This is a genomic window from Marinobacterium rhizophilum DSM 18822, from assembly GCF_000378045.1.
GTDB classification, from domain to species: Bacteria; Pseudomonadota; Gammaproteobacteria; order Pseudomonadales; family Balneatricaceae; genus Marinobacterium_A; species Marinobacterium_A rhizophilum.
The window spans coordinates 1-230,686 of record NZ_KB899090.1 but is presented as its reverse complement, the minus strand read 5'-3'; the positions used below and the strand labels follow the sequence as shown (position 1 = coordinate 230,686).

The window sequence follows — 230,686 nt, the reverse complement described above, 5'->3', positions numbered from 1 at the left end:
GCTACCAAGGAACGTGTCACTGAAGCGTTCAAGATCATCCTGTCTGACGACAATGTTAAAGCGGTATTCGTCAACATCTTCGGCGGTATCGTGCGCTGTGACCTGATTGCCGACGGTATCATCGGTGCGGTTAAGGAAGTGGGCGTTAACGTGCCCGTAGTTGTGCGCCTTGAAGGCAACAACGCGGAACTCGGTGCACAGCGTCTGGCTGAATCCGGACTGGATATCATTGCAGCAACCAGCCTGACCGACGGTGCTCAGCAGGCGGTTAAAGCAGCGGAGGGTAAATAATGTCGATTTTGATCAACAAGGACACCAAGGTCATCTGCCAGGGTTTCACCGGTGGCCAGGGTACCTTCCACTCCGAGCAGGCGATTGCGTACGGAACCAAGATGGTCGGTGGTGTTACACCGGGCAAGGGCGGTACCGAGCACCTGGGTCTGCCGGTGTTCAACACCGTGCAGGAAGCCGTTGACGCGACTGGCGCTGACGCCTCCGTGATCTACGTACCGGCTCCGTTCTGCAAGGACTCCATCCTGGAAGCTGCCAATGCAGGCATCAAGCTGATTGTCTGCATCACCGAGCACATTCCGGTCATGGACATGCTGCAGTGCAAGGTCAAGTGTGACGAGCTGGGCGTACGCCTGGTAGGCCCGAACTGCCCGGGCGTGATCACGCCGGGTGAATGCAAGATCGGCATCATGCCGGGTCACATTCATCTGCCGGGCAAGGTTGGCATCGTGTCCCGTTCAGGCACCCTGACCTATGAAGCGGTCAAGCAGACCACAGATGCAGGCTTCGGCCAGTCTACCTGTGTCGGCATTGGTGGTGACCCGATTCCGGGTTCCAACTTCATCGACATTCTGGAAATGTTCCAGAATGATCCGCAGACCGAAGCGATCGTCATGATCGGTGAAATCGGCGGCTCCGCTGAAGAAGAAGCTGCTGCCTACATCAAGGCAAACGTGACCAAGCCGGTTGTGTCCTACATCGCGGGTGTTACGGCTCCTGCCGGCAAGCGCATGGGCCACGCGGGTGCGATCATCTCCGGCGGCAAGGGTACTGCGGACGAGAAGTTCGCTGCGCTTGAAGACGCTGGCGTCAAGACCGTACGTTCCCTGGCTGACATCGGCAAGGCTCTTGCTGAGATCACCGGTTGGGAAATCAAGTAAAAATCGTCTGATTTCAGGCGATTAAAAAAGGCAGCCTCGGCTGCCTTTTTTGTGCCTGCGGATCAGGATTCGATGCATGTTCGCCCCTGCCGCTTGGCTGTGGAGTGTTTCATATTCCGGGCGTAGCGTCGCATCCCTCATTGCCGCTCTCGCTGTTGCTACGCTAAGGTTGAACAGGCGGCTTGCCAGGGCTGTCCGTCTTGGTGGTTGTTGCTTGTATGCCTGGCTGGTGAAGTGTCTGGAGGTCCGATGGATATTCTGCCCCTGTTTCCGCTGCCCGTGGTGCTGTTTCCAGGCAGTCGCATGCCCTTGCAGATTTTTGAGCCGCGCTACCTGCAGATGGTGTCGGATTCCTTCCGTCACCAGAGCGGTTTTGTCATCGTGCAGACCCGTGTCGATCAGGCGGCCGTGAACGGACAGACGCCGTTTTACGATATTGGCGTCTATGGAAAGATTATCGACTGGGATCAACTCCCCAATGAGCGACTGGGTATTGTGGTACAGGGGCTGCGTCGAGTGCGTATCGGGCCTGTGCAGGTGCAGCCTGATAACCTGCTGCTGGGGGATTGCGACTGGCTGGACCTGGAGGCTGCCGAAGCTGTGCCTGCGCAATACCAGTCATTGCAGCAGCTGCTGCGTCAGATGCTCAAACATCCCTCGTTCGCCCCCTTTGCGGCGGACACCGACACGGATGATGCGGTTGTGGTGGCCTATCGCCTGGCCGACTGGCTGCCGTTTTCCGCCGAAGACAAGCAGGAGCTGCTGAGCTGTGACAGCCCGGTGGCACGTCTCAAGCTGATTCATGACTCCATTGACTGGGAGCATTAGGGGCTGTTGACGTTTTCCAATGGCGTCCTGTTCAGGCTGCTAGCAGCCTGTCGGGCTTGGCCGATCGTAGCGAGGGAAAGACCGATTTGCGGTAGTTTTTGAGCTCTTTTGAGGCGAATAGTGGTTCTATTTAACAAAAAAGAGTACGTAAAATGTCCAAATTCGGCTTTTCCACAGTAGATCAGTGGTAAGTCCGACAGGCTGAAAGCGCTTCGTAGCCAAATAACGCCAGGCAGTCCAGGCCATAAAGACCCAGACCAAAGCGCCAGTTCCAGCTAAAAAATCGAAAGGCATTAAGGTTAAAACGCCCCTGCATGGCGAGGTGTGTGCCGGAGCAGGGCGAGACAATCACGCCCAGTGACCAGCTCATCAGAATGCTGAGGCCCAGGAGGTTGGGGTCTGTTACCACGGGCATCAGCATGCCGGCCAGGCTGCTGACGGTGATTACCGGGTGAATGCCGATAATGGACGCCAGCGCGCTGAGTCCAACCAGGCCCGCTGCTTGCGTCGCGCCAAAGTGCTGCAGTGACAGCGTGACGCCACTAAAATGCACCAGCGCCGAAATGCCGGCCATCAGTACGCCGGCAGCCAGAAAAAGCAGTAGCTCGCTATGCATTGCGGGCACTGCCTGCTCGATATGATCGCGGTAGCGTCGCAGGCCCTGGCGGTGTGATTTAACGGCCAGTACCAGCCAGGGCAGAGTCAGGCCGCAGATTGTAATCAGACTCAGGATGCCGAGTCCTGGCAGCAACTGATGTCCGGCCATCACCAGCAGTACGAGTACCAGGGGTATGCGCAGCGAATCGAACTGAAGCGGGTAGCCGGCAAAGGTGTGGCTATCGTCCCGCCGACCCAGACTGTATCCGGCCAGCAACAGGGCAGGGAGCGCCACCGCGAGGCCACCCAAGCTTAGCGGCAGCAGGCTGGCGCCCGGTGCCAGCGTAAGCGCAATGCCCATGGCGACAAAAAAAGGCGACCAGAGGGCAGCAAGTCCAAAGCCGCGGGACAGCGCCAGGGCCTGGGTTGGCTGCAGTGGATGTGCGCTGTGCAGGCGATCGCCAATAAGGGTGAGGGCCGAAAAATTGATCGCAGCGCCGAACAGGTGGGTGCCGAACAGGGTCTTCCACAGGGCTGCCCGGCCTTGGGGAAGGTCTGGGCTTGCGGTTGTCGCGGGCAAAGCGACCAGGCGCAAAAAGCCCACCGCGACGAGCATGGCGATCAGTACCTGACTGTTGGCCAGCGCTCGGGCGCCGTATACGAGCAGTTCGCCCTGGTATGCTGCCAGCAGTAGACCTGCACCGCCCACGCTCAGCATCAGCAGCACCTGTGCGCGCTGTAGTCCGCCCAGGCGACGGAACAGCAGGATGCCGGCACACCAGGCCAGTGTGCCCGCAAGCTCGGGTGGCGGAAATGCGGCAAGGGCGCCGAGGATCGAGCACAGGGCCGCACCGAGCAAGAGCCAGCCGGCCAGCCGAGTGCCAGTCCAGCCGGTCAGGTCTCCGCGGTTCCGGCGACAGAGTTCGGGTTCAGTCACGGGTGCGGCAGCGCTCGGCGGGTACGCTCAGAGCACGCAGCAGATAGTGTTTGAAGCCCTCGGGCCAGGATTGCTGATCCAGCGCCTTTTCCATGCACAATAGCCAGGCATCGCGTTCCTGGCTGCCAATACCCAGGTGCGCGTGAGCGGCGGGAATACTGATCGGGCCATATTTCTCGCGGTACAGTTTGGGACCACCGAGCCAGCCGCTCAGAAAACAGCTGAGCTTGTCCCGCGACTCGTCGAGATTGCGCGGGTGCAGGGCACGGATCTCGGCCGCCTCCGGCAGGGATTCCATCTGGTCGTAAAAGGCATCAACGAGGCGACGGATGCCCGCAATGCCGCCGGTGGCCTGGTAGGATGTATCGCCATCGCCGTAACGGGGCTGGCCGGGTTCTGAAATCTGCATGGCACGACTTGGACAGGGAAGGTGGCAGCTATTGTACGGTGAGGGCCGTGTCAGAACCAGAATCAAAACCGGTGCGCACCGAGTTTAAGGCAGCGTTGCCTCTGCCAGGGTCGTGGGTTACCACGGGGCGTTCGGTGCAATTCCGGAGACGGTAGCCGGACGGCCCACCGCCGTCGACTGGCCGAAGCGCCGCAAGACAAGGTCTGCACTGCTGCGCGTCAACCCAAACGCGCCCGTATCGACAATTCAAGCGTCACTGCAACCAGCGGGTCACTTTATTCAGGTACCTTCACACCGTCTTGCTGGTGGGGATGGGTGCGTATTCGCCCGACGAGGTTCGCTATGCCGAGACGCATTGCGTGCGGGCCGGCGTGCATGAGTCGTGGAGCACTCGAAAACCTGTGGCTCAGCGGCGAGCACGTGCGAACCTTTGCGCGTACTGTGTCGCTGTCGCTGTCGCTGTCGCTGTCGCTGTCGCTGTCGCTGTCGCTGCGTTATGCGACGTGGCGGGTGTTCGGGTCGATAGGGGGCGAAAACTACAACCGAGCTCTTGAGCCTGCATTATTCAGTTTCAAGGCCTGACCCTAAGCGCTAATTACTTTATATTCGGTCTTCCAGCCGCTGAATCCTCTTTCGAATACAAGGATATTTATGAAGAACCAAAGGAACATCGTCTTCGGTACTGGGCCTCTTGGATTATGGGTTGCTCAAATGCTGCTCGAACAAGACAAGGAGGTCACTGTCGTTAATCGAAGCGGGAAAGTGGATCATGAGATTCCGGCCCGGATAAAGGTCATCGAGGGAGATGCCAGCAATTCTGCAAAGGTCTATGAGATTTGTAAAGGTGCGGATGCCGTGTTTCATTGCGCAATGCCGACTTATACAAAATGGCCCGAAAAATTCCCGTCACTGACGCGGGGAATCCTTGATGGAGTGAAACGGGCGGGCTGTAGACTAATTTATGCAGATAATCTGTATGGGTACGGCGATACTCAAGGCCTGCCATTAACTGAGTCGCTTCCGTATAACGCAACCGGTCACAAGGGAAAGGTAAGGGCGTCCATGGCGCAGATACTGTTGAGTGAGGCCGATGTGAAGGTGGTGATTGCAAGAGCGTCTGACTTTTATGGGCCCCTGGTCACGAATTCCGCCTTTGGTGAAATGTTTTTCAAGGCGGCGTTGACCGGGAAACCAGCCAACTTGCTGGGTAATGTGGATCTGCCGCATACCTATACCTATATAAAAGACTTCGCCAGGGCGCTGGTCAGGCTGAGTGATCAGGACGACGCCTTTGGCCAGGTGTGGCATGTCGCCAATCCGCCAACCGTTACAACGCGGCAGCTGGTTTCACTTGTCGAAGAATACCTACAGAAACCGGTAAAGATACGGTCTGCCGGGAAGCGCATGGTTTCGTTTTTGGGTGTTTTCAATCCCATGCTGAAAGAGATGAAAGAGATGATGTATGAATGGGAGCAGCAATACATCGTCGACCACAAGAAATACGAAGACCGGTTTGGCAACGACAGTACACCCCATGAAGTAGCCATCAGGGAAACCGTCGAGTGGTACCGCGCCAGCTTGAATATCAGATGAAAGGTTAGGCCTGGCGTTCAATTCGACTGACAGGCTTACGTGAAGATCAGAAGACTCCTGGTTGTCTCTATATGGCGCCGGCCAGGTTTTTATATGGGCTATTTATCAGGACAGCCGGGTTGTCCATGTGCGGTATGATGGCGTAGCGCCATAACAGGACAACGGAATGAACAGGTATGGCGAGGTCTCATTCGCACTCAGGCAGAACCGGAATCAAAACCGGTGCGCATCAAGATCAATGGACAGCACCTGCTGCCCCAGTGTCACCACGCGACCACGATAGCGGTTTTCGCCGGTCGCCGTGAATTCAAACTGGTAGCTGCGCCAGAAGCGCAGGCTGCCCCGCACATCGCGCTTGAGCCAGATGGCCCTGAGGCCCACGCTGTCATCGAGCAACTGGACATCCAGTTCGTCGCAGCGTTTGCGCACTGCACGCAGTGCCAGTTCCCGCACTTTCTGTCCCTGCCACCAGTGCAGGCATACAAAGGTGACAAGGCTGAGCCAGAACAGGTCCTGCAGCTCGATATTCATATTGCATTATCCATTGGCTGATTTTGCACGGGTAAACGGATTGGGGTGCTGATAATAGTTGATACAAATGCTAGGGTATAGGGGTTGCGGCGGCGCTGCGGTCCAAAGGGGCCACACAGGCGCATGCCAAGTTGCTCCCCAGTCAATGAGTGTTTTGATGAGACCCACCATGAGCGTGCTGCGATCCCTGGAAAACCTGAATTTTGATAACAGCTTTGCACGGTTGCCGGAGCGATTCTATCAGATCACTAAGCCGCAGCCGCTTAAAGGCGCCCACCTGATCAGTTTCAATGCTGAGGTGGCGGCCTTGCTGGATCTTGATCCGTGCACGGTAACGCCTGAAGTGCTGGCGCAGTATTTCGGTGGTCAGGCGCCTTTGCCGGGATCCGAACCGCTGGCCATGAAATACACCGGGCACCAGTTTGGCGTCTACAATCCGGATCTGGGGGATGGCCGTGGGCTGTTACTGGGCGAAGTGCTCAATCAGGCAGGGGAGCGGTGGGATCTGCACCTGAAGGGGGCTGGCAAAACAGCGTTCTCCCGCTTTGGCGATGGCCGTGCGGTATTGCGTTCGAGCATACGCGAGTATCTGGCCGGTGAGGCCATGCAGGGGCTGGGTATTCCCACCACGCGGGCACTTTGTCTGATTGGCAGTGATGATTATACGATGCGTGAGGGGATGGAGCCCTGCGCCATGCTGTTGCGTGTCAGTCGCTGTCATATCCGTTTCGGCCATTTTGAATATTTCTATTATCACCGTATGCATGACGAGCTCAGGCAGCTGGCTGATTATTGCATCGAGCGTTACTTTCCGCACCTGGCCGGGGATGAAAACCCCTATCGGTCAATGTATAGGCAAGTTTTGCACAGTACAGCCGATCTGGTGGCGCGCTGGCAGGCTTACGGGTTCGTGCATGGCGTGCTGAATACAGACAACATGTCACTGCTCAGTGAAACCTTCGATTACGGCCCGTACAGTTTCATGGATGGCTATCAGACCGATTATGTCAGCAACCAGAACGATCATCAGAAACGTTACGCGTTCAAGGCGCAACCCGGGGTCGTGTTGTGGAATCTCGCCTGCCTTGGCCAGGCGTTGCTGCCGCTGGTCGATCGTGCGGACCTGGAGGCGCAGCTCGAGTGTTTCGGGGGGCTGTATGAAGCGGCTGAGCTGGCGCATTACCGGGCGCGTTTGGGCCTGTTCCAGGCGCATGACGAGGATGCGGCGCTGGTGTCCGCGCTCAAGCTTCTGATGGCGGAGCAGCGGGTCGACATGACGCGCTTTTTCCGTGCGCTGTGCCGGCTCAACGGATCCGATGCGGCGCTGGAGGCTGTCCTGGCCGTTTGGCCAGAGCCTGCCAAGGTCACCGACTGGCTGTTGCAGTATCAGGCGCGGCTGGGCAGGGAGAAGATCGATGCTGCGCAGCGCCAGGTTCGAATGCTGGCGGTGAATCCCAAGTATATTCTGCGCAACTATATGGCCGAGGAGGCCATTCGTGCGGCGCATCAGGGAGATTTCGAGCCGGTAAACGACCTCATGACCCTGCTGCGTGATCCTTTTGCCGAGCAACCCGGGTTCGAACGCTTTGCCGGCCAGCCGCCGGGCTGGGCAGAGTCCATCTGCCTCACCTGTTCATCCTGATGCGTCAGTTATAACGGTCAGTTTGTTGCTGGGCTTCGGTGGAGGCGCGCCGGGCCTTGATTTACAATGGCGTGCTTTCTGAGGCGGGCGGATATTGATGACAACGGATGTGGCGGGTTTTCTGGGGGAGCAGTGGGTCAACCTCCTGGCGCTGGGCTGGTTCCTGCTGTGCTTTCGCGGTTATATGACCTATGCGCGGATCAAGGCGCAGACTACACCCTGCCTGGCGAGCGTGATGCACCTGTACCGGCTGGAATGGATGCGGCACATGCTGATGCGAGAAAACAGGGTGCCTGACACCACGTCCATCGCCAATCTGGAGCGGACGGTGGCGTTTTTTGCCTCCACCACCATCCTGATTCTGGCCGGTCTCATGACGCTGCTCAATGTGGCCGATGAAGCCATGAACATCGTGCGGGACATCCCCTACGCTTACCCACTCACGGCCGGAGAGTGGGAAATCAAGCTATTGGTGTTGATCCTGCTGTTTGTCTATTCGTTCTTCAAGTTTACTTGGAGCCTGCGTCAGTACGGTTTTACCTCGGTCATGGTGGGCGGTGCACCTCTGCCGAGCGAGTCGCTCTCCGAACAGCGCCTGCATGCCCACGCGGACCGCATTGCTGATATGACCTCCCTGGCGGCCAATAATTTTAATACCGGTCTGCGCACCTACTATTTCTGCATCGCTGTGCTGGGCTGGTTTATCAATCCCTGGCTGTTCATGCTCATGTCCGGCATTGTTGTAATCGTCCTGTATCGACGTGAGTTCGTGTCCAAGGCGCTGCAGACCATGATGATGAGCACCGAGGTCGAGCGCTGAAACAGTGCTCTGTGCAGACCCGGATTGAAATCCGCTTTGCACCGAGGGCTTGAAATCGATATCGCTGGCCCCATCTCTGGAACACAGGCGAGTTACCTGAAATTGTTGCAGAACCAAGGGCCTATATATCCATGAGCACCGAAACCCAGAAAGAAACTCTCGGATTCCAGACGGAAGTGAAGCAGCTGCTTCATCTGATGATTCACTCCCTCTACTCGAACAAGGAGATCTTCCTGCGCGAGCTGATTTCCAACGCGTCCGATGCGGCGGAAAAGCTGCGCTTCGAGGCACTGTCCAACGCAGACCTGTACGAGAATGATGGCGATCTGAATATCCGTGTCAGCTTTGACGAAGACGCCAAGACCATCACGATTGCAGACAACGGCATTGGCATGAGCCGCCAGGATGTGATCGATCACCTGGGTACCATCGCCAAGTCCGGCACTTCCGGCTTCCTGTCACAGCTGACCGGTGATCAGAAGAAGGACAGCCAGCTGATCGGTCAGTTCGGCGTGGGCTTCTACTCGGCCTTTATCGTCGCCGACAAGGTCGATGTGTTTACCCGCCGTGCGGGTCTTTCCAGTGCCGAGGGTGTTCACTGGTCGTCCACGGGCGAGGGCGAGTTCAGTATCGCCACGCTGGAAAAGGAAAGTCGCGGTACCACCATCGTCCTGCACCTGAAAGAAGAGGAAGCCGAGTTCGCCAATAGCTGGCGCCTGCGCGAGCTGGTTCGCAAGTATTCCGATCACATCGCCCTGCCGGTGATCATGCAAAAGGAAGCGGCTGAGCCGCAGGAGCCGGAAGAAGGCCAGGAGCCCGCTCCGGTGGAGCCGCCGCAGGATGAGACGGTCAACAGCGCCACAGCGCTCTGGACCCGCAGCAAAAACGAGCTGACGGACGAGGAATACACCGAGTTCTACAAGCATGTTTCGCATGACTTCAACGATCCGCTGAGCTGGTCCCACAGCAAGGTCGAAGGCAACCTGGAATACAGCTCACTGCTGTATGTGCCGGAAAAAGCACCCTATGACCTGTGGAACCGTGAAGCGCCCCGTGGGCTGAAACTCTACATTCAGCGTGTTTTCATCATGGATCAGGCTGACCAGTTCCTGCCCCTGTATTTGCGCTTTATCAAGGGTGTGGTGGATTCCAGCAACCTGTCGCTGAACATTTCCCGTGAAATCCTGCAAAAGGACCCGCATGTCGACAAGCTGCGTTCCGCACTGACCAAGCGCGTGCTGGACATGCTGGCGAAACTGGCCAAGAACGATGCCGACAAGTACCAGACGTTCTGGAAAGAGTTCGGCCAGGTGCTCAAGGAAGGCCCGGCGGAAGACCACGCCAACCGCGAAAAAATACTCAAGCTGCTGCGTTTCGCCTCGACACATTCCGGCACCAGCGAGCAGAATGTCGGCCTGGATGATTACGTGGCGCGCATGCAGGAAGGTCAGAGCAAGATCTACTACGTGGTTGCCGACACCTTCAATGCCGCCAAGAGCAGCCCGCACCTCGAGATTTTCCGCAAGAAGGGCATCGAAGTGCTTCTCATGACCGATCGCATTGACGAGTGGATGATGAGCCATCTTTTCGACTTCGACGGTAAATCCTTCCAGGACGTCAGCAAGGGTGAGCTGGATCTGGGCGAGGTGGAAAACGAGGAAGAGAAGACCGCTCAGGAAGAAACCGCCAAGGAGCTGGCGGGTCTGGTTGAGCGCGTTAAAACTCAGCTTGGTGACCGGGTGTCGGACGTACGCATTACCCATCGCCTGACCGACTCCCCGGCCTGCGTGGTGCTGGGCAGCTACGACATGGGCGCGCAGATGCGCCGTATCATGGAAGCAGCCGGCCAGCCGGTTCCGGAAGTGAAGCCTGTCTTTGAGCTTAATCCGGAACATCCGCTGATTCAGAAACTGGACCAGGAAACGGATGAAGACCGCTTTGGCGAACTGTCACTGGTGATCTTTGATCAGGCCGGTCTTGCCGCCGGCGGTCAGCTGGATGATCCGGCTGCCTACGTGGCCCGTCTCAACAAGCTGCTGCTTGAACTGAGCCAGTAAGCGTTTCGCATTATGCAAAAGCGGCCGCCAAGGCCGCTTTTTTTATGCTGATTTGCCAGCGCGTCGCGGCGCTTGATCGGGCTGCCGGCCGGCCTGCTGAAACAACGGTGCCAGCGCCAGCAAATCCCTGCGCAGGATACTGGTAATTCTGCACCAGATCAGTGACACTCGGCTTCTACCAACTGCATTTTCAAACGCACTCAGGTCAACAATGTCCGTTATTCGACACGCCATTAATTTTCATGGTAGCAGGCCCTGTCAACGCCAGTTCTTTGCTGTTCCGGCGCCCCTGCGGCGACGGGAGGCGGGTACCATCTCGGAGCTGACGCCCCTGCGGTCAGACCCCTGAGCCACTGCTGGATTATCCAGGCGGGCCTTAGGGTCCGCCTTTTTTTTGCCATTGAAACGCCTGATACATGAGACCGACAGGCGCTTTCTGAACTTGATTATTAGAGAGGCCCAACGCATGGAACACTCCGTACAGAATGAGCAAATGGAGCTGATTGTTCAGCGTCTGCACAAATTGCAGCACGACCTCGGCGAAGAAATTGCGGGTCTGCGCGACATGCTGGCAGAAGTCGGTACCGATCGTGAGCAGTTCGATACCAGCGAGCGCAGCGATGCCTTGCAGCAGCGCAACATGGCCAAGGCCAACATCATGCTGAGCGAGCGCCGTCTGCGGCAGGTGGAAGTGGCGTTGCGCCGCATCAACGAAGGGGACGAGGATTTTGGCTACTGTCGCAGCTGCGATGCCGAGATTCCCTTTGCGCGCCTGAGTGTAAGACCCGAATCTCCGTTGTGCCTGAACTGTCAGCAACAGCAGGAAGTACGTTAGTTACCGGCGCGGCACCGGGTCGGTGTTGTTGGCTGTTGCTGCAGGTATAATGCAGTTAAAACAATAACCGCCCGGTGACGGAACCTGACCATGAGCCATGAACTTTCCAACCTGCGCAAATTTGTAGCCCCTGAAATCCTTTTCGGTGCGGGCGCCCGCAAGGCGGTCGCCAACTACGCCAGAACGTTCGGGGCGCGCAAGGTTCTGCTGGTATCCGATCCAGGTGTGCAGCAGGCGGGCTGGGTTGCAGATGTCGAGCAGACGCTGCGAGAAGCGCTGATTGACTGTGTTGTCTACACCGAGGTTTCGCCCAATCCCCGCTCTGACGAGGTTATGCGCGGCGCCGCCCTGTATGAGGCCGAAGGCTGCAACCTCATCGTGGCGGTGGGCGGCGGCAGCCCGATGGATTGCGCCAAGGGGATCGGCATCGTTAGCAGCCATGGCCGGCACATCCTGGAGTTCGAGGGGGTTGATACCCTTTCAGTGCCGATTCCACCGCTGATCCTGATTCCCACTACTGCCGGCACGTCGGCGGATGTATCCCAGTTCGCCATCATTAATGACGAGTTTGAGCGGGTAAAAATCTCCATCGTCAGCAAGTCCGTGGTACCGGATGTGTCGCTTATCGATCCCGAAACGACCATGACCATGGATCCGTTTCTCACGGCCTGTACCGGGGTGGATGCGCTGGTACATGCCATTGAGGCATTTGTTTCCACAGGGTCCGGTCCCATGACTGACATGCATGCGCTGGACGCCATTCGCCTGATCAACGGCAACCTGGCGGACCTGATTCGTCACCCCGATGATCTGCAGCTGCGTGAACAGGTCATGCTGGGCAGCATGAAGGCGGGGCTGGCCTTCTCCAATGCGATTCTCGGCGCCGTGCATGCCATGTCCCACAGCCTGGGAGGTTACCTGGATCTGCCCCACGGACTGTGCAACGCCATGCTGCTCGAGCATGTGATCGATTTCAATTACCGCGAAACGCCGGACAAGTTCAAGGTCATCGCCGACACCCTGGGTGTGGATGTTCGCGGCATGAACAGCGGTGAGATTCGCAAGCGACTGATGCAGCGCATCATTGGACTCAAGCAGGAGGTCGGGCTGCGCGAGTCGCTCGGTGTCTTTGGGGTGAATGTGAGTGATATACCCTCGCTGTCAAAAAATGCCATCAAGGACCCCTGCATCCTGACCAATCCGCGCAAGTCCTCGCGGCGGGATGTCGAGGTCATGTATGAAGAAGCCCTCTGAACAAGGCGCAGCCACCTTTGAGGATCTGATTGGTCTTGGCAGCCAGTCGGCGCGCAAGAGTTATTACCCTGAGCTTGAGCGCAAGGTGCATGAGCTCGAGCAGGAACGTAACCGGTACAAGTGGCTGTTTGAAAATGCCCTGCACGGTATCTTCCGGGCGGAAATGACCGGTGGCGTACTGGCTGCCAATCCCGCCATTGCCAGTCTCTGTGGGTATGCCTCGCCCGCCGAGGTGATCGAACAGGTGCGGGATCTGTCGACCCAGCTTTTTGTCGATCCGGGCGAGTTTGCAGCCATACGCCAGATGCTGCTTACAAGCGAGCGGCTGACCGGTTACGAGACCCGGCTGCGTTGTCGTGATGGGGGCACCGTCGATGTGGCCATGAACATCCTGCTCAAGCGCGTCGACGGTGGGGAAATCATCGAAGCCTTTGTGGCCGACTATACAGAGCGAAAGCGTGCCCGCGAGCGTTTGCAGCAACTCAATGCCGAGCTTGAACAGCGCGTCGCTGAGCGCACTGAAGAGCTGCTCGAACTGAACGAGCAGCTGCGCCTGGCCAGGGATGCCGCGGAAGCTGCCAACAAGAGCAAGGATAAGTACCTGGCCGCGGCCAGCCATGACCTGCTGCAGCCGATGAATGCCGCGCGGCTGCTGGTGTCCACGCTGCGAGAGCGTGCGCTTGCCGGGCAGGATGGCTACCTGATTGAACGCGTGCATATGGCGCTGGAAGGGGCTGAGGAGCTGCTGACTGACCTGCTGGATATATCCAGGCTTGATCAGAATGCCGTGCGGCCGGACGTTGCCGAGTTTTCCCTGCAATCGATCCTGGAGCCGCTGGCGGCGGAGTTACAGCCTGTGGCCGCCAGTGAGGGATTGCAGCTCAAATTGCAGCAGAGTAGCCTCAGTATTCGCAGTGACAGCCGGTTGCTCACACGCATTTTGCGCAATTTTCTCAGCAATGCGCTGCGCTACACCGACCAAGGCAGGGTGCTGCTGGGAGTGCGCAACCGGGACGACCGGGTCAGCATTCAGGTTTGGGATACCGGGGATGGCATTGCGGATTCCAAGCTGGAGGATATTTTTCGCGAGTTCCACCAGCTGCCCGATCACCATGCCGGTGAGCGCCGCGGCGTCGGCCTGGGACTGGCAATTGTGGATCGTATAGCGCGGGTACTGGAGCACCGTATCGAGGTCAGCTCCCGTCTGGGCAAGGGCTCGATGTTCGCCATTGAGGTCCCACGGGCCAGAGGGCCGGTGTCCTTTGCTGCGCCGGCGCAGCTCAGCCCCCCGATAGATACGCTGGCGGGTACTCGGGTGCTGGTGGTCGACAATGATGAAAATGTGTTACTCAGCATGTGTGCACTGCTCGAACAGTGGGGCTGTGAACTGAGTGTGGCGCGCGACTGCGAAGCGGCGCTGGCACTGTGTCAGGCCGAGGCCCCGGGGGTGGAGCCCCAGTTGCTGCTGGCCGATTATCATCTGGATTGGGGGCGGACCGGGCTTGAGGTCGTGCAGGCACTGCGCCGGCATTACGGCGAGGGTTTCCCGGCGGCCATGATCACAGCGGATCGCTCCGCTGACACCCTTAGGCTATTCCGTGAACAGGGCCTGCCGGTACTGCCAAAGCCTGTTCGCCCCGGCAAGCTGCGTGCACTGCTGACCCATCTGTTGCAGGGCGGTTAAGGACTGCCGGCCAAGGCTGCCACGCCTGTATCAGGCTACCTGTTCGATATCCAGCAGCATGCGGGTACACTCCTCGCCGATGCGCTGGATTGCGCTTTCGACCCGCTCGTTGGGTTTCTCCGAGTAGTTCAGGCGCATGCAGTTGCGGTATTTGCCCGAGGCCGAGAACAGGACTCCCGGGCCGATGCGGATGCCCTGGTCGAGCAGGCGCTCGTTCAGGCGTACGCTGTCGGCGTCACCCGGCAGCTCGACCCAGAGCAGAAACCCGCCCTGGGGATAGCTGATGCGGGTACCGGCGGGAAAGTAGCGCTCGACCCAGGCAATCATCTGGTCACGACCATGCTGGTACTGGGCGCGCATTCGGCGCAGGTGACGCTCGTAGTGCCCCTGGGCGACGAAGTCGGCGACCGCCAGTTGTGGCAGACTGGCACAGGCCGCCGTGCCGACGTACTTCATGTGCAGCACCTGCTCGCCATAGCGTCCCGGCGCGACCCAGCCCACGCGCAGTCCCGGTGCCAGTGTCTTGGAGAAAGAGCTACACAGCAGCACCCGGCCGTCGCCATCGAATGACTTGATGGTGCGCGGGCGCGGAAACTGGTAGCTCAGGTCGCCGTAGATATCGTCCTCGATAATGGCTACATCGAAGCGCTGCGCCAGCGACAGTAACCGGCGGCGGTTCTCCTCGGGCATGGTGTATCCCAGCGGGTTGTTGCACGTGGGTGTCACCTGGATGACCCTGATCGGCCACTTCTCCAGCGCCAGTTCCAGCGCCTCCAGGCTGATGCCGGTCACCGGATCCGTCGGGATTTCCATCGCCTTTAGCCCGAACGCCTTGATTGCCTGCATCGAGCCGTAGAAGCTCGGCGAGTCCACGGCGACCACATCGCCCGGTTGGGTCACGGCACGCATGCTGGTGGAGAGCGCCTCCTGGCAGCCCGTGGTAACGACAATATCGTCCGGATGCAGCCGACAGCCCGAATCGATGCACAAACGCGCCACCTGCAGGCGTAGCTCAGGGGAGCCGCGCAGACTGTCGTAGGAGAAGCCGCGTATCGGGCTGGCGCCGCGCCCGTCAGCCAGGGCACGGTGCAATGGCTTGAGGGTCGGCGCACTGATGTCCGGCATGCCGCGGCCAAGCGCGAGCACGCCGGGCAGTTCATTGGCGCACAGCAGCTCCATCACCTGTTCCCACTGCGAAACTTCCAGCGGACGTTGCGTTGGGCGACTGACTTGCGGCATTTGTGGCGTGGCCGGCCGCGGCCGGACGTAGTAACCGGATTTCGGCCGTACCTGTGCGAGTCCCTCATCCTCCAGCAGCCGGTAGGCTTCCTGTACGGTGGCGATGCTGATTCCGTGCTCCCGGCTCAGGGCTCGAATCGATGGCAGGCGGTCGCCACAGCGGTAATAGCCCTGTTCGATACGCTGACGCAGTTCATCCGCGACCTGTTCATAGAGTTTCATTACAGTTACTCAGTACAGAATATTAATGCAGTACAGATAGTCTGAAAAATAGCAGTACAGTTGGGATAAATCAAAATCTGTAATGGTTAAATAAGTTTATTTTGAATCTGTAATGGAAAGCGTCGCAGCCTTACTCTGAATGCCATCAACCGCAGGAGGATAATGCCATGTTAAGTATTGAGATTTTCCGCCGCCTGTTGGATGCCCTGCGCCGGGTTGCGCAGCGCCGCCGCTCGCGCCGTCAGTTGCTGGCACTCAGCGATCATATGCTAAAGGATATCGGTATCAGCCGTGCCGATGCCGTGTACGAGGGCGATAAGCCGTTCTGGCGCGCCTGACGCGATACTGTTGGCCGGCTCGGGATTCGGGCCGGCCATGCGCCTCATTTGCACAGGAGATTGAAATGTCCGCGCTTGCCTATTACACCCTGGATGTCTTTACCGATCGTCCCTTCGCCGGTAACCCGCTGGCGGTCTTTCCCGATGCGGGTGAGTTACCGCTCGCGCAGATGCAGCAATTGGCGTCTGAGCTGAATCTGTCGGAAACGGTATTCGTCACGTCTGCAGGTTCCGACAACCGCTTTGACGTGCGGATCTTTACCCCCGGCGGGGAGATTCCCTTTGCCGGCCATCCCACCGTGGGTACGGCGTTGCTGCTCGCGCGTCTCGGCCGGCTGGCGCCGGAGCAGGGCACGGCACTGACCCTGGTGCAGCGTGTCGGCGATGTGCCGGTCCAGATTAGGGGGCAGGGTGACGCTGCCATTGCCCGTTTTCGTACCGTCCGCGTGCCGGAGCTGACTGCCAGCCCGCTGAGCCGCGAGGAAGCCGCCGCGCTGGTCGGTCTTGAACCGTCACAACTGCTCGCTGCACCGGTCGTGGCGTCGTGTGGTACACCGTTCCAGATGCTGCAAGTGACTGATGTCGAAAGTCTTGGGCGCGCCGCGCTGGATCTGGCGCTGTGGCGCCGTCTGCTGTCGGGGCATTCCGCCCCCGACCTCTATCTATACAGCCTGGCAGCGGACCGGCGGTCGGCGCGCACCCGCATGTTCGGACCCGGATTTAACATTGCGGAAGACCCGGCCACCGGTGCCGCGGCGTCGGCACTGGCCGGGATGCTGGCGGGCGCTGTACCCGGGTGCTATCGGCTGCGCATAGAGCAAGGTGTCGAGATGGGGCGGCCGAGCCTGATCGAAACCGAGGTTCGTGTCACTGCCGAGGGGGCCGAGGCCGTGTTTGTTGAAGGGCAGGCCCGGTTCGTGAGTGAGGGGCATTTCTATCTCAGTTGAGAAAAGTTGGCAGGCTTATCGGCCAGTGGCCCGCTGCAGGTCATTTTACGCGATGAAATATGCTCTTAAACTCGCTATGCTTTGTCTAGCGTCTATAAGAACAATTGCAGTAGGAACGCTTATGTTTCAGGAATTTCGTCATTTGAGAGTGCAGGACATGTCAGGCGTCGACCACCTGCTTTCGCCCACCCAGGTTCGCCCCCCCTACACCCTGCGCAGTCCCGCGCTGGAAGCCATGACCGATTTTGTCGAGACGGCGCCGGTTACCGTGTCGGCACAGCTTGGCGTCGACGAAGCGCTGGAATGGATGAAAAGCCAGCATGTACGCATGTTATTTGTGCTTGATGACAAGGAGCAGTTTGCCGGCGTGATTACAGCCCGCGACATTGCCGGTACCCGGGCCATGGCATATGCGCACAAGAGCGGCATTGCCAGGACTGATGTGCAGGTGCGCCATATCATGCTGGATAGAGCCAGTATTCGCTGTCTCACCTTTGATCAGGTTGCCGATGCCACCATTGGTGACTTGATGCTCACCATGCAGGGATCCGGTGAGCAGCACGTCGTGGTGATCGATGAGGGCTATGCCGGCGTGAAGCGGGTACGGGGTGTCATCTCGGCCAGTGATATTTCGCGCCTGCTCAAGGTCAGTTTCGATGTGATGTACGAGGCCAAGACGTTTGCCGAGATTGAAAAGATCGTAGCCCACGGTGGTGGGCTCTAAACGAGCGGGGGAGATTTGCCCGCAGTGGCGAAAAGATTTGCGCCCTGATCTCATTGCTCTATACTCCGCGAAAATTCAGAAAAGAGCCCGCGCTGATGCCATCACTGCGGGTTCTTTTTTATGGGGCCCAGGTGGCATGGAGCAAACGATCTGCTCGCCAGTTGCATGATTGTGGCCCTGACCATCGTCTATTGAGAGGTGCCGTACCAGATGAAGCTGCCAGAACATATCAGCCCCGAACAGTGGCAACGTGCCAAGGCGATTGCCGATAGCAAGGACACCCCCTGTCTGGTGATTGATCTGGACAATATTCGCCAGAAATACACGCAGCTGGTGCAGGGCTTCGATTACGCCCGGGTGTTCTATGCGGTGAAGGCGAATCCGGCCGATGAAGTCATCGCGTTGCTGGCACAGCTGGGCTCAAATTTCGATATCGCCTCTATTTATGAGCTGGACAAGGTCATGAAGCATGGCGTTGAGCCCTCGCGCATGAGCTTTGGCAACACGATCAAGAAGGCGCGGGATATCCGTTACTTCTATGACAAGGGTGTGCGGTTGTATGCCACTGATTCGGAGGCGGATCTGCGCAATATTGCCGAGCAGGCGCCGGGATCCCGCGTTTATATTCGGGTACTGACCGAAGGTTCAGAGGGCGCCGACTGGCCGCTGTCGCGCAAGTTTGGCTGCAATCCGGAAATGGCGATGGAGCTGGCCGTGCTGGCCCGGGATCTTGGTCTGGTGCCCTGGGGCGTGTCGTTTCATGTCGGCTCGCAGCAGCGGGATATCGATGTCTGGGACGGCGCCATTGCCAAGGTCAAGTTTATCTTTGAGCGCCTGCTGAGCGAATACGGTATCGGGCTGAAAATGATCAATATGGGCGGCGGGTTTCCGGCCAGCTATCTGCACAAAGCCAATGAGTTTGCGGTGTATGTGCAGGAGATTACGCGTTTTCTGCAGGAAGATTTCGGTGATGAGGTCCCCGAGATCATTCTGGAACCGGGCCGCTCGCTGGTCGGTGATGCCGGCATTCTGGTGTCTGAGGTCGTACTGATTTCACGCAAGTCCGCCACGGCGCTGGAGCGCTGGGTATTTACCGATGTGGGCAAATTCAATGGCCTGATCGAGACCCTGGATGAAGCCATCAAGTACCCGCTGGCCAGTGAGCGGGATGAAGACCCTGCGGCTGAATTTGAAGAGGTTATACTGGCCGGGCCCACGTGCGACAGTGTGGACATCATGTATGAAAGCTATCGCTATCAGCTACCGTTGTCACTGGAGATGGGTGACCGGTTGTACTGGTTTTCCACCGGCGCCTACACCACCAGTTACAGCTCAATTGAGTTCAACGGTTTTCCGCCGCTGAAATACTACGTTGCCTAACCGGTGATGCAAGGGCAGGGCGGCTGAACCGAGTGTCCTGCCAGACAATTCATTTTTCAAACCTTGCTCCGCGCGCTCTGGCAGGCAGGTTTCGATCCTGTGTGGATAACGCCCGACGTTATCAAGCGTTTCGGCTCAGGGGGCCAGTCCAGTAACAGAACCGCGCAGATCAGCGGCAGGCCGGTCCTTAACAGGGGTTGCGGGTTAATTTGCCGGCCGATGGTGTATCAGGTAAAAGAAAAGGGTGAAGCCGGCCCGGATGCCGCACGCTGCGCCGGCGTGCAGGATTGCGCCATTGCACGGCATTCTGGCAGGATCAGCGCGCGGCCTGTGGCGCGCGACGGCAACCCTGGAATCCACCACCTATGCAGCTGATATTTCTTGGGACCTCGTCCGGCGCGCCCACCCGGCAACGCAATGTGTCGGGGGTGGCGCTGTCGTTGCCCCGGCGGCGCGACTGGGTGCTGGTCGACTGTGGTGAAGGCACCCAGCACCGGCTGCTGCGCACGCCGTTATCGGTGCTGCGGTTGCGGGCCATCTGCATCACGCACGTGCACGGCGACCACTGCTATGGCCTGCCGGGTCTGCTGGCGTCGGCGCAGCTCAATGGCCGCCGCGAGGCGCTGACGCTCATCGCTCCGGCCCCCATCTGGGACTATCTGCAGGCGGTCTTTACCAGCACGGCGCTACATCTTGATTATCCGCTGGAGTTTATTGACGTGACCCGGCTGCCAGCCGGGTTTGAGCTCGACGACTTCGAGGTGTCGGCCTGGCCACTGTCACACCGGGTACCGAGTTTCGCTTACCGCTTTGTCGAACGTGGGGTGCCACGCCGGTTACGGGTTGATTGCCTCGAGCGTGATGCAATTCCCCGCGGCCCCCTCTGGGGTGCGCTGCAGCGGGGTGAGGCTGTACCGCTGGCCGGCGGCGGTTTGGCGAGGAGTGAGGATTACACCCAGCCTGCATGGCGTGCACGGCGGCTGGTGATTGGCGGTGACAACGATAGTCCGGAATGCTTGCGCAAGGCCTGCAGGGATATCGACCTGCTGGTACACGAGGCAACCTATGACGCTGAAACGCTGATCCGGATCGGGTCAGCGCCGATGCATTCCAGCGCAGCGCAGGTTGCGGGCTTTGCCCAGTCGCTGGCACTGCCGCACCTGATTCTGACTCATTTCAGCCCGCGCTATCAGCAGGGTGGCGCTCGAGGCTTGCCGCTGGCGCGGCTGGAGCAAGAGGCGCGTGCAGGCTACTCGGGCGACCTGTGGCTTGCGGCCGACTATGATCGTTTCGAACTGGCCCCCGATGGCAGCCTGCAACGCAATAGCGTGCTCGAATAACGTTCAGTCGGCGCGTCCCTTTGCCGTTCAGAGGCGGATGATGTCCGGATGCTTGCCGAGGGTTTCGATCAGCTGCTGCATCTCGGCATCGGTGCCAATGCTTATGCGCAGGTGGTTGCTGATCAGCGGTCGGCTGAAGTGACGCACCAGCAGACCGTTGGCGCGCAGGTACCCCATCAACTCGGCACCTTCCAGATAACGGTGCTGTGCGAAGACGAAGTTGGTGCCCGAGGGCAGCACGACGAACCCCAGGGCGTGGAGTTCGTTGCAGGTCCATTCGCGGGTGGCAATGATGCGATCAGTCGTGCTGCGAAAGTAGTCTTCATCCTCAAGCGCAGCGACACCGGCGCTGATGGCGAGCATATCCAGCGGGTAGGAGTTGAAGCTGTTCTTGACCCGCTCCAGTCCGTCGATCAGGTCTGGATGTCCAATGGCAAAGCCGATACGCAGTCCTGCCAGGGAGCGTGACTTGGAGAAGGTCTGTACCACCAGCAGATTGTCGTAGCGTTGCGTCAGGGCAACGGCGCTCTGGGCACCAAAATCGACGTAGGCTTCGTCGACCACCACAACCGATTCAGTATTGCGCTGCAGCAGCTGTTCAATTTCGTCCAGACTCAGGATACAGCCGGTGGGAGCGTTGGGGTTGGCGAAAATGATGCCGCCGTTGGTCTGACTGTAGTCATCCAGGCAGATGCTGAAATCTTCGCGCAGTGGCACTTCCTGGTACTGAATGTCGTACAGATTGCAGTACACATCGTAAAAGCTGTAGCTGATATTGGGCATCAGCAGTGGCGCACTCTGGCGGAAGAAGGCCATAAAGGTATGCGCCAGCACTTCATCGGAGCCGTTGCCGACAAAGATGTTGTCCCGCGCGACACCGTGGTAGTCCGCCAGAGCCTGCTTCAGAGCCCGGGCATCGGGATCGGGATACAGGCGCAGCCGCCCGAATTCGAAATTCTGCAGTGTCTGCATGACGCGGGGCGAGGGAGGGTACGGGTTTTCGTTGGTATTCAGTTTGACGATCTGCAGATCTTTGGGCTGTTCTCCCGGTACATAGGGAACCAGGTGCTTGATCGCGTCACTCCAGAATTTGCTCATTGCAGTGCTTTCACAGGATGGGTTGAGAGGGCGCCGTGGCGATACTTGGATTGGCGACTAGCATAACAGGTTGGTCGGGCGCAGGCCTAGCGGCCTGTCGGGCTTGGCCGATCGTAGCGAGGTAAAGACCGATTTGCGGCAGTTTTTGAGCTCTTTTGAGGCGAATAGTGGTTCTATTTAACAAAAAAGAGTACATAAAATGACTAAATTCGGCTTTTCCGCAGTAGATCAGTGGTAAGTCCGACAGGCTGCTAGCAGCCTGTTGAATAGCGGGTCAGCAGAGCGGGGAGCCGTTACGGGGTTGGCTTAAAATGAAAGCTGGTGCATCTGCTGCAAGGTATGCAGGTGCAATAAAGTCAGCCGACGTCCCACAGGCACCGGGGGCGCCGGCTGATGATAGGACCAACCACCCCCTGATCCCAGGGAATGCTTGATCCGTCTTAGTAGAGTCATTGCGCGGGCAAAAGTTCAGTACCGGATTTGCGCCGGGGGCTTTCGGACTTTTGCATGGCGCTTAGCGCCTCGAAGGCATCGTGGTTTGGCGCCAGTTTGGTATAATGCGTCGCCTGTTTAACCCTGCTCCGGGCTTACGCCCCGGACCGCACGATGGAAATGATATGACTCAGTTTGTTGTTTGTGCCCTGTATAAGTTTGCGACCCTTGAGGACTTCGAGTCCATGCGCCAGCCCCTGCACGATGTGATGGAGGCCAACGGGGTGCGCGGCACTCTGCTGCTGGCCCGCGAGGGTGTGAATGGTACCGTGGCCGGTTCACGCCAGGGGATCGATGCCGTACTGGCGTGGTTGCGTTCGGATCCGCGGCTGGCAGACCTGTCGCACAAGGAATCGTTTAACGAAGAGATGCCGTTTTACCGCACCAAGGTCAAGCTGAAAAAAGAGATCGTTACCATGGGCGTCGAGGGCATAGATCCGCGCCAGGTGGTGGGGACCTATGTGAAGCCCCAGGACTGGAACAGCCTGATCGCGGACCCGGACGTGGTGGTAATCGATACGCGCAACGACTATGAAGTGCAGATTGGCACATTCGAGCGCGCGGTGAATCCGCTGACCAAGACCTTTCGTGAATTTCCCGAGTTCGTCCAGCAGAATCTTGACCCCGCGAAACATACCAAGGTCGCCATGTTCTGTACCGGCGGCATTCGATGCGAGAAATCCACCGCCTACCTGAAGGAGCAGGGTTTTGACGAGGTCTATCACCTTGAGGGCGGCATTCTCAAATACCTGGAGGAGGTGCCGCAGGAGTCGTCGTTGTGGCGGGGCGAGTGCTTTGTGTTCGATAATCGGGTCACGGTCAATCATGACCTGGAACGCGGTAGTTTTGAGCAATGCCATGCCTGTCGTTTACCCATTACCCAGGCTGACATGGAAAGCGAAAAATACATGGCCGGTGTGAGTTGTCCGCATTGTTTTGATGCGCTGTCCGATGAACAACGCAGCCGTTATGCACAGCGGGAATTGCAGGTAAGACTCGCCAGGCAGCGCGGCGAAGAGCACCTGGGCGCCGATGCGGCCAAGGCCATTCGCAAGCGCAAGGACGAGAAAAAGGCGTTGCGCGAGCGCCAGGCACAGCAGTCTTCCTGACCGTTGATTTGTCTCAGGCCCTGTTTCTCGACAGGGCCTTATTCGCCAGCACTTATTGACCGGGGCGTGTGGCTGCAGGACGGCCCCACTTCCTGATCATTCGCTCCTGAGCACTATGCGGCATGAATCGCGCGGCGTTCAGGAAACCTGCGTGGATAACTGTCTTTCAATTGCGACGTTCTTGTTGTTTAGGGTCAGTGCCGTCCTTACAATGGCTGCTTGTGCCGTACTCTCATCCGAGCTGGATAGTCCTCGTTGGATAATCACAAGTACTTGAACAAGCGTCGCTGGCTGCGTGAGTTTTTGCTCAGTTGTCTGCTCTTGCTGATCATTTTTTATGCTGTCAGCCGACTGGATCTGAGCGAAAGGCTGTACGCTTTCAGTCGGGCCTATGAAGCCGTTGATCTCGATGACATGCTGTTCTCGCTGGGGTTATTCCTGCCGATCTATATCGGGATCTTTGCGGTACGCCGTTTTCGTGAGCTGGCCATTCTTGTGCGCGAAAGCTCGACCGACGGCCTGACCGGGCTGATCAACCATCGTCATGTTCAGGGGCTGCTGGCACAGGAAGCAGGCCGTGCGCAGCGTTTTCGGCGGCCGCTGTCGGTGATTTTGTTCGATATCGATAACTTTAAACAGATCAACGATACCCACGGCCACCCCGTGGGTGATGCGGTGCTGCGCCAGGTGGCGACGCTGATGCTCAAAGCGGTTCGTGAGGTAGACCATCTCGCCCGCACCGGCGGAGAAGAGTTTATGCTCATCGCGACCGAAACCGACGGTGCCATGGCGCGGGAGGTGGCGGAGCGAATGCGCCAGATACTCAGTGATGCGGACTTTGGCATTGGCCGACCGGTCACCGCCAGTTTTGGTGTGTCGGAGTTGCGTCGCGGTGAGGCGGCCTCTGTGTTGTTGCAGCGCGCGGACGAACGGCTGTACTGGTCAAAGCGCGAAGGTCGCAACCGGGTGTGTGGTCTCGACCGGCGCCCTGCAGGCCCAGGCTTGGCCTGATCGCCGACCGCCGGGTCGCATGCATTGAGAGATTCGCTGCGCGTTTGCGTTATTCCTGCTCCAGGGCGTCGCGGATGGTTTGAATCACTCGCGTCGGCAGGCGACGCAGGGTCAAGGTCTGCCCCTGTTCGTCGAACAGGATATCGCGGTCCGAGCCCTGGGGCCCCAGGGAGCGGCGGGCGAAATCCAGCTGCCAGTTATCCGACTTGGTCTTGACCTTGCTGAGCGCCTTCAGGGTGCCACGGTGGGGTTGGAATTCCTGGCTGACCTGGTAGGGCTCGGTATTGGCAAATTCGCCGAAACTCGAGCCTGGTGCCGAATCTTCGCTGGGCGGGATATAGGCATCGAACAGGCGCTCTACTTCATTCAGCGACGCATGACGCTGCTCGCCCCGCTGTTGTTCCAGATAGTTGACGACATCTTCGACCACTTCATCCTTGCGCTCGTGCAGTGCGTTCTGGTTGCAGAAGTCACGGGTGGCGCGGATCAGTTCGCGGGTACTCTGGCTGGCCGGAATCGCCTGGCTGCAGCCCAGTGCCGTTGGGAAGTCCTGGCCGATGCTACCGTTGCGCTTGCCTGGTACGAAGCTCAGGTAACTGTCCTGGCTTCGGCCGAGGCGCGTCAGGTTAATGCGCAGGGCCTGGACCAGGCGTTCAGCGGCAAGTACCTCAGTCTGGATGGGTTGCAGGTTGGCGTCCAGGCTCAGGCGTGTCTCATGCTCCAGCAGTGCGAGCAGCAGGTAGTGATAGCGGTCACTTTGATAGAGCAGAAAAATGACCTGGCTGTCGCAGGCGTCGGCCGGTTGGTCGGGCTGTGCGCTATCCAGCAGTGCGGCCAGGCTGACATCGGCAAGTGTCTCGAAGTCCGCATCGCTGGGGCTGTCACCGGCCAAAGGCAGCAGCGCAGCCGTGAAGGGATGTTCATACATCGTATCGTCGGCAAAGGCACCGTGTGTCAGGGCCGAACGGCGGCCAAAGCTGCCACTGACGGCTTCAAACAGTTGTTGTACCAGGGGCGCTTGCGGATCAAGCGCCGTCAGCTCGCCTGCGGCGCGGGCCAGGGATCGGATGGCGACTTTCTGTAGTTCCATGGGAGTTCCAGCTGGGATTCAGACCGCCGAAGTTTACGATAAACAGGACCCCGGGTGCGAGCCGGATTCGGCGCTAGTGATAATGGCGACATGGATACGCTATGGGCATTGAGGTGCGCCACGGTGGTTAAGGAGGCTTGTCGAGCGGAGTGCAGGAAACACAGCAGGTGCACGGGAACTGATCAATGAGTGGACAAGCTCGCTGGAGAAAGACCTCGGCTCTATGAATCAGACAACACCCGTGCTCATCTAGCATAACCGAAACTATGCCGGTGTGGCGAGCGCTGGGAAGCAACAATGTTGAGCACTGGTACCCACGTATAGGTCCGGCAATGCGCAGGACGCTACACGAGACCCGGGCGATGAGCGGGTACTGGCAGAACCGCTTGCCGGGACGCCAGTGCGTGGCCAGCGGGTGAGCGCTTACTCGTAAAGGTTATCGTCGTAGCCGCTGCTGATCTGGCGAGCCAGCAGCCGTTCTTCCATACGCTCTTCTATCTGACGACGCTTTTTACTGTTGTAGCTGATCTTTTTGCCACGGGTGCTTGTGTCCCGGTCTTCAAAGTCGTCGTCCCAGTCTTCGATATCGTCCGCAGGGACTTGATCGACACGAATTTTGGTGCCCATCGGCTCTCGTTCTCACATCTCAGGTTGAAATCAAACAGGGACGGGGCCCCGTCGGTGGATAATTTATAGCGCGCCACTGTGCCGATGTGCTTGCACTCAGGAGCGCCGGGCTGCCGGGCGCCGGGTTGCCGGGTTGCCGGGTGCCTGTCGGATTGCTGCCATTTGGAGCTTGACAATAGGCCCTGCAGTCCATTTCGCGAATATATAGCAGCTTTTGGCGCCGGGTAAAGTGAATTTTTCGACGCGCCGTAAATTTCTCACCAGGGGGTTCCGATGCGGGGGGCTGGGGCTGCGGACGGGCTTGATCGGGGCTGTGGCAGCATGCGTGCAAGCGGGGCTGGAACCGGCGCAGAGGGTCGGTTCCGGGATGGACGTCTGTTAACAGGCGGCACTGAAGCGGTGTTTAATAGTCGTCGTCAAACTCATCTCTAATCTGCTGTCTCAAGGCACGCTCTTCGAGCAACTGCTCGATTCGGCGCCGCGCAGCCGGATCGATGGTTTTACTTTTAATGGGGGCGTCTTCCTTGATCTCCGGTTCGGAGTCCCAGTCCACGACATCATCGTCGTCTGTCATGTCGCTGCTGTTGTGTTTTTTGCTCATAAATCTGTTCTCGACATCTGTCCGTGCAATGCCTTGCTGAAAATGCGGGTGTCGCTGCTTGCGTCCTGACTTGTGGCAGCGACATACGCCCAGAGCCTGCCGTGCGGCAGCTCATGGGTAACTTCCTAAAACTAGTATGGAACAGATATTAGAGCTTGCCGCATTGGATTTGCAATTGGGAAAACAGGCGGCCTGGGGCCGCCTTTGTTGCGCCGGACTCAGGCCGGTTTTATCGGCTAGCGCGGGCTAAACGTGAGGTAGGGAAATAGCTGGGCCAGTACGCCCGCGATCTCATCACGCTGTCCGCGGCTGTCAAACATCAGTACCGCATCGCCCTCTGAAAAGTAGGCGCCCAGTAGAGCCGGCAGACGGGTCCCGGGCTTGAAAGCGGAACTGTTGGTGAGGCCGTTGCATTCGAATGAGCCGGGGCGCTGCGGATCATAGTTCCAGCGGCCAGTACCCCAACTTGGCGCCTGGGCGGCATTAATCGCAAAGCACAGGCGTGCCGGGCGAAGAATGAGCGCAAAGCGCTGACCGATCCTGGAATCATTTACGCGCAGGGAGGTGGCCGTGGCCGTGGGGCTCAGGCTCCAGGCGACAAAACCGGTATCCCCCTGGCTGTTGTCAAAGATCATCATCAGCCGGTCCTGCTGGGTTGACCAGCGGTTTTCCCGAAACTGGTACTGACGCGCCAGAGTGGCGGCGTGCTGGCCGCTATACAACGCCTGCTTCTGGTAGTCTTCGACAAAGCGCTGGGCAAGCTCGCCGGGGTCTGCCTTGAGGGCATGGATCTGTGGCCGTACAGGGTCGGGCAAGACTTCGGTCAGGCGCGGTGCCTCGGTTGGCGGCTGGGTCGGTGGCGGGGCCGGAGTGACAACCGGCGGTGGCGGAGCGCTGCTGCAGCCAGCGAGCAGCAGGGCAGGCAAAAACAAGCGTAAGTTGGGCAGGCGCATGCGGAATATCTGTCCTTTGTCTGAAGGGATCCTGAGCGCTGTATTGTATGCGAGTTTGCTGTCGCTGACAGGCCGTCGCCCCCCCGTGGCGCTGCCGGGCGGCGCGAGTCGAACCTGATATGACCTGAGTCGCCCCCGTAACCGGCAATGCAGGCTAAAATGGTAAGCTGATTCGAATGCGCAATCTTACCCGGCCCGTTTAAATAGGAAGCGTCGTGTGTCGACTAAATACCTGAAGCGCTTTTTCAAACCCGCATCCATCGCTGTTTTTGGAGCCTCTGAACGGGATGACAGCATGGGTGGTGTCGTGTTGCAGAATCTGCTCGACGGCGGTTACGAGGGAGAGCTGATCGTCGTCAATGCGCAGGGCTACGATACCGTACGCGGTGTGGCTTGTGTCAAAACGGTCAGTGAACTGCCGAAAATGCCGGACCTGGCCATCATCTGTTCGCCGCCCCAGACCGTGGCCGATATCATCCGCAAGCTGGGCGCCCACATGGTGAAGGCGGCCCTGATTCTGACCGGGGGGCTGTCGATTCGAGACAGCAAAACCGAGCGCACGCTGCACCAGGAAGTGCTGGATGCGGCACACCCTTACGGAATTCGAATTCTGGGGCCTGACTGCATGGGGTTGCTGGTGCCGGGCTCGCATATGAACGCCAGTTATTCCCATGTCAATATCAGTAACGGCAAGGTGGCGTATGTGGGCCAGTCAGGACTGATTGGCACTGCAATGATTGACTGGGCCAATGGGCAGGAGATTGGTTTTTCCCATTTTCTAACCCTGGGGCAAAGCGTGGATGTCGATATCCCGGCGGTAATCGACTATCTGGCCAAGGACCCGCATACGCGGGCCATCCTGCTACAAATGGATCGAATGACCGGCTCTGCCCGGAACTTTCTCTCGGCGTTACGCGGCGCATCGCGCAACAAGCTCGTGCTGGTACTCAAGTCAGATGTGGTGCAGGACGCTGAGCACAGCGCCCAGCTGGCGCCCGGTGTGTACGACGAGGATCGGGTTTATGATGCGGCGTTGCGCCGTGCCGGTGTATTGCGGGTTGAGACATCGGATCAGCTGTTCCATGCGCTGGAAACCCTGTCGCGCATGAAGCCCCTGCGCGGTGAGCGGCTTGCAATCCTGTGCAATGGCATGGGGCCTAATGCATTGGCGACCGACCGTTTGCTGCGCGGCGGCGGCCAGCTGGCGCAGTTGTCCGACGCCAGCTGCGAGGCACTGGCGGCATTACTGCCCGATGGCTGGAACCGGCGTAACCCGGTCGACCTTAATGCCGACGCCACGCCCGAGCGTTTTGCAAGCGCGCTGCGAATACTGGTGGCCGATACGGGAGTGGATGCGGTGCTGGTGATACATGCGCCGACTCACCTGGCCCCGGGTGCCGAGACCGCCCAGGCCGTGATTGCTGTCGCCCGGGTCACGGCGCGCAATGTGCTCAGTTGCTGGATGGGACGTGCCACGGCCATTGCGGCGCGCAATTATTTTAATACCGCCGGTATCGCAACCTTCCTCACGCCGGAGGAAGCGGTTGATGCGTTTTTGCAGATGGTGCGTTACAAGCACAACCAGGAAGTCATGCGCCAGACACCGGCGCCTTTTCTGATGCAGAACAGCCAGAACCACATTCAGGCCCGTAACCTGGTGGCGAAGGCGCTGGAGCAGGGGCGTGACTATCTGCATCATGCCGAAGCCTGTGAACTGCTGGATCTGTACGGCGTGCCGGTGGCCCATTCCTACTACGCCGATACGGTCGAGGGTGTGGTCGAGGCTGCCAAGCAGCTGGGCGGTTCTGTGGCGGTACGGGTACTGCACAGTGAAAATGTCTACCCATTCAGCTATGACGACAAGGTTCGACAGCGCTGGCGCGATCTGGCGCTGGATCTGTACTCGATCAGCGAGGTCAAGCATGCGGTGACCCGGCTCGAATACCGTGTGCGCGAGCGTTTTCGTGATGAGCAGGTCATGGGGTATTGCGTGCAGCAGATGAAACGCGGCTTTCAGTCGCTGCAGATTAACCTTGGCGTGACACGCGATCCAATCTTTGGTCCGTTGATGCTGTTTGGTGCCGGGGGCTACACGGTGGATGTGCTGGCGGATCGCCAGCTGATGTTACCGCCGCTGAACCAGGCCCTGGCACGTACCCTGGTAAAGCGCTCGCGGGTCTATGACATTATTTGTGAAAACAGCTACCAGGTTGAGCGGGATGTTGATCAGCTGTGTGAGCTGCTGATCAAATTGTCGGAGATGGTGGTTGATCTGCCCAATATCGCCGGGCTTGAAATCAACCCGCTGTTGCTAAACAAGCGCGGGTTGCTGGCGGTTGATGTGGCCGTTTCGGTGGCTGAGCCCGTCCATCTGGCAATCTCGCCCTACCCTGAGCATCTGACCGAGACGATTCGCCTGCGGCGCTCGGGTCGACAGGCGGTGGTGCGTGCCATTCGTGGCGAGGACGAACCCGATCACCTGGATTTTTACAATCATCTCAGCCCTGAATCGATCCGCATGCGCTATTTCTACAGCCGGGGTGTGCCAACCCACCACGAGCTGGCCAACTGGACCCAGATCGACTATGACCGCGAAATGGCGTTTGTTGTCTCGGCACCGCGAGAAAACGGGTCAGGCAACGAAACGTTGGCCGTGGTGCGCGCGGTGACGGATGCAGATAATGTGCGCAGTGAATTCTCCATTGTGATTCGGGACGATTTGCAGGGCGAGGGCGTTGGGGCCGTACTCATGCAAAAGCTGATTGATTACTGTCGCAGTCGGGGAACGCTGCAGTTGTACGGAACGACCTTGCCGGTTAATCGGGGTATGCAGACACTGGCCCGCAAACTGGGTTTCAAAACCCGCTTCAATGCCGAAGAAGACGTGGTCGAAATGGTCATGATGCTGAACGAGCCAACCGAGGAATGGCAGATGTATCGGTTGCAGTCTTGAACCGGCCGGCTGTACGCACCGGTGGGTGCTCGTCGCACGCCCCGCAGGGTGGTGCATTGACCCGGTTCAGCACCGCAGCGGGTCGTCATTCATGGGCGGCATAGAACGGCAGGGTCAGGCAGGCGACGTGACTACAGAGCCCTTGAGCGATGCCGAGCGTATCTGGCAGGTGGTCGCGCGAATCCCCTCTGGTCGCGTATGCAGCTACGGGCAGGTGGCCGACTTGGCGGGCCTGCCGCGCCGCGCGCGTCTGGTGGGCCGCATTCTCAGCCGGTTGCCGCAAGGCAGCCGATTGCCCTGGCACCGCGTGGTGAATGCAAAAGGCGAACTGTCGCTGCCGGCGGGCAGCGAAGGCGCCAGGCTGCAGCGTAACAGGCTCGAATCAGAAGGTGTCTGTTTTCTGGGAGGGCGCATTCCGCTGTCACGGTTTCGCTGGGACGGGGCTGGCTGAGTCGCTCTATTTGTCGGCGCAGTAGAGCTCGTGCAGCGTCTGAATTACCCGCTGTGCCTGGTCTCCGTGCAGGGAGTAGAAAATGGTCTGGGACTCGCGCCGGGTCTGCACCAGGCCATCATTGCGTAATATCGCCAGGTGCTGTGACAGTGCCGACTGGCTCAGTGACAGGCATTGATTGAGTTCACTGACTGACAGCTCGCGGTCCTGCAGATAACACAGAATCAGCAGGCGGTGCTCGTTGCTCAGGGCCCGCATCAGGCGTGCAGCCCTGGCTGCATTGGCTTTCATGTCTTCAAGGGAAGGCGCCTTGGGGGCTGAAGCTGGTGGGGACAAAAGCGGAAACTCCGGACGTTAATGGTACGCAATGACTGAATTTTACGTGTCGGCTACGTTAAGCACAAATCGCCTGATGTCAGTCAGCTGTGCTTGCCGGCCTCAGTTCTTGGTCAACCGCTGCCTGGGAGGGCGTCTGGAAGGCGTTCAGCCCCTGCATGACCAGGGTGTAGGTTGCATCGATGGCGCTGGCGATATCCGTTTCCAGTACGCCCAGGCCCTGCAGGATATCCCGAGCCTGATCAAAGCCCTGTATGACGCCTGAGCGAAGCAGGTCCGTGAAGCGGGCCCTGGCATCGTTCTCGTTCAGCTGCGCATGTTGCGCGCGATATGACTCGAAAAAACCTGTCGCACGGCTCAGGATGCGCATCGCAGTGGTCTTCGGGCTTACGTCCAGCTGTGTGGCATAGGCCGTTTGAAGTGGCGTATCGCCCAGGTCCGTTTTCAGCTCTGCATTGAGTGTGTCGATGACGCCGCGATAGAGCATTTCCATCGGCTGGCTGCCGGCAGCGATGCTGACCTTGAGCGAGGCTGCGAGAATCGCCTGATTGCGGCTTTGGGATTGCTCTGTCGGCGCAAGCTGCTTGTCGGTACGCGCAGCGTGGGACACCTCTTCACCAATGCCGCCACCCGGGCGATCTTGCGCCCTGGCATGGGCCGCTACCTTCTGTCCGAAGTTGTCGGGTTTGATATCCATGGCGGGTTGCGCTCGCAGCTGTTGAGTACGTCCACTTTAGCGGCGGCAAGTGAAGTCTGTTGAGTGAAAAGTATTCAAGCGAAATCAGCCTGACTGCTGCGTCGACGGCGTCGGGTCAGCTGAGAATTGGCCAGGGTGCGGTTGCGCCCGGCCCGTTTGGCGGCGTAGAGCGCCTTGTCAGCCAGTTGCATGACCTCATCGCTGTGCAGCTGCATGGGTCCGCGTTCGCACAGACCAATGCTGATGGTAACCTGAAGCGCCTTGTCTGAATCCCTGGCCTTCTTGCCCGGCTGGCGCTGTTGACGGCCGACCTTGGTATTTTCGCTACGGTTGGGTTGGCGCAGGTGCAGCGGGTAGTGGGCGATGGACTCGCGCAGCTGCTCCAGGTGCGGCAGGACGTCGGCTTCGGTTTTACCGCGAAAGAGCACGGTGAATTCCTCGCCGCCATAGCGGAATACCCGCCCGCCACCGCCCACCTGCTTGAGCTGGGCGGCGACCATGCGCAGAACCTGGTCGCCGGCATCGTGGCCATGGCGGTCGTTAAATTGCTTGAAGTGATCAATGTCCATCATGGCCAGCGTGTAGCGCTGTCCCAGGCTGCTAAGCTGCTCCTGCAATGCACGTCGCGCCGGCAGCCCGGTCAGCTCGTCGATGAAGGCCAGCTGGTGGGAGTGGGAGATAAGGGCCTGACACAGCATCAGCTGGATGCAGGTAAACAGCAGGGGTGAAATCTGTTTCAGATCAAACCAGAAAAACAGCGCCGGCATCGTCAGCAGGGAGACAAACAAGGCCGCGTCGGCACGGGTGCGGCGCAGCGAGAATACGATTGCGTTGAGTATCAGGGTAATGGCAAACAGCCAGGTGGCACCTTCGCTGAGGTAGTGGTTTTCGGCGATCAGGTCGAGCAGCAACATGGGCAGATGACCCAGCCAGTAGCCAAGCAGCTGTTGGTGCCACAAGAACCAGAGGGCCAGATAGGCGGCCAGTGGCACGAGCAGACGCAGCCAGGCCCCCCTGTTTAGCAGGCCTCTTTCGGGCGCCAGGCAGATCACCAGATGATTGATCGGCATGAGCAGGGACAGCAGGCTGAACAGAACGTAAGTGTCCGGCTGCTGCAGGGGCGTTTGCAGGCAAAACTGAATGAGCGCATAGGCCCCCAGCAAATTGAATGCCGCGAGTAACAGCCGGCTCTGATTGAACAGGAAACCCAGCAGAAGGTTGGCAGCGCCCAGCAGGTAGGGCAGGGTGATTATAAGCAGTTGCAGCTCGGCAGAGAGGCTGCTCAGGTTGCTGAACAGCACGAGCGTGGCCATGAGCATCAGGGCAAAGGGTGCGATAAGCAGGCGAAGAATTTGTATCGTCACAAACGCACTATCCTTCATAGTGTGTGCGCTGATCCTAGCAGACTCTGCCGGGGTCTGGGAGGCTGTCCGTCACATTATCGTGGGATTATGCAGGTTGTGAAAATATGGGGTTGCAAAGAGGTGCGGTTGCAGGAGGCAATATGAAAACGATTAGCAAGATTCTGGTCAATGTTGAGGAGCACCATGATAGTGCGCAGGCCATTGCCAAGGCGGTATGGCTGGCAGAGCGCTCGGGGGCATCCATCGAACTGTTTTGCTGTTGTTTTAATCTGTCGGTACGCAATGGCTACCTGTTCGATCGGGAGGCAGGGCTGCACGCACGGCACGGGTATCTGCGCCAGGTTGAGGGGCGGTTGCTGACAATCGCCTCCGGGCTGCAGAGTCAGGGGCTGAACGTGGATGTGGATGTGGCGTGGGATCGGCACCATTGCGACGGCGTCCTTCGCAAGGTTGAGCGTTTTGGGCCGGACTTGCTGATTCACCAGATTGGCGTTCACAGCCGTCTGGGGCACTACTTGATGGCGCACGATGACTGGCAGCTCCTACGTGAGTGCGCGGTGCCCATGTTGCTGGTCAAGGCGCACCAATGGGGCCGTGTGCCGGCAATTGCCGCCTGCGTCGATCCTTTTCACGAGTGTGATGCGCCGGCTGATCTGGACCGATGTATCCTGGATCATGCCGGCCAGCTGGCACGCCTGGCGGATGGTCGTCTGCATGTGGTGCACAGTTTTCATACCCTGCCGCAGTCGGCGATATTTGATGAGCATGTGGTTACGGATTATGCCGCGTTGCAGGAAAAGGTTAAGCGCCAGCATACCGAGGCACTGGAAAAAATGCTGGATGGAAGGGTGCACGTGGATGACGAACAGGTACATCAGCTGCACGGAGAGAGCCATCTCACGCTGCCCGCATTTGCGGCTCAGCATAAAATTGATGTGATGGTTATGGGGTCCGTTGCCCGGGGGTTTCTCGACAGGCTGCTGCTTGGCAGTACCATCGAGCGGATCTTTGATAATATGGATTGCGATGTGCTGGCGATTAAGCCGCCGGGCTTTGCTTCACCGTCCGCCGCCTGAGGGTCGCCGTTGAGGCAACGGCAGTGCAAACATAAAGAACGCCCGCGATATTGCGGGCGTTCTGGTAATGCGGCTTTTGCGGCCTGGTGTCAGACGTCAAACGTTGCCCACACCGGTGCATGGTCAGATGGCTTTTCCATGCCGCGAATCGCGTAGTCGATATCCGCCTCCGTGCACAGGGCTGCCAGGGGGGCTGTCGCCAGGATGGCATCGATACGCAGACCACGCCTGGGCTCGCGCTCGAAGCCGCGGCTACGGTAATCGAACCAGCTGAAATGTTCATTATCGTTCGGCTTGTGCAGCCGGTAGGTGTCCTGCAGGCCCCAGTCTTTTAGGCGCTGTAGCCATTCGCGTTCGACAGGCTGGAAACTGGTTTTGCCGTCGCGTAACCAGCGCTTGCGGTTGGCTTCGCCAATGCCGATATCGATGTCTTCGGGTGAAATGTTCAGGTCACCCATGACTACCAGCGGCTCTTGCGGGTCGCAGTGCTGTTCCAGGTGAGCCAGCAAGTCTGCGTAATACTTGCGTTTGGCGGGGAACTTGGTCGGATGCGCCAGGTTCTCGCCCTGCGGGAAGTAGCCGTTGATGACGGTAATCAACTTGCCGCTGCTGCTGGCATAGCGACCAATGATCAGGCGTTTCTGGGCATCTTCATCGTCGCCCAGAAAACCCTTTTGGACAGAGACCGGCGGTTGGCGCGAGATCAGGCAAACGCCGTAGTGACCCTTCTGGCCGTGGTATTCCACATGGTAACCCAGGGCCTCGATTGCGTCGGTGGGGAACTCGGCGTCCACAACCTTGGTTTCCTGTATGCCGATGACATCCGGCTGGTGCGACTCGATCAGCGCAGCCAGCTGGTGCAGGCGGGCGCGTATTCCGTTGGTATTGAATGAAACCAGCTTCATGCCTGGGTGTACTCCTGATGGCGGGCGGCGACGCAGTGTAGCATGCCCGTTTGGCGGGCTCATCCCTGCGCATATAGCCAAGGGCTATTTTGCGTTTAGTGGCAGGCTATTGGCCTCAGCAGTTTGAAATCTATAGAGTAGTTTGCCAAAGATACTGCGCAGATTGATGGAGGCTAGGGTGGCGGAATATGATTTTGACCTGTTTGTAATTGGGGCCGGTTCCGGCGGTGTGCGAGCAGGCCGCATGGCCGCGGCCATGGGCGTTCGAGTAGGGATCGCCGAAGACCGTTATCTGGGCGGAACCTGCGTGAACGTGGGGTGCGTGCCGAAAAAGCTGTATGTCTATGCCTCCCATTACGGTGATGATTTTTGCGAGGCGCAGGGGTTTGGCTGGCAGGCAGAAAAACCAACATTTCGCTGGGCCACCCTGCGCGATAACAAGAGCCAGGAAATCGAACGACTCAATGGCATTTACCGCAATATGCTGCTCAATTCCGGCTGCACCCTGATTGAGGGTCGGGCACGCATCGTCGACGCTCACACCGTGGCGGTGGGCGAGAAACACTACAGCGTAGAGCGCATATTGGTGGCGACCGGTGGCTGGCCCTTCGTGCCCGATATCGAGGGTCGCGAACATATTACGACCTCCAACGAAGTGTTCGATCTTGAGACGTTTCCCGAGCGCGTGGTTGTGGTGGGTGGGGGCTACATCGCGGTCGAGTTTGCCGGCATCTTTGCAGGCCTGGGGGCCAAGACCCACCAGATCTATCGCGGCGAGCTGTTTTTGCGCGGCTTTGACCAGGAAGTGCGCGAGTTCGTGGCCGAGGAAATGCGCAAGAAAGAGGTGGATCTGCGTTTCAATACCGATGTGCAGCGCATCGAAAAGGCACCCGATGGTAGCCTCAGGGTTGAGCTGAAAAGTGGTGAAGTGCTGGCGGCAGATTGTGTGCTCTTTGCTACCGGGCGGGTGCCTAATGTTTCGGGCCTGGGACTGGAGAACGTGGCGGTGCGTCAGCGTGACAACGGCGCCATTGTCGTTAATGACCAGTTTCAGACTGACGAGCCGTCCGTCTATGCGCTGGGAGATGTGACGGATCGGGTGCAGCTGACGCCCGTGGCCCTGGCCGAAGGCATGACGCTGGTACGCAATCTGTATGATGGCCAGGCGCAAAAAGTCGATTATGACCTCATACCGACAGCCGTTTTCTGTCAGCCCAATATCGGCACGGTGGGCCTTACCGAGGAGCAGGCGCGCGAGCGTTACGGCGCTGTCGATGTCTACAGCTCAAGCTTTCGCGCACTCAAGCATACACTCAGCGGCAGCGACGAACGTACCCTGATGAAGATGCTGGTGGATCCTGCCACCGATCGAGTGGTGGGTGTACACATGGTGGGGGGCGATGCAGGCGAAATCATCCAGGGTATCGCAATAGCCATGAAGGCTGGCGCCACCAAGGCTGTATTTGACGCTACCATCGGTATTCATCCCACGGCGGCGGAAGAATTTGTCACCATGCGTCAAAAGACCCGCTAGCAGCGGGTCGGGCATAGGCGATCATTACGCGGATCGTATGGGTCAGCGTATCCCTGTGCCTCACCCCTTTCGGGCTGCGCACGTTCAGTCACTCCCCACGATTGCATGAGGGGCCCAGGGGCGAGGCGTGTTCAGGGGCGTCCATCGTGGGCGGCCCAGTCTGTCTGATTCAGGCTGATTCCTTTTATCTGGGCAAACACCTGTTGGCCTGCTGCCAGTCCAAGCTCCGACGCGGCCCAAAGCGTAATGTGTGCCCACAGGCGCTGGTTGCCAATCTGCAGCTGCACAGCCATCAGGTGTCCGTTTTCGTCCGGTTGCAGTGTTTCAATGCGGGCCGGCAGTATATTGCGGATGCTGCTCTGTTGCGGCTGCGTGCGCACAATTGAAATATCGTTGGCGCGAATACGCAGCCGCACCTTCTGTCCGGCCGGCATGTCGATGCTGCGTACCCACAGCGGCAAACCTTCGCCAAGCGACAGCTGGGTCATCTGCCAGCGCACCTCCTGGCTTGATACCGTGGCGCTCAAAACACTGCTCAATTCCTCCACCGTAAACCAGGGTCGCATCTGCGCAGATCCCCAGACGTGTTCCAGCGGGCCGTGCAGGGGCGCACGCCCCTTGTCCAGCAGCACCAGGTGGTCCGCCAGGCGCAGAACCTCGTCCAGGCTGTGGCTGACGTAGAGGATGGGCAGGCTTGTTTCCGCTGCCAGGCGTTCAAGGTAGGGCATCAGCTCGCGTTTTCGAGGAAGGTCGAGGGAGGCGAGGGGCTCATCCATGAGCAGCAGGCGCGGCTGGCTCAGCAGTGCCCGGCCGATCGCGACACGCTGGCGCTCACCGCCCGACAGGGTGGCGGGTGCCCGCTGCAGCAGCGCGCCTATCCCCAGCAGCTCGACGACGTCGGCAAAGCGTTTCGGGTCGTGCCGGCGGCTGCCGTAACGCAGGTTGCCTGTTACGTTGTAGTGCGGGAACAGGCGTGCATCCTGGAATACGTAGCCGATCCTGCGCTGCTCGGGGCGCAGGTGGATTCGTCGTCTGCTGTCGAACAGCACTTCCTCACCGAGTGCGATGTGCCCCTGGTCCGGGCGGCTCAGTCCGCTGAGCATGTTGATCAATGAAGTCTTGCCGGCGCCTGAGCGGCCAAAGATGGCGCTGATGCCCTGCAGTGGCAGTGTGATGTCCAGCTGCATGTCGAGGTCACCCTGGCGCTTGTCGATGCGAATATTCAGCATGCGCCCTCCAGCCGGCGGCGGGTCAGGCGGGCCAGCCATTCGGAAAATAGCAGTGCCGCCAACGCAATCACAATGGCGATAATGCACAGGCGCGCGGCCTGCGCCTCGGCGCCCGGGGTCTCGATAAAGCTGAACATGGCCAGGGGCAGTGTGCGAGTTTCCCCCGGGATATTGGAAACAAAGGTGATGGTGGCGCCGAACTCGCCCAGGCAGCGGGCGAAAGCCAGTACGGTGCCTGCCAGAATGCCGGGCAGCGTCAGCGGCAGGGTGATGGTGGCAAAGACGCGCAGGCGCCCGGCGCCCAGCGTACGTGCCGCGTCTTCAAGGCGGCGATCGACTGCCTCAAGTGACAGGCGAATGGCGCGCACCATCAGTGGAAAGGCCACCACGGCGGCTGCCAGCGCGGCACCGCGCCAGCTGAAGCTGAAGCTCAGGCCGAAGCTTTCATATAGCCAGCCACCCAGCAGGCCCTGCCGGCCCATGCCGATCAGCAGCAGGTAGCCGACCACGACCGGCGGCAGGACCAGTGGCAGATGGATAAGGCTATCCAGCAGTGCCTTGCCGGGAAAGCGCCCACGGGCCAGAATCCATGCCAGCAGAATGCCCAGTGGCAGGCTCCAGAGTACCGCGACGCTGGATATTTTGAGGCTCAGTAGCAGTGCCTGCCATTCATAGTCGCTGAGCACCTAGCGTACCTCAAAGCCGTAACGGCGAAAGATGTCAGCGGCCTCGGACGTACCCAGAAACGTCAGTAGCGCGCGGACCTGCGGGCTGTCTGCATTGCGCACGATGGCGGCGGGGTATTCGATCGGGCTGTGGCTCTGGGCCGCAAATGTTGCGACAACCCGGACCCTGGCGCTGGTGGCATCACTTCGATAGACGATACCCAGCGGGGCCTCGCCGCGTTCCACCAGTGCCAGGGCACCGCGTACATTGTTGGCACGGGCCAGAAGGGGTTCGGCGACACTCCAGAGGTTCAGCCACTGCAATGCCTGTTTGGCATAGCGCCCGGCGGGGACGTGGTCGGGGTCCCCTACAGCCAGGCGGCTGTCACCCAGGCTGGCGACCAGGTCCCAGTGCTGATCAAGATTGACCGTCGCCATTGAACTGTTGCTGGCCGTGACCAGCACCAGCTGGTTGCCAAGCAGCGTGCGGCGGCTGTCGTCGGCCAGCAGGCCGGCCTCGGCGAGGTAATCCATCCATTGCAGGTTGGCCGAGACATAAATGTCTGCCGGTGCGCCCTGCGCGATCTGGCGGGCCAGGGTCGAGGACGCCGCATAGTTGGCGATGACGGCCGTCGAGTGGGTCTGGCTAAAGGCCTCAAGCACCTCGTTGAGCGCATTGGTCAGCGAAGCTGCCGCATAGACAGTGAGAGACTCTGCGCTGCGCGCAAGGCCGGATGGCAGAGTGAGCAGCAGTGTGAGCAGCAGCGCGAAGGGCTTCAGGGGCATGGGGCACTGTCCGGATTAGGGTTCAGGGGTGAGTGCAGGTGTTCGATATATACCAAGGTATATAGCGCTGCGCAAGCAGAGTGCACTGTCGCTGGTTTTGCCAGTGCGGGCTGGCTTGAGGCCTCGTCTTGAGGTTTTGGCAGCGATGGGCTCTACTCCCGGTATATATTCTTGCGCAAGCGGAGATGCATGGAACTCGATGTCGTACTGACCCTGCTGCAGGATAGCAAGCTGCTGGCCAATCCCAAGCGCATCGCCCTGCTGCGCCAGATTGAGGCCACGGGCTCTATTCGCCAGGGCGCCCGGCTGGCGGGGCTCAGTTACAAGGCTGCCTGGGATGCTGTGAATGAGATGAACCAGCGCAGCCCTGACGCGCTGGTGGAGTCCGCCGTGGGAGGACGTGGCGGCGGTGGCGCTGCGCTGACCCATCGGGGTTTGCGCCTGGTGCAGCTGTATGAACTGCTGGAACGGGTTCAGGAGCAGGCGCTGGCCGCGCTGGATGACGACAGCATTCCGCTGCACAGCTTGCTGGGCGTCGTGGCGCGTATGTCGCTGCAAACCAGCGCCCGCAACCAGTTTTTCGGTGTGGTGGAGCGTATAGATACAGCGGGTGCTGACGAGCGTGTCTTCGCGCGGCTGGCCGACGGCACCTCCCTGTGTGCAAGTATTACAAGGCGCAGTCGCGAGCGTCTGGGGCTGTCGCCGGGCAAGGATGTGCTGTTATTGCTCAAGGCACCCGCCATGCAGCTGGTGACGGGCGCTGCGTCATCATCGCGCCCGCTGCTAAACCGGCTTGAAGGCCAGTTGGCGGGTATAGAAGAGTGCGGTCAGAGTATTGAGCTGCAGGTGCGCCTCAGCGGTGGTGACGAGGCGTGCGCCCTGGTGTCGCGCGCTCAGGCAAGGGGTCTGCTACCGGGGGATGCTGTGGTACTGAGTTTTGCGCCGGAACAGGTGCTGGTGGCGGCGCTGACATAAATCGGCGAGCCAGGTTGCGTTTACTGCGGTGAGTGTTTGGCGCTGCAAAGTGCCGTATTGGCGAGCAGGTTTGGGCCGGCCGGGCGTCGGGCTGTTATCAGGCTGGAGTTTCGGGTATCGTTGCCGCACACTTTGTGCATCGAATTGAATGGCCTGAGACTGAAAAAAGCATGATCATCCAACCGAAAATCCGCGGCTTTATCTGTACCACCACCCATCCCACTGGGTGTGCCCAGAACGTGCGCGAGCAGATCGAGTATACCCGCCAGCAGGGTCCTCTTGAGAACGGTCCAAAGCGCGTGCTGGTGATCGGCGCGTCCAGCGGGTACGGCCTGTCGTCCCGCATCGCGGCTGCCTTTGGTTCAGGCGCTGCCACAATTGGCGTTTTTTTCGAGAAGCCGGCAACCGAGCGCAAGACCGGTACGGCGGGCTGGTATAACTCCGCCGCTTTCGAGCAGCAGGCACATGAAGCCGGGCTCTACGCCAAGAGCCTGAACGGAGATGCGTTCTCCCACGAAGCCAAGCAGAAAGTTATTGAGCTGATTCAGCAGGATCTGGGGCAGATTGACCTGGTCGTCTACTCCCTGGCCTCGCCGGTGCGCAAAATGCCGGATACCGGTGAAGTGGTGCGCTCGGTACTCAAGCCTATTGGCGAGATCTACCGTTCGACGGCCATCGATACCAACCGCGACTGCATTATCGAAGCGGAAGTTGAGCCGGCGACTGAAGAAGAAGTTGCGAATACCGTGACTGTAATGGGCGGTGAGGACTGGGAGCTCTGGCTGCATGCACTGAATGATGCCGGTGTGCTGGCCGATGGCTGCAAGTCCGTGGCGTACAGCTATATCGGTACCGATATCACCTGGCCCATTTACTGGGATGGCGCCCTGGGCAAGGCCAAACAGGACCTCGACCGCGCGGCGACAGCGCTCAACGGTTTGCTGGCGGCAAAGGGTGGTCAGGCCAATGTTGCCGTGCTGAAATCCGTTGTTACCCAGGCCAGCTCTGCGATTCCGGTTATGCCGCTGTATCTCTCCATGGTGTTCCGTATCATGAAGGAACATGGTGTCCATGAGGGTTGCATGGAGCAGGTGCATCGGCTCTTCTCCACCGGCCTTTGCGGTGACACCGCCAAGATGGATGAGGGTAATCGCTTCCGTCTGGATGACTGGGAATTGCGCGACGATATCCAGAGCGAATGCCGTGCGCTCTGGCCGCGTGTTACCACTGAAAACCTGTTCGAGCTGACGGATTACGCTGCCTACAAGGCCGAGTTCCTGAAACTGTTCGGGTTCGGCGTGGCCGGTGTGGACTACGCTGCGGATGTGGATCCTCAGGTCGACTTCGACGTTATCGACATTTAAGGCGCGCTGACGCGCCTTGTGCTGTAAATCGGCAGGGATGCCATAGCCGGGCGCGCCCTTTGAAGTGCGCCTGCTATTCTTCATTGGCAGGCTGTAGTAAAGGGAATTTTAAAAATGAAATGGAATTTCGCAAACGCTCTTCGAGCGCAATGTGCGGTGCTCGCTGCGGGGCTGTTACTGACGGGATGTTCCGGGGTGCAGCACTCAGGCGCGGGTTCTGCAAGGGACGCCGGGGTACCCGGAAATTCCGTTGTGGCAGTGACGAGCCTTGCCGGCACTCGCTGGCAGGTTACACGGGTGGCTGATCAGCCGGTGCCCGCATCGATAAACTCAACCGTTCAGTTCGATGATCAGGGGCAGGTTTTCGGCTCGGCCGGCTGCAACCGCTTTACGGCTGCTTATCGGCTGGAAAACGGTGGATTGCGGGTAAAGCGCCTCGCAACGACACGCAAACTCTGCTTTCCCGCCATCATGTCCCAGGAAGAAGCCTTGTTGCGCGTACTGCGCGGCGCTGAACGTGTCTATCTGCAGGCCGGTGAACTGATTCTGGAATCGGCCCGGGAGCGGGCGCCGAGTCGTCTGGTACCGCTGCCAGAGCCGGATGCGTCGGTGCTCTAGCAGCGCAAGTGGCGCAGGCTCGTCCGGACTCAGGTGTGGATGCCTGATACGGGTGCATCGTGGGTGATCGCCTCGAGAACCCAGTCGTGGAATGCTTTCATGCCGTAGCTTAACGGTCGGCCCTTGGGATGCACCAGATAAAACGCATTGCCGCTGTCCAGCACCAGGTCGAAAGGTTTGACCAGCTGGCCGTAGCGCACCTCTCTCTCTACCAGCTTTTCGTCGCCCAGTGCGATGCCTACGCCTTCCATTGCCGCCGACATTGCCAGCGAAGTACTCGAGAAGGTCATGACGCGGCCGATGTCCGTGCTGCTGACACCGGCCTGGCGCAGAATGCGCGGCCATTCGTCCGGCCTGTCGGCGACCCTGATCAGAGTATGGCGTTTCAGGTCTGCGGGCGTGTTGAGCGGTTTGTCACCGGCCATAAGCGCGGGGCTGCAGACGGGCACCAGCCGGGCATTCAGCAGGTGGGTGCTTTCGACATCGCGCCAGGCGCCGCGGCCGAAGTTGACGGCCATGTCGGTATCGGAATGATCGAAATCGATGGGGCCATACGCTGCACTCAGGCGCAGCTCGACATCGGGGTATTCGGTTTGAAACTGGCCGATACGGGGTACCAGCCAGCGGGTCAGGAACGCCGGCGCTACGCTGATGGTGACGGCAACCGAGTTTGGTGAGGCCATCAGGCGTCTTGTGGCGCTATCGATCTCATCCAGCGCAAGCTGCACTGAGGCCAGGTACCGCTCGCCGGCACTGGTAAGGCTGACCCGGCGTTTTTCGCGCAGGAACAGCCTGACTTCAAGAAAGTCTTCCAGTGTTTTGACCTGGTGACTCACAGCAGAAGGGGTGACATAGAGTTCATCGGCCGCTTTGTTAAAGCTGCCGTGTCGTGCTGCGGCTTCAAAGCTTCGCAGGGCGTTAAGTGGTGGCAGGCGGCGGATGGCATCTCTCCCTGTCAGGTCGCGCCTTGGACGCATTTATCGAGCCCCAGTATAGCGCCAGTGCGGCAAACCGTTAATGCCTTTGTCCCGTTGTGGCTTAAAGCCGCCGGGTAGTGGTTGCCACTGACGCAAAAGTCATCTAGTTTCTTGGCAAGGGCATGCCTGTTCGTGTCCGGCGATCGGTTTTGACGTTACAGTAGCCAGCCGCTTGCGGTTTCAGTCACGAGTAAAGTGCCGTGCAGGCGCCCGGCGATCATGTGCTGTACGGGGCAAGGTAAACCGTTCTATGCTGAGCGCAAACCTAACCTCAAATAATAATCCTAACGTGAGAGTTGCCTATGCCATATACGCCTGAAATGATTGAAGAGCTGAACATGCTGAATCGTTTCAATCTGACAACCACCCTGGAGGGCATCAAGGTTCATCATGATGCTGAAGAGGCGGTGATCTCTGCCACCGGCCGGCTGTTTGAAAAAGGTCTCATTACACAGGTAGACGGTGGCTATCTGACCGATCTCGGGCGCGAAGCGGCTGAGCATTCACAGGCCGTGCTGATGATCCTGGGGTCGCCGCCCTGTAACTGAACACTGCAGTCGCCGGCGTTACGTGCGCGGCGGGCGTTGCACGGAGGGTGAATTATTGCTTTGAAGTTTTGTGCACCTGCGGCACAATAAAAAAACGCGGGCCAGAAAAGCTGCCTAGAATGGGAGTCACTATGATGGAAACCAAGCTTAAAACCCATCCTAAATTCGTTGAAGCCATGCAGAAGCTGTCTGTGATGACCGAGGAGGAACGTCTGTCTGAAGAGAACAAGGCGCTGTTTGATCAGGCTATACGTTATGCACCATTGGATATTCAACCTAAACTTGCAGCGATTCAGAGAAAGTACGAAGCGCTTCACTAAAATGTTTTTGCGCAGTTGAGAGCGGGCCACCTTCGGGTGGCCCGCTGCGTTTTAAGGGCGCCAGGTGGTTAATCTCATAGCGCAGGGCCCAGAAGTTAGCTGCTTGTGGCCGGGTGAAGTCTGCGCCGAGGTGTGCCTGGATAGTGATGCTTGAAAGGCATTGTCATAGAACAAAAAAATTATTTAGTGCAAGTGGGGCTCGACCTGAGCGTCGCAATTGGGCATATTGAGCGCGCTTTGAGGTGCTTGCTCCTTCATCTGCGACCGTACCTGCCATTATGTCTGCCGCGGTGGTATACAGTTTATGCCGGCCTCCTTGTCCTGTGCCAGGAAGCGGTTGGCTGTTCATCATGCCCAGTATTGGCTATCCGGCCCGTCTGAACGGGGCTAGTGAACGACTAATTTCCTGTCCCTGTGCGGGATAGCGCAAACCTGAGGAGTGAACCACTCCATGCATTGGATACTGCTATGCCTTATTGTGCTGGCGTTCGTATTGATCGTGGCCGAAGATGTCGTCCATATCAATAAGGCCAAATCCAGCCTGTTCCTTGGAACCCTGGTCTGGCTGCTGGCGTTCATGTTTCCTGAGCCCGGTGTCGATGCCGCGGCGATTCAGCTGCAACTCAACGAAAACCTGCTGGATATCGCAACCCTCTGGCTGTTTTTGATGTCTGCGATGACCTTCGTGGCTTATCTCAACCAGCAGGGTCTGATTACCCAGATGGTCTATCGTATCCTGCCGGCGCGTATCGGTCAGCGACAGCTGATGCTGATGATGGCACTCCTGGCGCTGGCGTTTTCGTCGCTCGCCGATAACATCACCGCATCCTTGATCATGTTGTCCCTGCTGGCCTCGCTCAAGCTGAAAACCGATACCATGCTTAAATTTGCGGCGTTGCTGGTGTTTGCCGTTAACTCCGGTGGTGTGTCGCTGATTACCGGTGACGTGACGACCCTGATGATCTTCCTGGCTGGCAAGGTAAGCATCAGCAACTTGTTTTTGCTGGTTCCCGCCGCCGTTCTGGGTGTGCTGGTACTGTTGCTGACGATGTTGGCTGGCGCCGAGGGCGAGCTGGATATTCCGCATTTCAGGCGTCCCATTGGAGGGCGAGACAAGGTTATTGCATTGCTGTTCGTGCTGACGATCGGCTCAACGCTGTTCCTGAGTGTGTATTTCAGCATACCGCCGGTACTGAGTTTCCTCTTCGGGCTCTCGGTGATGTTCCTGACGTATCAGTTTCTTAATCGCAATACGCCCTCGAGCCAGAGTGTGCTGGAGTACATTCGCGAGATTGAGTTCGATACCCTGCTGTTTTTTCTCGGGGTGCTGCTGTTGGTGGGCATGCTCAAGGAGCTGTCAGTGCTGGAGCGGTTGCCGGAGCTGTACCAGGTGATGCCGGTGTTCGCGGCCAACTATGTTGTCGGTCTGCTGTCGGCGCTCGTCGATAACGTGCCGTTGACGGCCGCCATTCTTAAGTCCGGTATAGAAATGGGGCGGGCAGACTGGATGGGACTGACATACGCTGCCGGCGTGGGCGGTTCCTTGCTGATCATTGGCTCAGCGGCGGGTGTTATTGCAATGAGCAAGATCGAAGCGCTCAGTTTTGCGACCTATCTGCGTTTTCTGCCACGCTTGCTGCTGGCGTACACGGTCGGCTACGTGGCCGTTTTGGCCATAGCGAACAGTCTGTTGTAGGTTTGAAGGATCCGGTCGCTGTGGTCTGTGCAGTCAGTTGCAGTGGCGGGTCAGATAAAAGTACGGGCAGGAGCCGGCGATGTTGCGCCGTCTTCTGCCCGAAATGCAGTCGAGATAGAAGGGGGAAGTATCTCCACTGCGGTTGAAGCCTGTTTTAGCGGGTTGCTGGCATGTCTGATATTTCACGCTGCGGCGCTATTGTCGCGATCAGGGTGGGTCGCCAGGAAATGTTGCAGCACTTTGCGCAACACTTCGGCATGGCTGGTATTGCCACAGCGTTCTGCGCGTTTGATATCATCGAGGATGATGCCCTTAATTCGCTGATCGCCTTCGTGGGACGTCAGGTACTGTCCCAGAGCCATCGCGATCATTGGGTCCATGTGCTCATGTTCCGCAATTGCCTCGATTTCAGCCTCCGTCAAATCACACATTGCCAAGCATTCTTCATACGTCAACATACAATGATATCTCCATGGTTTGATTGGGGAGTTTATCGGAATTTGTATTGTCTTCTCAGAGGTCACTCCTGAGTATAGAAGAGCTTAATGGTGGCAGCTATGGCGTCTTTTGTATTTTTATTCACGCATGAAAATGGCTTTCCTATTACTGTTTATGGCCCGCCTGCGCTGTCGAATTGTCCGTAGTTTTTCTCACCCCTGTGTTGGTGGCAAGGGTCGGTTTTTTAGTCTTTGCGAAATGGAAGCCAGCTGGTGAGCTCGTTGATCTGGTCGCGCATTGCGGCGCGCTCCTGCTCCATGGCCTTATCGATCGCTTCGGCGAAACCGGGGTGTCTGATCCAGTGGCCGGACCAGGTTTCGATCGGCTGGAAACCCCGCTGGATCTTGTGTTCGCCCTGAGCGCCGGGGTCAAAGCGCTTGAGGCCCTGCTCAATGCAGTACTCGATACCCTGGTAATAGCAGGTTTCAAAATGCAGGCTGTCGTAGTCATCTTTGCAACCCCAGTAACGGCCATACAGTGTTGAACTGCTTTTGAGTGACAGTGCACCGGCGACAGGCTGCCCGTCTTTTTCGGCGATTACCAGTAGCAGTTGCTCGGCCATGGTCTGGTGCAACAGCTGGAAAAAGGCTGGCGTCAGGTAGCCCGTGCGGCCGCGTTTGAGGTAGGTGTTCTGGTAAAAGGCGTAGAAGGTGTCGAGCAGTTCCGGGGTGATGTCGGCACCTTCGATGCGGCGCAGGCTGATCTGGTGGTCGGCCACTTTCTGTCGCTCGCGGCGGATGTTTTTGCGTTTTCGGGATGCGAACTTTTCGAGGAAATGCTCGAAGCTGTCGAACGCTTCGTTGAACCAGTGGTACTGGGTGCCCAGGCGCAGGGTCAGGTTTGACGCTGCCATGCTCTGTCGCAGGTCGGAGTCGATGAAGAGGCTGTGCCAGGACGAGGCATCAAAGCGTTGAGCCAGCTGCTCTATGGCATTCAGAAACACTGGCAGCAGTGTGCTGGTGGATTCGTTGCTGCCGATGCGAGGTCCCATGGCCGGGGTAAACGGAATCGCAGTCACGAGCTTTGGGTAGTAGTCCAGACCGTGGCGCTGGTAGGCATCGGCCCAGGACCAGTCAAACACGTATTCGCCATAGGAGTGGGTTTTGAGGTAGAGCGGCATGACTGCGATCGCCTGGTTCTGCCGTTCCACAACCAGGTGCAGCGGTTGCCAGCCGGTTTTGGGGCTGACACTGGCGCTTTCTTCCAGGGCATGGAGGAAGTCGTAGCGCAAGAAAGGGTAGTCGGTACCGCAAAGCCGGTTCCAGCAGTCACGGCCGATGGCGCTGATTTGAGTGTGGATCTTGAGTTCAAGCATTTTTACCTATACTTCCGTTGATGCCCGGGTGCAGAATATCGGGTTTTGGCGTGACGAACAGGAGCCCCTAATGGACGAACTGGAACTCGAATTCGAACTCCACCCGCAGCTGGTGCAGGACTGTATCCCGCTGGGGGAGTTTCCACTGTGCAGGCTGTTGCTGATCAATGATGCCAATTATCCGTGGTTTGTATTGGTACCGCGCCGTGCGGGTGTCAGTGAAATCTATCACTTGTCGTCCGACGATCAGGTTCAGCTGATGCGTGAGTCCTGTTTTCTGGCGGAGAATCTGGCTGATACTTTTGCCGCCCGCAAGATGAACGTGGCGTCGCTCGGTAACATGGTGCCACAGCTGCATGTGCATCACATCGTGCGTTTTGAAAATGACCCTGCCTGGCCTGGCCCTGTCTGGGGCAAGCTGCCTGCGCGCAGTTACACCGACGAGCAAGTGCGGGATATCCGCCAGAAAGTTCAGGCGCTGATGTCCGGCGAGCTGGGTTTCGTGCCGCAATCTGCCTGATTCGCCGGCCGTATCCTTATGCGCTGACTGTCTGGTGGTGTGCTGGCGCAGCGTCGTGCCTGGCGCCGGATCACTGCCCGGTAGCTCCCTCTGTGCGTATAAAATTAGCCTGTTCGGGTCTGTAAGCGCCTTTCAAATCAGGTATAATTCGCCGCTTTGTGACGCCTGTTGTGGTGCGAGGGCAGCGGTTGTACGCCTTTTGTACTGCATTTTATGCAGGATGGCGGGTCAGGGAGCAATGCAGCGCGTGCGTCGTACTGCACCCGTTTAACGGGGTTCCCGGGTAACGCCTGGATTGCCGCTTGTCCGTGCAGGTCTATTGTCGGCATGTCGGACATGCTTGCGAGTCAATGCGCGGTGCAGGCTGAGCGACACAAGTTTTCGGGGCGCGTCCCCTTATGGTTAATCGACAGGAATTGGAAACTATGCGCAGCCATTATTGCGGCGAGCTGAGAGAAGAGCACATCGGCGAAGATGTGACGCTGATGGGTTGGGTTCACCGCCGTCGTGACCACGGCGGGGTTATTTTCCTCGACGTGCGTGACCGTGAAGGCATCTCCCAGGTCGTGTTCGATCCGGATCGTGAAGAGAGCTTCAAACTGGCCGACAGCGTGCGCAGTGAGTTTGTTATCGAACTGCGCGGTACTGTGCGTGCGCGCCCCGAAGGTACCCTGAACAAGGATATGGCCACCGGCATGATCGAAGTGCTGGGCAAGGAGCTGGTTATCCTGAACAAGGCGGAAACGCCGCCGTTCCAGCTGGATGAGCACCAGCAGGTGGGTGAAGACGTGCGTCTGCGCCACCGTTATATCGACCTGCGCCGGCCTGAGATTCAGAACAAGCTGCGCTTTCGCTCCAAGGTGACCAGTGCACTGCGCACCTATCTGGATGGTAATGGTTTCCTGGATATCGAAACACCGATCCTGACACGGGCCACGCCCGAGGGCGCGCGCGACTACCTGGTGCCGAGCCGTACCCACGAAGGCTCGTTCTTCGCACTGCCGCAGTCGCCCCAGTTGTTCAAGCAGCTGCTGATGGTGTCCGGTTTCGATCGCTATTATCAGATCGCCAAGTGCTTCCGTGATGAAGACCTGCGCGCCGACCGTCAGCCCGAATTCACCCAGGTGGATATCGAAACCTCGTTCATGAACGAGGAAGAGATCATGGGGATGGCCGAGGAAATGATTCGCGGCGTATTCCAGAACCTGATGAATATCGATCTGGGTGAATTCCCGCGCATGCCCTACGCCGAAGCCATGCGTCGTTACGGTTCGGACAAGCCGGACCTGCGCATCGACATGGAGCTGGTGGACGTTGCCGACCTGATGGCGTCGGTCGACTTCAAGGTGTTCGCAGGTCCTGCCAAGGATCCCAAGGGGCGCGTTGCCGCGTTGAAAGTGCCGGGCGGTGCTGTACTGACCCGCAAGCAGATCGACGACTACACCAAGTTTGTCAGCATTTATGGCGCCCGCGGCCTGGCCTGGATCAAGGTCAATGCGCTGGAAGACGGTGTTGAGGGTCTGCAGTCGCCGATCGTCAAGTTCCTGGGTGAAGACGTCTCCATGCAGATCATGCAGCGTCTGGATGCCAAGAACGGCGACATCGTGTTCTTTGGTGCCGACAGCGCCAGGATCGTCAGCGAAGCCATTGGTGCGCTGCGTATCAAGGTCGCAGAAGACCTGGGTCTGATCGCGCGCGAATGGGCACCGTTGTGGGTAGTCGACTTCCCGATGTTCGAGGAAACCGGTACCGGCACCCTCACCGCACTGCACCATCCGTTTACGGCGCCGAGCTGCAGCGTCGATGAGCTGAAATCGAGTCCTGAATCTGCGCTGTCCCGCGCCTACGACATGGTGCTCAACGGTACAGAGCTGGGCGGCGGTTCCATTCGTATCCACGATCAGGACATGCAGAAGGTGGTGTTCAAGATACTGGGGATTGAAGACGACGAGGCCCAGGAAAAATTCGGCTTCCTGCTCAATGCACTGAAATACGGTGCGCCGCCCCACGGTGGTCTGGCATTCGGCCTTGATCGCCTGGTGATGCTGATGACCGGCTCCGACTCGATTCGTGAAGTCATTGCCTTCCCGAAAACCCAAAGCGCGGCCTGCATGCTGACCGATGCGCCGGGCGAGGTGAGTGCAGCCCAGTTGCATGAGCTGAACATTCGCCTGCGTAAAACCCCCTGATAAACAGTATTGGCAGGGCCGCAGCGACGGCCCTGCAGAAAGAGGTATTCCGATGGCAGGTCATTCCAAGTTCGCCAACATCAAGCACCGCAAAGCGGCGCAGGATGCCAAGCGCGGCAAGATATTTACCAAGCTGATTCGTGAACTGACTGTGGCTTCCAAGGAAGGGGGTCCCAACCCGGACGACAATCCCCGTCTGCGTGCAGCGGTGGACAAGGCGCTGGGTGCCAACATGAAGCGCGATACCGTCGAGAAGGCGATTGCGCGCGGTGCCGGCGGCACCGATGGTGAAAACTACGATGAGCTGACCTACGAAGGGTACGGTATCAGTGGTGTGGCGATTCTGGTCGAATGCATGACCGACAACGTCAACCGCACGGTGTCCCAGGTGCGTGCGGCCTTCAACAAGTATGGCGGCAACCTGGGTACCAACGGCTCGGTATCGTACCTGTTCGAGAAAAAGGGTCAGATCAGCTTTGGTGATGACACTGATGAAGACGCCATCATGGAAGCAGCGCTGGAAGTGGGCGCTGAAGACGTGGTGACAAATGAAGATGGTTCGGTGGATGTGTTTACGACACCAGCTGACTTCATGAATGTAAAGCAGGGGCTGGCCGAGGCCGGTTTCGAGTCTGAGTTTGCCGAGGTGGCGATGATTCCGTCCACGACCGTTGAGCTGGATGTTGAGACTGCCCGCAAGGTCCTGAAGCTGATTGACGCGCTGGATGATCTGGATGACTCCCAGAACGTTTTCCACAATGCCGAGATTCCCGACGAGGCAATGGAGGACGACTGAGTCATCCCGTTTCGCGCCTGACGCGCCGAGACACCCCAGGCTGGGGTCCGGAATGCAGTACTCGCCAGTGGAGGCCATGCGGGCTTCGGCCTGGATGAGATCTGTTAAGTCCGGGCCCCGGCCTTTTATTTGGCGTTAGGCTAAGCTTGAGCCGGTATCATGGCTCATTTAGGGATAATACGGACCTGTATGCTGATTCTTGGAATTGACCCGGGCTCACGGATCACGGGTTATGGGGTGATCAACCATCTAAACGGGCGCAACGAATATGTTGCCAGTGGATGCATTCGTATCAAGGGTGACGAGCTTCCCGAGCGCCTGCAGCAGGTTTATGCCGGCGTCAGTGAGATCCTCGAACGGTATTGCCCGCAGGAAATGGCGATTGAGCAGGTCTTCATGGCGCGCAATCCGGATTCCGCGCTCAAGCTTGGTCAGGCGCGGGGCGTGGCCATTGTTGCCTGCAGTAACCGCGATCTGCCGGTATATGAGTATGCCGCGCGCAAGGTTAAGCAGGCAGTGGTGGGTAATGGCGGTGCCGACAAGGTGCAGGTGCAGCATATGGTGTCTTATATGCTGAAGCTGCCGGGTCTGCCGCAGGCGGATGCCGCCGACGCGCTGGCCATTGCCATCTGTCATGCCCACACCCGCAGCAGTCTGGTGCGCACCCTGGGGGCCTGTTCCAGTCGCAATGGACGCTGGCGTCAATGACCTACGTTGAGTTTGTCTATGCCGCGGAGCTGGCCGGCGTGGCGGTGTTCGCCACCAGTGGCGCACTGGGGGCCCAGGGCAAGCGGCTGGATATTCTGGGCGTGGTTGTGCTGGGTATCGCCACGGCGCTGGGTGGCGGCACATTGCGGGATATTACGCTTAATGCCCACCCGGTGCTTTGGATCGGCAATACCGCCTACCTGTGGGTGGCCATCCTGAGTGCAGTGCTGGCCTTTGTCCTGTCGCGCTATATCCAGTACCCAAGACGCATGCTGCTGTTCCTGGATGCGCTGGGGTTATCGCTGTTTGCGATTCTGGGGGCGCAGAAGGCGGTTGCCCTGGGTATGCCGGATGTCGTCGTGGTCATGATGGCGGTGGTCACCGGTGCGGCTGGCGGCATGATTCGCGATATCCTGACCGGCCAGGTGCCGTTGATGCTGCAGTCGAACGGCGAAATGTACGCCAGTTGCGCGCTGATGGGGGCGCTGGTGTATGTCGTGTTTGGTCATGTCATGACCGAGCCCACGCGCTGGCTGGAATTGAGCGCCATGACCATTGTGTTCGTGTTTCGCATGGCCTCCATTGTGGCGGGTCTGAGGCTGCCTGAGTTCATAGTGGCGGGGCACAAGCTGGAATCACCCGAAGAAGCCCGTAACCTGGAGAAAAAAGAGCTGTGATAGGACGTCTGAGAGGGGAATTGCTGGAAAAGCATCCGCCGCAGTTGCTGATTGAGGTGGGTGGCGTCGGTTACGAGCTCGAAGCCTCGATGAATACCTTTTATCGCCTGCCCGAGCGTGGCAAGCAGGTAACGCTGTATACCCACTTCGTCGTGCGTGAGGACGCGCAGCTGCTGTATGGTTTCGTTGATCGGGGCGAGCGCAGCCTGTTTCGCGCCCTTATCAAGGTGAACGGCGTGGGGCCGAAGCTGGCGCTGACGATCTTGTCGGGCATTGATGCGGACAGCTTTGTGCGCGCGGTGCATCAGGGGGATACGGCATCGTTGGTGCGCCTGCCGGGTATTGGCAAGAAAACCGCAGAGCGTCTGATTGTTGAGATGAAAGACCGGCTCAAGGAATTGCAGGTGTCGGAACCGGCCGAGTTCCAGCTGTCGAGCCCCGGTGAGTCGGTGCCTGAGCCTGGTCCGGATGCTGCCAGTGAGGCCGAAAGTGCACTGGTGGCGCTGGGGTATAAGCCGGCAGAGGCTACTCGGGCGGTAAGTCAGGCGGCCAAGCAGCTGGATACTCACGCGCCTTGTGAGGCGCTGATTCGCCAGGCGCTTAAATCGATGGTCGGAGGCTGACGCATGGCGTTTCTGGCTGGAAGATGTTGTAAAGGGAGTGCGGTGGCATGATCGAGGCGGACCGTTTTATTGCGCCGCAGTCCAGCCCGGCTGAGGAGGTGCTGGATCGGGCGGTGCGTCCCAAGACGCTGGCCGATTACGAAGGCCAGCCCCGGGTGCGCGAGCAGATGGAGATTTTTATCGAGGCGGCGCGTCAGAGGGGCGAGGCGCTCGATCACACCCTGATCTTCGGCCCGCCCGGGCTCGGCAAAACCACCCTGGCCAATATTATCGCCAACGAAATGGGCGGCGCGATCAAGACCACTTCGGGGCCGGTGCTGGAAAAGGCCGGTGATGTGGCGGCCATGCTCACCAGTCTGGAGCCCGGCGATATCCTGTTTATTGATGAGATTCATCGCTTGAGCCCCAATGTTGAGGAAATTCTCTATCCGGCCATGGAGGACTATCAGCTGGATATCATGATTGGTGAGGGGCCTGCGGCGCGCTCGATCAAGATTGAACTGCCTCCGTTTACACTGGTGGGTGCCACTACTCGGGCCGGTCTGCTGACATCGCCGTTGCGGGATCGCTTTGGGATTGTGCAGCGACTGGAGTTTTACGGCATTGATGATCTTGCGCATATCGTGGCGCGTTCGGCGCGCCTGTCGGGCGGCACCATTGCGCCGGACGGAGCGCTGGAGGTTGCCAAGCGGGCCCGGGGTACGCCGCGTATCGCCAATCGCCTGTTGCGACGTGCGAGGGACTACGCCGAGGTCAAGGGTAATGGTGAGATCGATCGGCGTACGGCGGATCTGGCGCTCAATATGCTGAGTGTCGATGAGCGCGGTTTCGATCACATGGACCGGCGTCTCCTGCTGGCGATGATCGAGAAGTTTGGCGGCGGTCCCGTGGGCGTCGACAACCTGGCGGCGGCCATATCGGAGGAGCGGGATACCATCGAGGATGTGCTGGAACCCTATCTTATTCAGCAAGGTTACATCATGCGTACGCCGCGCGGGCGCATCGTGACGGACCATGCGTATCTGCACTTTGGTCTCGAGGTGCCGGAACGCACGTTTTAAGCCAGTGGCGGTGGAACAGGCTCGCCACCGTGCACTGTTTAGGGGCTTGTTGTTACGGTGGAGATTCTTTTTGCAGTAGTGTCGCTGATGCCGCTTGATTAAATCTTGGCGCCTGATATTGTGAGCGCAGAAATCGCCCGACTGCCCAAAGGTCCAGGTCCCTGGTCCCTGCCCATCGCGAAAACGACTTCTCTGCTCATCCGGTCTTCACCTCTGCTGCGCGCGCCTGTTAAGGTAGTGCGGCTGTGTGCGTGGGGTCGGCTATCGAGCATCAGCCTCGTTCATTCTGCAGCAAGCTTGCGGCCGCTATCATTCGGTGCTCCTGATTGTGAGTGAACCAATCGGCATGAGCGCTATCATACAGCGTTCGTCGTGGGGTCTGTGTTAGGGTCGAGTGTGGTAGCCGGCTTGCAGTGCCTGGCGCCGATAACGTATGCAGTCGATTGTGGTCTGTTCGGTGCCGCTGGCACAGGATTGTCCTGTTTTTCAACCGAGTAAGCCGGCCCGCAGTGGTCTGGCGCGTGAGAGGAAATTGTTGTGGTCGAGGAAATGTCGATCTGGAGCCTGGTGCTCAACGCAAGCCTGGTTGTACAGCTGGTCATGCTGATTTTGCTGTTGGCGTCCTTCCTGTCATGGATCATGATTTTTCAGCGTCGTCGCGTGTTTAACGACGCAAGCAAGGGGCTGGCGGTTTTTGAAGAGCGTTTTTGGTCCGGCGTTGACCTGGGGCACCTGTTTCGCGAAGTGAATCAGTCGCCGGATCCGGGTAATGGCGCCGAGAACATTTTTCGCTCCGGCATCAAGGAATTCACCCGCCTGACGCAGCAGCGCAACTATGACCCGGATGCGGTGATGGAAGGCATTCAGCGCAGCATGCGCGTGGCCCTGGCGCGGGAAGAGGAAAAGCTGGATCAGCACCTCCCGTTTCTTGCCACTGTCGGTTCAACCAGCCCCTATATCGGCCTGTTTGGTACCGTGTGGGGGATCATGAACTCGTTCCGAGGGCTTGCGAACATGCATCAGGCCACTCTGGCATCGGTGGCGCCGGGTATTTCCGAGGCGCTGATCGCGACGGCAATCGGCCTGTTTGCGGCGATTCCGGCGGTCATCGCCTATAACCGTTTCTCGGCCAAGTCCGAAGGGTTGCTGAACCGTTACGAAACTTTTGCCGATGAGTTTTCCAGCATACTGCACCGTCGTATTCATTCAGCGGACTGATCGGGGTGGGGTGCATGATAAGCCAACAGAAATACAGGTGTGCGCTGAGTGCCGGGGTCGAGGTTTTGTCCCGGGACCGCCGTGATCATTCAGCCATTCAGCGCATTGATTGGGTGTGCGCATGATTAGACGACAGAAGCGCAAGCGCAAGCTGAACGCGGAGATTAACGTCGTTCCCTATATCGACGTGATGATGGTATTGCTGGTGATCTTTATGGTCACCGCCCCGATGCTCACCCAGGGTGTTGATGTGGAACTCCCCAAGGCCTCCGCAGATCCTGTGGACAGTAAGGATAGCGAGCCGATGATCGTGACCGTGGACGCCGATGGGCAGTACTACATCAACCTCGGCGGCTCTGAGCAGTCGGCGGTCAGTGCTGACGATGTGGCTGAGCGGGTGCAGAAAGTGCTGGCGGCCAATCCGGAAAAAATGCTGCTCGTCAAGGGTGACCGGCGGGTGGAGTATGACAAGGTGGTCGGGCTCATGGTGCTGCTGCAGCAGGCAGGCGCACCGAGTGTCGGACTGGTAACCGAGTAGGTATTGACGGTGGATAAGCGCAGTTACCTGGTACCGAGCCTGCTTGCACTGGTGTTGCACGCGGGTGTGCTGTTGCTGCTTGCCGGTCACTGGTTTGATCATGCCGATCCGCGCGAGCTCAAGCCGCGCCATATCCAGGCACAGATGGTCGATTTGGGCGCGGTGAGTCAGGCGCTGGAAAAGCAGACCGAGCAGGCCAGGCGTATTGAAGAGGCGCGCAAAAAGGACGAGCAGCGCAAGCAGAGCGAGCGCGATAAGGCACAGGAAAAGCAGCGTCAGCAGGAATTGGCCGCCCAGGAAAAGGCCCTGAAGGAACGGCAGGCGCAGGAGCAGAAGGTCAAGGACCAGCAGGCGCGGGAAGTGGCGGCAAAGGAAAAGGCGACGAAAGAGGCCGAGCAGAAGGCCCAAACGCAGCGCCAGGAAAAGGAGAAAGCCCGCGTCGCGGCTGAGGCGAAGCAAAAGGCCGACGAGCAGGCGAAGCTCGCTGCCGCGAAGAAAAAACAGGCTGACGAGCAGGCGAAAGCCGCCGCGCAAAAGAAAAAACTGGCCGAGGCACAGGCGAAAGCCGCGGCTGAGAAGAAAAAGCAGGCTGAAGTTGCAGCCAAGGCCAAGGCCGAAGCCAAGCGTGTTGCCGAGGCCAAGCGCAAGCAGGAAGAACAGCAGCGCAAAGAAGCGGAAAAGGCACGCGAGCTGCAGGAGCTTGAAAAGGCCATCGCCCAGGAGCAGCGTATTGCCGCAGATCGGGCATCGCAGCAGCTGATGACGACGATGGCGGATTACATCAACGCCGAGTTAAGCCGCAATTGGCGTGTTTCAAGTGCGTTTCGCAATGGCATGGAGGCCGTAGTGGAAATTCGACTTTTCCCGTCCGGCGAAGTTGACAGCGCTAATCTGGTTCAGAGCAGTGGTGATTCGGGGTTCGACAATGCTGCTGTGCAGGCGGTATTCAAGGTAGATCGTTTTGTAAGGGTTGCGGAAGTGGATCCATTGACGTTTGAGCGCAATCTCAGAAAATTCAGAGTCAAGTTCCGGCCGGAGGGATTAAGGTGGTAACAGCGATGAAGCAAAGACTACTGGCGTGCTGCGTATTGATGCTGCTGGCATTTGGCGCGCGCGCCGAGCTGGTGATCGAAGTTACGCAGGGTGTGGATGCGCCGACGCCGATCGCCGTGGTGCCCTTTGGCTGGAGCGGAGCTACACCGCTGCCGGAGGATCTCGCCGAGATTGTTTCTACGGATCTGTATCGCAGCGGTTTTTTCAGTGCCATGAAGCGCGGCGATATGCTCAGCTTTCCGCAGCAGCAGGCCCAGGTGTTCTTTCGTGACTGGCGCGTATCCGGGCAGAACTATCTGCTGATCGGTCGCGTGACCTCCACGGGAGGGGAGCAGCTGCAGGTCACCTATGAGCTGTATGACGTCCTCAAGGAAACGCGGGTGCTTGGCGAACAGATCAGTGGTTCGACACGCAACATGCGTGATATTGCGCACTACATTTCCGATGCGGTGTTCGAGAAGCTCACTGGCCTGCGCGGCGCGTTTTCAACCCGTATCGCTTATGTGACGGCCCAGAACCAGGGCGGCGGCCGACATCGCTTCAGTCTGCAGCTGGCGGATGCCGATGGCGCACGGGCACGGACTATTCTGGAGTCCCGCGAGCCGATCATGTCGCCGTCCTGGTCCAAGGATGGCAGCAAGCTGGCCTATGTATCATTTGAAAGTTCGCGTCCGGGGATCTACGTGCAGCACCTGGCGACCGGCAAGCGGGAAAAAATTCAGTCCTTTGCGGGCCTCAACGGTGCGCCGGCCTGGGCGCCGGACGGACAGCGCCTCGCGCTGACACTGTCCAAGGACGGCAATCCCGAGATCTACACGCTGGATCTGGCGCGTCGCCAGTTGACCCGGGTTACGCATCATTATGGCATCGACACCGAGCCGACCTGGGCGCCTGACGGGCAGTCCATACTGTTTACCTCGGATCGCGGCGGCCAGCCGCAAATTTACCGCGTCTACCTGGCGGACAGGCGCATTGAGCGTGTGACTTTTGAGGGCAACTACAACAGCAGCGGCAAGCTGACGCAGGATGGCCGCTTTCTGGCCATGGTGCATCGCAGTGCGGGCGCCGGGGCGGCCTTCAATATCGCGGTACAGGATTTAAAGACAGGACGGCTGGATATTCTGACCCAGACGTCGCTGGACGAATCACCTACCATCGCACCCAATGGCAGCGTTGTGCTGTATGCGACCCAGCAGGGTAACAATGGTGTGTTGGCAGCAGTTTCTCTCGATGGCCGGGTGCGCTTTCGCATGCCTTCGTCATCGGGTGATGTTAGGGAGCCGGCCTGGTCCCCCTACTTGCAATAGGACCGGGCTAACATTACTTTACTCTACACATGAGTGACCATGACGGTCGCTTCAAGGAGCAATAGAAAGATGCGTGCGTTGAACGTTACCAAGGTTGCTGCTCTGGCTCTTACTTTCGCGTGGGTGGCGGGTTGCAGCTCCACCAGTACTCAGACCGACAGCGCCGACATGGGCGGTAGCATGGGTTCTGACAGCGGTGCCATGACATCCGGTTCGGCGGGCATGGGCGGCCTGTCCGGCTCGGAACTGCCGGCTGAAGTGGCAAACCTGCAGACCGTGTTCTACTTCGATTTTGACCAGTCTAGCGTCAAGGGCGAGTCTTTCGCTGATCTGGAAGCGCACGCGCGCTACCTGGCTTCGAACCCGCAGGCCAGCGTGCGCCTGGAAGGGCATGCCGATGAGCGCGGTACCCGTGAATACAACATCGCCCTGGGTGAGCGTCGCGGCAACGCTGTTGCGCGTTTCCTGATGGTAAATGGCTCGAACGCAGGGCAGGTCGAAGTGATCAGCTACGGCGAAGAAAAGCCGGCAGTGATGGGTCATGGCTCGGATTCCTGGGCCCAGAACCGTCGCGTTGAGCTGAAATACGCTGGCCGCTAAGTGCCCATGACTGTATTCAGACTCAAGTTTCTGGGACTGCTGCTGGCGCTTTCGCCAGCAGCCGTTCTGGCCGCGGATCCCGTGCCGGTGATTGAGATCGCGCCGGGACCTGGTCAGAGCTACTCCAGTGGCGGTACCTTCGCAACGCAGGAGACGCAGCTCATGCTGATGCTGCAGCAATTGCAGGACGAAGTTCGCAGTCTGCGTGGCCAGGTTGAATCACAGCAATATGAACTCAATCGTATGCAAAAGGATCAGCTTGAGCGTTACCGTGATCTGGATCGCCGCCTGAGTACGCTGATTACCGGAGCAGCAACGGCCCCTGTGTCCCCGGAGCTTAACCCTGATGCGGCTTTGCCGAATGCTGCTGCACTCACGCCTGAGCCCGAAACGCCCGTTTCCAGCGTGCCTTCAGCCCCTGTCGGGGCGGGCAGTGATGATCAGGCTTACCAGAGTGCTTTTGCGCTGGTGCGAGAGCGCAAGTTCGGTGAGGCGGCCAGTGCCTTTGAGCGTTTTGTGCAGGACTACCCGACGAGTCCTCGACTGGCGAATGCACACTACTGGCTTGGTGAAATTTATCTGGCCGAGCAGAAGCTGGATCTGGCCCAGGGCGCCTTTTCCCGCGTAGTGGACGATTTCCCCGGCAGTACCAAACTGCCAGATGCGCTCTACAAGCTGGGTGTACTGAACCATCAGCGTGGCAATGCAGCCGAGTCGGCGCGTTATTTCGAGCGGGTGATACATGACTTCCCGCAAAGTTCTGCAGCGCGATTGGCGCAAAATTTCAAACGCTAGGCCACGGTTGCCTGGTGTTTAGTTTGAGCCCGGTAACGCCGGGCTTAATTATTTGTATACTGTTCACTTCTTTAAAAAGCGGAAACTGTTTTGATGACTCAATCCTCCCCCAAAGCCGTGGTGTTGTTGTCCGGAGGCCTTGATTCAGCCACTGTGCTGGCGATGGCGCTCGATCAGGGTTACGACTGCCACGTGCTGAGCTTTGATTATGGTCAGCGCTCCCAGACCGAGCTGAACGCTGCCCGCGCTGTCGTCGGGGCGCTGGGTATATCCGAGCACAAGCACAAGGTCATACGGCTGCATCTGGAGGACTTTGGCGGTTCCGCGCTGACCGATCATTCGATTGACGTGCCGGAACAGGAAGTTGAGGGCGAAATACCCGTCACTTACGTACCCGCGCGCAATACGGTGTTCTTGTCACTGGCGCTGGGCTGGGCTGAAGTGCTGGATGCCAGAGCCCTGTTTATTGGCGTCAATGCGGTGGACTATTCTGGCTATCCCGATTGCCGGCCGGAATTTATTGCCGCTTTCGAAGCCATGGCGAACCTTGCCACCAAGGCGGGTGTCAGTGGCCAGCCGTTTCGTATCCAGACGCCGCTGATGCATATGACCAAGTCGGATATTATTGCGCAGGGGCAGCGTTTGGGGCTGGATTACGGCCTGACAGTGTCATGCTACCAGGCCGATGAGCAGGGGCGTGCGTGCGGTGTATGCGATAGCTGCCGGTTGCGGGCAAAGGGATTTGAGGATGCCGGTGTCGAGGATCCGACGCGCTATCAGGCATAAAATCCGCTCAAGGGGTTGCATCGACGCTGAAAGTCTTTAGAATGCGCAGCCCATCGGGTCGTTAGCTCAGTTGGTAGAGCAGTTGGCTTTTAACCAATTGGTCATAGGTTCGAATCCTATACGACCCACCAAATTCGAAAAAAGGGGGAGCACTGGTTGCTCCCCCTTTTTTTATGTTTTTTCGGCGTTCCCGCGTTGTGGTCAGTGTGCAACCGGGCGCTCGTCAGGCCGTCTGCAGGCTATTTTCATGGGTATTCTGCGTGTTCTGTGGTTGTGTTTATTCAATACGGGCACAATGAATGCCTTATCGGGTCAAAAGCAGTGACGGCGACCGTTGCCGCACAACTGTGGTATTATCTGTCGCCTCGAAATTCACACCGGGTTCATTGCCCTAATTTTGACAGACTGACATGACGCCTATGTTGAGCAAACATGACATCTCCGAGCGCATCCTGGTGCAGGAGCACTTAGCCAAAGAGCATCTGCCGGACGACATGAGTCGCGAGGATGTTGAGCGCTATAAAGCGCGTATCAAGGCATTGTTGAAAGAAAAGAATGCCTGTCTGGTCGCGCATTATTACACTGACCCCATCATTCAGGCGCTGGCCGAAGAAACCGGTGGCTGCGTTTCTGATTCGCTGGAAATGGCGCGTTTTGGCAGTGTTCGGCCTGAAACGACGCTGTTGGTAGCTGGCGTGCGCTTTATGGGCGAAACGGCCAAGATTCTGAGCCCCGAAAAGCGGATTCTCATGCCAACGCTGGAGGCGACCTGTTCGCTGGATATCGGTTGTCCGGCGCCCGAGTTCACCGCTTTCTGTGATGCACATCCTGACTACGAAGTTGTGGTGTATGCCAATACCTCCGCCGCCGTCAAGGCACGTGCCGACTGGGTGGTAACCTCGAGTATTGCGCTGGATGTGGTTGAGCACCTGGCCGATGAAGGCAAGAAAATTATCTGGGCGCCGGACAAGCATCTGGGTGCCTACGTGCAGAAACAGACCGGCATCGAAATGCTCATGTGGGATGGTGCCTGCATTGTGCATGAAGAGTTCAAGGCCAAGGGCTTGCTCGATCTGAAACGCGTCTACCCGGATGCAGCCATTCTGGTGCATCCGGAATCGCCGGCGTCGGTAATCGAGCTGGCTGATGCGGTGGGTTCCACATCCCAGTTGATCAAGGCGGCTGCCGAGCTACCCAACCGTGAGCTGATTGTGGCCACTGATCGCGGTATTTTCTACAAGATGCAGCAGGCGGCACCGGACAAGGTTTTCATTGAAGCCCCCACCGGCGGCAGTGGTGCAACCTGTCGCAGCTGTGCACATTGCCCCTGGATGGCAATGAACGGCCTGGAAAATATGGTGACGGCGCTGGAAGAAGGACATGATGAAGTGTTGGTGGATGCGTCCCTGATCGAGGCGGCGCGCCGGCCTCTGCAGCGCATGCTGGACTTCTCGGCCGCACTTAAAGGTTAGCAGCCTGTCGGGCTTAAAATTGATCTACTCGGCTCGGGAATCCTGCTTCGCCCTACCTCCTGCATCCATGCAGTCGTGCGGAAAAGCCGGTTCTCTCCGGTAATGAGGGGTCATTTTGTGTACTCTTTATTACTCGTCGCAGGCTCCTTGGTCTGCGACCCCGCTGTAGCGGTTCTTTCCACTGCGTTCCAAGTGTTAAATAGAACCACTATTTGCCTCCAAAGAGTTCAAAAACTAACTCAAATCGGTCTTTCCCTCGCTACGACCGGCCAAGTTCGACAGGCCGCTAGCAGCCGTCAGAGCCGCCCAGAACGGGCGGCTCTGTAACGTTAAAGAGTCCGTCCGGGCATTTAGAACTCCATTTTCAGATCTTCCCGCACCCGCTCGGCTTCAGTCTTGTAGGCTTGCAGCCGTGCGCGGTCTGATTCAGAAAGGTTCTTTTCCTTGAGGGCAAAGTCTACCTGGCGCAGGGCCTTGTCGACGTCGGCTGTGCGCAGGAAGTATTCGATGCGGGCTTCGTGCACGCGCAGGATCTGCCCGCTCAGGCCATAGGTTTCGGCCAGGTTAAAGCGACTGTCGATATCATTTGGATAGCGTCGTAGCAGTGCCTCGTAAAGGCGTGCTGCACGGGCGGGCTGCTCCATATCCTGCAACAGTCGTGCATAGGTTTTCTGTACCGGCAGGTTGTTGGGGTACAGCTCGTTCAGCTCGGCAAGAATCCGCTCGGCTTCACTGTCACGTTTAGCGGCGTGCAGGATTTCGGCCCTGGTGATGCGCACGTAGAGTTGCTGTTTCCAGTTTGCGTCCAGCTTGTCCAGTGCCTGCAGTGCCTTGGCGTGATCGCCGGCGGCACTGGCCGCCAGCGCAACACCATAGAAGTCGCGGCTGTTGCCGGAGCTCTGCGCTGCAGCCTCAAAGCTGGACAGGATGGCGCCGGGGCGGCTGGCGTAATGTACCTGGAGGCGGCTGCGGGCGATGTCGAATTCCGGTGTCTGGCGCTGTGTTCTGGGCACCGGCAGCTGAGCGGCACGGTTGAGCGAGTCGGCGATGCGGGACTGGGTGACCGGATGGGTCAGCAGGAACTCCGGTGGCCTGTCACCGTAAAAGCGCATCGAGCGCTGCATGCGTTCAAACATGCGTGGCATGGCGCCGGGGTCTATTTCGGATGATGCCAGAGTGGCCATGCCGATACGGTCGGCCTCCTGTTCATTCTGGCGACTGAAAGACAGGCGGGCCAGCTCGCCCGCGCCCAGTGTCGAGCTCAGCGCCGCGGCACCGGCCTGGGCATCGGCGGCAGCCACCAGGATGCTGCCCAGTACGGCGGCCATCATGAAGGGCCGGTTGCGGCGCTCTTCTTCCAGTTGCTGGGCAAAATGGCGCTGGCTAAGGTGGGCCAGTTCATGGGCCAGTACCGATGCCAGTTCGTCCTCTGCCTCGGCCGACAGCAGCAGGCCGCCGTGTACGCCTATGACGCCACCCGGTACGGCGAAGGCATTGAGCGTCTGGTTGTCGACGGTGATCAGCTCAAGCTGCGCCTGCGGCAGGGCGCTGTTGGCTGCCAGCTTCCAGAGCAGGTCTTCCAGGTAGCTGTAGACAATGGGGTCTTCGAGCAGCTTGGCGCGTCCACGCAGCATTCGGCCCCAGGTGTCGCCCAGGCGTGCTTCCTGTTGCAGTGAGACGATGGAGGAAGTGGTGTCACCAATCGTCGGCAGGTTCTGCGCCGCCTGGCTTGCAGGCGGAACGGACAGCATGAGTCCTATGAGCAGCGGGGGCAGGATTTTGAACGCTAGCATGGGGTTCCTTATCATCAGTCGCTGACGATTATCGTACAGAGCTTTATGCTAATATCCAGCTTCCAAAACGACCCGGCAAGAGGGGTAATCATGGTGAGCGGTGAATTCGATCAGGTGCTTGATGCCAGTGGGCTGAGTTGCCCGTTGCCGTTGCTCAAGGCCAAGCAGGCATTGAGTCGGCTGCAAAGCGGTGCTGTGCTAAAGGTCATTGCGACCGATGCGGGATCGGTGCGGGACTTCAAGGCATACACCGATCAATGTGACCATGAGTTGTTGCAATCGTTCACCGAGGACGAACGTTACATCTACATTATTCGGCGCTCTTAGCCAGCAGGGATTTGTTACATGCGCAAGATTTTCGGTAAATGGATTGATCGGTATTTCTCTGACGAAGAAGCGCTGTTGCTATTTATTCTGCTGGCGGTGGGGCTGACGGTCATCATTACGCTGGGGCAGCCATTGGCCCCGGTTTTTGCCGGCATCGTCCTGGCATTTCTGATGCAGGGGCCGGTGGACTGGATGGTGAAAAGGGGGTTGAATCACCTCAGTGCCGTGGTGCTGGTCTTCGTGGCCTTTGTCGGCTTTTTTATGGCGCTGTTGCTCTTTGTCATGCCCCTGGCCTGGAAGCAGCTTGTCACGCTGTTTAACGAGCTGCCGCGCATGGTTTCCAATGTGCAGTCAGTGTTGCTGTTGCTGCCGCAGAAGTATCCGGACTTTATTTCCGAGTCGCAGGTCCGGGAGTTGATTCAGCTGGCAACGACGGAGCTTAGCCAGATTGGGCAGTGGGTGCTGACCTTCTCGCTGAACTCCCTGGGTAACCTGGTGGCGCTACTGATCTATGTGGTGCTGGTGCCCATACTGGTGTTTTTCTTTTTGAAGGATGGCCGAAAGCTGATTGGCTGGTGGGCAAACTTCCTGCCGGAGCGTCGTCTGATGATGACCAAGGTCTGGCGCGAAATGGATGACCAGATTGCCAACTATATTCGTGGCAAGGCGCTGGAAATTCTCATCGTGGGGTCTGTGACTTTTGTCGTACTGGCCTTCCTGGGGGTTAACTATGCGGCGCTGCTGGGGATTATCGTGGGGTTGTCGGTGCTGGTGCCCTATATAGGCGCCGCGCTGGTGACGTTGCCTGTGGCGCTGATCGGGCTCTTTCAGTTTGGCTGGGGTGCTGAATTCATGTGGCTGATGGTGGCTTACGGCATCATTCAGGCGCTGGATGGTAACGTTCTAGTGCCACTGCTCTTCTCCGAAGCGGTGAATCTGCACCCGGTGTCGATCATTGTGGCGGTGCTGGTGTTTGGTAGCTTGTGGGGGTTCTGGGGCGTGTTTTTCGCCATTCCGCTGGCAACGCTGGTCAAGGCTATATTGAATGCCTGGCCACGTCATCAGCTACCGTCTGTGCCCGGCGATAACCAGCCGCAGCCATAGGCTTGCGGCTGGGTGAGCGTCTGTAAGCGTGTGAATCAGAGCGCTTTGACCGCCTCTAGCACGGCGTCTGCGTGACCTGCCACCTTAACCTTGCGCCATTCGTTGCGCAGTATGCCGGTCTTGTCGATCAAAAAAGTGCTGCGCTCAATACCCAGGTGCTCCTTGCCGTAAAGCTTCTTGAGCTTGATAACGTCAAACAGTGCGCACAGGCTTTCGTCGCTATCGCTGATCAGTTCGAACGGGAAGGACTGCTTTGCCTTGAAATTTTCATGGGCGCGCAGGCCGTCCCGTGATACGCCAAAGATGTCTGTATCCAGCGCCTGAAACTGGTCATACAGGTCACGAAAATTCTGCCCTTCAGTGGTGCAGCCGGGGGTGCTGTCCTTGGGGTAGAAATAGATCACCAGGTTACGTCCGCGCAGGGTGCTGGAGTCGACGCTCGCTCCGCTGGTCGCCTGGGCAGTGAAGTCCGGTACGGGCTGGTCGAGGGATACTTGGCTCATGGGGATTCCTTTTTGAGTCAAAAAACGGGTACGCTTCGAGCGTGCAAATCGTATAGAATACTGGGCCTTTCTACGAGATCAAACCCGCTGTTGGCAGCGGCCGGCGGGGGACCCTGGTCTCGTTGTACGAGTGTCTGGTACGCACAGTACCATAGACCCGAATTTGTCAGATGGAGAAAGTAATGATTACTGGCAGTATTGTTGCGCTCGTTACGCCGATGCAGACCAACGGAGATGTCGACTGGGATGCGCTGGACCGGGTAGTCGACCTGCACCTGGACAATGGCACCGACTCAATCGTTGCCGTTGGGACCAGCGGTGAGTCCGCGACCCTCGATTATGACGAGCATTGCCAGGTGGTCAAACGCATCATCAAACGGGTGGATGGGCGTCTGCCGGTTATTGCCGGCACCGGTGCGAACTCAACCCGCGAGGCCATCTTCATGACGCGCCGGGCCGCGGACCTGGGCGCCGATGCCTGTCTGTTGGTAACGCCGTACTACAATAAGCCGACCCAGGAAGGCTTGTACCAGCACTACAAGGCGGTTGCCGAAGCCGTTGCGGTACCGCAGATTCTGTACAACGTGCCTGGCCGTACCGCCTGTGACATGAGCAATGACACTACCCTGCGTCTGGCCGAGATCGACAACATCATTGGCATCAAGGATGCGACCGGTGATATCGGGCGCGCACGCGATCTCGTGGCCCGGGCGCCGAAAGACTTTGCGATCTACTCCGGTGATGATGCCACGGCGGTGGAGCTTATTCTCGCCGGTGGTCACGGTAACATCTCTGTCACCGCCAACGTGGCGCCGGCTGAGATGGCTGAACTTTGCCGTCTGGCCCTGGCGGGCGACGCTGCAGGCGCGCGGGCGATGCAGGAAAGACTAATGCCGCTGAACACTCAGCTGTTTGTAGAGTCCAATCCGATTCCGGTGAAATGGGCCCTCTACGAGATGGGTCTGATTGGTCCCGGTATTCGTCTTCCGCTGACGCTGCTGGCCGAGAGCTGTCAGCCGATTGTTCGCAATGCGCTGCGTGAGAGCGGCATCATTCAGGGCTAAACCCATGATGAAGAGTCAAACGCTGACAGGGGTGGTACTGGTCACAGTGGCAGGGCTGTCAGGTTGCAGTTCCATCTCCAACAATCCGCTTTATGGTGAAGATGGCTTGGTGCGCAACCGCTCCCAGGACTATGAACAAGCCCAGGCCCAGGCGCGGCTCGAGATTCCGCCGCATCTGCAGACGCGTGCGCTGAACGAGCAGCTGATCGTACCTGCGTTGGGCGATACGGCGACGCTGCGCCAGGATGATTTTAAGGTGCCGCGACCGGAATTTTTCTATGCTGACACCGGCTCCGAGCGGGTCAACCTGTCCCGCCTGGGCGATGAGAAGGTCATCGTCGTGGATGAGCCCATTGCCGATGTGTGGGTCAAACTGCAGGATTTCTGGCGCTTTAACGGCATTGAGCTGGCGAAGGCCGATCCGCGTCAGGGGCAAATGGAGTCCGGCTGGATTCGTGTCGAAGGCAAGGAATACGGCTTTGCTGATCGCTGGATCAAGAAGCTGACCTTCCAGGACGTCGAAACCGATACGCGCAACAAGCTGCGCATCAGTCTCAAGCCTGACCCGGAAAACTACGATCGCACCTCCATTCGTATCGATCACGTGGCATTTCCGTTTAATCAGCAGGTCGATACGGTCGACTGGAGCAGTCAGTCGACTGATGTGGGTTACAAGAGCGACATGATGTTCGACATGCTGCGTTACCTCAGCAAGGCGACGGCCGACTCCAGCGCGCAGAGCCTGCTGGCGCTGCAGCAGCGCGATACGCCTCGTCCGTTGCTGGGGCGTGACTCGCGCGGCAACCCGACGCTGAAGATTGAAACCTCGATCGATAACGCCTGGAATCTGATTGATAATGCCCTGACCGCGGCTCAGCTGGATGTCGGTACCCGGGACCAGGAACAGGGTATTTTCTATTTGACCTATACCACCACGACTCCGGTGGACGAGACGAAGAAGGCCGGCTTCTTTGAATGGCTGCATGGCGAGCGTGATGACATCAAGCTTGATACTGCGCTGTTCGAACGCACCCTGGGCTTTGGCGACTCCGAGGAAGAGGATGGAATCCGCTACAGCTCGAAGCAGACCGACCGTCTGGTGGAAGGCGTGGTTGACCAGAGTGACCTGGCTGATCCGGACAACCTTGCCAACCGGGAAGGCTACAAGATCTGGTTTGCCGGCAAGGTTATCTATGTCTTTGGTGGCGATGGCAAGAACGGTGGCTTGAACCGTGAAACCGGCAATTATGAATTCGTGGGTCGTTATCAGCTGCGCATGAACCGTACGCGCAGCGGCAGTTACCTGAGCGTCAGCACGGCCGACGGTATTGCGGCGCCGGCACTGGTGGCAGAAGAAATTCTGTGGAGTATCAAGGACCAGCTGCCCGCGAGCTGAGTTTCGCGAGCTGAATTGACCCGCGTTGGCCCGCGCCGCGGTATCCAAGGCGCCGCCGATGCATAGAACCGCATCAGGGTTATGCCCGCAAGATGCTCTACTGACAACAGTTTGACTGGAGATTTCGATGGAAAAGCGCGCAGAGCTCTATTCCGGAAAAGCCAAATCCGTATACGAAACCGACGATCAGGATTACCTGGTACTGGCGTTCCGTAATGACACCTCTGCGTTCGATGGCAAGCGAATCGAGCAGTTGGAACGCAAGGGTATGGTTAATAACAAGTTCAATGCCTTCATCATGGAAAAGCTGAAGGCGGCCGGTATCCCGACGCATTTCGAGCGCCTGCTGTCGGATCAGGAGTGCCTGGTCAAGCGCATGGACATGATGCCGGTTGAGTGCGTGGTGCGTAACATTGCGGCGGGCTCTCTGGTGCGCCGCCTGGGCGTGACTGAAGGTCAGGAGCTGAACCCGCCGACCTTTGAGCTGTTTCTCAAGAACGATGCGCTCGGTGATCCCATGATCAACGAGTCCCATGTCGAAACGTTCGGCTGGGCAACCCGGGAACAGCTGGCCCGTGCCAAGGAACTGACCTATCAGGTCAATGATGTCCTTAAGGCGCTGTTCGATGATGCCGGTCTGCTGCTGGTCGATTACAAGCTCGAGTTTGGCATCTTCAAGGGTGAAGTCGTGCTGGGCGATGAGTTCTCCCCCGACGGCTGTCGCCTGTGGGACAAGGAAACCCGCGACAAGATGGACAAGGACCGTTTCCGTCAGGGGCTGGGTGGTGTTATCGAAGCCTACGAAGAAGTGGGCCGTCGTCTGGGTATCGACTTCGGCTAAGGCACGATTGCCACCGATCAGAGTAAACATCAAAAGGGGCTGCGGCCCCTTTGTTGTGTCTGTCATGCCGTAAACGACAGGGCGCTTAAGGGCGTTAATGTATAAGAACAGGGAGTTGGACGTATGAAAAATGCCGTGTTTCTCGATCTCGAAAGTCTTGATGATCTCGATCTTGCTGCGCTTGCCGGAGAGTTTGAGACTTTCGAGACGTATATGGCCACGGCGCCCGAACAGGTGGCTGTGCGTATACGGGATGCCGAAGTGGTGTTTGTAAACAAGGTTCCCCTCAATGCGGCTGCTTTGCAGCAGGCGCCCCGGCTCAAGCTGATCTGCGTGGTGGCAACGGGGACCAACAATGTGGACCTGGCCGCGGCGCAGCACCTTGGCATTCAGGTCTCGAACTGTCGCGCTTATGGCAACGACTCGGTCATACAGCATGTATTTGCGTTGCTGCTGGCACTCAGTACCCGCCTGCTGGATTATCACCAGGCAGTAAGGGCCGGGCGCTGGCAGCAGGCCAGGCAGTTCTGTTTTCTGGATTACCCCATCGCGGAGCTGGCCGGCAAGACGCTGGGCATTGTCGGCTATGGCAACCTGGGACAGGGGGTGGGGCGCATTGCCGAGGCTTTCGGCATGCAGGTGTTGGTTGCGCAGCGCCCCGGCGGTCCAGCCGAGCCTGACCGCATACCGCTGGATGAACTGCTGCCGCAGGTCGATGTGCTGAGCCTGCATTGTCCGCTGACCGAGCACACCCGTAACCTGATTGATGCCGCGGCCCTGAAGCGGATGAAGTCGTCGGCCCTGCTGCTCAATGTGGCACGTGGCGGCATTGTCGATGAGGCGGCACTGGCCGCGGCGTTACGCAGCGGAGAACTGGCCGGCGCTGCCACCGATGTGCTGAGCGTCGAGCCGCCAAAAGACGGTAATCCGCTGCTGAGCAACGATATTCCGAACCTGATCGTGACCCCGCACAGTGCCTGGGGCAGCAAGGAAGCCCGGCAGCGCATCCTTGGTCAGACGCTGGAAAACGTGCAGGCCTACAAGCGCGGCGAGGCTGTGCGTGTCGTCTGCTCGGCGCCTAAGGGCTAAAAAGGGACCGGGGCGTGGAAGTTCAGCGCCTCGCCGCTGAGCGGGTGCTGAAAGCCGAGTTGCTCGGCGTGCAGCATCAGGCGCGGTGCACGCGCGATGACGTCGGGCGGGGCGTAGAAGTTGTCACCCAGGATCGGGTGTCCCAGGGTTTGCAGATGAACCCGTAGCTGATGGGAGCGGCCGGTAATGGGATACAGGGCGATACGGCTTTGATGGCCGTCGCTGTCCAGCAGTTGCCATTCGGTGCGGGCCGATTTGCCTTCAACAGGGTCTACGATCTGCAGCGGGCGGCGTTCCCAGTCGCAGCGCAATGGCCATTCCATCACGCCACTGTCGTGGCTTGGCCGTCCGGCGACCAGTGCCTGATAGCGCTTGCGGGTTTCGCGCAGCTGGAACTGGCGGCTAAGCTCGCGGTGGCTGGCTGCATTGAGGGCTAGAACCATGAGCCCGGAGGTGGCGCAGTCCAGCCGATGCACGATGCGGGCGGTGGGAAAGTCCCGCTGAACCCGGTGCCACAGACAGTCCTGCTTGTCGGGGCCCCGGCCCGGAACCGACAGCAGGCCGGCGGGCTTGATGACGACCACCAGTTCCGCGTCTGCCCAGCTCAGGCTGTATGTCATGGCGCCAGCTCAAACAGGGCCAGGGCCTCCACATGGGCGGTGTGGGGGAACATGTCCATGACGCAGAAACGGCTTAACCGATAACCGGCCTGGGCCAGTTCCGCCCCGTCTCGGGCCAGCATGGCCGGATTGCAGGATACATACAGGATGCGCTTGGCCTGGTAGCCGATCAGCTGCAGGATGGCTTCGCGGGCGCCGGTGCGTGGCGGATCCAGCAGAATCAGGTCGAAACCGCTGCGATACCATGCCTGGTGGCGAAAATCCTGGCTCAGGTCGTTACGAAAGAAGGTGGCGTTTTCAATGCCGTTGGCCTGGGCGTTGGCACTCGCCCGATCGGTCATGGTTTCGCTACCCTCGACGCCGATAACCTCGCGGCAGCGCGTTGCCAAAGGCAGGGTGAAGTTCCCCAGGCCGCAGAACAGATCCAGCACGCGGTCTTCTGGCTGAGGATCGAGCCAGTCAATCGCGCGGGAGACCATCTGGCGGTTGAGTTCCGGATTGACCTGAAGAAAGTCGCCCGGCGCAAAGGCCAGCTCCAGCTTGAACGCGGGCAGGGCATAGGTCAGCGGTTGCTCGGTTTCGTCTCCGGCATACTGAATGCCCTGACTGCCTTCGAGGTACAGTTGCAAAGCATATTGCCGGGCCAGGGGCTGCAATCGAGCCACGGTGTCGGCGCGTAGCGGCTTCTTGGTACGCAGGGTAAGCGCGCCCTGGCTGTCGCCATACTGAACCTGGGCATGGGTGATGGATTTCAGGTCGTCCAGACCGGACAGCGTATCCCGCAGACCGCGGAACAGGTCGCGGGCGCGCACATCCAGTACATCGCACTGTTCGATCTGCAGCAGCTTGTTGCTGGCGCGGCGGCGAAAGCCAATCAGTGGCTCGCCGCTGCGCTGCAGCTGATTGATGCCGATGCGGGCGCTGCGCCTGTAATGCCAGGGCATGGAGACCAGGGGCGCTTCAGTGCTTGCGGGGGTGAGGTTGCCGATACGCTTGAGCTGGTCCAGCGCCTGGGTCTGTTTGAACGCTATTTGCTGGTCGTGCCGCAGGTGCTGCAGGTCGCAGCCACCGCATTGGCCGTAGTGCGGGCAGGCAGGCTCACAGCGGTCGGGACTGGTGCTCAGCAGCTCCAGGGTCTGTGCCTCGGCATAGCGGTTGCGATCGTTGTCGATGCGCACCATGGCCTGTTCGCCGGGTAAAGCTCCGGCGACAAAGACGGTTTTGCCATTGAGTCGTGCGACGCCCCGGCCATCATGGCTCAGGCCTTCAATGTCGAGGGCCTGCGGACTATGGCTGGCACTCTTGCGGGCGGGGCCCCCAAAACGGATCGGTTTGCGGCTCATGACAACTCTCGCTAGTGAATGGCGCGCATTCTAGCAGTCTATGGCCGCGGCGAAAATGCAGTGGTGTTTATAGCAGGCTTGGAGGCAGGCACAGCGCGAGATAAATCGCGACTTCACTCAACTGCTGAGTCGCGCCCAGGCAGTCGCCTGTATAGCCACCGAGTCTGCGCCTGAACAGGCGACAGAGGTAGAGTCGCACCAGTAGCAGGGTTACAATAATCGCCAGTGCGCTGTGGCCCGGCAAAAGAAACAGGCATGCCAGCGCCGGGGCGGCGGCAATCAGCAGTTCGCTCTGGCTCATGCGCTGTGCCAACGGGCGCACCTTGCTCAGCTCATCGAGCTGTACATAGCTGTCGGTGTGGATAAGGCTGGCAGCGACGAACCGGCTCAGGGTGTGTCCGACGAGCAGGGCAAGCAGTATGTCGCCCAGGCTGGCCAAAGAGACAAGGGTGGCCAGCTTGAGTCCAAGCACCAGTACAAGGCCCAGGGCACCGTAGCTGCCGAGCCTTGAGTCTTTCATGATATGCAGCGTCTGTTCTGTACTCCAGCCGCCGCCAAAACCGTCACAGACATCGGCCAGGCCGTCTTCGTGAAAGCCGCCGGTGAGCAGGACGGTGCAGCCGGTGCTGAGCAGCACGGCGATGGTGCTGGGAAACAGCAGCGAAAAGGCTGCGTATAGCGCCGCGGCAATCAGGCCGATCAGTAATCCGACCAGCGGGAAGTAGCGGCTGGCATGATTCAGCTGTGCTGAACTGAACTTCACCCAGGCGGGTGCCGGAATGCGGCTAAAGAACGTCAGCGCGTTAAAGAAAAGATGTAGTTCCCGGGTAAAAGCGTTCATTCAAACTCGCATTCAGGGTATATATGGCGCGGCCACACTCTAGAGTAAAAGAGGCATCAGATCCATGACCAGTCAGGAACATCCGTTTGCAGGCTATGTACGTATTCTCGGCAAAGGCAAGAAAGGCTCACGCTCGCTGACCACTGACGAGGCTCGGGATGCCATGGGCATGATTCTCGATGGCGAAGTGCGGCCCGAGCAGCTTGGCGCCTTTCTGATGCTGTTGCGGGTCAAGGAAGAGGCGCCTGAGGAGCTGTGTGGCTTTGTCAGCGCGGTGCGGGCGCGGCTGCAGGTGCCCAAGGATCTGCAGGTCGACCTCGACTGGTCCAGCTATGCTGGCAAAAAGCGGCGGCTGCCCTGGTTTTTGCTCGCAGCGCTGGCGCTGGCGCAGTCCGGTGTGCGGGTTTTCATGCACGGTGCGCGCGGCCATATGCCGGGCCGGCTGTATACCGAAGACATGCTCGGCCTGTTCGGCCTGCCTTCATGCGCTGACTGGGATGGCGTGAGGGCGGAACTGGAGGTGCGGAATTTTGCCTTTATGTCCATCGATGCCCTCGCACCCACGCTGGGTGAGATCATCCAGCTGCGCTCGATACTGGGCCTGCGCTCGCCGGTACATACGCTGTGCCGGTTGCTGAATCCGCTGGGTGCCGACTATGTCATCGACGGTGTCTTCCATCCACCCTATGGTCCGATGCATCAGAAAACCAGCATGCTGCTGGGTATGCAGCACAGCGTCACGGTGAAGGGCGACGGCGGCGAGGCTGAGCTTAAGCCGGATTCCGACAGCGAGCTGCAGTGGATTATTAATGGCGAAATGCACACTCAGCAATGGCCCAGGCTGCTGTCGCAGCGCGTGGTGCGGGATGAGAGCCTGCAGCCGGCAGAGCTGCTGCAACTGTGGCGCGGCGAACTGGAACATGAGTACGGAGAGGGGGCTGTTATCAATACGCTGGCCGCGGTCATGAAGCTGCTGGGACGCGCGGTGGAGCCTGACGAAGCGGTGCGCCAGGCACGCGAACTCTGGCATGGGCGCCGTAAAGATGCGTACTAAATGATTAATTTATCGTGTAAAAAATATACAGCAGATCCGATTTATGGATAATAGCTGTGAATATTTAAACCAGATGTTGCCGAATTATGCCCCATAGAATCATTCAGAATCGCCGTGCTTTCATCAAAACGCTGGCCGGTACCGCAGCGGGACTGGCCGGCTCGGGTGCTCTTGGTGCACCGCTGATCAAGAACCCGGGTCTCGAGCGCAAGCTCACGCTCAATAACATGCACACCGGTGAAAAAATGACCGCGGTGTATTGGGCCGATGGCCACTACATGCCGCAGGTGTTGCAGGAGGTGGATCACCTGCTGCGGGATCACCGTACCGGAAGCTCCATCCAGATGGATCGCCAGCTGTTCGACCTGCTTTACCTGCTGCAACGCGATGTTGGACTGCACAAGGAATTTCAGGTGATCTCCGGATACCGTTCGCCTGAAACCAACGAAATGCTGCGAAAACAGGGGCAGGGCGTGGCCAAGAAAAGCTATCACATGCAAGGCAAGGCGATCGATATACGCGTACCGGGTGTTCCACTCAAGGATGTGCAGCGCATGGCGCTCAAGCTCAAGGCCGGCGGTGTAGGGTTCTATTCGCGCAGTAACTTTATTCATGTAGACGTGGGTCCGATACGTCACTGGGGCTAAGTCCTGTCATTTTGAGTTCGCATTGAAAAAGCCGCTGTCCTTCATGGGAGAGCGGCTTTTTTGTCTGTGGCTTAGTCGCCCTAGTCCTTGCGCAGTCGATCCGAGATAGCAATCGGCGAGGGAAAGTTGAAGATCACCAGATAGCTGGAGAACAGGAAGGTGAGGATGGTGGTGGCCTGAATCACATGGGACGCTTCCTGGCCAATCAGGGTCGCGCTGGTCGCCAGGTAGGCGATAAGCAGCGAGAATTCGCTGATCTGACCGAGGCGAAAGCCGATTTCCCAGGCCAGTTTTTTGCTTTCGCTGATACGGATCAGCAGGAAACGGAACACCACCGGTTTGAGTGCCAGTACCACCGCCGTCATGACCAGGGAGGGCAGCAGAATGACGTCAACCAGCGCCAGGTTGAAGCTGGCGCCGATGGAAAAGAAAAACAGGATAAGGAAAAAGTCCCGCAGTGGTTTCAGGCTGGCGGCGATGTATTGCGAGATCGGGCTGGTGGCCAGCGTCACGCCGGCGACAAAAGCGCCCATTTCAGCCGATAGGCCGATGGCCTGGGCCAGCTCCGCCATTCCCAGGCACCAGCCCAGCGCAAGCAGAAAGATATACTCATGGAAGCGGTCAAACCTTTGCAGCAGCCGCAGCAACACATACCGCACGAACAGGAAGGCGCCCGCCGTCATCAGAGGCAAGGCGACCAGCGTTTTCAGGAATGCCTGGACGCCATTCTGGCTATCGTCGCTGCCACTGTAGAGGAGCAGCAGTACCAGGATCGCAATGACATCCTGCAGCAGCAGCAGGCCAACCACCAGCTCACCGGTATGTCGATGGTGCAGCACGGTGGTCGGCAGTAGCTTGATGCCGATAATGGTGCTGGAGAACATCAATGCTGCGCCGATAATCAGCGCTTCGGTTTGAGTGAAGCCGAAGGCGAGGCTAACCCCGTAGCCGCTGGCCATGAAAATCAGCGAGCTGGCAATGGCCACGAGGGTTGCCTTCTTAAGCATGTGCAACAGGTGGCTCGGTTGCATGTCGAGCCCCAGCAGGAAAAGCAGAAAGATAATGCCGACATGGGAAATGTCGGCCAGCAATCGGGTGTCAGAGACAAAACTGAGGCCATAGGGGCCGAGCAGGGCGCCGAGGACGATGTAGGCGACTAACAGGGGCTGGCGGGTGTACAGGGCCGCTGTAGCCAGAATCGCGGCGCCGGTAAAGATCAGAAAAAATGAGAATACAAGACTCTGTTCCGCCATATCGTGTTCCTGTGATGCTGCGCCGCGAGCCGGTCGATCCTGGATGAGACTCTGAATGATGAGTTGAGCCGCTGCACTGTCGCGGTGTGATTCCAGTGTATCAAACTAACCAAGTTTTATGTCGGCCCAGTGGCGTTGTCGCCAGATGCCGATAAATACCAGTGATGAGAGACTGCGGTGCACCAGCTGGACCAGCCAGATGCCGGTCAATCCGAATCCGAGGTGGGGGCCAAACAGCCAGGCCAGCGGCAGGTAGAACAGCCACTGCCCCCCCACTGAGACCATCATGACCAGTCGGTGGGCGCCTGCGCCCAGCAGTGCCTGAGTCAGTACCAGGCTGGCGGCATCCAGACAGATCGCAAGTCCGGTAATCTGCAGAGGCAGTCGGGCAAGGTCTATCAGCGGCGCATCGGTCAGGAAGAGGGCAAGGATACGGTCTGGCGCCAGCCACATCGGCAGGCTGAGAAGGCAGATAATGACCAGTGCGGTCTTGGTGACATCCCAGCCCCATTGTTGCGCCTCGTTTGGCTTGTTGCGGCCCAGTGCGTGGCTGACCAGGGATGTCGAGGCCATCCCCAGGCCGACGCCGGGCAGAATCAGGAACAATGCGAGGTTAATCAGGACATGGGCTATAGCCTGTTCCTGAGTACCGATTTGGCCGATGATCCAAAACAGCACGGCGATAGCGATAGCGAACAGTAATTGCTGTAGCGAGTGCGGCATCGACAGTCTCAGTACGTTCGCGAGCGCGCGGCGATCGCGCTTGACGCGCAGAAAGCCGTGCTTTCTGGCGTCATGCCACACCAGGGTCGCATTCAGCAGGCAGCCAGCAAAAAGTGCGATACAGGTGCCCAGGCCCGCGCCGGCAGCACCCAGGGCAGGCAGTCCGAGGGCGCCGAATATCAGGCCATAGCTCAGCACGACATTGAGCAGGTGCATGGCCAGCAAGAGGCGCAGATGTACCATGGGTCTGTAGGTGCCGTTCCACCAGCCGCGCAGGGAAAAGTTGATGCCCACGGCACTCATGGCGAGGATGCGATAGTCGAAATAGTCGTTGGCGATTACCTGTACCGCGTTATCGTGGCTCATCAGGCCGAGCAGGTTGTCTGAAAATACGGCAAACAGCAGGCTCAGCGGCAGGGCGATTGCCAGTGCCAGTATGATACCCGCGTTGACCGGACGGGCCATTTCCGTTCGGCGGCCCTCGCCGTAGCGTCGTGCCACCAGCGATTGCACCGCTGACGAGAGCCCAATAATGCAGCTGATGGCAATAAAGTTGGCGTAACCGGCGATGCCTACACCCGCCAGTGCAGTTTCCCCCAGTCGTCCGACCATGGCGGCGTCCACCAGGTTGAGCAGGCTTTGGGACAGCATGCCGCCGATGATGGGCAGGCCCAGTGTCAGAATGGTGCGCACTCGTTGCGGTTGGCTCATCGGGTGTTGGCTGCGGGCTGCATGAAGCGGTGAAAAAATGAGGCGGCAATTCTAGCAGAATTATGACAGCGGTGGAGCATGGTCGTAATATCTGATCAATTTACTCGGAATTAGATTGCGTGTATCCTTCGGTTTATTAGTACCAACTGTCAGTTTGTGAAGTAGGAGTCCAGTAATTCCAATGAATATCACGGTTACCGAAAGTGCTGAAAAATATCTGGCGGACCTGCTGTCAAAGCAGGACGCCGAAGGCATCTCCGTGCGAATGTTCGTAACTCAGCCGGGTACGTCTTATGCCGAAACCTGTCTGGCATACTGCCGCCCTGATGAGGTGATCGCTGATGACGAACTGCTGGAGTTGACCCTGATTCGCTTCTATCTGGAGCGTAACAGCTTGCCGTACCTGGAGGAGGCCACCATCGACTTCGCTGAAGATCGCATGGGTGGTCAGCTGACCATCAAGGCGCCTAATGCCAAGGTGCCCAAGGTTTCCGCTGACAGCCCGATGGAAGAGCAGATCAACTACATTTTGTACTCCGAAATCAATCCGGGGCTGGCGAGTCACGGTGGTGAGGTCAAGCTGGTCGAGCTGGTTGAAGAAGAAAACGGCCATATTGCCGTGCTCAAGTTCGGTGGTGGTTGCCAGGGGTGCAGTGCGGTAGACATGACGCTCAAGGATGGTGTGGAGAAGACGCTTATAGAGCGTGTACCGGGCCTGAGCGCCGTGCGCGACGAAACCGATCACAGCAATACCGAACAAGCCTACTACAAGTAAGTCGTAGTCGGAGTGGGGCCCTGTTTTCAGGGCCCCATTTTTTTGGCGTTGTCCTGTCCCCCGGGTTGCTGATATAACGGAGTCAGGCCTGTTTGCTGTGGTGCAGCAAGCGTGGTTGCGTTGCTTTCTGTGCCGATTCCACCGCCGCGGATGGTTTCGAACACTGCTGGGCGCGGTTTTTTTCAATCTATCGCTTGTATTTTCATGCGTCAGCCCCATTGATTGGTATTACCATTATTTCCAAGGTTCTTGCATTCGTCAGCGCTAGGGGCGGGTGCTCTGCAAAGAGGCATCATCCACATGGATCAGATTGAAGCGAAAGAGGATGCTGTAGCCATCGAGCTTCCGGTATTGCCGCTGCGCGACGTAGTTGTCTATCCGCATATGGTCATTCCGCTGTTCGTCGGTCGTGAAAAGTCGATTCAGGCCCTTGAATCGGCCATGAACAGCAACAAGGAAATTTTGCTGGTCGCACAGAAAAATGCATCCGATGATGAACCTGTTGCCGAGGGGCTGTTTGAGGTTGGCACCGTTGCATCCGTGCTGCAGATGCTCAAATTGCCGGATGGCACCATCAAGGTGCTCGTTGAAGGTGACTACCGCGCCAATATTGAAAGTTTCCACCAGACTGAAGACAGCTTTACCGCGCGCGTATCGGTGCTCAAGGTTGAAGAGGCCGACCCTGCGGAATCTGAAATTTACAAGCGCACAGCGCTGGATCAGTTTGAGCGGTTTATCCAGGTCAACAAGAAAATCCCGTCCGAGGTTCTGACGTCGCTGCAGAATATCGATGATATCGGCCGCCTGGCAGATACCATCGCTGCGCATATGTCGCTCAAGCTGGACGAAAAACAGCACATCCTCGAAATGCTGGATAACCACAAGCGCCTTGAGCACCTGATGGCGCTGATGGAGTCGGAGATTGATCTGGTTGAAGTGGAAAAGCGCATCCGCGGCCGGGTCAAAAAGCAGATGGAAAAGAGCCAGCGCGAGTATTATCTGAATGAGCAGATGAAGGCGATTCAGAAGGAACTCGGTGATCTGGATGAGTCCGGCAGCAATGATATGGATGAGCTCAAGCGCCGTATCGACGCTGCCGGCATGCCCAAGGAAGCCTACGACAAGACATTGGGCGAGTACAACAAGCTCAAGATGATGTCACCCATGTCCGCCGAAGCCACGGTGGTGCGCGGCTATATCGACTGGATGCTGCAGATTCCGTGGGCCAAGCGTTCCAAGGTACGGCATGACATGAAGCGGGCCGAGAAGATTCTGAACGAGGATCACTACGGCTTGGCTGAAGTAAAAGACCGCATTCTCGAGTACCTGGCAGTACAGAAGCGCGTGCGCAAGCTCAAGGGGCCAATCCTGTGCCTGGTCGGTCCTCCGGGTGTCGGCAAGACCTCGCTGGGGCGCTCTATCGCGCGGGCCACCAATCGAGAATACGTGCGCATGGCCCTGGGTGGCGTGCGGGACGAGGCCGAAATTCGCGGTCACCGCCGCACCTATATCGGTTCGATGCCCGGCAAGCTGATCCAGAAAATGTGCAAGGTGGGTGTAAGAAACCCGCTGTTCCTGCTGGATGAAGTCGACAAGATGGGCATGGATCAGCGTGGCGATCCGGCCTCGGCGTTGCTGGAAGTGCTGGATCCGGAGCAGAACAGCACGTTCAATGACCATTACCTGGAGGTCGATTACGATCTGTCAGACGTCATGTTTGTCTGCACGTCAAACTCCATGAATATTCCTGGCCCGCTGCTGGATCGCATGGAGATCATTCGGATTCCGGGTTACACCGAAGACGAAAAGCTCAACATTGCCCGCAAGTACCTGGTGACCAAGCAACTGGCACAAAATGGCCTCAAGGCATCCGAAATTGAGATTTCCGACGAGGCTATCAAGCACCTGGTTCGCTACTATACCCGTGAAGCTGGCGTGCGAGGCCTGGAGCGCGAGATCGCCAAGATCTGCCGCAAGCTGGTCAAGGAGCTGTCCCTGGGGCAATTCAAGGGCGAGAAACGGATCATTGGCGGCGATGAGCTGGAGCACTACAGCGGCGTGCGCAGGCACAGTTTTGGCATTGCCGAGGAAGAGGATCAGGTGGGTCATGTGACCGGTCTGGCCTGGACCCAGGTGGGCGGCGAAATTCTCAGCATTGAGGCAGCGGTGGTTGCTGGCAAGGGGCGTCAGGTGACGACCGGTTGCCTGGGTGATGTCATGAAGGAGTCGATTCAGGCGGCCCTGACGGTGGTGCGAAGCCGCGCCGAAAGTCTGGGAATAGCGGCAGACTTCCACGAAAAGAGCGACATTCACATCCATGTTCCGGAAGGCGCCACGCCCAAGGACGGCCCCAGTGCGGGCGTTGGCATGTGTACCGCGCTGGTCTCAGTTCTGACCGGTATTCCGGTGCGGGCTGATGTTGCGATGACCGGCGAAATCACCCTGCGCGGGCAGGTGCTGCCGATCGGCGGGCTCAAGGAAAAGTTGCTTGCGGCACACCGTGGTGGCATTCGTACGGTGATCATTCCGCAGGAAAACGAGCGTGATTTGAAGGAAATACCAGACAATATTAAGGCGGATCTGGAAATAAAAGCGGTCAAGTGGATTGACGACGTACTGGATATTGCACTCAAATACCAGCCCAAACCGGGTAAAAAAGAACGTCAGGAACCTGTCGCTTCGGATAAAAAAAAGGTAAAGGACGAGTCTGGACAAATAAAGACTCATTAATACGCAACATCGGCAGAAACCGCGTGGCGTCTGCTTGACAGCGGTTTCTGCCAGTTGGTATAAAGTGCCTGATCGTCTTGCTGGGCATGGACTACGGTACATAAGAACATAACGAATTGGATTCAAGGGGAACATTGTGAATAAGTCTGAACTGATTGATGCTATTGCAGCTTCTGCTGACATTCCGAAAGCTGCGGCTGGCCGCGCATTGGACTCTGCTCTGGAAAGCATCTCTGGCGCTCTGCAAAAAGGTGACTCCGTCGCTCTGGTTGGCTTTGGTACCTTCGGTGTGAAAGAGCGTGCCGCACGCACTGGTCGTAACCCGCAAACTGGTCAGCCGATCGAAATTGCAGCTGCGACTCTGCCGACTTTCAAGCCGGGCAAGGCTCTGAAAGACGCGGTAAACAAGTAAGACTATTATCAAGGGCAGGTTCCGAGAACGGTTCGCGATCGGCGAACGGGTTGTCGGAGCTACACCTGAAAGTGACTTGGGGCGTGGCCTGATTCATTTTCTAAAGCCCTGAAGATTGAAACAGTAAAAATATTTTTTGATTACTGTTTCTGGCACTAGAAAATTTAATTTCATTAATTTAAATAGTGCCACCAGTTTTGCCAAAGTATTTATAGCGGTGTGAGAGTTCAGCTGTTATTTGAGTCTCCACCTTACGTGTACAAAACTTGAGCGGTCAAATATCAACCGACCATGTTTTGTTCTACGTCGAAATGGATATGTTGTTCGATTTTCCATTTCGGGATACGCAGGGGTATAAGCGATTGTTTTTTGATCAGGCGTTTACCCGGGTTTGGTGCAAAAATACCAAAATGCGTTTTTGTACCATCTAATACAAAAAAGCGTATTCGATTGAATGCGCTTTTTTTTTAATCTCGTACATTTGAATTTTTGGATTCAGCATGTTGCAGTCCATCAGGGATAATTCCCAAAGTATCGTTGCAAAAGTTATCGTGGGCCTGATCGTCGTGACCTTCGCGCTGTTCGGCGTTGAGTCATTGGTCAGTCTGACGACAGGGTCCAAGGCGCCGGCGACCGTCAACGGTGAAGATATCGGTGAGCAGGCGCTGTTCCGCGCTGTCGAGTTGCAGCGTCGTCAGCTGCTGGCTCAGATGGGGGAAAATGCCGATCCCGCCGCGCTGGATGATAATCTCATTCGTGCCCGGGTACTGGATCGCCTGATTGAAGATACGGTGCTGGTCCAGTCCGCGAGCGAACAGGGTATGGCGATTTCGCCGCAGATGCTCGATCAGATGATCGTCGGCACCACCGACTTCCAGGTTGACGGCACCTTTAACCGTGATCAGTTTGAGGCCGTGTTGCGCAATGTCGGCTTAACGCCGCTGACCTATCGGGATTATCTGCGCCGTGAAACCCTGATTGAGCAGGAGAAAGCCGGTTATCAGCTGTCCGCATTTGTCACCGATGGCGAGCTGAAGAATCTGCTGTCACTGGACCGTCAGACCCGCGATATGGCCTGGTTTGAACTGCCCGTGGCGCCTATTCGAGCGCAGATAGAGATTACCGAGGACGATATCGCCGCACGCTATGAAGCGCAGCGCGACCTGTACCAGACTGAAGAGAAGGTCAGCATTCGCTATCTGTTGCTCGACAAGGCGGATCTGCTGGGCGATATCGAGGTTACCGATGCCGAATTGCAGGGGCAGTATCAGCAGGTACTGGCTACTTTCAACTCGCAGGAGGAGCGCGAGGCTGCGCATATCCTGATTGAAGTGTCTGACGAGCAGGATGACGCGGCAGCCGAAGCAAAGGCACAGGCGTTGAAAAAGCAGCTGGATGAAGGGGCTGACTTTGCGACCCTGGCGCGGGAAAATTCCGACGATCCGGGCTCGTCCGCCAGCGGTGGTGACCTGGGGCTGAATGCGCGCGGCATGTTTGTAGGCCCGTTCGAGGACGCGCTCTTTGCCCTGCAAAGTGAAGGCGAGGTATCGGCGCCGGTACGTACCGAATTCGGTTATCACCTGATCAAGCTCGGCAAGATTGTCCAGACCGAGGCGCCAACATTTGACGAAATGAAGTCTGAGCTGCGCGAACAGATCCTGTCGCAGAAAGGCGAGAGCCGCTATGTCGAGCAGCTGGAGCGCCTGGCCGACATAACCTTTTCGTCCGGCAATCTTGAAGAGCCCGCTGAAGAGTTGCAGCTCGACATTCAGACCAGCGAGCCGTTTGGCCGGGCCGGCGGTGCCGATGAGGTTACCTCCAATCCCCGGGTACTGGCAGCGGCGTTTTCGGCCGAGCTGATCAATGATGGGGTTAACAGTGCACCCATCGAACTGGATGCGGGCCGAAGCGTCGTGATTCGAGTGCAGGAGCATCTGCGCCCGCGCCAGCAGACCCAGGAAGAGGTCGCCGACGTGATCCGCGAGGCGCTGCTGGACGAGAAGGCGGCGGCGCGTATCGACGCACTGGCCGGTGAGATTATGGAACAGCTTAAGCAGGGTGCGGACATTGCGGAAGTTGCTGCTGCACAGGGGCAGTCCCTGACAGAGCTGGACGGTGTCAGCCGTGCCAGTCAGGAGCTGACCCCTGAATTGCGCGCCGAGCTGTTTCGCATGCCGCAGCCGCAAGCCGGTGCTGCCAGCTATGCCGCGGTCGAGCTGAATACCGGTGCCAGGGCCATCGTTGCGTTGAAGTCGGTGAATACGCCGAACCTGGATGATGATCCGGTGCCTGCCGACGAGTTGAAGGCCATGCGTGGCTACCTGGCTGGCCGTCAGGGCCAGCAGGACTACCAGGACTTGGTGCGCGCGCTCAAGGGGGCGGCCGAGATCGAGAAAAACTGAGTTTGGCGCCCGATTCTGGAGCGCTCCCTACACGGGGAGCGTCCAGTCGGGCAGCTTTCTTCGGGGTGGCCATTGAGTGCTACGAATGATGCCAGCTGCCAATAGGCGGCACTAAAAAGCCACCGGGGTTTCGCCTCGGTGGCTTTTTGCTTTCAGGCATTAAAAACAAGGTTGAGCAGCGCCAGCCTCCTAGCGAAAGGCGGCCTTGAGCAGCTGGCGTGTGTAGTCGTGGGCGGGCGCATCGAAGATGCGGGCAGCAGGCCCCTGTTCGACCACCCGGCCCTGCTTCATCACCAGTAGCTGGTGGCTCAGGGCCCGTACAACAGCCAGGTCGTGGCTGATGAAAATGTAGCTCAGCCGGTGGCGCTGCTGCAGTGCGCGCAGCAGCTCCACAATCTGCTTCTGTACCGTGCGGTCGAGCGCGGAGGTGGGTTCATCCAGAATGATCAGCTTGGGTTTAAGCACCAGTGCACGGGCAATGGCAATGCGCTGGCGCTGGCCGCCGGAGAATTCGTGGGGATAGCGGTGCCGGCTCGCCGGATCCAGCCCAACTTCCTGCAAGGCTTCGATAATCAGCTGCTCCCGTGCGGCCTGGTCCTCGCCAATGCTGTGCACTTCCAGTCCTTCGCTGATGATATCGCTGATGGGCATGCGCGGGCTCAGGCTGCCGTAGGGGTCCTGAAATACCACCTGCAGCTGGCGCCGCAGCGGCTTGACCTGTTTTTGCGCCAGCCCCTGAATGGCCTGACCTTCGAATTGAATCCCGCCTTCGCTGCGAATCAGCCGTAATATGGCGAGCCCGAGGGTGGTTTTTCCGCTGCCAGATTCGCCGACCACCCCCAGTGTCTGGCCGCGGGGTAGCTGCAGTGATACACCGTCTACGGCCTTGATGTGCTCTTTCACCCGTCCGAACAGCCCCTTCTTGACGGGGAACCAGATCCGCAGGTCTTTGGTTGCAATGATCTCCTCGGGTGTCGCGGGGGGCTCTGTCGGTGCGCCTGAGGGCTCGGCATCGAGCAGGCGACGTGTGTAGGCGTGCTGTGGGGCATCAAATAATTGTCGAGTTTCGGCCTGCTCGACAATTTCGCCCTGGTACATGACGCAGACACGGTTGGCATGGCGTCGCACAATGTTGAGGTCGTGGGTTATCAGCAGTATTGCCATGCCCAGTTGCTGCTGCAGCCGTGCCAGCAATTCGAGAATCTGTTCCTGGATGGTGACATCCAGTGCCGTGGTGGGCTCGTCAGCGATCAGCAGCTCGGGTTCATTGGCCAGGGCCATGGCGATCATAACGCGCTGGCGCTGGCCACCGGACAGCTCGTGCGGGTAGCTGCCAAGGCGCGACGCCGGATCCGGCAGGCCGACAAGGGTAAGTAGCTCCAGGATACGGCGCCGTGCCTGTAGGCCGTTCAGGCCTTTGTGCAGCAGCAGGGTTTCACCGATCTGCTTCTCGAGCGTGTGCAGCGGGTTGAGCGAGGTCATGGGTTCCTGAAAGATGACCCCAATGCGATCACCCCGGATTTTTCGCAGGCGCGGCTCCGCGGCTTGCAGCAGGTCCTCGCCTTTGTAGCGAATACTGCCGCTGGGATGGCTGGCCTTGGGATAGGGCAGCAGGCGCAGTATGGACATCGCCGTGACGGATTTGCCGGAACCGGATTCACCGACCAGCGCCAGGGTCTGGCCGCGCTGGATGTCAAAACTTACCGAGCGTACCGCATCGATGTTCTGGCCATCCTGCTCAAACCGTACCGACAGCTTGCTAATTTCGACCAGCGCGTCGTTCATGGCAGCAGACTCCCAAAGCCGAGACGGTGGTGCGTACGCAGGTGGTAATCTAGGAAGGTATAAGCAGGCAGCATCACAGCTTGAGTTTCCTTGCATCGAAGGCGTCGCGAACCGCTTCGCCGACAAAAATCAGCAGCGTCAGCATGATGGCCAGGGCAAAGAATGCCGTAATGCCGAGCCAGGGTGCGTGCAGGTTGGACTTGCCCTGGGCAACCAGTTCGCCCAGGGATGGGGACCCCGGGGGCAGACCGAAACCGAGGAAGTCCAGGGCGGTCAGGGTGACCAGCGAGCCGTTGAATATGAAAGGCATGAACGTCAGGGTCGCGACCATGGCGTTGGGCAGAATGTGGCGGAACATGATCAGCCGGTTTCCCAGGCCCAGCGCCCGGGCCGCACGCACGTATTCCAGGTTGCGGCCGCGCAGGAACTCGGCTCGCACAACATCCACCAGGTTCATCCAGGAGAACATCAGCATGATGCCCAGCAGCCACCAGAAGTTCGGCTGCACAAGGCTCGACAGGATGATCAGCAGGAACAGCACGGGCAGGCCCGACCAGATTTCGATAAAACGCTGAAACAGCAGGTCGATCTTGCCGCCGTAGTAACCCTGGATTGCACCGGCCACGACGCCCACGACGGAGCTTGCCAGGGTCAGCACGAGCGCGAAGAGCACGGAAATGCGAAAGCCGTAGATGACCCGTGCCAGTACGTCACGGCCCTGGTCATCGGTTCCAAGCCAGTTGTCCCGGCTCGGCGGCGAGGGGGCCGGTACCGCCAGGTCGTAATTGATGGTATCGAAGCTGTAGCGCACCGCGGGCCAGAGTATCCAGCCCTGACCCGCGTTGTAGATCAGGTCCTGGATATAAGGGTCCTTGAAGTCGGCCAGGGTTTCAAACTCGCCGCCAAAGCGGGTTTCGCTGTAGTCCTGCGCCACCGGCCAGTAAAGCTCGCCCTGATATTGCACCACCAGTGGCCTGTCGTTGGCGATGAGCTCGGCAAACAGGCTGAGAAAAAACAGCAGGCCAAACAGCCACAAAGACCAGTAGCCGCGCTTGTTCGCTCGAAAATTGTCGAGCCGGCGACGGTTGATCGGATTGAGTCGCATCATCCCTCCCGGCTCTCGAAATCGATACGCGGGTCGACGATGACGTACGTAATATCGCTGATCAGTTTCAGCACCAGGCCGATGAGCGTAAAGATATACAGGGTGCCGAATATCACCGGATAGTCGCGGTTTATAACCGCCTCATAGCCCAGCAGGCCGAGGCCATCGAGGGAGAATATGACCTCGATCAGCATCGAGCCGGTGAAGAATATACCGATCAGGGCCGCGGGCATGCCGGCAATGATCAGCAGCATGGCGTTGCGAAATACATGGCCATACAGTACCTGGTTTTCGTTCAGGCCCTTGGCGCGTGCGGTCAGTACATACTGCTTGCCGACCTCATCCAGAAAGGAGTTTTTGGTCAGCATGGTCAGGGTGGCGAAGCTGCTGATAACCGACGCCAGTACCGGCAATGTAATATGCCAGAAATAGTCCGCGACCTTGCCGAGCAGTGACAATTCGGCAAAATTTGACGAGGTCAGCCCGCGCAGTGGAAACCAGTTGAAATAGGTGCCGCCTGCAAACAACACGATTAGCAGGATGGCAAAGAGGAAGTTGGGGATCGCATAGCCGACAATAATGACGCTGCTGCTCCAGACATCGAAGGGGGTACCGTCGCGCACCGCCTTCTTGATGCCCAGTGGGACCGAGATCAGATAGGTCAGCAGGGTGGTCCAGAGTCCGAGTGAAATGGACACCGGCATTTTTTCCAGGATCAGTATTGTCACGGGCTTGTCGCTGTAGAAACTGCGGCCAAAATCAAACACCAGGTAGTTTTTGAGCATCTGCCAGAAACGCTCATGGGCGGGTTTGTCGAAGCCGTAGAGCTTTTCGATCTGTGCGACCAGTGCCGGATCCATGCCCTGGGCGCCCCGGTAGCTGCTGTCTCCATTGCTGTTTTGAATGATGTCGCTTTGTACGGCACTGCCGATACGGCCGGTTGCCTCGACGCTGAGGCCCTCGAGCTGCGCCAGGGTCTGCTCGACAGGCCCGCCGGGGGCGGCCTGGATAATGATGAAGTTGATGGTCAGAATGCCCAGCAGCGTTGGAATGATCAGCAGCAGCCGGCGAAGTATATAGATGCCCATCAGTGCGTCGGCGCCGTATCGTCAGGTTCCAGCGCCCACCAGGTATCCAGTCCCAGGCTGTAGGTCGGGCGCACTTGCGGCATGCCGTAGCGATTCCAGTAGGCGATCCGGTAGGTGGCAATGTGGAACTGCGGAATGACGTAGTGGTTCCACTGCAGCACCCGGTCCAGTGCCCTGGCGGCAGTCACCAGGCTGGCACGATCCGGTGCCGCGATCAGTGTATCGACCAGGCTGTCGACGGCGGGGTTCTTTATGCCCACCAGGTTGCGTGTGCCGGGCATGTCTGCCAGCTCGGAGTGCCAGAAGTCACGCTGTTCGTTGCCGGGCGAGCTGGATTGGGGGAAGGAGCCGACAACCATGTCGAAGTCGAAACTGCGCAGTCGGTTGATGTACTGAGATACATCGATTATGCGGATATCCACATCCACACCCATGCGCTCGAGGTTGCGAATCATCGGGGCGATCACGCGCTCAAATTCTTTCTGCACCAGCAGAATTTCGAAGCGGAACGGTTCGCCCGTTGTGCTGTTGATCAGCTTGTTGTTGCGGAACTCCCAGCCGGCGCTTTGCAGCAGGCGCATGCCCTGGCGCAGTGCGCCACGGATATTGCCGCTGCCGTCGGTAGTCGGGGCGCGGTAAACCTTGGTAAATACCTCGGGCGGCACCTGATCGCGCAGCGGTTCCAGCAGTTTAAGCTCCTCGGGCGTTGGCAGCTCGGTAGCAGCCATTTCCGAGTTGGAGAAAAAACTGTGGGTGCGCGTATAGGCATTGTAAAAAATATTGCGGTTGGTCCACTCAAAATCAAACGCATAGCCCAGCGCTTCGCGTACCCGCGGGTCGGCGAACTTGTCCCGCCGGGTATTGAAAATAAAGGCCTGCATGCCGGTGGGATTGCCGTTGATCAGCTCCTGTTTGCGAATGCGGCCATCTTCAAAAGCGGGTCCCGTATAGGCGGTGGCCCATTCCTTGGACGAGGTTTCCAGGCGGAAGTCGTATTCGCCGGCCTTGAAGGCTTCCAGGGCAACAGTGGCATCGCGGTAGTAGTCATAACGCATGTAGCGAAAGTTGTAGCGGCCGCGGCTGACGGGCAGATCCGCGCCCCAGTAATCATCACGCAGAGCATAGGTGACCGAGCGGCCGGCTTCGAAGCTGTAGATGCGATAGGGGCCGGAACCCACCGGTACATCCAGAGACGGGCTGTCAAAGGCGCGATCCTGCCAGTAGTGTTTTGGCAGAATGCTGGCCTGGCCCACGATCAGCGGCAGTTCGCGGTTGTTTTCACCCTTGAAATAGAAGGTCACAGTGTGGGGATCAGGTGCTTCAATTCGGTCGATACCCGCGTAATAGGCACCGTAAAAAGGACTGCCTTTGCTGCGCAGAATATCGAAGGTGAAAATGACGTCCTCCGCGGTCACCGGCTGGCCGTCGCTGAAACGCGCGGCTTCACGCAGCTTGAATGTCACCCAGCGACGATCCTTCGGCAGGGTCACAGACTCCGCCAGCTGGCCGTACTGTGAAAAGGGCTCATCCGCAGCCTGATCCATCAGGCTGTCGTATATCAGGTCGGTGCCGGCGGCGACGCTGCCCTTGATGATGAAGCTGTTGAAGCTGTCAAACGTGCCCATGTCCCACTGTTTCAGGGTGCCACCCTTGGGGGCATCCGGATTGACGTAGTCGTAGTGGCTGAAGTCGGCCGGATATTTTAGATCCCCATGCATGGCGATGCCGTGGCTGGTGTGGCTGTCGGCGAGCAGATAGCTGCTAGCAAACAGGCAGGCATTGATAATGAGTGCGCCAAGAAATCGCAAGTGCAAATGTGTCCTGGTCATAGTGCTCCGTCACCTCTGCAAGAATATGACTTGTTATATCAGTCACTTGTCGCTTATGGAACCGTGGATGGGTCGAGTTGCGCTATAAGACAAGGGAATTGCAGATTTATTCCATCGTCGTTTGCTAGAAGGCCCTTTGCTAGAAGGCCTCGTGATAGAAGGGCCTGTGATAAAGGGGCTCTCAATACAGGTTTGTAAAAGAGGTTGTGAGGGCGTGATATTGGTGTGGCGGCTGTCAGCCGTGAGCCTGAACGCGAACCGCCCCGGCACTGCTGTTCTCGCGAGGGCGGTGCGAGGGCAGTACCAGGGCGTTTGCTTGATGCAAGCCGGCGTTTAGCTGTCGGTCACGTTAACGAACAGGGTGAGTTTTTGTCCCGGCTGCAAATACTGGTTTCGATCCAGTTTGTTCCAGCGTTTCAGGTCTGCGACGCTAACACTGAAACGGTTGGCGATGTGTGACAGGGAGTCGCCGCTGCGGACGCTGTAGCCTACCTGGCGCAGTGTTTCCCGACCGCCGAGGGCGAGGGTGTCGCTATTGCCATTGCGCCAGATCACCAGGTCCTGGCCTGCCTTGAGCGGGCTTTTGGGGGTCATTTGATTCCAGCGCGTCAGGTCGCTGACGGAGACCTTGTGACTGCGAGCAATCTTCCAGAAGCTGTCGCCGGCACGTACTCGGTAACTGACCTTCTTCCGTGCGCTGCCGGTTGAGCCCGCCTGGCCATCGTTGGAGGCGAGGCTGGCGTTGGCAGGTCCCGGAATCAACAGGGTCTTGCCGGCAGTAATGCGGTTGCTCTTGAGCTTATTGGCAGTGCGAATTGCCTGGGTGCTTGTATTGAAACGTGCGGCAATGGCTGAAAGAGAGTCGCCGCGTTTAATGCGGTAGCGGTTCCAGCGTACCCGTTGCTCCGCCGGCAAATCGGCGAGTTTGTCGCGGAAGTCATCGGCGTTGTCGACCGGTATCAGCAGGCGGTGCGGGCCTTCGGGGTCGGTGGCCCAGCGGTTGAAACCGGGGTTCAGCAGGGCAATTTCTTCACTGCTGGTGTCGGCCAGCTTGGCAACCTGAGCGAGATCAATCTGCCCCTGGGTTTCGATTATGGCGAAGTAGGGCTCGATGGGCAGTGGCCTGAGAGTGACACCGTAATTGCCCGGGCTTTTCACCAGACTTGCGATGGCCAGCAGCTTGGGTACATACGCTTCGGTTTCGCTGGGAAGGTCGAGGGACCAGAAGTCGGTTGGCAGGCCTTTCTTCGTGTTCTTGCGGATGGCCTTGGATACGGTGCCGCCGCCGGCATTATAGGCGGCCAGGGCCAGCAGCCAGTCACCGTCAAAGCGCTTGTTGAGCTGTTCGAGGTAGGTCAGGGCGGCATCGGTGGATGCCACGATGTCGCGGCGGCCGTCATACCACCACGTTTTACGCAGGCCAAAATGCTTGGCGGTGCCCGGTATGAACTGCCAGGGTCCGGCGGCGCGGCCGGAGGAGTAGGCGAAGGGGTCGTAGGCACTTTCAACGACAGGCAGCAGGGCGAGTTCTGTGGGCAGGCCGCGCTCGATGATTTGCTGCAGTATGTAGTGGTAGTAGCGTTCGGCGCGATCGGTCACTCGGTCCAGGTAGTCCTGGTGCTTGCTGTAATACGATATCTGCGACGCGACGCGGGGGTTGTCCGTTTCGAGGGCTAGCTGGAAGTAATTGCGGCTTAATTGCCAGAGGTCGTCAGGGGGGGCAGTCGTGTTCGCGCGGGCTTTGCTATGGCCAAGGCTGTCACGACTGCTGGTCGCTCGGGGGTCCCAGGGGCTGGCGTGGGCGCTAGCCGGGCTGGCGGACAACCCGAGTGCATCAGTGCTGCTGTCGGGGTTCTGTGTCAGGGCGCTACTGCAGCCGGACAGCAGAAGTCCTGCAGCTGTGATGGATATCCAGTTGCGTGTAAGGGTCATGGGCCAGAAATCTATTTCAAAAAAATTCGAAGCATTCTATGGGTGGGTACCGCACTGGTCAACCTTTGATCAATATTGGTTTTTCCATTGGCGGATGACCGTCATGACCTCGACCGGCGTTTCGAGCGCAGAACCGGCATGCTGGCAGGCGCTGGCCTTGACTGTGTCGGTGCGGGTGCGCATGAACGGGTTGATGTTTTTTTCCGTGCCGATGTGGCTCGGCAGTGTGGGTTTTGCATCGGCGCGCAGTGCCTTGCATCGTTTAATCGCCGACTGAATGTGCACATTGTCGGGCTCGACGGCGGCGGCGAATGCCAGGTTGGCGAGGGAATACTCATGGGTGCAGTACACTTCGGTTGAATCGGGCAGGCCGGCAAAATAATCCATGGCCTGTTGCAGCTGGTGCGCGCTGCCTTCAAACAGGCGCCCGCAGCCGGCCAGGAACAGGGTGTCGCCACAGAAAAGCTGCGGTGCCTCGTCTGCCGTCCGGGGGGCGCAGTAATAGCTGATATGGTCCAGTGTGTGCGCCGGTATTTCCCGTATCTGCAGACGCTGGCCAAAGAGTTCCAGGCTGTCGGAGTCCTGCAGTGGGTGGTCGATGCCGCCAAACGGGCTGGGACGCGGGCCATACACCGGCACGGGAAAGGTTTCGAGCAGGCGGGCGACACCGCCGGTGTGATCCTGGTGGTGGTGCGTAATAAGTATCGCTGCGAGTGTCAGGTCGTTGTGTGCCAGGTACTCTAATACCGGGGTCGCATCGCCGGGATCCACCACCGCAACACGGTTGCTTTGCGGCTCGGCCAGAAGCCAGATGTAGTTGTCATTGAAGGCCGGGATCGGTGTGACCTGAAACATGGCAATCCTCATTTGATTGGGGCACCTGCAGCGTGGTGCCTGAGCCGATACAGGTTACCTCAATCAGTGGGTGCTGTTAACATACCGTCATTGTCAGCAATACCGGTCTTACTGGATGAGATTTCGTCAGCAGCCTCCATTGCATAAACTGATCCCCGCATTGCGTGGCTGGTTTCAAACCGAGCTTGGGCAGGAACTTCTCGCGGCGGAGCGGGCGCAGGTCGAGCGGCTTTTGCCAACGATGTTCGGCTACCATCTGCTGCAGCTGGGTATCGACAGCCAGATCTGTTTGTACGACAGCAGTCCTGTGTCACACAAGTTTATCGTCGCGCCGGCACTCGAGCTTGGCCTGGGGCAAAACAGCGTGATTGCGGCGAACGAGGAGTTGCCGCTGGAACGTAACAGTCTGGATGTCGTGATTTTGCATCATGCGCTGGACTTTGCCCAAAGCCCGCACCAGGTGTTACGCGAAGCGGCGCGGGTGCTGCGCCCGGGCGGGCATCTCCTGATACTGGGATTCAATCCGCTCAGCCTCTGGGGGCTGTACAGCCGGCTGTGCCGCCGGCGTACCGAGGTGCCCTGGTGCGGACACTTTATCAGCCACTGGCGTCTGAGTGACTGGTTGAGCCTCGTGGAACTGGTAGAAGTAAAGTTGATAACCGATTTTTTCCTGCCGCCCATGGCGACGGGAAAATGGCGCCAGCGCTTCTGTGCGCTGGAGCGTTTTGCCCGACCCGGTCGTAGTCATCATGGCGCTTTTTCGCTAATGGTGGCGCGCAAGGATGTGGTCGGCATGACGCCCATTCAGCCAGAGTGGCGCCGCCGAAAACTGATCAGTCTGCCGATACCGGAGCCGACTGCGCGAGGAAAGCATTGCCGTGAAAACAGAGAAGTCCGTTAAAATTTACACCGATGGCGCCTGCAAGGGGAACCCGGGGCCGGGAGGCTGGGGAGCCGTGCTGCGTTATAACGATGTGGAAAAACAGTTGTTCGGCGGGGAAAAAAACACCACCAACAATCGCATGGAGCTGATGGCGGCGATTGAATCCCTCGCGGCACTGACCCAGCCCTGTGTGGTGGATCTGACCACCGACTCGCAGTATGTGCGCAAGGGGATTACCGAGTGGATGCGCAACTGGAAGCGCAATGGATGGAAGACCGCGTCCCGCCAGCCGGTGAAGAATGCCGACCTGTGGCAGCGGCTGGACATCGAAGTCGCGCGCCATCAGGTGAAGTGGCACTGGGTCAAGGGGCACAGCGGCCATCCGGAAAATGAACTGGCCGATGCGCTGGCCAACAAAGGCGTTGAGCAACTCAAGGGGTAGGGGCTGTTAATGCGGCAAATCGTACTGGATACAGAAACCACGGGTCTTGAGCCGGCGGAAGGGCACAACATTATCGAGATCGGCTGCGTCGAGCTCATCGGTCGCAAGCTGACCGGGCGCACCTATCATGTTTATATCAAGCCTGACCACGCCATCGACCAGGAAGCCATTGAGGTGCACGGCATCACCAACGACTTTCTGGCCGACAAGCCGAAGTTCGCCGAGGTGGTGCAGGAATTTCTGGACTTTATACGCGGCGGCGAGCTGATCATTCACAATGCGGCCTTCGATATTGGTTTTATCAATGCCGAGCTTGAGCGCATCCGTCATCCTGAGCGCGTGGCCGATATCTGTGGTGTGATTGACTCCCTGCTGCTGGCGCGTCAGAAACATCCGGGGCAGAAAAACAACCTGGATGCACTGTGCAAGCGTTACGGCATCGACAACTCGCACCGCGAGCTGCATGGTGCCCTGCTTGACTCCGAAATTCTGGCGGATGTGTACCTCGGGCTGACCGGTGGTCAGCTCAAGCTGGACACGGGTGATGATGGCTCCGACAGCAGCAGCTCCGAGCGGAGCATCCGTCGCGTGGAGGAGGGGCGCTACAGTTTACGCGTGCAGCGGGCCAGCGACGAGGAGCTGGAGGCGCACCGTGCCTTTGTCGCGCTGCTGAGCAAGAAGGGTGGCGAGCCTTGCCTGTGGGAATTGCTGGAGCAGAACGAGCTGCAAAGCTAGCGAGCCAGCCGTTCCGGTTTTAAGCCCATAAAAAAACACCCCCGCAACGCCAGATCGCGGGGGTGTTTTTTTTTGCCCGTAGCGTTGCGGCTTACAGGGCGACGGTCACGGCGACAAACCCTACACCACTCATCACGATGGTATAGGGCAGCGCCATGAGCACCATGCGTCCGTAGGACAGGCGGATGAGTGGCGCCAGCGCCGAGGTCAGCAAGAACAGGAATGCCGCTTGGCCGTTGGGTGTGGCGACGCTTGGAATGTTGGTGCCGGTATTGATGGCCACGGCAAGTTTGTCGAAATGCTCGCGGGTGATCTCACCATTGTTCAGTGCCGCTACCACTTCATTGATATAGACGGTGGCGACGAAAACGTTGTCGCTGATGGCTGAAAGCAAGCCGTTGGCGGCGAAGAATACCGCCGGCTGCACGCTTGGCTCCATTGCCAGCACGGCATGGATTATCGGCTGAAACAGGTGCTGTTCGTGGATGACTGACACGATGGAGAAAAACACCACCAGCAACGCGGTGAACGGGAGTGCCTCTTCAAACGCCTTGCCGATCTGGTGCTCTTCCACTATGCCGTTAAATGCAGTGAGCAGAATGATGACGCACAGGCCAATAAGGCCGACTTCGGCAAGGTGAAACGCCAGCGCAAGGACCAGGAAGATTGACACCAGAACCTGAACGCCCAGCATGGCGATATCGCGCTTGGTGCGCTTGCGATTCTCCTCGCGGTTGAACTCTTCCAGAATGTGGCGCACGTTCAGCGGGATCTGCTCTCCGTAACCGAACAGTTTGCCTTTTTCCAGCAGGATGCAGGTCAGCAGGCCCGCGAACAGAACCGGCATGGTAATCGGGGCCATGATGACGAAGAATTCAACAAAATCCCAACCCGCTTTCTGGGCGATCAGCAGGTTCTGCGGCTCACCCACCAGGGTGCAGACGCCCCCGAGCGCCGTGCCCACCGCCCCGTGCATCAGCAGGCTGCGCAGGAAGGCACGGAACTGTTCCAGTTCACTGCGGTGCGTGTCACCGACGTGCTCATCGTCCGAGTGATCGTGGTCATGCTGTGTCGACTTGCCAGAGGCCACCTTGTGGTAGACCGCGTAGAAGCCTACGCCCACGCTAATCAGGACTGCTGTCACCGTCAGGGCATCGAGAAATGCCGACAGCATGGCCGCAGACAGCGAAAACAGCAGTGATAGCGTGATTTTGGAGTGTACTTTCAGCAGTATCTTGGTGAATAGCCACAGCAGCATGCTCTTCATAAAGTAGATGCCTGCGACCATGAACATCAGCAGCAATATAACCTCGAGGTTGGACTCCACCTCGTGGGCAACCGATTCTGGGCTGGCCAGACCGATGATGATCGCTTCTATGGCGAGCAGGCCGCCAGGCTGCAGCGGGTAGCACTTGAGCGCCAGGGCGAGTGTGAATATAAATTCAAAGATCAGCAGCCAACCGGTAACTACCGGGCCTGCAACCTGAAACAATATGGGGTTCAGGATAAGGAAGCCAATAATAGCCTGCTTGTACCAGACGGGAGAATTACCCAGGAAATTGCGTATCAGCGCCTGGGACAGAGAGTTCGTCATGGCTGTTCTTCCTATGCCAGCAGAGTCTGTTATGTTTACGGTGCCACGAAATCAGTTGCAGTCAGGAATGACAAGGTAACCGTTCATCGCGACCCTTTATGACAAAGCGCGGCGTAGCCTAGCAGCGGCGACGGTAAATAAGAATAGCCACAGGTCATAAAAAAACGCTGTTAATATCCGTTTTACTGCGAGATGAGCGCCTGCGCGGCCAGCGTTTTCGGGCGTGCGGCGTTAGCCTATCAGGCATTATCATGTTTGCTTATTGTAGGGATAAGCGAGAATTTATTTATAGCGTGAAAGAGGCTGATTAATGAGACAGGATAACCGCCCGCCAGTACTGCTGGCTGCCTGTGGACGTTTGCTGGAAAGCCCTGCCGGTGGGCTGGAGGCGCTGCCAGCCGACGTGGCCATGTTGCAGCCGGATGCCATCGAGGCGCGGTACCCGCTGGGGTCCGATGCGTCCCAGGGGCAGCTGCTGGTGCTGAGTGCGACGAGTAAGCCGGCCTTGCAACAGCAGACGGTACAGTTACGCGACGTCTTGTCCCGGGCGCGTGATGAAACCGAATATGCCTGGTTGTCACGGGCGGCGCAGCTGGCGACCTGGCACGAACAGCACCGCTTTTGCGGCCGTTGTGGCGCGGTGCTCAGCCAGCATGCCCAGGATCTTGCCAAGAGCTGCGAGCCCTGTGGCCTGAGCCAGTATCCGCGTATATCGCCCTGCATTATTGTACTGGTGTTGCGCGATGATGAATGCCTGCTGGCCCATGCGCCCCATTATGCAGCTGGCCGTTACAGCACCCTGGCGGGTTTTATTGAGGCTGGTGAAACCGCGGAGGCGGCGGTGGCGCGTGAGATCCAGGAAGAGGTGGGAATCGAGGTAGAAAATGTACGCTACTTCAAGAGCCAGTCCTGGCCCTTTCCTCATGCCCTGATGCTGGGGTTCTTTGCCGACTACAGGGCCGGTGAGCTGATTCCGGACGGAGTCGAGATCCTGGATGCGCGCTGGTTCAGTCGCGACAACCTGCCGGACCTGCCTCCGTCGTTTTCCATCTCGCGCCAGTTGATCGAAAGCTACCGCCGGGGCGAGGTTGCCTGAATTGCGCAGGCCAGCGCCGGGCCTCAGCGCTGGCGCTGGCGTGAAAAAAGCTTGCCCAGGCGTGTGGCCAGCATGATATTGCCCTCGGCACGCAGCTGGCCTTTCATAAAGGCGCTCATGCCATCCTGTTGGCCGGTAACGACGCGGATAAAGGTTTCACTGCCAACATAAAGTGTTATATCCGGGTCGGCATGTCGCTGGCGCACAACTTGGCACTGCTGATTCTGGATCGCAATATAAAAGGCGCTCTCGTCGTCAATAATGAACTGGAAAGTGCTTGTCAGATCTTTTGCCTGGTCGGGGCAAAAGCGAGAGGGGAGTTTATCGATTACCTGGTCGACGCTGAGCTGTTCGTTCATGGGATTCCACTGTGTTCTGGGCAGTAAACCGTCTGGTCGTGACGACAGCGTTTTATGGTACATTACCCGCCTTACATTGATCTAAGACTTTCTGGAGAAGCAAGTGCTCTCGTTCCTGTCTGATTACGGGCTGTTTCTGGCCAAAACGATGACCCTGGTGGTTGCTGTACTGCTGTTGGTGCTCGGGCTTGCGTTGATTGCCGCACGTAACCGCAAAAGTGGTGCGGGCGGAGATATCAGCGTAACCAGCCTTAACGAGCAGCTTGAGGATATGCAAAGCGCCATCGAGCAATCGGTCATGGACAAGGACAGCTACAAACAGCAGATGAAGGATGAAGCCAAGCGGGAGAAGGCGGAGGCGAAGGCACGTAAAAAGGCCCTCAAAAAGGGTGAGGCTGCTGAGTCATCCGGACGACGCCTGTTTGTGATCGATTTCGATGGCGATATCAAGGCCAGCGACGTCGAGCCGCTGCGCGAGGAAATTACCGCGATCCTCACCGTGGCCTGCCCTGAAGATGAAGTTGTACTGCGGCTCGAGAGTGCCGGTGGCCTGGTGCATGAGTATGGCCTGGCCGCGTCACAGCTTGAGCGTATTCGCGCACAGAAAATCCCGCTGACCATCTGCGTTGATCGTGTCGCTGCCAGCGGCGGTTACATGATGGCGTGCCTGGCCGATAAGCTGATGGCGGCGCCCTTTGCGGTGCTGGGCTCTATTGGTGTCGTGGCACAGATGCCCAACTTCCACAAGTTGCTGAAAAAGCATGACATCGATATGGAAGTGCTGACTGCCGGCGAATTCAAGCGAACCCTGACGATGTTTGGTGAAAATACTGACAAGGGCCGGGAGAAGTTCGTCGAGGAGCTTGAGGATACCCATGCGCTGTTCAAGGAGTTCGTGACCGGTTACCGGCCCCAGCTCGACATTCACAAGGTGGCGACCGGCGAGATCTGGTTTGGCAGGCGTGCTCTTGAACAGAAGCTGATTGACGAAATCTGCACCAGCGACGATTACCTGATGCAGGCGGCGCGCGATGCCGATGTGTTTTGCGTGCGCTACGAGGAAAAGAAAAGTCTGCAGGAGCGTATCAGTGACTTTGCCGTGCATACCGGTGACAGCCTGATGCTGCGCTGGTGGGATCGGCTGTACAAAAGCCGCCTGCTGTCCCGCTAACAGTCTGTCGGACCTGGCCAGACTGTGAGAGTCGGATTCTCCACAGTCGCTTGGTGTTAAGTCCGGCAGAGCGCGAGGGTGGGGCATCGATCACGCCAATACAGGCGGCAGTGTGTCACTCTGATTACGTAGCCTGCTCATCATGGAGAGAAGCGGATGCAGCAATCCGACACAACGGACAAAATACTTCAGGCGGCGGCGTCGCTGTTTGCCGAACAGGGCTTTAATGACACCACCCTGCGCCAGATTACCGCGCGCGCCGGCGTCAATCTCGCTGCGGTCAACTATCACTTCGGGTCGAAAGAACGCCTCATTCTTGCGCTGGCGGATGCCAGTGTCGAGCCGCTGGTGCTGCATCTCGAAAAGGTACTGGCGGAGCGCCTGGCACTGGCGCCGCAGAGCCTGTCGCTGGACGAACTGATTGAAATGCTCATGCGCACGCTGTTACGCACGCAGCGGAGCAGCCCCGAGGGGCTGAGCGTGTTCATGCGGTTGCTGGATCTCGCCTACATGGGCCGGCAGCAGGCGTTGCGGGAGCATCTGGTGGGGCGTTTCGGCGCGCGCTTGCAGTTGTTTTTACAGCATCTGCGTCAGGATTCGGCGCCGATGGCGGATGATGAGTTCTTCTGGCGACTGCACTTCTTGCTGGGCTCGGTTATTTTTACGCTGGCAAACTTCCAGACACTGGTAACGCTTGAAAAGCAGGCCCTTGATCTGGATGCCGAAATCGAACAAACGCTGCATCGGCTGGTGCCGGTGCTTGCCGGTGGCTTCCAGGCGCGGGCGCAAAATACGCAGTTCTGCTGGTTATGAGTGACCTGCGGCTGTGCATTTCGATCGGCCGGCAGCAGCTCGACCTGTTTGATTGTGACCGGTTGTTGCTTAGCTACCCTGTGTCCACCGCGCTGAACGGTCCTGGTGAGCAGGAAGGCAGTGGATGTACGCCGCGGGGGCGCCACTTTGTGCGTGCCAAGATTGGCGCCGGTCTTCCGCTGAACGCGGTGTTTCGCGGGCGGCGCTTTACCGGTGAGATCTACTCGCCCCAGCTGGCCCAGGCGTACCCCGGGCGCGACTGGATACTGTCGAGGATTCTCTGGTTGTGTGGCCGCGAGCCCGGTGTTAACCGGCTTGGATCGGTCGACACCATGCGCCGCTATATCTATATTCACGGCACCCCCGATACCGAGCCCATGGGCGTTCCGTTGTCCCATGGCTGTATCCGCATGCGCAATAACGATGTGCAGGATCTGTTTGCCCGCGTGCCGGTCGGGGTGGCTGTAGACATTATCGACTGACAGCCCCGTGCTCTCCCGTATTTGACGCGGTCGGGGCCTTGTCATGTCTGGATTAGTAATCTGTTATTCGCATCAGCCAATCTGGCTGTGCTGGGCTAAGGGAGATTTCATGACGGCAGCTGTATTGATGCTCGATCTGGCGGGCACTGAGCTGAATGCCGACGAAGCGGCGTTGCTGGCCGAAGACGCGGTGGGTGGACTGATACTGTTTAGTCGTAATTACGAAAGCCCGCTGCAGTTGCGTCAGCTTATCGAGGCGGTGCGGACGGTTGCACCGAATATTTTGATTGCGGTTGATCACGAGGGTGGCCGGGTGCAGCGCTTTCGCGATGGCTTTACTGTTCTGCCCGCCATGGGGGTTTTGGCCCAGCGTTATGCACAGGAACCGGCGTTGGCGCAGGAGGAGGCGGTTGAGCTTGGCTGGCTGATGGCGGCAGAGCTGGTCGATATCGGTATCGACATCAGCTTTGCGCCGGTGCTGGACCTGGATTATGGCCGCAGTCGAGTGATCGGTGATCGTGCTTTTGGGTGCGATGCCGCCACCGTCACGACCCTGGCCAGTGCCTTTGTTCGCGGTATGAGCGATGCGGGCATGGCGGCGACAGGCAAGCATTTTCCGGGGCACGGGTGGGCCGAGGCGGACTCCCATCTGGAGATTCCCACGGACGAGCGGGATCTGGCGACCATCGAGCAGCAGGACATGCAGCCCTTTGCCCGGCTGATTGATGCCGGGCTGGCGGGCGTGATGCCGGCCCATGTGATTTACACGGCGGTGGATCCATCGCCGGCGGGCTTTTCGAGCTACTGGCTGCAGCAGGTGCTGCGCCGCCAGCTGGGCTTCAAGGGGGTTATTTTCAGCGATGACCTGAGCATGGAGGGTGCGGGCTTTGCCGGCGGTTATGCCGCGCGTGCCGCCCGGGCGCTGGAGGCGGGCTGCAACATGCTGCTGGTCTGTAATCATCCTGAAGGCGCGCGGGAGGTGCTGGACTACCTCAAGGCGCACCCGCAGGCGCCCTGTCCGGGCCTTGTTGCGCTGCGCGCAGCAAGGCAGGGGCTGGATGCGCAGCGACATGCAAGGGCGCAGGCGCTGGCTGCCAGGCTGCGGAATCTTTAGGGGCATCCTGGCTATTTAACGGATTACGGGGAGAGTGGAGCGAATGTGGCAGGGGTTGAGTGAGCAGCTGGCGAGTTACTGGCCTTTCGAGCAGGGCACCAGCTGGATGTTGCGGGTCTTTTTAATTGTCTTCATGACCATGCTGGTGAACTATTTTTCCAACCGGCTTTTTCGGCGCCTGCATCTGCGTCTCATGCAGACCGATACGGTTTGGGATGACCTGCTGCTGAGTGCGGCGCGGCGTCCCATCGCGGCCTTGATCTGGCTCTTTGGTGCCGCCTGGGCGCTGGAGGTCATCGACCGGCAGACCGGCACCCTGCTGATGGATGTGGTTGATCCGATGCGGCGCATCGGCGTGATCGTGCTCATCACCTGGTTCCTGATTCGCCTGATTCGTCGCGGCGAAGCGGCGCTGGTGTCGCCGGACAAGGTCAAGACGCCGATGGATCAGACCACGGTCGGCGCTATCGGCAAGCTGCTGCGTCTGTCGATAATCATTACGACGGCACTGGTCGTGCTGCAAAGTTTTGGGTACAGCGTTTCCGGCGTCATGGCCTTTGGCGGAATCGGCGGTATCGCCGTGGGCTTTGCGGCCAAGGATATGCTGGCCAACTTCTTTGGCGGCCTGATGATCTATCTGGATCGTCCGTTCAAGGTGGGGGACTGGATACGCTCGCCGGACAAGAATATCGAGGGTACGGTGGAGGAGATTGGCTGGCGTCAGACGCGCATTCGCACCTTCGACAAGCGCCCCCTCTATGTGCCTAACGCGACCTTTGCCAGTATTTCGGTGGAGAACCCCTCGCGCATGACTAACAGGCGCATCTACGAGACAATTGGCGTTCGGTACGATGATGTGTCGCGCGTCAAGGAGATCGTGGCTGACGTCCATGCCATGCTCAGTCAGCATGAGGAGATCGATCAGGACCAGACGCTGATCGTCAACCTGAACAGTTTTGGTGCCTCGTCAGTCGATTTTTTCATCTATACCTTTACGCGTACCACCAACTGGGTGCGTTTCCACGCGATCAAGCAGGATGTGCTGCTGCGCATCATTGACATCATTGAGGCCCGCGGGGCAGAGGTGGCATTCCCGACCCAGACGCTGCATCTGGCATCGGTACCTGAGGCGGTTGATCGGCTGCCGTCGGGACTGCAGGCGGCGGACGCGCCTGGCAAGGCCTGATACCGGCGCGCACCTGACCCGCTTTCCTGGCGAACCGTCAATCCCGCCACCTTTCACGAGGTGGCGGGATTGTGCGTTTCAGGGCCTGCCTGATACTGCTTCGTTCGCAATGAACGACTGAGCCATGCAGGCGCCGCTAGCGCTGAATCAGTACCAGTACGCCGAACAGCGGATGATCCAGGTAATGGATTTCATTGGCCTCCAGGCTGCGTGGTGTATTAATGGTGGCGGTCAGCAGGGTGCCGTCGCTCTGAGTGCTGGTGTAGTACAGGTCCGGGCGCAGGTGCAGCAAACGGTTGCGATCGATGGTTATGTAGCCGTCCAGCTCGTAGGCGCCGTTAGGCATGAGCTGGCCGCCGCGCAGGTGGACCGGTCGGCTGTTGTTTTCATTGCTCACCGGTTGATACCAGGCGCTGTGAAACAGGGTGCGAAACCCTTGCTGGCGCGACAGGCGGTTTTTTTCTGCTGTCAGTACCAGGTTATTGTCCGGCAGGCGCTGGTAAGCGCCATTGCCGCCGTTGCCCAGCTCTGCTGCGCCGGCGAGTTGGGGTACGTCCAGGCTGCGCCATACCTGCTCTTGCAGTGCGGCGGGGTCCTGGTTGGCAAAAACAAGAATTTCCACCTTGTAGACGGGGTCCTCTGCCTGGGCTGACAGGCTGATGAGGGTCAGCAGGGCCAGTGTCAGAGTGCTTAGCAGTCTGCGTGGGGAGTGGCTCAATTTCATGCACAAAGCTCGTTAAGAAGGTTTTCGACGGTCTGGACGCGCAGCTCGGGTGTTGTCATGTCAACATTGAACCTTAACTGGCTTGCGCCTTCGAGTTTGAAGCGCCGCGGCTGGCTCTGAACCAGGGTGACCAGTTTGTAGGGGTCGATACGGGTGTCGGGGTTGAACTCGATGCGCCCGTTGCGGTCTCCCGCGTCGACTTTGGCAATGCCCAGCGAGCTGGCGCGCAGTTTCAGTGCGGTAATGCGGAACAGGCTTTTCACCGGTTCGGGCAGCAGGCCAAAGCGGTCAATCATTTCCACCTGCAGTTCGTGCAGCTGGGCGTCATTGCTGGCATTTGAGATGCGCTTGTACAGAATCAGCCGGTTGTGAACATCGGGCAGGTAATCGTCTGGGATCAGTGCCTGCAGGCGCAGGTTGATTTCGGGGCCATGCTGCAGTGGCGCATCGGGATTGGGTGTCTTGCCATCGCGCATCGACTGGATGGCCTGCTCCAGCATTTCCATGTAGAGCGTAAAGCCGACACTCTGCATCTGGCCGCTCTGGTCTTCGCCCAGAAGCTCACCGGCGCCTCGGATCTCCAGATCGTGGGTCGCCAGCGTAAAGCCTGCGCCCAGATCGCTGGCCTGGGCGATGGCCTCCAGGCGTTTGCCGGCGTCGGTCGTCATCGCGGCCGTCGGCGGTGTGAGCAGGTAGGCGTAGGCCTGGTGATGCGAGCGCCCGACGCGGCCGCGTAGCTGATGCAGCTGGGCCAGGCCGAACTTGTCGGCCCTGTCGATAATAATGGTGTTGGCGTTGGGAATGTCGATCCCGGTTTCGATGATCGTGGTGCAGACCAGCACATTATTGCGTTTGTGGTAGAAGTCGGTCATGACCTTTTCCAGCTCGCGCTCGCGTAGCTGGCCGTGACCGATGCCGATACGCGCTTCGGGCACCAGTGCCTTGAGTGCTTCGGCGGTGCGCTCGATGCTTTTGACTTCATTATGCAGATAGTACACCTGGCCGCCGCGCAGCAGCTCACGCAGGATGGCCTCCTTGATCATCGGCTTGTCGCTTTCGCGTACAAAGGTTTTCACCGACAGGCGCCGCGCCGGTGCCGTGGCAATGATCGACAGGTCGCGCATGCCGGACATGGCCATGTTCAGGGTGCGCGGTATCGGTGTGGCAGTGAGGGTGAGGATATCCACCTGGGCGCGCAGGGATTTAAGGCGCTCTTTCTGCTGCACGCCAAAGCGGTGTTCCTCGTCGATGATGACCAGGCCCAGGTCCTTGAATTTAATGTCGCCCTGCAGCAGCTTGTGGGTGCCGACGATAATGTCGATCTCGCCCGAGGCCAGCTTTTCCTGTACCTGGGCCTGCTGGTTGGCGCTGCGAAAGCGCGAGATCAGTTCGACATTTACCGGCCAGTCTGCAAAGCGGTCGCGGAAGTTGTCGTAATGCTGCTGTGCCAGCAGCGTGGTGGGGACCAGTATCACCACCTGCTTGCTGTTCTGTACGGCGAGAAACGCGGCTCGCATGGCGACTTCGGTCTTGCCGAAGCCCACATCGCCGCACACCAGTCGGTCCATCGGCTGGGGCGCGGCCATGTCCCGCAGGACAGCTTCGATGGCCAGTGTCTGGTCGGGGGTCTCCTCGAACGGAAAGCTCGCGCTGAACTGGCGGTATTCAGCATCCGGTGAACCAAAACTGAAGCCTTCGCGGGCGCCGCGTCGCGCATAGATATCGAGCAGCTCGGCCGCAGTATCACGTACCTTTTCCGCTGCCTTGCGCTTGGCGCGGCTCCATTGCTCGGTACCCAGGCGGTGCAGCGGTGCGTTCTCGTCGCTGCTGCCGCCATACCGACTGATCAGATGCAGGGCGCTGACCGGTACATAGAGCTTGGCGTTGTCGGCGTATTCCAGCGTGAGAAATTCGTTCTGCTGGCCGTCCAGCTCGATGCACTGCAGCCCCAGATAGCGGCCGACGCCGTGGTCGAGGTGCACCACCGGGGCGCCAATGCGCAGTTCCGACAGGTTCTTGATGACCTGATCGGCCTGTTCCTTGTCGCGGCTGCGGCGCCGGCGCTGAAATACCTGTTGGCCAAACAGCTGGGTTTCGGTAATCAGCTGGCAGTTGCCCGGCAGGTTGAGGCCCAGCTCCAGCGGATAGACGCAAATGCCGCGTGCGGGCCGGCGCTGCTGAAAGTCCTGCCAGCTGTCGACACTGCTGGTGGTGATGCCGGCCTCGGCAAAGAGTTCGAGCAGGGACTCGCGCCGTCCGGCGGATTCGGCGCAAAACAGAACCGGCTCGGGGTGGTTGTCGAGGAAGTTGCTCAGCGCCGCCATGGGCTGGTTCGACTGCGCATTCACTGGCAGTGTCGGCGGTTCCTCGAACGGGCTGTCGAGGCTGCCGGCCGCATTGCCGCTGCTGTCCGTGTGCAATACCAGGCGGGGCAGCCGCTTCAGGGCGGCGAACAGCTCATCGACCCGGCTAAAAACCTCCTCGGGTGCCAGCAGGGGCCGTTCAATATCGTGGCGACGCTCCTCGTAGCGTGCCTGGGCTTCCTGCCAGAATTGCCCGGCCGCCGCTTCCAGGCCGGGGTCGCATACCACCAGGGTGTTGTCTGGCAGGTAGTCGAACAGCGTCATGCTCTGGTCAAAAAACAGCGGCAGGTAATACTCGATGCCCGGCGGTGTCAGGCCATTGCTGACATCCTGGTAGGTTGGGCAGCGGCCGGGATCGACATCAAAGCGCTCACGCCAGCGTTGGCGAAAGCCGGCGATGGCGCTGGCGTCAAACGGGAACTCCTGCGCCGGCAGCAGGCGCACCTGTTCTACCTGTTCGATGGAGCGTTGGGTTTCCGGGTCGAACACGCGCAGGGTGTCGATTTCGTCATCGAACAGGTCGATGCGATAGGGTAGGCGACTGCCCATGGGGTAGATGTCGAGGATGGCGCCGCGCTGGGCGAACTCACCGTGCTCGTACACGGTTTCGACGGCACGGTAGCCGGCATCGCTCAGCATCTGGCGGGTTTCGCTCGGGTCCAGCCTTTGTCCGGTGTCCAGCAGCAGGCTGTTGCCGCCGATAAACTGGCGCGGGGCGATGCGCTGCATCAGGGTCGCTGCAGTCACGATGAGAATGCCGCGGCTCAGCTGCGGTAGTCGGTACAGGCTGAGGATGCGTTCGGAAATAATGTCCTGGTGCGGCGAAAAGTTGTCGTAGGGCAGGGTTTCCCAGTCGGGAAAGGACAGCAGTTCGACCTCAGGATCAAAAAAGGCGACTTCGCTGGCCAGGCGCGCCGCGGCATCGCTACTGGCGGCGATGACCAGTGTGACGCCCTTGTGGCGTCGCGCGGCGGCGGCCGCGAGGTATCCCTGAGCGCTGCCTTTTAACTGGCCGATACGCTTGATATCGCCCGCTCCTGCTGGCATCGGATGGTCCAGTTTAAACACGGCTGCTGACTCCTTGGGGCCCCGGCTACAAAAGCGCTCTATATTACCGTCTGCAGGGTCAAAAGGGCAGGGTCGTGGTGAATCTGCATGGACCCCTTGCTGCAATGCGAAAGTAGCAGGCGCGCAGGTTTGCCCCGCTTGGCGTAAAAAGGGATAATGCGCCCGCAGCCAATTTCAGCCTTGACGTTATTTGGAGTTACCTGTGAGCCAAGAACTAGTATTCGCAGACTGGAAAGCGCGAGAAGCGCTGGCAGAGGCAATGGTGCCGTTGATCGGCCGTCTCTACCGCGATCGTAATGTTGAGACTTCTGTATTCGGGCGTCTTGTACACAAGCGTTCGGTGACCGATATCCTCAAGGCGCACCGTTTTGCGCGCCAGATGATGCAGGATCAGGAAGAACTCAGCGTTCATGATACCTATCCGGTACTGGAAGCTGTCGACAAGCTGGGTGTTGCCAACGCTCACGTAGACGTCGGCAAGCTCGTAATCAAGTTCCGGCACGAAGGCAACGGTGATATCGAAGCCTTCCTGAAGAAAGAACTCGACAGCGTGATCGGGGCGCCTGAGCGCGAACCCACGGACGTGGTGCTGTACGGCTTTGGTCGTATCGGTCGCCTGCTGGCGCGCCTGCTCATCGAGCGTACCGGTGGCGGCCAGTCCCTGCGTCTGCGTGCCATCGTCGTCCGCCGCGGTAATGCCGAGAATGATCTGGAAAAACGCGCCAGCCTGCTGCGTCGTGACTCCGTACACGGATCCTTCAAGGGCACAATTCAGGTCGATGAAGAAAACCAGGCCCTGATTGCCAATGGCAACATGATCAAGGTGATCTTTGCCGATGCGCCTGACACCATCGATTACACCGATTACGGCATCAGCAACGCGTTGCTGATCGACAACACCGGCAAGTGGCGTGATGCCGATGGTCTGAGCCTCCACCTGCGTGCAACGGGCGTGTCCCGGGTGTTGCTGACGGCGCCTGGCAAGGGTATCAAGAACATCGTCATGGGCGTGAATCACCAGGATATTCTCGACGAAGACCGCATTCTGTCTGCTGCATCCTGCACCACCAACGCCATTGTGCCGGTGCTGATGATGATCGATGAGAAGTTCGGTGTGCTGAACGGTCATGTTGAAACCGTGCACTCCTACACCAATGACCAGAACCTGATCGACAACTATCACAAGGGTGATCGTCGTGGTCGGGCGGCGGGTCTGAACATGGTCATTTCCGAAACCGGTGCGGCCAAGGCTGTTGCCAAGGCGCTGCCGCAGCTCGAAGGCAAGTTGACCGGTAACGCGATTCGCGTACCGACACCCAACGTCTCCATGGCCATTCTGAACCTGAACCTGGACAAGGAAACCAGCAAGGAAGAGCTGAACGCCTATCTGCGTGATGCGGCGCTGTTCTCCGACCTGCAAAAGCAGATCGATTTCAGCACCTCGCCTGAAGCCGTATCGACAGACTTCGTCGGTTCCCGTGCCGCCGGTGTGGTCGATGGTCTGGCGACCATCGTTGACGGTAAGCGTTGCGTGCTCTACGTCTGGTACGATAACGAATTCGGTTACAGCTGCCAGGTGTTCCGCATGATGCAGGCCATGGCGCACTGCACCCTGCCGGCCTTCCCGCCCAAATCGATCTGATCTGAACTTGTTTTGAAGTGATGTGACTGTCGGCCCGACCGGCTGCGCCCCTGGCGCAGCCGGTTTTTGCTTTTACGGGCCTGGGAGTTGCTATGGGCTTGGGTTTTGCGCCCTGCATCAACTGCATTGTTTTTTCTAAATTGAGTGTTCTGAGTTGAGTAGCGGCAGCGCCTGCTGTCTGTTTCTGTCTTTCCCGCTTTTCTGTGATTCAGTCGATGCTGCTGGTTATGGGTGGCTTTTCGCGCGTCCAGGGATGAGTTGTGTCTTGCGCTATCCTTGTGTGTCTGAGGCGGTCGGGGCGCTTTAGGTCTGTGTTGGTGCTTTTTCTAGCGTTCTGAACACCGGCCTTGAAAATTATCGAACTTAAATGAGGCAAAGGGCCTGATTGCAAAGGTACTTTGTAGAAATGACAGGCCACGCTCAGTTATACTGTTTCGGTTTTTTGGCGGGGCAAATCCTTTTCTTGAGACAAGAACAAAACAGCATCTTGAGTGTTGCCGGGGCAGCGCTCAGTCTGATGACTGATGCTCAAGGACAGGGCCCTGAATTATAGTTAACGTGATTGGGTGAGGCGTATGATCAAGATCAATAAGGGTCTGGATCTACCGATTGCGGGGGCACCGGAGCAGCGAATTAGCGCAGCTCCGACGGTGCGCTCCGTCGCCGTGATGGGTCCGGATTATGTAGGCATGAAGCCTACGATGGCCGTCAAGGTGGGGGACCGGGTAAAACTCGGTCAAGTGATCTTTTCCGACAAGAAAACAGAAGGCGTCGACTTTACGGCGCCAGGCGCAGGTATCGTCAAGGAAATTAACCGAGGCGAGCGTCGAGTACTCCAGTCTGTTGTTATAGAGCTGGATGACAACGAAGAAGCGATCGAATTTGCCAAATATGATGCCAGCCAGCTCGCCAGCCTCGAGCGCGCACAGGTTGAGCAGAATCTGGTCCAGTCAGGACTCTGGACGGCGTTCCGCACCCGTCCGTTCAGTAAAGTGCCTCAGCCCGGCAGCGAGCCGAACTCGATCTTCGTGACTGCGATCGATACCAACCCGCTGGCCGCTGATCCGCAGGTGGTTATCGCCGAGCAGGCCGACGCCTTTGCCAATGGCCTTACGCTACTGACCAAGCTGTCTAAAACCAAGGTATATCTGTGCAAGGCTGCAGGCGCCAAGGTTGACGCGGTTGAGGGTGTGCAGCTGTCCGAGTTCTCCGGTGTGCATCCGGCCGGTAACGCCAGTACTCATATTCATTTCCTCGATCCGGTATCCCGCACCAAAACCGTCTGGACGGTGGGTTACCAGGACGTCATAGCCATGGGCAAGTTGTTCACCGAAGGTCGCCTGTCGACTGAGCGCGTGGTTGCCCTGGGCGGACCGCAGGTCGACAAGCCCACGCTGTTGCGCACCCGTCTGGGCGCGAGTCTGGCAGAGCTTTGCGCCGGTCGTCTCAAGCCCGGCACCAACCGGGTAATCAGCGGCTCCATCTGGAATGGTCGCAGCGCCGCGGGCCCCGTGGGCTACCTCGGCCGCTACTCAACCCAGGTCAGTGTGCTGGAAGAAGGCTACAAGCGCGAGTTCATGGGCTGGATCGGTGCCGGCACAGAGAAGTTCTCGGTGCTTAACATGTTTGCGTCCGTCTTGTCTGCTGGCAAGAAATTCGCCTTCACTACCACCACTAACGGCTCTGAGCGCGCGATGGTTCCGGTGGGGCAGTTCGAGTTGCTGATGCCGCTGGATATTCTGCCGACACAGCTGCTGCGTGCTCTTATTACGGGCGACATTGTGACCGCGATGCAGTTGGGCTGCCTGGAACTGGATGAGGAAGACCTCGCACTCTTTACCTTTGCCTGTACGGGCAAGTACGAGTACGGCCCCATCCTGCGCGACAATTTGCTGCGTATCGAGAAGGAGGCCTGATCCAATGAGCCTGAGAAACGTTCTTGACAAAATGGAGCCGCATTTCCACAAAGGCGGCAGGTATGAAAACTGGTATGCGCTTTACGAAGCGGTCGATACCATTTTCTATACTCCGGGCCAGGTGACCAAAAACGCGGCCCACGTGCGCGATGGCGTTGACCTTAAGCGCATGATGATTCTGGTGTGGCTCTGCACATTCCCTGCTGTGCTTTTCGGCCTTTACAATGTTGGCTTCCAGGCCAACACGGCGATGACACAACTGGGTCTGACTGAGGCGACCAGCTGGCAGGGCGGCATAGCCGGTGCTCTGACATCGTTTAACCCGGACAGTATCTGGGACAACATCATCCACGGTGCGGCCTACTGGATTCCCGTGTATGCGGTGACCTTTATCGTGGGTGGCTTCTGGGAAGTGCTGTTTGCGATGAAGCGTGGCCATGAAGTCAACGAAGGCTTCTTTGTCACCTCCATCCTGTTCGCGCTGATTCTGCCGCCCTCCATCCCGTTGTGGCAGGTGGCGCTGGGTATCAGCTTTGGTGTTGTGATCGGCAAGGAAGTGTTCGGTGGTACCGGCAAGAACTTCCTGAACCCGGCACTGACCGGCCGTGCCTTCCTGTTCTTCGCCTACCCGGCGCAGATGTCGGGCGATGCAATCTGGACGGCCGTTGATGGCTTCTCCGGTGCAACGCCGCTGGGTCTTGCCGCTGCAGGCGGTGTGGATGCCATTCTGGCGCAGAACATTACCTGGTTTGATGCCTTCATCGGCAACATCCAGGGTTCCGTGGGCGAGGTGTCCACGCTCTGTATCGCCATCGGCGGCCTGGTACTGCTGTACACCCGTGTTGCGGCCTGGCGTATTGTTGCCGGCGTGCTGGCGGGTACGGTTGTCACCACCGTGCTGCTGAACCTGATCGGCTCCGATACCAATCCCATGTTCAGCGTGCCTTTCTACTGGCACATGGTGCTTGGCGGCTATGCCTTCGGTCTGTTCTTCATGGCCACGGATCCGGTGTCGGCATCCATGACCAATACCGGCAAGTGGTACTTCGGTGCGCTGATCGGTCTGATGGTGGTGCTGATTCGTGTCGTCAACCCGGCCTTCCCCGAGGGCATGATGCTGGCGATTCTGTTCGGTAACCTCTTTGCACCGCTGATTGACAGCTTTGTGGTGCAGGCGAACATCAAGCGGAGGATGAAGCGCCATGGCGGCTAAAGATTCGATCAGTAAAACGATTACCGTGACAGTTCTGCTGTGCGTGGTCTGCTCGGTGGTGGTATCCGCTGCCGCCGTGCTGCTCAAGCCCCAGCAGATCTCCAACAAGGAGCTGGATCGCAAGTCCAATATCCTGGCTGCGGGCGGCATCAGTGAGCCCGGCAAGTCCGTGGACGAGCTGTTCGCACGGATCACCACCAAGATCGTGGATCTGGAAACCGGAAAGTTCACCGATGAAGTGAATGCGGAAACCTATGATGCGGCCAAGGCGGCAAAGGATCCTGCGTTGTCCATCAAGCTGGATCGCAGTGCCGATATCGCCTCGATTAAGCGTCAAGCACGCTATATGCCGGTGTACCTGGTACAGGATGGCGACCAGATCAAGCGAATCATTCTGCCGGTTCACGGCTATGGCCTCTGGTCTACGCTATACGGGTTCCTGGCGCTGGAAGGCGACCTGAACACCGTGGTGGGTCTGGGCTTCTATTCCCATGCCGAAACGCCGGGTCTGGGTGGCGAAGTCGACAACCCGGCCTGGAAGGCACTCTGGCCAGGCAAGCAGGTGTACGCAGAGGATTCCATGAAACCGATGCTTCATCTGATCAAGGGTAACGTCGATCCGTCTTCACCGGATGCGGTGCATCAGGTTGATGGGCTGTCCGGTGCGACGCTGACCAGCAATGGCGTGAGCAACCTGGTTAAATTCTGGCTCGGCGAGAATGGCTATGCGCCGTTTCTGGCCAACCTGCGCGCAGGGGGGGTGTAAATCATGGCTTCAGTTTCAGCTAAAGACGTCCTGACGAAACCGATTTTCGCGAACAACCCGATCGGGCTGCAGATACTGGGTATCTGTTCTGCGCTGGCGGTTACGTCGAACCTCAATACCGCGCTGGTTATGTCGCTGGCGGTAATCGTGGTAACGGCGTTTTCGAACTTCTTCGTATCGCTGATCCGCAATTTTATGCCGGGCAGTATCCGCATTATCTGCCAGATGACGATCATTGCGTCACTGGTTATCGTGGTGGATCAGTTCCTCAAGGCTTATGCCTACGATGTGTCCAAGCAACTGTCGGTTTTCGTTGGTCTGATTATCACCAACTGTATCGTCATGGGGCGCGCGGAAGCCTTCGCCATGAAGAATCCGCCGGTGATTTCCTTCCTGGACGGCATCGGTAACGGTCTTGGCTACGGTGTGGTACTGATGTTTGTCGGTACCATCCGTGAGCTGCTGGGGTCGGGTTCCCTGTTCGGTGTCGAGATCATGCCACTGATCAACAATGGTGGCTGGTACCAGGCCAATGGTCTGCTGCTGCTGCCGCCGAGCGCGTTCTTCATCATCGGCATGTTCATCTGGATCGTGCGTTCCTGGAAGAAAGACCAGGTTGAGGCGCCGGAATATGTGCTGGCCCCCAATAGCAAGCAGGAGGCGGTGTAATCATGGAACAGCTGATCAGCCTTTTCGTTAAGGCCGTTTTCGTCGAAAACATGGCGCTCGCCTTCTTTCTGGGGATGTGTACCTTCCTGGCGATTTCCAAGAAAGTACAGACAGCGATTGGCCTGGGTATTGCGGTTATCGTGGTCCTGGCCATCACGACGCCGATCAACAACCTGGTTTTCAACCATCTGCTGCGTGAAGGCGCGCTGGCCTGGGCCGGTTACCCTGACGTGGACCTGAGTTTCCTCGGCTATATCTCGTACATCGGCGTTATTGCGGCGATCGTGCAGATTCTCGAGATGTTCCTCGATAAGTTCGTGCCGGCGCTCTACAACGCGCTGGGTGTGTTCTTGCCGCTGATTACCGTGAACTGCGCCATCATGGGTGCCGCCTTGTTCATGGTAGAGCGTGACTACAACTTCAGCGAAAGCGTGGTGTACGGAGTGGGTGCCGGTACGGGCTGGGCTCTGGCCATTACGGCGCTGGCGGGTATTCGCGAAAAGCTGAAATACAGCGACGTACCGGCAGGACTGCGTGGCCTGGGCATCACCTTCATTACTGTTGGCCTGATGTCACTGGGTTTCATGTCCTTCTCCGGTGTACAGCTGTAAGGAACATGATGAACACAAGGGTGGATCAAGCCAATGAATGCTGAAATCGTTCTCGGCGTTGTCATGTTTACCGCGATGGTGTTGGCACTAGTCGCGGTTATCCTGGCAGCCCGTTCAAAACTCGTGAGTTCCGGTAACGTCAATATCGAGATTAATGGCGACCCGGAAAAAACCATTACGGTCCCGGCCGGCGACAAGTTGTTGTCGACCCTGGCCAGTGCTGGCATCTTCGTCCCCTCTGCCTGTGGCGGTGGCGGTACCTGTGCCCAGTGCAAGTGTATTGTTGAAGAGGGCGGCGGCTCCATGCTGCCGACCGAAGAATCCCACTTCACACTGCGTGAAGGCAAGGAAGGCTGGCGTCTGTCGTGCCAGGTTGCCGTCAAGCAGGACCTGAAGATCGAGCTCGAAGACGATATCTTCGGTGTGAAAAAGTGGGAGTGCACGGTCGAATCCAACCCGAACGTGGCAACCTTCATCAAGGAGCTGACGCTGCGTCTGCCGGAAGGCGAGAACGTTGACTTCCGCGCCGGTGGCTATGTGCAGCTTGAGGCTCCGCCCCATGAGGTGCACTACAAGGACTTCGATATCGAAGAGGAATACCGCGCCGACTGGGACAAGTTCAACGTTTGGCAGTATGTCTCCAAGGTTGATGAGCCGGTTATCCGTGCCTATTCCATGGCCAACTATCCGGAAGAGGTGGGTATTGTTAAGTTCAATATCCGTATCGCCTCACCGCCGCCGGGCACCAGCTTTCCGCCGGGCAAGATGTCGTCCTACGTCTTCGGTCTCAAGCCGGGCGACAAGATCGACGTTTACGGTCCCTTCGGTGAGTTCTTTGCCCAGGATACCGAAAACGAGATGGTGTTTATCGGTGGTGGTGCCGGTATGGCGCCCATGCGTTCCCATATCTTTGATCAGCTCAAGCGCCTGAAATCCAAGCGCAAGATCAGCTTCTGGTATGGCGCGCGCTCCATGCGTGAGGCCTTCTATAGCGACGAGTACGATACACTTGCCGCAGAGAACGAGAACTTCAAGTGGCATCTGGCGCTGTCGGATCCCCAGCCTGAAGACAACTGGGACGGCTATACCGGCTTCATTCATAACGTGCTGTACGAAAACTATCTGAGGGATCACGAAGCGCCTGAAGATTGTGAATACTACATGTGCGGGCCGCCCATGATGAACGCGGCAGTCATCCAGATGTTGGTGGACCTGGGTGTTGAACGTGAAAACATCTATCTCGACGACTTCGGTGGTTGATGGATGGTCGCTTCTCTGCCGAAGCTGACAACAAAGTGGCCAGCAGCTTCCCTGCTGGCCTCTTTGTTTGTGTGGCTGCTGATTTTGTCGGGCTGCAACGGGCAGCCCGAAAAGCGGGTGCTCAGTGTGTCGGGTGCCACCATGGGCACGACCTATACGGTCAAATGGGTGTCCGTCGAACCGGACAGCGTTGAGCGTATCGGTGCCCGGCTGGAGCAATCGCTGCTGGCGGTAAACCAGTCAATGTCCACCTACATTGACGACTCGGAGTTGTCGCGCTTCAACCAGGCAGCAGCAGGCTATGGCACAGTGGTTTCTGCAGGTCTGTTTGAAGTATTGCAGCTGGCCCAGAGTATCAGTGAGAGCACCCAGGGGACTTTCGATGTCACCGTGGGGCCGCTGGTTAACCTGTGGGGCTTTGGTCCCGACGGGCGTGTGACGCATGCGCCGGAACAGGAACAGATCGATCGGGCACGCCAGCGTGTTGGCTACCAGCACCTTGCACTGGATGCGCAGACGCAGCGTGTGACCAAGGCGGTTGACCTGTATGTCGATCTGTCGGCCATCGCCAAGGGCTATGGCGTTGATGAACTGGCGCGGGTGATGGAACATGAGGGCGTCGACAGCTATCTGGTGGAAATCGGTGGGGAGTTGCGTGCCCGTGGCCTCAAGCCTGATGGTAGTGGCTGGCTCATTGCGATTGAAAGTCCGGTGGATATAGGGCGCGAGGTTCAGCGGGTGATCACGGTACATGAAACCGGTGTGGCAACGTCCGGTGACTACCGCAATTACTTCCAGGAAGATGGCGTGCGTTTTTCCCATACCCTGGATCCGTTGACCGGCCGCCCGATTACGCACCAGTTGGCATCGGTGACTGTTCTGCGGCCGACCTGTGCCGAGGCGGACGCGCTGGCCACGGCGCTCACCGTTATGGGCGATGAGCGGGGCTACCAGTATGCCGTTGATAATGAGATAGCCGCCTTTTTTATCGTTAAGTCGGGGGCGGGTTTTGTGGAGCGCATGACGCCGCAATTCGAGCAATATCTAACCCAGTGAGGTGTTCTGATGGATATTTTGATTTTGACCTTTGTGGTTCTTGGTGGCGTGATTCTGGCCATGTCGGTCGGCGTGCTGCTGGGGCGTCAGCCTATCAAGGGGTCCTGTGGCGGCATGGGCGCCATGGGCGTGGAAACCGTCTGCGATATTTGCGGCGGTAATCCGAACAAGTGCGACGAAGAACAGAAAAAAACGGTCGACCGGGCGCAGACTCCGGCGGCTCTGGCGTATGAGGTCAAGGCGTAGGCCGGGACCTCTTTTCGCCCACAGTGGTGTTATCTCAAGATACGAAGGGGAAGCGAATGGCAGTGTATGACTATGACGTCATTGTGATTGGATCCGGGCCTGCGGGCGAGGGTGCGGCGATGAATTCGGTCAAGAAGGGGCGTCGCGTTGCGGTGATCGAGGAGCAGGACCTGGTGGGTGGCAACTGCACACACAAGGGCACGATTCCTTCCAAGGCGCTGCGTCATTCCGTGAAGCAGATTATCGAATTCAATACCAACCCCATGTTCCGTGATATTGGTGAGCCACGCTGGTTCTCGTTTCCAATCGTGCTGAACCGCGCCGAAAAAGTCATTGCCAATCAGGTCATGCTGCGCACGAATTTTTATGCACGCAACCGTGTGGATGTGTTTTTTGGCCGGGCCGAATTCACCGACAAAAATACTATCGTCGTGCGTGGGACCGCTAATGGCGATGAAACATTGCGTGCGCGCAATGTGGTGATTGCGACCGGCTCGCGCCCATACTGCCCGGCGGATATCGATTTTACACATCCGCGTATCTACAACTCGGATACGATTCTCAAGCTAAGCCACACGCCCCGAACCCTGGTTATTTACGGTGCCGGTGTTATCGGTTGTGAATACGCATCCATTTTTGCAGGCCTGGGTGTAAAGGTGGATCTGATCGACCAGCGGGACCGCCTGCTGTCGTTCCTTGATGGCGAAATATCGGATGCGTTGAGTTACCACCTGCGCAACAACGCCGTGAAGATTCGTCATAACGAGGATTATGAGTCTGTGGTGGCGGACCAGGGCGGGGTGATCATGACGCTCAAGTCCGGCAAGCGCATTCATTCAGATGCCTTCCTGTGGTGTAACGGCCGTACCGGCAATACGGACTCCCTGGGGCTGGAGAATATTGGTCTTGTGCCCAACAGTCGTGGCCAGCTGGAGGTGGATGACCATTACCGTACCGGCTGCGAAGGCGTTTATGCCGCCGGTGACGTCGTGGGCTGGCCAAGTCTTGCGTCGGCGGCGCTGGACCAGGGGCGCTCGGCGGCGGCCGACCTGCTCAGCGCTGAGGATTTCCGTTATATCAATGAAGTGCCGACCGGCATCTATACGCTGCCGGAAATCAGTTCGCTGGGTAAAACCGAGGAAGAGCTGACAGCGGAATGCGTGCCGTATGAGGTGGGTCAGGCCTTCTTCAAGGATACCGCCCGGGCGCAGATTTCGGGTCAGACGGTGGGTATGCTCAAGGTGTTGTTTAACCGCGATACGCTTGAGATTCTGGGCATTCATTGCTTTGGCGACCATGCGGCGGAGATCGTCCATATCGGCCAGGCGATCATGGCGCAGAAGGGCGAAGCCAACACCCTGAAGTACTTTATCAATACGACGTTCAACTACCCGACGATGGCGGAAGCCTACCGTGTTGCAGCCATATCCGGATTGAACCGGATTTCCAACATCTAAGCGACGGTTCTGCGTCTCACCACGGGTCGCCCTGGCCTGTGGTTGGGGCCGGTGATGGCGACTGGTCCTTTCCCTGATTTTTTCGTTTACCCGGCGGGTGTTGCATCGTGCGCATAACTGACCGGCAGAGCGTCCTCTTTCACCTGGAGTAATTCCAGTACTACCCGTGCGGCATATGCATCGTTGCCAGCGTAGAGCAGCTGATTGTCTTTCAGTTCCGGCAGCGCCCAGTTGGACATCGCAACGGATTTCGATTTGTGAAATTTTTGCCGCAGCAGCAGGGCGATAGCCGCCTTTACGCCCAGCTCGCGACGATAGCCCTGCTTGCGAAAAACCTGGTTCATGTCCAGCAATGCATTGGGGCTGATGCCGAGTCGGCGGCGGATATGGCTGCGATCTGAACGCAGTCCGAAGCCAACCTTGACGGTGTCCGCCGACTGCAGAATCCGGCACAGGGATTCGCAGCAGTGATCACGCCACAGCTGAAAAATATAGGCATGATTGAGCGTGGTGAGCTGCACGATATGGGGGCCGCGTGAGGTTTCGCCTTTTTCAAAGGTGGGTTTGGACTCGGTATCAAAGCCAATAAAGCGGCATTGCAGCAGGTCCTGTGTGGCGGCGAGGAACTCCTCGCGGCTACGGGGCACCCTGATCTGTGCCAGGCTCAGTCCCTCAAAAGGCTCGAGCAGGGCAATGTCTGCCTTTGCGGGCGCTTCACGTTCTTTGCGCATTAATCGCTTTCGCCTTGTTTTTGCTCGCCGTCAGGGCGCGGTATTCCATGATGAGGCCAATGATCTCGGGCCGGGTTGCCAGGGCCATCATGGATTCCTCCAGTGAGCGGCGCTGGGGCAGGGAGATGTTGAACTTGTCACGCAGGACTTCCCTGACCTTGAGATCGACGTCGGGGTCGAAGGTGGTCCCGGCATAGATACAGATGCGCTGTAAAATAAATGATTTGCTTGCCATTAAACTGGAATCCAGGTTGGGCTGATCGATGGGAGTGTTCGCACGTGACATAACATCCTGCGGGCGATCAGGCCCGGCTGTGACGAGACCCTCAGCGGGGAGGGCTGTCGGACAGGATGGCAATATAGAGGTCTTCGACTTTCTTGCGGGCCCAGGGGGTGCGGCGCAGAAACTTGAGACTCGACTTGATTGAGGGGTCCTGGGTGAAGCAGCGAATATCGATACGATCGCCCAGTTCACTCCAGCCGTAGTGTTCAACCAGTCGGGTGACGACCTGTTCCAGGGTAATGCCGTGCAGCGGGTTATTGGGTTGCGGATGGTTCATCGAATGAATTTTGTCCTTGTCGCGCTCAAGAATAAAGATGGCGGCATGCTCATTGGTGCCGTTTTTCATCAGGATCGCTTGGCGGTTGTATTGCGGAACATTGTAGCACCTGGCGTCGATCGGCATCGGGGTTTTATAACGGTGATCCCCTGATCAGTTAGGGTGAAAATATCCCTTGCGGCTTTCGTGCCAGTGGGTGAAGTCGGCGGCAGTGAGGGGGCGGGCAATAAAATAGCCCTGGGCAATATCACAGCCGTAGTCTGCCAGCAGATCATAGGCCGTTTTCGTTTCTACGCCTTCGGCGACCACCTGCATGCCGAGGTTGTGGGCCATGTCCACCGCCGCCTTGACGATATGGGATGAGGCCGAGGTTTTAGACAGGGACTTTATGAGCGACTGGTCAACCTTGATTATGGAGACCGGCAGCGCATCCAGGTATTGCAGGGACGAATAGCCTGTGCCGAAATCATCAATGGACAGGGTGATGTTGGCGTTGGACAGGCGTGTCAGTTCGCGAACGGTGTGATCAATATCGAGCATGAAGGCCCCTTCGGTGATTTCGAGTTCCAGCAGGGCGCCGTCGACCTGATGCTTTTCCAGCAGTGCCAGCACGGTATCGACAAAATTGGGATCCAGCAGGTTGCGGGTGGATATGTTCACCGCCACGCTTAGCTTCATGCCCTTGGCATGCCAGAGAGCAATCTGGGTCAGGGCGCTGTCGATGGCCCAGGCAGTCAGCTGGTCTATCAAGGTGCTGTGTTCGGCGCGGGGAATGAATCGACCCGGCGGGATGAAGCCGCGTTCGGGGTGCTGCCATCGCATCAGTGCTTCCGCGCCGAGGATAGCATTGCTCAGCAGGCAGATTTTTGGCTGGTAGTGCAGCATCAGCTGGTTGGAGGTCAGGGCTGTCTTCAGTTCAGCCAGCAGCTCGAGGGTGTCCTGATTGTCGGCGGCATCCAGCTCGGGGGTAAAGCGAACCCAGCGCTGGGATCGTTCGGAGGCGCGGCGCAGTGCTATTTCGGCCTGCCGCAGGCAGGTTTCGGGCTTATCATCCCGGTTTGCAAGCGGAGTATAGCCTGTACTGATATCACCATGAATGGACAGTGTGTCAAAACGAAACGGCAGGCTGAACGTGTCGCTCAACTGGGTCAGACGCTTTTCAATGCCACGCTCCGATATTGCGGTCAGGGTGATCGCCAGCTGATGGGCATTGATCCGGTAGGGCTCAATATCGCTATTTTCCAGGCTCTTCAGGCGCCTGGACAGTTGCCGGATGATTTCATCGCTGACGCCCGGGCCGTATGCGGATTCCATTTCCTGCATGTTTTCCACGGAGATCACTGCCAGGTAGCCGCGTTTGATGTGCTGCTCGCTATATCTCGTAGCGTTAAGGCGGGCGATCAGTGCCGGGCGGTTGGCCAGTTCACTGGAGCTGTCGTGGTGCATGAGCCACTGGATGTGGTTCAGATAGCGCTGCACGCAGTCTCTTGCGGTGCCGCAGAACACGCCTGCAAGGATAAAAAAGCCACTGCGGTACAGCCAGTTGAGGGTTTTCTGTGCCTCGCCAGTGCTGACATCAATGGGCATCAGTGGTCCCAGCACCAGCCCGGCCAGGGCGCCTGTGATGGCGCCGCCAGGTATGCCATAAATGAAGCCACCCAGCACGATCACCAGATACATGGAGTGTGCGTAGACATATTTGATACCGCCGGTCAGGTAGACGAGGCCGCAGACGGCAGCGATGAGCAGTAGCAGGAGCGGGGCGGCCGCGAGACGGATCTGTTTATGGTGTTGCTGTATCCAGCTGAGCAGCCTGGGGGGCGCCGGACCCTCGCCGCTGCCGCCCACATTGTCGTGGCGTGAAAGTGCAGTCGGGGGATTGCTGAACACGCGGGTTCTGGCGTTCATAACTTCCTGTTATTGCGCTGGGCGCAGTGACAATCTGAGTGGATTCCATGTTGAGTCAGAGTGCGAGCATTAAGTGTAGTCGACTTGATCGTTCGACGCTGAATGCCTGGTCAGTGGTGACCCGTATCAGAGGGCTTGTCAGTCATCGTCCTTGTCGGGCTGCCGTTCATAGTAGCTGTCTTCATAGTAGCGGCCGCGAATGTCCAGGCGGCGCTCAACCCAGCGGTTGTAGAGTTTCCAGATAAAGAAGCCCGGTATCATGACTGTTGCAATGCCGAGCATCAGGCCGGCGCCTGCATGGGAGGGGGGCACGAGATTAACGATCCAGTCGAGGATGCCCAGTTGCTTGAACAGCAGGTACCAGAGACCGAGAAACAACAGGCCTGCGGCGGTGGCGATATGGTGTAGCAGTTTGGTTCTGGATTGGGTCATGGATAGCCTGATGGATAGTATTAATGCTGGTAACGGTGAATACGCAGACTGGGAATAAAGGGTTCGGGATCGATACGCGCGTCCGAGCGTTCAGCGCGCTGGCGACCGGCCGGCGGTTCCAGCTCGGGTCTGTTGTGTTCCGGCAGGGGGCTATCCTCTGCCAATGGAAACAGCAACGGCAGCGGACAGTTGCGTGCCTGGCGTATCCAGCCCTGGTCCTGTTTCCAGGCGATGTTGGCGCGCATCACCGGAACCTGGGTCTGCAGCTGGGCAAGCGGGGTTTCTGCGCTCAGGGGCGACAGGCGCGCAAGTTGTATCTGCACATGGGGCTGGCTTTGGTCGAGCTTCAGCAGCAGCTGCATGGCGTCTTCTGCTGTCAGGCGGCGTATGCTGCGCCCACTGGTGTACCAGTTGAAGCCGATGCGGCTAGGCGTGCTTTCCAGTATGGGTACCTGGCGGTAACACTGCTTGAGGTGGATGCGGCCGAGCCCCTGGTTGTTGAGCAGCTCGCCCAGCAGTGCACTGCGATGAGCCAGTTGCGTGGGCAGTTCGCGCAGGTGCTGAGCGTTGAGACGGCTGGCGGCCTGCTGAAAGGCGGCTTTATGCTGGTTAAGTGTGTGGGCGCTGGCCAGTACTGTCTCATCTGCACCAATCAGTCCGTGGCGACTGCGGGTGCAGCGCCCATCCTGACCATCTCTGTACCAGATATCCGCGATCAGGCTGCAGGCAAAATCCCGTTCGCTGATGCTGCTTTCACTGTCGCGGCGCGGAATCCACAGGGCCCGGTTGCTCTGACGCAGCAAGGTGCAGAACTGTGCCAGGCTGCGGTTCAGGTTATCGAATGCCTCCAGCAGTTCGCTCGCCAGGGGCTGTCCTGAAGGTGCGTGTGAATCAGGCATTGGCGTTGAGCTGGCGTTCCCGTGCCTGGGCTTCAAGAACAAAGCGCGCCAGGAGGGTGCGACAGCTTTCGGGCATGTTGAAAAATTCAATGCCGATCTTGTGGCCCCCGTCAACGGCTTCACTGCGCTGTACAATGGCGTACAGCAGCAGACCAAGCAGGGTTTCGGGGAAAATCAGCTTCAGGGCCAGGTACTGTCCCTGTGGCAGGGCGTCATTGCAGTCGAAAGACAGACCGCCTTCGCTGAGGCTGATGTTGCGCATGCGCAGCGCGCCGGAATCCTGCATTTCCTCCGACACCAGGCTGCGGGCTATACGGTTGATCTTGTTGTCCAGCAGCTTCAGATAGGCTGAAACTTCGGGTTGATTTTCACTGATCTTGCGCAGCAGGTGCCCGGTATCGGTATCCATGGCCCGCAGTTCGCTAAGCAGGAGAAAGTGGCGGGAAACGTCGAATTGGTAGGGGCGATTGCTGGTCATGACATCGGCTTCGGGTACCAGCTTGTATTCAATGGCGACCTGGTGCTCGATGCGGTAGAACTGGCGCCGATCCTGCTCCATTGACGTCTCTCCTGAGGTTCTTTTTCTGATAACGAGAATAACAACATTACGCTGATTTTGTTAGAGTAAATCCCCTCGCTGTGGTTTAATCCCGCGCATGTTCAGACCATTCTCTCTTTACGTTGGCCTGCGTTATACCGGCGCCAAACGTAGCAATCATTTTATTTCCTTTATCTCCCTGGTATCGATGCTTGGGCTGATGCTGGGTGTCGCCGCGCTGATAGTGGTGCTGTCCGTAATGAACGGATTTGACCGGGAGCTCAAGCAGCGCATTCTGGGGATGGTGCCCCATGCCACCATTGGCGGCTACGGCGAGCCGCTGCAGTCCTGGCGTCTTCTCGCCAACGAGATTGCGCGCCAGCCCGGTGTACTTGGTACTGCGCCTTATATTCAGGCGCAGGGCATGCTCACCCAGGGCGGCAGTGTGCACGGTGTTCAGGTGACGGGGATCGACCCGGACCGTGAAAATCAGGTGTCCATCATTGGCGACCACATGCGCGAGGGTAGCCTTGCTGCACTTGGCAATGAGCGCTTTGGTATTGTGCTGGGTGCCTTGCTGGCACGCTCTCTGGGTGTGGGCAGCGGCGATAAGGTGACGCTGGTGCTGCCGGAGGCTTCGGTCAGCGTGGCCGGTGTGGTGCCGCGGATGAAGCGCTTTACCGTCGTCGGCGTGTTCGAGGTGGGGGCTGAACTGGATGCAAACCTGGCCTATATCAGCCTGGAGGATGCTGCCGTTATTACGCGCAAGGGCGATGGCGTTGATGGCATACGGCTGCGGTTTGACGATCTGTTCGATGCACCGGTCGCGGTGCGCCAGATTGCATCGGGCCTGAACGGTCCCTATCTGGTCAGTGACTGGACGCGCTCCCATGGCAATCTCTTCCAGGCGATTCAGATGGAAAAGCGCATGATCGGCCTCCTGTTGTTCCTTATCGTGTTTGTGGCTGCCTTTAATATTGTGTCGACCCTGGTCATGGTGGTTACGGACAAAAAGGCGGATATCGCCATATTGCGCACGCTGGGGGCAAGCTCCGGGCGCATCATGCGCATCTTCATGGTGCAGGGCTGCCTTATCGGTACGATTGGCACCTTGCTGGGTACGGGTCTTGGCGTCCTGCTGGCGCTGACCGTAACGGACCTGGTGGCCTGGATGGAGCGCGCGCTGGGCATTCAGTTTCTCTCCGCCGATGTGTACTTCATCAGCTATCTGCCTTCGCAGCTGCAATGGCATGATGTCGGCCTGATTTGCAGCGCCGCCCTGACCATCGGTTTTCTTGCGACGCTGTATCCGGCCTGGCGCGCGTCCCGGACCGAACCTGCGGAGGCATTGCGCTATGAGTAACTGGGTGATGAATGCGCAAGGCATCGCCAAGGCGTACAGCGAGGGCAGCACGACGCTGCAGGTGCTCGATAACGTGCACCTGCAGATTCAGCGCGGAGAGCGGGTGGCGATCATCGGCAGCTCTGGTTCGGGCAAGAGTACCCTGATGAATATACTGGGCGGTCTTGATCGTCCGAGCAATGGCAGTGTCGAGGTTGGTGGCGAAGATCTATTTGCCGTGACGGAGCGTCAGCGTTGCGATATTCGTAACCGGGTGCTGGGTTTCGTGTACCAGTTTCACCACTTGCTGCCGGAGTTCAATGCGCTGGAAAATACCGCCATGCCGCTGCTCATTCGCGGCACGCCGGTACGCGACGCGGCTGCAGCGGCAGAAAAGGTGTTGCAGGCGGTGGGTTTGGGCAAGCGTCTGCAGCATCGGCCGGCCCAGCTCAGCGGGGGAGAGCGTCAGCGTGTGGCCATTGCCAGGGCGCTGGTAACCGAGCCCGCCTGCGTACTGATGGATGAGCCGACCGGTAACCTGGATCGCAACACGGCCGCCGAAGTGCAGGCCCTGATGGATGATCTGAATCGGCGCACCGGCGTGTCCTTTATCGTTGTGACCCATGACCTGGAGCTTGCTTCTCGCATGGATCGCAAGCTTGAATTGCGTGATGGCAGCCTGTTCCCTGCCTGATTGACAATCCCTTCTCGTTCGTCGGGCTGCCGCGTTGATGCGCGGCGCCGGCCATAAAAAACGACAGCCTGTGCTGTCGTTTTTTTATGCCTGGGCATTCCACCGTGTGGGGTGCTTTTCTGTGCCGGCAGAACGTCGGTTTACTTGCGGTTTTTGCGCGCCTGGCGGCGCTTTTTCCAGCTGCTGTTCACGTGGTAAATCCAGAACAGCTGCACCGCCGCATAGCCCAGCAGCGAAAACACGACCCCGCAGATCACGGAACCCAGCAGCAGGGGCCACCAGACGGCCGATATCTCGGCGCCCAGGGTCTGCAGGGAAAATTCGAATGCGACATGCTTTACTGGCGCGCCCAAAATCTGCGAGCCGATCAGGTAAGTGAAGTAGAACACCGGCGGCATAGTCAGCGGGTTGGTAAGCCAGACGAGGCCAACGGATATTGGCAGGTTTGAACGGGCGACAACCGCGATGATGGCGGCGGCAAGCATTTGCAGCGGAATCGGCATGAAGGCGCAGAAGATGCCCACCATGGCTGCCCGGGAGACGGACTTGCGGGTCAGGTGGAACAGGTTTGGGTCGTGAATATGATCACCCAGCCAGCTCAGGGACCGGTGAGTGCGAAACCGGTGCTCATTGGGCATGTACTTCTTGATCAGCTTGCGAGGCATAGGTGTCGCACTTTGATTGCAGTCTCTGAGGGCATCTATTATGCATTCAGGTCTTACGTAAGCCAACCCGACAGGATCAAGGATGATCTACTACGTTGCGGGAATTGTACTGGCGTCACTGTTGCCGCAGCTGCCCGCCGGTTATCTGCTGGTGGCTTTTTGTCCGCTGCTGGTGTGCAGCCGCTGGCGCCGGCAGGCGGTGCCGCTGTGGCTGGGATTTCTGTTGGCCGTTACGTACGGCAACTGGCAGCTGTGGCACCGGCTGGATGTACGCCAGGCGGGCACAGAGCAGCGCCTGGCGGGTGAGGTTGTCGGCTTGCCCGAGGTGTCAGGTGAGGTGCAGCGGTTCGAACTGCGGGTCATGTCGCAGCAGCAAAGCAGGCTGCGTCGAGTACGCCTGAGTGCGTACGGCACGATGCCGCTGTTGATACCGGGTGATCGGGTCTCGCTCAGTGTACGGCTCAAACCGCCGCACAGTCTCTGGAATCCCGCTGGCTTTGACTATGAGCTCTGGGCGCTGATGCGGGATATGGATGCGGTGGGCTATGTGCGTCAATTCCACGCCCTGCAGTCGCGGCACTGGACGCTTGATCGAGTGCGGGCGGCGCTGGGGGCGCAGTTGTCCGTCAGCCTGGCGGACCCTTCCGTCGCGGCATTGGCGCGGGCCTTTCTGATTGGTGATGGATCCATGCTGTCGGCTGCGCACTGGGAGCGGTTGCGTCGCACCGGCACCGTGCACCTGGTGGTTGTCAGCGGTCTGCATATCGGCATCGTGGTGGCGCTGGGCTGGCTGCTCGGGCGCGGCCTGCTCTGGCTCTGTCCGGCAGGCTATGTGAGTGTGCAGGCATTGCGCCTGCTTCCGGTATTGCTGGCGCTGCTGCTCAGTGGGGCCTATGTCTTGCTGGCAGGTGCGGGTATTGCCACGCTACGGGCGTGGATCATGGCCGCAGCACTGCTGCTGTCGACCTTCTATCTGCTGCAGCTGAGCTTGTGGCAGCGCTGGTGGCTGGCACTTGCGGTGGTGCTCAGCCTGCAACCTTTGGCAGTGCATGCGCCGGGGCTCTGGTTGTCGTTCGGTGCCGTGGCGATGCTGCTGATGCTGGCATCGGTACGTGGGCGTCAGTCGCTGTGGCAGCGTCTGCTCGGTGCGCAGCTGGCGATCTTTTGCATGATGACGCCGTTTTTGCTGGGTTGGTTTGGTCAGGTCTCGCTGGTGGCGCCGCTGGTTAATCTGCTTGCCATTCCGTTGCTGCCGGTGCTGGTGGTAGGCCTGGTGCCGGTATTGTTTGGGTTCTGGTGCGGTATTGCGCAGCCGGCGGATCTTTATGCCACGGTGCTGGGGTGGTTGTGGCAGGGGCTGGGCGCGGTGGAACAGGCGGTACTGGCGCAGAACATGGCGGTCGGCGGGCCTTTGCCCGTACCCCATGCGGTGTTGTTGGTACCGGCATTGCTGGCGTCACTGGCGGTCGTGTTGCCATTGGGATGGCGGGTGCGCGTGCTGGCCGGCATGATATGGTTCCTGGCGTTGTTTGGCAGTGCGCCTGTGTCGTCCCCGCCGGGGTTTCGCGCCTGGGTGTTTGATGTCGGGCAGGGTCTGGCGGTCTGGGTGCAGGCGGGGGAGCATCGTTTGCTGTATGACACAGGCCCCGGTTACCGCAGTGGTGGAGCCGCGTTTGAACGCACTGTTCTGCCCTATCTGCAAGGTCGTGGCGAGGTGGCGCTGGATCGCTTTGTTGTCAGTCATGCCGACAACGATCACGCAGGCGGGCGCGAGCAGGTGTTACGGGAGCTATCGGTTTGGCGGCAGGAGTCCGGCAGCCTGAGGCTGCAGCGCGAGGAGGGCTATCATGCCTGTCGGGCAGGGCAGCACTGGCGCTGGGCGGGTGTGGAGTTTAGTTACCTGCATGGCAGTGCAGGGGCGAGCGAGAATGACCAGTCCTGTGTGTTGCTGATTGAAACGCTCGGTTGCCGTTTATTGCTGACGGGCGATATCGAGGCCGATGTGGAACAGAAGCTGGTCAAGGGTGGGTCCCTGATGCCGGTGACCTGGCTGGTGGCATCCCATCACGGCAGCCGCAGCTCCTCGACCGAGGCCTTTCTCGCGGCTCTGCAACCTCGCTACGCATTGTTCAGTGCGGGCTTTTTGAACCAGTACGGGCATCCGGCTCCCGAGGTGAAGGCCCGTTTCGAAAAGCGTGGCGCCGAGTTGTTCAATACGGCGGATGCCGGGGCGCTGGAGCTTACTGCTCTGGCGCAGGGGGAGTGTCGAATCCGGTCCTGGCGTGGGGTGAAAAAGCGTTATTGGTCAGCGGGTTAATGACCTACTTTTGGCAGGGGAGCTATGTTAGAGTAGCCAGCATTCGAGCGGAGGATGCAGGGTGTTTGAACTTCTGAAAGCCGGTGGCTGGTTGATGATTCCGATCGTGGCGTGTTCGGTGCTTTCGCTGGCGATCTGTCTTGAGCGCTTGTGGGTGCTGCGCACATCACGCATTGCACCGGGTGGCCTGCTGGCCGATATCTGGGGGCAGATTCAGGGCAAGACGCTGACGCCTGCGCAGATGCGCGAAATCAAGCAGCACAGCCCGCTTGGCCGCATCATGGTTGCCGGCCTGAACAACGCCAAGCACGGCCGTGAGGTGATGAAGGAAAGCATCCTTGAGGCCGCCAGCCAGGTGATTCATGAGCTGGAACGTTTTCTCAATCCTCTGGGTACCATTGCTGCGGTAACGCCGCTGCTGGGGCTGCTGGGCACCGTCATCGGCATGATCAAGGTGTTTACCGAAATCATGGTGCAGGGGACGGGGAATGCCTCGGTGCTGGCAGGCGGTATCTCCGAAGCCCTGATTACCACGGCGGCCGGTCTCTCGGTGGCAATTCCGACATTGATCTTCCACCGTTTCTTTCAGCGCAAGGTCGACTCCCTGGTCAATGAAATGGAGCAGGAGGCTGTAAAACTGGTGGAAGTGGTGCATGGCGAGCGTGAAATTGATCATGTCTAGCAGCCTGTCGGACCTGACGCTGATCTACTGCGGAAAAGCCCGACAGGCTGCTAATGCGCCCGTGCTGTTTTCAGGACCGGAGATGTTCGCGTGAAGTTCCAGCGCCGCAGTCAGGAAGAAGTCAGTGTCAACCTGACACCGCTGATTGATGTGGTGTTTCTGCTGCTGATTTTCTTCATGGTGTCGACGACCTTTACCCGCGAAACCCATCTTCAGGTTGACCTGCCGGAGGCCAGTGGCGAGCCCGGTGAGGCACCTGCGCAATTGCTGGAAGTTCTGATCGATGCGCAGGGGCGCTATAGCGTTAATGGTCAGCCGCTGGTCAATTCCAAGCCCGATACGCTGCGCCAGGCGCTGCGCCAGAGTGCAGGCGATGAGCGTGACCGTCCTTTGCTGATTACCGCTGATGGCACAACGCCGCACCAGGCCGTGGTGACCGTCATGGATGTCGCCGGTCAGCTGGGTTTCGTGCAGCTAAGCATTACGACCCGCGAACCGGGCTCGCCCTGACATCATGAGCGCCTGGGTGAGGGGCTGGTATCAGGGAAGTCGCTGGCTGTGTTTGTTGCGCCCGCTGGCGTGGCTGTTTCGACATCTGGTGCTGCGCCGCCGTCATTCGTATCTATCCCATCCTGAACGCATCTGGCAGCCGCCAGTGCCGCTTATTATTGTCGGTAATATTTCCGTGGGCGGCACTGGTAAGACGCCGCTGGTTCTGGCGTTGCTGGAGTGGGCGCGCGCCGCGGGTTACACGCCGGGTGTTGTCAGCCGGGGTTATGGCGCCCGGGCCTCACATTATCCCTGCATGGTGAAGGCGGGTGCCGATGCCGCCGAGGTGGGGGACGAGCCGCTGCTGATCGTTGAGCGCAGTGGGTGTGCGCTGGTGATTGACCCGGATCGGGTGGCAGCGGCGCAGTACCTGCTGCAAGAGACCGACTGCAACCTGATTATCAGCGACGATGGTCTGCAGCATTACCGTCTGGGGAGAAGTGTCGAAATTCTGGTGCTGGACAGCGAACGGGGCCTGGGTAACGGGCGCTGTCTGCCGGAAGGGCCGTTGCGCGAGCCGCCTGAGCGCATGGCGTCGGTCGATCTCATTGTGGTCAACGGTGAGGGGCCTTTTCGTCCGGCCGGTTCGCATGTCATGCGACTGGTGCCCGGTGCGCTCTGTTCCCTCGATAGCGCACATACGCGCCTTCCGGCGGCGAGCTGGCGTGGCTCCAGGCGTGTGCATGCGCTGGCCGGCATCGGCAATCCGCAGCGCTTCTTTGACAGTCTGCGCCGACTGGGATTTGATCCCATTCCCCACAGTTTTGCCGATCATCACGCGTTCAGCGCCGAGGATCTGGCGTTTGGTGATGAGCTGGCGTTGATCATGACCGAAAAGGATGCGGTGAAGTGCCGCCATCTGGCGCCGGCCAACAGCTGGTACCTGCCGGTGGAGGCGCAGCTGGACGCAGCATTTGAATCTGCGCTGGCGACGCAGTTAAATAGGCAAGGTGCGCCAGGGCCGCAGGTTGCGGCGTCTGATGCGACCTCAAGTGAGAGACAATGATGGATAAGAAACTGCTCGATATTCTGGTATGTCCGGTATCCAAGGCGTCGCTGCATTATCACAGGGAAACCGACGAGCTGTTCTGCAGTGCCAGTGGCCTGGCATACCCGATTCGCGATGGTATTCCGGTGATGTTGGAAACCGAAGCCCGCAAGTTGACCGACGAGGAACGTGAAGCGCTCAAGAAACAGGTGCGTCCATGAGTTTCACTGTGATCATCCCGGCGCGTTTCGGCTCCACGCGTTTTCCGGGCAAGCCGCTGGCCGATATCGCCGGCAAACCGATGATTCAGCATGTGTACGAGCGCGCCTGCCTGAGTGATGCGACACGGGTGCTGGTGGCCACTGATGATGTGCGCATTGCTGATGTGGCCCGAGGTTTCGGTGCCGAGGTGTGCATGACATCGCCGGACCACCCCTCCGGTACCGACCGTCTGCAGGAAGTGGTGGCCAGTTTGGGATTGGCTGACGACGAGATCGTCGTCAATGTGCAGGGTGATGAGCCGCTTATCCCACCGGTGATCATTAACCAGGTGGCGTCCAATCTGGCAGCCAACCCCCAGGCGGGTATCGCAACCCTGTCAGAGCCGGTGGAAGACATCACGGGTCTGATGAACCCCAATGTGGTGAAGGTGGTGACAGACCGTTTTGGCATGGCGCTTTACTTCAGCCGTGCCACCATTCCCTGGCCGCGCGACGCCTTTGCCGCCGCTGGTGGGCGTGAGCAGATGCCGGCCGGGTTTGAGTGGCAGCGCCATATTGGCATTTACGGTTACCGGGTGCAGTTGCTGAACGACTTTGTGCAGTGGCCTCCCGCCGCGGTTGAAAACACCGAATGCCTTGAGCAGTTACGTGCGCTCTGGAATGGTGCCCGCATTCATGTAGCGGTCGCGGCCGAGTTGCCGCCGCCGGGTGTCGATACGCCGCAAGACCTAGAGCGCCTGCGGACCTTGCTCGGGGCCTGATTCGCCTGGGTTGTCGAAGCTAACCCCCTCTGAGGGCGTGTCGGTTGTAATAGCGGCGCCTTCATCAGGGAGAGCAGCAGGGCGGCCGGGGTTACCCAGATCATGGTCTGGAAGTCCTGCAGGTAGGCCAGTATCTGGGCTTCGCGTGTTACGGTGGCGTTCAGGGCGCTGAGTCCTGTCGGGGTCTCGAGGCTCCAGTTGCCGGTGTCGATGGCCTGCTGCAATGGCAGGCTGAAGTTTGTGATATAGGATGCGAAGGCCGCGTGATTGGTCTGGGTGTTGTGGGCCAGCAGGGTGACCATCCAGGCGATGCCGATGCTGCTGCCGATGTTGCGCATCCGGCTGAACAGTGCAGTGCCCTCATTGCGAAATGCTGGCGCCAGGGTTGCGAATGCCGGGGTGCTTAGCGGGACAAACACAAAGCCCAGTCCCAGTCCCTGGCTGATGTTCGGCGTAAAGAACGTCATTTCCCGCAGCGAATAGCTGATCAGTACCAGTCCCAGTGCAATTTTGTAGCGATTGTCCGTGCCCCGAAGGCGCCCGGCTATCAGCATGGCAAGCATGGTGCCGATGCCTCGTGGTGCCAGCAGCAGTCCGGTGGTCACGACCGGGTAGCCCGTCAGGTGCTGCAGAAAGGGCGGCAGCAGTGCCATGGTCGCCAGCAGGATAATGCCGACGGCGAAGAACATTATCAGGCCGGCGCTGGAACTGCGATCGCGAAAAATGCCGGGGCTGATGAAGGCGTGTGCCGCAGTACAGCTGAGGAACACTAACAGGTAGCTGCACAGCGCTGCCAGCGAGAGCTCAAGCATGATTTCGGGCGAGTTAAGCCAGCCAAGCAGTTCACCGCGGTCGAGGGCCATCTGCAGCGCGGCGATGGTGAGACCGAGAAAGGCAAATCCCAGTAGATCAAAGTGACGCTTGCGATCGACCGGGGATTCGTCGAGAAACAGAGCAGGCCCAGCCAGGCCAGAATGCCAAAGGGCAGGTTGATATAGAATACCCAGCGCCAGCTGTAGTATTCGGTGAGGTAGCCACCGAGGGTGGGCCCCAGTATGGGGGCCCACCATCACGCCGACACCCCACATGGCCATGGCTGAGCCATGCTTTTCCGGGCGCCTGGCTGCCGGAAAGGTTGCTGCGTACTCGGGCCAGGGATGGCGCCAGTTCATCCCGCTGGGGGGTATCCAGGCCGTCCATCATCTGCTCGTAAATGACCGCGCCAATCTGGCGAATTTTCTGCAGTGGGTCTTGTGCGGTCGGGGTTGTGTGCAGTCGGTAGGCGCGCCTGGGTAATGGGCTGGATCTCCATCAGCTCGGCCAGCTCGACCTGGCGCAATCCCGGATAGCGACTGATGTAGACCAGTGTCCGGGCCTGGGCGCAGGTCGGCTCGCTGTGGTCGAGCTGTTGCTGGAAGCGCTGGCGCATCAGTCGGCCAATGTCGGCGAACAGGAAGTTCGGGTTGGTGTCGTAATTCATGGTAAGCACTGCATAGAGTAAGCAATGCTTGTTATATGTGTGAGTCGCTAATGTGCAAGGGGTGCTCCGGTTCGAGTCCCGGCTTGACGCCGGTGACAGCCTGGCTGCGTCCCGGTGGCGGTGAAAGGCCGTCGTTATGCTGGCGCCTGGGGGGCTCAGCCGGTAGCATAGGCGCCTGTTATATTCAGTCGTAATCAGGGCAGTAATGAGCTATCAGGTGCTGGCGCGCAAATGGCGTCCGAAGCGTTTTCAGGAAATGGTGGGTCAGGAGCATGTGCTGAAGGCGCTGGTTAATGCGCTGGACGATGATCGCCTGCATCATGCCTACCTTTTTACCGGCACGCGGGGTGTGGGCAAGACGTCAATCGCACGTCTGTTCGCCAAGTCGCTGAACTGCGAGGTTGGCGTATCGTCGGATCCGTGCGGCCAGTGCAGTGCCTGTCGGGAGATTGCCGAAGGGCGCTTCGTCGACCTGATCGAAGTCGATGCGGCGTCGCGCACCAAGGTGGAAGACACTCGCGAACTGCTGGAAAACGTGCAGTATGCGCCGACCCATGGGCGTTACAAGGTGTACCTCATCGATGAGGTGCACATGCTGTCGACCCACTCGTTTAACGCCTTGCTCAAGACGCTGGAAGAGCCGCCGCCCCATGTGAAGTTTCTGCTGGCGACGACCGATCCGCAGAAGCTGCCCGTTACCATTCTGTCGCGCTGTCTGCAGTTCAACCTCAAGAACCTGATTCCCGAGCGGATCGTGGAGCACCTGCGTTTCGTCCTCGGGGAGGAGCATATTCCCTTTGAGGAGGCGGCGCTCTGGTTGCTGGCACGCTCCGCCGATGGTTCCATGCGTGATGGCATGAGCCTGACGGATCAGGCCATCGCCTTTGGGGCTGGCCAGATTACGACGCTGGACGTCCAGACCATGCTGGGGAGCATAGATCAGCTGCTGGTGAGTCGGCTGGTCGAGTGCCTGGCAGCCCGGGATGCGAAAGCATTGCTGGCGGCGGTGGCCGATCTGGCGCAGTTCTCGCCCGATTATGCCAGCGTGCTGGGAGACATGATCAGCCTGTTGCACCGCGTCGCCATTGCCCAGGTACTGCCCGATGCGGCTGATAACAGTCTGGGTGACCGGGAACAAATCCTGGCGCTGGCCGGGCGGCTGACGGCCGAGGATGTACAGCTTTACTATCAGATCGCGCTGCTCGGGCGGCGTGATTTGCCCTATGTGCCGGATGCCCGTGAAGGGCTGGAAATGGTGTTGTTGCGCATGCTGGCCTTCCGCCCGGCAGGCGCGCCGCCCGGCGGCAGTCCTGTGGCAGCTGCGGGCGCATCGGTTGCCCCGGTTGCTCGCCCGGCGGAGCACGCCGCGAAGCCCGATGATCAGCAGCCGAACGCTCGGACTGCAGACAGCCGGATGCCGGATAATACGGCTGCCTCCGTTGCAGATGTTGCTGTGCCTGCCGTACCCGTTAGGGAGCCTGGCCTGCAGGCAGCACCAGTAATTGATCCTGTGCGCCAGGAGTCACCCCCTAAGCGGGAGGGAGCGCTGGGCAAGGGGCTGGATAAAGCCGCGGAGAAGGCGCCGGAAATAGAACCGGTCATGGCGGCGCCGGTGCAAACCAATGCCGTGAAGGCGGCGCGTGACGAGCCCGCGATGCCCGCGGGGGCGATGCAGGATATGCCGCCTGAATATGACGAGTCCGATATTCCGGTTGGCTACGACCGGGATGGCGACGAGCGGTCTTTCGGTGGGGCGCCCGCGTTAAAAAAGTCTGAGCCCGAGGTGCGGCCTGGTGCTAAACCCGGGCCTGAACCCCGCTCGAGTGCCGGCTCTGTACCGGGCCGGGCAGAGCAGGCGGGTGTGGCCAGGGTTGGGCATGCTGTTGAACCGGTGCCAGCTCACGCGCCAGTGCAGGCGTCTGCGGCCTTGCAATCGAAGCCTGATATGGTGCGGGCCCCGGCTTCACCGGTCACGCAGCCTTCCCGGGTGCTGGCCAATCCTTCGGTCGGCGCGCAGCGAACTGAGACTCCGCTGGCGCTGGATGCGCTGCAGCCTGAGGGCTGGGTTGCGGTGTGCGCGGGGCTGGGGTTGGGTGGCATGACCGAGAGTCTGGCCGTCAATCTCTCGCTGGAGGTGGTGCAGGGGCAAAGGCTGCGGTTTCACTACACGGCGCAGCAGCAGGCGTTGTTGAATGAAGTTCAGCGCGAGCGCATCGGCAAGGCGCTGTGTGATTATTTTGCGGTGGCGCTTGAGGTAGAATTCGAGTGTGCGGACCAGCGTCGGGAGACGCCGCACCAGTTTGCCCAGCGACAGCGGGAGCTTCGCCAGGCCCGAGCGGTAGAGGCGATTGAGCAGGACCCGCTGGTACAGGACATTCTTAAACAGTTTGATGCTCATATTGATATTGATACCGTAGTACCGGTCGAACCAAGTTGAATTGCGGAGGCAAAATACAATGATGAAGAACATGGGTGGCCTGATGAAACAGGCTCAGAAAATGCAAGAAGACATGCAGCGCGTTCAGCAGGAAGTGGCGCGTGCAGAGGTGACCGGTGAGTCGGGCGCAGGCTTGGTTAAGATCGTGATGAACGGTCGTCACGACGTCAAGTCGGTTGCCCTGGATGACAGTCTGATGGAAGAGGACAAGGAAATCCTGGAAGACCTGATCGCTGCCGCAGTGAATGATGCCGTGCGCAAGGTCGAGACCAATACCAAGGAGCAGATGTCCAAAGTTACCGCCGGCATGCAGTTGCCGCCGGGCTTCCAGATGCCGTTCTGATTGCGATGTCCTTCAGTCCGCTGATACAGCAATTGATCAAGTCGCTGCGCTGTCTGCCGGGTGTCGGCCCGAAGTCTGCGCAACGCATGGCGCTTTACCTGCTTGAGCATGATCGCAGTGCTGCACTGGAGCTTGCCGGTGCGCTGCAGGAAGCCGTAGAGCGGGTCGGTGAGTGTCAGTCCTGCCGCACCCTGTCGGAAGAGTCGCCTTGTGGTATCTGTGCCTCCGGTAGTCGTGACCGCTCTCTGCTGTGTGTGCTGGAGTCGCCGGTTGACATGCTGGCCATCGAGCAGACGGGTGGGTTTGGAGGCTATTACTTCGTGCTCAAGGGTCATCTGTCTCCCATTGACGGTGTTGGTCCCGATGATTTGGGTATCGATGCGCTGGTTGAGCGGCTGCGCGGTGGCGAAGTTCAAGAGGTGATACTGGCCACGAATCCGACGGTGGAGGGTGAGGCGACGGCGCATTACATTGCCGAGCAGGTGCGCGAGTTGGGTATTCGGGTGAGTCGAATCGCGCACGGTGTACCTGTGGGCGGAGAGCTTGAGTTTATCGATGGTGGTACTCTGGCGCATGCGCTGGCGGGTCGACGTTCTCTGATTTGAGGTAGGCATGGGGCAGGACAATGGATATGACTGGCACCAGCTCGAGCGCTCCGCTCAGGAGCCTGTGTGGGTTGGCACGAATGAGTCGCTGGCGCAGCTGTGCGAACACTGGCGCACGCTGCCAATGGTCGCGCTGGACACTGAGTTTCAGCGGGTGGACACCTATTATCCGATTGCCGGGCTGATTCAGCTGGCGGACGATCGGGCCTGCTATCTGATCGATCCGCTGAGCATCACGGATTTTTCGCCGCTGCTGGCTCTCTTTGTTGAACCTTCGGTGCTGAAAGTGTTTCACGCCAGCAGCGAAGATCTGGAGTTGTTTCAGTACCTGTTTGGCGTGTTGCCCAGTCCGCTGTTCGATACCCAGGTTGCCGGTGCATTCGTTGGCTGGGGCTTTACCGTGGGTCTGCAGCGCATGCTGGAGAATGCCCTGGGTGTACAGATGGGCAAGGGTGAAACAACCTCTGACTGGCTGCAGCGCCCTCTGACGCAGCGTCAGGAACAGTATGCGGCACTCGATGTTGCCTATTTGCCGGCGATCTGTCGTATGCAAATGGATGAGCTTGAGCGTCGCGGAATGCTGCCCTGGTTGCAGGAGGAAATGCTGACGATGCTGTCCAATGTGCCGGATGGCGACGTAACCGGTGTTCACTATTATTTGCGCTTCAGCCAGATGGCAGCGCAGCCTCCCTACAAGGTGGCGGCCCTGCGTGATCTGACTGCCTGGCGCGAGCAGCAATGCCGCTCGCGCAATGTGCCTCGGAATCGGGTGCTGCGTAACCAGACGTTGCTGGATATTATCATGCGCTGGCCACGCACCGTGCTTGAGCTGTCCAGAGTGCCGGAGCTGAAACGTCGGATTCTGCGTGAAGATGGCGAAACCATTCTGGGCTTTTTGCGCGATGCCGCCAGTGCGCCTGATGCACAATCGGTGGAGCCGATTCCAAGGCCCTTGCACGTTATCTGGAACACGCGGCTCAAGCGCCTCAAGGCTTTGGGGCGCGAGCGGGCAGAAGCGCTGGATATAGCGCCTGAGTTGCTGCTGCGCCGCCGTGACCTGGAGGCGCTGATCCGTACCGGCGGTGACGACGGTCACTACGAGTTGCCACCGGGCTTGCAGGGGTGGCGTCAGAAAGTGATCGGCGACGAGCTGTTGGTGAAGTTGCGCCAGTTTGAACAGTAGCGAGAGTTAATATGAAGATTTGCAGTATTTATAGAAGTCCGCGTAAGGACGAGATGTACCTTTATGTTGAAAAACGCCAGCAGCTTGCGCGTGTGCCTGAGGCGCTGATTGCGATGTTTGGCACGCCGGTTCATCTGATGGATATGCCGATCAGGCCGGGCCGCAAGCTTGCGCGTATCGATATCGACAAGATGCTGGCTGGGCTGGCGGAAAACGGATATTACCTGCAGATGCCGCCTCCCAAGGAAGATTACATGCTTGATCTGTACCCGGATCGTCCTGAAACCGGGGTGCGTTAAGTGGCTCAGGAGGTATTCTGGCGCAGCAAGTCACTGGAGGACATGACGTCGGATGAGTGGGAGTCTTTGTGTGATGGTTGCGCATTGTGCTGTCTGCACAAGATTGAGGATGAGGACACTCACGAGGTGTTTTATACCTCTGTAGTGTGCCATTTGCTTGATCTCGAGACGCGCCGCTGCACTCAGTACGACAAGCGCTGCTCGCTCGTGCCGTCGTGCGTCAAGCTGCGTCCCGAAGATGTGAAGGAATTTCACTGGCTACCCAGAACCTGTGCCTATCGGCTGGTGCATGAAGGTAAGGATCTGCCGGAATGGCATCCACTGATCAGTGGGCGTGCCGAGTCGGTTGCCGAGGCGGATGCATCAGTGTTGAGCTGGTATGAGGTGAAGGATAACGAGATCAGCGAAGATGACTTTGTCGATTACGTCATTGAATAGTCGAGCGTGCGTGTAGCACTAACGCATTGAAAGTGAAAAGAGGGCGCTGCGGCGCTCTTTTTTGTGCCTGTATTTTGTCGCTATCGTTTGTAGCTGCAGGTGTTGGTTGGGCGAGCTGGCGACGTACCTGATTGCAGTGAGATATAAAAAAAGGAGCGCCGAAGCGCTCCTTTCTTATACCAGGCGATACGGGATCGCTTAGTTGTTTTTCAGCATCTGCTGCTTGATCAGCTCACCGATGGTGGTCGGACCGGCAACTTCAACTTCCTGGTTGCGCACGGCACTGATGGCTGCTTTTTCTTCAGCCTGGTCCTTGGCGCGGACGGAAAGGCTGATGGCGCGGTTGCGACGGTCAACGTTGGTGATCTTGGCTTCAACCTTGTCACCGACCTTCAGGACGGTGGTGGCGTCGTCAATGCGGTCAGCGCTCAGCTCGGACACTTTCAGGACCGCGTCGATGCCTTCAGCCAGCTCGATGACGGCAGCTTTGGCTTCAACAGACTTGACGGTACCGTTCACGATGGTGCCCTTGTCATGTGCTGCCACGTATTCGCTGAACGGATCGCTTTCCAGCTGCTTGATACCCAGCGAAATGCGTTCTTTTTCAGCGTCGATGGACAGGATGACAGCTTCAACCTCTTCGCCTTTCTTGAACTGGCGCAGGGCGGCTTCAGCATCAGCTTCCCAAGTGATATCGGACATGTGAACCAGGCCGTCGAGGTCGTTATCCAGACCTACGAAGATACCAAAGTCAGTGATGGTCTTGATGGTGCCAACCGCGCGGTCGCCAGCAGCGTGCTGCTCAGCGAAGGAAACCCACGGATTGCCGGTGCACTGCTTGATACCCAGGGAGATGCGGCGACGCTCTTCGTCGACATCCAGGATCATCACTTCGACTTCGTCGCCAATCTGCACGACTTTGGACGGGTGGATGTTCTTGTTGGTCCAGGACATTTCGGAAACGTGTACCAGGCCTTCAACACCGTCTTCGATAGAGGCAAAGCAGCCGTAATCGGTCAGGTTGGTGATGCGTGCAGGTACTTTGCTGCCGGCTGGGTAGCGGGACTTGATAGCTTCCCACGGATCTTCGCTCAGCTGTTTCAAGCCCAGGGAGATGCGGCCAGTTTCCTGGTCGAACTTGATGATCTTCACGGAGATCTCGTCGCCCGGGTTCAGCATTTCGCTCGGGTGAGAGATGCGCTTCCACGCCATGTCAGTGATGTGCAGCAGGCCATCAACGCCGCCCAGATCGATGAAGGCACCGTAGTTGGTCAGGTTCTTGACGTAACCCTTAACAACCTGGCCTTCTTGCAGTGCTGCCAGCAGCTCGTCGCGCTGAGCGCTGTTGGCTTCCTGCAGGACCGCACGACGCGAAACAACGATGTTGTTGCGCTTGGGGTCCAGCTTGATCAGTTTGAATTCAAGTTCCTTGCCTTCCAGGTGGTCAACATCGCGTACAGGACGCACGTCAACCAGGGAGCCCGGCAGGAAGCCCTGAATGTTGTTGATGCTGACGGTGAAGCCGCCCTTGACCTTGCCGCTGATGTAACCGGTAACGGTTTCTTCAGCTTCGAATTTGGTCTGCAGTACTTCCCAGGCTTCAGCGCGTTTGGCTTTTTCACGGGACAGGCGGGTTTCACCGAAACCGTCTTCTACCGCTTCCAGAGCGACCTTAACCGTGTCACCGATCTTGATTTCAAGTTCGTTGTTATCGTTAAGGAACTGTACGCGCGGGATAACGGCTTCGGATTTGAGACCTGCGTTAACGGTAACCCAGTCGCTGTCGATGTCGACAACTTCACCCATAACGAGGGTGCCCGGAGTCATATCTACGTTTTGCAGGGATTCTTCAAATAGTTCAGCAAAGCTTTCGCTCATGAATAGGTCCTATGGTAAGTCGGCGACCCGTTTGGAATAAGGGCGGCGCGAACTTTCTATACCGTCAGCTGTATAGGTCAGATTAAACATAAAGCGGCGGCGGTCGCCGTTGCTGACGGGCGACCCATTCACCGCAATAAGGGAGCCATATTGTACAGCTAATGTGCGCGTTAAGATAGCGCTCGGGGGTCTGTTGTCGTTATAATTGGTTTCAGTTACAAACCCCAGCAGAGTGATTACCAGGATTACATGACAAAAACCGATATAGAAGCTCAGATCGCAAAGTTGCAAGAGCTAGAAGCCAGCATTACCGAAAGCAAGCGTGAGCGCATTGAAGAACTCGCCACTGAGCGAGCCCGCAAGTCGGAAGAGTTTGCGGCTGAACTGCGTGAAAAAGCCCGCCTTAAGCAGGAGCGCGAGCAGCAGCGTCAGGAAGACCTCGCCCGTATTCAGGAAGAGCAGAAAGCCGAAGCTGCGCGCAAGCGTGAAGCAAAGGCCGCAGCCAAGCGTGAGCGTATTGAAGCACAGCGTGCTGAAGCCCGAGCTCGCCTGGCCAAGAAGAGCTGACTTAGAGCAGGGCGTCTAGTGAGGTGCGCAGCGCCAGCTGGCATGGCTTGATGACCGAGAGCAGGTCCTGGCGCAGTGCTGCCGAAAGTAGCGACGAATCATTCGTCCTGAGATACTGTGCCAGCATGTGCTCTTCCTGCGCATTGTTTGCGGCCACCTCAGCGGCGTCACCGGTACAGAAGGCGAAGCCCGGCAAATAGTCGTTCATGATGCGATCATGCTCAGCCTGATCCAGCATTAGCCTGTTTTGCTGCGCGTAGCGCCGGTATTCCTGTGCGGATGCTATCGCCATGATGTCGATCTGTGCGTCAGAGAAGCGGTCGGCTTCGGGCAGTCTCCTCAGGTAGGTCTTCAGTTCGCTTTCGACCTGGGATATTTTCTGGTCGAAGGTTTTCGGTGCGAAGTACTCGTTCAGCTGCCTGTATTCTTGCAGGGACTGGATTTGCGCTTGCGCAGCGTTCAGCTGTGTCTGCAGTTCCTGATTGGCATGCGCCAGTCGTTCCTTTTCTTCAGTCAGGTTGTAAATCAGCTGCTGTACGGGTGTCGGCGTCGAGCTTTGCATGCGTGCCTTGATTTGCTCGCTGCTCGGTGCCTGATGGGGCGTCGCGCTGTCTTCGCTGGCGGGATAGTAGCCCAGCTGCGCAAGCTCCTGCAGGGTGCTTGCGTGCTGTGCCTGAATGTTGCGATAGCTTAGGTAGCCGCCCGTCGCCAATGCAATAATCAGCACTGACGCGCCTGTCAGAAGCAGTGTCTGGCGGCTCGGTTTTACCATGCGTGTGCCTTATTCCTTGGCTGCAGTGTACCTGAACGTCAGGTCCACCATATCCAGCAAAATGCGACCGGTTTCTTCCAGTTGCGCGATGGATTCCGGGCTGATGGGGCGCCCCTGCTCATCCTTCTTCAAGTCGTCTTCCAGCTCTGATAACTCGGTCAGCGGTGGTAGTTGCTTGAGTGTGCGGCGGCGGTTCTGGGCATCGAGTTGCCACTGTTCTGCCGCATCGCGTTCCTTGCGCAGTGCCTCTTCGTTAAGCGGAATGACCTTGTCCCTGGCGACTTCTTCCAGGTGCTTGACCTGTTCCCGCATGAAAATGAAGTCCGGGTCGGTCTCGACCCGCTTCAGGTGGCGCTGGTTGAGTTCTTCAAGGAAATTGTCGACGCCAATGAACTTGCCATGACGTACTTCTCTGACCTGGTCCCAGGGCAGGGCGCCTTCCAGCGCGCTTTCGCCAATATCCATTTCGTTGTACATGCTGGGCAGCTTGATGTCCGGTACAACGCCCTTGTGCTGAGTGCTGTCGCCGGAGATGCGGTAGAACTTGGCGTGCGTCATCTTGAGTTGTCCATGGCGCAGGGCATGCAGCGACTGCACGGTACCCTTGCCAAACGTCGGGCTGCCGACGACTGCACCGCGGCGATAGTCCTGAATGGCGCCAGCAAATATTTCCGATGCGGAGGCGCTAAGGCGGTTAACCAGCACGGCCAGTGGGCCGTTGTAGGCGACATCGGCATCGTAGTCCCCCAGGATGTCGATACGACCGTTGGGGTCTCGAATCTGAACGGTAGGGCCGCGGCTGATAAAGAGGCCAACCAGTTCGTTGGCTTCGCGCAGCGAGCCGCCGCCATTGTCGCGCAGGTCAATCACCAGGCCCTGAATGCCTTCCTCGGTCAGTTCCTTGATCAGCTTTTCGACGTCCCGCGTTGTGCTCTTGTAGTTGGGGTCGCCGTTTTGCAAGGCGGCAAAATCGATATAGAAAGCCGGAATTTCGATCACGCCCAGGCGATAGTTCTGCCCTTGATAGTCGAGTTCAAGAATACGCTTCTGCGCTGCCTGCTCTTCCAGCTTCACCTTGCTGCGCACGATGCGTACTTCCTTACGCTTTTGGCGGTCGTTGCTGCCGGCGGGGTTTATTTGCAGGCGCACGACGGTGTCGGCCGGGCCTCGAATCTTGTCCACCACGTCATCCAGGCGCCAGCCGATGATATCGATCATTTCGCCTTCATCACCCTGAGCCACGGCAACAATCGTATCGGAGGCCTTTAGCTGGCCGGTCTTGTCGGCAGGGCCGGCCGGTACGAGGCGCACGATCTTGGTGAATTCGTCATCGCTCTGCAGTACGGCGCCAATACCTTCTAGGGAAAGGCTCATGTTGATCTGGAAGTTTTCCGAATTGCGCGGCGAGAAGTACTGGGTGTGCGGGTCGTATCCTTTGGATAAGGAATTAATGTAGGTTTGAAAAACGTCTTCGCTTTTCATCTGCTCGGCGCGGTGTAGCTGGTAGCGATAGCGCTTGAGCAGCGTTTCGGTCGTATCGGCGAGGCTCTTGTCGGCCAGCTTGAGGCTCAGTGCGGCATTTTTAAGGCGTTTGCGCCACAGTTCGTCCATCTCGGCCGGGGTCTGAATCCAGTCTGCGTCGGTGCGATCGATGTCGAGGGTTTCATCCAGGTCGAACTGAACGTCTTCCAGGCCGTCTTCGAGTTCGGCGATCATGAAGGTCAGCCGTTCATGCATGCGCTGCTGATAGCGATTGAAGATGCTATAGGCATCCTTGAGTTCACCGGCCTGAATACTGTCGTCCAGGGTGGTGCTCAAGGGCTGAAATTCCGCGATATCGCTGGCGTAAAAATAGCTCTTGCCGGGGTCAAGGTCTTCCAGGTACTGCTCCAGCAGCTGACCCGAAAAGCTGTCGTCTATGGTGACCTTGTTGTAGTGTTCGCGCGACAGTGAGTCCAGTATATCGAGCACGGTTTGGCGATGAATGGGCTCTGGAGCGAGAGCTTCCGGAGCGGTGGTGCTGGCGGTTGCACTTTGAAGCAGAAATGCCAGTGCCAGGGTTGGAAGCAAAAAGAGAGTTCGATTGAGCATATCGGTTCGGTGCGTCCCAGTAGGCCAGGTTGTTGAACCTTCAGACAGGCCAAACGCCTGGCAAGTTCAACCAGTACAGGCTACAGAGTGTAGTCATCGCGTGACCTAATGTAAAATCAAGCGTTTACGGCGTTAACAGGGTGAGTTTCGAATGCATAAAAGAGCAACAAGGTTGGCGCTGTGGGTCATGATTGGCACGGCGCTGGTAGGGTGTGGGGATGACTCGAAGGAGGAGGCTTTTCGTCAGCAGCTAGTCGACAAGGCGCGTAATGATGACAATCAGCGTGCCGGCCAGGCATTTCTGGCCAGTAACGCTCAAGTTGAAGGGGTCGTCACGTTACCCTCGGGGTTGCAGTACCGCGTGCTGGTGCCAGGTTCGGGCGCTAAGCCGGATGCTGGCAGTACGGTGCGTGTGCACTATGAAGGTAGGCTGGTCGATGGCACGGTGTTTGACAGCTCCTATGCAAGAGGCGAGCCTGCGCGTTTTCCACTGAATCGTGTTATTCCGGGCTGGAGCGAAGGGCTGCAACTGATGCGTGAAGGAGCGCAGTGGATGCTTTATCTGCCTTCTGAGCTTGCCTATGGCATGTCAAGCCCAACGCCGGACATTGCGCCAAATTCGGCCTTGATCTTTAAAGTTGAGCTGCTTGAAGTCGAGCCTGCACAGTAATAGCAGTAATGGAGGGTGGAAGGATGCAGCACTTTAACAGCGAACTGATGAGTTTTCTGGCGGCCGCGCGTACGCCGTATCATGCAGTGGCGCAAATGGTTAAACGGCTTGAATCAGCAGGTTTTGTGGGCTTGCTGGAGCGTGATGCCTGGTGTCTTGAGCCGGGTGGGCGCTATTTTACGACCCGCAATGGCTCATCGATTATTGCCTGGAGTATGCCCAAGGCGGGCAAGCTCGAAGAGTCTGGTCTGCGTATGGTCGGGGCTCATACGGACTCACCCTGCTTGAAAGTGAAGCCTGCGCCAGAGCTGCATCGCCAGGGTTACCTGCAACTGGGCGTAGAGGTGTATGGTGGTGCCTTGCTGAATCCCTGGTTTGATCGCGATCTGTCGATAGCGGGGAGGGTCAACTACCGTCGTACCGACGGGGCACTGGACCAGGCATTGCTGGATTTTGACCGGCCGGTGGCGGTGATTCCCAGCCTGGCCATCCATCTGGACAGGGAAGTGAATAACGCGCGCACCATCAATGCGCAGACTTATTTGCCCGTTGTGTTGGGGCAGATGGACGAAAAAGCGGATTTCAGGGCCTTGCTCAAGCGTGAGTTGCAGGCACAGGGTGTGCCTGGTATCGACCAGGTGCTGGATTATGACCTGTCGCTTTATGATACTCAGGCCCCAGCCTTGCTGGGGCTTGCGTCCGAGTTCTTGCTTTCCGCGCGCCTCGATAACCTGCTGAGTTGCTTTATTGGTCTGGATGCATTGCTGCAAAGCCATACGGCGCAGGGTGCCCTGCTGGTCTGCAACGATCACGAAGAGGTGGGCAGCATGAGTGCCGCCGGTGCGCAGGGGCCGATGCTGGCGCATGTGCTTGAGCGCCTTTTGCCGGAGCCCGAGGCGCGTCAGCGCATGCTGGCCCGCTCCATGATGATCTCCGCCGATAATGCCCACGGTGTGCATCCCAATTTTTCCGACCGTCATGACGACAATCATGGTCCCTTGCTTAATGCAGGCCCCGTGATCAAGGTGAATGCCAATCAGCGCTATGCCACCAGCAGTGAGACCAGCTCGATTTTTCGTGACCTGGCGGCTCGAGAAGAGGTGCCGGTGCAGTCTTTCGTGGTGCGTACCGACATGGCCTGTGGCAGCACTATTGGCCCGATCACGGCGGCTGAAATTGGCGTTCGGGTACTGGATGTCGGTGTGCCCCAGTTTGCGATGCACTCGATAAGAGAGATGGCGGGTGCGCATGATTCCTGGAATCTGTCCCGGGTGTTGCGGCGCTACTATGCTGCGCAGTCGCTGGGGGGGTAATTGTGACGTTCGAGCCTGTGTGCATTGTCAGGTTCTCGACCTGGCGGTGCTGCCGGCTTCTGACGGGTGTGTTGATGCTGCATTTAACGAGGGGATTATGGCTTGGCGCCATGACGGTCTACGTTGGGCGCGAAGTTGTGGATACGGGTAAAGCGAGGGTATTCAGGAAGGGCGCAGGAAGCTCAAGGAGTTGCGTTTTTATGCAGCAAAGCCCGACAGTTTAGCAGCCTGGCTTTGCTGTATGATCGCGGACATTCGAGGATCAACCGATCAGCGCTTCGAGATTCTGGGTACGCTTGAACTTGAACAGGTTAAAGAAAGCAACAAAAACACCCTTGATCTTCTGTTTGATTTCTTCGCGTCTCTGATTGGCACGTGTCGCTTCAAATTCGCGCGCCAGACGCATGAAGTATTCCTGCTCGGTTTCCCGACGGTTCTTGTTCTGATTTGCAGAAGTGAAGGGCGCGAAGTACAGATCAGATTGCATGATGTTTTCCCATCTAAAATATGCACGCTAACGGTGCTGAATTCGATTCTGCGCACTGTTGTGGCACGCATTGATTTATGCGTGCAGATTATCCACAGTCGGTTGCAGCCGCAAACGATGCTTTTTCAGTACATAGGTGAGAATTTCTATTCAATAGATATTACTCATCTTGATAAAACATGCTGTTTGAGGCTGCGTTGGTGGTTTCCATGTACTGGATTGATTGAATATTGTGCTGAGGGTATTTCATGGAATGGATATTAAATCTGACCGTGCTCGGTATTTTCATTCCCACGTTCTTCTTTGTATCAATTCCGCCCGGCATGTGCATGACACTGGCGCTGACCATGGGGATGAGCATTGGCTTGCGTCGTACCCTCTGGTTGATGTTGGGTGAGCTGATCGGTGTCGGATTGGTGGCGGGCGCATCGGGGCTAGGTGTGGCGGCAGTGCTGTTGCAATATCCGGCGTTGTTTGAGGTCTTGCGTTATGGTGGAGGCGCTTATCTGGCCTATGTCGGTGTGCAGTTGTGGTGAGCAAAAGGGCGGATGGCATTGTCGACGTCGGGGGGGCTCGTGATTTGGCGGCCTATGAATTGGCACTGCAGGGATTTGTCACGGCCATTTCCAACCCCAAGGGCTGGGCGTTCTTTATTGCGTTGCTGCGACCCTTTATCGATCCGGGTTACCGGATGATGCCGCAGCTGGGGGTGCTGCTGTCCATCATTTTGCTGATCGAGTTCTCCAGTCTGCTGATGTATGCCGCTGGAGGGAATGCGCTCAGCCGATCTTTGCAGCGCAGCTCATACATTCGTTTGATGAACCGGGGTCGTTATAAGCTTCATATAGGGTGCAACAGTACACTTGAGGCAGCAACGCTAACAAAGTAGCTGGGCGCATCAGGTGGTTATTGCCAATGGGCAATGAGTCCAGTTGGATTTGATGAGTGGCTGTTTTCTCTGGCGATCGCACATGCCTGTCATCCCTGAATGCAGAATCCTTCTGCCACATCGCTCTTTCATATCGTGTCCCAGCATCGTCTACCCGGGATTCACATAAATTGTTCACCGGCGTTCTGATAAGGCCCGCGCTGCGCCGGGACATCTCATACGATCGCTTACCGGCGGTAAGCATCCAGCCGGGAGTCGAATTCTCGTAATCCCAGTCGGAGCAGGTTATTGGATGGGCGGCAGGCGACCCCGTAGACCCACTGTCTGAGCATTTCCCGCAGGGACTGCTGCCTGGGGGCTATTTCGTTGCCGGTGTAGCAGTGATCATAGAATATGACCTGACTGAGTCCCTTGTCGGGATCGGTGGCCAGCCGCAGTCCGGCTTCACTGATCTGCATCTCCACCTGGCGTTCCTGGGCGGGTAATGGGGCTGGCTGGACCAGGGGCCAATCGAGCGACAGTGACTGGTGATAGAAGACCACCAGGGAGCGGGTGGACCAGAACGAACTGGCCGGGCCGCTGTAGGGGTCGAGCCATCTCAGGTCATCGTCAAAAACCCCCTGGGCCGGTCGCCCCAGGCGTACCCCTCCCTGCAGGATGAAGTAACGCCAGCAACTGTCCAGAGCGGTTAGCGCCATGCCGGAGGGGAACCCAAGGGGGTTGAGCTCAGCAGCCATCAACAGTGGAGCTGGAGTGGCCATGCGGTAACAGAGGCTGCGGCCGAAAAGGACGACCCCGCGATCGGTAAAGAGGTATTGGTACCAGGCCCCAAATTGCCGGACTGAGTCGTGTATGAAGTGCGGATCAAACCGGGGGTCGATCATGTCCAGCCAATAGAGGCTGTAATGGAAAGCCCAGGCATTGTACAGGTCGACCATACCGCCCTCGCCATCAACAAAGCAGCCGTTACCCCGGTAGAACGTTTTGATCCTCCGGTAGCGACTGGCACTGGTAAAACGGTGGCTGACGTCGAGTGCTGCGACGATCTTGTCCACCAGGATTACGAACAGGTGCCAATTGTTGTCGGTGGTCTGTTTGCCGATGACCTGTTTCAGCCAGGCCAGAACCCGTTGTCGTTGCGTATCGGCAAGTTGCTGCCACAGGCTGTCCCGTATCAGCCAGACGGCCAGGGCGATATCCCCTGCCTCGCAGATCAGTGTGGAGCGGTGGCCTATATCCCCCCAATAGCCGGAGTGATCCGGATCGGTGCCGTTGACCAGCGCCCGAAGAATCTGCGCGTCCATTGCCTCACGAAGGTTCGGATTGGCAAGGGGAGAGTTGCGGTAGGCGGCCCAGAGCGGCAGCAGACGGGACACTCCCTCGATACCGTCGTTGCGGGCCCCGTAGATGCTGCCGGCACCGGGGTAGTACGCCAGGGTGCTGGTATTGTGTAGATAATGCTGGTGGGCGTCCCAGAAGTAGTGAATCAGGGTTTCGAAGCGTTGACAGGGGTGGCCGGCCGGGCTGGCGAAGCAGGTTTTCAGCAGATCATCCTGACCAGGATAGGGGGATTTGCCGAACAGCTTTCGATGCCAGAGCTGCTTGTGCATGTGGGCGATCTTCGCCAGGTCGCGCCTGCGGATCATGCGGGAGAGCGATCCTGGTGAAGTTTCACCAGGCAGCGGATGATGAACTTGTAGCTGCTGAAGCTTAGAGGGGCCTTTCGTCGGGCGATATTGAAGGCTTTCAGCGCCCTGCGATACCACCCGGCCAGGAAAAGTTCATAGCCGTATTCGAACCAGACATTGTAAAACAGCCGGTTGAGCTTGCCCTGACTGATGGAGCGGCCATCACGGCTGCTTGCCCCGTGGGTGCGCAGGTTGTGCTCCATTATTTCGGCCCGGTAATTACGCAGGTGGGGCTTGTGAGAGATACTTTCCTCGTTCTTTCGGTAATAGGCGTAGTTGCTCTCCAGCTGGGCGATGCGGGTGTGGTGTGCCAGTTGCAGCCAGAAGTCGTAATCCTGCCCACGCCTGAAGTCGGGATTGAAGCGGACCTTTTCGAGCACCTCAACGCGAACGAGGGCGGCAATAATGTGGTACCAGGAGCACTCGAACAGGGTGTGGTAAACCCATCCGGACATCGCCTCGTCGATCACCGGCGCAGAAGTACTGTCCACAGGAACGGCTGATTTCAGTTTGAAGTGCTGGCCCACGTGTTGGAATCGGCCCGTTGCAACCCCGTACTCAGGATGCTCCTCCAGAAAACGGACCTGCTGGTGCAGTCGGTTAGGAGACCACAGATCATCGCCGTCATTGAAAGCTATGTAACGGCCTCTGGCGCGTTCAATACCGCTGTTGCGAGCCACTGCCGAACCCGCATTCCGTTGGTAGTGATAACAGACCTGGTCACCGAAGTTTTCCACCACCTGCCGGGAATGGTCGCTGCTGCCATCATCGACAACAATAATTTCCTTGTTCGGGTAGCTTTGGTCAACGACGCTCTGGATGCACTCGCCAATGTACTTCTCACCGTTGTACACGGGAATGATGATCGAAACCAAGGGGAGGTCGTTCTGCATCTGTTATCCCGTCCGGAATCATGTCTAATGATTTAGGGTGATCAATAGGGGCTTACTGTATCGACTGACGTTAGTACAGTTGACTTTCGTATCAAGATCAAGTCCTCTCATAAAAATAAATCAGAAAATTACCAAGGACTTCGTGCGCGCAAAACAAAAAATTAATTCATTAATAATCAATTTCTTGTGAATGTGGTTGTCGAAGTTAAGCGAACCATATGTCGACGCCTTAATGTAAAAAATAAATAAAACACACATATAATTAAGACAGTGATAATAGATATAACAGTTCCAATAGTATAATACAAACTGCCGCCCCACTGTAGTTTAATAATATGAGTCCCTGACTTTAGCTCTATTGAGATTAAGCCCGTTGCGTAGTCAGTCACGATATCTTTATTAGCACCGTCGACAGTAACTGTCCATGCTGGAAACGAATACACGGGTAACAATACTTGAGAACGACTTGAAGACTCAACGTCCCAGCGATAAACTCGACCATTATGCTTAGCTTTACAAATAACGCTATGTCCCATGCAAATAACCTCATCTAACAAGCCTTCCGAGCTAATCATAGCCAAGCTTTTTGCATCTCGCGTATAGAATGCACGCTGGCCATGAATTGCTAAATTTTTATTAAACGCATCAACATCGTTTTTAGCATCAATAAAATAACATTTTAGTAAGATTACCCCGCCCAGTAAAATATTAAAGGAAATGATAGCAAGACACAGCTTGGCTGCAATAAAAATCTTGACTTTTGATAAATCATTCAAAACTATAAATAATAGAACTATTGAAGAAATTGAAGAAACACAAAAGAACCGATACGCATATTGAAATTTTCTAAAAAAGGAAAATCTATCCCAAAGAAAATACATAAATTCCGTGCTCATTAAAAATGATACAGCAGCAATGGCAAGAAGCACCAGAAAACATTTTCTTTTGCTTAACGAGACATGACGCAACATAGCTGCAGAAAATATAATTGATGAAAGTATCCCGCCCGCAATTATATATTGAAATAGTGCCCACCTTGTATCATGGAAAATAGGGAATGTGAACCCAAGATCCCATTTAACATCGTTTGAATAGCCGTCTTGATTCATTAGATTCATATAGCCAATGGCTGGCAGCCAGTATATCGCAGCTAAAGCAACACCAAGAATGACACCCGCTGCATCAAAAAATAAAGTCTTGCTACTAATAACCTTACCAATAAACAAGAAAATTGCAGAAATGGCTAAACAGAGTATGACCATGACCCCTGTTAATAAGTGGGTAAAAAAAATACAACTGGTAAGGAATACGATGATTATTATTTTTTGTGGGCCATACTCAAGATAGCTAAGCGTGAAGAGCAGCAATAGTATAAATGCATAAGTAAAATTCCATGGGTGTCCTTGAACATAAAGAAGTGTTGCCAGTTGAAATGGATTAAGCGTTAGTAACACGACAAATAATAAAGTATGCGAGTTCTTGAGCTGTAACTTGGAGCTGATAAAAAATCCGGAAATACCTAATAGCAGTGATCCAAAAATATCTGCTATCTGCATTCCTGAAAAGTAGTCTCCAGTTAAATACGAAAACAACGAAGATACATAGAAATAGAGTGGCGCATAATATGTGAAAACCGGTCCACCTAATCCACCGAAGGTATCATATGCCCACCTTGGATAGAAAATTCCCTGTTCTAGTGAGTTGAAAAAATCCTTCACCCAATAGTAAAAATAAACGCCATCACCTCCAGAAACATACCTACCTCCAGCATAAAATAAAATCAGAGGAGTAATTGAAAGCAAGACTGCCAAAATTAGACAGGAAACGTTAGTATTTTTTACTAGAGAGCGCATATCATGTTTTCTCTTCAATAAAGTATTTGGGTCTTCTTTTGGTTTCTGCATATATTTTAGCTACATACTCACCCACTACCCCTACACTAAGCAATTGAATTCCTCCCAGCATATACATGGGAAGTACCGATGATGCCCAGCCGGGGACTGCGTCGTCAGAAAATAGGCGCACCCAAATCGCCCAGCACGAAATCAATAAACTGACCAAGAATACGAGCACTCCGAATCCGGCAATAAATCGTAGCGGTACGGCCGAAAATGAGGTGATACCATCAATTGCAAGCGCAAGCATTTTCCTTAATGGATATTTTGATTCTCCGGCAAAACGCTCCGTTCGCTCGTAGGTCACCTGACAGGACTTAAAGCCTAAAGTAGGCACAATGCCACGCAAGAAAAGGTTCACTTCTTCATGCGATTTCAACGCATCCATCGCCCGTCGACTGAGCAATCGATAGTCAGCATGATTGAAAACAATTTCAACTCCCATGGCCGACAATATTTTGTAATAGTATTCAGCCGTCGTGCGCTTGAAGACGCTGTCAGACGTTCGATCGTCTCGAACCCCGTAGACCACCTCAAAACCTTCATGATATCGATCCAACATGGTTTCGATGACCCCAATATCATCCTGAAGATCTGCATCTATGCTGACGACCACATTACCTTTTGCTGCGTGCAGGCCCGCCAATAAAGCGACCTGATGGCCTCTATTGCGCGAAAGCTTTAACCCGCCTACATGCACCGATGATTCAGAATAGGCCTTAATCAATTGCCACGTAGCGTCTGAACTCCCGTCGTCAACCAGTAGCATCTGACTGTCAGGAGATATCTTTCGTTTATCGATGAGATCTTGAATAAAACGACTCATCCGATTATGCGTTTCGGGAAGAACCTCTTCTTCATTGAAGCAAGGGATTACGACGGTCAGATTCGGTTTATTCATGGTTAATACCTCCGTCTTGTTGTGCAGTATTGAAGACTAAATACTAATTTATACAACTAGTCCGCCTTATATGTCCATTTTCTGTTCGCTGAAAAATTCCAAACGAACACCAAAGCAGTTGCAAGTACTTGTGCGAATAAATACTGGATTTCCATAACGCCATAAAAAAAATGCATCGCACTAGCATTCAAAATCAAACCGGCACAAACTACAATCGAAAATTTTATAACGGCAATGCGGTGTTTTTCCTGGCTCGTAAAAGTGAAATAATAATTCAGAATATAGTTGAGTATGGCTGATAATAAATAACCCAAAGTGGATGCCAGAACTGGATTAAAACTCAACCACTCTACACCTAGAATCAATATGGCATATTGCATAGCGGTTGCAATTACACCGACACCTATAAACTTGATGAATTGAATTAACATGTAAGTTTATTCCACTGCTTTCCGATTTGCGATAACGAAGTTGTACAACGTCCAGCTTGCGCTTATCATAAGATAAGGCATCGCCGGATAATGATATCTAATCTGACCAGTAAAGACTGCGGCAAGAAGACTTACAAATACTGGCATACAGAACAGCAGTCCGAGTCTCATTAACTTCTCATCACGAGCTATAAGGGCCTTGCCAGCGACATAAATACAGACGAGAGACAGCCAAAGAACCAATACGTAATATATCTGATTAATAATCTGAATGACGCGAATGGCGAATATTGATTCTGGATAGGACTTGTCAAAACTCCAAAATCCGTCCGTATCTTTAGTCCATAATATTAGTACTTTGCGAGGCATCCAAGATAGCCAGGATAAGGTGTTTGTATTAATCCATTCCAAAGCGGCGTCTTTTTGACGTCTGTTTAACTCAACCTGTCGACTGACTCGATCCTGCCATGGAATACCAAGTTGTTTAAAAACGGGAGTGTACTGATAGTCGAAGTGATCGCCTGTTACCTGATCATTAGCTCCAAGCAAAAGGGCAACGCCACCGTTGGTAGATACTAGAAAAAATTCCCCTAACATTTCCTTGTTTCGAAATGACCATGGAAGCACTACGAGTAATAATACGATGTACACTACTATTCCGGCACGAATTGCCGACCACCAGGAATAATCTTTGTACACAAGAGTAAGAGCAATCACTGCACCGAAAGGAAACGCCAGGGTCTGCGGCTTTACAAGCGTGGCGATGCCAAACGCACAGCCGCTAACTATTAGAAGAGGGATACGATTACGGCCTTTTATTAATAATACAAAAGCCACCATCGACAGGGCTGCGTATACTGTTTCAGTATTGGCTGCACCGGTATAGGCAATGTGATTCGGATAAAGTGCATATGCAAGTAATGCCAACCGAGCAACCATTTCACTTCCAGTGGTAATACGCCCGATTTCAAAAACTAACCACATAACGATAGCTGCAGAAAGGGAGTTGAGAACCAAAATTGTTAGGGGAACGGACTTTAGTATCCAAAAGCCTCCGGCAAGAATCGCCGGCCACCCCACAGGCCAATAGGCTGTGGGGTGGCCAGACTCTTGATAGCCAATGCCTGCGGTCAACTCTTGGGCTCGAGTTATATACCAGGCAGCATCTGACATGGGCTCTATGGGAATAAAGACTGCGATCGAAATACGTATCAACAAACCCAAACTGATGCAGAGAGGAATAAACAGTGGATGCAGAACTAATGCCCGGAAGTGATTGTCTTTGATATGAACATCATCAACTTTTATACTAGATGTATCCATTGTCTACTTCCTATAATTGACATATTCATTTGCTCAGCCACTCAACGTGCCATCTGGCAACTCTACTTTTTTATTCTTGTCTCGAAAATCTATGACCGTATTCTTGTAGCGATTTAAACAGTATAGTCCGCCCGTGAGAAAAATTTCTTCATCACCCTGTAATGATTTTCAGCAATCGGAAAGTTCCGTAGCAGGTGGGCATCGGTCAACCGGGACAGGGTCGGTCAGCATGTTGCGACGGAGGGTAAAGGAGTAACCGGCGCCAACGGAGTGCCGGACCTCGAGAAGCTGCGCGTAGCGCCTGCAGCGGGTAACGACATCGAGACTGCGCTGGAGCTCTGCGGATCATTGCCTGCATCGAAGACCAAGTGGTGATCAAGAAGATCCTTAGCCGTCCCGATGCGAAAGCCACCGCGGCCCAAGTTGCCCGGCGGCCGCTGAATACGTGTGCCTACTGGCCGGTGTGTGGCTGTTGTCGGACGGAAAGGCCGTTGATACGGTTTATACGTTTGTGAACTGCTTTTCCAGTTCGTATAAGTATAATGCCCGCCGAAGATACCAGGGTTGTTCACGGCTGTTAGTAAGTAGATCCTTGATAACCTGACGTGCGAGGTATGTTTCATTTATCAATGTGGATTTACCAAAGCCACGACGGAAAACATAATTTGTAAAATCTATAACGGATTTGCGGTAGTACCTGCGAGAATTTCTGTCGTATATAGATTTTTTCGATTTATTCTCATAAGGAATATCCGCTAGGCAAGGGTAGGAAGTTCTGATAACGTCGTCATGAAAGTCTGTACCCATGGTAATGTAGTTTGGAATGCCTGTGCAGAAATCAAAAAAATCGTGGTCGATAAAAGGGCAATGCACCTTTTGAATAGACGAGAAGATCGAATAGGGAATACTGGCGACAGCTCTCCTGGTGCGGTTCCAGAATGTATAAGAAAGAGCAGGATTGTTGCAATTTTCGTGTTTTATAATTTCAGCCTTTAGATGCTCCACTGCAGCATCGAATGATATTTCTCGATAAAAATCGGACTTCAGAGCAATCCGGTTGAATGCTTCGTACGAGGCTTCATTCAGGAGTTCAACAGCGAGATTGTCGTAATCTCGCTCAAGAAATAGTTCCACTTTTTTCCTGTTTAGGGTATGGCCTGTGGAAATCACATCGCCCGCCAGCCCGTCATAAAGCGTGTTTTGACCTCTATTGACATAGTATTCGAGCAGGGGGAGTACCCAAGAGTGACCGCCGCCGCAATAGTTTGTCTGCGATAAGTCTGCGAAGACCGCATCAAACCATGACTTCGGATGTTCAACAATATCATGGTTGAGGTGCAGTCGATCGCAAATTAATCGAGCGATGCGCTCGTCCTCATTGGTTGCCGGTGGTCGATACTGGAGTGTAACGCAGCGCTCCGGTCGAAAACCCTGATGATAAAGTTCAAATAAGATATGGCGCGAGTCTCTTCCACCGCTTAAAGGTAGTATAAATTCTTCGTTTTCTGGAGAGCGCTTACGAATTGCGGCTGAGAAATAGTACCTGTAGCCCTCAAGCGCTTCTTCGTAACTTTTGACACTTTGATTCTGGAAACAACCGTCAATATTACCTGATTCAATGCTCAGCTTTCCATTAGTCCAATAGAGCGTTGAATTTGGGGGAAGTAACTTTACGTCCCGAAAAGGGGTATCATTACCGACAAAATAGCCTAGGCGCAAGAAAACTGAAAGCCCTGGATAATCTGGTATTAGCTGTATCCCTGATCTAAGTATTGGCACGATCGATGATGAGATGATAATCTCGTTTTCATGAAGTAAGTAGAACAGCGGCTTGATTCCATAACGGTCGTTGTTGACCTTAAGTTTCTCGCCGTCCCATTCCCATGTAGTATATATGCCCTCGTAGGGATTATTGCGAGCGGTACTAGATTCTAAGGGATAACCAACTGTGCATTTTCGCTGGCCTTCGATATTGATTTCAATGCCTTTTTTTTGCAGGTGAAGGTAGGCTTGGTCGTCCGGTTGACTGGATTGACTAATCTGCTGCATATATTACCTAATCTTCTGAAATGGGTTTCTTGGTCGCAGCTTCTTTAATTCTTAATTTTTTAGGGGGCTGTGTTTGTACAGCAGAGTTTTATCGTCCACAAACAGAATAACACCCAACTCGGGAATTGCTGCCGGTACCGGCATCTCGTATTTTCCCCAGGGTGGACGATAGTCAATCACGGGCCGATATTGGTTGGTTCTACTGTTGAACTCATACAATAGGCCTTGGTGAAAAATCAGATAGAGGCCGGTGTTGGGATCCACCACCACTTGTCCATGTCTGATGGTCATGTCAAAGGGCAGATCTTCCTGTCGAGTCACTTGACCTTTGTGGTTGATTGTAACCACACTTCTATCATTATTGCCGGCGAAAAATATCATCTCATCCAGTTTTGGATTGTAATGAACTATCGCGTGATAGCCGGAAAAGGGCAGGACAGCAAAGGGTTCCCAAGTGTTTCTTCGAGGTTTTAATAAGGCAAGTGGGAAACCTGTTTTACTCTTGTTTGGACGGGTTTCGTGTGACAGCAGTCCCAGTCCCGGGAAATATTCGATTGTCATGCCACTTCCGCCAGGTGTGCGGGTCCAAGTGCCATCCTGCAAGTGATAGGCGTAGGTGTAGCCTGCTAAATATACATAGAATATACCGTGCTCCGTATCCAGTGCATTACGCCCGTAAACATGTCCGAAACCGGTTTTTCGGGTGTCCTTAAATGTGCCCGGTGCTGAGGTGTTCCAGCCAAAGGGGCCGGGGAGGACGCGCCATTGATTACTGTCCTCAGAATAAGAAATAAATTTATTCTGTTTACGAAAACCCATAAACAGGAACTGCCGGGTTTTGGGATCCCATTTTCCATCGTCCGTCCAGCCGGCAATGTGATGCCAAACTTCCTTGCCCGAATCCCGGTAGCCGACAAACACCGCCATAAGGTTGGCGGGGCGTTTGGCCTTGAGTTCAGCCCACTCACCCGGCTCCATCTTGTGAGCCAGTTTGGAGAGTTCAGATTCCTCAGTGGATGCAGTCGCAGCAAACATCTCAGTACTGGCCTGATTGTTATCGATGACTAGCCCGCTTATGAGTAAGCTGCTGATGACTAGAGTTAACAAGTTACGTGCGTTCATCGGGGACCCTTCACTTTTTCGACTCTGAGTCGATGTCATCTTGGTAATAAATCGAATCCGGGTGATATGTCTGGTATCGGATTCAGGCCGGCTGCCTGACGACTTTTGAACAGGGTATTGTGATGGGACTCTTCCTCAATAGTGGTATCGCCTATTTCCTGCTCCAGCAGGTTATTGTTGCCTCGGTTGACAATGATGTTGTTGCTCAAGGATAGGCGTTTGACTCCGCTACGCCAGGTGAATAAACGGTTTTTGTTGGCTTCGGGCGTATCCCGGTCAAAGACGATCACACTATTCTGTATGTCGACATTGCCATCCAGCAAACCTTGACGGCAGTTCTGGGGTGTTTCAACACCGACGGAAATCAGGTCCTGGTTGTCAGTAAACGAGCTGCTTTGCAGCACAGAACTGTTCACCTGGAGGCTGCCTCCGCAGGACAGATCAATTACACGACTGTGATTACTTTGTAAGCCCAGTAATTGGCTGTTGGTGACCGTCGTGGATTTGGCCCGCGATTTGAGAAGATGGCCGAGATGTAGTGACCTTTGTAGTCTAGAGTTAACGATATTCAGGGTGTCTATGGCGCCGGCATAAATGATATGGCTTAAGCCTTTATGCTTGTAGTAGCCGATATCTTCAAAAACGCTGTCCTTTATGGAGAGTGTGCCGCCGTGGTTGTCGGTCATGACACCGATGGCGGTCTTGCGAATCGTGACGTTTTCCAGGCTGACATTAAAATTAACACCGGTTATGCGGATACCCGCAAGATTGCCGGTTTGTGCCGCACCGACCTCGGCGTTGCCTTCGAAGTTACGTATCGTGACCCGTCCAGCGGTGTTATTAATGTTCAGCAGCCCTTTGCCGCCAGAGACTTCCATCAATTCTACGTCCTCGAGATCCAATGTCAGGGGCTTGTCAATGCGCAGCCCATAGGGATACAGTCCTGCCGGCAATTTCAACGTCGAGTTGTCTTCTGCCCGGTCAACTATTTTTTGAATATTGATATCCGAGAGTTGGCGTTCGAGTTTCGAATCGTCCGGATGCTTGTATATCCAGATGCCGTGGCTGTAACTGGAAATGCCTGCAAAATAGTTATTGCCCAGATGAACCCACTTGCCATAGACCCGCCCTTTCATGCCCCCATAGGGTCCATTTTCAGCCCAGTTGATGGTACGCCATACCGGGGATGGATCATCGGGATTGAACATAAAAAGGCGGGTGGTACCATCCCACATGACAATATTACCGTGCAGATCAAACGCCAGGGACTTGCCGGTTCTCATCGGCAGCTTAATGTCCTGCACGATCCTGCCGGAAGTATCGACGGCAACCAGGCTGTCAAGGTAAAGGCTCCAGACCCATTTCCGGTGCGAATCATAGACGGCGTTGCCACCTCGACTCTTGTGGTCGTCGTGGAAGAGTTGCGGGTCTTGCAGTTGACCGTTTTTATCCTGGTTAACCTTGAACAACTGTTCGTAGCTGCCCAGTATCAGTGTGCCGTCCGGTAACTGAACACTCCTGGCCTTGGGCCAAGTATAGTCACCGATACGCCTCCAGCTCAGGGGCGCCAGGCCATTACGGGTTTCGGATTCCGAGGGATTGAATTCATATTGGTGGAGATCGCTCCCGTCCTGCAAAAAGGTATCCTGGGTGGCATTGTCGTCGTCCCTGATTTGGGCGCCGTTGGCCGGCTGGTCGGCCAGTAATATCATCGTGCCGGTGGTGCGATTGAACAGGAGTCCATCGTTAATGTAAGAGGCCGGCGGTACAGTGCGAATATCCGGGATCCAGAAGCGGCGTTTTTTGAAGGTGGTCCAGTGATCCAGGGGGCTGGGGTTGGTGAGTCTTTTCCAGCTACCGTCCGTTAATGAAAAGCGGTAGACCTCGTTACCACCGTAGTCCCTGCCGCCGCCACCCATAAAATAAAACGTCTTTTTGTCGCTATCCCAGGCGGCACTGCTCCAGGCGATGAGTACGGCTTTGGGTCCCAGTGAGTGTTGGATACGGGGCTGCTTGGCGGGCCAGACATTGCTGATACCGGGATTATCCTGGCTTACTCGGAGTTCACACCAACCACCATTCAGGTCCTTTAAGACGGCCATGCAGTCGGCCAGGTTTCTGCCGGTTTGGGCGTCGCTGGCCTGGTCGGTCTGTGTTGTGTGGCCAGGTAAATCATCACTGCCAACCAGGTTCATGGCCAGTAATACAACGATGATCAAGCTGGCGCCGAGTAAAGTGGCTCTCATGCCATCTGGTCTCCAGATGTTTCATTGTGTTGGGTTCACGACAGAGTTTAGTCGTTAATCAGGCTAGCCATGCGGGCGTTTTGAGTTATCGGTTGTGATTGAATGCGGATGCTGTCAGGCGCTCGCCTGCACTGGTAGTGCACCAACTGGTGCACGAAGTGATCGTTGGCGATCAGGATTTTGAGGGGCACGGGTGTTGCCGAGTACCTGGCTGGCATCCGTTTCCAGGAAAAGGGACGGCCCGTTGCTATGGCGCTCAGCGCGGACGGCGCAGCCGTCCTATAATCCAAGTTCTGGATCTATATCCATGGATTGCGCATAAGATGACGTCAAGCCTGCAGGCCTAACCCTTGCAGGATGAACACAGGCCAGACGGTGGCCCGGCAGGGCAAATACGCCGTTTTTCCGGCACGTGCCGGCTGTGTTCCACCAAGGGCAACGCTACAGCTTCTGCTACCGGGATCGGAACCTGTCGAAGATAGCCGAATCTCGGATATGAGCCGTACCCAACATTAGAAGCCGGAACAGAAGCCGAATGAACAATGCCCTATATCCATGACAACTTTGCCAGTTTCAAGGGCCTTGTGCGCCTGCTGCTCACAGAGACGGGAGCCCGTGTTGGCCTGGACGATGAATACCGGCAGGTCGATTTTGCCAGGGTAGAGCGTCTGGTATTCGTCTGTCTCGGGAATATCTGCCGAAGTCCCTTTGGGGAATACGTGGCCCGTGGTCATGGTATCCCCAGCGCAGGTTTCGGCCTGTCGACGACCACCGGTGTGCCGGCTTTCGACCTCGGCGTGGAAACGGCGCTGGAGCGAGGGGTGGACATGCGTTCCCACCAGACCACGGATTTTGCCGATTTCAAGGTGCGGGACACGGATCTGTTATTGGTGATGGAGTTGCGCCATGCGCACCAACTGAAAGGTATGCTGGGCGAAAGCCGTGCGCAAATTGCGCTGCTTGGGAACTGGGCCCGGCCCAGACGGTTACATATTCATGATCCTCATATACACGGCAAGGCCTATTTCGAACATTGTTACGCCGTTATCGAGAATGCTACCGAGAACCTGATCAAACAGTACCTGGCTCACCGGTTGTTCCGGCCACCGGAGGTGGGGTGATCTTAGCGGCGCATCAATTTTCGCGCCATGGCGGCCCAGTCGGCCAGCAAGGGCATGGGATCTGACAGGCTGAAGATGTAATAGCGCATCCTGGGGTTGAAATAGCCGCCGATAAAACACGCTACCTCTTTGAATGGGCTGAACTTCAGACTTCGGTCCCTTATCTTCTGTGGTTGAAAGATTATACGAATCAAACGCTTGAGCTCGATCAGGGTATTGCGGCACTGGATGTCATCCCGTACCGGTTCGATTGCCAAAGGCACTTGCCCCAGCCCCAGCACCTGGTAGCTGTACCAGCCGAAGGGCGCATTGGAGTAGTACGCCAGTGGCAGGCTTCCCCAGAACCGCCCATTGATCTCCATCAGCACCGCGCGGTCATTATGTTCATCGTACCGGTATTCCACCATCGCAGGGCCCTCCCAGTCGAGCTTTCGCAGCAAGGCGATCGATTTCTCCTGTAGTGCACGATGTTGATCAAGCGGCACTCCCGCACAGAGTGACGAGAATCCGCCTTCGGGAGGCCATTCGTGGAGGCGTCTATGCTGAAATCGCAGCAGGTCCTTACCCTGGTGCATAAAGAAAAACTGGCCCAGGCCGTAACCTGGGCAGTACGCCTGAATCATCGGAAACCGGCCCAGCGGCGCGTAGCGCCCGAGCTGCTCGGCCAGCTCATCGGCGTTTTGGCAGTAGATAATCTTCTCGATCGCGAGACCGTGGCGTTGGCTGTCCTGCATCACCTCATGGGGGTTGCGCCATTTCAGGATCACCGGGTAGCTGAGCGAAGGGGCAAGGGCGGAAAGCTCCGTCAGGTCCTCGATGGCGTGGCTTTCAGGCGAAAGGATGCCAACCTGGGTCGCAACGCTGGCGGTGCCCTGCTTGTCGAGCACCCTGTCGATGGTCGCCTGACTGGGAATCAGCGGTGTCAGCCCCTCGAGGCGGTCGCGACAGCGATTGAGGAACAGAATATCGGTCTCGGACACGCAGAGCAGGAAGCGGGCGCCCGTGGTCCTGGCGACCTGGTTGAGAAACTCGATCTGCTGTGTTTCATCGCCCCCTGGCCAGAGGAAGCCCTCCCGCGCATAGCGTGACCGCAGCCCAATCGAGCCTCTTGAGCGCCCGATGGCGATCACGTAACAGTTTCGTCGGCCCAGTTCCCGTATCAGGGACAGGCCGATCTGGGTATCGGTACCGAGAATAATGACTTTGTCCTGCGCATCTTTCATAACGGGGGATATCGAACCTTTCGTGTGGGTCAGTAGGCCCATACCCAATCGTTGATCCGGTTGTGGAGTTTGCGGCCGATACTGAACACCGAGGGGATCTGTACGAACGGCTGCTCTAGCTCCGATTCAAGCCAGGCTGTCCGTTGGTTGGCAAAGTTGACGGCGACAAAATCCTGTTCGTATCGGTTGATGAACTGACACAACTTTTCCAGGCGCCTCTGGTTGACTCGGTTACGTGTCACCCGGGTGTATCTGAAGTCCGATTTCTTGATGAATTCAAACGGATGGGTCAGCAGTATGACCTGCTCAACGCCGGCTCTGCGTGCAGCCCAAAGCAAATGCCGCATCTCCGGCCAGGAGCAACTGGTGATCTGCAGTGACTTCTTGTGGGCGCCAAAGAGGTTGCTGTCCCGGTAGGTAAACACCGGCAGTTCCATGACACCCTGTATTCGCCGCCGGCCTGAGTCCAGTTGCAGCTCCGGCTCACCAGGTCGGAAAATGCCCAGGGCTATATTGGATGCCATGGGGATGCCAGCTTCGAACATGGCACGATAGACGTTGAGATCGGCGCGCAGGCTCCCAGTGCGCAGCGCGAAGGGGCGGTGCCCGGCCCAGCGCTCATAGATATCGGCGCAGACGGTGATGACGCGCAGTATCTCCTCGTACCTGCGCCCGTCACAGTTATCGTGGCGGGGGAACTGCTCGCGGCCCTGGGCAAAGCTCAGCCAGACGGGATGGATATGCATCTGGGTGTCCAGACCGGCTGCCTGCAGCTGCCTCACAACGCTACGCATCGGTTCGTCGCCGAAGTAGAAGTAGTTGGCGCACTCGACAAAGAAGGTGGCGGTAATCTTGTAGCGGGCAAGGGTGTCGAGAAGGAACTCAAGGCCCTGTCGCTTGTTCCGGTCATGGCCATAGATGACCGGCTCGGCCAAAGGAGCATAACGTTCCGGATCTTGAAAGTGGCCGGCAATGCTGAATTCGGTATCAACCGTGATACAGATCTGTGTCCGTGTCTGCATGGTCAGGGACTCTGTTCGGTTGCGCCGGCGAGGCTAGGGTATTCGCTGCACCGATTTACAATGTACTTGAACTTGCCATTTTGTTCCACGGCGATGGCGGCAGTGCGCTGAATAGCAATCTCGGCATCGCCGCCTACTACGTCGAGAAGTCTCGCCCTGAGGCCAGACTGGTCGGGCTGCGCGCCGTCGCGGCACACCAGCTTGAGTTCAAACTGTCGGGGGCTGTGCTGGATGAATTGGAATTGGGCGACAGCCGCGTCTTCGCGCACAATGTTACCGATGTAGGCGCCGTGAACCGGGGAGCCGTCCGTGGCGCGGAGCAGGTCGTTGGCGCGACCGATCACGTCTGTCAATATGGGCAGCTGGCGTCCACAGGCGCAGGGTTCAGTGGAGAGAATACCGATATCACCGGTACGGTAACGGATCATTGGGAATGCTCGGGTGGCCATGTGGGTGACGACGATCTCACCCGATGTACCAACGGGAACGGGGTTCTGCTGATCGTCGAGAATTTCGACGACAATGTCCTCGGCACTGAGGTGCAGGCGTCCCTGCGGGCATTCATGGGCGATAAAGCCTGCATCGCGACTGCCGTAACCATTCGCTACGGGGGCTTTGAATACGTGCTCTATCAGCTGCCGCTGATGATCGTACAGCTTTTCCGCCGTGCAAAATATGACCTTGAGGGAGCCGGCGTCATAGCAACGTTTCTGTTGCAGGGCGGCCTCGGCCAGGAGTGACAGAATCGACGGGTAGCCGTAGATCATGGCGGGGCTATAGGCCTGGAGGCGGTCGAACAGGGCCATGAGTGCATCGCCCCGCAGATGTCTGGCGGGGAACAGGCGTGATCGTATCAGTCGGTCACGGATCTGCCTGGCCAGACCCTGAGCACCGAGTTCGATGTCCGAGCCCCAGACAACGGCTTCGGGGTCTCCGATATCCAGGCCCCACCAGCGGGTTGCCCGCCATTTGGCGGCGATATCGTGGCTGATCCGCTCCTTGCCGATGGCAAATTCCAGCGGCTGCCCGCTGGACCCGGAGGTCTTCATAAACCTCACAGGCTGATCGGAACGGGAGAGCAGCTGGTCTCGATTCGCACGGATCAGCTCCTTGGTCAGGCAGGGGATGCGCAAGAGGATCTCCGGCTCGCCAAAGCTGGCAGGCGAGAGTCCGCGGGCTCTGAACTGGTCGGCATAATAAGGGTTGATGGCATTCACGTCGGTCAGGAAGTGCTGCAGCCGTGTGTGACAACGGGCCTGCAGCACATCCCGGGTAAACCATTGGCTTTCCTCCAGGGCATTTCTCAGTTGCACACTCTTGTGGCCCTTCAGCCCTTCGTGAAGGGGAAACAGGCAATCGGCGACCAGCCATGTGTAAAGGGCTCGCGTCATGACTCAGGTACGCCCGAGATTCTGATCATGGCTTCTGCTCCCGGTCACCGCAGCTGACTGTTGCTGGTAAAGGTGATGATAGCGCTCGGCCATGGTTGCAAGGCTGAAATGCTGCTCCGCCCGTAAGCGGCTGTTATTACCCTGCATGCGCAGCAATTCCGGGTTCTCGATATACTGCCAAAGCGCCTCAGTAAGCTCTTCGACGTTGTCGTTTGCTGTGATCTGGCCATTGAATCCGGGCTCTACCAGTTCTCTCGCGCCGCCAACATCGGTGCTGATGACCGCCAGGCCTGAAGCCATGGACTCGAGAATGGTGTTGGATATTCCTTCAGCGAAGGACGGCTGGACGTACAGTGACAGACCGGACATGACTTCTGGAATATTGTCACTGGCGCCAGGTAGGGAAACCCGTTCCTCGATGTTGAGGGATCTGGCCTGCGCGACCAGTTGCTCGCGGCAGGGGCCGTCGCCAACGATGATGAGGCGTAACCGGTCGCGGCGATTACCTGCCTTGTCCAGCAACTGTGCGAAGGCCCGAATCAGCAACTGGTGATTCTTGACCCTGGCCAGGCGTCCAATCGAGCCGATGACCCACCTCTCTTCCGTCAGTGGCGCTACTTTTGAAGGGCGCCTGGGTTGAAATTGGCTGATATCGACACCGTTGCAGATGCGTTCGATGCGCTTGGGCGAGATACCCACCCGCCCGGTGAGATAACCTTCGGTTTCAGCCGAAAGGGCGACGTAGCGGCTGATGAGGGGGCTGAACAGTTTACGGATGAGCGCTGGCTTCATGCGGGTCTTGGCGTCCTCCGAATCCCAGCCGTGTTCGCCGTGTATCCGGACGGGCACACGAGCCAGCCAGGCGATCGCCTGGCACTCGAGGGTATTCAGGTTTCGGGTATGGACGATGTCCGGGCGAAGCTCTCGAAGCAGGCCGTAAAGGCGCTTGAGGTAGCCGATATCCTTACCGGGGGCTTTGTCCAGCGAGTGGATGGAGACGTCGTCGGCCCGAATCCTGCCGAAGAACTCGGGATTGTAGCCCGACAGGCAGAGAATTGTGTGTCGATAACCGGCGCTGGGAAGACAATTGAGAACATTAACGATGCCGTTTTCAAGGCCACCGATGTCAAACCGGAATACGATATGGCAGATATGCATCAATGCGGTCCATTCTGTCTTGCACGCTAAAAAGGCTTGCTGGTGTTTAGAGATTAGTCTGGATGATGGCTTTTGGTTGCCAGACCGGCCAATACTTGACCGTCCCCAACGGCCTCCGTCGATGCCGGTTGCTGCACGCCACTATCGAAAGCATTCATTTTTTCGTCTCAATGACCTGCTGGTAGGTGCTTAACAGGTCCCGTTTCACCGAGTCCCAATGAAATCGACGGCTAAATTCCAGCCCGGTGGATTTCAGGCGGTCTCGCAGATCATCATCTTCAAGTACACGCAGGGTGGCCGCTGCCAGCGCGGCGGGGTCATCCAGGTCCACCAGTAGCGCCGTTTCCCCGTCGGTGACCAGCTGAGGAATGCCGCCGGCACGGGTGGAAACCACGGGCAGGGCGCTGCCAAGGGCTTCGATGATGGAGTTGGGCGAGTTATCCACCCGACTGGGGTTGAGCAGAAGATCGGCTTGTCGGTACAGCTCGGCCACCTCCTGACGCGCCAGCCGGCCGCGGAACTCAACCCGATCAGCCACCCCCAGGTCCTCTGCCAGGCGCTGGAGTGCGGCCCGCTCAGGGCCTGAGCCGGCGATTAGCAGCCGAACCCCGGGAAACCGCGCCTGCACGACGGGCAGTGCCTGCAAGGCCAAATCGATGCCATAGATCAGCTCCAGGTTACGGGTAATGAGCAGGACCGGTCCTGGGGAGGCGGGTGAAGGCCTGGGTTTTGCCGGGTAGGCTGGGGAAAAACGGGCTGGATCCAGCGTATTGGGGATGATGCGTGCCGATAGCTGGTGTCTGGCGAACACCTCGGCAAGAAATCCCGAAGGCACTACACAGGCGCTGGCACGGCGCAGCGTGGGTCTGATCCAGCGCCAGTCGCGGTCGAAGAACGCCGCGGCGTTCCCCCCACGGTAGTTGACGACAATTGGCGTGCCTCGCAGGTAAGCGACCCAGATTGCGGGGGTTGCGAACAGGTACCAGGACCATCCCGAGTTGGCCATCAGGTGAACCACGTCGGGGCCTCCGAGCTTGCACCAAAGCACTCGAAGGTAAGACAACAGGCGAAACAGCGCCCGCAGGCCCCGCCAGCGGCCAATCCATGCCGGGCGGTAGGGCGGGTTGACGGCGACCAGTGTGACCTGGGCTCCCTCTTGTTCCAGCAGGCGGCAGAGCTCCGCCGTCTGGCTGGCCATTCCCCCGGCGGGTGGAGGTACCGGGCCTATCACACAGATGCGAAGGGCATCAAACGCCATCAATTGCGCAAGCCCCCGCAACAGCCGCGTAAATGCGTTGGTATCGACCTACGCTTGCGACCCAGTTGCGCTCCTGTTCGACAAACTCGCGCCCTCGAGTCACCAGGCTTTCGTAGGAGGCAGTATTGAGGAACATCGATTCGATGGCGTTTGCCAGAGCTGCCGGATTGTTGGCGGCGAACAGGTAGCCGTTTTCCCCGTGGGTTATCAGCTCCTTGTGCCCCCCTACGTCGGAGGCCAGTACTGGCTTACCCTGTGCCATGGCCTCCATGGGTTTGAGGGGGGTCACCAGTTCCGTCAGACGCATGGATTTGCGGGGATAGACCAGCGCGTCGAGCACACTGTAATAGCTGGCGACCTGCTGGTGGGGCACTCGCCCTGTAAAGATGATCCGGTCGTTGACGCCCAGGTCACAGGCCAATTGTTTGAGAAAGGCTTCCTGGGGGCCACCGCCGACCAGAAACACCCGCAGGTTTGGCAGGGCGGCACGGAGCTGGTCGACGGCCTGAATCAAAATATCCAGGCCTTCGTATTCGTAAAAGGAACCGATAAAGCCGATTACAGGCTGGTCATTCAAACCATGCAATTGAAGAATTTCCGCGGATTTTCCGGTCAGCAGCGGAAACTGCTCCAGATCGACTGCGTTGGGAATGGTGGTGATGCGTTGTGCCGGGACTCCCCTGGCGATGATATCTTGCCGAAGACCCTGGCAGATGCAGGTCACCGCGTCGGCGCGTTTGAGTACATGGGTTTCAAGCGCTCGGGTGAGGCGGTAGCGTATGCCGCCTTCGGAGCTGGTGCCAAGATTGACGGCGGCGTCTTCCCAGAATGCCCGCACCTCGTAAACCAGTGGCAGGCGGGCTTTTCGCGCGGCGTGCAGGGCGGCAATCCCGTTGAGGGCCGGCGAGTGGGCGTGGATGATATCCGGCCTTTCCCAATCAATAACCTCCGCGATCTTGCGGCTCAATACCGGAATGATGGCCAATTGATTGACAAAGGGTACTGCTTCTAGCCAACCGGGGATGTCTTCACAGCGGTAGAAGTCCAGACCCTCCACCTGCTCTTTTGACGCGGCGGCGCTTCCTTGTTTGGGGCTGGTAAGGTGACAGGTTTGCAGTCCCTGAGCGCGCTGGTTTTCCAGGATCGCACGACTGCGAAACGTATAGCCGCTATGCAAGGGAATGGAATGGTCAAAAATGTGCAGTATCTTCATGCCGCGGCTACCTGGTCGCCGGTCATCGAGCGTCTGATGCTGGCCTCGAACATCAGCAACGCCCAAAGCGTAACGCTGTGATCGCTCGTTCCGCGGATATGTTCGTCGGCGAGGCGCTCCAGCGTCTTCTGATTGAAGATTCCCAGGGTCTGCAGATGCCCCTGCAGGATGCGTTGGCGCAGGGTGTCGGCCAGAGGGCCACGTATCCAGCGAGCGACGGGCACACCAAATCCCATCTTGGGTCTGTAGAGCACGTTGCGCGGCAGGTGTGGTTCCAGCGCGCGCTTGAATATGTGTTTGCCCTCTCTGCGGTGCAGTTTCAGGCGTGCGGGAATGCGGTTGGCCCAGCCCAAAAATTCGTGGTCCAGGAGCGGCACCCGCACCTCCAGGCTGTGGGCCATGCTGGCGCGATCTACCTTGGTGAGGATGTCGCCGGGCAGGTAGGTCTTCATATCCAGATACTGGATCAGCGACAGCGGGTCGTCGCCATCGAACTGCTGTTGATAGCCTTCGAACACCTCCAGGGGACGGTAGCCGTTCAGTCGCTTGTTGAATTCGGGCGTGAACAGTTGCTTGAAAACCGGCTCTGGCGTGAAGGATACAGTATGCAGATAGGCGGCCAGCGCCTCGCGCTGCAGGGCCTGGAAAGTCGACTTGGCACGCAGATACCTGGGCGCCCGGTCCAGTTTGGGGTAGTAGTTGCCCAGCAGGCCGAACACCGGCTGGCGAATCGCCGACGGGACCAGGCCGCGGATACGCTCCTCGAGCAGATGCCAGCGGTAGCGCCGATAGCCCGCGAACAGCTCGTCGCCGCCGTCGCCGGACAGGCAAACCGTTACCCGCTTTTTGGCCTGCTCGCAGACCCGGTAGGTCGGGATCGCCGAGCTGTCGGCGTAGGGTTCGTCGTAGAGGCCCGATAGGGTGTCGAGCAGGCCGAAATCGTCCACTGCCACCTGGTGCTCCTGGTGATTGGTCTGGTAGCGCTCGGCCACCTGGCGTGCGAACTCGGTTTCGTTGAAGCTGGGAACATCGAAACCGATGGAGCAGGTGTTGACCGGCTGCTCCATCAACCCGGCCATCAGGGCAACCACGGCACTGGAGTCGACCCCGCCGGAGAGGAAGGCGCCGATCGGTACCTCGGCGACAAGACGGATCCCAACCGCCTCGCGCAGCCGTTCGATCAGCTCCTCATCGAGTTGCCGTTGGTCGCGGACCGTAAAGGGGTCGGCAAAGCTGGCGTCCCAGTACTGCTCGATAGTGGGTTGAGTCTGGCCCCGTTCCAGCAGCAGCGTATGGCCCGGTGGCAGTTTGTGGACACCGGCCAAGATCGATTTGGGGTCAGGTATGTAGCCAAAGGTGAAGTAGTCGGCAATGGCGCGGGAGTCGAGCTGACGGTCGAGCTGTGGCAGACACTGCAGTGCCTTTAGCTCGGAGGCAAAGGCCAGCTGGCGGCCATTGATCAGGCTGTAGTAGAGCGGTTTGATTCCCAGCCGGTCGCGGGCGATGAAGAGTTGCTCGCTGTTCTTATCCCAGATGGCAAAGGCGAACATGCCGCGCAGTCTCTTGACGCACGCCTTGCCCCAGACCTTCCAGGCTTGCAGGATGACCTCGGTGTCCGAGTGGGTGCGAAATCCAGCGCCGAGACCTATGAGCTCTTCACGCAGGGATGCAAAGTTGTAGATCTCGCCGTTGAAGACGATGACCGCGTTGTTCTCGACGTTGACCAGCGGCTGCTGGCCGCTGGCGATGTCGATGATCGACAGGCGTCGGTGGGCCAATCCCAGGGGGCCGGCAATGTAGGTGTCGCCGGCGTCCGGCCCGCGGTGGATCTGGATGTCGTTCATTTGTTGTAGCTGTCCGGCGTCGACCGATTGGAGATCCAGATTAAGCAGTCCAGCGATTCCGCACATAAAGGCTCCTTAATCCGAGGCTACGTTTGAGGCGTGCTCAAGGCCTCGGTATCTTGCTACCCAAGTATCCAGGCCACCGGTGCCGAAGCGGCTTTGGATATGGGCGATATGGGTGATATCGGTGAAAGGGCCGGGGATCTTCATGTCGCGGCGCCTTCCAGCAAGGTCGACAGCGGGCCCAGCGTTTTTTCCCAGCCGAACTGGTTGACGACCCAGGCTCTGTTGGCTGTGTTGTTCCCGGGGTATTGCCGCTCCAGCAGGCGGTTACAGGCGCTGGCGAAGTCGCCGGGCGAGTCGGCGATCTCGAGACAGAGGCCCGAGTGGTGATGAATCCCCTCCATGGCCATGGAAGTGGCCACGATCGGCTTGCCCATGGCCATGGCTTCCAGCACCTTGTTCTGAATGCCTCGAGCAATTTGCAGGGGGGCCACCACCAGTTCTGCGTCATGCAAATAGGGCCGAACGTCCAGCACACGTCCGGTTACATGGACCCCGGGTAAGCGTTCGAGCGCGCGGGTTTCTGCCGTGGGGTTGCCGCCGACGATATAAAAATTAAGGTCAGGGTATCGTTGTTTTAATCTGGGCCACACCTGCTGACAAAACCAGCCTGTGGCGTCGACATTGGCCCAGTAATCCATAGCCCCGGTAAACACCAGGTAGGGGCTCTGACAGCAGATTTCCGGGGCGTCAAAACCTGTCGACGGATTGAAGTAATGCGTATCGACGCCGTTTAGCAGGTGAACCACCTTGGACGCCAGGGAGGCGGGAAGCTGGTTGCAGAACAGGCGCGCCTCTTCGTTGGAGACGAACACGCAGTTGTCGAAAATCTGGGCAATTCGATTTTCATAACGGCGCAGAGTACGGTGCTCGCGCAGGTAAACCCACCGGGCGAGGCCGTGTTTTTTATCTGCGTACTGCGCCCATTTGTCGGAATCCACATCCACGAAATCGATCACCCGTTTCAGGTGGGAGAAACGCTTCCCTTCCAGGTACTGCGCCATCGATGAGGAGAACACCAGCGCGCGCTCGATGGCGTGCTGCTCGATCGTTCGAGTGACCCACTGCTGCATCTGTGAAGTTCGATAGTAGGGAAGGGTGATCGGCTTGCCGCGGGTCAAGGCCTCAAGTCCCTTGAAATAGCGCGAAGACTTTTTGAGCGGTACGCAGTTAATAGATTCGCAGAACGGTAGCAGTTTATCGGCGTGCTCCCAATCCAGAGGGTCATCGACGAAACAGCCGAGATGCACCTTGTACTGCCTGGCAAGCGCCTGCAGCAGATGATAGGAGCGGATCTTATCGCCCTTGTTGGGTGGATAAGGAATGCGGTGGACCAGAAAGACAATATGCTCCATTTCCCCTGATTCCTTAGCCCGATGCCTGACGCTTATTTCTCTAGTGCTGGAGTTTGTGCCGCCAGCGGTGTGGAGCCCGCATTCTCCTGTTTACATGAGTTAGGCGAAGGTCAGACCGGCAGCGTACTGTGGCGCCAGTGCTTGGTTGCGCGGCACGGATCAGTCTAGGCTATGGACTGCCTGCGTGCAAAAATGCAGTTGTCCCACCATGGTTAGACGAGGTCGGGCAGGATTCGGGGTAACCTGTACAACAGGGAGTTTCTGTGTGGACATCAATTTCAAAAGATCGATGAAAAACAGCGGGCGACGGCGGCTGGTACATTGCGCCGGGACCCTGAGCGCTGCGCTGGCCTACATGGCGCTGCTGCATCGGCTGTCGTCGATTCCGGGCAAGGTGGAATCGCCAGGGGCTGTAGATCTTGTCTACTTTGCCTTGACGCCTGCGATTCAGAACCTGCTACATATCCCTGCTTTCGCGGTGTTGGCAGTACTTTGGCGCCATGTGCTGCCGAAAACGGCCGGGGGAGCAGTCGCGGTGCTGCTGCTGACGGGCGGGTATGGGGCTTACGATGAGTGGTTCCAGATGGGGATTCCCGGGCGTTATGGCAGCCTGGCCGATTGGGCGCTGGACCTGTTTGGTGCACTGCTGGGAATCGCACTCTACCGTTACCTGTTCGTGCGCGCGCAAAGCCCCGGCCATGGATAATTGCCTAATACTTTGTTGACTCCTGAACCGTCGCCTATGCTTTGCTTCAGGCCTGAGTTCCATGCCGATAGTCAATGAAGGATAGAATATGGTACCCGTCATTTTCCCCGGCGGACCCGGAACCCGGCTTTGGCCGCTTTCCAGCAAGCAGTACTCCAAGCAACTTTCCCCCGCTACGGCTGGCCAAGCCAGACAGGCTGCTAGCATCGATAGTCCAACGACAGACCACCGAGAAAACGCCGACACTCGTCAAATAACCTCTACAGGAGGTAGTCGCGGTGATGAAAGATCCGATTAAGATACTGCTGGTGTTTGGTACCCGCCCTGAAGCGATCAAGATGGCGCCGGTGGTGCAGGCACTGCAAGCGGACGCACGTTTTGAGGCCCGGGTCTGCGTTACCGCCCAGCACCGGCAGATGCTGGATCAGGTCCTGGCGCTGTTCCAGATCATTCCCGATTACGACCTGAATATCATGAAACCCGGGCAGGACCTGACCGAAGTGACCTGTGCCGTACTGAGTGGCTTAGGCCCCGTGCTGCAAGCCTTTGAGCCGGCCAGGGTCCTGGTGCACGGCGATACGACCACGACGCTGGCCGCCACCCTGGCAGCCTATTATCGACAGATTCCCGTCGGGCATGTCGAAGCTGGACTGCGCACCGGCGACCTCTACTCGCCCTGGCCGGAAGAGGCGAATCGCAAGCTGACCGGCGCCCTCACCGACCTGCATTTCGCGCCCACCGAGATGGCCAGGGCCAACCTGCTGCGAGAAGGCATCGCACAGACCCGTATCCGGGTCACCGGCAATACCGTGATAGACGCGCTGCTTGTCGTCCAGGGGAAACTCAGGCGAGATTCGCAGTTACGGGCGCAGATGCAACAGCTGTTCCCTTTTCTAAACCCGGTTGAGAGTGACGGTGACGGAGGTCCTGAAGGTAAAAGAATCATCCTGGTGACCGGCCATCGCCGGGAAAGCTTTGGTGGTGGTTTTGAAAGAATCTGTAGCGCGCTGGGCGAACTGGCGGGCCGCGATGATGTCGAGATTGTCTATCCGGTACACCTGAACCCTCAGGTGCGGGAACCGGTGTTTCGCATCCTGAGCGGCAAAAAGAATGTCCACCTGATCGAGCCCCTCGAGTATCTGCCCTTTGTTTTCCTGATGAGTCGGGCCCATATCATTTTGACCGACTCTGGTGGGGTTCAGGAAGAAGCGCCGTCACTGGGCAAGCCGGTGCTGGTGATGCGCGACACAACCGAAAGGCCGGAAGCGGTCAGCGCCGGGACGGTCAGGCTGGTAGGCACCGACATTGACCGGATCATGACCGAAACCTGCGAACTGCTCGATGATGAGGACGCCTACCGGGCGATGAGTTTCGCCCATAATCCCTACGGGGATGGGAAAGCCAGTGAACGTATTTGCCAGACGATCGTCGATGCTCATGGCCAAACGCTAAAAAGCTCGCTTTGATGGGGCCTGTATACCTTTAACCTGAAGAGGCATGGTGATGAGCAACGAAGCAGATGAGACATTTAACACCGTATCTGTGGTGGGGCTGGGCTATATAGGCCTGCCGACAGCGGCCGTTCTGGCGTCGCGAGGGCTTCAGGTGATCGGTATCGACGTTTCTGAGCATGCCATAGAAACCATCAACGCCGGTAAAATCCACATCGTCGAGCCGGATCTGGACATCGTTGTCCGTAGCGTGGTCTCGACCGGTAATCTCAAGGCCACGCTGGTGCCGCAAGCGGCCGAGGCTTTTATTATCGCCGTACCCACGCCCTTTACAGAGGGCCATCAACCGGACCTCAGCTTCATCAAAGCCGCCGCTGAAACCATCGCTGCGGTTTTGCAACCCGGCAATCTGGTGATTCTCGAATCGACCTCCCCGGTTGGCACTACGGAGCAGCTGGCTGGCTGGTTGGCGCACTGTCGTGAAGACCTCTCCTTTCCCCAGCAGCAGGGGGAGAAGGCCGACATCAATATTGCTTATTGTCCGGAGCGGGTTTTGCCCGGGAATGTGCTGCAGGAGCTGGTGGCGAACGATCGCATTATCGGCGGCATGACCCCCCGCTGCGCAGCGCGGGCGGCGGGGCTCTATCAAATTTTCGTGCGGGGGGAGTGCCTGCTCACCCATGCCCGTACCGCTGAAATGGCCAAGCTGACGGAAAATGCCTACCGGGATGTGAATATCGGTTTTGCCAATGAACTGTCGATTATTTGCGACCGGCTTAAGATCAATGTCTGGGAGCTGATCAGGCTCTCGAACCGCCATCCGCGGGTCAACATCCTGAATCCCGGGCCCGGGGTGGGGGGGCACTGCATTGCGGTGGATCCCTGGTTTATCGTCAGTGCGGCGCCGGACGAGGCGCGCCTGATCCGCACGGCCAGAGAAGTGAATGATGGCAAGCCGAACTACGTGATCAACAAAGCACTCAAGGCCGCCAACCAGTTCAAGCAGCCAGTGATCGCCTGTTTCGGTCTTTCCTTCAAACCCGATATCGATGATCTTCGGGAAAGCCCCGCACTTTCGATTACCCGGGCGCTGGTCGATGCCAAGGTGGCTGAAATCCTGGTCGTGGAGCCCAATGTCGTTCAACTGCCGGACGCCTTAAGCAGGCAGGGCATTGAAAAGGTCCACCATAGCGAGGCGCTGGAGCGCGCCAATATCATCCTGATGCTGGTGGCGCACAAGGAGTTTAACGGATTGTCCAGTGATTTTCTGAACGAGAAAGTGGTGATCGATGTCGCTGGGGTACTCAGCCATTGAGCGATGGGATCAAGTGATTCCAATGAGGGAGGGGGTGGGCTGTGAATACGATTGATGACGTGAAGGTGGCGGTAATAGGCCTGGGCTATGTGGGGTTACCCCTGGCGGTGGCGTTTGCCAAGAAGTTCGACGTTGTGGGATTTGATATTGATGCCGAGCGTATCAATGCGTTGAAGGATCAGATAGACAGCACGCTTGAGATGAGCGTCGAGGAGCTGGGTGCGGTACCGGCTCTGAGCTATAGTGCGGATCCCGAGGATATCAGGAGCTGTCAGGTCTATATCGTCACGGTTCCGACGCCGATCGACCGTCATAAAAGACCCGATCTCGGGCCGCTACAGCGCGCTAGCGAGCTGTTGAGTGGACTGATCAGGCAGGGGGATGTGGTGATCTATGAGTCCACGGTGTACCCCGGCGCCACCGAAGAGGTTTGCGTTCCTTTGCTTGAGAGAGGCTCCGGGCTCAAGCTTAACGAGGGTTTTTTCGTCGGCTATAGCCCCGAGCGAATTAATCCCGGGGACAAGGACCACAGGGTCGCGGATATTTTAAAGGTTACTTCCGGGTCTACCGTCGAAATCTCTGAATTTATCGACATCCTTTATAAAAGCGTCATTTCCGCGGGGACCTATAAAGCAACCAGCATCCGCGTCGCCGAGGCTGCCAAGGCGATCGAGAATACCCAACGCGATATTAATATCGCGCTGGTCAACGAGCTCGCGATGATTTTTAACCGCCTGGGAATCGACACCGAAGACGTGCTGCGGGCGGCGGGCACCAAGTGGAACTTCCTGCCCTTCAGGCCCGGACTGGTTGGCGGCCACTGCATCGGGGTCGATCCCTACTATATGACCCACAAGGCTCAGGAGGTGGGGTACCACCCGGAGATGATTCTGGCCGGCCGCCGTGTCAACGATGGCATGGGCCGCTACGTCGCCGGCGAACTGGTGAAAGGGATGCTCAAGCGGGGGATTCAGGTGACCGGCGGCAGGGTGCTGGTGATGGGGCTGACGTTCAAGGAAAATTGCCCCGATATCCGCAATACCAAAGTGATCGATATCCTCACCGAGCTGGAATCCTATGGCGTTCTAGCGGACGTCTACGACCCCTGGGTGGATCTTGAGGAGACGCAACGCGCCTACGGTATCTGTCCGTTGCAGAAGCTCGAGACGGGCGTTTACGACGGAATCATCCTGGCTGTGGCCCATGAGCAGTTCGTTGATATGGGGGCCACACGGATACATGTGCTGGGGAAACCTGAACATCTTCTCTACGATCTCAAGTATGTCCTGCCGCCGGGCGACTCGGATCTGCGATTGTAGGCGTCGGTGAGGACGTGCACACAGAGCCCGCGTCCTTTACGCGCCTCAAGGCTACACCGTGGTTATAAGGTAGGAAAGTGTCAAAAAACTTTACAGTCATGCTAAAGCTGGTCTCGCAAGCGCATTGCAACTCTTTGAAATAAAAAGCGATATTGAAAGGTGGTTCATTTATTGCGCCACTTGATTAAGTGGGTTTCTCAAATGCGCTGGGGGCAACTTCGACGGAATCTATTTCAACGTGCTGTGTCTACACTTCCGAGTATCGGCTTGGCCTGAGGCATTATGGAACTAGTTCACGGTCATTTCCTCAGCTCGCTTAAGCTGCCGGCTTGCGACGTTTAACGGTAGTGAATCCAGCTGATTCATGGTGAGTATTTCATCGCGGCGGGACGATCGATGCACGAAATCCCAATTAATTTCAAAAAGTACTTCAGCATTCGGCTGGCGGATACGCAAGCGCAACGTCGAGAGGCGTTCAGGATTCGTTATGAAGTCTATTGCGATGAGCTGGGATTCGAGGAGAAGGATGCGTTTCCCGACGGGTTGGAACGGGATGCGTTCGATTCTATCTCCGATCATCTGCTTCTTGTGCATAACAGTAGCCAGAATTTTGTCGGTACGGTGCGTTTCGTGCACACCTCGACCTCAATGCCTGAGCAGATATTACCGTTGGAGAAATATTGCAGCCACGCCTTCGATCCCAGTCTTTTCGATCTGAAGGCCCAGGCGCGTGGCTCCATCGCCGAAGTTTCACGGTTGGCGGTTTCCGCCCAGTTCCGGCGCCGTTCCGGGGAAAAGGGCAGGCCCTTTATCTTCGAAGGTATGCGGACAGATATATCCGATCATGCCAAGAATTTCCCCTATATCGCCGTTGGCCTTTATCTGGGAGCCGCGGCGCTGTGCGTGCTCCAGAAATATCATTATGTGGTGGTGATGATGGAACCCAGGCTCGCTAGGGGGGTGTCTCGGGTCGGCATCCGATTTCAGCGGGCGGGGGAGCCGATCAAGTACCATGGAATCAGGGCCCCTTATTATATATCACCGGATATCCTATTAGAGCACCTGATCCCCCCGATTCGGGAAATGTTTGACGACATCTATGCCCAGCTTGAGAAGCAGCTACCTAAATGAATGGTATTCAGCGTGTAACGCTAATACTTTTCCGCCTGCTTGGTCCCGGGGTACTTCAGTGATGAGAAACTCCAAGAACAAATGCAGCAGGCGGCTAGGCCGCGCATTGGGTAAGTGTTGAACCGTCGGCGCACTTCAACGCCCTGGCCTCAGGTTGGAGAAAGGCGATGGAAAGCAGGTGTGGCAGGTGCGTAAATCCCTGCTCTGCAGGAATGCCGATTTGATCATAAATCTTGTAGTCATAACCGAGGACTGTATGCAGGCGCTTATAGAGACGCGCACGGGCTAAGCCCGCAACATTAAAGCCATAGCTGTAATTCAGCTCCACACTTCCTCTGACCATCGCCCGGCATTGATCACGTAACATCTCCGTCGTCCTGTACTCAGGCAAAAGGCACAAACGCGTCCACTGGCCGTAGGATTGTTGCGCCAGTTCGGGGAAGATCTTCTCGAGCACAAAGTCGTCGTCTTCCATGGGTAAGCGCGTCGGGTTGGAGGCAGGGCTGCCAGAGAACCGGGCGCCACCGATGCAGCGATCAACATCCATGGCAATCAAAATATGTCCCGCTCGATCGTCTTCGTCTTCCGAACCATCAAAGGATTCGAGTCCCAGTTCTTTGCGAAAACAGGCCTCCCGGATTTTATAGTACTGGGCAAGCAACTGCGGCTTTTTACTGAATTCAAAGCGAATTGACATTGGGTATTTCCCTCAACCTTCGTGAGTCGTTTTTGCCAGTCGGATACACCCTGATCCGATCATTGCCAAGCAACTGGTGCTTGAATCACGCAGTCAAATTTCGGAAAAATCAGCAAAAACCGAGCCTGATTTTATTTATTTATAATAATCAATAGGTTATATGGCTTTTTTCCGTTTCGTCGTCGATTTTCCCGCAAATGCTTCCACAAAATGTCATCAATCAGGGACAGGTATCTCTAGAATAAATAAAACGTAATAAAATCAATTATTTAAAATGACGCTTTCTGGAGGCAGTCGATTGCTTCATAGTTCAGCTATCTGCGTACTCTGAACCTGGCTCCAGTCAGGTAATCAAAAGATGCAACGAAAAAATCGGATCAAGGGGAGATATAAGTCCTGCGATTCCTGTACAAAATCGAAATGTTAAGTTCGATAAGACACTGATGAGTAAGTCGATAATTGAATAGAGAGGGTTAATTCAATCTGTTGCGTATCGGCGACAAACCTTCAGTATCACAGCTCAGGCTCCTCTCTTCTTTGGTCACGACTGTACCACCTAAAACGGTGTCCGGGTTCGTTGAACCACTACACTAAGTTTAAGGTCAGGTTCAGTCCCCTGACTTCAATCGAACCTGTCTCGAGAAACTCGCCATGGCACTCAAGGACCGCTTGATCACAGCGCTTGTTCGCTACCCCTACCGGATAATACTGGTCGGCCTTGTCTTGATCCTGGGCATCGGGTTTGGTGGCAGCCGATTGACCGTTGAGTCGGGCATCGATGTCTTTTTCAGTGAGGACGACCCGAACCTTATTGCAGACCGCGAGCTAAAGCGAACGTACGGCCGTGAGGACAACGTACTGTTCGTCATAGACACCCGCGGCGGTGACATATTCGAAGCCAACAATCTGTCGTCTGTTCAGACCATTACCGAAAAGTCATGGCTCATGCCCCACGCGAGGCGTGTTGACTCCGTCACCAACTTCCTCTATCCCGAGGTGGACGGCGACGACATCGTTATCGACAAGCTGGTTGAAAATGCGGATGCACTGACAAGCGAAGACCGCCGACGCATTAAGGACATCGCGATGTCACAACAGGTACTGATAGGGCGCCTGCTGGCCAATGACGGTCAGGTCGCCGCGGTCAATGTCACCCTGAATTTACCGGAAGATGAACAGGCGGCCGCCATTGACCAGGCCGTGAGATATGCAAGGGAGTTGGCGACTGAAGTTGAAAGTTCAAATCCCGCCATTGAAGTTCGCCTTGCCGGGCGGGCCTTGACCGAGCAGACCCTTGCTGAAGTCACTGCCCGCGACTCGATAACCCTCCTGCCGGCACTTTTTGTCCTGGTTCTGGTCTTCATCGCCCTGTTACTGCGCTCCGTGATGGCTTCGATCTGCACGGTGGTAACGATATTTCTTAGCATCCTTTGCGGTATGGGCTTTGCTGGATGGGCGGGTATAAGCCTCAACAGCGTCAACGTCTCGGCGCCGACGATCATCATGACGCTGGCCATTGCGGACTGCATCCACCTGCTGAGCGTATTCCTGACCCGCCTCAGGAACGGCCAGGAGAAAGCGGATGCACTATGGGGCGCTCTGGATCATACGCTCTATCCGATTGTGCTCACCAGCCTCACCACGGCGCTGGGTTTTCTGAGCATGAATTTCAGCGAGTCGCCACCGTTCCGTGAACTCGGCACCATAGCCGCTGTGGGTGTCTTGGGCGCGCTATGGGTGACGGTAACCATTCTTCCCGGCCTGGTGCAGATACTACCCTTCAGAAAGTCGGGGGGAGTAACAACCGGCATACCACTGGGTGGTCTCGCCAACTGGGTGATTCGCCATAACAACCGCATTTTCTGGAGTTCGTTGTTACTCATTGGTCTGACAGTGAGTTTTATTCCGCGCATTGAGCTCAACGACGACCCAACCGGCTATTTTTCTGACTCGGTTCCTCTAACGCAAGCCATTGACGTCATCGAGCGAAAGCTCTCGGGAACCCAGTCGGTTTACTACTCGTTTGATAGCGGGCAGGAGCAGGGTATCGCCGATCCCCGCTTTCTTGCCGATATCGATTCGTTTGTCTCCTGGCTCAGGGCGCAATCCGAAGTGGTCAACGTGGAGTCATTTACCGATACGCTGAAGCGGCTGAACCAGGTGATGCATGGCGGGGCCCAGGAGTGGCACAAACTTCCGGACAGCAGAGAGCTGGCGGCGCAGTATGTCCTGCTCTATGAGATATCCGTTCCTTATGGGCAGGATGTCACACATCAGATAAGCGCGGACAAATCCTCCCTCAAGGTGGCGGCAACGCTGAAGAACCAGCAATCACAAGGTCTCATTGCATTCGAGGCGCGGAGCAGGCGGTGGATGCAGGACCATCTGCCGGGCATGGTCACCCGCGGGGCGGGTCAATCCATCAGCTTTGCGAATGTCGGCCTGCGCAACATCAACAGCATGCTCCTCGGATCCCTGGCGGCGATCGCGCTTGTCTCGCTCTGCTTGATCGTTGCCTTCCGCTCGATCCGGTTCGGGCTGGTCAGTTGCATACCTAACCTGTTTCCCGCCTTCGTTACCCTCGGGCTATGGGGGGCAGTGGTCGGTGAGGTGAACATCGCCGCCTCCGTGGTGTTCAGTCTGACCCTGGGCATCATTGTGGATGACACAACCCACTTCCTCGTGAAATACCTGGAGGCCAGGCAGGAACGGAACCTGGATGCGGAGCAGGCGATCAGGTACGCCTTTGCGGCAGTGGGCAGTGCCCTGCTCTCCACCTCGATTGTCCTGGCGATCGGCTTCCTGGCGCTAGTACAATCGGATTTTTCCGTAAACTCCACATCGGGCCTGCTGGTCGCCATGACCATCGCTATTGCCATCATTCTGGATCTGTTGTTTCTACCGACCGTATTGATCAAGGCTGATCGCTGGCTGCTGCCCCAGGCGGCGAAAACGACTATCATCGGTGGGTAGGCCCGAACGGGAGATGTGTATGAAAGTAAAACAGTTCAGTCGAGCAGGCTTCCACCGATCAGTATTCGCCGTTATCTGCCTGGCTATTTTTTGTGGTCCGGTGTTTTCGCAGGAGCCAGCTTCGAAAGAGCCCGCTTTGAAAGAGTCAGCGCCTGAGCAAGGACTGGCCATCGCACTGGAGGCAGACCGGCGCGATCGTGGTTTCGGGGATACGACAGTCAACCTCGCCATGCTGCTGAACCTTTCCGGAACCGAGGAGGTGCGCCGGGAAATGCGCCAATTGACGCTGGAAGTCGAGGGCGACGGTGACAAGAGTATCATGGTGTTTGACAGGCCTCGGGATCTCAAGGGAACGGCCATACTGACCTTTACACACAAAGTCGGCAACGATGACCAGTGGCTCTATCTGCCGGCGCTCAAGCGCGTAAAACGAATCTCTTCCGCCGACAAGTCGGGGCCGTTCATGGGCAGCGAGTTTGCTTATGAGGATCTGTCCTCGCAGGAAGTCGAGAAATATACCTACACTTACCTGCGGGACGAACCCGTGGACGGCGAACCTTGCTTCGTGGTCGAACGTGTTCCCGTCGACTCAAAATCTGGCTACACGCGCCAGGTAACCTGGGTGGACCAGAGCGAATACCGGCTCCGGCGCGTGGACTACTACGATCGCAAGGGCGAACTGCTCAAGACCATGACGCTGGCAGGTTACAGGCAGTACCTGGAGCAGTACTGGCGCCCGGCAAAAATGATCATGAAGAATCACCAGAATGAGAAAAGTACTACCCTGATATTCGAGGATTACCGGTTCCGCACCGGCCTGACGGACAGTGATTTCAATCGCAGTGCACTGTCGCGCATTCGATAATAGGAAAGCCATTTTGAAGCATAAAGTGCGCCGTATCGACTTTTCATCCCTGATCCTGGTTCCGTTGCTTGCATATGGGCAATTTGTCGCTGCAGCGGCAGACGATTCTGCCAATTCAAGCACCGATAGCGCTTCGAGCGAATGGACAGGCTATGTCAGCCTGGAACCTCGGCTGTTTTTCCACGGCCCGGTCCATCCGGCCCAGGATGACCAGAACCTGTCAGCAGTATTCCAGCCCGAATACTATCGGAACTGGGACGACGGAACGCAAACCTTCGCGTTTACCCCGTTTTTACGCCTTGACGCCAATGACGACGAGCGTACTCATGCCGATATACGGGAACTGTTCTGGCGCATGGAAACTGAACAATTCGTCTTCAAGGCCGGGGTCGACACTGTTTTCTGGGGCGTGGCGGAGTCGCAACATCTGGTCGATATCATCAACCAGACCGACCTGGTGGAAAATATCGATCGGGAGGACAAACTGGGGCAGCCCATGCTCAACCTCGGCTACCTGAATGACTGGGGCACCTGGCAGGCTTACCTGTTGCCCTACTTCAGGGAGCGCACCTTCCCTGGAAAGGATGGCCGCCTGCGCACTGAGCCTGCGATCGATACCGATGCTGCAATTTACGAGTCCGGCGACGAGGAACACCATGTCGATTTCGCCTTGCGCTGGTCCCACTATTTCGGTGACTGGGATATCGGTATCGCGCATTTCAGCGGAACCAGCCGCGAACCGCTGCTGATACTTGACGACTCAGGCCCCAGGCCCAGCCTGCGCCCCCTTTACCTGCAGATCGACCAGACCAGCCTCGACGTTCAGGCTACGAAGGGCGCATGGCTTTGGAAGCTCGAGGCAATCTACAACCAGAATAAGGTCGACGACTATTACGCCTACGTCGGCGGTTTTGAGTTCACACAATTTGGTATAGCGGGCAGTGCAGTCGACCTGGGTTGGCTGCTGGAGTACAACTACGACGAACGGGGTGATAGCGCGACGACGGTACTGCAGGACGATATCTTTTTCGGGGTCCGATTTACCGATAACGATGTTCATAATACCCGCATTCTTGCGGGGGTTACCGTCGACACAGGCTCTGATTCCACCTTCGCCAATGTGGAAGCCTCACGGCGCTTGAGTGAGCACTGGGTTCTTGGCCTGGAAATGCGACTCTTTACCAATGTGGACGAGGAAGACCCCCTCCGTCAGATCAGGGATGATGATTACCTTGAAATCCAGCTGACCCGGTACTTCTGAGAGTCGACCGGCTGCAATGCCTGACCTCCGATTGAGCGCCAGAGAGGCAGACTTCGTATCGTTTACGGAATCTGCGAATAAATCACCCTTTGCTCGGTTATAGTCAGTGCTGGCAGGTAACACCGCCCAGGTGCTCGTTATTTGTTCAGCTTTTGGCACCAGCACGCGGATTTTCCAAAATGCAGGCGCACCTGTCCTGTGCCCCGGGGATCTGATCCTCTCGGAAAATGTTTGCCCGGGCAAACAGCATGGCCAACTTGCCCGGCGGTATCGTCTTGCCGGAAGGACTGGCGTGCTACAAGGCCACGAAGGCGGTTGATTGCCAGCACCTGGAATTTGGCTTAACAGGAATCGGGTTGGAGTCTCTCACATTATTATGAATACGGATTTTGACTATGATCTTGCATTTTCACGCAATATCGGCTGGGTAACGGAAGCGGAGCAGCGGTTGCTGAAAACCAGACGTGTGGCGATCGCAGGCCTCGGCGGGGTGGGCGGCAGCCATCTGTTAACCCTTACTCGCCTGGGTATCGGCGCCTTCAACCTCTCGGACTTCGACGAGTTTGGCATCGAAAATTTTAATCGCCAGGCGGGTGCAAGCCTCTCCTCGGTCGGTCAACCCAAGCTCGAAACCCTGGTCAACAGGGCCCTGGATATCAACCCGGAGCTGGATATCCGCACTTTTCCCGACGGCGTTTCCAGCGAAAACGTGGAGACTTTTCTGCAGGACGTCGATGTGTATGTCGACGGACTGGATTTCTTTGCCTTGGCGGCGCGAAAGGCGGTATTTGCCGCTTGCGACCGTCTGGGAATTCCGGCCACAACGGCCGCGCCCCTGGGCATGGGTACCGCCGTGCTGAACTTCCTGCCTGGGAAAATGACCTTTGAGGAATATTTTCGTTTGGACGGGTTTTCGGAAGAGGAGCAGTATTTACGCTTTTTTGTCGGGCTGGCGCCCGCCCGACTCCACAGTGGTTACCTGGTGGATCCGGAGCGTATCGATGCCTTCGCCAGGAAGGGGCCGTCTTCGGCGATTGGCTGTGAGCTCTGCGCCGGAGCGGCGGCCAGCCAGGTATTAAAACTGTTGTTAAAGCGGGGTAGGGTGGTAGCTGCCCCCTGGGGGTTGCAGTTTGACGCCTATACCAACCGGTCGACCAAGACCTGGCGGCCTGGCGGAAACAACAACCCCTTGCAGAAGCTGGCCATCAGTATCGGCAAGAAGCAGTATCTGGAAAACCTGGATAAAAACTCAAAATCCAAAGAAGCGGACGCCTACACTCCGGTCACGGCCGCCGAGAAAGTGTTGGATTTGGCACGCTGGGCGCCGAGTGGCGATAACACCCAGCCTTGGCGATTCGAGCTGGTGGACGAAAACGCTTTGGTGGTGCACGGCTCCGATACCCGTGACACCGTGGTTTACGACCTCGATGGTCGAGCCAGCCAGATGGCGATCGGTGCTCTTTTGGAATCTATCGAGATGGCCGCCTCAACCCTTGGCCTGAGAGCCGAGATCCAGCGGCGTCCCGATCTGCCGGAGCAGACCCCCACCTTTGATGTCACTTTGCGGCCTGATAACGACCTGGCGCCCAATCCCCTGGCCTTCTACTTGAGGGTTCGTTCGGTGCAGCGCCGGCCGATGAGCCCCCGACCCTTGACCGTTACCGAGCGGGCTCAGCTCGAGCAGAGCCTGCCCGAGGGATATCGGGTGCGCTGGTTTGAGCGACCGAAGGATCGCTGGCAGGTGGCACGGCTTATGTTTGCCAACGCCAAGGTGCGGCTCACCATGCCGGAGGCGTATTCGGTGCACAGCCAGGTCATCGACTGGGGGCAGCAGTTCAGTGAAGACCGAATTCCCGAGCAGGCGGTAGGGGTAGACCCCCTGACCGCCAAACTGATGCGCTGGGTGATGCAAAGCTGGGAGCGGGTCGCCTTTGTAAACCGTTACCTGGCCGGTACCCTGGTACCACGGTTGCAATTGGATCTGCTTCCCGGGCTCCGCTGCGCCGCACACTTTGCCATCGTCGCGCCCAAGGCTCCCGAAACCCTGGAGGACTATCTGCAGGCGGGCCGCGCAATGCAGCGGCTGTGGCTGACGTCCACCCGGCTGGGGCTGGGACTGCAGCCGGAGATGACACCGCTGATCTTCGCCCGCTTTCTGCGTCTCGGTATCCCGTTTACCCGAACCCCGTCGGTGGAACGTCTGGCCGGCGCTTGCGCCGAAAAATTCAGGCAACTGATGGAAGCAGAGACGGAGCAGGCTGTCTTTATCGGGCGGATAGGTGAAAGCCCGTTGCCGGCCTCCCGTTCCCTGAGGCTTGATCTGAAGGAATTGATTATTTCGGACAAATCCGCCGATGAGCAATCAGACGACAGGCTGGCAAAATGAATGAGAGTCTTGCGGATTCGCCCGAAAAAAAACACCAGAAAAATATCGCCAACCACAAAAGGCGTGTGCTGTTTTTCGCCGAAGCGGCCACCCTGGCCCACGTGGCAAGACCGATGGTTCTGGCCCATGTCCTGGAGGACGCAGGTTATGAGGTTCACTTTGCCTGCCATCCCCGCTATTGCGATCTGTTCCGCACGCTGAAAAGGCCCTGGCGGCCCATCCAATCCATTACCAGCCGGGAGTTTCTGGAGGCCTTGGCCAAGGGACGCCCACTCTATAGCCGTGACACTCTACAGGCGTACGTAAAAGAAGATCTTGAGGTGATCAGGGAGATCTCCCCGGATCTGATCGTCGGAGACTTCCGCCTGTCCCTGTCGGTCAGCGCGCGCCTTGTGGATATCCCCTATATGACCATCACCAATGCCTACTGGAGCCCTTACGCCAGGCCACATTATCGGGTGCCCGAGTTGCCAATTACTCGGTTTTTCGGCGCCAGGGTGGCCGGTGCACTCTTTAAACTGGCACGTCCCCTGGCTTTTGCGCTGCATACCCTGCCGCTAAACAGGGTCAGGAAGCAATACGGGCTGCCATCACTGGGACTGGATCTCAGGCGCATCTATACCGATGCCGACCAGACGCTGTATGCCGATCTCCCCGAACTCGTACCGACGTTTGAACGCCCAGCGACGCACCGGTACATCGGCCCAATCAATTGGTCGCCCAGCGTTGCGCTACCGCAATGGTGGGATCAACTGCCTGCCGACAAGCCAATCATCTATGTCACCCTGGGCAGCTCCGGACAGAGCGAGCTGTTGCCCAGGGTCCTGGGCGCGTTAGCGCAGTTGCCGGTGACCCCTGTTGTTGCGACTGCAGGCCTGATCCAGCTGGAGCGAAAGCCGCACAACGCCTGGGTGGCGGATTTTTTGCCCGGTGAGCAGGCGGTATCGCGCGCCAGCCTGGTGATCTGCAATGGCGGCAGCCCCACCACCATGCAAGCACTGGCTGCTGGCGTACCGGTCGTCGGTATCGCCAGTAATCTGGACCAGTATCTGAATATGTCCTATCTCGAACAGGCCGGGGTGGGCATCCTGATGCGAGCAGGTCAAACCACCGTTTCCAGGCTGCGACAGCTAGTCGAAACGATGATGGGGAATGACAGTTATCGGGATTGTGCCATGGCGGTAATGCAACAGGTTGCGACCTATGCGCCGGAAAGACACTTTGCAAACCTGGTTGCGCGGGAGCTCTCTACGGCCTGAGAAATGACGACTGTATTGAACTACAGTTATCAAAGCTCTATTGGCCCGGCCGCTGTTCAAGGCCAAGTTGGTCTCAGGGAATCAACCATAAGGTGGAGAACAACAACCATGTATCGCTCGGAATTGGTGAATCGTTCAGCCATGCTTCCCCTGCAAAAAAAGACCAGGCCGGCCCTGCTGTGCGGGATCCTGTTACTCATGCTGCAAGGTTGCGGCCCGGGGGGACTGACGGACGAGGAGTACCTCCAGCGGGCCCGGGAGGCCACGGCCCGGGGCGAAATGCAGAGCGCCGTCATCGAGTTTAAGAACGCCCTCAAGACCAACCCGGACAATGCCCAGGCCCGTCTGTTGCTGGGCCAGGCCTATATCGAACTGGGGGACGGCGCCTCCGCGGAAAAGGAGCTGCGCCAGGCACGGAGCAAGGGGATAGCCGAGGAGACCGTCCTGGTTCCCCTGGCCAATGCATTGTTTCTCCAGCAGGAATATGACGAAGTCCTCAAAAACTACACTCTCGTGGATTCACTTTCCCCGGAACAACAGGCTGAACTGCTGGCCGTCCGGGGCAAGAGCCTATTACAAGCCGGCAATATCGCGCAGGCCCGGTTGGAGCTGAACAAAGCCCTGGAACTTGACAGTCGCTCCGTTACGGCTTTACTTGGCCAGTCACAGATCGACCAAGCGAAAGGAAACCTGGTTGCCACGCGGGACTGGGTCGACCAGGCGCTGAAGATTCAGCCCGATAACCCGGAAGCCCTGAGCCAGCTGGGCCGGGTCGAAGAAGCCGACGGCAACCTAGAGGCGGCGGAGGAGGCCTATACCCGGGCCATCGACACTGCGGCCAACAAGCCGAAATACATCGCCCAGCGGGCATTCCTGCGCATCCACCGCGAGGACATCGAAGGCGCCGAAAAGGATATCGAAAAGCTTTCGGACAAATATCCCGGCAAACATTTCGCCCAGGGCCTGGTCCATTTCCAGCGAAAGGAGTATCGGGACGCGCAGACCGCTTTCGAACAGGCCCTGAATGGTTACGGCGCCTATGCCCCGTTGCAGTACTACCTGGGCCTTACCCACCTGCTCCTGGGCAATGAACAGCAGGCGGACACTTACCTCAAGAATGTTCTCAACCTGGTACCGGAATCCGGCAATGCAGCGAATGTGCTGGCGGGCATGCAGTTGCGCAAGGGGGATCTGGAGAAAGCACAGCCGCTGCTCGAATCGGTGCTGGAGCGGGATCCGGACAACCGCCAGGCCCTGGAGCTGATGGCTGGTCTGGAAATGATGCAGGGCAAGCCGGACCAGGCGATCGAAAAGCTGGAGCGACTGTTGGCCCTGAATCCGGACTCGGCCGACCTGCGCTCCAAACTCGGACTTGCCCTGATGGCGCAGGGGGAGGTCGACCAGGCCACAGCCGAACTGGAAAAGGCGATCGCACTTGAACCGGGCGCGGACGAACACGAATTGCGCCTGGTCATGGGCCAATTGCAGGCCGGCGAAAATGCCAAGGCACTGGAATCCGCCGAGCGGTGGGTGGACAAGAGCTCGCGAAGTGTCCCGGCCCATCTCAGCCTGGCGTGGGCCTTCCTCGCCAACCGGATGGGGGACCAGGCCCTGTGGACCTTCGAAAAAGTACTGGAGTTGTCACCGGGCAACCCCAGCGCCTCCCACAACCTGGCGGTTTTTGCCCTGCAGCGGGGCGATATCAAACAGGCCCTGAGCTACTACGAGGAAAGCCTGAAGCACCACCCGGGTCATCCACGTATCAGCCTTGCGCTGGCCAAGCTCCATCTGCTGACCGGCCAGGATGAAAAAGCCCTGCCGCTGCTGGAAAAGGTATGGGAACAGCAGCCCGGGGACGCCGAACCCGCCGCGTTACTCGGCAAGTTGTTGCTGCGCCAAGGGGATGCGGGGCGGGCACTGAGGCTGATCCGGGAAGCGGCCAGAGTGACCCCGCAGGACCCGGCGGTGCTCAGGGTTCTGGGCACGGCCCAGGCGGAAACCGGGGATTACCGTGGCGCTGTCTCGACTTACCAACGCCTGACCGCCCAGAAGCCGGAATCGGCCCCCGACCACTATCTTCTGGCCCAGGCCTACTACAAGAACGGGGACAGGAAAAATTTCGCCGCCGTCCTGGAAAAAGCGTATCAACTGGATCCGACTCATCTCGAGATCCAAATTGCCATGGTCGGCCTGCTGATGCAGCGCCAGCAGTGGGACCAGGCCCGGGAATTGGTAGATAAACTGAAACAGGACCACCCGGGCAATCCGGAGGTCCATGTCCAGGACGCTCAATTGTCAACCGCGCTTAACGACCCCGGGAAGGCGGTCGAGGCTTACCGACAGGCCCTGGAACTGGCGCCAGACCGGAATGACCTGGTGGTGAAATACGGGCTCGCCCTGTGGCAGGCGGGGCAGCGGGAACAGGCCTTCAAACCCATGGAGGACTGGCTCGACAAGCACCCGAATGATGGCGTGGTGAGGTACAACCTGGCCACTCTCTACCTGCTGGCGGACCGCAAATCCGAAGCCAGGGAGGCGTTTAGCAATATACTCGACAGCAATCCGGACCATATCATTGCCCTGAACAACCTCGCCTGGCTGCTCAGGGATACCGAGCCCAAAAAGGCGGTTGCCTACGCGGAACAGGCCTATAAGCTATCCCCGACGGCGCCGGTTCAGGATACCCTGGCGATGATTCTGCTGGCCCAGCCGGGGCAGGAGGCGCGCGCCGTGCGGCTGCTGGAAAATGCCCTGCAGCAGGCCCCGGGAAATGCCGAGATCCATTTCCACCTGGCCCAGGCCCTGGTGCAAAGCGGGGACAAGCAGCGGGCAACCCAGGTGCTGACCGAGTTGTTGAACAGCAAGGCGGTGTTCCCCGGCAAGCAGCAGGCGCAGAAATTACTGGATGAACTGAGTGGTTGACCGTGGGTGCCGGCGTAACATCCCGACGAGCCAAGCGTCTGGGAGGCTGTCTGAGAATGCTGGCCGTAGCGAGGGGAAGACCGTTTTGCTCAGCACATCCATGTGCTTCACCCCTTCGGGGTTTGCACGTTCAATCGCTCCCGACGATTGAATGAGTCAGTTTTTGAGCTCTTTTGAGACGATAAATCGACTGGATTGCCGATTAACACAGCGTCAGCTGCCCACCGCGCAAGCTACAGGGATGTAGCTTGTGAATAGTGGTTCGATGAAAGAGTATACAAAAATGCCCCCTCTTTACCGAAGAGAGGCGGCTTTTCCGAACGACTGCATGGATGCAGGAGATAGGGCGAAGCAGGATGCCCGAGCCGAGTAGATCAGTGTTAAGTCCGACAGGTTCTAAGGTATAGCCATGCGCAAGATTACCGCAGCTCCGATCCTGACCTTTGTCCTTTTGCTTTCGTTTATCGTGGCCCTGGCCACGGTCACCAACTATCTTCTGTTGGGCTGGTTTCCGCTGGGGGATTTTCGTGGCGTGTTCATGGCCCTTGGCTGGGTTCTTCTGGTGTATGTGTACGGTATCGCCGTTTATCGGGTTTTCCTGCGCTGCTATCCTATCCGCGAAGGCGAAATTGCCGAGCACTCCCGGGAGGAGTTTTCCTATCATGTGTACCTGCTGTTTTATCTGCTCCTGTTCTACCCCCTGACCCGCAATCACCTGCTGCCCACTCCCCTGATGCGCCTGCTCTACCAGGCCCTGGGCGCCCGCCTGGGGGACAACAGCTACAGCGCTGGGGTTATTATGGACCCCCCGCTCACGGAACTCGGGGCCAATAGCCTGATCGGGCACGACGCGGTGCTGTTCAGCCATGCCCTGGAAGGCAACCGGTTGTCACATGCCCGGATCCGCATCGGCGATAATGTCACTGTGGGCGCCAAGGCCATAGTGATGAGCGGCGTGACCATCGGTGATGGAGCCATGGTGGCGGCGGGCGCCGTGGTGGGCAAGGGCACCCACATCGCCCCCGGGGAAATTTGGGGCGGCAATCCTGCCCGCCTGCTCAAGGCTCAGACCACGGCGGCTTAGTAATCTCCAGATGTCTGTTAGTATCGCGTCAGCTTTTTTTACACCCTCCCCCCAAGGCCCATCTGTGAGCCTGTCAAAAAAAATCCATACCTTTGTTTTTAAAAGAAATAATGAAAAGGGCATGGGTTGTGCTTTGTATTGAGTGTTCAGTTGACTCTTCGAGTCGAGTTCAAATATCCACGCAGGCTGGCAACCTGACGGGCAACCTAAGTAGGTGACGCACATGAACAAGAAAACACTCTTGGCCGCGGGTTTCGCCCTGGCCTGCACTCTGTCGGCGCAGGTGTTCGCCACCGACACAATCATGTTTGACCCCGATGGCACGGGTGAAGTTGCCAACGGTACCCTTGATGTAGGTTCATTTGATTGGGCGCCGGGCAGCACCCTGTCCGTTGACACCATTCCTACTGGCGAGGGAGACGACATCATATCCTACTCCCACGCATCCCTGGGCATCTTGGTCAATGAAAACGGCATCGGCATAGCGCCAAGCGGGCTTAATACCAATTTTGAAATCACCTTTGTCGCGGGCTTTACGGAAACCATCGATAGCGTAGAAACCTCGGCCACTGTATTGGTGAGCGATGGCGGTGACGGCCTTGGCGGCGGCAACGATATTTACACCTTCTCCCAGACCATCACCCTGGTGGAGGCCGGCACCCAAACTGTCAATTTCTTCGAAATCTATTACGACGATTTTTCTGTCGGCTCACAAAACGACCCGCTGGCGGGTACTGGTTATCGTGACGGGGAGTTGATCCTGAGCGCCGAGTTGGTCAGCCTCAGCGGTAACTTCACCGCAGACTTCACATTCGTGGATGTTGACAACAGTGGAGACTTCAATGCCGGCGACATCCTGCAAACCACCCTCCTGGACCAATTTGGCGCAGACCAATGGGGTGGACAGCAAACCATCACCGGCGAAGGTTCCACCCAACTGGTGGCTGACGTGACCTTCCAGGACTACGATTTCTTTATATCCGATGTCTCGGCTCTGGTGCAGGACCTGTTCTTCAATACCTCCAATATACTGCCGTTCGCGCAAACCAATCCGTCCATGCAATTTGACGGTTCAGTCATCATCCCTGACATTGGCGCTGTCAACGGCTTCAGCGGGCCCGATATCCTGTTCCAGACGGACGCCAACTCTGGCTTTGTAACCACGGAAGTTCCTGAGCCCAGCACGGTACTGCTCTTTGCTCTGGGACTGCTGTTCCTGGGGTTTGGAAGCAGGAACCAATTCGCCAGAAGGAGTTAATCGCCTGCAGGCAAGTAACAAGTAAGTATCGACAAGGGTTGTGCCAGTGATGTCACAATCCTTTTTTCACCAGGCTATCGGATGGCTCTTAGAAACTTGGTTATTACGAGATCGGTTACAAGGAGCTCTAATATGAACATTAGACGTTTTACTAACAGGTTATTCCCAATGGCATTGGCCATCGGTTTGTGCCTGCCTTTGGCGTACGCTCACGCATCCACACCGGTTGAGTTCGACCCGGACGGCCAGGGTGGTGGTGGCGCCTTTACCATCGGTTCCCTGGACTGGTTACCGGGCAGCACCGTGATCAAGGACGAAATCCCGCTGGAAGATGATTCCACGGTGTCTGCCCAGGCGTACGCCCACTCTGCGCTGGCCGCCGCGGTAGATCCTGACGGGATCGTTATCAATCCGCCCGGGCTCAACGTAAGTTACGAAATCACCGCATTCCTGGCCAACGGCGTCGAGATCACTACCAACCTCGACGGCACCGTCGTGCTGCTCGCGCTGGACCCCGCCAACGGGGACAATAGCTTCGAGATGTACTACGATGACAATCCCAATGCGAATCCCCTGGGGGGCACCGGGTTCCGTGACGGCCACCTGATCCTCTCCGGGCAACTGACGGCTTTGTCGGGTAACTTTACAGCCAGCAACCAGGACTCGCCCTTCGAGGATCTGGATGAGTTCGGCGCCAACAACTGGCCCGGGACACAGACCATTTCGGGGCAAGGCTCCCAACAACTCGCCGTGCTTGTGCAGTCCGTGGACAAGGACTTCTTCCCCAGCGGCGTCGACCTGGGCACCATACTCCCCTTCAACAACAGCCAGGTAGTAAGCTTCAAGCAGACCAACCCATCCATGAACTTTTCCCTGAACCCCGGTGGTGGGGCGCTCGACCCCGTCGACACGGGCGTGGTCAATGGCCTGACGGGGCCCGACCTTCTCCTTCAAATCGACCCCAACAACGCCTTCGAGTTTATCCCTCCGGAACTGGCCTGCCGGGTGACCGGCGGAGGCAATGACACCGCGGGGATTTTCGAGAACGGCGCAGCGGGCTGGGACGGCACCGTTGCCGAGGGGCTGATTACCCCCACTGTGACCAACGGCAATGGCAGGGGCAAGAAAACCCAGCAATTGAACGGCAATGGTGAGCTGGAGCCCTATCGCTACACCATGGGCGGCCAGGCCGGCGCCAACACGGCGCAGCAACCCCAGCCCAAGGGCGAGTGGACCCACTCCAACCACAATAGCCCGAACAGTCTGAAATTCACCTTCCATGCCGGCACTGCCAGCGCGCCGGACGGCACCGAGATCGACGAGATCATCTGCACCGATGCCGGTTTCTGCTTCCCTGCCAGGCCTGCGCCCAACAAGCAGATCGACTTCGTCGGTATCGGCACTTTCAAGAACCTCAGCTGGAAGAACCCCGAAGTGACCCACAGTGTGGGTGTGGTGGATGCGGCGTTCTACGATATCCAGCCTGAGCCGGTGGGCAACAAGCCCGGCCAGGATCCGGCGACCTACCACTGGTTCCAGGTCCATATCGAGGATCTGGGCGAGCCCGGCAACAAGGCGGAAGACGGCGCTGTCTGTCCCGAAAAGGGCTCCGGCAACGATCCCTTCGCCGATCCCCCGGTCACCGACAATGTCGCCGACTGCGGCTGTGGCGATTTCTACCATATCCGGATCTACGAGGGTGTCGTGCCCACCTTCAATGCGGACGGCGAGGTCACCAATATCAACAAGGACGACCTGATCTACGAGGTGTATGGATATATCAACGGCGGCAACTTCCAGATCCATCCCCTGACTGGCTTTGATCTGAAGTAATCGGGTTAAATCGTCAGGTCGAAAAAATGCCTCCTCGAACCTAGTTCGAGGAGGCATTTTATTTTTCCAGATACGTAGATACGTAGGGTGGGTGGAGCCGCCACGAGTTATTGTACAACTCTGGTGTACGGGATCAGGCGGCATTCCTGTCCGACTGATCCTGTACTTGCTCGCCGTCCTTGAATTTCACGTTGTTGATCAAGAGGGTCAGCAGATTAAATCCCTTGATCCGCTTCCAGTTCAGCCGCCACATCGGCGTATCCTTTCCATTGGCACAGACCCCTGACGGCGGTGTAACCCATCATGGGCCAAAGTCGCCTGTGTTTCGGGCGGCACGGACAGCATTACACCGGTTGTGCAGCATGGGTAGTACTTTATCCCGATCCCATGAAACATCGGTTCAGCGCCGCGGCAACCGGAGGCATTATTAATCGGTTCACTACCATTTGCTCCTGCAATGACAGCATTCACATCGTCCATGGTGGTTACGCGTAGCAAGACATTTGCGTACCGACAGAGGATTGCCACTACGGCTCCACCCATCTTACGAAATACGCCTAAGGCGCGAAGAACCTTGTTTGCTTGGTCGCAACGGGTCGTGGCGGGTCGCCATACCCATAGATTTACTCCAGGTACCGAACGACGACCGGCAGATCACACATTTTTCCCCAATGGAAATCGCTGAGCAGCCGCTCCAGTCTAGGCAGGGTCCGGTGCAGGTTCAGATAATGCCGAAACCTGGATTTGACCGAAGCGGCCTGAATCCTTGGCTGGTCGGGTGCGATTTCCCAGGGATGAACGTAAAAAACGACCGGCCCGGCCAACTGCCGGGCGGCCTTTTGCAGCAGCCGTTTCGACAGGGCATAAGGGTAGAGTCTGAAGTAGCCGCCACCGGCACAGGGAATACGTCGGTTGAACACCTCCGCCGTGGCCACCGGGACTTCGAGCAGACCATTGTCCCACAGGAAAGGCGTGCGCGGAGCTTTCCTGTAACCATACAGATCATGCGGCACAGGGTTAATGCTGGAGCTGTACCGGTATCCTGCTTCTCGAAGTTCATCCTGAATCCAGGGCCTGTTTTCGTCAAACGAAAAGCTGGGGGCCCGATAGCCTGCCACCGGCGCACCGACGAGATCTTCCAGCAGCGCTTTGGACCGGGTGATATCCTGCCTGAATTCGCGTTGAGAAAGACGGTTCAGGCGTTGGTGATGGTAGCCGTGACTGGCGATTTCATGGCCAAGAGCTGCGATCTCCCGGATCAGGGCAGGGTAACGCTCCGCGACCCAGCCGAGGACGAAAAAGGTGGCTTTGGTCGCCTGTTCCGACGTGGCGTCCAATGACGCGATAATGCGCTGGACGTTGGCTTCAATGTGACAGGGATACTGGTCCCAGCGATCGGGAGAAATAACCGTTTCAAACGCCGCCACGTGGAAGTAGTCCTCGACATCGATAGTGATCGCATAGTCCGTCGATTTCACCGGGTGCCGCTCAGGGAGCATAACTCTGAACTCCTTGTCGCTCTGATGGGAGGATGATCGCGCAAGCGATAGATTATTGACTGGCGTCTTGCTCGGTAGCGGTGTTCGATAAGTGTAGTCGAAGGTGGAACAGGCTAAAGCCTGCCTGTAGCGAGAGAGACCGCTTGATGGAACGTCCCTGCTCGAGAAATAGACTTCTCTATAAGGTCTTCCCGGATCCTGCAGAACCTTGGATGTGTGAGCGACAGAGATCGCGCTTCGTGACTATACTTCTCTTCGATTGCTGCTTGCTTGGCGGTATTGAATGGGGTTGGGGAATGGCATGATGGATCGGCGAATGCATCGGTACTCCTGGGCCTGGCTCGGACTGATCCTGGTGACGGGCCTCAGCATTGGCTACGGTCAGGCGTCTGAACTGGCTGACACCGTCTCGGCTGTCAAACCGTCGATCGTCGGCATCGGGACCTACTTGCCAGGCCGCCGCCCTCCCTCGCGCTTGTTGGGCACCGGCTTTGTCGTGGGTGATGGGCACCATGTTGCGACCAACGCCCATGTTGTTGATATCGAGATCGACGACCGTAAGAAGGAGCAGTTGGTGGTTTTTGTCGGTATCGGGAATAGTCCACGGGTGATTCAGGCGAAGATCGTCGCCTCTGAACCGCAGCATGATCTGGCGCTGCTGAAAGTCTCCGACAGGCTGCCGGCCATGAGACTCTCGAACAGGAAGACGGTCCGCGAGGGGGAGAACTACGCCTTTACCGGGTTTCCGCTGGGCGCCGTTCTGGGCCTTTATCCTGTGACCCACCGTGGCATGATTTCCAGCATCACGCCGATGGCAATACCGGCGCCATCATCGGGACAATTAACGGCACATAAAATCCAGCAGCTGCGGCAGCCGTTGATGGTGTACCAGCTGGACGCCACCGCGTACCCCGGCAACAGTGGCAGCCCACTCTATGACCCGGACGACGGAACTGTGGTCGGAATTCTCAACGGGGTCTATATCAAATCAACCAAAGAGGATGTCTTGAGTCACCCCAGCGGCATCAGCTATGCGATTCCGGTGCGTTATTTGCGAGAGTTACTTGCCCGTCAGACGGGCGGCTGAACGCCGTCGAGGGCTCGCCGGAGCGGCCATAAGTAATTTGGTCAAGGGAGTATGCTTCCAATGATGGTTGCCGAGTTCAGTTATCTGGCCGCGACTCTGGTGTATGCCACCGTTCTGGTGCTGACCCTGTTTCTCTGGCGGGGGCGGCTGCAGGGGGGCTGGTTGCTGCTGGCCCTGGGGCTGATGGTTGTTTGGTCCGGCTATCTGGGTCTGAAAAGCGGCGGGGGGCTTCTCGGCGTCCCGGGTTCTGCGGTGCCAGACCCGAATCAATTTTTTCTGGAGATCATGCGCGATGCCGGTTGGGTCATGCTGTTGTGGCGGCTGCACGCGAGCAATCAGGGAATCGGCTCACGAAATTTTTGGTCCAGTGGGTGGCTGTGGGGGTTTTTTCTACTGCTGATCGCCTTGATGCTGGGAAATCTACTGCAATTATCGATGGGAGAGACGGGCAACGTTCTGCCAATCTCCCTCGCCCTCGTGAGCCCTTTTTTGCTGGTGATTCTGGTGCTCATTCTACTGGAACAGTGGTACCGCAATATACCCCGGGAGCGGCGCTGGTCGGTCAAGTTTTTCTGTGTTGGGACGGCTGTGGTGTTCGGCTACGATTTCCTGCTCTACTCAGAGGCACTGTTGTTTAACCGGGTGGACGCGACCCTATGGCAGGTACGGGGGTTTGTATGCGCGGTGATGGCGCCGCTGATGGCGGTTTCCATCGCCCGAATCAAAGCGGGGGATCGCCAGTTGCGCCTGTCTCATCGGGCGGTGTTTTTCTCCACCGGTCTGTTTTTGGCGGGCATCTATCTGCTGGTCATGTCGATGGTCGGCTACTACCTGCGCTGGTTCGAATCCAGCCAGGGCAGCGCGTTCCGGGTTGTGTTTGTTGTCGTGGCACTTTCGTTCCTGTGCCTGCTGGTTGGCTCGGGACGTTTCCGCTCGATCGTCGCTGTCTGGGTCAGCAAGCACTTTTTATCCTACAAATACGATTATCGTGAGGAATGGATGAAGGCCAACGAACGCTTTTCCGCGCTGCCGCTGGATAACTTCTATTACGAGCAATTGATTCAGGGCATGGCTGATCCCCTGGATAGCCTGGGAGGTATTATCTGGGTGCGCGAAGGCGGGGAGTTTGTCGTCAAAGGCTGGAGCAGTGTCAAGCCGCTGCCCAATCTGTCGAGCCGTGAAGATGGGGCCTTGCTCGACTTTTGTCAGGAGAGTGGCTGGGTCATCGAGGTGCCGGAGTACCTGGTTGCGCCAGCTCACTATGGTGACCTTCAAATTGCCGATCGACTGTTGGAGGGGCAGCAGCTTTGGCTTTTGGTGCCGTTACTGCATCAGGGCGTGCTTAACGGACTGGTTGGTTTGGCCCACCCGCGGGCAGAACGCACCCTCAACTGGGAGGATCACGATCTGTTGAAGGCGCTCGGCTCCCAATTGGCTGCCCTGATCACCCTTAGAGACACGACGGATCAGCTAGCGGCCACGAATCAGTTCGAGGCCTATTATCGTTTCTCGGCGTTTGTGGTTCACGATATCAAGAACGTGGTGGCTCAACTCTCCCTGGTGGTCAGGAACGCAGAACGGCACAAGCGCAATCCCGAGTTTGTGGACGATGCCCTGGAGACCCTGGCCAATGCAGTGCAGCGCATGAACAGGATGTTGAGCCAGCTCAAGCAGCAGGGCGCGCTCGCGGCGCACGCAGAGGTCGTTAATGCGCTCGATATAGCCAGGGCCGTCCAGCAAAACCAGAAGGACCGGCTTCCAGAGGTGGAGTTGGTGATTCCCGATGGCCCAATTGCGGCGTTAAAGCTAAAGACCGAGCGCGACAAGCTCATTTCGGTGCTGGGCCATCTGGTCCAGAATGCTCAGGAGGCGACCCCGGCGGAGGGTTTCGTCCGTTTGCTGGTAGACAATCGGGATGGGATGGCTATCTTTAGTGTGATGGACAATGGTTGCGGCATGAGCGAGCAGTTCCAGCGTGAGCGGCTTTTTAAACCTTTTGATACCACCAAGGGGCGCGCGGGGATGGGGATCGGCGTCTACGAGACCCGCCAGTTCGTTGTCCAGAACCAGGGATCCCTAGAGGTCAGGAGTGCGCCGGGGGAGGGCAGTGAATTTCGCGTGGCACTGCCGGCGTATGAGGTGCATGGGGGGCTGGAAGCAGAGATAGGTAAAGCGGTATGAGCAATGGCCGGGAAAGGGACAAGAAGCTCCTTTTGGTTGTCGAGGACGACCCGGGGCTTCAGAAACAGCTCAAGTGGGGGTTGGAGCAGTACGAGTTGGTGTTTGCAACCGATCGTGAAACCGCCATCGCGCAAGTAAGGCGATATGAACCGGATGTGATCACCCTGGACCTGGGGTTGCCGCCTGATCCCGCCAATGCCTCGGTGGGGATGCAGGTGTTGCAGGAAATAATGCAGCTTCACCCCGAGTCTAAGGTCATTGTCCTCACCGGCAATGATGACAAAATCAATGCGGTTAATTCGGTCGGCCTGGGTGCTTATGACTACTGCCAAAAGCCCATGGATCTGGATACGCTGGGCTTGATACTCGAACGTGCTTTCCTGCTCCGCGAGTTGGAAAAAGAGAATCGCAGGCTGGCGACCATTCATTTGCAACATTCGCCACTGCAGGGCGTGATCGCGGCCTCCGCGGAGATGCTTGAGGTCTGCAAGCTTGTCGAACGCATCGCGCCAGCCAATATCAGTGCTCTCTTGCTGGGAGAAAGCGGTACCGGCAAGGAGGTTCTGGCCACAGCGATCCACGCCCTGAGTGATCGGGCCAGTCAGCGGTTTGTTGCGATCAACTGCGCCTCTATACCGGAAAACTTGTTGGAAAGTGAGCTTTTCGGCTACGAGAAGGGGGCTTTTACCGGGGCGGTCAAACAAACTCCGGGGAAGGTCGAAACTGCCCATCGTGGCACATTGTTCCTGGACGAAATCGGTGATATGCCGATGCCGCTTCAGTCCAAGCTGTTGCGTTTTCTTCAGGAAAGGCGCATCGAACGACTCGGTGGACGCCAGGAGATCGAGGTGGACGTGCGGATTATCAGCGCGACGCATCAGGATCTGGAAGAAATGACCCGCGACGGTCGTTTCCGGGAGGACCTCTACTACCGGCTCAGCGAGTTCGTGATCACTATTCCGCCACTACGGGCACGTCCAGGCGATGCTATACTCATAGCCCGCGCCTTTTTTAACCGGTACTGCAAAGAGCTGGGGCGGCCGCTGAAGGGCTTTAGTGAGGAGGCCTGTCAGGCGGTGGAGGAATATTCCTGGCCGGGGAACGTACGCCAGCTGGAGAACAGGATCAAACGCGCGGTGATCATGGCAGATGGCAGCCAGGTCACGGCCAGCGATCTGGGATTGTCGTTAGGGGAGTCGCAGGACGTCTGGCCACTGAATCTCAAGCAGGTTCGCGATATCGAGGAAAAGCGAGCGATCGTGAGGGCGCTGGGGTTTACCGACAACAATATTTCCCGGGCCTCCGAGTTGCTCGGCATTACCCGACCGACTTTATATGCGTTGCTTGAAAAGCATGCAATCCAGTGCGACCGGTGAAGTTGCCCCGTTTCTCAGGTCGAAGCCACATGGGCTTGCCAAGGTGTCAGTTTTTATTACAGTGGTCGAATGGAATTGCGTCAACGTTTTGTTTTTCAAGTAAATAATTCTATGGCTTGAATATTGCCTACTATTTAATAAAGGCCTGATACTCGAGATTTAGCGTCAGGTGGGGCCCCCCAGACGACGTGGATTTTCTATTATGGCTACCGACGAGAAAAAAACCAAGAAGTCAGATTCAACCCGGCGTCGATTGCTGATCGGGCTGGCCGGTACACCCATAATGGCATCCTTGCCAAGTCGGTCGGCGTGGGGGCAGGAGTGCTCCATATCGGGCATGCTTAGCGGCAACCTTTCCAACCACCTGCATGAATGTCGCACGCTTGGGGATGGCAAGACGCCGGAGTATTGGAAGACCCATCCCGCCTGCTGGCCTGCGGACACCTCCATGACGCTCGAGTTTGGGACCATGTACAAGCCCCCCGCGAGAAAGAAACTCGATCCCTGCAAAGAGTGTGATGCTCAGGGCCGTGTGCTATCGGATAACACTTATACCTATGAAAACGGAACCACTCTTGATAGCGTGATCTCACAGGTACTGAGCACGTCTGGCTCCTCTCTTATTTGGACGGGTGGTTTTACGCTCCCGATAATGGGGTACCTGCTTGGTAGTGATGCTTATGCCCAGCAGGCTTGCGCCGCCTTACTGAATGCCCTGCACTCAGGTGTTACTTATCCGTATTCGCCGCGGGAGATCGCCGAGGTGTTGGTAACTGTCAATGGAGATGTGACGAAGGAAATCCAATTGGAGGGAGTTTTGGCCCACTTCAACGCAAATTATGCTGAAAGTGCTGCGTTGATGCAGCGGTGTACGATATAGGTCAATACTACATGGGTGAGGTGAGGTGGTGTCTGGATTTTAGCTACGTGGAGGCTTCCAGGCGCTGGCAGGATGGCGCGGTGGTGTTTCATCCGTTATCCGGTGATACTTTCGAGCTTAACGGACTCGCCGACTATCTATTGTGTTGCCTGGATGGGCAGCCGCCGCAGACAACCGAGTCGCTGATCGTGCAAGCCGCAGCGTTGTATGTTGAGATTGAGGAGCTACCGCGGATAGTTGGCGACACCCTGCACTCTCTGCAGGAGTGCCAACTGGTGCGCGCGCTTTGAGGCGCCTGTATCATCCGGATGCCGACGGGGATAGCACCTGGTATTTCGAGTTGGGTACCTTCACGGTCGAACTGACCTCCCGCGTCGACACCGTCAAAAAGTGGATTCCCTTTCTTTACCAGCCGTTTCGAGAAACAGTGGCCCGGCCGGCGTTCATTGACTTCCGTATCCGGGTAGAGCGGTCGGCTTCATTGCGACGTTGGGTTCGTCCACAGGTAAATTTTTATCTTGATGGCTTCGCTCCTTTCAAACCCCTGCCAGCTCGGCAGGCGGTTCCACTGTTTGAATGGGGCTTGAACTGGTGTATCGCCAATCAGTACCACCGGTATTTGCATTTCCATGCGGCTGGCGTCGAAAAAAACGGGGTCATGGTGATTCTCCCGGCTCCGCCGGGGTCTGGCAAGAGCACGCTGGCAGCAGCATTAATGCAGCACGGTTGGCGCTTATTCTCGGACGAGATCCTGATGGTGGAGCCCTCAACGGCGCGTGCGATACCAATCGGGCGTCCGGTCAATCTGAAAAACGAGTCGATTGATCTGCTGCATCAGATATTTCCCCAGGCGCAGCTGACGGAAAAATTCTACGACACGTCTAAAGGGGTGGTAGCGCTGATGAAGCCAACGGCCGAAACGGCTTCCCGGGCATCTGTGGGAGCGATGCCGACCCATATAATTACTCCTCGCTACTTGCCGGGTAGCACTTTGAGTGTCAGCGCATGCCGAAAACCGGCTGCATTTATGGCGTTAATCGGCAACAGCTTCAATTATCATATTCATGGCAAGGCGGGTTTCGATACGGCCTGCAGGTTGGTGGACCGATGTGACTGTTTCACGCTGGAGTACAGTCGGTTTGAAGAGGTTTTTGAATTTTTCGATGGGTTGTGCGAAGGATCACGGGGTGGTTGAGGCGCTGTTGGGTAATCCCTTGCTGGCGATGGAGTACTCGGATGAGCAGTGGGACCGGACGATCCGGTTGGGACGGTCCGCCAACCTGCTGGCACGGTTGTACCAGTTACTGGCCGACAACGATCTACTGAAAGCGGTTCCGCAAAAGGCGTATCATCACCTGGTCTCGGCCTCGCTTCAGGCACAGAAGCAGCGCTCGCAGGTGCAGTGGGAAGTTAAACTGCTGGCGAAGGAACTGCAAAGTATCGGGGTGCGGCCCATTTTGTTGAAAGGTGGCGCTTACATTTATGCGAACAAGGCAGCCGGGCAAGGCCGTACCCTGAATGATATTGATGTGCTGGTGCGAAAGGAGGAACTGTCCAAAATTGAGCGTCACCTGAAAGCTGTCGGTTGGTATTCCGATAAAGTCGATGATTACGATCAGCATTATTATCGAGAATGGACCCATGAAATTCCGCCATTGATCCACTATAAAAGACAGACAGTGCTGGATATTCATCACAACATCTTCCCCGTGCTTCGCTTTCGGATTGATATTGACAGATTAATGGATCAGGTTTGCTTTGATGCTGATGGCGTGGGGATTTTGCATCTGTACGATATGATTATTCATAGTGCCACGCATCTATTCTTTGAAGGCGAGTTCGAGAACGGCCTGAGAGATCTTTCGGATATGGATCTTCTCTTTCGAGAGTTGAAGTCGGATGACTGGCTGAAACTCAAGCACCGAGCACAGGAATTGCAGTTGGCCAGACCTCTGTTCTACGCTTTAAGGTATTGCCGATACTGTTTGTCCAGCCCGATACCGGATGATATCTGGACGGCGAAAGATGCTGGAACTCCGAACGCTTTGCAACTGCGTATGGCAGACATACTGTTCACCCGCGTACTCATTCCCCATCATTCTCTGGCTAAGCAGCCGGGGTACAGTTTGGCAAAGTCTATGCTTTACTGGCGTGGTCACCTGCTGAAAATGCCCGTTGCGGTATTGGTACCTCATCTGCTTCGAAAGTTAGTGCGTTCAATACCTGTCGGCAGGGATTAGCAGGCCGTTCTGCGCGTTTACGCCGCTCGGTCATCTTTCGTAATCTTCTAGCGTTTTATCGACCTCCTGTTTGAGTTTTCTGTCCAGGGTGTTCAACAGTTCAATCTTCTCATTAACCATGATGCTTAGATATTTGTTGATGAGTGTAATTTTTCTCTGCAATTCAGATACATCACTCGTAATAAGTGTCAGAAGTTGATCTGCATTGCCTTCTGTGGGGGCCGGTTGAAGTTGATTCAACTGGGGGGAGAACTCGTCTGCGAGTTCTTCTGCCACCGTAGTGACGGTATTCTCATCCACCATCGTAAACTCCTCGAGAAAGCAGAGCAGTAACAGGCGATCGCAGAATACGTTGATTTTTCTTGGTATTCCCTTGGTATGCCGGTAGATTTCCTTGAATGCACCATCGCTGAAGCCGGGCTTTTCTGCCCAGCCGGCTACCCCGAGGCGCCAAAGGATGTACGCCTTGACCTCCGCTTCGCTCAGGGGGTGCAGGTGGAAGGCCGCGATGACGCGTTGCCGAAACTGTTCCATGTTCGGATCCTGGATAATCGCCCGCAACTCCGGCTGACCCAGCAGGAAACTCTGCATCAGCGGCGTATCATTGACCTGAAAATTGGAAAGCATTCGCAACTCTTCAATCGCGCTGGCCGACAGATTTTGAGCTTCATCCACCAGTAAGAGGACCCGTTTCTTGGCCAGATGAGTCGACTGCAAAAAGTCCTGAAATTGCTGTAGCAACACCGCCTTGGGCTTATTTTCCGCAGGTAGTCCGAAGGCGCTGCAGATCATGCGCAGCAGGTCGTCGGCTTCCAGCTTGGTTGTTACCAGTTGGGCGGTGACGAGATTGTCACGATCGATCGTGGTCCAGAGTTTGCGCATCAAGGTGGTTTTACCGGTGCCGATCTCACCGGTGATCACAATAAACCCTTCGCCCTGGCTCAGTCCGTAGTGCAGATAGGATAGGGCGCGTTTGTGGCTCCTGCTTTTAAAGAAAAACTCCGTCGCCGGACTCAACTGGAAGGGTTTGGCGGTAAAGCCGAAATATGACGTATACATAGATAAATGCTCGCTAAAAGAGATGGCTGAATCCGAGTGTCATTCGAAACTCCTGGAAAGTACGGTTATCATCCGCAGAGTCCCGCTCGGTGCTCTTTACGGCGAGGTTGAGTGAGCTGTCCGCATCTAGCTGCCGAACCATGTTTAACGAGAGCGCCTGCTGGTAATCCGTGGTCCCTAAGTCCGCTTCCAGGCGAGACCAGGTATAAAGGGTGCTCAGGCTGGTTCGCCCAGACACCTGTATCGTCCAGCCGGCGTTGGCGCCCATATCTTCCTCGGTACGGGCTTGCACCTGAAATTCTCGTTCCGTTCTGAACAGGCCCAGGGTCCACAGACTTTTGCCTTTGCTGATCACCAGGTTGGCGTTCAGGCTTTGTTGGATAAACTGCTCTTCGGAGAGCGTGGGCAGCGGAGTGACCAGGGTGATAGCCCGCTCACCGGGGCCAGGTAGAACGGGGCTGCCCCCACCGACCAGCCTGCAGTCGGTAATGGCGAAGGAGGCAGTTGATGGGCAGATCAGGGTGCCGATGGGGGTGAGTTGCAGAAGTTCCTCACGAACACTGCTGATATTCTTGTTGTAGGCTAGCGACCAGTTGGTATGTCTTTGCCGGTGATTGAAGGTCAATCCATAACTCTGATTGGATTGCAGCCGGCTATTGTAGGAGGCGCTGAGTGATGTTCTGGAGCTTGGGTTCCAGCTAAGGTCCGCACCCCAGAAATCGCCTGCTTGTGCCTCGGACTGGGTTGGATTGTCGAGGTGGTTGTCGACATAGCCATAACGAAGCTTGCCGTCCAGTTGATGACTGTATCGGTACCCCAACTCGATATCCAGAGTCTCTGATTGGCTCGTTGCGGAGGTATCGGGTGTCGCCTGGTTGGTATCGAGATTGAGTGCCCAGTAAAACTTGCTGGGGTTAGACTGATTGTCGAGGAAAAAGTTGGTGCGATAACCGTCGCTGTTATCATTGACGCCATCGTACCGTACCATATCGTAGGAAAAATCCGCCCCGAACGTGCTGTACCGTCCCAGCCGTTGTCGCCAGCGGGGGGTGATCTGGAACGTAAAGGTGTCGGTAAAGTTATCGGGGGCGCTCAAGGAGTCACCGGCGCTGGCACTGCGATTGTTGATCAGCTGCTGGCTGTAGGTGCTTCTGGCATCCAGAAACAGCCGGTCGTCGATCAGCTCGGAGTTGGCCGAAAGACCCAGTTGATGATGGTAGTCATCGCTGGCCTGGTCGGATGAGTAGTTCAGGTATTGGAGCCGGTAATCCATGTTGGCCTGCAGGTGGCTTCCCTGTTTGGAGAGGGAAAAACCGGGACGCACCTCGGAAATAAGACTCGCCTCTTCGTCACTCGAGGTCAGGTTGAGATTACTGGTGTAATGCTCGGTGACCTGTATCTCAGGGGTAAACTTCCAGTCGCTGGCCTGGGCTGTCGCTACCGGTGTCAACAGGGCCGTGGTTGTTAACCGGATCGCAAGCCAACGCACCTGGTTATCGCTGAGAAGCGCCATAATAGCCATAATAATCCTTTTGTCTGGTCCTGGATTTATTCAAGACCAGACCAATTGCCATTTTTGGCTTGAGCAGGCTCAGTGCCCGTTCCACTTGGCGTTGCGAGGTGCGGCCCTCTTCTACGACAATCAGGGCTTGCCCCGTCATCTGTGCCAGCACGCTGGTTTCACTGGCCCCAAGCAGCGGTGAGGTATCGAAGATCACGATTCGGTCGCTGTAGCGGCTGGACAGCTCCTTCATAAATTGTTTCATTCTTTCACTGGCAATCATCTCCGTCGCATGATGGTGGCGGGTACCGGCGGACACAACCTTGAAGTTAGGAATACTGGTGCTCTGAATGATGTCCCTGACTTCGGCTTTGCCATTCAGGTAATCCAGTAAACCCAGCGCCTGGTCGGAAATATTCAGCTTGCGACTGAGACTCGGTTTGATCACATCGGCGTCCACCAGTAATACGCAGCGGTCATGTTCGGCAACCATGCTCAGTGCCAGATTCAGCGCAGTAAACGTTTTTCCCTCTCCGGCATAACAGCTCGAGACCAGAACGAGGTTGGGGTGGGTCAGTTGTGCTGCATTGGCTCCGAAGGCATTATCGAGCAATGGGCGCTTGATATAGCGATATTCTTCTTTGATCGGGGTGAAATTTTCGGTAGGGGTGACCAGGCCCAGCTGTTCCAGATGATCTGTATCGATGTATAGTTGCTCTCGATCGTGCGTCAGGTTGCGGCTGGTGTCGGTTGAGTCATCCTTTTGCGGCTGTCCGTCCGTCGGTGTCGACGGCGGTTCCGGGGTCTCTGTTGGGGTGTCGTCGAAAGAGTGGTGATTGTCGGCGCTGGCAATTACCCGCTTTTCCGCGTCCAACTGCTGGCTTTTTTCAAGTGCGCGCTCGATTGTGCTCATTAGAACCCCCTAGAAATAGTTGAGAATTCTGTAGGCTAATTGCTGGAGTTGGCGGAACCAGGTATTCGGGAGATCGGGAACGTAGGCAAGCAACTGTTCATTAGTGTCGGGAAGCAGCTGCAAGAACATCAGCATCCCGTAAAACGCCAGCAATGATCCTGCCAGGGCGATAAAGAGACGGGTTTTCCGGCGCTTTTGGCTCAGCAATAGCGGGTCCCTGATCATGGTGATCACCCCCAGTACGGGATAACCTGTGACCTGGAACAGTTGTTTGGGGTCAAAAAAGACTGGTCTGAGCTGAGAGATGAGGAAGGCGACTGCGATGCCAATGCCGGCTGCGCCTGCCAGCACTCCGGACAGGATCAGGGGACGGTTGGGGCCAGTGGGCGTTGCTGGCAGACGTGGTGGTTCGATGATGCGAAATTTAATTCCATCTGCGCTGGCGTCTGCCTGTTCCGACAGGTGCGCCGACTCGCGGCGCGACAGCAGTTCATTATACTGCTGTTGGGTAATAGAATACCCTCGTTGCAGCGCTTGAAGTTCCGCCTCTAGCTCCGGAATGGTGTTGGCATTGTTCTGTAGCCTATCCAGCTGCTGTTGATAATCTGCCAGGCGAACCTCCAGAGATCGCACGGTGGTTTCTTCATTGGCGTGTGAGAGTTTTAGCTGTTGATAAACCGGGTTTTCGTTCAATCCTCCGTCTCGTGCAGTCTGGCTGGCTTGCATCGCCTGTTGTCGTACACGTCGCTCCTGCGCTCTCTTCTTCTGGAGGTCTTTCAGAATAAGTTCTGTCTCCCGAATGTCTGGATGCTGATCCGTGTATTTCAATCGCAGCTGATCCAGTTGATTTTCCAGGGTGTCGATTCGTCCATCGTAACTGGAGACAAAGTCGTAGGAGGAAGCAGCGAGTTCTTCTTCCATGATGCCAAAGTTTGGTGCTTCACCCGCCAACTGCTTTTCAAGTGAAGCCAGACGGGTCTTGGCTTCACGCAGCTCCAGCTCTATGGACCGGGTCTGGCCTTTTAGAGTATTGATACGACTATAAAACCCACTGTCAGAACTCATCAGCTCATAGTTTCTCTGCTTGAATTCTTTGAGCTGGTTGTCCGCTTCATTCAGACGTGATTCGTATTCGGCGATCTGCCGATCCAGGAAGTTGGTTGCGGTGGTACTGTCTTCCCGTTTGTTTCCCAGGGTGTTTTCGACCAGCGTAGTCAAGGTCGCCTCAACCACATTTTTGGCTACTTCTGCCGAGTGGCTTGTATAGGAGATGGCATAGATGTTTTCCCGGCCCGCTCGGCTCAGTGTGAGGTTGTCTTCCAGCTGAGCAATGATGACATCGAAATCAGCGTCACTTTCTGCCTGGATATCCAGGTCAGCCAAGCGGGTGATTTTTTCCAGATTGGGACGGGTCAGCAACGTTTTGACAATCAGCTGCACCTGCTGTTCGGGGTTGGTCTGAACGGTCAGGCCCCGCAGCAGGGGCGCCAGCAGAGACTGGGTATCAACATACACCTTTGCTTCGGAGACGTATTGGTTCGGCATTTTCAGGACAAACGGCCAGCCGATCAGACACAGGACCCAAAATAATACCAAGGCGATCCATTTATGGACCCAAATCCCGCGCAGGTAGGAGACTGTCTGTTCAATAATATCTTGCATGGATAATGCTCCGATGCGCCACTAAAACCACGCTTCCGGGATAATGATAATATCGCCGGGCAGGATATGGACGTTGGCGGAGATATCACCATCCTCAACGAGGTCGTCTATACGGATGCCGTACTGTTGTTGCTCGCCGTCCACAATACGTACCACGCTGGCACCGTTGCCGTTGGCAAATTCAGTGAGACCGCCAACCGCTATAATGACATCCAGCAGCGTCATGTCCTCCCGGTAGGGCAGGGCCTGGGGTTCATCCGCTTCGCCGATAATCCGCACCTGCTCGGAGTAGGGGCCCACAAAACCCTGGACGATGACGGTAACGATCGGTTCCTTGATATAGAGGCCAAGGCTCTCCTCAAGTTTTCGCGCGACCTGCGTTGGCGTCAACCCACTTACCGCGACATCTTCGACCAGGGGTGTGGTGATCTTGCCGTCGGGGCGTACCGTTACCGTTTCGGATACTTCCGGGCTGCCCCAGACGAAAATATTCAGACTGTCCCCCGGGCCAATCAGGTAGTTGTACTGGGCGGGGTCGGTAGTTCGGGGATGTTTTGCGACAGCGGTAGCTAAAGAAGGATATGGGTTGCTCGTGCAGCCGGTCAATTGGACGAGCGAAATGATTGCCGCAGTACACGTCAGCCACAGGGGCCTCATTCCTTTCATGATTTTCTACTCTCCGTGCTCATATATACAACTGGAGTCTGCTCTTAACAATCATGGATGAACCATAGTCTGCTCCAGTAGTTGCTGCAAGTTTCGCCTCTCCTGCCACGTATGGAATGAGCCGTACCGTCTCAATCGTGCAGACCCGCAGCTGGAGTGTAACCTTACAGGTTCATTCCAGGTGTCTGCCCCACCGGGTTTCCCCGCGATAAGCGGGTCACGCTTTCCAAAAGGAGGTTGCATCCTGACGCCAATCCCGCGCACCACGCAGATCTGCCGAACAGTGGCAGGACAGCAAGGGCCCGCCAAATTGGCTCGATCATTGGGGCCTGTAAGACTGACAAATTCGCCCCTGGAGTTCGCTTTTGGTCCATTCCAGCCTACGCGCTTTTACCTTTTTGGCCATACCCCCAGCGGGCTCATCGACTGCCAGCGCCAGGTATCGACCATCATTTCTTTGAGCCCCCGCGCCGCCTTCCAGCCCAGCTCCAATTCGGCGCGGGTCGGGTCGGCCCAGCCTTCGGCGATATCGCCGGGACGTCGCGCGACAATGGCATAGGGTATCGATCGGCCACTGGCCTGCTCGAAGGCCCGCACCATTTCCAGCACCGAATAACCCTGGCCGGTGCCGAGGTTCCAGATGCCTGCGCCCTGATTTCTCCGTATCCAGCTCAGTGCCGCCAGGTGGCCGAGAGCCAGGTCCACGACATGGATATAGTCTCGCACCCCGGTACCGTCGGGCGTCGGATAGTCACCGCCATACACCAAGAGCTTATCCCGCTGGCCGTTCGCCACCTGGCCGATATAGGGTACCAGGTTGTTCGGGATGCCATGAGGATCCTCGCCGATCAGGCCACTGCTGTGCGCGCCGGCGGGATTGAAAAAGCGCAGCATGGCGCTGGACCAGCGCGCGTCCGAGTGGGCCAGATCTTGCAGTAGTTCCTCGACCATCAGCCTGGAGCGGCCATAGGGATTGGTCGGCGCAGCGGTGGGAAAGTCCTCGCGGATCGGCATTTCTGGCGGTTCGCCATAGACGGTGGCCGAGGAGCTGAACACCAGGTTCAGCACGCGGGCCGCCTGCATCGCCTGACACAGCGTGACGGTACCGGCAACATTGTTCTCGTAATAGTCCAGCGGCTGCACCACGCTCTCGCCGACGGCCTTCAGGCCGGCAAAATGGATGACGCTGTCAATGCGGTGCTGGGTGAACAGCCGATCGAGCAGAACCCGGTCGCGGATATCACCTTCAATGGCGAGCAGTTGTGGCGCCTGCTGGCATCCGTCACTATTCGTGCCATGTGCTCCAGGGCAGTCGGCGAGCTGTTGCAGTGGTTATCCAACACCAGCACTTCATGGCCGGCGCCGAGCAGCTCGACCACGGTGTGTGATCCGATATAGCCGGCACCGCCAGTCACCAGAACCTTCATATATCTCCTTGAATCCTGGAGGTGGAGCAGAGAATGGTCCAGTGCAAATTATAGGCTGGAAAGAGCTCCCAAGGGACCACGTCGAGCACTTCGCTTTGGACAAGCGATTCCCGGAAATTGTGTCGCGTCATTACGGGCTGCGGGTCGGTACGCCGCGGGCTGTTGTCGCTAACTCAGTGATTGCACATACCAGGGCATGGCCTGGTCGATACCGTCGTAAATACGGTGAATGGGGGCGTAGCCCAGTTTGGTTTGTGCTTTGCTGATATCGGCCTGGGAATGGCGTACATCCCCTGCGCGAAAGTCTCCGTAAACCGGGATCTTGGCGTAACTCACACCGCAGTCGAGCAGGGCTGTTTTCAGGGCGTCGAACAGGGTATTCAGGCTGGTCCTGTCTCCCAGCGCCACGTTGTAAACCTCATTCTTGGCGTCATCCGGCGCGGTAGCGGCGAGGATATTCATCTGCACGGTGTTGTCGATAAAACAGAAATCCCGGCTGGTATTTCCATCGCCATAGATAAACACATCCTCGCCGTGAATCATCGCCGCCGTCCATTTTGGAATTACCGCGGCATAGGCGCCGTTCGGATCCTGGCGCTTGCCAAAGACGTTGAAGTAGCGCAGGCCGATGGTTTTGAAGCCGTAGGCCTTGGCAAAGACCTCGGCGTATAGCTCGTTCACGTACTTTGTCACCGTGTAAGGCGACAGCGGCTTGCCGATGGTCTCTTCCACCTTGGGCAGCGCCGGGTGATCGCCGTAAGTGGCGCTCGATGCGGCGTAGGTAAAGCTTTTGACGTCGGCATCGCGTGCGGCTACCAGCATGTTCAGGAAGCCGGTGACATTGGTGGCATTGCTCGTGATCGGGTCGGCGATGGATCGGGGGACGGAGCCCAGGGCGGCCTGGTGGAGGACGTAGTCCACTGTGCCGGTCTGGTTTCTGGGGTGGCGCATGGCGCGGCGGCAGTCGTCGAGGCTGCAGATGTCGCCCTGGATGAAGTGGAAGCCGGACCATTGCTCTGTCGAAACCAGGGACTGGACTTCGTCGAGGTTGTGCTGGTAACCGGTGCTGAAGTTATCCAGGCCGATGACGTGCTGACCAAGCTTGAGCAGGGTTTCCAGCAGGTTTGAGCCGATGAAGCCGGCGACGCCGGTAATGAGCCAGACTTTTGGAGTGGCTGCGAGTGCATGCTGAATCTGATCGTAGCGGGTCATGGAAGCCTCATTTAGTGCCGAACGCCAAAATAAAATGATAGATGCAGGCGCAGCGTCGGGATGCTGCCGTTTTATCCGGCTGGTATAGACAGCCCGCCGAACAGTGAGCGGCGTTAATCAACGGGCGCCCTTGCCGAACAGGATCACCTCAACGGTCTGAATTAGAATCATGGTGTCCAGCAGAAAGCTGAAGTTTTTGACGTAGTAGAGATCGTATTGAAGTTTTTCCAGGGCATCCTCTTCACTGCTGCCGTAGCTGTAACAGATTTGTGCCCATCCTGTCAGTCCCGGTTTGAGCTGGTGGCGGACATCGTAATACGGCAGGCTGCGGGCGAGTTTGTCGACGAACTCCGGGCGTTCTGGGCGCGGACCGATAAAGCTCATTTCACCGTGCAGGATATTGAAGAGCTGGGGAAGTTCATCGATACGGTACTTTCGAATGAACGTACCCACAGCGGTCACCCGCTGATCACCCTTTCGGGCCCATACCGGCCCATTGGCTTCGGCATCCACCCTCATGCTGCGGAATTTATAGATTTTGAAAGGCTTTCCTCTGAGCCCAACCCGGGTTTGCTGGTAAAGAATGGATTCCCCGGGGCCACTTTCGAGCCTGATCAGCAATGCCGTCGCCAGCATGATCGGCCAGACCAGTATCAGCAAGAACAGGCTGATCAGAATATCAAAGAGCCGTTTGCCCATTCTCACAAGCTGGCGGCTGATCCGATAGCCATTGCCGCAGGCCATCCAGCTCGGGGGCATCAGTCTCAACGGGATTTTTCCACTCTCACGCTCGATAAAGCTGGCAATGTCGATCACGTTGGCCCCGACCAGCCGGCATTCGTGGAGTTCAGTCATTGGCAGGTAAGCCTGGTGCTGATCGGCGGCCAAGACCACCTCTCTTATCTTGTGGCGTTCCACAAACTCGGCAAGATGATCGAGATCCACTGTTAACTGGTCCTGGTGTCGGATGCCTGCCGCATCACCTTCGATTCTGACATAGCCCATCAGCTGAAAGCCTTTACGGTCTGAGGTACGGCGCAATTTGTCCTGGATAATACAGGCACGCTCCCCGGCGCCCAGCACCAATACACGGTGCTTGAACAGGTCGGTGGTATGGAGCTTGTTGAATCCAAACCGCAATGCGCAAACCACCAGGAACGACAGGCCCAGCGCCATGAAAACCGTTTTGAGCGGGAGACTGGTCATGGGGATGGTAGAGACGATAATCCCTTCGGTGACGGAGGCCAGGGTGAAGCCGAGCAGTATGCGCGCCAGTTGTTCTCTGGAGGTGCCCCGCTGCAGCGGGCGATACAGCCCCATGGCTGCCATGCTGAGAAAACCTATGATCACAAAAACGATACAGCCCAGGCAACTCAGGTGATCGAAGAAACTGTGTTGCGAGTCGTTCATGCTCAGGAACAGGCATGACAACATCGCGAAGGCTTCGCTGATTGCCAACAGCGCATAGGTGTGCTTGACGGATAAGTTACCGGCCAGATGTGCAAACATGCTAGCAGCTCTCTCTCTTAAGTCTGTGCTTGGCGGGAGTGCTGCTGGCTAGTTCCCATCGCTGTCAGCTCGTCCGATCTTGCTGTTTCGAGCGCTTAGCGATGAAAGTCGGGCGGTCGTGAATCACGATATAGCAAATTCTGGAAGTCGAGTACGGACGCTTCAAGCAGCGATTCAGCCCAGTGTGTGAAAACTATCTCGACACGCATCGTGTCAAAATGTCGGGGATTTCGCTGTATCTCGGCATCCTGCCGTAACGTCCGCGCCAGAGCGCCTGCAGTCCCGGCCAATCAACGATTCTCAGACTCATGAGAATCGGTACCATCAGTGTAGACGTTGTAAGGCTACTGTATCACCCGATTAGCACTTCTGTTGCGCGAGGGTGGCTCAAAAACTGTTGCGGACTTGCGGTCAGGCCATAGGCGCCGGACTGGCGAACGACCACCCAATCCCCTGGTTGCGCTTTTGGCAGCGTCACTTTCTCGGCGAGGATATCCAGTGGGGTGCAGAGTGGCCCAACGATGGTGACTGTTTCCTGTTCTTCCCCCGCTACGCGGTTGCCGATCAGTACGGGATAATTCTTGCGCAGCACCTGGCCGAAGTTACCGGAGTTGGCGAGGTGATGGTGCAGACCGCCGTCTGTGATCAGGTAGACCGTGCCCCGGGAGGTTTTACGCTCCAGCACCCTGCAGACATAGATTCCCGCTTCACCCACCAGGTAACGCCCCAGTTCCAGCACCAGCGCGGTTTCTGGTGAAACCTGCCGGGTTTGCCTTTGCAGCCGGTGCAGCTGGTCGGTGATGCCAGTTAGTTCCAGGGGCGACTCTCCTGGAAAGTAGGGAATACCGAAGCCGCCCCCGATATTGATAAAACGCAGCTTGAGCGCGAAGCGCTCAATCAGCTCGCAGGCAAGGTTGATCGTCGCCAGTTGTGCTTCGCAGATGGCTGCCGGATTCAGGTTTTGGGAGCCGGCAAACAGGTGCAGCCCTTCTGGCTCCAGGTCCAGATCCCGCATCCTCTCGATCAGTTCGGGGAATTGCTCGGTATCGATCCCGAACGGCTTGGCGCCGCCGGTCATGCGCATGCCGGAGGATTTCAATTCAAACGCCGGATTGAGCCTTATGGCAACTCGGGGTGTGACACCCAGGGCGACGCCGGCGAGCGTCACTTGTTCGACCTGAGCGAAGGACTCGGCATTGATGACAATGCCGGCGGCGACCGCGGCTTCGATTTCGCGCCGGGTCTTGCCGGGACCGGCAAAGCTGATTTCACTGGCTGGCTGACCACTATTGATCGCCACCAGCATCTCCTGGTGCGATGCAACGTCGAAACCATCGACCAGGGGCGCGATGAAGTCCACCAGCGCCGGCATTGGGTTGGCCTTGAGCGCATAGTGCAGCTGGACACCGGCAGGCAGCAGACGGCGCAATTCTGCGATACGTTGGGCAATCAGCTGACGGTCGTATGCGTAGAAGGGGGTTAGGGCCATTTGAGCGGCGAGCCGGGACAGCGGCAGCCCGCCGATGTAAAGCTCGTTGTGGCGTATGTCCGGCCACCGGGTCCCGTGACCTAATGGGGGGTTAACCTTCGGCATGGGCTGGCTCCGACTGATCATCGAAAAATTCCGCGTACCGTTCGGCGAGCAATCGACGGTCGATTTTGCCGTTGGGGTTGCGTGGCAGTTCGGCTTCGACGATACACTTGTGCGGCACCATGAAGTTGGGCAGCTGTTCACGGCAGCGCAGCAGCAGGGCGTCGATGGATAATGCTGCCGAGTCCAGTGTTGCGGGAACCGTCACGATCAGCAGGATCGCCTGGCCGAGCGCTGCATGGGGCACGCCGATAGCTACGGCATCGCGGATCTGCCCGCTTTGGTAGGCAATCTCTTCGATCTCGCTGGGGCTGACCCGGTAGCCGGAGGTCTTGATCATTTCATCCCGGCGACCGACAAAATAGAGATAGCCCTCCTCATCCCGTGTAACCGTATCGCCCGACCAGACCGCCAGCTCCTTGAACACCAGGCCTTCGGCCTGACCGGGGAAGGGTTTGAATCGCTCGCGAGTCTTTTCCGGGTCGTTCCAGTAGCCTTGGCTCACCAGGGGGCCGCGGTGTACCAGTTCCCCGGGCTCATGGGGTAGGCAGGGGATCCCATCCTCCCGCAGTACCAGCACCTCAGCGTTGGGGATCGCTTTGCCGATGGATCCGGGTTTGAGATCGATCTGGTCCGGTGGCAGATAGGTGGAACGGAAGGCCTCGGTCAGACCGTACATCAGAAAGGGTTGGGCGTTGGGGAACAAGGTGCGCAGTCTGGCCAGCAGGGATCGCGGCATATGTCCACCGGTATTGGCAAAGTAGCGCACCGAGCTTGCAGTCTCATCGTTCCAGTTCAGCGCGGCGATCTGGCTCCATAACGGAGGCACCGCTGTGATCCCGGTTATCTGGTGTCGGGTGACCTGACGCCGCACATCGTTGGGCAGCAGAAAGTCCATCAGATAGCAGCAGGCACCGGCTTCGAACGCCGTTGTGATCTGACTGAGGCCGGCATCGAAGCTCAGCGGCAGGACCGCCAGGATTCGGTCATCGGGCCGGTTGCCGAGATAACCCGCGACGCTCTGGGCGCCGACCATCAGGTTGCGGTGAGACAGCACCACCCCCTTGGGTTTTCCCGTGCTGCCCGAGGTATAGAGGATGGCAGCCATATCAGAGTCGGTTACGGCGCCGGGTGGCGCGCTGCAGGCAGGCGCGTCCTGGAGCTGATGCCAGGTGGCAACGGAGTAGGGTGCATGTGCTGAGGGGGGATTGTCATCTACCAGAACCACCTGCTTCAAGTCACGCAGGCTCGCGAGACTCGGGGCCAGTTGCTGCAGACGTGCATGGCTGGTGATCAGGATGCGGACATTGCAGTCGTTGAGGATATGCTGGACCTGTGGCGCCTTGAGGACCGGGTTGACCGGTACAAAAACCCCACCCGCCTGAGCGACGGCGAACAGGCTGATCACGGTTTCGTGCTGTTTGGGCAGGTAGATGGCTACCCGTTCATGGCGCTGCAGGCCCAGATCACGCAGCCCCCCGGCAAGCTGTTGCACCCGGGTAGAAAGTTCCCCGTAACAGACCTGGTCCTGCTTGTGGGACAGGGCAGGCCGTTCAGGTGTGCGCGCGGCCCCGGTTTCGATCAGATGGTGCAGTAGATAGTGCATGTGCGTATCCATCGTCTGTCCAGAAATTCAGGGGCTGGCTGTCACCAGTTCGGGCCAGCTGTCGTTGAGGAAGCGGATCAGGACCGCATCGGCGGTGCGGCTGTCCTCATAATCCACCGCCAGTGCGTAGGCGCTGGCCACTTCGTGCGCCCCGCTCAGTTTGTTCAGGGCTTGCAGCAGCTTAACCTCCAGGGGGTTGGCGACCGGCCGCATGTAGGCGTAATACCAGTACCAGATCCGTCGCATGTTGCCATCCAGCGTCCTCAGTTCGAGTTCATTGACCTCGAGTTGACCGGAACCGACCGGGACCGTTCGAGTAGCGTGGCCCACTGGTGTCCAGACATTCGCGGTATACCACCGGTTCACGTCGTTAATCAGCTCCTTACCCTGATGTTCGGATTGATAATCGGCGATATAAAGACCTATGGCGTCGTCGCGGTCCACTCGATAAGTTGCATGGAAAATACGGTCGGCACCGACAAAATCCGGGTGCCAGTCCAGCGCTTCGGCGGGTTGCCGGATCCAGGGGGGCAAGGAGAATTGCTGAATGGGCAACGCAGAAAACTGTGGTGCGCGTTTCATCAACTGGCCCCAGCTACAGGTTAGCAGCAAAATCACTAGCGCAGCTGCCGAAGTCGCATAGCCCTGGGAGCGCGACCGCTCCCCCATCAAGCGGCTCACGGTGCTGGCCTCCTCTCCTGGATTGAATGCCGCCTCCGGATCTCGCCACCAGCTGCCGACCCAGAACATCAGCATCACCACCAGTCCGAAAAACAGCCAGCCGTAAATCAGATGATCGATCCCGGTGGCATATTTCATATCGGAAAGGTGGGCGATCATCACGATGAGGTAGGCTCGAATGCCGTTGGCGAGTATTGGCACCAATACGGATGCGGCGATAAAGACCAGGCGCTTGTGCAGGCTACGATACGTTAGGTGAGCGTAAAGGGTCCCGATGGCAACGGAAGCGATCAGATAGCGAAGTCCGCTACAGGCCTCGGCAACCTCGAAACGACCGGTGGGGATTTCGATAAGGAAGCCGTTGAAATAGACCGGCACGCCGCTGAGCTTTAGCGTTTTTACCGTGATATCTGCGGTGATCTGCTGCAGGTATGGCGTTAATTGATCGCCAAAGGGGACGGCGAATATCAGATAGGCCAAGGGAAATGCCAGCGCCCGGGCGACCGTTCTGCCCAGGGCGACGATCACCAGCGTAATCAGGATCAGTGTGGTGGCCATCTGCTCCACCGCCAGCACATCGGCGGCCCGCCCCAGCAGCCAGACCAGGCACAATCCCAGCAATGGAATCAGAGCTGCCCAGTCCGGTCCCGTTTCGAGGGTGGTTAAATGAGAACGTTTGCGGATGATCAGCCAGAGACTGATCAGGGGGATCAGCATTCCATGGGCATAGGTTTCCGAGCGCCACCAGATCGCCGCCATGGACATCAGGCTGGACCAGAAGACTGCCGCATAAACTATCAGCAGCAGAGTCAGCGTCCACAGCGCTTTGCGGTGCTCGAGTCGGCGGCTTGGCGTATCGCGGTTCATGGCGGTATCGAAAGCGGTCATGCCAGGTTCTTCGACAGATAGGGGCCCAGTTGCTGGGACAACCCCAGCGGCAGGCGCTGCCAGAGCTTGATAAAGTAGCGGTACTTGGGGTTATTGGGGCTGTTGTCCGGTAGCTGGGTCGCTTTGACCAAGTGGTATTCGTAACAGAGCGGCTCGGGTTCGAAGCCCCAGTGTCGCTTGTAGTGGTAGGGGCCGCTGTCAATTTTACTGCGACCGAAATCGTAGGTCGCAAGCCCCTTGGCTGTGGCACGCTGCATCAGGTTCCAATACATGAAATCCATGCTTTTTAGGCTGCGCGATTCTGGCAGTCCCCCCCCGTAGTAGGGCAGCACCTCATCGCGGAAATAAAAACTCATCAGGCTACTGACCGGCCTGCCCTGGTGATGGATGGTAAGTATTTCACAATCGTGCTTGAAAACCGCCTGCAGGGCCTGGAAAAAACGCCGTGAAAAAACCGGTGTCCCCAGGTTTCTGACACTGGTGGAATAGACATGAAAAAACGGATCAAGGCCAGTCTCAATGGTTGCAGTATGGTCATTGCTGATCGCCTGTCGGATAACCGCGCGCTGCTTGCGTTTCATCGCCTGCAGGTTGCCGTCATCGTCACTCAGAGGGCGGCGAAAGGTGGCGTGCTTGCTCTTGGCGGGCCAGTCCGGGGTTTTGGCATGGCGGTGTCTGAGTTCCAGATAGTCGACCCGCAGCGTTTTCGCCAGTGTCTTGGCGTGATCGAGAAGCTTGGCGGTCGCCGCGCCGCTGGTTGATGCCACGCCACCGTAGACGCAAAACGGGGTGGAGACCAGTGAATGGCCAAACAGCAGACTCTTGACCTCAACCAGCGGCAAAATGCCACAGATCTGGCCGTCCTGCTCTGCATAGAGGTAGTAAGGGGTGTGATCGGTCGTCGACTCGATCACAGATTTCCAGCCGGCCCGATGGAAAAACGTGGCATCTTCGCAGGTCGCGACAAACTGATCCCAACGATCGTGCTCCTTCAAGTTCAGTGGCTTGATCACAACCATGTGCAAAAACCTTCCGCAGTTAGCGAACCTTAGAAACCGTTAACGTCAAGACGTAGCAGTGGGATTGATACACACGTGGAAAAAGATAGTGCAGGGCGGAGGTGTTCGCGAATCTTTTGTTCGCGCAGGTCATCCATAAAGATGCGTACTACACTGTGCCATGTTTATTCTGAAGTGTACGAGGTAGGGCAACGCCGATGCCGGAGAGTGCGGAGTTAACACGAGAGCCCGCGAGTGCTGCGGTTCAGGTCCTCATCAATCACTCGAATGACCGCGACGCCAGCAACCAGTGGCAACGAGCGTTGGTGCAGGGCTGTGAGGTCTACTGTTACGGGCAACCGCTGCAAAAAGAATGCAGAACTGCGGCCTCCCCCGGGTTGATCGGGCAGCTCTATCGCGCTCAAGGCAGCGAGTTTATTCACGGGTTGACCGGCCATTACGCCTTGATCATCGACGACCGGCGCTCTGGCACCTGCCATGTTTTTGCCGACCGCTTTGCGACCCATCGGCTCTACTACCGATCACTCTCCTGCGGCCTGATCATAGCGGACAACCTTCAAGCGCTGCGCGGCGCCGTTACAGAGCCTCTGACCCTCTCCCGGCAGGCGGTGGTCAACTATCTGTACCATCATATGATCCCGAGCCCGAAGACTGTCTATGAAGGTGTTTATTGTCTTGAACCGGCCCAGCGGGTCACCTGGCGCCAGGGAGCGTTGTCAACCGAGACTTGGTGGCAGCCTGCGTTTGAGCAGCAGACGTCGCAGAGCGAACAGCAGTTGGCCGACGAATTGTTTGTACTGATGCAGGACGTCGTGGCTGATTATTGTACCAAGGATAAAACAGGCTGTTTTCTCAGCGGCGGCCTGGACAGTTCCAGTCTTGCCGGGCTGGTCTCTCAATCGATTCCAAGCCCTGAAGTATTCTCCATCGGCTTCCCGATCGCACAATACAATGAGATCGACTATGCCCGTGCGGCGGTCGAGCACTTCGGCCTCAACGGTCATGAATATTGCATGACACCGCAAGACGTCGTGGCGGCGCTGCCGCAGGTGGTCGGCAGTATGGATCAGCCCTTCGGCAACAGCTCGGTCATTCCCACCTATTTCTGCGCGCAACTGGCCAGATCCCAAGGGGTCAACCGGTTGATCGCCGGCGACGGTGGCGACGAACTCTTCGCCGGCAACCAACGCTATGCCACGCAGTTGCAGCGGGATCGCTGGCGGCAAAGGCTCAAGCCTCTGATTGGAATGCTGGATCTTACCCTGCTGCGCTCTTCGCTACCGGATTCTCCCGCGCTGCTGGGAAAAGCCAAGAGTTTTACCCGACAGCTGAAGATGACGATTCCGGAGAACGTCCAATACTACAACTTTCTCAATCTGCTTGACCGCAAAGCCATATTTTCGGCCAGTGTCGTCAAGGGCGTCGACCTGTTTGAACCCGACCGCCAGTGCCAGCAGCTTTACGATGTGCTACCCGATGCCAGCCCGCTGGATCGCCTGCTTTACCTCGACTGGAAACATACCCTGGCGGACAATGACCTGGTCAAGGTCAACAGCATGTGCCGGCTGGCCGGGGTGGACGTGGTCTACCCAATGCTGGACGACCGTCTGGTGGATTATTCACTGCGTGTCCCGGCAAGCATCAAGCTGACCCGTGGCAACCTGCGCCATCTGTACAAACGGGCGATGGGCGGCTTTCTTCCGGACAAGATTCTCCACAAGACCAAGCATGGATTTGGATTGCCATTCGGACTCTGGACCAAAGACCACCCACAATTGCAAAAGCTGGCCTATGAGGCGATTGACTCCCTGCGTCGATACGACCTTTTCCAGAAGAAGTTTATCGATGAGGCGATTAACCGCCATAAGAGCGGGCACGCTTCGTATTATGGTGAGCTGGTGTGGGTGCTGATGGTGTTGGCGTTGTGGCTCGATCGAAATTATTGATCGCTGGGAAACCAAAATATGGATTATGAAACGACTGTTAAAAGTCTGCTGGTAGCCTCCACGGCCAGGGGCGATATCGCTTCAATGGATCGCGATGCTCCGCTGATCGGACATGTTGCCGAACTGGACTCGATGGCCATTGTAACCTTTCTCACCACCCTGGAGGATGAGTTCGGAATCATTATCGGCGACGATGAAGTCAGTGTCGAATGCTTTGAAACCCTGGGCGCACTGGTGAATTTTGTGACGGAGCATTTGGGCAAGTGATGTACCAGGGGCACTTCATTGCCGGAGGTCAGGGGCGCCTTTATCTGGCTACCTTCGGCGACTGCTCGGCCGAGCACGCTGTGCTGTTCCTGCCTGCCTTTGCGGAAGAGATGAATCTCTCCCGTGCCGTGGTGGCCAGGCAGGCCCGAATGTTGACTGAGGCTGGCTATTTTGTCGTGCTGCTTGATTACTTCGGTACCGGTGACAGTGAAGGGGAAATCGATGATGCCACGGTGCCGGGGTGGCTCGACGATATCGAAGCAACGCTGACGTGGATCGGGCAAAAGCGGCGCTCCTCGGTGACGCTTTGGGGATTGCGATTTGGAGCCTTGTTGGCAGCCCGCTACGTTGACGATCGTGATGCAGAAGTGGTGAACCGTCTGTTGCTCTGGAAGCCAGTCATCAATGGTCACCAGATGATGAGCCAGTTTTTTCGTCTCAAGCAGATGAGCGAGATGATGCTGGGGCGAGGAGACGAGCAGGTTAACTGGTACAGGCGTTGTCTTGAGGGTGAGCCCGTGGAAGTGGCCGGATACCCAATGAGTTCAGGTTTGGTTTCTCAGATCAGTGCTCTCTCTATACAGCCTTCGGCCTGGATGGAAACGGTCAGTGTTATCTGGATCGAGGCCGCGAGCGAGAAGGTGTCACTGAATGTCTGCGGGCTTCATGATCAATGGCCCGGTGACCGGCTGACCAGAGAGGTGTGCACCGGTGTTCCGTTTTGGCAAGTTCCGGATACCTACCAGGCGGAAAGTCTGAGTGTATTGACGCTGAAGTGTCTGAAGGAAGCCGACGGGGTGTGCCATGCCTGAGCACGCATGCTGTTTCACAAGCCAGGGCCAACAGCTGACAGCTATCCTGCACTCGGTTGATCGCGCTGATATCGGGGTCGTCATAGTGGTGGGCGGTCCGCAGTATCGGGTCGGGAGTCACCGCCAATTTGTTCATTTAGCGAGGGCGCTGGCAGACCAGGGAATCCCCGTGTTGCGCTTTGATGTCACAGGGATGGGGGATAGCAGCGGGGAGAAGAAGGTGTTCGATGATCTGGATGCCGACATTGCCGCTGCGGTTAATTGTTTCCAGGAACTTTGTCCCGAGCTCGAGAAAATCGTGCTCTGGGGATTGTGCGATGGCGCTTCAGCGGCCTTGATATACGCTCACCGGGATCCGCGCCTGGCCGGTCTCGTACTACTGAATCCCTGGCTGGAGAATCGCCAGGCGAAGGCCAGGGCTCAAGTCTCCCACTATTACACGCGCCGGTTTCTGGATCCGGGCTTTTGGCGCAAGTTGATGCAGGGCAAGGGAAACCTTGTGGGCAGCGTATGGGAGTTCGTTTGCACGCTTTGGCAGGCACTGCTCGGTGACAAAGGCACAATCAAAGCGCAAGAACCCTCTGAAAGTTGCTATCAGCAGCGCATGTTCGAGGGCTTGAGGAAATACCCGGGCAGGGTGCTGTTGGTGCTAAGCGGCAATGATCTGACGGCTAAAGCATTTTCCCAGCAGCTCGCCCAAGACTCTGCCTGGGCGCAACTGGTCGGGGAGCGATCGGTGTCCCGGGTTTGCCTGGAGAGTGCGGATCATACTTTTTCGACCCGGCAGGCGAAGGATTGGCTGGCCCGGCAGACCCAGGCGTTTGTATCCAGCCTCAGCGAGTAAGCAGCGGTCAGGTTCAAGTAGGCATTTACAAGACGGCATTGCCAAAGGTCTAAGCTATGAGCAAAGCAAGTGCACGGCAGGAGTTGGGATAATGTTTCCTCAGAGCGCACCTTGCGCACTGGTAATAGGCCTTTGCAGTCACGGACTGGCTATTGCACGCTCATTGCAACGCCTGGGAATCGAAGTACACGCCTTTGAAGCCAATTCGGCGATACCGGGGGCGCTGACCAATTCCGCCCATATCCATTATGTGGAAAACATCAAGGACAACTCCCTGGTCGATGACCTGCTTGCTTTTCGACAACGGATACCAGCATCGCGTGACATCGTGCTATTTCCCTCCAACGATAACAATGTGCGCATAATTGCCAGCAACATCGACCGGCTCAGGGGGGATTTTATCCTCAGTTGGGAAGGTTGCGTCGATCAGGTCCAAAAATATCTGCTCAAGAGCAATATCGAGGGTCGGTGCAGGGAGGTCGGCCTCAACTACCCGGCTTCCGTGGTGCTGGAAACCGGAGATGACCTGACATCTCAGGTCGCATCGCTGAAACCACCTTTTATCATCAAGCCTGCCAACCCCCAGTCTGGATTCAAGGCGATCAAGTGCACCTCGGTCACGGAACTCGACGCCGTGGTCGAGCATTTTTCCGGCGACTATCCTTTTCTCGTCCAGGAGTGGGTAAGCGGTACCGACAAGGACCTCTATTTCTGTGCGCTCTACCTGGATAATGGGCTCCCGCTGGTCAGCTTTGAGGGTAATAAGCTGGCATCCTACCCACCGGCGCTCGGGCAGACCACGGTTGCGGTTTCTGTCGATATGCCTGAACTGCGTGAATTGACAACAACCTTCTTTGACGGCCTGGGGTTGTGCGGACCGGTGTCGCTGGAATTCAAAAGGGATGAGGCCGGACGCTACTGGATCATAGAACCTACGGTCGGGCGTACCGATTTTTGGATTGGTCTTTGCATACGTGCGGGCTGTGATCTGCCGGCAATCGAGTACCTCGCCTCGACGGGACAGGCCGTTCCAGCCAGCACGAGTGATTACACGCCTACAATCTGGTTTGACAGCGAAAGGGATGCATTCGGACCCATCAAATACCTTGGTCGCTTTGTACCTGGCCGCAGTGACGCCAAACGTCCAGTATTCAGCTTTTTCAGCTGGCGAGATCTCAAGCCTTTCCTGCGATGCTCGCGCAAGGCGCTCTATCGGATGTCGCGTTCCCTGGTCAAGCGCGTGATGGGAAAACAGGAGGAAGCCCCTCCCGAAAAGGCGGTGTCAAGTTACCCAAGGATTGATGTGCTGCCCAAGGGGTTCCTGAGCCTGCTCGAGAAAAAGGAGCAGGATTCGATATTTTTGGGACGCGATTGGTTTGAAAACTTCAGCGCTACCGTTGCGACCGGTGTGGGAGACGTGTTCTTCCTGTGCCTGACAGACGATTGTGGTCGTGCGGTGGCAATACTGCCGATGTGGCGTCACAAAGCGCGTTTTCATGGAGTCAAGGTATGGAAACTCACCGGGTTATCAAACTACTACTCTCCGATATTTGACGTCGTTATTGACGCTAGCCTTACCAGCAGAGAGGACGCGTACAATTGTTTCTTAAAGTATCTGTGGGAAGAAATGCGGGGGTGGGACCTGGTTGATATTTATCCTGTCAGTCGCGAAGCCAGGGACGATATACTCAAGGTAAGCGGGATAAGAATTTCGAAGTTCGACTATTTTCTTACCAAGAACTTCTACCATGATAGTTGTAAGGACTTTGAAGTCTATATTTCAAGCCGTCCATCGCGTGTGGTTAATACAATTAAGAGAAAATTTAAGAAACTGGATGCTGTGGGCGGGTGGGCTCTCTCCATCTATACTGATTTGGAAACGATTGAATCAAAATTAAGAGACTATCATGGAGTTTACGAAAATAGTTGGAAGAACGATGAGCCCTATCCAGAGTTTATTAATGGCTTTGCACGGATGTGCGCTAAAAAAAATAACCTTCGGTTAGGTATTCTTGACATCGATGGTAAGGCTATCGCAGTACAACTGTGGGTGGTAGCAAATCGTACGGCCTATATTTATAAGCTTGCCTATGATCGGGCTTACAAAGACCTATCGCCTGGCACAGTGCTTACGACGAAAATGATCGAACGAGTAATAAAAATAGATAACGTCGAAAAACTAGATTTTCTAACCGGTCTGGATACTTTTAAAATGGAGTGGATGGACCGGAGTCGATGTCTTTATGGGGTTCAAATTGTTAACCATCGTAGTTTTTCAGGACTGGTTGTTTTGTTAATTAATGAACTTTCCAAGATTAAAAAAATTTTTAGAATAAAAATAGCTGAGGTGAGTTGACAATACGCATCATGGAGAAATATTTGTGCGCGATATCATCCTTTTTATAATTATCATTGGTTCGATACCTCTGATATTAAGGCGTCCATTTTTCGGGGTGCTTATGTGGTGTTGGGTAAGTTACATGCTGCCACAACGTCACACCTGGGGTTTTATGTTTGAATTTCCAGTGGCGATGCTGGTCGGCGTTTCTACTATTTTTGCATTTTTTTTGAGTAATGAGCCGAAAAAAATACCTCTAGAAAAACCTATTGTTTGGTTGTTTTTATTTTATATCATGGTATTTTTATCTTGGCTTCTTCACGACAAAACACCGTTTGTGAATGAACTGGCTTTGAAAGTTTTTAAAGTTCAGTTTTTTACACTGATCATACTCACGATGCTGACCTCCAGAAAAAGAATCGAGTTGGCTTTGCTTGTGGTTGCGTTGAGTATAGGTTTTTACGGAATTAAAGGTGGTGTTTTTACAATTGTTACCGGAGGAGAGTTCCGTGTTTATGGCCCGAGTGCAAGCTTCTTTGAAGAAAATAACGCGATGGCCGTTACCAATCTGATGGTGGCTCCTGTATTTGTATACTTCAGTGCTATCCAGTCTGATAAACGCCTTAAATATATATTTTTACTGTGTGCGTTGTTGATCGTTGTGGCGGTTTTTGGGTCTCAATCTCGGGGAGCTTTTCTTGCAGTGATCGCATGTACTATGTTTTTATTGGCAAAAACCAATAAGAAACTCATTGCGTTTGTGATTCTTCTTGCTTTGCTGCCCGCTGTTTATACCTTTATGCCAGCGCACTGGCATCAGAGAATGGGTACGATAATTGTAGATGAAGAGGCCGGAGAAGTAAGAGATGGTTCCTCTGCAAGTCGGTTGAATGCATGGCGAGCAGGTATAAATATGTCCTTTTCACATCCTTTTTCACAAGGTTTTAATGCTGAGACGCCAAGTAATTTCATTATTTATGCTCCAAATCCAAATGATTTTGTTGCATTTCATAGTAACTATATACAGGTTCTAGGTAAACACGGCTGGATGGCGTTTATCAGCTATCTGATGGTGTTTTTTTGCGCCTGGAGACTTTCTAATAAGGTAATTAAAATAACAAAAAATATAGAGTCGCTTAAGTGGGCAGGGTTGCTTTGCCGTTATCTTCAGGTTTCTTTGGTCGCCTACCTTGTAGGCGGAGCTTTTTTGTCACTAGCATACTTTGACTTGCCTTATCATTTCGTGATTACAATTACCTCGGTTTATGTCATCGTGCAAAAGGAGCTTGCGAAGATCAACGTTATTGAAGAGGAGCGAAATCTAGCCTGCAGACACGGTGTTTGAGTAAAAGTGACGAATTAAATGGGTGGTGGTATGTATGGAGAATTTAGATTTTTCTCAGCTGATAAGCGTTGTCATACCCTACTATCAGAACGAGAGGGGGCTGTTGAGGAAGTGTGTTGAGTCTATATTTTATCAGCAGGGAGGTTTCTGTATCCAAGTCATCGTCGTCGACGACGCTTCTCCTGTTCCGGCCAGCGAAGAGTTGGCCGATCTGTATTCGAACGATCGCAGACTAACCATTATCGTGCAGGAAAATGCAGGCCCTGGGGCGGCCAGAAACAACGGCCTGGACCATATGCCGCATGATACCCGGTATGTGGCTTTCATCGATTCCGACGACTGTTGGCGGGAGGATTTCCTGCTCCACGCCATGAATGCCATGCAACACGGGTATGACCTCTTTTTTGCCAACAGCCGCCGAATCGGCTTCGCCGATACTCGATTTGAGTGGAAATCTGAAGAGGGGCTTGACCTGGTACCCGCCAATCACCCATCCCTGGGCAGCGAACATCCATTGCATGCGTTCTCTGGTGACTTTTTTAGCTACGCTATCAAGCGAAGCAACATCATCAGCACATCAGCGCTGGTGTATCGACTAGAGATTGCACCGGAATTGAGGTTCAGTACCCGGCTGTTCAATGGTCAGGACCGGCTGTTTAAGCTTGCGCTGAGCCAGAAGACCGATAAGGTGGCTTTCGCTGCACGGGTCCTTGTTGATGAGGGGCGCGGCGTCAATATCTTTGACAGTGCCGGGTGGGGGACCCCTGAATCGTTGGTGCTGCTGACCAACTACCTCAAGCTTTCCAAGTGCATTCTGGCAGAGTTGAGGCTTGAGGATAACCACCGCGCCTTTGTCGTCAAGCAGTTGACGGATACCCGGCACTCACTGGTTGCCAGCATTGTTCACTTGCTGAAAACGGGACAGAAATGCGACTGGAGACTGGTACTTCGGGCGTCCTGGAGCGATCCAGCCTTCATCTTGATGTTCGTTCCCAATCTCTTACGGGTAATGATGAACAAGGTGAGATCCAGTGCGTAGGCGCTCCTTGCCTGGCCAGGCCCGGAAGTGAGGTATAGAGTCTATGGCTGTCAGGAAAAATCTTAGCCGGATGGGCGTGGCCCATTTCATCTCCTTCGCCCTCAGTTTAGGCAGCGTGATCGTGGTATCGCGTCTGCTGACGCCGACGGAAATCGGTATTTATTCTGTATCGGTGGCAGTACTAGGTGTGGCGCATATTTTCCGTGACTTTGGTGTTGCCCAGTATCTGATACAGGCCGAAGAGGTGGGACGGCAGGAGTTCCGGGCGGCATTTTCGGTTACACTCTATTCCTCCTGGTTGCTGGCGCTTATCCTGTTTATCGCCCGAGAGCCGCTTTCGCTTCTTTATGGCCATCCTGGCGTCGCCGAGGTTCTGGGCATTCTCTGCGTTAATTTTCTTATCCTCCCGTTCGGTACGCCGCTGCTGGCGCTGATGCAACGGGACCTCCAGTTTCAGTACCTGGCCACTAACATGTGGCTTACAAATCTGGTGCAGACTCTGGTAACCATCGGCTGTGCCTATGCAGGGCAAAGCTACCTGAGCATGGCCTGGGGAGCACTGGTTGCACACGTCTTCAAGGTCGTGTGGCTGAACTGTGTCAGACCCGGGGAAATCTTTATGTGGCCGACCGTCCGGGGCATAGGAGAGGCGGTCAAATTCGGCTCGCTGACCAGTCTGGCCTCTATTATCCGGGAATTGGGCAGCGGGGCGCCTGACCTTATCCTGGGACGTACCCTCGGATTCGTCGATGTGGCCGTCTTCAGCCGGGCCAACGGCCTGAAGAAGATGCTGATCGCAAGGGTCGTTGCGTTGGTGCGCACGGTCTATTTTCCGACCTTCGCCAGCGAGATCAGGCAGGGCGCGGATGGCGCCGAGCTGTACAGCCTGTCGATGAGTTACCTGGTTGCTATCATGGCGCCGGTCCTTGCGGTTATGGCGGTTTTAGCCGAGCCTCTCATCCTGTTCCTGTTTGGTTATCAGTGGGAACGTTCGGTACCCCTGGCGTCGCTGATCTGCGTCTATGCGATGCTGTTGACGCCCTATACCTTTTACAGCCTGTCTTTGATCGCCGCCGGCGAAGTGAAACGCAATCTGGCGGTTGAATCAGCGATACAGGGGGTCCAGATGCTCGTGTTGCTCAGTTCCATCTGGCTGAGCCTGGAAGACGTGGTGATGCTGTTCGGCGTTGTCACTCTGGCCGAGATCCTTTGCGTGCAGCGAGCCCTGTATCGTACCTTCGGGCTGAGCTTTTCAGGCCATATAAGGGCTGTCTTTCCGTCTCTGATGCTGGTTCCCTGTGCTTGCTTCGGTCCGGCACTGACGGTTTTTTATGCCATAGACAACGGTCTTTCAGACTACCACTTCTCCATTCTGGCGGTCAGTGGCGTGTTGGCTGGTGCAGGTTGGTTGGTCGGGGTATTCGTCCTCCAGCACCCCATGAAGAAAGAGGTGCTCAGTTTGACCGGCGTTCTTTATCGCACCGGCCTTTCGCTTTTCCGTCAGAAGGTGAAATGATGCTGCCTGGATTTTTGGCTTATAGTTTGTGAGAGTCTATTCTGAACTATCGAGAGGCGGTGTGACAAAAGTGGTCATGCTTTCACCGGCGGTTTCCGGCGAAAACGGGTGGGGTGTGCAGCGGTGTGCGGCGAACGATCTCAGGGCTCTATGCAAAGAGTTTGAGGGCTAGCTGATGACGATCAAGCTGCACGGGTAACCTCACTCGGTTTTTTTAGGAAATAAGGAGTTGGTTATGGTGCTAAATAGAAAGAGTTTTCTGGCAAGTTTTTTATTTTCTAATAGGGTTGCATTATTTTTTGGGGTGATGGTTCTTTCTACATACTCTCATGGATCCTGCGGAGATGTTTTTTCTGAAAAATATGGTCCATACGATTACGCTGACGAGAAGCAAAGAAATAAAATGCTTGGAGTGGTTGAGAAACGACACTTTACAGAAAATGTCAAAAACTTAAGGAAGGAAGGAGAAACTGGGTCAATAATGGGAGATGTTGGATATACTTTGAAAAAATTTCCTAATCATTATCCTGCCTTGATGACCATCATAAAATATAGTGATTTGGACGATGTTAAAAATGACCCATTTATTCAAGAGAAAATAAATTGCTTTTTTATTAGGGCAATACAATTTAAGCCTTCTGATTACAAGGTTTATCAAATCTATGGGATTTATCTTTTTGGGAAAGGTGATTACAAAAGTTCGATAGAAAATTATACGAAGTCGCTTTCTATACGGGATTCTGCTGAGGTCCATTATAATCTTGGGCTGGCTTACCTGAAGTTAGGCGATGTGAAAAAAGCTGAATTTCACGCCAGAAAGGCATATGATAAAAAATATCCGCTTCCCGGACTCAAAGCCTTGCTCTTGGAACGGCAAGTTTCTATTGAATGAGTTCTGATGTTTTAAACTTGGTGGTTGCAGGTATTTTCTGGCCGGCGTTTTGGCAGCTTTGTTGTTTCGAAAATGAAGTTTATTTTTGGTGCTAAGGTTTCAGTAACTCTCGCTCTAACCTTGTTATAGAATTCCAATCGTTTTGGCTTGGTTCCGATCGACATGAGTTTGGCGGCGTGCCAGCCCCAGAAGCCGGATTGCATCCAGGCTTTTCCGCTCTAGTCGATGGCCTCAGAAAGTTTTCGCCCGATCGTCACTGCCAGGAGCAGCGTTGGCCCACAGGTTCAAAAGCATACGGGCATGGAATTTCAGCGCAATGGCGTCCCAGGGCGTGAAGCGCCTGAGGGCAAAACGGTCGGAGTCCCGGGTGGTATAGCCTGCGTCGGTGGAGACGGCATATCGGAATCCCAGCGCCCTGATCATGGAGAGGTTCTGCGTGTCCATATCCTTGCCGAAGCGGCCATTGGGATAGGCAAACCCCAGCACCGGCTTGCCCGTCCATGCCTCCAGTAGAGCCTTGTTGCGACCGATCTCCTCGCGCTGCTGGTCCGGCGTCATCCCCTTTAGAATAGGGTGATTGTGGGTATGACCGCCAATTTCGATGCCCGCTCGGGAAAGCTTGGCCACCTCCACGGGACGCATCATCTTGCGCGTTTCGGATATGGAGCCGTTGACCGCATAGAGTTCGTCTACCTTTTTCAGCCTATCTTCAAAGGCAAGATACTTGAGCTGGCTGATGATCTGGTTGGCCAGTTGTCGCCGCGTTGTGACGCTGTTGAGGGTGCAGCGCCCAAGTCCCACCGGTTCCAGGTCGATGGTGTCGGTTTTCATGCTGGCGAGCAAATCGATGATCCGGTCATTCCACATGTTGTCACCGCCACTGAAGGCCGTGGCGACAAACACGGTTGCCGGGATCTGGTATCGATCCAGGATTGGCAGAGCCACTTCAAGATTGTTCAGGTAGCCATCGTCCAGGGTTACGCAGACCGCCCGTGCTGGCAGGGTACCGTCCTCGATACGGTCTAGCGCTTCGATGAGCGGCAGTGGCCGAAAATGGCGGCTGAGCAGTGCCATATGCCAGTCGAATTTGGTCCTGTCCGGTTCCCAGGGACGTAGCGGATCCGGTTTGGCGAGAACCTGGTGGTAGTTCAGGATGCTGAGCTTGTTGCGGCTGAAGGGAAGCGAAAGCAGCGACATAAGTTGGTGGAGCATCAACGTGTCCCTCGTCATGTTTGCTCACGGATTCAACTGTTTGACAGGCTGTGCGATAACGCTGGCCGTAGTGCGATATGGCTGATTTGAGCTTGTTTTTGCGGTGTTTTAAGGCAAGAAATCGGCAAGATTGCCGGTTTACACAGCATTTGCCGACCCCCGGGCGGGCTACTGGAATTTAACTTGTGCATAGGAATACTAATTAACGTAAAACAGCACAAAAAGCAGATCCTCTCGGTGTTAAAGAGTCAGGTGCTTCGCAGTCGGTTGATGAGTCCTGTTGGACAGCCTCTTGGATTATAGGCGATCCTGAATGATGCGTTGCGTAAATGTTCTCAGATAGCGGTATCTGTGAAGGTAGGTGTGGGGTCAGTGTGCCAGGAAGGCGACGTTGCGGGAGGCGACCGAACCATGCACCAATGATGAGACAGGGCCCCTCAGTGTCTTCGATCAGGTAGAGATACCAGACCAACCAAAGTGACAGATGGAGTAAAATTTTGTGCGACAGTACGAAATTTAGGAAAAGCTGAAAGGCCCGATATATACAAGGCTGAGAGACGTTCTGGAACTTGCTGAGATGAGGGAATGGTCGAGTGATATCTACCGAGTAGTAGGTATAACCGTCTGATTATTATAGTTTTTGATGGTGGAATTGTTTTAGAAGGCTTCAAACGTCCGATGGGAAGGCTCAATTTTGCTACCGAAAAAGGCTTCGTTGAATGTAGGTGACATGCCGCATCACAAACGGGTGGAAAATGCTCTTACGATGGTTTCAAAGCCGAAACGTATAGCGGACCAGGCGTCCGGATCCTCAT

Annotated in this window: 208 protein-coding genes and 1 tRNA gene (1 of these 209 cut by a window edge); 126 read left to right on the top strand and 83 right to left on the bottom strand. The window is 57.1% G+C overall.

Annotated features, from left to right (window positions below; translation table 11 throughout):
- The 3 genes from sucC to F451_RS0102910 form a co-directional block, all read left to right on the top strand.
- A protein-coding gene (sucC, locus tag F451_RS0102920) for an ADP-forming succinate--CoA ligase subunit beta (protein ID WP_020679859.1) crosses the window boundary here: on the top strand, window positions 1-291 show its final stretch. It extends 876 nt beyond the left edge of the window; only the last 291 of its 1,167 coding nucleotides appear in the window; its start codon lies beyond the left edge, outside the window; its stop codon occupies window positions 289-291.
- The gene (sucD, locus tag F451_RS0102915) at window positions 291-1,172 is read left to right on the top strand and encodes a succinate--CoA ligase subunit alpha (protein WP_020679858.1); all 882 of its coding nucleotides are present in this window, start codon (window positions 291-293) and stop codon (window positions 1,170-1,172) included. Before sucC ends, sucD begins: the two co-directional genes overlap by 1 nt.
- A gap of 249 nt (window positions 1,173-1,421) precedes the next feature.
- A complete protein-coding gene (locus F451_RS0102910; RefSeq protein WP_020679857.1) occupies window positions 1,422-2,000 on the top strand; it encodes an LON peptidase substrate-binding domain-containing protein in 579 nt (192 codons plus the stop codon).
- Between the two features lie 181 nt (window positions 2,001-2,181).
- Here F451_RS0102910 and F451_RS24630 read toward each other — a convergent pair whose 3' ends face one another.
- Together F451_RS24630 and F451_RS0102900 are read right to left on the bottom strand one after the other, a co-directional pair.
- Entirely contained in the window at window positions 2,182-3,534 is a 1,353-nt protein-coding gene (locus F451_RS24630) for a hypothetical protein (RefSeq protein WP_020679856.1), read from the bottom strand.
- Entirely contained in the window at window positions 3,527-3,943 is a 417-nt protein-coding gene (locus F451_RS0102900; RefSeq protein ID WP_020679855.1) for a group II truncated hemoglobin, read from the bottom strand. The genes F451_RS24630 and F451_RS0102900 overlap by 8 nt, the downstream gene beginning before the upstream one ends.
- A gap of 375 nt (window positions 3,944-4,318) precedes the next feature.
- Here F451_RS0102900 and F451_RS0102895 point away from each other — a divergent pair, with 375 nt between their 5' ends.
- Together F451_RS0102895 and F451_RS0102890 are read left to right on the top strand one after the other, a co-directional pair.
- On the top strand, window positions 4,319-4,525 hold the full coding sequence (locus tag F451_RS0102895; RefSeq protein ID WP_020679854.1) for a hypothetical protein: 207 nt from the start codon (window positions 4,319-4,321) through the stop codon (window positions 4,523-4,525).
- A gap of 69 nt (window positions 4,526-4,594) precedes the next feature.
- On the top strand, window positions 4,595-5,536 hold the full coding sequence (locus F451_RS0102890; RefSeq protein ID WP_020679853.1) for an SDR family oxidoreductase: 942 nt from the start codon (window positions 4,595-4,597) through the stop codon (window positions 5,534-5,536).
- A gap of 213 nt (window positions 5,537-5,749) precedes the next feature.
- On the opposite strand, the gene F451_RS0102885 is transcribed toward F451_RS0102890, so the two are convergent.
- Window positions 5,750-6,067, bottom strand: a complete 318-nt coding sequence (locus F451_RS0102885; protein ID WP_020679852.1) for a DUF3301 domain-containing protein — start codon at window positions 6,065-6,067, stop codon at window positions 5,750-5,752.
- Window positions 6,068-6,236: 169 nt separating this feature from the next.
- Between F451_RS0102885 and F451_RS0102880 the strand changes: the two genes are divergently transcribed.
- The 6 genes from F451_RS0102880 to F451_RS0102855 all read left to right on the top strand — a co-directional run bounded on the left by F451_RS0102880 (window position 6,237) and on the right by F451_RS0102855 (window position 14,359).
- The gene (locus tag F451_RS0102880; RefSeq protein ID WP_020679851.1) at window positions 6,237-7,709 is read left to right on the top strand and encodes a protein adenylyltransferase SelO; all 1,473 of its coding nucleotides are present in this window, start codon (window positions 6,237-6,239) and stop codon (window positions 7,707-7,709) included.
- A gap of 97 nt (window positions 7,710-7,806) precedes the next feature.
- A complete protein-coding gene (locus tag F451_RS0102875; RefSeq protein WP_020679850.1) occupies window positions 7,807-8,529 on the top strand; it encodes a DUF599 domain-containing protein in 723 nt (240 codons plus the stop codon).
- Between the two features lie 131 nt (window positions 8,530-8,660).
- Window positions 8,661-10,586 carry a molecular chaperone HtpG gene (htpG, locus tag F451_RS0102870; protein WP_020679849.1) on the top strand — a complete coding sequence of 642 codons (1,926 nt, stop codon included), beginning with the start codon at window positions 8,661-8,663 and terminating at the stop codon, window positions 10,584-10,586.
- Window positions 10,587-11,052: 466 nt separating this feature from the next.
- Window positions 11,053-11,421, top strand: a complete 369-nt coding sequence (locus tag F451_RS24625; RefSeq protein ID WP_020679848.1) for a TraR/DksA family transcriptional regulator — start codon at window positions 11,053-11,055, stop codon at window positions 11,419-11,421.
- A gap of 90 nt (window positions 11,422-11,511) precedes the next feature.
- The gene (gene ercA, locus F451_RS0102860) at window positions 11,512-12,675 is read left to right on the top strand and encodes an alcohol dehydrogenase-like regulatory protein ErcA (RefSeq protein ID WP_020679847.1); all 1,164 of its coding nucleotides are present in this window, start codon (window positions 11,512-11,514) and stop codon (window positions 12,673-12,675) included.
- The gene (locus F451_RS0102855; protein WP_020679846.1) at window positions 12,659-14,359 is read left to right on the top strand and encodes a hybrid sensor histidine kinase/response regulator; all 1,701 of its coding nucleotides are present in this window, start codon (window positions 12,659-12,661) and stop codon (window positions 14,357-14,359) included. Before ercA ends, F451_RS0102855 begins: the two co-directional genes overlap by 17 nt.
- 30 nt (window positions 14,360-14,389) lie before the next feature.
- Here F451_RS0102855 and F451_RS0102850 read toward each other — a convergent pair whose 3' ends face one another.
- Window positions 14,390-15,820, bottom strand: coding sequence for an aminotransferase-like domain-containing protein (locus F451_RS0102850; RefSeq protein WP_020679845.1), 1,431 nt, complete (start codon window positions 15,818-15,820; stop codon window positions 14,390-14,392).
- 167 nt (window positions 15,821-15,987) lie between these two features.
- On the opposite strand from F451_RS0102850, the gene F451_RS27030 reads away from it, so the two are divergent.
- The 5 genes from F451_RS27030 (at window position 15,988) to F451_RS0102825 (ending at window position 20,549) form a co-directional block, all read left to right on the top strand.
- The gene (locus tag F451_RS27030) at window positions 15,988-16,158 is read left to right on the top strand and encodes a DUF1127 domain-containing protein (protein WP_020679844.1); all 171 of its coding nucleotides are present in this window, start codon (window positions 15,988-15,990) and stop codon (window positions 16,156-16,158) included.
- A gap of 65 nt (window positions 16,159-16,223) precedes the next feature.
- A complete protein-coding gene (locus tag F451_RS0102840) occupies window positions 16,224-17,105 on the top strand; it encodes a PhzF family phenazine biosynthesis protein (RefSeq protein WP_020679843.1) in 882 nt (293 codons plus the stop codon).
- 121 nt (window positions 17,106-17,226) lie between these two features.
- Window positions 17,227-17,829: a CBS domain-containing protein gene (locus F451_RS0102835; protein ID WP_026291458.1), complete on the top strand. Its 603-nt coding sequence runs from the start codon at window positions 17,227-17,229 to the stop codon at window positions 17,827-17,829.
- Between the two features lie 210 nt (window positions 17,830-18,039).
- The gene (locus F451_RS0102830; protein ID WP_020679841.1) at window positions 18,040-19,209 is read left to right on the top strand and encodes a type III PLP-dependent enzyme; all 1,170 of its coding nucleotides are present in this window, start codon (window positions 18,040-18,042) and stop codon (window positions 19,207-19,209) included.
- Window positions 19,210-19,574: 365 nt separating this feature from the next.
- Complete coding sequence (locus F451_RS0102825; RefSeq protein WP_020679839.1) at window positions 19,575-20,549, top strand: ribonuclease Z; 975 nt, start codon at window positions 19,575-19,577, stop codon at window positions 20,547-20,549.
- A gap of 27 nt (window positions 20,550-20,576) precedes the next feature.
- Here the strand turns inward: F451_RS0102825 and hisC are convergent, their stop codons facing one another.
- Complete coding sequence (hisC, locus tag F451_RS0102820; protein ID WP_020679838.1) at window positions 20,577-21,647, bottom strand: histidinol-phosphate transaminase; 1,071 nt, start codon at window positions 21,645-21,647, stop codon at window positions 20,577-20,579.
- Window positions 21,648-22,264: 617 nt separating this feature from the next.
- Here hisC and trhO point away from each other — a divergent pair.
- Both trhO and F451_RS26530 read left to right on the top strand, forming a co-directional pair.
- Window positions 22,265-23,248 carry an oxygen-dependent tRNA uridine(34) hydroxylase TrhO gene (trhO, locus tag F451_RS0102815; RefSeq protein WP_020679837.1) on the top strand — a complete coding sequence of 328 codons (984 nt, stop codon included), beginning with the start codon at window positions 22,265-22,267 and terminating at the stop codon, window positions 23,246-23,248.
- Between the two features lie 255 nt (window positions 23,249-23,503).
- Window positions 23,504-24,259, top strand: a complete 756-nt coding sequence (locus tag F451_RS26530) for a GGDEF domain-containing protein (RefSeq protein WP_020679836.1) — start codon at window positions 23,504-23,506, stop codon at window positions 24,257-24,259.
- Window positions 24,260-24,308: 49 nt separating this feature from the next.
- On the opposite strand, the gene F451_RS0102805 is transcribed toward F451_RS26530, so the two are convergent.
- The 4 genes from F451_RS0102805 to F451_RS0102790 form a co-directional block, all read right to left on the bottom strand.
- Window positions 24,309-25,349: a nucleoid-associated protein gene (locus F451_RS0102805; protein ID WP_020679835.1), complete on the bottom strand. Its 1,041-nt coding sequence runs from the start codon at window positions 25,347-25,349 to the stop codon at window positions 24,309-24,311.
- 423 nt (window positions 25,350-25,772) lie between these two features.
- Window positions 25,773-25,976 carry a PA3496 family putative envelope integrity protein gene (locus F451_RS0102800; RefSeq protein WP_020679834.1) on the bottom strand — a complete coding sequence of 68 codons (204 nt, stop codon included), beginning with the start codon at window positions 25,974-25,976 and terminating at the stop codon, window positions 25,773-25,775.
- 403 nt (window positions 25,977-26,379) lie between these two features.
- Complete coding sequence (locus F451_RS0102795; RefSeq protein ID WP_020679833.1) at window positions 26,380-26,577, bottom strand: PA3496 family putative envelope integrity protein; 198 nt, start codon at window positions 26,575-26,577, stop codon at window positions 26,380-26,382.
- Between the two features lie 236 nt (window positions 26,578-26,813).
- Window positions 26,814-27,530: a hypothetical protein gene (locus F451_RS0102790; protein ID WP_020679832.1), complete on the bottom strand. Its 717-nt coding sequence runs from the start codon at window positions 27,528-27,530 to the stop codon at window positions 26,814-26,816.
- Between the two features lie 217 nt (window positions 27,531-27,747).
- Between F451_RS0102790 and F451_RS0102785 the strand changes: the two genes are divergently transcribed.
- Entirely contained in the window at window positions 27,748-30,483 is a 2,736-nt protein-coding gene (locus F451_RS0102785) for a bifunctional acetate--CoA ligase family protein/GNAT family N-acetyltransferase (protein WP_026291457.1), read from the top strand.
- 127 nt (window positions 30,484-30,610) lie between these two features.
- Window positions 30,611-30,934, top strand: coding sequence for an MGMT family protein (locus F451_RS0102780; RefSeq protein WP_040879365.1), 324 nt, complete (start codon window positions 30,611-30,613; stop codon window positions 30,932-30,934).
- A 6-nt stretch (window positions 30,935-30,940) separates the two neighbouring features.
- On the opposite strand, the gene F451_RS0102775 is transcribed toward F451_RS0102780, so the two are convergent.
- From F451_RS0102775 to F451_RS0102765, 3 genes are all read right to left on the bottom strand, one after another.
- Window positions 30,941-31,225 (bottom strand): ArsR/SmtB family transcription factor, encoded by a 285-nt coding sequence (locus tag F451_RS0102775; RefSeq protein WP_020679829.1) that lies wholly within the window; start codon window positions 31,223-31,225, stop codon window positions 30,941-30,943.
- Between the two features lie 124 nt (window positions 31,226-31,349).
- Complete coding sequence (locus tag F451_RS0102770) at window positions 31,350-31,967, bottom strand: DUF5610 domain-containing protein (protein WP_020679828.1); 618 nt, start codon at window positions 31,965-31,967, stop codon at window positions 31,350-31,352.
- 74 nt (window positions 31,968-32,041) lie between these two features.
- Entirely contained in the window at window positions 32,042-33,331 is a 1,290-nt protein-coding gene (locus F451_RS0102765; RefSeq protein WP_169434424.1) for a GGDEF domain-containing protein, read from the bottom strand.
- 140 nt (window positions 33,332-33,471) lie between these two features.
- Here F451_RS0102765 and F451_RS0102760 point away from each other — a divergent pair, with 140 nt between their 5' ends.
- Window positions 33,472-34,407, top strand: coding sequence for a universal stress protein (locus F451_RS0102760; protein ID WP_020679826.1), 936 nt, complete (start codon window positions 33,472-33,474; stop codon window positions 34,405-34,407).
- A gap of 89 nt (window positions 34,408-34,496) precedes the next feature.
- Here F451_RS0102760 and xthA read toward each other — a convergent pair whose 3' ends face one another.
- Window positions 34,497-35,312 (bottom strand): exodeoxyribonuclease III, encoded by an 816-nt coding sequence (xthA, locus tag F451_RS0102755; protein WP_020679825.1) that lies wholly within the window; start codon window positions 35,310-35,312, stop codon window positions 34,497-34,499.
- A 178-nt stretch (window positions 35,313-35,490) separates the two neighbouring features.
- Between xthA and gorA the strand changes: the two genes are divergently transcribed.
- Window positions 35,491-36,846 (top strand): glutathione-disulfide reductase, encoded by a 1,356-nt coding sequence (gorA, locus tag F451_RS0102750; RefSeq protein WP_020679824.1) that lies wholly within the window; start codon window positions 35,491-35,493, stop codon window positions 36,844-36,846.
- Between the two features lie 131 nt (window positions 36,847-36,977).
- Here the strand turns inward: gorA and modC are convergent, their stop codons facing one another.
- The 3 genes from modC to modA are packed head-to-tail and all read right to left on the bottom strand — an operon-like array spanning window position 36,978 to window position 39,526.
- Entirely contained in the window at window positions 36,978-38,075 is a 1,098-nt protein-coding gene (gene modC, locus F451_RS0102745; protein ID WP_020679823.1) for a molybdenum ABC transporter ATP-binding protein ModC, read from the bottom strand.
- A complete protein-coding gene (modB, locus tag F451_RS0102740; RefSeq protein ID WP_020679822.1) occupies window positions 38,069-38,761 on the bottom strand; it encodes a molybdate ABC transporter permease subunit in 693 nt (230 codons plus the stop codon). The genes modC and modB overlap by 7 nt, the downstream gene beginning before the upstream one ends.
- Window positions 38,762-39,526, bottom strand: a complete 765-nt coding sequence (modA, locus tag F451_RS0102735; protein ID WP_020679821.1) for a molybdate ABC transporter substrate-binding protein — start codon at window positions 39,524-39,526, stop codon at window positions 38,762-38,764.
- A 189-nt stretch (window positions 39,527-39,715) separates the two neighbouring features.
- On the opposite strand from modA, the gene F451_RS0102730 reads away from it, so the two are divergent.
- The 3 genes from F451_RS0102730 to F451_RS0102720 all read left to right on the top strand — a co-directional run bounded on the left by F451_RS0102730 (window position 39,716) and on the right by F451_RS0102720 (window position 42,483).
- On the top strand, window positions 39,716-40,501 hold the full coding sequence (locus F451_RS0102730; RefSeq protein ID WP_020679820.1) for a TOBE domain-containing protein: 786 nt from the start codon (window positions 39,716-39,718) through the stop codon (window positions 40,499-40,501).
- 170 nt (window positions 40,502-40,671) lie between these two features.
- Entirely contained in the window at window positions 40,672-41,865 is a 1,194-nt protein-coding gene (fabV, locus tag F451_RS0102725) for an enoyl-ACP reductase FabV (protein WP_020679819.1), read from the top strand.
- A gap of 252 nt (window positions 41,866-42,117) precedes the next feature.
- Window positions 42,118-42,483: an META domain-containing protein gene (locus tag F451_RS0102720; RefSeq protein ID WP_020679818.1), complete on the top strand. Its 366-nt coding sequence runs from the start codon at window positions 42,118-42,120 to the stop codon at window positions 42,481-42,483.
- A 29-nt stretch (window positions 42,484-42,512) separates the two neighbouring features.
- Here F451_RS0102720 and gcvA read toward each other — a convergent pair whose 3' ends face one another.
- Entirely contained in the window at window positions 42,513-43,460 is a 948-nt protein-coding gene (gcvA, locus tag F451_RS0102715; RefSeq protein WP_020679817.1) for a transcriptional regulator GcvA, read from the bottom strand.
- Window positions 43,461-43,762: 302 nt separating this feature from the next.
- On the opposite strand from gcvA, the gene F451_RS0102710 reads away from it, so the two are divergent.
- From F451_RS0102710 to nhaD, 3 genes are all read left to right on the top strand, one after another.
- Window positions 43,763-44,008: a TIGR02647 family protein gene (locus F451_RS0102710; protein ID WP_040879336.1), complete on the top strand. Its 246-nt coding sequence runs from the start codon at window positions 43,763-43,765 to the stop codon at window positions 44,006-44,008.
- A 131-nt stretch (window positions 44,009-44,139) separates the two neighbouring features.
- Window positions 44,140-44,328 carry a hypothetical protein gene (locus tag F451_RS0102705; protein WP_240476430.1) on the top strand — a complete coding sequence of 63 codons (189 nt, stop codon included), beginning with the start codon at window positions 44,140-44,142 and terminating at the stop codon, window positions 44,326-44,328.
- A 451-nt stretch (window positions 44,329-44,779) separates the two neighbouring features.
- On the top strand, window positions 44,780-46,024 hold the full coding sequence (gene nhaD, locus F451_RS0102700; protein WP_020679814.1) for a sodium:proton antiporter NhaD: 1,245 nt from the start codon (window positions 44,780-44,782) through the stop codon (window positions 46,022-46,024).
- A gap of 182 nt (window positions 46,025-46,206) precedes the next feature.
- On the opposite strand, the gene F451_RS0102695 is transcribed toward nhaD, so the two are convergent.
- Together F451_RS0102695 and F451_RS0102690 are read right to left on the bottom strand one after the other, a co-directional pair.
- Window positions 46,207-46,455: a hypothetical protein gene (locus F451_RS0102695; protein ID WP_240476429.1), complete on the bottom strand. Its 249-nt coding sequence runs from the start codon at window positions 46,453-46,455 to the stop codon at window positions 46,207-46,209.
- Between the two features lie 251 nt (window positions 46,456-46,706).
- Complete coding sequence (locus tag F451_RS0102690) at window positions 46,707-47,837, bottom strand: GNAT family N-acetyltransferase (protein ID WP_020679812.1); 1,131 nt, start codon at window positions 47,835-47,837, stop codon at window positions 46,707-46,709.
- Window positions 47,838-47,907: 70 nt separating this feature from the next.
- On the opposite strand from F451_RS0102690, the gene F451_RS0102685 reads away from it, so the two are divergent.
- The 16 genes from F451_RS0102685 to nadA all read left to right on the top strand — a co-directional run bounded on the left by F451_RS0102685 (window position 47,908) and on the right by nadA (window position 62,180).
- Complete coding sequence (locus tag F451_RS0102685) at window positions 47,908-48,357, top strand: HIT domain-containing protein (protein ID WP_020679811.1); 450 nt, start codon at window positions 47,908-47,910, stop codon at window positions 48,355-48,357.
- A 425-nt stretch (window positions 48,358-48,782) separates the two neighbouring features.
- Window positions 48,783-50,546 (top strand): aspartate--tRNA ligase, encoded by a 1,764-nt coding sequence (gene aspS, locus F451_RS0102680; RefSeq protein WP_020679810.1) that lies wholly within the window; start codon window positions 48,783-48,785, stop codon window positions 50,544-50,546.
- Between the two features lie 52 nt (window positions 50,547-50,598).
- Window positions 50,599-51,342: a YebC/PmpR family DNA-binding transcriptional regulator gene (locus tag F451_RS0102675; protein ID WP_020679809.1), complete on the top strand. Its 744-nt coding sequence runs from the start codon at window positions 50,599-50,601 to the stop codon at window positions 51,340-51,342.
- A gap of 189 nt (window positions 51,343-51,531) precedes the next feature.
- The gene (gene ruvC, locus F451_RS0102670; protein ID WP_020679808.1) at window positions 51,532-52,050 is read left to right on the top strand and encodes a crossover junction endodeoxyribonuclease RuvC; all 519 of its coding nucleotides are present in this window, start codon (window positions 51,532-51,534) and stop codon (window positions 52,048-52,050) included.
- A complete protein-coding gene (locus tag F451_RS0102665) occupies window positions 52,047-52,727 on the top strand; it encodes a trimeric intracellular cation channel family protein (protein WP_020679807.1) in 681 nt (226 codons plus the stop codon). Before ruvC ends, F451_RS0102665 begins: the two co-directional genes overlap by 4 nt.
- The gene (gene ruvA, locus F451_RS0102660) at window positions 52,724-53,350 is read left to right on the top strand and encodes a Holliday junction branch migration protein RuvA (protein ID WP_026291453.1); all 627 of its coding nucleotides are present in this window, start codon (window positions 52,724-52,726) and stop codon (window positions 53,348-53,350) included. Before F451_RS0102665 ends, ruvA begins: the two co-directional genes overlap by 4 nt.
- A gap of 47 nt (window positions 53,351-53,397) precedes the next feature.
- A complete protein-coding gene (ruvB, locus tag F451_RS0102655; protein WP_020679805.1) occupies window positions 53,398-54,411 on the top strand; it encodes a Holliday junction branch migration DNA helicase RuvB in 1,014 nt (337 codons plus the stop codon).
- Window positions 54,412-54,948: 537 nt separating this feature from the next.
- On the top strand, window positions 54,949-55,629 hold the full coding sequence (gene tolQ / locus F451_RS0102650; protein ID WP_020679804.1) for a protein TolQ: 681 nt from the start codon (window positions 54,949-54,951) through the stop codon (window positions 55,627-55,629).
- 121 nt (window positions 55,630-55,750) lie between these two features.
- Window positions 55,751-56,167: a protein TolR gene (gene tolR, locus F451_RS0102645; protein WP_020679803.1), complete on the top strand. Its 417-nt coding sequence runs from the start codon at window positions 55,751-55,753 to the stop codon at window positions 56,165-56,167.
- Window positions 56,168-56,176: 9 nt separating this feature from the next.
- Window positions 56,177-57,220, top strand: a complete 1,044-nt coding sequence (tolA, locus tag F451_RS24615; RefSeq protein ID WP_169434422.1) for a cell envelope integrity protein TolA — start codon at window positions 56,177-56,179, stop codon at window positions 57,218-57,220.
- Between the two features lie 5 nt (window positions 57,221-57,225).
- On the top strand, window positions 57,226-58,527 hold the full coding sequence (gene tolB / locus F451_RS0102635; protein ID WP_026291452.1) for a Tol-Pal system beta propeller repeat protein TolB: 1,302 nt from the start codon (window positions 57,226-57,228) through the stop codon (window positions 58,525-58,527).
- A 69-nt stretch (window positions 58,528-58,596) separates the two neighbouring features.
- On the top strand, window positions 58,597-59,127 hold the full coding sequence (gene pal / locus F451_RS0102630) for a peptidoglycan-associated lipoprotein Pal (RefSeq protein ID WP_020679800.1): 531 nt from the start codon (window positions 58,597-58,599) through the stop codon (window positions 59,125-59,127).
- A gap of 6 nt (window positions 59,128-59,133) precedes the next feature.
- Window positions 59,134-59,922: a tol-pal system protein YbgF gene (ybgF, locus tag F451_RS0102625; protein WP_020679799.1), complete on the top strand. Its 789-nt coding sequence runs from the start codon at window positions 59,134-59,136 to the stop codon at window positions 59,920-59,922.
- A 93-nt stretch (window positions 59,923-60,015) separates the two neighbouring features.
- Complete coding sequence (gene queC, locus F451_RS0102620) at window positions 60,016-60,708, top strand: 7-cyano-7-deazaguanine synthase QueC (RefSeq protein ID WP_026291450.1); 693 nt, start codon at window positions 60,016-60,018, stop codon at window positions 60,706-60,708.
- A 55-nt stretch (window positions 60,709-60,763) separates the two neighbouring features.
- Window positions 60,764-60,839: transfer RNA gene (locus F451_RS0102615), tRNA-Lys, on the top strand.
- A 288-nt stretch (window positions 60,840-61,127) separates the two neighbouring features.
- Window positions 61,128-62,180 carry a quinolinate synthase NadA gene (gene nadA, locus F451_RS0102610; protein WP_020679797.1) on the top strand — a complete coding sequence of 351 codons (1,053 nt, stop codon included), beginning with the start codon at window positions 61,128-61,130 and terminating at the stop codon, window positions 62,178-62,180.
- A 350-nt stretch (window positions 62,181-62,530) separates the two neighbouring features.
- On the opposite strand, the gene F451_RS0102605 is transcribed toward nadA, so the two are convergent.
- A complete protein-coding gene (locus F451_RS0102605) occupies window positions 62,531-63,973 on the bottom strand; it encodes a M48 family metalloprotease (RefSeq protein ID WP_020679796.1) in 1,443 nt (480 codons plus the stop codon).
- A 90-nt stretch (window positions 63,974-64,063) separates the two neighbouring features.
- On the opposite strand from F451_RS0102605, the gene F451_RS0102600 reads away from it, so the two are divergent.
- Window positions 64,064-64,300 (top strand): sulfurtransferase TusA family protein, encoded by a 237-nt coding sequence (locus F451_RS0102600; RefSeq protein WP_020679795.1) that lies wholly within the window; start codon window positions 64,064-64,066, stop codon window positions 64,298-64,300.
- A gap of 18 nt (window positions 64,301-64,318) precedes the next feature.
- On the top strand, window positions 64,319-65,404 hold the full coding sequence (locus tag F451_RS0102595; RefSeq protein ID WP_020679794.1) for an AI-2E family transporter: 1,086 nt from the start codon (window positions 64,319-64,321) through the stop codon (window positions 65,402-65,404).
- A 35-nt stretch (window positions 65,405-65,439) separates the two neighbouring features.
- Here F451_RS0102595 and F451_RS0102590 read toward each other — a convergent pair whose 3' ends face one another.
- Window positions 65,440-65,907 carry a peroxiredoxin gene (locus tag F451_RS0102590; RefSeq protein ID WP_020679793.1) on the bottom strand — a complete coding sequence of 156 codons (468 nt, stop codon included), beginning with the start codon at window positions 65,905-65,907 and terminating at the stop codon, window positions 65,440-65,442.
- A 182-nt stretch (window positions 65,908-66,089) separates the two neighbouring features.
- Here F451_RS0102590 and dapA point away from each other — a divergent pair, with 182 nt between their 5' ends.
- The 4 genes from dapA to F451_RS0102570 all read left to right on the top strand — a co-directional run bounded on the left by dapA (window position 66,090) and on the right by F451_RS0102570 (window position 70,297).
- Window positions 66,090-66,971 (top strand): 4-hydroxy-tetrahydrodipicolinate synthase, encoded by an 882-nt coding sequence (gene dapA / locus F451_RS0102585; protein ID WP_020679792.1) that lies wholly within the window; start codon window positions 66,090-66,092, stop codon window positions 66,969-66,971.
- A gap of 4 nt (window positions 66,972-66,975) precedes the next feature.
- Complete coding sequence (gene bamC / locus F451_RS0102580) at window positions 66,976-68,367, top strand: outer membrane protein assembly factor BamC (protein ID WP_020679791.1); 1,392 nt, start codon at window positions 66,976-66,978, stop codon at window positions 68,365-68,367.
- 127 nt (window positions 68,368-68,494) lie between these two features.
- On the top strand, window positions 68,495-69,208 hold the full coding sequence (gene purC, locus F451_RS0102575) for a phosphoribosylaminoimidazolesuccinocarboxamide synthase (protein WP_020679790.1): 714 nt from the start codon (window positions 68,495-68,497) through the stop codon (window positions 69,206-69,208).
- A 123-nt stretch (window positions 69,209-69,331) separates the two neighbouring features.
- A complete protein-coding gene (locus tag F451_RS0102570) occupies window positions 69,332-70,297 on the top strand; it encodes a 2-hydroxyacid dehydrogenase (protein ID WP_020679789.1) in 966 nt (321 codons plus the stop codon).
- Here F451_RS0102570 and F451_RS0102565 read toward each other — a convergent pair.
- The 3 genes from F451_RS0102565 to F451_RS0102555 form a co-directional block, all read right to left on the bottom strand.
- Window positions 70,294-70,917, bottom strand: coding sequence for a pseudouridine synthase (locus F451_RS0102565; protein ID WP_020679788.1), 624 nt, complete (start codon window positions 70,915-70,917; stop codon window positions 70,294-70,296). The two genes, F451_RS0102570 and F451_RS0102565, sit on opposite strands and share 4 nt — an antisense overlap.
- On the bottom strand, window positions 70,914-72,260 hold the full coding sequence (rlmD, locus tag F451_RS0102560; protein WP_020679787.1) for a 23S rRNA (uracil(1939)-C(5))-methyltransferase RlmD: 1,347 nt from the start codon (window positions 72,258-72,260) through the stop codon (window positions 70,914-70,916). Before rlmD ends, F451_RS0102565 begins: the two co-directional genes overlap by 4 nt.
- A gap of 67 nt (window positions 72,261-72,327) precedes the next feature.
- Window positions 72,328-73,101, bottom strand: coding sequence for an adenosylcobinamide-GDP ribazoletransferase (locus tag F451_RS0102555; RefSeq protein WP_020679786.1), 774 nt, complete (start codon window positions 73,099-73,101; stop codon window positions 72,328-72,330).
- Between the two features lie 64 nt (window positions 73,102-73,165).
- Here F451_RS0102555 and F451_RS0102550 point away from each other — a divergent pair, with 64 nt between their 5' ends.
- A complete protein-coding gene (locus F451_RS0102550) occupies window positions 73,166-74,155 on the top strand; it encodes a glycosyl transferase family protein (RefSeq protein WP_020679785.1) in 990 nt (329 codons plus the stop codon).
- A gap of 86 nt (window positions 74,156-74,241) precedes the next feature.
- Window positions 74,242-74,802, top strand: a complete 561-nt coding sequence (gene mepK, locus F451_RS0102545) for a peptidoglycan L,D-endopeptidase MepK (protein ID WP_020679784.1) — start codon at window positions 74,242-74,244, stop codon at window positions 74,800-74,802.
- 80 nt (window positions 74,803-74,882) lie between these two features.
- On the opposite strand, the gene F451_RS0102540 is transcribed toward mepK, so the two are convergent.
- The gene (locus tag F451_RS0102540) at window positions 74,883-76,055 is read right to left on the bottom strand and encodes a cation:proton antiporter domain-containing protein (RefSeq protein WP_020679783.1); all 1,173 of its coding nucleotides are present in this window, start codon (window positions 76,053-76,055) and stop codon (window positions 74,883-74,885) included.
- A 105-nt stretch (window positions 76,056-76,160) separates the two neighbouring features.
- Window positions 76,161-77,489: an MATE family efflux transporter gene (locus F451_RS0102535; protein ID WP_020679782.1), complete on the bottom strand. Its 1,329-nt coding sequence runs from the start codon at window positions 77,487-77,489 to the stop codon at window positions 76,161-76,163.
- A gap of 181 nt (window positions 77,490-77,670) precedes the next feature.
- Between F451_RS0102535 and nfuA the strand changes: the two genes are divergently transcribed.
- From nfuA to F451_RS0102515, 4 genes are all read left to right on the top strand, one after another.
- Window positions 77,671-78,264 (top strand): Fe-S biogenesis protein NfuA, encoded by a 594-nt coding sequence (nfuA, locus tag F451_RS0102530; protein ID WP_020679781.1) that lies wholly within the window; start codon window positions 77,671-77,673, stop codon window positions 78,262-78,264.
- 300 nt (window positions 78,265-78,564) lie between these two features.
- Entirely contained in the window at window positions 78,565-80,994 is a 2,430-nt protein-coding gene (gene lon, locus F451_RS0102525) for an endopeptidase La (protein ID WP_020679780.1), read from the top strand.
- Between the two features lie 136 nt (window positions 80,995-81,130).
- On the top strand, window positions 81,131-81,406 hold the full coding sequence (locus F451_RS0102520; RefSeq protein WP_020679779.1) for an HU family DNA-binding protein: 276 nt from the start codon (window positions 81,131-81,133) through the stop codon (window positions 81,404-81,406).
- Between the two features lie 500 nt (window positions 81,407-81,906).
- Window positions 81,907-83,808 (top strand): SurA N-terminal domain-containing protein, encoded by a 1,902-nt coding sequence (locus tag F451_RS0102515; RefSeq protein WP_020679778.1) that lies wholly within the window; start codon window positions 81,907-81,909, stop codon window positions 83,806-83,808.
- 189 nt (window positions 83,809-83,997) lie between these two features.
- On the opposite strand, the gene F451_RS0102510 is transcribed toward F451_RS0102515, so the two are convergent.
- The 6 genes from F451_RS0102510 to gloB all read right to left on the bottom strand — a co-directional run bounded on the left by F451_RS0102510 (window position 83,998) and on the right by gloB (window position 92,402).
- Window positions 83,998-85,593 (bottom strand): ABC transporter ATP-binding protein, encoded by a 1,596-nt coding sequence (locus F451_RS0102510; protein WP_020679777.1) that lies wholly within the window; start codon window positions 85,591-85,593, stop codon window positions 83,998-84,000.
- Window positions 85,594-85,666: 73 nt separating this feature from the next.
- Window positions 85,667-86,698 (bottom strand): microcin C ABC transporter permease, encoded by a 1,032-nt coding sequence (locus F451_RS0102505; protein ID WP_020679776.1) that lies wholly within the window; start codon window positions 86,696-86,698, stop codon window positions 85,667-85,669.
- On the bottom strand, window positions 86,698-87,786 hold the full coding sequence (locus tag F451_RS0102500) for a microcin C ABC transporter permease YejB (RefSeq protein WP_020679775.1): 1,089 nt from the start codon (window positions 87,784-87,786) through the stop codon (window positions 86,698-86,700). The genes F451_RS0102505 and F451_RS0102500 overlap by 1 nt, the downstream gene beginning before the upstream one ends.
- Entirely contained in the window at window positions 87,786-89,615 is a 1,830-nt protein-coding gene (locus F451_RS0102495) for an extracellular solute-binding protein (protein ID WP_051103895.1), read from the bottom strand. The genes F451_RS0102500 and F451_RS0102495 overlap by 1 nt, the downstream gene beginning before the upstream one ends.
- A gap of 333 nt (window positions 89,616-89,948) precedes the next feature.
- The gene (locus F451_RS0102490; protein WP_020679773.1) at window positions 89,949-91,547 is read right to left on the bottom strand and encodes a lytic transglycosylase; all 1,599 of its coding nucleotides are present in this window, start codon (window positions 91,545-91,547) and stop codon (window positions 89,949-89,951) included.
- Window positions 91,548-91,616: 69 nt separating this feature from the next.
- Entirely contained in the window at window positions 91,617-92,402 is a 786-nt protein-coding gene (gene gloB / locus F451_RS0102485; RefSeq protein WP_020679772.1) for a hydroxyacylglutathione hydrolase, read from the bottom strand.
- Window positions 92,403-92,541: 139 nt separating this feature from the next.
- On the opposite strand from gloB, the gene F451_RS0102480 reads away from it, so the two are divergent.
- From F451_RS0102480 to dnaQ, 3 genes are read left to right on the top strand one after another with little or no spacing between them, the layout of a single operon-like run.
- On the top strand, window positions 92,542-93,303 hold the full coding sequence (locus F451_RS0102480) for a class I SAM-dependent methyltransferase (RefSeq protein ID WP_020679771.1): 762 nt from the start codon (window positions 92,542-92,544) through the stop codon (window positions 93,301-93,303).
- Window positions 93,281-93,727, top strand: a complete 447-nt coding sequence (rnhA, locus tag F451_RS0102475; RefSeq protein WP_020679770.1) for a ribonuclease HI — start codon at window positions 93,281-93,283, stop codon at window positions 93,725-93,727. The genes F451_RS0102480 and rnhA overlap by 23 nt, the downstream gene beginning before the upstream one ends.
- Window positions 93,728-93,736: 9 nt before the next feature.
- Window positions 93,737-94,462, top strand: coding sequence for a DNA polymerase III subunit epsilon (gene dnaQ, locus F451_RS0102470; protein ID WP_020679769.1), 726 nt, complete (start codon window positions 93,737-93,739; stop codon window positions 94,460-94,462).
- Window positions 94,463-94,553: 91 nt separating this feature from the next.
- On the opposite strand, the gene nhaB is transcribed toward dnaQ, so the two are convergent.
- Window positions 94,554-96,056, bottom strand: coding sequence for a sodium/proton antiporter NhaB (nhaB, locus tag F451_RS0102465; RefSeq protein WP_020679768.1), 1,503 nt, complete (start codon window positions 96,054-96,056; stop codon window positions 94,554-94,556).
- 310 nt (window positions 96,057-96,366) lie between these two features.
- Here nhaB and nudC point away from each other — a divergent pair, with 310 nt between their 5' ends.
- A complete protein-coding gene (nudC, locus tag F451_RS24610) occupies window positions 96,367-97,152 on the top strand; it encodes an NAD(+) diphosphatase (RefSeq protein ID WP_020679767.1) in 786 nt (261 codons plus the stop codon).
- Window positions 97,153-97,175: 23 nt separating this feature from the next.
- Here the strand turns inward: nudC and F451_RS0102455 are convergent, their stop codons facing one another.
- Window positions 97,176-97,511 (bottom strand): SCP2 sterol-binding domain-containing protein, encoded by a 336-nt coding sequence (locus tag F451_RS0102455; protein WP_020679766.1) that lies wholly within the window; start codon window positions 97,509-97,511, stop codon window positions 97,176-97,178.
- 103 nt (window positions 97,512-97,614) lie between these two features.
- On the opposite strand from F451_RS0102455, the gene sohB reads away from it, so the two are divergent.
- The 5 genes from sohB (at window position 97,615) to F451_RS0102430 (ending at window position 102,277) form a co-directional block, all read left to right on the top strand.
- Window positions 97,615-98,682, top strand: coding sequence for a protease SohB (gene sohB / locus F451_RS0102450; RefSeq protein ID WP_020679765.1), 1,068 nt, complete (start codon window positions 97,615-97,617; stop codon window positions 98,680-98,682).
- Between the two features lie 156 nt (window positions 98,683-98,838).
- Window positions 98,839-99,495, top strand: a complete 657-nt coding sequence (locus F451_RS0102445) for a TetR/AcrR family transcriptional regulator (protein WP_020679764.1) — start codon at window positions 98,839-98,841, stop codon at window positions 99,493-99,495.
- A complete protein-coding gene (locus F451_RS0102440) occupies window positions 99,492-99,977 on the top strand; it encodes a L,D-transpeptidase (RefSeq protein ID WP_020679763.1) in 486 nt (161 codons plus the stop codon). The genes F451_RS0102445 and F451_RS0102440 overlap by 4 nt, the downstream gene beginning before the upstream one ends.
- A 109-nt stretch (window positions 99,978-100,086) precedes the next feature.
- The gene (gene nagZ / locus F451_RS0102435; RefSeq protein WP_020679762.1) at window positions 100,087-101,091 is read left to right on the top strand and encodes a beta-N-acetylhexosaminidase; all 1,005 of its coding nucleotides are present in this window, start codon (window positions 100,087-100,089) and stop codon (window positions 101,089-101,091) included.
- A gap of 43 nt (window positions 101,092-101,134) precedes the next feature.
- Window positions 101,135-102,277, top strand: a complete 1,143-nt coding sequence (locus tag F451_RS0102430; protein ID WP_020679761.1) for a mechanosensitive ion channel family protein — start codon at window positions 101,135-101,137, stop codon at window positions 102,275-102,277.
- Window positions 102,278-102,413: 136 nt separating this feature from the next.
- Here the strand turns inward: F451_RS0102430 and F451_RS0102425 are convergent, their stop codons facing one another.
- Both F451_RS0102425 and mfd read right to left on the bottom strand, forming a co-directional pair.
- The gene (locus F451_RS0102425) at window positions 102,414-103,001 is read right to left on the bottom strand and encodes a CsiV family protein (RefSeq protein ID WP_020679760.1); all 588 of its coding nucleotides are present in this window, start codon (window positions 102,999-103,001) and stop codon (window positions 102,414-102,416) included.
- A complete protein-coding gene (mfd, locus tag F451_RS0102420) occupies window positions 102,998-106,432 on the bottom strand; it encodes a transcription-repair coupling factor (protein WP_020679759.1) in 3,435 nt (1,144 codons plus the stop codon). Before mfd ends, F451_RS0102425 begins: the two co-directional genes overlap by 4 nt.
- A 202-nt stretch (window positions 106,433-106,634) precedes the next feature.
- On the opposite strand from mfd, the gene F451_RS0102415 reads away from it, so the two are divergent.
- The 10 genes from F451_RS0102415 (at window position 106,635) to sthA (ending at window position 117,268) form a co-directional block, all read left to right on the top strand.
- The gene (locus tag F451_RS0102415) at window positions 106,635-108,074 is read left to right on the top strand and encodes a glyceraldehyde-3-phosphate dehydrogenase (RefSeq protein ID WP_026291447.1); all 1,440 of its coding nucleotides are present in this window, start codon (window positions 106,635-106,637) and stop codon (window positions 108,072-108,074) included.
- Between the two features lie 575 nt (window positions 108,075-108,649).
- A complete protein-coding gene (locus F451_RS0102410; RefSeq protein ID WP_020679757.1) occupies window positions 108,650-109,990 on the top strand; it encodes a Na(+)-translocating NADH-quinone reductase subunit A in 1,341 nt (446 codons plus the stop codon).
- Window positions 109,991-109,994: 4 nt separating this feature from the next.
- The gene (locus tag F451_RS0102405) at window positions 109,995-111,203 is read left to right on the top strand and encodes an NADH:ubiquinone reductase (Na(+)-transporting) subunit B (protein WP_020679756.1); all 1,209 of its coding nucleotides are present in this window, start codon (window positions 109,995-109,997) and stop codon (window positions 111,201-111,203) included.
- Window positions 111,193-111,969, top strand: coding sequence for a Na(+)-translocating NADH-quinone reductase subunit C (locus tag F451_RS0102400; RefSeq protein ID WP_020679755.1), 777 nt, complete (start codon window positions 111,193-111,195; stop codon window positions 111,967-111,969). Before F451_RS0102405 ends, F451_RS0102400 begins: the two co-directional genes overlap by 11 nt.
- A gap of 3 nt (window positions 111,970-111,972) precedes the next feature.
- Window positions 111,973-112,638, top strand: coding sequence for an NADH:ubiquinone reductase (Na(+)-transporting) subunit D (locus F451_RS0102395; RefSeq protein ID WP_020679754.1), 666 nt, complete (start codon window positions 111,973-111,975; stop codon window positions 112,636-112,638).
- A gap of 2 nt (window positions 112,639-112,640) precedes the next feature.
- Window positions 112,641-113,249 (top strand): NADH:ubiquinone reductase (Na(+)-transporting) subunit E, encoded by a 609-nt coding sequence (nqrE, locus tag F451_RS0102390; protein WP_020679753.1) that lies wholly within the window; start codon window positions 112,641-112,643, stop codon window positions 113,247-113,249.
- 33 nt (window positions 113,250-113,282) lie between these two features.
- Complete coding sequence (nqrF, locus tag F451_RS0102385; RefSeq protein ID WP_020679752.1) at window positions 113,283-114,509, top strand: NADH:ubiquinone reductase (Na(+)-transporting) subunit F; 1,227 nt, start codon at window positions 113,283-113,285, stop codon at window positions 114,507-114,509.
- A 3-nt stretch (window positions 114,510-114,512) separates the two neighbouring features.
- Window positions 114,513-115,565 (top strand): FAD:protein FMN transferase, encoded by a 1,053-nt coding sequence (locus F451_RS0102380; RefSeq protein ID WP_020679751.1) that lies wholly within the window; start codon window positions 114,513-114,515, stop codon window positions 115,563-115,565.
- Between the two features lie 9 nt (window positions 115,566-115,574).
- Window positions 115,575-115,811 carry a (Na+)-NQR maturation NqrM gene (nqrM, locus tag F451_RS0102375; RefSeq protein WP_020679750.1) on the top strand — a complete coding sequence of 79 codons (237 nt, stop codon included), beginning with the start codon at window positions 115,575-115,577 and terminating at the stop codon, window positions 115,809-115,811.
- A gap of 56 nt (window positions 115,812-115,867) precedes the next feature.
- Window positions 115,868-117,268, top strand: coding sequence for a Si-specific NAD(P)(+) transhydrogenase (gene sthA, locus F451_RS0102370; RefSeq protein ID WP_020679749.1), 1,401 nt, complete (start codon window positions 115,868-115,870; stop codon window positions 117,266-117,268).
- Window positions 117,269-117,354: 86 nt separating this feature from the next.
- Here the strand turns inward: sthA and F451_RS24605 are convergent, their stop codons facing one another.
- From F451_RS24605 to F451_RS0102335, 7 genes are all read right to left on the bottom strand, one after another.
- Window positions 117,355-117,999, bottom strand: a complete 645-nt coding sequence (locus F451_RS24605; protein WP_020679748.1) for a 3'-5' exonuclease — start codon at window positions 117,997-117,999, stop codon at window positions 117,355-117,357.
- Window positions 117,983-118,234 (bottom strand): hypothetical protein, encoded by a 252-nt coding sequence (locus tag F451_RS24600; RefSeq protein WP_051103898.1) that lies wholly within the window; start codon window positions 118,232-118,234, stop codon window positions 117,983-117,985. The genes F451_RS24605 and F451_RS24600 overlap by 17 nt, the downstream gene beginning before the upstream one ends.
- 91 nt (window positions 118,235-118,325) lie before the next feature.
- Entirely contained in the window at window positions 118,326-118,559 is a 234-nt protein-coding gene (locus tag F451_RS0102355; protein ID WP_026291445.1) for a VF530 family protein, read from the bottom strand.
- Between the two features lie 153 nt (window positions 118,560-118,712).
- On the bottom strand, window positions 118,713-120,467 hold the full coding sequence (locus F451_RS0102350; protein ID WP_020679745.1) for a putative bifunctional diguanylate cyclase/phosphodiesterase: 1,755 nt from the start codon (window positions 120,465-120,467) through the stop codon (window positions 118,713-118,715).
- Between the two features lie 138 nt (window positions 120,468-120,605).
- Complete coding sequence (locus F451_RS0102345; RefSeq protein WP_020679744.1) at window positions 120,606-120,899, bottom strand: hypothetical protein; 294 nt, start codon at window positions 120,897-120,899, stop codon at window positions 120,606-120,608.
- A gap of 20 nt (window positions 120,900-120,919) precedes the next feature.
- Window positions 120,920-121,798: a hypothetical protein gene (locus tag F451_RS0102340; protein WP_020679743.1), complete on the bottom strand. Its 879-nt coding sequence runs from the start codon at window positions 121,796-121,798 to the stop codon at window positions 120,920-120,922.
- A complete protein-coding gene (locus F451_RS0102335; protein WP_020679742.1) occupies window positions 121,791-122,357 on the bottom strand; it encodes a PilZ domain-containing protein in 567 nt (188 codons plus the stop codon). Before F451_RS0102335 ends, F451_RS0102340 begins: the two co-directional genes overlap by 8 nt.
- A gap of 97 nt (window positions 122,358-122,454) precedes the next feature.
- Between F451_RS0102335 and F451_RS0102330 the strand changes: the two genes are divergently transcribed.
- Together F451_RS0102330 and lolD are read left to right on the top strand one after the other, a co-directional pair.
- Window positions 122,455-123,699 carry a lipoprotein-releasing ABC transporter permease subunit gene (locus F451_RS0102330; RefSeq protein ID WP_020679741.1) on the top strand — a complete coding sequence of 415 codons (1,245 nt, stop codon included), beginning with the start codon at window positions 122,455-122,457 and terminating at the stop codon, window positions 123,697-123,699.
- Window positions 123,692-124,372, top strand: coding sequence for a lipoprotein-releasing ABC transporter ATP-binding protein LolD (gene lolD, locus F451_RS0102325; RefSeq protein WP_020679740.1), 681 nt, complete (start codon window positions 123,692-123,694; stop codon window positions 124,370-124,372). The genes F451_RS0102330 and lolD overlap by 8 nt, the downstream gene beginning before the upstream one ends.
- 140 nt (window positions 124,373-124,512) lie before the next feature.
- On the opposite strand, the gene F451_RS0102320 is transcribed toward lolD, so the two are convergent.
- Window positions 124,513-125,037: a DUF2062 domain-containing protein gene (locus F451_RS0102320; protein WP_020679739.1), complete on the bottom strand. Its 525-nt coding sequence runs from the start codon at window positions 125,035-125,037 to the stop codon at window positions 124,513-124,515.
- Window positions 125,038-125,119: 82 nt separating this feature from the next.
- Here F451_RS0102320 and F451_RS24595 point away from each other — a divergent pair, with 82 nt between their 5' ends.
- The 6 genes from F451_RS24595 (at window position 125,120) to kdsB (ending at window position 130,555) form a co-directional block, all read left to right on the top strand.
- Window positions 125,120-127,354, top strand: coding sequence for a DNA internalization-related competence protein ComEC/Rec2 (locus F451_RS24595; RefSeq protein WP_020679738.1), 2,235 nt, complete (start codon window positions 125,120-125,122; stop codon window positions 127,352-127,354).
- 61 nt (window positions 127,355-127,415) lie between these two features.
- Window positions 127,416-128,036, top strand: a complete 621-nt coding sequence (locus F451_RS0102310) for a MotA/TolQ/ExbB proton channel family protein (RefSeq protein ID WP_020679737.1) — start codon at window positions 127,416-127,418, stop codon at window positions 128,034-128,036.
- Window positions 128,037-128,126: 90 nt separating this feature from the next.
- Complete coding sequence (locus F451_RS0102305; RefSeq protein ID WP_020679736.1) at window positions 128,127-128,546, top strand: ExbD/TolR family protein; 420 nt, start codon at window positions 128,127-128,129, stop codon at window positions 128,544-128,546.
- Window positions 128,547-128,550: 4 nt separating this feature from the next.
- Entirely contained in the window at window positions 128,551-129,591 is a 1,041-nt protein-coding gene (gene lpxK, locus F451_RS0102300) for a tetraacyldisaccharide 4'-kinase (RefSeq protein WP_020679735.1), read from the top strand.
- Window positions 129,588-129,794, top strand: a complete 207-nt coding sequence (locus F451_RS0102295; protein ID WP_020679734.1) for a Trm112 family protein — start codon at window positions 129,588-129,590, stop codon at window positions 129,792-129,794. Before lpxK ends, F451_RS0102295 begins: the two co-directional genes overlap by 4 nt.
- The gene (gene kdsB / locus F451_RS0102290; RefSeq protein WP_020679733.1) at window positions 129,791-130,555 is read left to right on the top strand and encodes a 3-deoxy-manno-octulosonate cytidylyltransferase; all 765 of its coding nucleotides are present in this window, start codon (window positions 129,791-129,793) and stop codon (window positions 130,553-130,555) included. Before F451_RS0102295 ends, kdsB begins: the two co-directional genes overlap by 4 nt.
- Here kdsB and F451_RS28910 read toward each other — a convergent pair.
- Window positions 130,468-131,727 carry an efflux MFS transporter permease gene (locus tag F451_RS28910; RefSeq protein WP_051103894.1) on the bottom strand — a complete coding sequence of 420 codons (1,260 nt, stop codon included), beginning with the start codon at window positions 131,725-131,727 and terminating at the stop codon, window positions 130,468-130,470. The two genes, kdsB and F451_RS28910, sit on opposite strands and share 88 nt — an antisense overlap.
- Window positions 131,724-132,035, bottom strand: coding sequence for a hypothetical protein (locus F451_RS24585; RefSeq protein ID WP_051103893.1), 312 nt, complete (start codon window positions 132,033-132,035; stop codon window positions 131,724-131,726). Before F451_RS24585 ends, F451_RS28910 begins: the two co-directional genes overlap by 4 nt.
- 205 nt (window positions 132,036-132,240) lie before the next feature.
- Between F451_RS24585 and dnaX the strand changes: the two genes are divergently transcribed.
- Genes dnaX through F451_RS0102250 form a run of 6 tightly spaced genes read left to right on the top strand, consistent with a single transcriptional unit; the run spans window position 132,241 to window position 137,340 of the window.
- The gene (gene dnaX / locus F451_RS0102275) at window positions 132,241-134,472 is read left to right on the top strand and encodes a DNA polymerase III subunit gamma/tau (protein WP_020679732.1); all 2,232 of its coding nucleotides are present in this window, start codon (window positions 132,241-132,243) and stop codon (window positions 134,470-134,472) included.
- Between the two features lie 19 nt (window positions 134,473-134,491).
- On the top strand, window positions 134,492-134,815 hold the full coding sequence (locus F451_RS0102270; RefSeq protein ID WP_020679731.1) for a YbaB/EbfC family nucleoid-associated protein: 324 nt from the start codon (window positions 134,492-134,494) through the stop codon (window positions 134,813-134,815).
- A 5-nt stretch (window positions 134,816-134,820) separates the two neighbouring features.
- Window positions 134,821-135,420, top strand: a complete 600-nt coding sequence (gene recR, locus F451_RS0102265; protein WP_020679730.1) for a recombination mediator RecR — start codon at window positions 134,821-134,823, stop codon at window positions 135,418-135,420.
- Between the two features lie 7 nt (window positions 135,421-135,427).
- Window positions 135,428-136,603, top strand: a complete 1,176-nt coding sequence (rnd, locus tag F451_RS0102260) for a ribonuclease D (protein ID WP_020679729.1) — start codon at window positions 135,428-135,430, stop codon at window positions 136,601-136,603.
- A gap of 53 nt (window positions 136,604-136,656) precedes the next feature.
- Window positions 136,657-136,902: a YcgL domain-containing protein gene (locus F451_RS0102255; protein WP_020679728.1), complete on the top strand. Its 246-nt coding sequence runs from the start codon at window positions 136,657-136,659 to the stop codon at window positions 136,900-136,902.
- A complete protein-coding gene (locus F451_RS0102250) occupies window positions 136,903-137,340 on the top strand; it encodes a YcgN family cysteine cluster protein (protein ID WP_020679727.1) in 438 nt (145 codons plus the stop codon).
- Between the two features lie 198 nt (window positions 137,341-137,538).
- On the opposite strand, the gene rpsA is transcribed toward F451_RS0102250, so the two are convergent.
- The gene (rpsA, locus tag F451_RS0102245; protein WP_020679726.1) at window positions 137,539-139,218 is read right to left on the bottom strand and encodes a 30S ribosomal protein S1; all 1,680 of its coding nucleotides are present in this window, start codon (window positions 139,216-139,218) and stop codon (window positions 137,539-137,541) included.
- Between the two features lie 249 nt (window positions 139,219-139,467).
- Here rpsA and F451_RS0102240 point away from each other — a divergent pair, with 249 nt between their 5' ends.
- Complete coding sequence (locus F451_RS0102240) at window positions 139,468-139,785, top strand: hypothetical protein (RefSeq protein WP_020679725.1); 318 nt, start codon at window positions 139,468-139,470, stop codon at window positions 139,783-139,785.
- A 1-nt stretch (window position 139,786) separates the two neighbouring features.
- Here F451_RS0102240 and F451_RS0102235 read toward each other — a convergent pair whose 3' ends face one another.
- Together F451_RS0102235 and F451_RS0102230 are read right to left on the bottom strand one after the other, a co-directional pair.
- Window positions 139,787-140,557 carry a hypothetical protein gene (locus tag F451_RS0102235; RefSeq protein ID WP_020679724.1) on the bottom strand — a complete coding sequence of 257 codons (771 nt, stop codon included), beginning with the start codon at window positions 140,555-140,557 and terminating at the stop codon, window positions 139,787-139,789.
- A 9-nt stretch (window positions 140,558-140,566) separates the two neighbouring features.
- A complete protein-coding gene (locus F451_RS0102230) occupies window positions 140,567-142,648 on the bottom strand; it encodes a carboxy terminal-processing peptidase (protein WP_020679723.1) in 2,082 nt (693 codons plus the stop codon).
- Window positions 142,649-142,799: 151 nt separating this feature from the next.
- Here F451_RS0102230 and F451_RS0102225 point away from each other — a divergent pair, with 151 nt between their 5' ends.
- Window positions 142,800-143,318 carry a BamJ family beta-barrel-assembly machinery protein gene (locus tag F451_RS0102225; protein ID WP_040879333.1) on the top strand — a complete coding sequence of 173 codons (519 nt, stop codon included), beginning with the start codon at window positions 142,800-142,802 and terminating at the stop codon, window positions 143,316-143,318.
- A 23-nt stretch (window positions 143,319-143,341) separates the two neighbouring features.
- Complete coding sequence (locus tag F451_RS0102220; protein WP_020679721.1) at window positions 143,342-144,631, top strand: M18 family aminopeptidase; 1,290 nt, start codon at window positions 143,342-143,344, stop codon at window positions 144,629-144,631.
- Window positions 144,632-144,893: 262 nt separating this feature from the next.
- Here F451_RS0102220 and F451_RS0102215 read toward each other — a convergent pair whose 3' ends face one another.
- The gene (locus tag F451_RS0102215) at window positions 144,894-145,118 is read right to left on the bottom strand and encodes a hypothetical protein (protein ID WP_020679720.1); all 225 of its coding nucleotides are present in this window, start codon (window positions 145,116-145,118) and stop codon (window positions 144,894-144,896) included.
- 248 nt (window positions 145,119-145,366) lie between these two features.
- Here F451_RS0102215 and F451_RS28690 point away from each other — a divergent pair, with 248 nt between their 5' ends.
- Both F451_RS28690 and F451_RS28685 read left to right on the top strand, forming a co-directional pair.
- Entirely contained in the window at window positions 145,367-145,654 is a 288-nt protein-coding gene (locus tag F451_RS28690) for a LysE family transporter (RefSeq protein WP_020679719.1), read from the top strand.
- Window positions 145,648-146,007, top strand: a complete 360-nt coding sequence (locus tag F451_RS28685) for a LysE family translocator (protein WP_338040018.1) — start codon at window positions 145,648-145,650, stop codon at window positions 146,005-146,007. Before F451_RS28690 ends, F451_RS28685 begins: the two co-directional genes overlap by 7 nt.
- A 227-nt stretch (window positions 146,008-146,234) precedes the next feature.
- Here the strand turns inward: F451_RS28685 and F451_RS24575 are convergent, their stop codons facing one another.
- The 9 genes from F451_RS24575 to F451_RS0102165 form a co-directional block, all read right to left on the bottom strand.
- Window positions 146,235-147,653, bottom strand: coding sequence for a DUF2264 domain-containing protein (locus tag F451_RS24575; protein WP_020679718.1), 1,419 nt, complete (start codon window positions 147,651-147,653; stop codon window positions 146,235-146,237).
- Window positions 147,650-148,588, bottom strand: a complete 939-nt coding sequence (locus tag F451_RS0102200) for a glycosyltransferase family 2 protein (protein ID WP_020679717.1) — start codon at window positions 148,586-148,588, stop codon at window positions 147,650-147,652. Before F451_RS0102200 ends, F451_RS24575 begins: the two co-directional genes overlap by 4 nt.
- A gap of 176 nt (window positions 148,589-148,764) precedes the next feature.
- Window positions 148,765-150,492 (bottom strand): 6-pyruvoyl-tetrahydropterin synthase-related protein, encoded by a 1,728-nt coding sequence (locus tag F451_RS27570; protein WP_156826347.1) that lies wholly within the window; start codon window positions 150,490-150,492, stop codon window positions 148,765-148,767.
- A complete protein-coding gene (locus tag F451_RS0102190; protein WP_020679715.1) occupies window positions 150,443-151,384 on the bottom strand; it encodes a glycosyltransferase family 2 protein in 942 nt (313 codons plus the stop codon). The genes F451_RS27570 and F451_RS0102190 overlap by 50 nt, the downstream gene beginning before the upstream one ends.
- A 56-nt stretch (window positions 151,385-151,440) precedes the next feature.
- Complete coding sequence (locus tag F451_RS0102185) at window positions 151,441-151,815, bottom strand: GtrA family protein (RefSeq protein WP_020679714.1); 375 nt, start codon at window positions 151,813-151,815, stop codon at window positions 151,441-151,443.
- A gap of 6 nt (window positions 151,816-151,821) precedes the next feature.
- Window positions 151,822-153,138, bottom strand: a complete 1,317-nt coding sequence (locus tag F451_RS0102180; protein WP_020679713.1) for a glycosyltransferase family 39 protein — start codon at window positions 153,136-153,138, stop codon at window positions 151,822-151,824.
- A 501-nt stretch (window positions 153,139-153,639) separates the two neighbouring features.
- Window positions 153,640-155,187 carry an asparagine synthetase B family protein gene (locus F451_RS24570; protein ID WP_020679712.1) on the bottom strand — a complete coding sequence of 516 codons (1,548 nt, stop codon included), beginning with the start codon at window positions 155,185-155,187 and terminating at the stop codon, window positions 153,640-153,642.
- A gap of 51 nt (window positions 155,188-155,238) precedes the next feature.
- Window positions 155,239-156,309, bottom strand: a complete 1,071-nt coding sequence (locus tag F451_RS0102170; protein ID WP_020679711.1) for a hypothetical protein — start codon at window positions 156,307-156,309, stop codon at window positions 155,239-155,241.
- A 35-nt stretch (window positions 156,310-156,344) separates the two neighbouring features.
- Entirely contained in the window at window positions 156,345-158,555 is a 2,211-nt protein-coding gene (locus tag F451_RS0102165) for a right-handed parallel beta-helix repeat-containing protein (RefSeq protein WP_020679710.1), read from the bottom strand.
- Between the two features lie 542 nt (window positions 158,556-159,097).
- On the opposite strand from F451_RS0102165, the gene F451_RS24565 reads away from it, so the two are divergent.
- Window positions 159,098-159,676: an arsenate reductase/protein-tyrosine-phosphatase family protein gene (locus tag F451_RS24565; protein ID WP_020679708.1), complete on the top strand. Its 579-nt coding sequence runs from the start codon at window positions 159,098-159,100 to the stop codon at window positions 159,674-159,676.
- A gap of 2 nt (window positions 159,677-159,678) precedes the next feature.
- Here the strand turns inward: F451_RS24565 and F451_RS0102150 are convergent, their stop codons facing one another.
- The 8 genes from F451_RS0102150 to F451_RS0102110 form a co-directional block, all read right to left on the bottom strand.
- Window positions 159,679-160,899 (bottom strand): carboxylate--amine ligase, encoded by a 1,221-nt coding sequence (locus F451_RS0102150; protein ID WP_020679707.1) that lies wholly within the window; start codon window positions 160,897-160,899, stop codon window positions 159,679-159,681.
- A 29-nt stretch (window positions 160,900-160,928) separates the two neighbouring features.
- Window positions 160,929-161,921, bottom strand: coding sequence for a polysaccharide deacetylase family protein (locus tag F451_RS24560; RefSeq protein ID WP_020679706.1), 993 nt, complete (start codon window positions 161,919-161,921; stop codon window positions 160,929-160,931).
- Window positions 161,922-161,923: 2 nt separating this feature from the next.
- Entirely contained in the window at window positions 161,924-163,312 is a 1,389-nt protein-coding gene (locus F451_RS24555) for a phenylacetate--CoA ligase family protein (protein WP_020679705.1), read from the bottom strand.
- Window positions 163,313-163,315: 3 nt separating this feature from the next.
- Window positions 163,316-164,470, bottom strand: a complete 1,155-nt coding sequence (locus tag F451_RS24550) for a TIGR03088 family PEP-CTERM/XrtA system glycosyltransferase (protein WP_020679704.1) — start codon at window positions 164,468-164,470, stop codon at window positions 163,316-163,318.
- A 154-nt stretch (window positions 164,471-164,624) separates the two neighbouring features.
- Window positions 164,625-165,668 carry a glycosyltransferase gene (locus F451_RS0102130; protein ID WP_020679703.1) on the bottom strand — a complete coding sequence of 348 codons (1,044 nt, stop codon included), beginning with the start codon at window positions 165,666-165,668 and terminating at the stop codon, window positions 164,625-164,627.
- A gap of 49 nt (window positions 165,669-165,717) precedes the next feature.
- A complete protein-coding gene (locus tag F451_RS0102125; RefSeq protein WP_020679702.1) occupies window positions 165,718-166,941 on the bottom strand; it encodes a TIGR04063 family PEP-CTERM/XrtA system glycosyltransferase in 1,224 nt (407 codons plus the stop codon).
- Complete coding sequence (locus tag F451_RS0102120; protein WP_020679701.1) at window positions 166,938-168,851, bottom strand: XrtA/PEP-CTERM system amidotransferase; 1,914 nt, start codon at window positions 168,849-168,851, stop codon at window positions 166,938-166,940. The genes F451_RS0102125 and F451_RS0102120 overlap by 4 nt, the downstream gene beginning before the upstream one ends.
- Before the next feature lie 140 nt (window positions 168,852-168,991).
- Complete coding sequence (locus F451_RS0102110; protein ID WP_020679699.1) at window positions 168,992-170,203, bottom strand: TIGR03087 family PEP-CTERM/XrtA system glycosyltransferase; 1,212 nt, start codon at window positions 170,201-170,203, stop codon at window positions 168,992-168,994.
- Between the two features lie 265 nt (window positions 170,204-170,468).
- Between F451_RS0102110 and F451_RS0102105 the strand changes: the two genes are divergently transcribed.
- From F451_RS0102105 to F451_RS24545, 6 genes are all read left to right on the top strand, one after another.
- Window positions 170,469-170,909 carry a VanZ family protein gene (locus tag F451_RS0102105; protein WP_020679698.1) on the top strand — a complete coding sequence of 147 codons (441 nt, stop codon included), beginning with the start codon at window positions 170,469-170,471 and terminating at the stop codon, window positions 170,907-170,909.
- Between the two features lie 88 nt (window positions 170,910-170,997).
- Window positions 170,998-171,207, top strand: coding sequence for a sugar phosphate nucleotidyltransferase (locus F451_RS28740; RefSeq protein WP_156826346.1), 210 nt, complete (start codon window positions 170,998-171,000; stop codon window positions 171,205-171,207).
- Entirely contained in the window at window positions 171,191-172,375 is a 1,185-nt protein-coding gene (gene wecB, locus F451_RS0102100; RefSeq protein WP_020679697.1) for a non-hydrolyzing UDP-N-acetylglucosamine 2-epimerase, read from the top strand. The genes F451_RS28740 and wecB overlap by 17 nt, the downstream gene beginning before the upstream one ends.
- Before the next feature lie 31 nt (window positions 172,376-172,406).
- Window positions 172,407-173,675: a UDP-N-acetyl-D-mannosamine dehydrogenase gene (gene wecC, locus F451_RS0102095; RefSeq protein ID WP_020679696.1), complete on the top strand. Its 1,269-nt coding sequence runs from the start codon at window positions 172,407-172,409 to the stop codon at window positions 173,673-173,675.
- A 41-nt stretch (window positions 173,676-173,716) separates the two neighbouring features.
- On the top strand, window positions 173,717-174,994 hold the full coding sequence (gene tviB, locus F451_RS0102090) for a Vi polysaccharide biosynthesis UDP-N-acetylglucosamine C-6 dehydrogenase TviB (protein WP_020679695.1): 1,278 nt from the start codon (window positions 173,717-173,719) through the stop codon (window positions 174,992-174,994).
- 396 nt (window positions 174,995-175,390) lie between these two features.
- Window positions 175,391-176,125 (top strand): PEP-CTERM/exosortase system-associated acyltransferase, encoded by a 735-nt coding sequence (locus F451_RS24545; RefSeq protein ID WP_020679694.1) that lies wholly within the window; start codon window positions 175,391-175,393, stop codon window positions 176,123-176,125.
- A 94-nt stretch (window positions 176,126-176,219) separates the two neighbouring features.
- On the opposite strand, the gene F451_RS0102080 is transcribed toward F451_RS24545, so the two are convergent.
- A complete protein-coding gene (locus tag F451_RS0102080) occupies window positions 176,220-176,822 on the bottom strand; it encodes a GNAT family N-acetyltransferase (protein WP_020679693.1) in 603 nt (200 codons plus the stop codon).
- 651 nt (window positions 176,823-177,473) lie between these two features.
- On the opposite strand from F451_RS0102080, the gene F451_RS24540 reads away from it, so the two are divergent.
- From F451_RS24540 to F451_RS0102030, 9 genes are all read left to right on the top strand, one after another.
- Window positions 177,474-179,795, top strand: a complete 2,322-nt coding sequence (locus tag F451_RS24540; RefSeq protein WP_020679692.1) for an efflux RND transporter permease subunit — start codon at window positions 177,474-177,476, stop codon at window positions 179,793-179,795.
- Between the two features lie 136 nt (window positions 179,796-179,931).
- Window positions 179,932-180,660: an outer membrane lipoprotein-sorting protein gene (locus F451_RS0102070; protein WP_020679691.1), complete on the top strand. Its 729-nt coding sequence runs from the start codon at window positions 179,932-179,934 to the stop codon at window positions 180,658-180,660.
- A 13-nt stretch (window positions 180,661-180,673) separates the two neighbouring features.
- Window positions 180,674-181,921, top strand: a complete 1,248-nt coding sequence (locus tag F451_RS0102065; RefSeq protein ID WP_020679690.1) for a hypothetical protein — start codon at window positions 180,674-180,676, stop codon at window positions 181,919-181,921.
- Window positions 181,922-182,297: 376 nt separating this feature from the next.
- A complete protein-coding gene (locus tag F451_RS0102055; RefSeq protein WP_020679688.1) occupies window positions 182,298-184,307 on the top strand; it encodes a ThiF family adenylyltransferase in 2,010 nt (669 codons plus the stop codon).
- A complete protein-coding gene (locus F451_RS0102050; protein WP_020679687.1) occupies window positions 184,304-185,566 on the top strand; it encodes a glycosyltransferase in 1,263 nt (420 codons plus the stop codon). The genes F451_RS0102055 and F451_RS0102050 overlap by 4 nt, the downstream gene beginning before the upstream one ends.
- Window positions 185,567-185,569: 3 nt before the next feature.
- Window positions 185,570-188,488 (top strand): XrtA/PEP-CTERM system TPR-repeat protein PrsT, encoded by a 2,919-nt coding sequence (gene prsT, locus F451_RS0102045; RefSeq protein WP_083928312.1) that lies wholly within the window; start codon window positions 185,570-185,572, stop codon window positions 188,486-188,488.
- Between the two features lie 409 nt (window positions 188,489-188,897).
- Complete coding sequence (locus tag F451_RS28300; protein WP_020679685.1) at window positions 188,898-189,572, top strand: DapH/DapD/GlmU-related protein; 675 nt, start codon at window positions 188,898-188,900, stop codon at window positions 189,570-189,572.
- A 223-nt stretch (window positions 189,573-189,795) separates the two neighbouring features.
- Complete coding sequence (locus F451_RS0102035) at window positions 189,796-190,830, top strand: PEP-CTERM sorting domain-containing protein (protein WP_020679684.1); 1,035 nt, start codon at window positions 189,796-189,798, stop codon at window positions 190,828-190,830.
- A 168-nt stretch (window positions 190,831-190,998) separates the two neighbouring features.
- Complete coding sequence (locus F451_RS0102030; RefSeq protein ID WP_020679683.1) at window positions 190,999-192,663, top strand: hypothetical protein; 1,665 nt, start codon at window positions 190,999-191,001, stop codon at window positions 192,661-192,663.
- A gap of 623 nt (window positions 192,664-193,286) precedes the next feature.
- On the opposite strand, the gene F451_RS0102020 is transcribed toward F451_RS0102030, so the two are convergent.
- Entirely contained in the window at window positions 193,287-194,162 is an 876-nt protein-coding gene (locus F451_RS0102020) for an XrtA system polysaccharide deacetylase (RefSeq protein ID WP_020679681.1), read from the bottom strand.
- Between the two features lie 301 nt (window positions 194,163-194,463).
- On the opposite strand from F451_RS0102020, the gene F451_RS0102015 reads away from it, so the two are divergent.
- From F451_RS0102015 to F451_RS0101985, 7 genes are all read left to right on the top strand, one after another.
- Window positions 194,464-195,249, top strand: coding sequence for a S1 family peptidase (locus F451_RS0102015; RefSeq protein ID WP_240476428.1), 786 nt, complete (start codon window positions 194,464-194,466; stop codon window positions 195,247-195,249).
- Between the two features lie 60 nt (window positions 195,250-195,309).
- Window positions 195,310-197,430 (top strand): XrtA/PEP-CTERM system histidine kinase PrsK, encoded by a 2,121-nt coding sequence (gene prsK / locus F451_RS24535; RefSeq protein ID WP_020679679.1) that lies wholly within the window; start codon window positions 195,310-195,312, stop codon window positions 197,428-197,430.
- On the top strand, window positions 197,427-198,806 hold the full coding sequence (gene prsR, locus F451_RS0102005; RefSeq protein ID WP_020679678.1) for a PEP-CTERM-box response regulator transcription factor: 1,380 nt from the start codon (window positions 197,427-197,429) through the stop codon (window positions 198,804-198,806). The genes prsK and prsR overlap by 4 nt, the downstream gene beginning before the upstream one ends.
- Before the next feature lie 202 nt (window positions 198,807-199,008).
- The gene (locus tag F451_RS0102000) at window positions 199,009-199,686 is read left to right on the top strand and encodes a hypothetical protein (protein ID WP_026291437.1); all 678 of its coding nucleotides are present in this window, start codon (window positions 199,009-199,011) and stop codon (window positions 199,684-199,686) included.
- 11 nt (window positions 199,687-199,697) lie between these two features.
- Window positions 199,698-199,976 carry an HPr-rel-A system PqqD family peptide chaperone gene (locus tag F451_RS0101995; protein ID WP_020679676.1) on the top strand — a complete coding sequence of 93 codons (279 nt, stop codon included), beginning with the start codon at window positions 199,698-199,700 and terminating at the stop codon, window positions 199,974-199,976.
- Complete coding sequence (locus F451_RS24530) at window positions 199,973-200,881, top strand: HprK-related kinase A (protein WP_020679675.1); 909 nt, start codon at window positions 199,973-199,975, stop codon at window positions 200,879-200,881. Before F451_RS0101995 ends, F451_RS24530 begins: the two co-directional genes overlap by 4 nt.
- Window positions 200,874-201,926: a nucleotidyltransferase domain-containing protein gene (locus F451_RS0101985; RefSeq protein WP_020679674.1), complete on the top strand. Its 1,053-nt coding sequence runs from the start codon at window positions 200,874-200,876 to the stop codon at window positions 201,924-201,926. The genes F451_RS24530 and F451_RS0101985 overlap by 8 nt, the downstream gene beginning before the upstream one ends.
- A gap of 30 nt (window positions 201,927-201,956) precedes the next feature.
- Here F451_RS0101985 and F451_RS0101980 read toward each other — a convergent pair whose 3' ends face one another.
- The 13 genes from F451_RS0101980 to F451_RS0101925 form a co-directional block, all read right to left on the bottom strand.
- On the bottom strand, window positions 201,957-202,985 hold the full coding sequence (locus tag F451_RS0101980) for an XrtA/PEP-CTERM system-associated ATPase (protein ID WP_020679673.1): 1,029 nt from the start codon (window positions 202,983-202,985) through the stop codon (window positions 201,957-201,959).
- Window positions 202,986-202,998: 13 nt separating this feature from the next.
- Window positions 202,999-204,507, bottom strand: coding sequence for a TIGR03016 family PEP-CTERM system-associated outer membrane protein (locus tag F451_RS0101975; RefSeq protein WP_083928308.1), 1,509 nt, complete (start codon window positions 204,505-204,507; stop codon window positions 202,999-203,001).
- Entirely contained in the window at window positions 204,479-205,399 is a 921-nt protein-coding gene (locus F451_RS0101970) for an XrtA-associated tyrosine autokinase (protein ID WP_020679671.1), read from the bottom strand. Before F451_RS0101970 ends, F451_RS0101975 begins: the two co-directional genes overlap by 29 nt.
- A 9-nt stretch (window positions 205,400-205,408) precedes the next feature.
- Window positions 205,409-207,061 (bottom strand): XrtA system polysaccharide chain length determinant, encoded by a 1,653-nt coding sequence (locus tag F451_RS24525; RefSeq protein ID WP_020679670.1) that lies wholly within the window; start codon window positions 207,059-207,061, stop codon window positions 205,409-205,411.
- 21 nt (window positions 207,062-207,082) lie between these two features.
- Window positions 207,083-207,727 (bottom strand): XrtA/PEP-CTERM system exopolysaccharide export protein, encoded by a 645-nt coding sequence (locus F451_RS0101960; RefSeq protein WP_240476427.1) that lies wholly within the window; start codon window positions 207,725-207,727, stop codon window positions 207,083-207,085.
- A 390-nt stretch (window positions 207,728-208,117) separates the two neighbouring features.
- Window positions 208,118-208,951 carry a UDP-glucose 4-epimerase GalE gene (gene galE, locus F451_RS24520; RefSeq protein WP_338040020.1) on the bottom strand — a complete coding sequence of 278 codons (834 nt, stop codon included), beginning with the start codon at window positions 208,949-208,951 and terminating at the stop codon, window positions 208,118-208,120.
- Window positions 208,891-209,154 carry an NAD-dependent epimerase/dehydratase family protein gene (locus tag F451_RS28905; protein ID WP_338040017.1) on the bottom strand — a complete coding sequence of 88 codons (264 nt, stop codon included), beginning with the start codon at window positions 209,152-209,154 and terminating at the stop codon, window positions 208,891-208,893. The genes galE and F451_RS28905 overlap by 61 nt, the downstream gene beginning before the upstream one ends.
- 168 nt (window positions 209,155-209,322) lie before the next feature.
- Window positions 209,323-210,366 (bottom strand): SDR family NAD(P)-dependent oxidoreductase, encoded by a 1,044-nt coding sequence (locus F451_RS0101950; RefSeq protein ID WP_020679666.1) that lies wholly within the window; start codon window positions 210,364-210,366, stop codon window positions 209,323-209,325.
- A 117-nt stretch (window positions 210,367-210,483) separates the two neighbouring features.
- Window positions 210,484-211,875: a TIGR03013 family XrtA/PEP-CTERM system glycosyltransferase gene (locus F451_RS24515; protein ID WP_020679665.1), complete on the bottom strand. Its 1,392-nt coding sequence runs from the start codon at window positions 211,873-211,875 to the stop codon at window positions 210,484-210,486.
- A gap of 352 nt (window positions 211,876-212,227) precedes the next feature.
- A complete protein-coding gene (locus tag F451_RS0101940; protein ID WP_051103892.1) occupies window positions 212,228-213,469 on the bottom strand; it encodes a pyridoxal-dependent decarboxylase, exosortase A system-associated in 1,242 nt (413 codons plus the stop codon).
- The gene (locus F451_RS0101935) at window positions 213,456-215,072 is read right to left on the bottom strand and encodes an acyl-CoA ligase (AMP-forming), exosortase A system-associated (protein ID WP_020679663.1); all 1,617 of its coding nucleotides are present in this window, start codon (window positions 215,070-215,072) and stop codon (window positions 213,456-213,458) included. The genes F451_RS0101940 and F451_RS0101935 overlap by 14 nt, the downstream gene beginning before the upstream one ends.
- Before the next feature lie 27 nt (window positions 215,073-215,099).
- Complete coding sequence (xrtA, locus tag F451_RS0101930) at window positions 215,100-216,641, bottom strand: exosortase A (RefSeq protein WP_020679662.1); 1,542 nt, start codon at window positions 216,639-216,641, stop codon at window positions 215,100-215,102.
- Complete coding sequence (locus F451_RS0101925) at window positions 216,638-217,660, bottom strand: FemAB family XrtA/PEP-CTERM system-associated protein (protein ID WP_020679661.1); 1,023 nt, start codon at window positions 217,658-217,660, stop codon at window positions 216,638-216,640. Before F451_RS0101925 ends, xrtA begins: the two co-directional genes overlap by 4 nt.
- A gap of 197 nt (window positions 217,661-217,857) precedes the next feature.
- Between F451_RS0101925 and F451_RS24510 the strand changes: the two genes are divergently transcribed.
- The 9 genes from F451_RS24510 (at window position 217,858) to F451_RS24495 (ending at window position 228,659) form a co-directional block, all read left to right on the top strand.
- A complete protein-coding gene (locus F451_RS24510; RefSeq protein WP_083928306.1) occupies window positions 217,858-219,606 on the top strand; it encodes an asparagine synthetase B family protein in 1,749 nt (582 codons plus the stop codon).
- Window positions 219,607-219,624: 18 nt separating this feature from the next.
- Window positions 219,625-219,873, top strand: a complete 249-nt coding sequence (locus F451_RS0101915; RefSeq protein ID WP_020679659.1) for an acyl carrier protein — start codon at window positions 219,625-219,627, stop codon at window positions 219,871-219,873.
- Window positions 219,873-220,685 (top strand): serine aminopeptidase domain-containing protein, encoded by an 813-nt coding sequence (locus F451_RS24505; RefSeq protein ID WP_020679658.1) that lies wholly within the window; start codon window positions 219,873-219,875, stop codon window positions 220,683-220,685. Before F451_RS0101915 ends, F451_RS24505 begins: the two co-directional genes overlap by 1 nt.
- Window positions 220,678-221,529, top strand: a complete 852-nt coding sequence (locus tag F451_RS0101905) for a hydrolase 1, exosortase A system-associated (RefSeq protein WP_020679657.1) — start codon at window positions 220,678-220,680, stop codon at window positions 221,527-221,529. Before F451_RS24505 ends, F451_RS0101905 begins: the two co-directional genes overlap by 8 nt.
- Window positions 221,530-221,620: 91 nt before the next feature.
- Complete coding sequence (locus F451_RS26525; protein ID WP_020679656.1) at window positions 221,621-223,885, top strand: GNAT family N-acetyltransferase; 2,265 nt, start codon at window positions 221,621-221,623, stop codon at window positions 223,883-223,885.
- 25 nt (window positions 223,886-223,910) lie between these two features.
- Window positions 223,911-225,212, top strand: coding sequence for a putative O-glycosylation ligase, exosortase A system-associated (locus F451_RS0101895; RefSeq protein WP_020679655.1), 1,302 nt, complete (start codon window positions 223,911-223,913; stop codon window positions 225,210-225,212).
- Window positions 225,213-225,246: 34 nt separating this feature from the next.
- On the top strand, window positions 225,247-226,251 hold the full coding sequence (locus tag F451_RS0101890) for a glycosyltransferase family 2 protein (protein ID WP_020679654.1): 1,005 nt from the start codon (window positions 225,247-225,249) through the stop codon (window positions 226,249-226,251).
- Window positions 226,252-226,294: 43 nt separating this feature from the next.
- Window positions 226,295-227,767, top strand: coding sequence for an oligosaccharide flippase family protein (locus tag F451_RS0101885; RefSeq protein WP_083928304.1), 1,473 nt, complete (start codon window positions 226,295-226,297; stop codon window positions 227,765-227,767).
- 235 nt (window positions 227,768-228,002) lie between these two features.
- Entirely contained in the window at window positions 228,003-228,659 is a 657-nt protein-coding gene (locus F451_RS24495; protein WP_020679652.1) for a tetratricopeptide repeat protein, read from the top strand.
- A 231-nt stretch (window positions 228,660-228,890) separates the two neighbouring features.
- On the opposite strand, the gene F451_RS24490 is transcribed toward F451_RS24495, so the two are convergent.
- Window positions 228,891-229,871, bottom strand: a complete 981-nt coding sequence (locus tag F451_RS24490; protein WP_169434416.1) for a polysaccharide deacetylase family protein — start codon at window positions 229,869-229,871, stop codon at window positions 228,891-228,893.
- Window positions 229,872-230,686: the final 815 nt, after the last annotated feature.

Excerpts from the sequence above, each read along its gene's own strand:
- F451_RS24575 (WP_020679718.1), bottom strand. The coding sequence starts at position 147,653 with ATGATCCGCAGGCGCGACCTGGCGAAGATCGCCCACATGCACAAGCAG.
- nqrE (WP_020679753.1), top strand. The coding sequence starts at position 112,641 with ATGGAACAGCTGATCAGCCTTTTCGTTAAGGCCGTTTTCGTCGAAAAC.
- F451_RS24555 (WP_020679705.1), bottom strand. The coding sequence starts at position 163,312 with ATGACGCGAGCCCTTTACACATGGCTGGTCGCCGATTGCCTGTTTCCC.
- ybgF (WP_020679799.1), top strand. The coding sequence starts at position 59,134 with ATGACTGTATTCAGACTCAAGTTTCTGGGACTGCTGCTGGCGCTTTCG.
- F451_RS0101925 (WP_020679661.1), bottom strand. The coding sequence starts at position 217,660 with ATGGTTGTGATCAAGCCACTGAACTTGAAGGAGCACGATCGTTGGGAT.
- F451_RS24570 (WP_020679712.1), bottom strand. The coding sequence starts at position 155,187 with ATGCAGCAGATTAGTCAATCCAGTCAACCGGACGACCAAGCCTACCTT.
- recR (WP_020679730.1), top strand. The coding sequence starts at position 134,821 with ATGTCCTTCAGTCCGCTGATACAGCAATTGATCAAGTCGCTGCGCTGT.
- F451_RS0102705 (WP_240476430.1), top strand. The coding sequence starts at position 44,140 with ATGATGGAAACCAAGCTTAAAACCCATCCTAAATTCGTTGAAGCCATG.
- F451_RS24565 (WP_020679708.1), top strand. The coding sequence starts at position 159,098 with ATGCCCTATATCCATGACAACTTTGCCAGTTTCAAGGGCCTTGTGCGC.
- F451_RS24585 (WP_051103893.1), bottom strand. The coding sequence starts at position 132,035 with ATGAATTACGACACCAACCCGAACTTCCTGTTCGCCGACATTGGCCGA.
- lon (WP_020679780.1), top strand. The coding sequence starts at position 78,565 with ATGGATCAGATTGAAGCGAAAGAGGATGCTGTAGCCATCGAGCTTCCG.
- F451_RS0102800 (WP_020679834.1), bottom strand. The coding sequence starts at position 25,976 with ATGGGCACCAAAATTCGTGTCGATCAAGTCCCTGCGGACGATATCGAA.
- F451_RS0102505 (WP_020679776.1), bottom strand. The coding sequence starts at position 86,698 with ATGCGACTCAATCCGATCAACCGTCGCCGGCTCGACAATTTTCGAGCG.
- xthA (WP_020679825.1), bottom strand. The coding sequence starts at position 35,312 with ATGAAGCTGGTTTCATTCAATACCAACGGAATACGCGCCCGCCTGCAC.
- ercA (WP_020679847.1), top strand. The coding sequence starts at position 11,512 with ATGAGCCATGAACTTTCCAACCTGCGCAAATTTGTAGCCCCTGAAATC.
- aspS (WP_020679810.1), top strand. The coding sequence starts at position 48,783 with ATGCGCAGCCATTATTGCGGCGAGCTGAGAGAAGAGCACATCGGCGAA.
- kdsB (WP_020679733.1), top strand. The coding sequence starts at position 129,791 with ATGAGTTTCACTGTGATCATCCCGGCGCGTTTCGGCTCCACGCGTTTT.
- F451_RS0102730 (WP_020679820.1), top strand. The coding sequence starts at position 39,716 with ATGGAACTCGATGTCGTACTGACCCTGCTGCAGGATAGCAAGCTGCTG.
- F451_RS0102690 (WP_020679812.1), bottom strand. The coding sequence starts at position 47,837 with ATGCTTGAACTCAAGATCCACACTCAAATCAGCGCCATCGGCCGTGAC.
- F451_RS0102350 (WP_020679745.1), bottom strand. The coding sequence starts at position 120,467 with ATGAACGCCAGAACCCGCGTGTTCAGCAATCCCCCGACTGCACTTTCA.
- F451_RS0102430 (WP_020679761.1), top strand. The coding sequence starts at position 101,135 with ATGTGGCAGGGGTTGAGTGAGCAGCTGGCGAGTTACTGGCCTTTCGAG.
- pal (WP_020679800.1), top strand. The coding sequence starts at position 58,597 with ATGCGTGCGTTGAACGTTACCAAGGTTGCTGCTCTGGCTCTTACTTTC.
- F451_RS28300 (WP_020679685.1), top strand. The coding sequence starts at position 188,898 with ATGCGCAAGATTACCGCAGCTCCGATCCTGACCTTTGTCCTTTTGCTT.
- bamC (WP_020679791.1), top strand. The coding sequence starts at position 66,976 with ATGATGAAGAGTCAAACGCTGACAGGGGTGGTACTGGTCACAGTGGCA.
- prsT (WP_083928312.1), top strand. The coding sequence starts at position 185,570 with ATGACGACTGTATTGAACTACAGTTATCAAAGCTCTATTGGCCCGGCC.
- F451_RS0102490 (WP_020679773.1), bottom strand. The coding sequence starts at position 91,547 with ATGACCCTTACACGCAACTGGATATCCATCACAGCTGCAGGACTTCTG.
- F451_RS0102185 (WP_020679714.1), bottom strand. The coding sequence starts at position 151,815 with ATGTTAATTCAATTCATCAAGTTTATAGGTGTCGGTGTAATTGCAACC.
- htpG (WP_020679849.1), top strand. The coding sequence starts at position 8,661 with ATGAGCACCGAAACCCAGAAAGAAACTCTCGGATTCCAGACGGAAGTG.
- F451_RS0102890 (WP_020679853.1), top strand. The coding sequence starts at position 4,595 with ATGAAGAACCAAAGGAACATCGTCTTCGGTACTGGGCCTCTTGGATTA.
- F451_RS24540 (WP_020679692.1), top strand. The coding sequence starts at position 177,474 with ATGGCACTCAAGGACCGCTTGATCACAGCGCTTGTTCGCTACCCCTAC.
- gloB (WP_020679772.1), bottom strand. The coding sequence starts at position 92,402 with ATGTTTCAGGTCACACCGATCCCGGCCTTCAATGACAACTACATCTGG.
- F451_RS0102600 (WP_020679795.1), top strand. The coding sequence starts at position 64,064 with ATGGTGAGCGGTGAATTCGATCAGGTGCTTGATGCCAGTGGGCTGAGT.
- F451_RS0102515 (WP_020679778.1), top strand. The coding sequence starts at position 81,907 with ATGTTGCAGTCCATCAGGGATAATTCCCAAAGTATCGTTGCAAAAGTT.
- F451_RS0102695 (WP_240476429.1), bottom strand. The coding sequence starts at position 46,455 with ATGTGTGATTTGACGGAGGCTGAAATCGAGGCAATTGCGGAACATGAG.
- F451_RS0102535 (WP_020679782.1), bottom strand. The coding sequence starts at position 77,489 with ATGAGCCAACCGCAACGAGTGCGCACCATTCTGACACTGGGCCTGCCC.
- lolD (WP_020679740.1), top strand. The coding sequence starts at position 123,692 with ATGAGTAACTGGGTGATGAATGCGCAAGGCATCGCCAAGGCGTACAGC.
- F451_RS0101890 (WP_020679654.1), top strand. The coding sequence starts at position 225,247 with ATGGAGAATTTAGATTTTTCTCAGCTGATAAGCGTTGTCATACCCTAC.
- F451_RS0101960 (WP_240476427.1), bottom strand. The coding sequence starts at position 207,727 with ATGAAAGGAATGAGGCCCCTGTGGCTGACGTGTACTGCGGCAATCATT.
- xrtA (WP_020679662.1), bottom strand. The coding sequence starts at position 216,641 with ATGACCGCTTTCGATACCGCCATGAACCGCGATACGCCAAGCCGCCGA.
- F451_RS0102400 (WP_020679755.1), top strand. The coding sequence starts at position 111,193 with ATGGCGGCTAAAGATTCGATCAGTAAAACGATTACCGTGACAGTTCTG.
- F451_RS0102500 (WP_020679775.1), bottom strand. The coding sequence starts at position 87,786 with ATGGGCATCTATATACTTCGCCGGCTGCTGCTGATCATTCCAACGCTG.
- F451_RS0102190 (WP_020679715.1), bottom strand. The coding sequence starts at position 151,384 with ATGAATAAACCGAATCTGACCGTCGTAATCCCTTGCTTCAATGAAGAA.
- F451_RS0101950 (WP_020679666.1), bottom strand. The coding sequence starts at position 210,366 with ATGACCCGCTACGATCAGATTCAGCATGCACTCGCAGCCACTCCAAAA.
- F451_RS0102665 (WP_020679807.1), top strand. The coding sequence starts at position 52,047 with ATGACCTACGTTGAGTTTGTCTATGCCGCGGAGCTGGCCGGCGTGGCG.
- F451_RS27570 (WP_156826347.1), bottom strand. The coding sequence starts at position 150,492 with ATGCAGAAACCAAAAGAAGACCCAAATACTTTATTGAAGAGAAAACAT.
- dnaQ (WP_020679769.1), top strand. The coding sequence starts at position 93,737 with ATGCGGCAAATCGTACTGGATACAGAAACCACGGGTCTTGAGCCGGCG.
- F451_RS0102230 (WP_020679723.1), bottom strand. The coding sequence starts at position 142,648 with ATGCTCAATCGAACTCTCTTTTTGCTTCCAACCCTGGCACTGGCATTT.
- gcvA (WP_020679817.1), bottom strand. The coding sequence starts at position 43,460 with ATGCGTCCAAGGCGCGACCTGACAGGGAGAGATGCCATCCGCCGCCTG.
- F451_RS28910 (WP_051103894.1), bottom strand. The coding sequence starts at position 131,727 with ATGAACTGGCGCCATCCCTGGCCCGAGTACGCAGCAACCTTTCCGGCA.
- F451_RS0102055 (WP_020679688.1), top strand. The coding sequence starts at position 182,298 with ATGAATACGGATTTTGACTATGATCTTGCATTTTCACGCAATATCGGC.
- F451_RS0102295 (WP_020679734.1), top strand. The coding sequence starts at position 129,588 with ATGATGGATAAGAAACTGCTCGATATTCTGGTATGTCCGGTATCCAAG.
- F451_RS0101940 (WP_051103892.1), bottom strand. The coding sequence starts at position 213,469 with ATGCCGAAGGTTAACCCCCCATTAGGTCACGGGACCCGGTGGCCGGAC.
- F451_RS24550 (WP_020679704.1), bottom strand. The coding sequence starts at position 164,470 with ATGCATATCTGCCATATCGTATTCCGGTTTGACATCGGTGGCCTTGAA.
- F451_RS0102880 (WP_020679851.1), top strand. The coding sequence starts at position 6,237 with ATGAGCGTGCTGCGATCCCTGGAAAACCTGAATTTTGATAACAGCTTT.
- F451_RS0102030 (WP_020679683.1), top strand. The coding sequence starts at position 190,999 with ATGGCATTGGCCATCGGTTTGTGCCTGCCTTTGGCGTACGCTCACGCA.
- F451_RS24510 (WP_083928306.1), top strand. The coding sequence starts at position 217,858 with ATGCCGGAGAGTGCGGAGTTAACACGAGAGCCCGCGAGTGCTGCGGTT.
- nqrM (WP_020679750.1), top strand. The coding sequence starts at position 115,575 with ATGGATATTTTGATTTTGACCTTTGTGGTTCTTGGTGGCGTGATTCTG.
- tolR (WP_020679803.1), top strand. The coding sequence starts at position 55,751 with ATGATTAGACGACAGAAGCGCAAGCGCAAGCTGAACGCGGAGATTAAC.
- F451_RS24560 (WP_020679706.1), bottom strand. The coding sequence starts at position 161,921 with ATGCAGACACGGACACAGATCTGTATCACGGTTGATACCGAATTCAGC.
- F451_RS0102885 (WP_020679852.1), bottom strand. The coding sequence starts at position 6,067 with ATGAATATCGAGCTGCAGGACCTGTTCTGGCTCAGCCTTGTCACCTTT.
- F451_RS0101980 (WP_020679673.1), bottom strand. The coding sequence starts at position 202,985 with ATGTATACGTCATATTTCGGCTTTACCGCCAAACCCTTCCAGTTGAGT.
- modC (WP_020679823.1), bottom strand. The coding sequence starts at position 38,075 with ATGCTGAATATTCGCATCGACAAGCGCCAGGGTGACCTCGACATGCAG.
- rnd (WP_020679729.1), top strand. The coding sequence starts at position 135,428 with ATGGGGCAGGACAATGGATATGACTGGCACCAGCTCGAGCGCTCCGCT.
- F451_RS0102900 (WP_020679855.1), bottom strand. The coding sequence starts at position 3,943 with ATGCAGATTTCAGAACCCGGCCAGCCCCGTTACGGCGATGGCGATACA.
- F451_RS0102200 (WP_020679717.1), bottom strand. The coding sequence starts at position 148,588 with ATGCAGAACGACCTCCCCTTGGTTTCGATCATCATTCCCGTGTACAAC.
- F451_RS0102760 (WP_020679826.1), top strand. The coding sequence starts at position 33,472 with ATGAAAACGATTAGCAAGATTCTGGTCAATGTTGAGGAGCACCATGAT.
- rpsA (WP_020679726.1), bottom strand. The coding sequence starts at position 139,218 with ATGAGCGAAAGCTTTGCTGAACTATTTGAAGAATCCCTGCAAAACGTA.
- F451_RS0102320 (WP_020679739.1), bottom strand. The coding sequence starts at position 125,037 with ATGCCTCGCAAGCTGATCAAGAAGTACATGCCCAATGAGCACCGGTTT.
- F451_RS0102035 (WP_020679684.1), top strand. The coding sequence starts at position 189,796 with ATGAACAAGAAAACACTCTTGGCCGCGGGTTTCGCCCTGGCCTGCACT.
- F451_RS0102565 (WP_020679788.1), bottom strand. The coding sequence starts at position 70,917 with ATGACATACAGCCTGAGCTGGGCAGACGCGGAACTGGTGGTCGTCATC.
- F451_RS24515 (WP_020679665.1), bottom strand. The coding sequence starts at position 211,875 with ATGTTTGCACATCTGGCCGGTAACTTATCCGTCAAGCACACCTATGCG.
- F451_RS0102050 (WP_020679687.1), top strand. The coding sequence starts at position 184,304 with ATGAATGAGAGTCTTGCGGATTCGCCCGAAAAAAAACACCAGAAAAAT.
- F451_RS0102830 (WP_020679841.1), top strand. The coding sequence starts at position 18,040 with ATGAAGCTGCCAGAACATATCAGCCCCGAACAGTGGCAACGTGCCAAG.
- F451_RS0102170 (WP_020679711.1), bottom strand. The coding sequence starts at position 156,309 with ATGAACGCACGTAACTTGTTAACTCTAGTCATCAGCAGCTTACTCATA.
- F451_RS0102410 (WP_020679757.1), top strand. The coding sequence starts at position 108,650 with ATGATCAAGATCAATAAGGGTCTGGATCTACCGATTGCGGGGGCACCG.
- F451_RS0102895 (WP_020679854.1), top strand. The coding sequence starts at position 4,319 with ATGAGTCGTGGAGCACTCGAAAACCTGTGGCTCAGCGGCGAGCACGTG.
- F451_RS0102550 (WP_020679785.1), top strand. The coding sequence starts at position 73,166 with ATGACCAGTCAGGAACATCCGTTTGCAGGCTATGTACGTATTCTCGGC.
- nagZ (WP_020679762.1), top strand. The coding sequence starts at position 100,087 with ATGACGGCAGCTGTATTGATGCTCGATCTGGCGGGCACTGAGCTGAAT.
- F451_RS0102540 (WP_020679783.1), bottom strand. The coding sequence starts at position 76,055 with ATGGCGGAACAGAGTCTTGTATTCTCATTTTTTCTGATCTTTACCGGC.
- F451_RS0102020 (WP_020679681.1), bottom strand. The coding sequence starts at position 194,162 with ATGCTCCCTGAGCGGCACCCGGTGAAATCGACGGACTATGCGATCACT.
- ruvB (WP_020679805.1), top strand. The coding sequence starts at position 53,398 with ATGATCGAGGCGGACCGTTTTATTGCGCCGCAGTCCAGCCCGGCTGAG.
- F451_RS0102425 (WP_020679760.1), bottom strand. The coding sequence starts at position 103,001 with ATGAAATTGAGCCACTCCCCACGCAGACTGCTAAGCACTCTGACACTG.
- mepK (WP_020679784.1), top strand. The coding sequence starts at position 74,242 with ATGCCCCATAGAATCATTCAGAATCGCCGTGCTTTCATCAAAACGCTG.
- F451_RS0102165 (WP_020679710.1), bottom strand. The coding sequence starts at position 158,555 with ATGAGAGCCACTTTACTCGGCGCCAGCTTGATCATCGTTGTATTACTG.
- F451_RS0102570 (WP_020679789.1), top strand. The coding sequence starts at position 69,332 with ATGAAAAATGCCGTGTTTCTCGATCTCGAAAGTCTTGATGATCTCGAT.
- F451_RS0102120 (WP_020679701.1), bottom strand. The coding sequence starts at position 168,851 with ATGTGCGGAATCGCTGGACTGCTTAATCTGGATCTCCAATCGGTCGAC.
- ruvC (WP_020679808.1), top strand. The coding sequence starts at position 51,532 with ATGCTGATTCTTGGAATTGACCCGGGCTCACGGATCACGGGTTATGGG.
- F451_RS0102130 (WP_020679703.1), bottom strand. The coding sequence starts at position 165,668 with ATGGCCAGCCAGACGGCGGAGCTCTGCCGCCTGCTGGAACAAGAGGGA.
- fabV (WP_020679819.1), top strand. The coding sequence starts at position 40,672 with ATGATCATCCAACCGAAAATCCGCGGCTTTATCTGTACCACCACCCAT.
- F451_RS0102000 (WP_026291437.1), top strand. The coding sequence starts at position 199,009 with ATGGCTACCGACGAGAAAAAAACCAAGAAGTCAGATTCAACCCGGCGT.
- F451_RS0102850 (WP_020679845.1), bottom strand. The coding sequence starts at position 15,820 with ATGAAACTCTATGAACAGGTCGCGGATGAACTGCGTCAGCGTATCGAA.
- prsK (WP_020679679.1), top strand. The coding sequence starts at position 195,310 with ATGATGGTTGCCGAGTTCAGTTATCTGGCCGCGACTCTGGTGTATGCC.
- F451_RS0102255 (WP_020679728.1), top strand. The coding sequence starts at position 136,657 with ATGTACCTTTATGTTGAAAAACGCCAGCAGCTTGCGCGTGTGCCTGAG.
- F451_RS0101995 (WP_020679676.1), top strand. The coding sequence starts at position 199,698 with ATGGGTGAGGTGAGGTGGTGTCTGGATTTTAGCTACGTGGAGGCTTCC.
- F451_RS0102340 (WP_020679743.1), bottom strand. The coding sequence starts at position 121,798 with ATGCCTGATTCACACGCACCTTCAGGACAGCCCCTGGCGAGCGAACTG.
- F451_RS0102875 (WP_020679850.1), top strand. The coding sequence starts at position 7,807 with ATGACAACGGATGTGGCGGGTTTTCTGGGGGAGCAGTGGGTCAACCTC.
- F451_RS0102910 (WP_020679857.1), top strand. The coding sequence starts at position 1,422 with ATGGATATTCTGCCCCTGTTTCCGCTGCCCGTGGTGCTGTTTCCAGGC.
- F451_RS27030 (WP_020679844.1), top strand. The coding sequence starts at position 15,988 with ATGTTAAGTATTGAGATTTTCCGCCGCCTGTTGGATGCCCTGCGCCGG.
- F451_RS0102835 (WP_026291458.1), top strand. The coding sequence starts at position 17,227 with ATGTTTCAGGAATTTCGTCATTTGAGAGTGCAGGACATGTCAGGCGTC.
- F451_RS0102395 (WP_020679754.1), top strand. The coding sequence starts at position 111,973 with ATGGCTTCAGTTTCAGCTAAAGACGTCCTGACGAAACCGATTTTCGCG.
- F451_RS24505 (WP_020679658.1), top strand. The coding sequence starts at position 219,873 with ATGTACCAGGGGCACTTCATTGCCGGAGGTCAGGGGCGCCTTTATCTG.
- F451_RS24625 (WP_020679848.1), top strand. The coding sequence starts at position 11,053 with ATGGAACACTCCGTACAGAATGAGCAAATGGAGCTGATTGTTCAGCGT.
- F451_RS0102710 (WP_040879336.1), top strand. The coding sequence starts at position 43,763 with ATGCCATATACGCCTGAAATGATTGAAGAGCTGAACATGCTGAATCGT.
- F451_RS28740 (WP_156826346.1), top strand. The coding sequence starts at position 170,998 with ATGGTACCCGTCATTTTCCCCGGCGGACCCGGAACCCGGCTTTGGCCG.
- F451_RS0102345 (WP_020679744.1), bottom strand. The coding sequence starts at position 120,899 with ATGACCCAATCCAGAACCAAACTGCTACACCATATCGCCACCGCCGCA.
- F451_RS0102805 (WP_020679835.1), bottom strand. The coding sequence starts at position 25,349 with ATGGAACTACAGAAAGTCGCCATCCGATCCCTGGCCCGCGCCGCAGGC.
- F451_RS0102455 (WP_020679766.1), bottom strand. The coding sequence starts at position 97,511 with ATGAACGAACAGCTCAGCGTCGACCAGGTAATCGATAAACTCCCCTCT.
- F451_RS28905 (WP_338040017.1), bottom strand. The coding sequence starts at position 209,154 with ATGAAGGTTCTGGTGACTGGCGGTGCCGGCTATATCGGATCACACACC.
- dnaX (WP_020679732.1), top strand. The coding sequence starts at position 132,241 with ATGAGCTATCAGGTGCTGGCGCGCAAATGGCGTCCGAAGCGTTTTCAG.
- F451_RS0102240 (WP_020679725.1), top strand. The coding sequence starts at position 139,468 with ATGACAAAAACCGATATAGAAGCTCAGATCGCAAAGTTGCAAGAGCTA.
- F451_RS24525 (WP_020679670.1), bottom strand. The coding sequence starts at position 207,061 with ATGCAAGATATTATTGAACAGACAGTCTCCTACCTGCGCGGGATTTGG.
- F451_RS28690 (WP_020679719.1), top strand. The coding sequence starts at position 145,367 with ATGGAATGGATATTAAATCTGACCGTGCTCGGTATTTTCATTCCCACG.
- F451_RS0102840 (WP_020679843.1), top strand. The coding sequence starts at position 16,224 with ATGTCCGCGCTTGCCTATTACACCCTGGATGTCTTTACCGATCGTCCC.
- F451_RS0102330 (WP_020679741.1), top strand. The coding sequence starts at position 122,455 with ATGTTCAGACCATTCTCTCTTTACGTTGGCCTGCGTTATACCGGCGCC.
- F451_RS0102015 (WP_240476428.1), top strand. The coding sequence starts at position 194,464 with ATGATGGATCGGCGAATGCATCGGTACTCCTGGGCCTGGCTCGGACTG.
- F451_RS0102510 (WP_020679777.1), bottom strand. The coding sequence starts at position 85,593 with ATGAACGACGCGCTGGTCGAAATTAGCAAGCTGTCGGTACGGTTTGAG.
- sthA (WP_020679749.1), top strand. The coding sequence starts at position 115,868 with ATGGCAGTGTATGACTATGACGTCATTGTGATTGGATCCGGGCCTGCG.
- F451_RS0102605 (WP_020679796.1), bottom strand. The coding sequence starts at position 63,973 with ATGCTAGCGTTCAAAATCCTGCCCCCGCTGCTCATAGGACTCATGCTG.
- nadA (WP_020679797.1), top strand. The coding sequence starts at position 61,128 with ATGTTGAGCAAACATGACATCTCCGAGCGCATCCTGGTGCAGGAGCAC.
- F451_RS0102110 (WP_020679699.1), bottom strand. The coding sequence starts at position 170,203 with ATGGAGCATATTGTCTTTCTGGTCCACCGCATTCCTTATCCACCCAAC.
- F451_RS24495 (WP_020679652.1), top strand. The coding sequence starts at position 228,003 with ATGGTGCTAAATAGAAAGAGTTTTCTGGCAAGTTTTTTATTTTCTAAT.
- purC (WP_020679790.1), top strand. The coding sequence starts at position 68,495 with ATGGAAAAGCGCGCAGAGCTCTATTCCGGAAAAGCCAAATCCGTATAC.
- tolB (WP_026291452.1), top strand. The coding sequence starts at position 57,226 with ATGAAGCAAAGACTACTGGCGTGCTGCGTATTGATGCTGCTGGCATTT.
- lpxK (WP_020679735.1), top strand. The coding sequence starts at position 128,551 with ATGAGCGCCTGGGTGAGGGGCTGGTATCAGGGAAGTCGCTGGCTGTGT.
- F451_RS24490 (WP_169434416.1), bottom strand. The coding sequence starts at position 229,871 with ATGCTCCACCAACTTATGTCGCTGCTTTCGCTTCCCTTCAGCCGCAAC.
- F451_RS0102775 (WP_020679829.1), bottom strand. The coding sequence starts at position 31,225 with ATGAAAGCCAATGCAGCCAGGGCTGCACGCCTGATGCGGGCCCTGAGC.
- sucD (WP_020679858.1), top strand. The coding sequence starts at position 291 with ATGTCGATTTTGATCAACAAGGACACCAAGGTCATCTGCCAGGGTTTC.
- F451_RS0102355 (WP_026291445.1), bottom strand. The coding sequence starts at position 118,559 with ATGAACCATCCGCAACCCAATAACCCGCTGCACGGCATTACCCTGGAA.
- F451_RS24605 (WP_020679748.1), bottom strand. The coding sequence starts at position 117,999 with ATGCGCAAAGAACGTGAAGCGCCCGCAAAGGCAGACATTGCCCTGCTC.
- F451_RS0102150 (WP_020679707.1), bottom strand. The coding sequence starts at position 160,899 with ATGAAAGATGCGCAGGACAAAGTCATTATTCTCGGTACCGATACCCAG.
- F451_RS0102220 (WP_020679721.1), top strand. The coding sequence starts at position 143,342 with ATGCAGCACTTTAACAGCGAACTGATGAGTTTTCTGGCGGCCGCGCGT.
- F451_RS0102215 (WP_020679720.1), bottom strand. The coding sequence starts at position 145,118 with ATGCAATCTGATCTGTACTTCGCGCCCTTCACTTCTGCAAATCAGAAC.
- F451_RS0102685 (WP_020679811.1), top strand. The coding sequence starts at position 47,908 with ATGGACGAACTGGAACTCGAATTCGAACTCCACCCGCAGCTGGTGCAG.
- nqrF (WP_020679752.1), top strand. The coding sequence starts at position 113,283 with ATGAATGCTGAAATCGTTCTCGGCGTTGTCATGTTTACCGCGATGGTG.
- nhaB (WP_020679768.1), bottom strand. The coding sequence starts at position 96,056 with ATGACGAACTCTCTGTCCCAGGCGCTGATACGCAATTTCCTGGGTAAT.
- F451_RS24595 (WP_020679738.1), top strand. The coding sequence starts at position 125,120 with ATGATCTACTACGTTGCGGGAATTGTACTGGCGTCACTGTTGCCGCAG.
- F451_RS0102440 (WP_020679763.1), top strand. The coding sequence starts at position 99,492 with ATGAGTGACCTGCGGCTGTGCATTTCGATCGGCCGGCAGCAGCTCGAC.
- rlmD (WP_020679787.1), bottom strand. The coding sequence starts at position 72,260 with ATGAGCCGCAAACCGATCCGTTTTGGGGGCCCCGCCCGCAAGAGTGCC.
- modA (WP_020679821.1), bottom strand. The coding sequence starts at position 39,526 with ATGCCCCTGAAGCCCTTCGCGCTGCTGCTCACACTGCTGCTCACTCTG.
- F451_RS0102125 (WP_020679702.1), bottom strand. The coding sequence starts at position 166,941 with ATGAAGATACTGCACATTTTTGACCATTCCATTCCCTTGCATAGCGGC.
- F451_RS0102225 (WP_040879333.1), top strand. The coding sequence starts at position 142,800 with ATGCATAAAAGAGCAACAAGGTTGGCGCTGTGGGTCATGATTGGCACG.
- F451_RS0102180 (WP_020679713.1), bottom strand. The coding sequence starts at position 153,138 with ATGGATACATCTAGTATAAAAGTTGATGATGTTCATATCAAAGACAAT.
- dapA (WP_020679792.1), top strand. The coding sequence starts at position 66,090 with ATGATTACTGGCAGTATTGTTGCGCTCGTTACGCCGATGCAGACCAAC.
- F451_RS0102825 (WP_020679839.1), top strand. The coding sequence starts at position 19,575 with ATGCAGCTGATATTTCTTGGGACCTCGTCCGGCGCGCCCACCCGGCAA.
- F451_RS0102235 (WP_020679724.1), bottom strand. The coding sequence starts at position 140,557 with ATGGTAAAACCGAGCCGCCAGACACTGCTTCTGACAGGCGCGTCAGTG.
- prsR (WP_020679678.1), top strand. The coding sequence starts at position 197,427 with ATGAGCAATGGCCGGGAAAGGGACAAGAAGCTCCTTTTGGTTGTCGAG.
- F451_RS26525 (WP_020679656.1), top strand. The coding sequence starts at position 221,621 with ATGTTTCCTCAGAGCGCACCTTGCGCACTGGTAATAGGCCTTTGCAGT.
- nhaD (WP_020679814.1), top strand. The coding sequence starts at position 44,780 with ATGCATTGGATACTGCTATGCCTTATTGTGCTGGCGTTCGTATTGATC.
- F451_RS0101975 (WP_083928308.1), bottom strand. The coding sequence starts at position 204,507 with ATGGCTATTATGGCGCTTCTCAGCGATAACCAGGTGCGTTGGCTTGCG.
- F451_RS0101915 (WP_020679659.1), top strand. The coding sequence starts at position 219,625 with ATGGATTATGAAACGACTGTTAAAAGTCTGCTGGTAGCCTCCACGGCC.
- F451_RS0102555 (WP_020679786.1), bottom strand. The coding sequence starts at position 73,101 with ATGAACGCTTTTACCCGGGAACTACATCTTTTCTTTAACGCGCTGACG.
- F451_RS0101885 (WP_083928304.1), top strand. The coding sequence starts at position 226,295 with ATGGCTGTCAGGAAAAATCTTAGCCGGATGGGCGTGGCCCATTTCATC.
- F451_RS0102495 (WP_051103895.1), bottom strand. The coding sequence starts at position 89,615 with ATGACCAGGACACATTTGCACTTGCGATTTCTTGGCGCACTCATTATC.
- nfuA (WP_020679781.1), top strand. The coding sequence starts at position 77,671 with ATGAATATCACGGTTACCGAAAGTGCTGAAAAATATCTGGCGGACCTG.
- F451_RS0102855 (WP_020679846.1), top strand. The coding sequence starts at position 12,659 with ATGAAGAAGCCCTCTGAACAAGGCGCAGCCACCTTTGAGGATCTGATT.
- F451_RS0102380 (WP_020679751.1), top strand. The coding sequence starts at position 114,513 with ATGGTCGCTTCTCTGCCGAAGCTGACAACAAAGTGGCCAGCAGCTTCC.
- F451_RS0102445 (WP_020679764.1), top strand. The coding sequence starts at position 98,839 with ATGCAGCAATCCGACACAACGGACAAAATACTTCAGGCGGCGGCGTCG.
- F451_RS24600 (WP_051103898.1), bottom strand. The coding sequence starts at position 118,234 with ATGGCAAGCAAATCATTTATTTTACAGCGCATCTGTATCTATGCCGGG.
- F451_RS0102595 (WP_020679794.1), top strand. The coding sequence starts at position 64,319 with ATGCGCAAGATTTTCGGTAAATGGATTGATCGGTATTTCTCTGACGAA.
- F451_RS0102770 (WP_020679828.1), bottom strand. The coding sequence starts at position 31,967 with ATGGATATCAAACCCGACAACTTCGGACAGAAGGTAGCGGCCCATGCC.
- F451_RS0102790 (WP_020679832.1), bottom strand. The coding sequence starts at position 27,530 with ATGCGCCTGCCCAACTTACGCTTGTTTTTGCCTGCCCTGCTGCTCGCT.
- F451_RS0102675 (WP_020679809.1), top strand. The coding sequence starts at position 50,599 with ATGGCAGGTCATTCCAAGTTCGCCAACATCAAGCACCGCAAAGCGGCG.
- nudC (WP_020679767.1), top strand. The coding sequence starts at position 96,367 with ATGAGACAGGATAACCGCCCGCCAGTACTGCTGGCTGCCTGTGGACGT.
- F451_RS0102080 (WP_020679693.1), bottom strand. The coding sequence starts at position 176,822 with ATGTCAATTCGCTTTGAATTCAGTAAAAAGCCGCAGTTGCTTGCCCAG.
- F451_RS0102590 (WP_020679793.1), bottom strand. The coding sequence starts at position 65,907 with ATGAGCCAAGTATCCCTCGACCAGCCCGTACCGGACTTCACTGCCCAG.
- queC (WP_026291450.1), top strand. The coding sequence starts at position 60,016 with ATGACTCAATCCTCCCCCAAAGCCGTGGTGTTGTTGTCCGGAGGCCTT.
- F451_RS0102270 (WP_020679731.1), top strand. The coding sequence starts at position 134,492 with ATGATGAAGAACATGGGTGGCCTGATGAAACAGGCTCAGAAAATGCAA.
- F451_RS0101935 (WP_020679663.1), bottom strand. The coding sequence starts at position 215,072 with ATGCACTATCTACTGCACCATCTGATCGAAACCGGGGCCGCGCGCACA.
- wecB (WP_020679697.1), top strand. The coding sequence starts at position 171,191 with ATGAAAGATCCGATTAAGATACTGCTGGTGTTTGGTACCCGCCCTGAA.
- wecC (WP_020679696.1), top strand. The coding sequence starts at position 172,407 with ATGGTGATGAGCAACGAAGCAGATGAGACATTTAACACCGTATCTGTG.
- F451_RS0101905 (WP_020679657.1), top strand. The coding sequence starts at position 220,678 with ATGCCTGAGCACGCATGCTGTTTCACAAGCCAGGGCCAACAGCTGACA.
- F451_RS0102335 (WP_020679742.1), bottom strand. The coding sequence starts at position 122,357 with ATGGAGCAGGATCGGCGCCAGTTCTACCGCATCGAGCACCAGGTCGCC.
- F451_RS0102795 (WP_020679833.1), bottom strand. The coding sequence starts at position 26,577 with ATGAGCAAAAAACACAACAGCAGCGACATGACAGACGACGATGATGTC.
- F451_RS24545 (WP_020679694.1), top strand. The coding sequence starts at position 175,391 with ATGCACGAAATCCCAATTAATTTCAAAAAGTACTTCAGCATTCGGCTG.
- F451_RS0102405 (WP_020679756.1), top strand. The coding sequence starts at position 109,995 with ATGAGCCTGAGAAACGTTCTTGACAAAATGGAGCCGCATTTCCACAAA.
- hisC (WP_020679838.1), bottom strand. The coding sequence starts at position 21,647 with ATGAGCAAATTCTGGAGTGACGCGATCAAGCACCTGGTTCCCTATGTA.
- F451_RS0101970 (WP_020679671.1), bottom strand. The coding sequence starts at position 205,399 with ATGAGCACAATCGAGCGCGCACTTGAAAAAAGCCAGCAGTTGGACGCG.
- trhO (WP_020679837.1), top strand. The coding sequence starts at position 22,265 with ATGACTCAGTTTGTTGTTTGTGCCCTGTATAAGTTTGCGACCCTTGAG.